Origin of the sequence: Pseudomonas sp. H1h, from assembly GCF_000633255.1 — a bacterium.
Lineage (GTDB): Bacteria > Pseudomonadota > Gammaproteobacteria > Pseudomonadales > Pseudomonadaceae > Aquipseudomonas.
Genome location: NZ_AYMJ01000015.1, coordinates 114402 through 339556 on the forward strand (window position 1 = coordinate 114402; position 225155 = coordinate 339556).

Here is a 225155-nt window from a genome sequence, read left to right on the forward strand (position 1 = left end):
GCTGAATACTCGCTCGGGGCCGAAATTCCGCTGAAACGTCGCACATCCGATGGAACGAGCCGACCGTTGCGGCAGTCAGCTTATCTATCTATTGCACATTGCCTGGGAGACAGATCATGACCGAGCTCAAACGCGTCCAACGTATCGAATCCACCCCGTTCCAGAGCCGTTCCGAACAGAACGTCGAAGGCTGGGAGCGCATCGGATCCCTGGCCGGTGGCGTGATCATGGTCGGCAAGGGCCTGCGCCGTGGCGGTGTGTTCGGCCTGCTTCAGGTGGCGATTGGCGGTGTGGCGATGGCCCGTGGCATCACCGGACACAGCTCGGTGAAAAGCCTGCTGGAGAAAAGCCGTCAGGACATGAACAACGTGCGGGCGAAGATCGAGCGCGCCGGTGAAGAGTTGAGCAAGCTGAAGGCCAATGCCGAGGCGGCGACCAGCACCGCGACGGTGACTGGCAATGATTCGGTGAAATCGCCCAAAGCCGGGGTTTGAGCCTGAACTTGCAGTGAGGCTACCGGCCTCTTCGCGAGCAAGCCCGCTCCCACAGTTTGAAATACATTTTCCTGTGGGAGCGGGCTTGCTCGCGAAGGCGGTATCACTGCAGTAACGCGCTATCAAGAACCTTGGAGGGCTCGCCCAGAACGCTCTCGGCCAGTTGCACAAACGCCTTGGTACTCACCGTCCCCAAATGCATCGCTGCGCGCAGCACATCATCCAGCGAGCGCTTGTTCCGCGTCTTCAGGCGAATCTCGCGATCCAGCTCCTGCAGCACAACCACCGCTTTTGACATCTGCGCCGGGCTGAGCTGCTCGCCGCGCAAGGTCGTGACTTTCTGACTGTCCCTGGTCAGCTTCGCCTGCAACGCCTGATAACGCTCATCGCTCATACCCCCGGCACGACGCACCAGCTCGATGGCGTAATACTCGGCAAAGCCTTCGCTGATCCAGTCGCTGCGCTGCTCGTCGTTGATCCGTCCGAACACCTGCGCCAGCTCGCGCACCAGCGCACTGCTGCCGCTTTCGCTGACCAGCGGCAAGCGCGTGTTGAGATAAATCGATTCATGCGCACCGAGACTGCCGCGCCACATCGGATCATTGGCGCCGACGATCAACAGTTTGCCCGGATGCCGTGGGTACACAGCCTGTACCTGCGGCCAGATGAACGTCAGCAACGTCAACACATCCATGCGACGCATGCCCTGCCCTTGCGGCGAGGCCACGGTGACTTCGGTTTCGCCCAGGCGCGTGCGGCGACTGCCGAGGTGGCCGGCCAGCATCCAGCCGGTCGGCCGATCGAACAGGCGTGAAGGGTTGTCGATGCGGAATTTGTTCTTGCCGATGCGCGGCCAGGCGGTTTCGACGCTTTGCCAGCCGTTGGGCAGTTCGAATTGCAGACGCGACACCAACTCGACGCCATCCTGCTGATCGAGTTTGGCCGGCGGTACCAGATCATCACCGCGCAGCAGTGCCCAGTTCGGGGTCATGCGCGTGTCGAAGCTGCCGCTCTTGCGCCCGTGACTGAGGGTGACGCGATAGGTCAGGCTGGCCTTGTCGCCCGTCGGACGCCAGAGGCCACGGGCCTGCTTGCCCGGGGTCAGCTGCCATTGGCCATCGGCTTTGAAGTCGCTGTAATGGCTGCCATCACCGAGGTCGAAGTCGAGGCTGCGCACCGCTTCGCCTTTGGCCAGGGTCAGGCGCACCTCGGCCTGATCGCTTTGCGGCAACAGACGCACGTGGTAGTCCAGATCGACCTTCTTTGCCGCCCACACCGGCGCGCTCAACGCCAGCAGGCCAATGCCGAGCGCCCGCCGCAATCCCACAGCCATACACACTCCTTGCTTGCGCTGGTGAGTGCTGCGCACTCAATCGGGAGTAAGCTCCCTCGCCACAGATTTACAGATTAACCGGCGCGGAAAATCAGGTGATCTTCCCAGTCGTCTTCCGGCACGCTGCCTTCGGCGAGCATGCGCCCGGACTGGGAAATCCGTTCGTGGTGCACGGCGTCACGGTCGCCGCACACCAGGTGGTGCCACAGCGGTAGATCCTTGCCTTCGCTGACCAGTCGGTAACCGCAGGTCGGCGGCAGCCATTTGAACTCTTCGGCCTGGCCCGGGGTGAGCTGGATGCAGTCCGGGACAAACTTGATGCGGTTCGGGTAATCGCTGCACTGGCAGGTTTTCAGGTCCAGCAGTTTGCAGGCGATGCGCGTGTAATAGACGCTGTTGTCTTCTTCATCTTCGAGTTTCTGCAGGCAGCACAGACCGCAGCCGTCGCACAGCGATTCCCATTCCTCGTGATCCAGTTGATCGAGGGTTTTGCGTATCCAGAACGGTTCGACTTTGGCGGCCATGGCTCAAGCATCAACATCAGGTGGTGAAAAGGCCGCCAGTCTAGTGCCCCAGGCCTTGCGGGCCAAGCGCTGGCGACTGCCGGTTGCGCAACGCTTGTCAGTTTCGATGCCGGCGCGTAGCTTTGCCTGTCGCAAGGAGCCTTGCCCGGAAGCCATTGACGCTCGACCGCGTTGCATTCCGGTGAACACCAAAGGCTCGGAAAATCCCATCGTTCAGCGCAACTGATCCCGCCGGGTTTTCATTCGACTCTCTGACTCAAATACAGCAAGGAATCTTCGATGAGTGCCAACCCTCGCGTTGCCGATTACGCCATTCACCCGCAGTTCACCGATCGCTGGTCGCCCCGCGCCTTCACGGGCGAAGCGATCCCGGAAGAAACCCTGCTGAGCTTCTTCGAGGCCGCGCGCTGGGCGCCGTCTGCGTACAACTCGCAGCCGTGGCGCTTCCTGTATGCGCGTCGTGACACGCCGAGCTGGGAGCGTTATCTGGGTCTGCTCAACGAGTTCAACCGCAGCTGGGCGCAACACGCCTCGGCGCTGGTGATCGTGATTTCGAAAACCACCTTCACCGCACCGGGCGCGACGGAAGAAACCCCGGCGCTGTGGCACACCTTCGACACTGGTTCGGCGTGGGGCCATCTGGCGCTGCAAGCGAGCATCAGCGGCTGGCACACTCACGGCATGGCCGGTTTCGATCAGGAACTGACCCGCAAGGAGCTGAACATCCCTGAAGGTTATGCGCTGCACGCAGCCGTCGCCGTCGGCAAGCTGGGTGACAAGGCAACCCTGGCCGAATACCTGCAGGCCCGTGAAGAACCGAGTTCGCGTCGTCCGCTGAACGAACTGGCGGCTGAAGGCGACTTCACCCTTTAAGCCATCACCAAAAACAATGTGGGAGCGAGCCTGCTCGCGAAAGCGCTGTGTCAATCAACATTGATGTCGATTGACACGCCCTCTTCGCGAGCAGGCTCGCTCCCACAGTTTGTAGTGCGCTGACTCAGTAACCGCGTGCGAAATCCACTTCCCCGCGCAATGCTTCACCCGCCTGATACGCTTTCAGGTTCTCGACAAACAGCTGCACCATCAACGCCGGCGACGTCGGTGCCGAGCTGTGTCCGGTCAGCAGCAAGCCCCAGGCCGTCCAGAACGGATGACGTTGCGGCAACGGCTCCTGGCGGCAGACGTCGATTACCGCGCCGGCCAGATGCCCTTCCTTCAAGGCTTCAACCAGATCGGCATCCACTACCGCCACGCCGCGCCCGACGTTGATGAACAACCCGGTCGGCTTGAATTGCTTGAACAGCACCGCGTCGTAGATATCGTGGGTGTGCTCGGTGTTCGGCAGCAGGTTGACCACGTAATCGACCTCGCCCACCAGCCGTGGCAAATCCGCCATCGAACCAACCTCGACGAACGGCGCCTGCTCGCGAGCGCTGCTGGCGATGCCGTACAACTCGACGCCGAACGGCAGCAGGAACTGCGCCACGCTCTGGCCAATATCGCCGGTACCGACGATCAGCACCTTGCGTCCGACCAGGCTCTGGCCGGTGCGGTTGTCCCACTTGCGCTCGACCTGGCTGACCAGGCGCGCCAGCACTTCACGCTCGTGACCGAGCATGTAGGTCAGTACGTATTCGGCCATCACCTGACCGAAGATCCCCACCGCGCGGGTCAAACGGTAGTCGCGGCGCAAACCGTCGGCGAGCAACGGCGTGATGCCGGCCCAGGTCGATTGCAGCCACTGCGGTTGGTGGCCTTGACGCAACAGGGTCGCCAGCAGGTCCGGCTGCCCCAGCCACACCGGGCAATCGGCAGCCTGACGGGCCAGTTCGGCGGAGTCGCCGCTGGTCAGTACTTCAAGTTCGGGGGCCGCCTGACGCAGCAGCCGGGCGTACACCGCGTGGTCGTGTTCAGCAATCAGAACGCGCATCTTCAAACCTTTCGCAAACCGTGCAGGCAACCGCCGAAGGAGTCACGCTCCTTCGTGGCGGTCGTCGCCGTAAAATCAGTTCCAGAGTGGCAAGAGGCCCAGAACAGGGCCTCGCAGATCAGACCGGGTCGTTGCGTCGCAGCAATTCTTCGGGCAGGTGTTCGATGTACTCGTCCTCGGCCGGCGGCATCTGCAGGTGATAGCCCTGCTTTTCGAGGTTTTCCAGAACCACGACGATGTCCTCGCTGGCCAGCTTACGCTCGGGCGAGAGCACCAGATCGAACGAATGTTTCGGTTTGCCGAAGGCCAGCATCAGCGCTTCCGGCACCCGCTCAAGCGCGTCACTTTTGAGCACGTAAAGATACATGCCGCTGCGCTTGGAGCTTTGGTAGATGGAACAAATACGTTTCAAGGCTGTTCTCCGGCGGTGGCCAGGCTGTCGAGCAGCTTCTGACCCATGAGTTCGCGGCGCCAGCCACGCAGCGACTCAGGCAATTGATAAGGTCCCTCGGGGAAGCCGCTTTTGACCAGTGCTTCGAGGGTTTTCTTGCGTAGCATCAGTTCCGGCGCGATACCCAGACGCTCGGCTTCGACCTGGCCGAGGGCACGCAGTTGCTTGATCAACGCAGCGGCCTCGACCGGCAATGGCTCCGGCACCGCTGGCGGCCATTGATCAGGCCCCACACTGCCAGAGCGCTTGATCAGATCAAGCAGAAATTGGCCGTCCTGACGCACGGTACGTGGGTGCATGTCTTCGATTTTGCCCAGCGCCGCGAGGTTGTCCGGTTGCGTGCGGGCCAGCGGCCACAGCGAATGCTCGCGAACAATACGGTTGCGCGGCAGATCACGGGCGCGGGCTTCTTTTTCCCGCCAGGCGCACAGCTCACGCAGCACCGCCAATTGCGCACGGGACAGTTTCCACGCCAGCTTGGCTTCGCGATAGACCTCGTACGGATCGGTTTCGCGGCGCAGGTTGGCTACCAGTTCGGCACCGTCCTCCAGCACCCAGGCGAATTTGTCGTCAGACAGTTTCGGCCGCAGTTGTACGAAAACCTCCGCCAGATGCACCGCATCTTCAGCGGCGTAGCTGATCTGCGTGTCGGACAACGGGCGCTGCAACCAGTCGGAACGGGTTTCCCCCTTCGGCAGCTCGATGCCGAGCACTTCCTGCACCAGACGCGAATAGCCCATCGAGAACCCGAGGTTCAGGTAGGCCGCCGCCAGCTGCGTGTCGAACAACGGCGCCGGCAGGCTGCCGGTCAGACGCAGCAGCACTTCGAGGTCTTCACTGCAGGCATGCAGGACTTTGAGCACCGCCGGGTTTTCCAGCAACGCCGCCAGCGGTTGCCAGGCGTCGATGGTCAGCGGGTCGATCAGGTAGGCGCGTTTGCCGTCGCCGACCTGCAACAGGCCGGCAATCGGGTAGAAGGTGTCGACCCGCATGAATTCGGTGTCGAGGGCAACGAACGGCAGCTGCTGCCACTCGGCGCAAAACTGCGCGAGGCTATCGTTGTCGCGAATCCAGTGAATATCGATGGCCACACGGCTCTCCCTTGAAGAATGGCGCGCAGTATATATCGCCGCCGGCGATTTACGCGCCTGCGCCGGGCAAGAGCTGTAACGAAATGTCCTGCCAGTGAGAAAGAATAGTCTGACAGCGAGGTCGGCAAGATTAATCCGCGCATCAGTCTCTGACGCAGCGCCTGCCGGAAGCGGTATTTAATTTTTAAATAGCACTCGGGAAATCTGATTTGCCGATACCCGCGGAGCACCGCCTAATCGACAGCCTCCGCTATCCAGAGTCTGCTGATGGAAAACGTTCGCGCCACCGCTCGCCCCGTTGTCTGGCTGATGCTCGGCATCATGCTTGTCGCGCTCAATCTGCGCCCGTCCATGGCGGCCGTCGGCCCCCTGCTGTCGGCCATACGCGGCGACATACCGCTGAGTTTCAGCATGGCTTCGCTGCTGACCATGTTGCCGGTGATGAGCATGGGGCTGGCGATGTTTTTCGGCATTGGCATCAGCCGACGCCTGGGCAAGCAACGCACGGTGATCCTGTCGCTGTTGATTATCGGACTGGCGACGCTGTCGCGGCTGTGGCTCGATTCGGCGGCGCAGTTGATAGGCAGCGCAGTGCTGGCGGGGATTGGCATTGCCTTGATTCAGGCGTTGATGCCGGTGCTGATCAAGTCACGCTTCCCCGACCATGTGGCGCTGTGCATGGGGCTGTACGTCACCGCGATCATGGGCGGCGCGGCGCTGGCCGCCTCGTTTGCGCCGCTGGTGATGGTGCAGACCGGCAGCTGGCGCATCGGGCTGGCGATCTGGGCGGCACTGGCCTTGCTCGCGTTGCTGCTCTGGTGGACACAGCCGCACCCGCCATCCACCCCGAACACGCCAGCCGGAAGAGAATCGTTCTTCGGCAATTCCCGCGCCTGGTTGCTCGCTATCTTCTTCGGTCTGGGCACGGCGTCCTACACCTGCGTACTCGCCTGGCTGGCGCCGTACTACGTCGAACAAGGCTGGAGCGAACAACACGCCGGCCTGCTGCTGGGTTTGCTGACGGCCATGGAGGTGATTTCCGGGTTGCTGACCCCGGCCATTGCCAACCGCAGCCGTGATCGACGCGTGGTTCTGGCTGTGTTGCTACTGCTGATCATTGGCGGCTTCTGCGGGCTGATCCTCAGCCCGCAACACCTGAGCCTGCTGTGGCCGTGCCTGCTGGGGCTGGGCATTGGCGGTCTGTTCCCGATGAGCCTGATCGTCTCGCTTGATCACCTCGACAACCCACAGCGTGCCGGTGGCCTGACCGCCTTCGTGCAAGGCATCGGCTACTTGATCGCAGGGCTATCGCCGCTGCTGGCCGGCATCATTCGTGACCGTCTCGGCAGCTTCGAATGGGCGTGGTGGGCGCTGAGCGCGGTGATGGTCGTGATGCTGCTGATGGTGCTGCGTTTCAACCCCCAGGCGTACACCCGACACATCCGCTGAAGCCGAATACCGTCATCGGGCTAGAGGCTTCTTGCCATCTTTTTAGCGTTTATTTGGCGACGTCGTGTTGCTAAAACTTTCTGTCCCACAACTGACATTGAAACGTCCTACAGGGCTTTGTCCTGGCACCATCGTTCCGTTACGATCATGCGCACACGTTTGCGCGGATTCAGCGCAAGGAGCACGGTGGGACGGAACGGATGCTGAACAGTAACTTGCTTCGAAAGCTCGACATGCAGGACCTCATGGTGTTTATCGCCGTGTATGAGCAGAGCAGCGTCACGGATGTCTCGGAGACTCTGTGCGTCAGCCAGTCCACTGTCAGCTACTGCCTGAAAAAATTGCGCACCAGTTTCGAAGATGATCTGTTCATCAACACCCGCACGGGCATGCGCCCCACCTACAAGGCCGGCACCATGTACGGCCATGTGCAGAAAATCCTCGAAAGCATCAACCTGTGCCACGCCGGCGCTCCAACCTTCGATCCGGCCCGGCAAGCGGTGACCTTCAATATCTGTGCGCCGGAATACTTCGAGCAACTGGTGTTGCCGCGCCTGTTGAAGCGTTTCGACTTCGACGATTTGCCGGTGATCGTCAACATGCACAAGTTCGAGACCGACGTGCCTGCCGAGGAATTGCGCGACGGCAGCCTCGATCTGGTGATCTGTTTCGGCCCCAACTTCCACCGCAGTCACACCGATCTCAAGTCGCGGATGCTGCTGGAGGACGACCTGGTCTGCGTCTTCGACAAACGTGCCACGCCACTGGAGCCGCGCCTGAGCCTGCAAGCCTTCACCGAGCGGCGGCATGTATTCCCGACACCGTGGACTTCCACCACCAACATGGTCGACGGCTGGCTGGCCCGGCAGGCGCAGAAACGGCAGATCGTCGCGCGCTCCAACAGCTACAGCGCGGCGCTGAAAATGATCACCGGCACCGACTTCATCCTCACCCTGCCCCGGCGCATCCAGCGCCTGCTGACCAAAGAGACGGTGTTCAATCACTGCGAGGCGCCGAACGGCCTGCCCGGGTTCACCCTCGACATGCAGTGGAGCCATGCCGCCGATCAGGACAGCGCCAACGTCTGGCTGCGCGAACAGGTGATCAAGGTGTGCAGCGAACTGGAAGCGGCCTGAGTCCTACACGCCGATGGCAGTCTTGGTGTAGGAATCGCGGTCGATATCGAGCAGCTCGACGCAAAGTTGCACTTCGACTCCCGCTGGCCACTCGCACAGATCCTGCAACACGGCCAGCAGGCTATCGGAAAGCTGCTTTTTGATCTGCGGCGATCGACCGCTGAGCAGCGCCAGCTTCACGTGGATGAAGGCGCGCTCGCCCATGCCGGTACCGACCTTGAACGTCTCGACCTTCACCGCGCGGCTCTTGATGTCGAATTCCGCCGCGAACTGACCGGAACCCACCAAGGTGTTATTGAGCCGGATCAACGCCACATCGGCGTTCAACTGCGGCAAGTTGGCGGTGTATTCCATGTGCAGGTGTGGCATGAGCATGCTCCAGTCGGACGGCAGAAAGGTCGTACATATACCACACCGCCGCCCTACTCTCCTGCGGGTTTTTCGGGCGTGATCGAGGTTAACGTCTGGCGCACGGACAAGGTCTCCCAAAGCGCCACCAGCACCACGATCGCCGTGGTCAGGGCTCCGAGCATCAACGCCGAAAACCACTGGTTCAACGCCAACGGCAGCGCCAGTGTGAGCAACAGCAGACCCGCCACGTGCGACAACGGCGGCAACGGCCGGTCGGAGATGACCCATTTGAACAGCGCATTGCCCAGCAGAAACAGCCATGGCCCGCCCACGATCACCAGGATGCCGGCGTCACTGGCGTGATCCGGATGCACCAGCACCAACTCGTCGGCCACCGCGCTGACAATCACCCCGGCGACGATCAGCACATGCAGATAGGTGTAGGCGATTCGTGCCTGGCGCCCCGGATCGCTCGAATGGGCGATGCGATGATGCGCACGTTCGGCACCGCTGTCGAAGTACACCCACCACATGGCAATGCTACCCAGCACCGCGACCAGAAATGCAATGACCCCGGTGACGCTCAGCGTCAGCTCGGCGAACGTCGCACCCGTGACCAGCAACGATTCCCCCAGCGCAATGATCACGAACAGTGCGCAACGCTCGGCCATGTGATTGCCTTCGACGTTCCAGTCGCTCAGCGACGAACGTCCCAGCCCCGGGACCCAGAAATACAGCGAGGGTGACACCAGTTCAATCAACAGCGCCAGCGCCCAACACAGCAAGCGCTGCTGCCCTTCGAGAAACGCCCCGGCCATCCAGAACACCCCGGAGAGCGTCAACCACGCCAGGATGCGCTGAAAATTGCGGGTCATGCCCAACGATTCGCCACGCACTGCCCAGATCGCAAACAGTGTGCGCCCGACCTGCATGAACACGAACGCCGAGGCAAACATCAGCCCGCGCTCGGTGAAGGCCTGTGGAATAGATGACGACAGCAATAGACCGGCGATCATCAACCCGAACAAGCCGAGGCGGATCGGCAGTTTTTCCGGGTCAAGCCAGTTGGTGATCCACGAGGTGAAAATCCACACCCACCACACGGCAACCATCAGCAACGCCACCTGCACCGCCCCCGCAATCGACAGATGCGCGAGCAGCGAATGCGACAACTGAGTCACGGCAAACACGAACACCAGATCGAAAAACAGCTCGACCATGCCGACCTTGCCGCTGTCGAGACTGCCGCGCCCACGCAGCAACGAACGGGAAATACTCATGGGACAGGTCTCCGCCGGGATCATTGCCATTGAGCAAAGCAGGCCGGCCAGATGAACGCAACACCCTGGCAGGCGTGAGCCTGCTCGCGATGAGGGTGCGCCAGTCGCATCAATGTTGCCTGATACAGCGCTTTCGCGAGCAGGCTCACTCCTGCAGGAGATTTGTGTTGGGGATCAGGGCGCGGTCAGTGGCCGCTCACTCATGAACGCTTCGAGTCGCGAACGCAGCCAGCGCTCGGCCGGATCGCTGTCGACATGGCTGAGCCAGACCATCGACAGATCCAGCATCGGTGTCTTGAACGGAAACGGTTCCTTGAACAACCGCCCGGAAGCGGCCATGGCTTCGGCGGTGTAGTCCGGCAGGCTGGCGATCAGGTCCGTGCCCGCGAGCAACGCCGGCAACGCACTGTATTGCGGCACCGACAGCACCACATGGCGGGTACGGCCGATTTCCGCCAGCCATTCATCGGCATAGCCACTGATGTTGGCGGTGTGGGACACCAGCACATGCGGGCGTGAGCAGTATTCATCGAGGGTCAGTGGCGAATCAGAAGCATCGGCGCGCAGGATGCTCGGCTGGATATGCCGCAGCAGTTTGCGCTTGGCATTGGCCGGCAAGCCTCGGGTCTGGCTGATGCCGACGGTAATGTCGCCAGCGGCCAGCAGGTCGGGAATGCGCCAGTAGTCGACGTGTTGCACCACAAACACCACGCTGGGTGCCTCCTGGCGCAACGCCCGCAACAACGGTGGCAGCAGGCCGAATTCGACGTCATCGGACAGACCGATGCGAAACGTCATGTTGCTAACGGCCGGGTCGAAATCGTGGGTCAGGCTCAGGGCCACCGACAGCGAATCGAGGGCCGGCGACAGGTACTTGAACAGTTCTTCGGCGCGGGCGGTCGGCTCCATGCGATGGCCGACGCGGATGAACAGCGGATCATTGAACATCGCGCGCAAGCGATTGAGCGCCGAGCTGATGGTCGGCTGGCCAAGAAACAGCTTCTCCGCTGCCCGGGTCACGTTGCGTTCGAGCATCAAGGTTTCAAACACCACCATCAGGTTGATGTCGGCCTTGCGTAGTTCATTTCGATTCATCCATTGCCCCTGATCCCCAGACTGCGGGCAGTGTATGAAGTCCTTGGGACTGGCGTCTATCAGACGATTGGCCGTTTGTTCGACAATTTCACTTGACCGTCAGTGTCTTCAGTCCCAGCCCCATGACGCGCGCATCATCATTGAAGCCGAGCTTTTTCGGGCTGACGGCATCGGGCAGATGCAGCCGGACGTCCAGAAACTCCTCCGCGGCCAGGGCGGCGCTGAGCGGAATTTCCAGCCGATTGTCCTGTACCTGGGTCAGACGCGTTGAATACGCCTCTACACCATTGATGCTGACGATCACCCGCTGGCTGAGATTCGGCGGCATGGCAAACGCCAAGGCATCGATCACGATCGCACGTGCTCCGGGGGTGACTCGCAGCAGCAATTCCGCATCCTGCCCGTCACTCCAGGTACCCCAGGCTTCCGGCGTTGACCAGCCTTTGGCCAGTTGCCGCGTGCTGCGATTGAAGGCCTGCACCAGCCCCGGCTGACTCAACGGTATCGGCGACATTGCCCGCCCCTGATCAACCATCGCCCGGCATTGGCCACAGTGCTTCCAGCCTGGGGCCAGCACGACAAAGTCATCGACTCGGGTCAACAGATCGGTGTCGCTGTGAATGCTTTTTACTGCCAGCGCCAGCGCATCGTCATCGAGGATGTACAGCGAGTCGGCGTCGTACTGGCCACTGGCAAGTTCGCTTTGCGTGGTGCGCTGCAGCTTTTCCAGCGCTTTGGGGCTCGTACGCCCCAGGTAGGCCGCATCGGTTTTCAGCCCGCGGGTGGCGGCGAAATCGGCAATCGCCTGCCACTGGTCTGGCTGGTTTTTCGGCGTCACGGCACGGATGCTCTTGTAGTGTGCCGCCGCGCTGTCCCAGAACGGATCATGCATCGGGCTGACCCAGGCCACGGCTTCCGGGACCATTTTCGCAGCGTTCAAACCGGCCCAGACAATCCGCATATCGGCAACTTGCACCGCCAGCGCGAGCGCCAGCAGCCCGATGGCGATTCGCGGTCGATAGCCGCGTACCACCAGATAAGTGAGCAGTATCACGATGACGTAAAACACCGGCCAGAACATCCGTCCCGAGGCGCGGAAAATATTCGAAAGCCCCACCACAAACTTCGGTAACGGATAACTGAAGGTCTGCAGGCCGACACCGATATGGTTCGACAGCGCGAACAGGGTCAACCCGATCAAGGCCCAGAACAGCAACGGGCGACGGTTCAGCAGTGCCTTCAGCGAAATGCCGCTGCGGTACCAGCCAATCAGGGCCAAGGGCACCAGCAGCAGCACGCCAAGCCCCAGATAATTGAAACCTTCGTAATCGCCGCCGGCCGTGGGAATGTTAGCCAGAACATAAGACCAACCGTCCGCATCCACCAGCGACAGCAGGTTCATGCGATAAAAGCCGAAGCCACCGCTCACCGCGCCACCGGAAATACTGAAATAACCCGCTTGCCAGCAGCACACGCTCACCAGCGCGAACAAACTGCCCAGCTCGATCAGAACCTGACGGCGGGTCAGTTTATCCGCCCGCAGTTTGCCAAACAGATCTGCCACCCAGATCAGCGCCACCATGCCCAACAGGTAGGCATGAACCAACGCCGTCACGGCCAGTAACGCACCCCATGCCAGGCGTCGGCGCTGCAGTGCCGGGTGCAACGCCAGATATAGCGCCGCGAGAATCAGGAAGTGCGCGGCCAGCGAAAGATGGCCACCTGTACGCAAAAACATCGGCGGCGAAAATACCAGGAGACCGGCACCGAGCAGGCGCAATAAAGGGTTTTCGGTGATCAAGCCGAGCAGCTTCCAGGCAAACCAGGCTTGCAGAACGAAACACAGCAACAACCACATGCCAAAGTACTGGAAGGTCTCCGGCAGCCACGCGTTGAAGGGTTTGAACAGCAGCGCCAGCAGCGGATTGGAGTCGGAGAAAATGATCGCGCTGCCCAGCTCCATCCCATAGGACGGGTTCAGCCCGAGAGGAAAGGTCCAGGGCGAATGGCGAAAGAACACCCAGCCCAGATAATGCGTTGCCGGGTCACCGTCCTTGAGCCAGGCAATGTTTTGTGGATCAAGGGCACGCGGGCCGATCACCAGAAAGAACGCCAGCGCCCCCAACAGGATCGGCAACAGCGCCAAGGCCGGGTGCTTGTTCAAGTCCTTCATCGGTACGTCCAGAAGTTATGCAGCACGAAGGTGAACGCCGGAATGATCAGTGCCACGGCACCGATGCCCAGCAAATAGTGAAGACCGGCGATCTGCGCCGCCCATGCGACGAACATGGCCAACAGAAATCCGCCAAAGGACACCAGCATGAAGCGCGACAGCGTTCTGCCATGCAGCCGGGCGGAGAAACTCCAGGTGGTGTTGATCAAATAGGACACCACCGTCGCCACGGCAAATGCCACACCGTTGGCCAGCGGCGGTTGCGGGGCCACGAAGTTGATGAACAACACCGCCACCAGTGCATGCAGGGCCGTGACGAACAGACCGGTCACGGCAAAGCGCAAACCGCGCTGGATCAACGCCGCTCTGTCGGCTGATGTCACGGCTTGCGCGCCAGCACAAACACACTCAGACCGGCCAGGCGGTTCACGCCCATCAGCGGCAGTTCAAGGCTGCACAGGGTCTTGAGCACGCTGTTGACCAGCGGATGATGGCGTTTGAGCTGAGACTGCGGTGCTGCAGCCTGCGGCCCTTTGGGCAGCAGACGCAACGCCGCCGCGATCGGAAACACCGCACCGAAATAATAGGCACCGCGCTGCACAGTCAACCCGGCGTCATGGGCCAGGGTTTCAAACTGCGCAAGGGTGTAGCGGCGTTTGTGTTCGAGGAAGTCGTCGTGTCCGCTCCATAGGAACTGGAACGCCGGCACGGTCATCAGGAAACGGCTGCCGGACGGCACTTTATCGACATAAGCCTTGAGCAGGCCAAGGTCGTCGTCGACATGCTCCAGCACGTCCATGAGCAGCACCAGATCGGCGTCGATGGCGTCAATGTCGCGGCGGTAATGCACCGGTTTGCCGGCCGTTGTCGCGTCCGAATCGGCGGGGTAGCTGATGTCGACGCACCACGCTTCCTGCGCAGTGGTTTGGGTCAACAGATGGTGGGAGAAAAAACCCGACCCGGCGCCCACGTCGAGAATCCGCGTGATCGGCGCATCGCCCAGCAAACGCCGGGTCGCTGCAGCTTTGGAGCAGTAGTACCAATGCTCGCCGATGCTGTCGCCGAGGATGTCTGTTTCCTTGAGATCCATGTTTCAGTCCTTGGGGTCGTAGACGCGACGCACCAGAAAAACCGGCCGGCGTTTGGATTCGATATAAGTGCGACCGAGGTACTCGCCGAGCACGCCGATGCCGATCAGTTGCAGGCCACCGAGGAACGTCACCGCAACCATCAGCGAGGCGTAACCGGGCATGTCGACGCCATGAATCAACGTGCGCACCACAATAAAAATGGCAAAGGCAAAGGACACCAGCGAGACCATCGCCCCGATGTAGGTCCAGATGCGCAGCGGTTCGGTGCTGAAACTGGTGATGCCTTCCAGGGCAAAATTCCACAGCCGCCAGCCGTTGAACTTGCTCTCCCCGGCCACACGCTCGGGGCGCTCGTAATCGACGTGGGTGGTACGAAACCCGACCCAGGCAAACAGGCCCTTCATGAAGCGCCGGGACTCCGGCAGGGTCAGCAAGGCATCGACCACGCAGCGGTCCATCAGGCGGAAATCACCGACGTTTTCCGGCAGCGGTTGCTCGGCGATCTTGTTGTGCAAGCGATAGAACCAGTGCGCCGAAGTCTGCTTGGCCCAGGTGTCGCTGCGGCGACTGATGCGATGGCCGAGCACCACCTCGTAGCCTTCGCGCCAACGCTCGATCATTTGCAGGATGATTTCGGGCGGGTCCTGCAGATCGGCATCGATGGGAACGACAATCTGCCCGGTGGCGATCTGCAATCCCGCAGACAGCGCCGCCTCTTTACCGAAGTTGCGACTCAGGTCGACGATGCGCAGACGCGCGTCGTGCTGCTGGCGTTGCAGCAGCCGCTCAAGCGTGGCATCGGTGCTGCCGTCGTTGACGAATACCAGTTCCAGATCAATCGACGCCTGGTGCTGGAAAACTTCATCGATGCGCAGGACGAACGCATCGAGACTGTCCTCCTCGTTAAAAACGGGGACAACCAGCGATAACGTGACCCGTGTAGCCTGTGGCGTTCCGTGCTCAGTCAAGGGAATGCTCTTTTTATAGTGATTGTCGGTCGTCGAAGGATTTTCGACGCCATGAGCCGTCCCGTATTAAGCAGTAGCGTTGATAGCCTTGCAAGGTGGAAATGGCGACATTTTGGCCAATCCAGACGCCGATGCGTGCGCTCTAGCCCGCACTCTTCAGAAACATCCACCAACGATTGGAAACAAATACCCGATAGCGAAAAAAACTCGCTCCGCTAGGCTTGCGTCGATGCGCCACACAGGCTGTCGCAATAACCATCGCAAGGAGCGAACCGAATGTATTTCGAGATCTACAGGCAATCCCGCGGCACCCCGACCACCGGCAAAGGTCAATGGCGCTGGAGGCTGCGGGCGGGGAACCACGAGACAGTTGCCAGTGGCGAGTCGTATATGAACAAGGCCGACTGCTTACATGTGATCGAGTTGATCAAGGGTGTGCAGGGCGAAACACCGGTGAAGGAAATCTGACCCCACCAGTCGGTGTAGCGCCGTTTCCTACAGCCTCTTCCTTTTTTGCCTGAACCACTGGCGAAGCACGTTGGCGCCCCTACGCTCTTCAGCGTATGGGGCCATCCGGCTCTGTTGCGCCACATAACATTCAAGCCAAAAAGGAGCCGCACCATGGCTAGAGACAAAGCGAAAGACGACAAGCACTTCAACTGCACCCAAACACACGAAGCCGACTACGTCGCCAGCCTCTATCCGCACGCCAAGGATGAAGTGAAAACCTTCCTGGCCACGGCTTGCAAGGACAACACGCTGCATAACTCGACGCACAAGGAGGTGTACGACTTGATCAAACGCAAGCTGGGGCACTCGCAGCCGTGAGTGACTGGGGCGGGTTTCGATAAAACCCGCGGAAACAAAAAAGCCCCGTAGCTTCTCAGCTACGGGGCTTTTTCTATGTATGGCGGAGAGATAGGGATTCGAACCCTAGGTACCGGTGAAGGTACAACGGATTTCGAATCCGTCCCATTCGGCCACTCTGGCATCTCTCCAACGGCGCGCATCATAACAACACTTTTGCCGAAAGCAAACCCTCTTTCGCAAAATTTCTCCGTGCTATCAGATGCTTGCGTCGATTAAAGCGGCACACCCAGACGGTTGGCAACTTCTTCGTAGGCTTCGATGACGTCACCGAGGCCCTGGCGGAAGCGGTCCTTGTCCATCTTCTTCTTGGTGTCCTTGTCCCACAGACGGCAGCCGTCCGGGCTGAACTCGTCGCCCAGGACGATGGAGCCGTCACTGAACACACCGAACTCAAGCTTGAAGTCCACCAGCAGCAGACCGGCGTCGTCGAACAGTTTGCTCAGGACTTCGTTGACCTTGAGCGACAGTTCTTTCATGCGCGCCAGTTGCTCGGCGGTGCCCCAACCAAATGCCACAACGTGGGATTCGTTGATGAACGGGTCGCCCTTGGCGTCGTCCTTCAGGAACAGTTCGAAGGTGTAAGGGTTGAGCTTCAGCCCCTCTTCAACGCCCAGACGCTTGACCAGGCTGCCGGCGGCGTAGTTACGCACGACGCACTCGACCGGGATCATGTCGAGTTTTTTCACCAGAACTTCGTTGTCGGCCAGCAGTTTGTCGAATTGGGTCGGAATGCCGGCCGCTTCGAGTTTCTGCATGATGAAGGCGTTGAACTTGTTGTTCACCATGCCTTTGCGGTCGAGCTGCTCGATGCGCTTGCCGTCGAACGCCGAGGTGTCGTTGCGAAACAGCAGGATCAAGCGGTCAGCGTCATCGGTCTTGTAAACCGATTTGGCTTTGCCGCGGTAGAGTTCTTCACGTTTTTCCATGATGGGCTCCGCTTGCTAAGTAGATGGGCTAGGCGATATGGCGCCAGTCGAGCCCTGAATCTTGATCGGCCAGTTGCAGCCAGTCCGGGTCGCACCCGAGGGTGTCGACGAAACATTGCCGGGCCAGCTGCGGCAGGTTGTTCTTGCTGCTCAGGTGGGCGAGAACCAGATGCTGCAAGCCCTGCCACCCCAACTCGGCCACCAGGAATGCCGCCTGATGGTTATTCAAATGTCCCAGCTCGCCGCCCACCCGCTGCTTGAGAAAGTACGGGTAGTGACCACGAGCCAGCATGTCGCGGCAGTGGTTGGACTCGATCATCAATGCATCGAGATCCCGATAACCGTCCAGCACCCGCTCGCAGTAGGAACCCAGGTCGGTCAGCAGGCCGAAGCGCCGCTGCTCGTTATCACTGAATACATACTGGGTCGGCTCTTGCGCATCGTGGGCCACGGCAATGACCCGGATGCTCAGTGCGCCGATCTGCAGCTGCTCGCCGCAGGCCAGAAAGCCTGCGGGTTCGATCGGTTTGCGCATCCCGCGCAGTGTGCCGCGACTGAGGTAGACCGGCAGATTGTAGCGCCGAGACAGCAAACCCACGCCATGCACGTGGTCGGCATGTTCGTGGGTCACGAGTATCGCGCTCAGTTGCGCCGGGTTCACACCCAGGCGCAACAGGCGTTTTTCGGTTTCCCGCAGGGAAAAACCACAATCCACCAGCACATACGTATCAGCACTGGCGATCAGCGTGCCGTTCCCTTGGCTACCGCTGCCGAGAACGGCAAAACGCATGTGATCAGCCCAGGTTATCCTGAATCACGCTCAACACTTTGCGGGCAACATCGGCCGGCGCAACGGTGTTGATGTTCTTCTCGACGGTTACCTGAACGTTGTCACCGACCTTGCTCAGGCGAACCTGATAACGCTCGGCGCGAGCTTCAACTTCTTCCTTGGTCGGCGCACTGCCGAACAGGCTGCTGAAGAAACCAGGCTTTTCGTCTTTCTTCTCGGCTTTTTCGGCCAGGTTGATGTAGTACAGGCCCAGGCTGCGGTTGATGTCTTCAACGCGCCACTGACCTTGCTCCAGCGCACGACCGACGCTCGACCAGGCACGATCCAGGTCCGGGCCGACGTTCAGCACCGGGTTGCCGCTGCCGTCTTCGCTGAGACTGACACGGCTTGGGGTATCGAAATCACGCGAAGCCAGCATCGACACCGAACCGCCCTTCTCGGAGATCCGGCTCATGCTCGCGAGCATGTCGTCGACCAAGGCTGCGTCCAGGCCAGTGTTGACCGAACGGTTGGTGAAATCGACGTCGGCGGTGCTGCCGGCAGGACGCTCGGCGCTGACCACGTAGATTTCACTGGTGTTGCGCTGCACGCCCGGCTCGATGCGCACTCGCACGCGGGTTTCGCTGTCGGCACCGACACCGGCTGCGCTCAGGCGCTTGGCCATCGCGGCAGACAGTTCGTCGGAATGCTGCCAGGTGGTGCTGAATTCGCCGGTTTGCGGGCGCTGTTCATCCAGACGGAAACCGTTGTCCTGGAAGAACTGCACCGCCACTGGCCAGACTTCGGCCGGTGGATGCTGGGCCATGACCCAACGCGAGTCACCGCTCTTCTGCAGCGAGTAGTCGGTCGCATCGACAATCGCCGACAGCGGTTGAGGACGCGGCACCACATATTCGCCCTTGGCAGTGTCATCGGCCACGTTGCGCGGGATCGGCAACAGTGGATCCAGACGCTTGGAGGTGCTGACGTTCGGTGGCAGTTGCATCGGTGCAGTCTGTTGCGCTTCCAGGTAATCGCTACCACGGTCACGGAAATAACCTTCCGGGCCCCAGATCCATCCGCAGCCACTGGTGCTGGAGATAATCAAGGCAAGTGCGGAAAGTCCGGCCATTCGCTTCATGCGTTGTACTTCCTCAATTAAACCAGGACGCTGCACTGGCGCAGGGCCGTGCGAAGCGTTTCATGACAAGGAGCGCTCAGCCAGGTCAGCGGCAGGCGGATGCCTTCGTGCATCAGGCCCATTTCAACCAAAGCCCACTTCACCGGAATCGGATTGGCTTCGATGAACAGGTCCTTGTGCAGCGGCATCAGTTTTTCGTTGATGGCCCGTGCGGTCTCGGCGTCGCCGTTCAGCGCAGCCTCGCACAGGTCGGCCATTTCGCGCGGGGCGACGTTGGCGGTCACGGAGATGTTGCCTTTGCCACCCAGCAGGATCAGCTCTACCGCGGTCGGATCATCGCCGGACAGCACGATGAAGTCCTTGCTCACGCCGTCAATGATCGCTTTGGCGCGTTTCAGGTCGCCAGTGGCTTCCTTGATGCCGATGATGTTCGGCACGGTGGACAGGCGAATCACGGTCTCGGCCTGCATGTCGCAGGAGGTGCGGCCAGGAACGTTGTAGAGAATCTGTGGAATGTCGACCGCTTCGGCAATGTGCTTGAAGTGCTGGTACAGGCCTTCCTGAGTCGGCTTGTTGTAGTACGGCACGACCAGCAGGCAGGCATCGGCGCCGGCGGCCTTGGCGTTGCGGGTCAACTCGACGGCTTCACGGGTCGAGTTGGCGCCAGTACCGGCGATGACCGGGATGCGGCCCGCTACCTGCTTGACCACGGCTTTGATGACGGCGATGTGTTCTTCTACATCAAGGGTGGCCGACTCGCCGGTGGTACCGACCGCGACAATGGCGTGGGTGCCGTTTTCAAGGTGGAAGTCCACGAGTTTTCGGAGGCTGTCCCAGTCAAGACGCCCTTGTGCATCCATGGGTGTGACCAGTGCCACCATACTGCCCCGAATCATGAAAACGCTCCTGCCGGAAAAAGAGAGCGGTAATGGTACTGGCGCCAAGATGCTTGTACAAGCGAAGTACTGCGCCGCCATTCCCCTTGGCGTCGGTTTTCGCTACCCTTCAGACTTTGATCGGTACAGATCAGCTTGTACGCCGGGTTCCAGCCTCCCTTTTCGGCCTCCCAGGTCCCGTTCCAGCGTCGCTGCTGCACGCTCCACTATTATTGGAGCGAATTGCGAGCCGTGGCCCGGGGCTTTCTGAATCGGCACGCGCAGACGCATCCCGACGATCAACGCCCATCGACCTACCGACCGCTCATCGCTTTAGGAATGCTGCATGTCCACCCCCACAGTTCGCGAACAATTCCTTGTCATCAGTGCCCTTGGCGCCAACCCCATGGAGCTGACTAACGTCCTGTGCCGCGCCAGCCATGAAAATCGCTGCGCCGTCGTCACCTCCCGCCTGACTCGCCACGGCGAATGCAGCGCGCTGATCCTTGAGATCTCTGGCAGCTGGGACGCCCTTGCGCGCCTGGAAGGCAGCCTGTCCGGGCTCGCCAAGAAGCACGCGTTCACGGTCAACGTAGTGCGCAGCGCCGCGCTGGAAAATCGCCCGCAGGCACTGCCGTATGTGGCGTATGTCAGCTCGGCGTATCGCCCGGACATCATCAATGAGCTGTGCCAGTTCTTCATGGACCACCACGTCGAGCTGGAAAACCTGACCTGCGACACCTACCAGGCTCCGCAGACCGGCGGCACCATGCTCAACGCCACGTTCACCGTGACGTTGCCGGCCGGCACCCAGATCAGTTGGCTGCGCGACCAGTTCCTGGATTTCGCCGACGCGATGAATCTGGATGCCCTGATCGAGCCTTGGCGCCCACAAAACCCAATGTAAGGAAGCTTTCATGGCCGTTGTCATCGACCAACCGGTTGCGGATTTCGAAGCACCTGCCACCAGCGGGCAGACCGTCAGCCTGTCTGCCCTGAAGGGCAAGCAAGTGGTGATCTACTTCTATCCGAAGGACAGCACCCCGGGCTGCACCACCGAAGGCCAGGGTTTTCGTGATCAATACGCGGAATTTCAAGCCGCCAACACGGAAATCTTCGGTATTTCCCGCGACAGCCTGAAATCCCACGAGAACTTCAAGTGCAAGCAGGCGTTCCCGTTCGAGCTGATCAGCGACAAGGACGAAGCCGTCTGCCAGCTGTTCGACGTGATCAAGTTGAAGAAGCTCTATGGCAAGGAATACCTGGGCGTTGATCGCAGCACATTCCTGATCGACAAGAACGGTGTGCTGCGTCAGGAATGGCGCGGCGTGAAAGTGCCGGGGCATGTGGATGCGGTGCTGGCTGCAGCTCAGGCGCTGAATCAAGCCTGATATTTCTGCGTCGATCTCACTGACGCCTTCGCGAGCAAGCCCGCTCCCACAATTGACCGAGGTCTGATGTGGGAGCGGGCTTGCTCGCGAAGGGGCCATAAGCCTCAACAAATGATCCGGTTTTAAAGTAGCGGAGCGACCACGGGCTCCTTGCGCGGCCAGGCATCCAGCACCGCCTTGAACAGCGTCGCCAGGGGAATCGCAAAGAATACCCCCCAGAACCCCCACAACCCGCCAAACAACAGCACTGCGCAGATAATTGCCACCGGGTGCAGGTTGACCGCTTCGGAAAACAGCAACGGCACCAGGACGTTGCCATCCAGCGTCTGAATGATTCCGTAGACCGCCATCAGATAGATGAACTGATCACTCCAGCCCCACTGGAACAGCGCGATCAGCAGCACCGGCACGGTTACCACCACCGCGCCGACGTAAGGCACCACCACCGACACCCCGACCAGCAACGCCAACAGCGCCGCATAGTTGAGCCCAAGGGCGACGAACGCGATGTAGGTCACGCCGCCACAGATCACGATCTCGATGACCTTGCCACGAATGTAGTTGGCGATCTGCCGGTTCATTTCCTGGGCAACCCGGGTAATCAGCGCCCGCTCACGCGGCAGATAGCCGCGCACCCACTCGCCGATCATGGCCCGATCCTTGAGGAAGAAAAACACCAGAATCGGCACCAGCACCAGATAGATCATGATGTTGACCAGCAGCGGCAGACTCGACAGCGAGAAGGTCAGCGCCCACTGCCCGAACTTGCCGATCTCGCCGCGCGCCGCTTCGATGGCCTGCAGCACCTGCTCGTCGGAGACCAAATGCGGATAGCGCTCGGGCAGCAACAGGAGCAGCGGCTGCCACTTGGCGAGCATCCCCGGCAGTTCGTTGAACAGCGTGATCAACTGATGCCAGAGCAACGGCACCACCACCACAATGAACACCAGCAACAGGCCCATGAACAGCGCAAACACCAGCCCCACCGCCGCTGCCCCGGGCACGCGCATACGTTCAAGGGCCACCACCAGCCCCTGCATCAGATACGCCAGCACCATCCCGGCCAGCACCGGCGCGAGCATGCCACCGAGGGTAAGCACCGCGGTGAAGGCGAGGAACAGCAGCACTGCCAGCACCACCGCTTCTTCATCGGAAAAATAGCGCTGAATCCAGTCGCGTAACACTTTGAACATCAATAATCCTTAGGTTTTTACGCTGTCGGTTTCAGGCTTTTTTCAACCAGTAACGGTAAACGCCTGCTTCGTCTTCTTCGCGCAGCAGCGTATGACCGGCCAAACGGGCAAAGGTGCGAAAGTCGCGCTGCGAGCCCGCATCCGTGGCGATCACCTTGAGCACGGCGCCGCTGGGCAGCTTGTTGAGCTCCATTTTGGCCTTGAGCAACGGCAACGGGCAATTCAGGCCACTGGCGTCCAATTCACAGTCATGGGCTACAGCGTCAGTCATTGCGTCACTCCGGTTCAGGTGGTTGAGCTGCCTAGAATATCTGGTCGCAAGCCCGGTGTCCGGCTACAGTAAGGTCTTTGTCTTCTAAGGCTTTGTGCATGACATTTCTGCGCCCTACCCTGCTGACGCTCGCTTGCCTGCTCGCCTCACCGGGCTTTGCCGACGATCTGCCGTCACTTGGCGACGCCAGTTCTGCCATTGTCTCGCCGCAACAGGAATACCAGCTCGGCCGCGCCTGGCTAGCCATGTTGCGCAGCCAGGTTTCACAGCTCAACGACCCGCAGCTCAAGGATTACGTCGAGTCCAGCGTCTATAAGCTGGTGGAAACCAGCCAGGTCACCGACCGTCGCCTGGAATTCATCCTGATCAACAGCCCGCAACTCAACGCCTTTGCCGCCCCCGGCGGCGTGGTGGGGGTCAACGGCGGGCTGTTCCTCAACGCGCAGACCGAAGGTGAATACGCTTCGGTACTGGCCCACGAACTGGCTCACTTGTCACAACGCCACTTCGCTCGCGGCGTCGAAGCCTCGCAGCGGATGCAGGTGCCGATGATGGCGGCGCTGCTGGCCGGCATCGTGATTGCCGCCGCCGGTGGCGGGGATGCCGGGATCGCGACCATCGCCGGCACTCAGGCCGCAGCCATTCAGTCGCAACGCACCTTCTCGCGTCAGAACGAACAGGAAGCCGACCGTATCGGCATCCTCAATCTGGAAAAGGCCGGGTACGACCCACGCTCGATGCCGACCATGTTCGAACGGTTGATGCGCCAGTACCGCTTTGACGCCAAGCCGCCGGAATTCCTGCTGACTCACCCGGTGACCGAATCGCGTATCGCCGACACCCGCAACCGTGCAGAGCAGGCACCGGCGGGCGGCATCGAAGACAGCATGCGTTATCAACTGATCCGCGCCCGCGTCCAACTGATTTATGAAGAAACCCCGGGACTGGGCGCCAAGCGTTTCCGCGCGCAACTGGACGAGAACCCGAAAAACGACGTGGCGCGCTACGGCCTGGCAATTGCGCAAATCAAGGGCGGCCAGCTCAATGAAGCGCGAGAGAACCTCAAACAGCTGCTGGCCAAGTCGCCGAACGAGATCATTTATAACCTCGCGCAGATCGATCTGGACATCACCAACAACCGCTTGCCGGATGCTCAAACACGGGCTGACCGGATGCTCACGCAGTATCCGGGCAATTACCCGCTGAATCAGGTTCGTGTCGATCTGCTGCTGAAACAGAATCGCACCGCCGACGCAGAAAAAGCGCTTGAAGGCTTGCTCAAGTCCCGCCCGAACGATCCGGATGTGTGGTATCAGGTCGCCGAAACACGCGGTTTGTCCGGCAATATCATCGGCTTGCACCAGGCCCGCGCCGAGTACTTCGCGCTGGTGGGTGATTATCGTCAGGCGATCCAGCAGCTCGACTTTGCCAAGCGCAAGGCGGGCAGCAACTTCCCGCTGTCCTCGCGCATCGATGCCCGCCAGCGTGAGCTGATGGAGCAGGAGCGCATGATCAAGGACATGATGGGCTGAGTTTTCTTTTCAGCGATGCAAATGTTTCAGGCATAAAAAAACCGCCTCTTTCGAGGCGGTTTTTTATTTCACCGCAAGCGTATTATTCAGCCAGCTTGAAGGTGATGAAGCTGGCACGACCTTGACGCAGAACGCGCATCGATACCGAACGATTCTTCGGCAGCGCCTTGGCGATCTCGGCGAACTCCTTGGTGGAGCCGATGGCCTGGTTGTTCAGGTGAGTGATCACGTCACCCGGCTGCAGACCGATCAGGGCTGCTGGACCGTCCTGAACGTCCTTGATGACCACCCCGCCTTTGAGGTCGTAGGTTTTCTTCTGCTCATCAGTCAGTTCAACTACCGACACACCGAGACGGTTGCTGCTGCTTTCCGTACCGGACTTCGGCAGTGCTGCCAGCTCTTTGTCTTCGTCCGGAATCGCGCCGACCGTCAGTTCGACGTTCTTGCGCTTGCCGTCACGAATCACTTCAAGATTGGCCTTGGCACCGGCCTTTAGAGCACCCACCAGATGTGGCAGGTCGGCGGACATGACGATCGGCTGACCGTTCATGCTCAGGATCACGTCGCCCACCTGCAGGCCGCCCTTGGCTGCCGGACCATCATCCTGAATCTGCGCCACCAGCGCACCGGCCGGTTTATCAAGACCGAACGACTCGGCCAGATCCTTGTTCACTTCCTGAATCACCACGCCCAGCCAGCCGCGGCTGACCTTGCCACCGCTTTTCAGCTGGTTGGATACATCCATGGCAACGTCGATAGGAATGGCGAACGAAACGCCCATGAAGCCACCGGAACGGGTGTAGATCTGCGAGTTGATCCCGACCACTTCACCATTGAGGTTGAACAGCGGACCACCGGAGTTACCCGGGTTGATCGGCACGTCAGTCTGGATGAACGGCACGTAGTTTTCGTTTGGCAGGCTACGGCCAACAGCGCTGACGATGCCCTGGGTCACGGTGTGGTCGAAGCCGAATGGCGATCCGATCGCCACGACCCATTGACCAGCCTTCAGATCCTGAGACTTGCCGAGCTTGAGCACCGGCAGGTCTTTGCCATCGATTTTCAGCAGGGCCACATCGGAACGCGGATCGGTGCCGATCAGCTTGGCCTTCATTTCACTGCGATCAGCCAGGCGCACGAGGATTTCGTCGGCATCGGCAATCACGTGGTTGTTGGTCAGGATGTAGCCATCCGAAGAAATGATGAAGCCCGAACCCAGTGATTGCGCTTCGCGCTGGCGATCACCCCGTGGCGAACGCTGCTGAGGCGGCATGCCACGTTCGAAGAACTCGCGCAGCATCGGTGGCAAGCCTTCCAGGTCAGGCATCTGCTGGTTCACTTTGCGATCCGGCAGTTTCTGCGTGGTACTGATGTTCACCACCGCAGGCGAGGCCTGTTCGACCAACTGGGTGAAGTCCGGCAGGTCGGCCGCCTGGGCAGCGGGAACAGCCTGACCGAGCACCAGGACGGTGGCGAAAATGGAGAGATAAGACTTCAAGCTAAGTATCGACATACAGCTCCCGTTACGACGAGCAGGGTTAAGCGATATGGAGCAAGGAACACCGGGAACCGCGGGCCGGCATTTTTGTTCCGGGAACAACAGACAAGGCCAGAGCCGTGAGGCTCTGACCTATAAAAAACTTTCGGGTGATTTGCAAATGAAAATGCTGAGCAAACATTTCATCTACGTCTCGACAAAGAGGTGGAAAAGACTGAAATCAGCTCACTGCTTGCTGGTTGCAGCGCCATCGTTGCGCATAGACAGAGCAATTCGTTCGGCCGTACCGATTGGAATTTCGCCGACCACCGTCACCATCATTTCGCCTTCAGGCGTGGTCAGGCGGCGGGAAACAGCGACAGTCGGCCCCAACTGCGTACGAGTGTCGGTCACTGTCGCGCCGTTGAGCGGCTCCAGAAATACCGAGAATCGCGCCAACCCGTCGTCATACATCAGGCTGCTGACCTGAGTTTTGGTTTCCGGGTCTTTGTGCGAGGTGCTGCTGGTCAATTCAAAGCCAGGCGGCAGCCAGTCGGAATGCCAGACCTGAGCGGTCTTCACGGCAGAAGCCTTGTCGCTGTCGAGCGTGATGGCCTTGCACTCGGCGCCGGCTTGCAGGTCTTTGTCCGACGGCACATCGGCGGTATCAAGACTGGTGAACTGGAAGCGCTCGAGTAACTGCCCCTTGTCATTAAGCAGCAGCGACTTGAGCGGCAGACCGGTCTGTTTGTCCAGATGCAGTTCGAAACCATAGCGATGCTGGTCTCGAGGCGTCAGCGATACGATGACCGCATCACGCCCGGCCACGCGCGACTTGCCGATGACAGCAAGGTCATACCAGTTTTTCAGCTTTTGGGGATCAAGCGAACGAGCAGTCGAGTTGGGAGAGTCTCCCAATCCGGCAATCAGGGTCCCGCTGACGCATTGAGTATGCCCATCAACGCGCACGACTTCCTGAGCCGAGCCGTCGAGCTGAAGCAGACGCTCGCGGACCTGGCCATTCTGGACACGATGCCAGATGTTGTGGGTAGAAAAACTACCGTTACGCTCGTAAACGAAGGTGCCGTGGAAGCTTTGCTGCTGCTCGGCCTGGCCCAGACGGGTCAACCAGTCCTGGGCCTCGTCGGCGTGGGCTGGAACAACGAACCAGCCACTGAGCAGAAGCGAAAGTAGAGGTATGGCGCGCATGATCCTCCTTAACGGTTTTCCATGCTTGCTGCACGCGCATAAGGCAAGGCGCTTTCAGTACCTTTCAGCGCAGCCTGTTGGGCATGCTGGCGCAGATAGCCTGGCAGACGCTGATCGTGCCAGCCTGGCTGACCTTGCAGTACGCCATTGGCCATTGGGCCTGTGGTTTCCGAGCTTTCCTTATAGCCTGCCAGAACAGCCGGGCCCTTGACCTGTGGAGCGGCCAGGGATTGCTGGCTGGACTGCTGAGCCAGCTCGACACCCGCGATTTCATCCTGGTTGTACAGGCGGACACCCGCCAATACGGCAACGGTCACCGACGCGGCAACGGCCAGACGACCGAGGTTGCGCCAAGGGCTACGGGATACTTTGGCTGGAGCCGTCTCGTCTTCCAGCGCAGCAGAAACTGCCGCAGCAATGTCCAGACGCGGAAGCAGCAGATCCTTGTGCATGGCTGCCCGAGCGATCTGATAACGAGCCCAGGTCTCACGGGTTTCAACATCGTCCAGTGCATTGATCACTCGACGCAATTCCAGTTCGTCCGCTTCGTTATCCATCACTGCGGACAGCGATTCCTGCAGGGCTTCACGACTCATGGCGTTCCTCTCTTGGCTGTCGCCGCTGTCTCAGTTTTCCTGCAACAACGGCTGCAGGGCTTTATCGATGGCCTCCCGGGCGCGGAAGATCCGGGAGCGCACGGTACCCACCGGACACTGCATGACGCTCGCAATGTCCTCGTAACTCAGACCATCGAATTCACGTAAAGTTAAAGCCGTACGCAAATCCTCTGGCAGTTGCTGAATGGTTCGATGGACGGTGCCTTCGATCTCATCCCGCAGCAATGCGCGTTCAGGTGATTCAAGATCCTTGAGGCCGTGATCGCCGTCGTAGAACTCTGCATCTTCAGAACTTACATCGCTATCCGGCGGCCGGCGGCCGCGTGAAACCAGATAGTTTTTTGCCGTGTTGATGGCAATGCGGTAAAGCCACGTATAAAACGCGCTGTCTCCGCGAAAGTTTCCAAGCGCTCTGTACGCCTTGATAAAGGCTTCCTGAGCCACATCCTGGGCTTCATGGGTGTCGTGCACAAAACGCACGATCAACCCGAGAATTTTGTGCTGATATTTCAGCACCAGCAGATCGAAAGCTCGCTTGTCGCCACGCTGAACGCGTTCGACCAGCTGCTGATCCTCTTCCTGGGTTAGCATGAACACTCCTCGATAAGCATGGAGGAGGCTTGCATAACTAAACGACCAGACTTGCAAACATAGACTCGGGCTTTTCGCAAAAGTTCTCCCCCTCCAGGCAAGTTTCCTGCGGGCTCTGATTTGGCACGCACGAAAAACGCAGCGCGGGATAAACCGGCTGCGCGAATAATCTTGTCATCGGTTCGCCGGCAAAAACCCAATCGCAGGTTCTGCAATGAAGCCGACACTGTCCCGTGTTTCAGGCAACTGTCTATTGATCTTGGGCCTCTGGCAAAAGTTCCAATTATTTATAGCCACGCTGAAACGACATTGAGCAACCGTGCGCTGAAAAAGCCTGTTTCATCCTCGATACAGTCGTCTTTTCCCAAAACGACAGAAAAAAACTCCCGACGAAGCGTCAAGCATTTGTCGTCACAGTAGTTTCACAATGCCATACGAGCCCGGCTATTGTGCCGCTCCCCCCCTCTATATACTAGTGGGCTGTGTGGCTGTCTTGACTCGCCGATCCAGCTGTCTTGCGCCAACCCCGACCCGGGTCGCTTTGAGCGGAATCCTGAAATGAGCCAACAGTTTCAACACGATGTTCTGGTCATTGGCAGCGGCGCTGCCGGTTTGAGTCTCGCGCTGACCCTGCCGGGTCATTTGCGCATTGCCGTATTGAGCAAAGGCGATCTGGCCAACGGCTCGACCTATTGGGCCCAGGGTGGCGTCGCTGCCGTGCTGGACGATACCGACACTGTCGAATCCCACGTCGATGACACGCTGAATGCCGGCGGCGGCCTGTGTCATGAAGACGCTGTACGCTTCACCGTCGAACACAGCCGCGAAGCCATCCAGTGGCTGATCGACCAAGGTGTGCCTTTCACCCGAGACGAACAGTCCGGCACAGAAGACGGCGGTTTCGAATTCCACCTGACCCGCGAAGGCGGTCACAGCCATCGGCGCATCATTCACGCCGCCGATGCAACGGGCGCGGCGATTTTCACCACCCTGCTCGCCCAGGCCCGACAACGCACCAATATCGAACTGCTGGAGCAGCGAGTTGCCGTTGATCTGATTACCGAACGTCGCCTGGGCATGGATGGCGACCGTTGCCTCGGTGCCTACGTGTTGAATCGCGCCACCGGTGAAGTCGACACCTACGGCGCGCGCTTCGTGATCCTCGCCTCCGGCGGCGCAGCCAAGGTCTACCTCTATACCAGCAACCCCGACGGCGCCTGCGGCGATGGCATCGCCATGGCCTGGCGTTCGGGCTGTCGGGTGGCGAACCTGGAGTTCAACCAGTTCCACCCCACCTGTCTGTATCACCCGCAGGCCAAGAGCTTCCTGATCACCGAAGCCTTGCGCGGTGAAGGTGCGCACCTGAAGCTGCCCAACGGCGAACGGTTCATGCCGCGCTTCGACAAACGTGCCGAACTCGCGCCGCGCGACATCGTTGCCCGGGCCATCGACCATGAAATGAAGCGCCTGGGCGTCGATTGCGTTTATCTCGACATCAGTCACAAGCCCGAAGCCTTCATCAAAAACCACTTCCCGACGGTTTATGAGCGCTGCCTGGGTTTCGGCATCGACATCACCAAGCAGCCGATCCCGGTGGTGCCGGCCGCGCACTACACCTGCGGCGGCGTAATGGTTGACCAGCACGGTCGCACCGATGTCCCGGGCTTGTACGCGATTGGCGAAACCAGCTTCACCGGTTTGCACGGCGCCAACCGCATGGCCAGTAATTCGCTGCTCGAATGCTTCGTCTATGCCCGTTCGGCCGCAGCGGACATTCTCGTGCAACTGGATGACATCGCGGCGCCAGACGCCCTGCCCGAGTGGGACGCCAGCCAGGTGACCGATTCGGACGAAGACGTGATCATTGCCCACAACTGGGACGAACTTCGCCGCTTCATGTGGGACTACGTGGGCATCGTGCGCACCAACAAGCGTCTGCAACGGGCGCAACACCGTGTGCGCCTGTTGCTGGACGAAATCGACGAGTTCTACAGCAACTATAAAGTCAGCCGCGACCTGATCGAGCTGCGCAACCTGGCGCAAGTCGCTGAACTGATGATCTGCTCGGCCATGGAACGCAAGGAGAGTCGTGGCCTGCATTACACCCTCGACTACCCGAACCTGCTGCCCGAGGCACTCGACACTATTCTGGTGCCGCCCACCTACGCCGGCTGAACTTGAGCCGCACCCGCAGGCGTCGGTGCACATCCACTGCCTGCGCATCACGTGGTACGCAGATCGACCGGACACGCCACTCCCCGCGCAAACGAAACCGCAGCACCACGATCAGTGGCAGCGCCAGGCTGTCGGGGCGCAGTTGTGCCGCTTGCCAGCCGCCCGCCTGATTCCACAGCTGCCAGCCGTCGGCGTCACGCCGCAGTCCACAGAAGGCGTCGGGATGCGTCAGCAGCACCTGCCGCGGGAGTAACCAGAACGCATGCGTCAGACAGACAGAAGCCCCGAGCAGACTGGCCCAGAGAGGAATTGAAAGCATGAACAAGGTACCCAGAGCGAACGCCTGGGCCAACAGATACGCCGCCAGCAACTGCCGTGAGGCATGCCAGCGGCATTCGAACGTGTTACTTGGGCTGAACACGATCCAGGATCATCCGGACCATGCGCTGCAGCTCCGGGTCTTCGGATTCGCTGCGCTCCATGAACCAGCCGAACATGTCCTGATCCTCACAGGTCAGCAGGCGGACATACAAATCGCGATCGACCTGGTTGAGGTGCGGGTAAGCTTCTTTCACGAACGGCACCAGCAACACGTCAAGCTCAAGCATGCCGCGACGGCTGTGCCAAAAGAGGCGATTCAGTTCAACTTGTTCGACCATGGAGCCCTCCTCAAATAGGCGCGCAGTATACAGCCCCGAGACGGGACGCGCAGTCGGCTTTGGTCGGGCACCACCGATCCTTTATCAACTACCCATTTCAACAACGCGCCCTTATGATGTGCCCCAGACTTTTTACCCTGCGATGACCCATGGCCGATTCTGCTTTTTTCTGCACCCTGTCTCATGAAGGCGTACTCGCGGTTCGCGGCGTGGATGCCGGCAAATTCCTGCAAGGCCAATTGACCTGCAACATCAATTACCTCAGTGACAGTCAGGCCAGCCTCGGCGCGCGCTGCACGCAAAAAGGCCGGATGCAGTCCAGCTTCCGCATTCTGCTTGAAGGTGACGGCGTGCTGCTGGCGATGGCCAGCGAGCTGCTGGAGCCGCAGTTGGCGGACCTGAAAAAGTACGCGGTGTTCTCAAAATCCAAATTGACCGACGAAAGCGCCGCCTGGGTGCGTTTTGGTCTGGAGCACGGTGATGCAGCCCTGGCCGGACTCGGTCTGCAGTTGCCCGCCGACACCGACAGCGTCGTGCGCAGTGAAGGGCTGATCGCGATTCGCGTCTCGCCGAATCGCGCCGAACTCTGGGTGCCGGCCGATCAGGCCGATACCCTCAAGGCCAAATTGGCCGCTGCCCTGCCTGAAGCCGGGCTCAATCAATGGCTGCTGGGGCAGATCCGCGCCGGTATCGGTCAGGTCATGCCGAGTACCCGCGAGCTGTTCATCCCGCAGATGCTCAACCTGCAAGCCATCGGTGGCGTGAGCTTCAAGAAAGGCTGCTACACCGGACAGGAAATCGTCGCGCGCATGCAGTACCTGGGCAAACTCAAGCGCCGCCTGTATCGCGTGCAACTGGATGCGACTGATCTGCCGGAACCGGGCACCCCGCTGTTCGCCCCAAGCCACGGCAGTGCCATCGGCGAAGTGGTGCTGGCTGCCCGCGCCGAAGAAAATATTGAACTGCTGGCGGTGTTGCAGGCCGAAGCTGCCGAAGCGGGTCATCTGCACCTGGGCGCCCTCGAAGGCCCCGCGCTGCATTTGCTCGACTTGCCCTACGAACTGGATCGCGACCGCGAAATCCAGCGCTGATCGCAGCATTTGTTGCAACACCCTAGAGAGTCCACATGAGCGAGCTGGCGGATAAGGTCCAACAGGATTTGGTTGAGGCCATCGATAACGATGACCTGGTTCTGCCAACGTTACCGGAAGTGGCCCTGCAAATTCGCAAGGCCGCTGAAGACCCGGAAATCAGCGTCAGCGATCTGAGCAAAGTGATCGGCCGCGACACGGCGCTATCTGCGCGCCTGATCAAAGTGGTCAACAGTCCGCTGCTGCGCGCCGCGCAGGAAGTGACCGACCTGCACACCGCCATCACCCGGCTGGGAATCAACTACAGCAGCAACCTGGCGATCGGCCTGGTGATGGAGCAGATTTTCCACGCACGCTCCGAGGTGGTCGAACAGAAAATGCGTGATGTCTGGCGCAGCAGCCTGGAGATCGCCGGCGTCAGCTACGCACTGTGCCGGCGCTACACCCAGCTCAAACCGGATCAGGCGGCTCTCGGAGGGCTGGTGCATCAGATCGGCGTGCTGCCGATTCTGACCTACGCCGAAGATCACTACGAACTGCTGTCGGATCCGGTCAGTCTCAACCATGTGATCGACCACATTCATCCGCTGCTGGGCGACAAGTTGCTGCGCGTCTGGGAGTTCCCGGAAAGGCTGGTGGAGCTGCCGGGGCTGTATCAGGACTTCAAGCGCGATTCGGCGCAGATCGATTACGTCGATCTGGTACAGGTCGCGAGCCTGTATTGCCACAAGGACACCGATCATCCGTTTGCGCGGATCGATCCGCTCAGCGTTCCGGCGTTTCGCAAACTGGGGATTGATCCGGAGAACCAGGCGCTGTGCGCGGACCTGGAAGAATCGCGGACGATGTTTTACTGATCCAAGACTGCGGCGCGGCCTTCGCGAGCAAGCCCGCTCCCACAGGGGTTTTGTGTAAGACACGGCTCAATGTGGGAGCGAGCCTGCTCGCGAAGAGGCCACCACAGGCACCGAAGATCATCCCGCGATAAAACTGACCCGCACTTTAAGCCCCGCCTGCTCACCGTCGTGCAAGGTGATCTGCGCCAGGTGCGCCCGGCAAATCTCTCCGACAATCGCCAGCCCCAAGCCTGAGCCCGCGACCTGCTGGTTGCGCCGGTAGAAGCGCTCAAACACCCGATCACGCTCTTCCAGCGGAATCCCCGGCCCGTCATCTTCGACCTCAAGTACCGCCGGCGCCGCCACCCGCAGAATCACATTGCCGCCCGGTGGCGTATGCGCCAAGGCGTTGTCCACGAGGTTGCTCAGCAGTTCATTGAGCAGCGTGGGTTCGCCGCGCAGCCACACCGGTTCATCCGCCTCCAGCGCCAGCGCCACCCCGCGTGCGTGCGCCAAGGGCGCCATGGCCATGCCCAATTCACGGGCCAACTGGCTCAGATCGAGCAGTTGTGCGCCGCCCTCGGCAATCGCCCGGGCACCGTTTTCTACCCGCGCCAGTGACAGCAATTGATTGGCCAGGTGAGTCAGGCGATCGGTGCTTTGCGCCGATGACTCCAGGGTGGTGCGCCAGGTTTCTGCTTCGCTGGAACGCAATCCCAGCTCCAGCCGCGCCTTCAACGCGGCCAGCGGTGTGCGCAGTTCGTGCGCGGCATCGGCGATGAACTGCGCCTGACGCTCGAACTGCCCGCGCAGACGTTCGGTGAAATGGTTGAGCGCGCGCACCAGTGGCCACAATTCACGCTGCACTTCCACGAGCGGCAGCGGCCGCAAATCATCCGGCTGACGCTCCTCCACCGCCGTGCGCAAGCGCTCCAGCGGGCGCAGCGCCGCACTGACCGCAAACCACACCAGCAACAAAGCGCCAATGGCCAGCATCCCCAGACGCAACAGCGTGTCGGCCGCCAGACTGCGGGCCATGGCGACCCGCGCCTCGTCGGTTTCAGCGACACGGATTTCCGCCATGCCGTTCATGTTCGGCTCGGTCACCGCTTTGAGCAGACTGACCACACGCACGTTCTGCCCGCGATACGTTGCGTTATAGAAGCGCGCCAACGCTGGATAATCGTCGGTGCGTCGCGTGCCAGGTGGTGGTCCGGGCAGATTTTCATAACCGGAAATCAGCTTCTGATGAATGTCGTTGACCTGGTAATAGATCCGCCCGGCACTGTCGTACGCGAACGTATCGAGGGCCACGTAAGGCACGTCGGCACTGAGCGTGCCGTCGCGCTGCGACAGCCCGGCGGCGATGGTGCGGGCCGAGGCCAGCAAGGTGCGGTCGTAGGCAGTGTCGGCGGCTTCGCGCCCGTTCCAGTACGCGCTCAAGCCACTGGCGAGCATCAACACCACCAGCAACAACGCGAGGTTCCACAGCAACCGCCAGCGCAGGCTGCTGGGCTTATGCATCGCGGCTTTCCAGCAAGTAACCGAGGCCGCGAAAGGTCACGATCGCCACCGGTTGGCCGTCGAGTTTCTTGCGCAGCCGATGCACGTAGATTTCGATGGCGTCTGGGCTGGCTTCTTCGTCGAGACCGAACACCTGTGCAGCCAGCTGCTCCTTGCTCATCACCCGTCCCGGGCGGGCGATCAATGCTTCAAGCACTGCCTGCTCGCGCGAGGTCAGGGTGAGCAATTCTTCGCCTAGGCTGAACCGCCGGGTGTCCAGATCGTAGGCCAGCACGCCGCAACGCTGCTGACGTTCACCGCCGAGCACACTGCGCCGCAGCAGGGCTTTGACCCGGGCCTCGAGTTCGGTCAGTTCAAACGGTTTGGCCAGGTAATCGTCAGCGCCGAGATTCAGGCCGTGGACCCGGTCTTTCACATCGCTGCGCGCTGTCAGCATCAATACCGGCAGATTTTTGCCGCGTGCACGCAGACGCGCCAGCACCTCGAAACCGTCCATGCGCGGCAAGCCGACATCAAGGATTGCCATCGCGTATTCCTCGCTGCTCAGGGCCAGGTCGGCCGCCACGCCATCGTGCAACACGTCCACGGTCAGACCGGTGCTCTTGAGCGCCTGGGCGACACTTTCGGCCAGTTGCAAATGGTCTTCGACGAGCAGAACACGCATGGATCTCTACCTCATTCAGGGATGGCCGACGCCACGCTTTGCCGCGGAGTTTACAGCCGCAACCGCCGCTGTGAAGCCCGAAAACCGCGAAATCCAGCTGAAAGGTTAGCGAAAGGTTGGGTCGTTAGAGTCCGGTCACGGACAGTTTCGACTGCCGTCGCTGCTGCCACACAGCGATACGAAAAACGCCTCGAAGCGTTTTCGACCAATAAGAACAATAAACGGAGTTCACCGCGCATGCCGTCCTTGCAGACCAGGGCTCTCACGCCCGCTCGCCCTTCGCGTTTCAGCCACACCGCCCTCGCCAGTGCCGCCGCCCTCGCCGGTTTTTCGCCGCTGAGCTACGCCGACTTCATCGAAGACAGTTCCGCCACCTTCGAAACCCGCAACATGTACTTCAACCGCGACTTTCGTGACGGCACCAGTGCCCAGCAAAGCAAGCGTGATGAATGGGCGCAGGGTTTCATGCTCAACCTGCAATCGGGTTACACCGACGGCACCGTGGGGTTTGGTGTCGATGCACTGGGCATGCTCGGGGTCAAGCTTGATTCGAGTCCGGACCGCACCGGCACCGGCCTGTTGCCAACCCACGATGACGGGCGCGCCGCCAACGAATATTCCAAGGTCGGCCTGACCGGCAAGGTCAAAATCTCCGCCACCGAACTGAAAATCGGCAGCCTGATTCCTGAGCTACCGATCCTCAAGCCGAACGACGGGCGCATCCTGCCGCAGACCTTTGAAGGCGGTTTGCTGACCTCCAGAGAGATCAAGAACCTGACCTTCACCGGTGGGCGTCTGGACAAGGCCAAGGATCGCGACAGCACCGATTTCGAGGACATCGCCCTCAACAACAAGAACAGCCGTTTTGCCGGCACCGCCGCCGGCAAGCATTTCGACTTTGCCGGCGTGGACTACAAGTTCACCGACAAGATCACCGGCAGTTACCACTTCGCCCAACTCGATGAAGTCTACAACCAGCACTTCTTCGGCCTCGTTGCCTCGCGCCCGATGGGTCCGGGCACGTTCGCAACCGACCTGCGTTTCGCTGTCAGCGACGATCAAGGCGCAGCCCGTGGCGGCGAGATCGACAACCGCTCGCTCAACGGTCTGGTCAGCTATGCCTTGAGCGGCCACAAGTTCACGGCCGGTTACCAGCACATGTCCGGCGACAGCGCCTTCCCGTATGTCGATGGCAGCGACCCGTACCTGGTCAACTTCGTGCAGATCAACGACTTCGCCGGCGCCGAAGAGCGTTCGTGGCAAGCGCGGTACGACTTCGACTTCGCCCGCCTCGGCATTCCCGGCCTGTCGTTCATGAGCCGTTACCTGAGCGGTGACAACATCAAGCTCAAGAACGGCGAAGAAGGCAAAGAGTGGGAGCGCAACACCGAGATCAAATATGTAGTACAAAGCGGCGCCCTGAAAGACGTTGCCGTACGCCTGCGTAATGCCACCTACCGTTCCAACTACTCCGCTCGCGATGCCGATGAAGTGCGTCTGCTGGTGAGCTATAGCGTTGCCCTTTGGTAATTCAGTACGTCCATAACAACAACTCCCAAGGAGACATAGATGAACTTATCACTGCGTAAAGTTGCTCTAGCCGCTGGCGTCATGCTGTTCGCCGGCCAACTGATGGCCGAACCGAAACGTCCCGAATGCATCGCACCGGCCTCCCCCGGCGGCGGCTTCGACCTGACCTGCAAACTGGCGCAGAGCGCGCTGGTCAACGAAAAACTGCTGACCAAACCGATGCGCGTGACCTACATGCCCGGCGGTGTCGGCGCGGTGGCGTACAACGCGGTGGTCGCTCAGCGTCCGGCCGATGCCGGCACACTGGTGGCGTGGTCCAGCGGTTCGTTGCTGAACCTGGCGCAAGGCAAGTTCGGTCGCTTCGATGAAACCAACGTTCGCTGGCTGGCCGCTGTCGGCACCAGTTACGGCGCCATTGCGGTGAAAAGCGACTCGCCCTACAAAACCCTCGACGATCTCGTAAAGGCGCTGAAGAAAGATCCGAGCTCTGTGGTGATTGGTTCCGGTGGCACCGTCGGCAGTCAGGACTGGATGCAGACCGCACTGATCGCCAAGGCTGCCGGGATCAACCCGCGTGACCTGCGTTACGTCGCCCTCGAAGGTGGTGGCGAAATCGCCACCGCGCTGCTCGGCGGTCACATCCAGGTCGGCAGCACCGACATCTCCGACTCCATGCCGCACATTCAGAGCGGCGACATGCGTCTGTTGGCCGTGTTCGCCGACAAGCGCATCGACGAGCCCGAAATGAAAGACATCCCGACTGCCAAGGAACAAGGCTACGACATCGTCTGGCCGGTGGTGCGCGGTTTCTACCTGGGGCCAAAAGTCAGCGACGAAGACTACGCCTGGTGGAAAGACGCATTCGACAAACTGCTCGCCTCGGATGACTTCGCCAAGCTGCGCGATCAGCGTGAACTGTTCCCGTTCGCCATGACCGGCCCGGAACTGGACACTTACGTGAAGAAGCAAGTGGCGGATTACAAAGTGCTGGCCAAAGAGTTCGGCCTGATTCAGTGATCGTCTCTGTCTAGCGGCCGTAGCCTCCATTCTCGGGGGCTGCGGCACAGGAGTTTCTCATGCTCTTACAACGCATTTTCGCCTCGGTGCTGTTGCTGGTCTGTGTCGGCCTGGCATTGATGGCGTGGCCGTACCAAGCGGCCTTTTCCTACGAACCGGTCGGCCCCCGCGCCTTTCCTCTGCTGATGCTCGGGCTGATGGGCGCGGCGCTGCTGTACATGGTGTTCCGCCCGGCACCGATCAAACACAGCGCTGACGAACCGCCGCTGGACCGCGCCACTCTGACCAAGATCGGCATCTGCGTGGTGCTGTTGTTGGTGTTCGCCGGCACCTTTGAACCGCTGGGCTTCATTGCCGCCAGCATCATCACCGGTGTCCCGATGGCACGCCTGTATGGTGGCCGCTGGCTGCCGAGCGTGGTGATCATCAGCCTGATGGCCATCGGTCTTTACCTGCTGTTCGACCGTTTGATGGACGTCCCGCTGCCTCTCGGCCTGCTCGACGTTCTGGAGAACTGATATGGATACTCTTGGCTATTTGGGTCAGGGTTTCGGCGTTGCGCTGAGCCCGTACAACCTGGTGACCGCCCTGTGCGGCACGCTGATCGGCACGGTCGTCGGGCTGCTGCCGGGGCTCGGCCCGATCAACGGCGTGGCGCTGCTGATCCCCATCGCATTTGCCCTCGGCCTGCCGCCGGAATCGGCGTTGATTCTATTGGCCGCGGTGTATCTGGGCTGCGAATACGGCGGACGGATCAGCTCGATTCTGCTGAACATTCCGGGTGAAGCTTCCACCGTGATGACCACCCTCGACGGCTACCCGATGGCCCGCAAAGGCCTGGCCGGTGTGGCGCTGTCGCTGTCGGCATGGAGTTCGTTCATCGGCGCGTTCATCGCCACCTGCGGCATGGTGCTGTTTGCGCCGCTGCTGGCGAAATGGGCGATAGCCTTCGGGCCGGCGGAATACTTCGTGTTGATGGTGTTCGCGATTGTCTGTCTTGGCGGCATGGCCGGCGATCGACCGCTGAAGACCTTTATCGCAGCGTTGATCGGTCTGTTCCTGTCCACCGTCGGCATCGACGCCAACAGCGGGGTGTACCGCTTTACCGGCGACAACATTCACCTCACTGACGGCATTCAGTTTGTCGTGCTGGTGCTGGGCCTGTTCTCCATCAGCGAAATTCTGCTGCTGCTGGAAAAAACCCACCACGGCCAGGAAGCCGTGAAAGCCACCGGCCGGATGATGTTCAACTTCAAGGAAGCGGCGTCGGTGTTCGTGGTGAACATCCGTTGCGGCGTGCTCGGTTTCATCATGGGCGTACTGCCGGGTGCCGGCGCGACGCTGGCCAGCGCCGTGGCCTACATGACCGAGAAACGCATCGCCGGTGCCAGCGGCAAATTCGGTGAAGGCGATGCCCGTGGCCTCGCGGCGCCGGAAACCGCCATCGGCGGCGCGGCGTGCGGCGCACTGGTGCCGATGCTGACCCTCGGCGTTCCAGGTTCCGGCACCACGGCAGTGATGATTGGCGCCCTGTCGCTGTACAACATCACGCCGGGCCCGCTGCTGTTCCAGCAACAACCGGACATCGTCTGGGGGCTGATCGCTTCGTTGTTCATCGCCAACGTCATGCTGGTGATCCTCAACATCCCGATGATCCGCGTGTTCACCCGCATCCTCGCCGTGCCGAACTGGGCACTGGTGCCGGTCATCGCGATCATTACCGGGATCGGCGTATACGCCGTACATGCGACAACGTTCGATCTGTTCCTGATGATCGGCATCGGCATCTTCGGCTACATCCTGCGCAAGCTGGACTTCCCGCTGTCGCCGCTGTTGCTCGGTTTCATCCTTGGCGGCCTGATGGAGCAAAACCTGCGTCGCGCCCTGTCGATCTCCAACGGTGCGCTGGAAATCCTCTGGTCGAGCCCGATCACCTTCGGCTGCTGGATTCTGACCGCGATCATGCTGTTGATGCCGATCATCCGTATCTGGCGCAAACGTTCTGCCGCGCAGCGTGCCATTGCCGATGTTTGATCGCTCCTCGCTGAAATCCTGGTGGGGAACCCCGCTGGTCGGTCTGCTCGGCGGCTATGTCGCCAGCCAGATCGGCTGGCCACTGCCGTGGATGGTCGGCTCGTTGCTGGCGATCATCCTCGTGCGCTGCCTGACCCCATGGCAACTCACGGAAATCCCCGGCGGGCGCAAATGTGGTCAATGGATTGTCGGAATCGGCATCGGCCTGCACTTCACTCCTGTGGTGATGGAGCAGGTACTCAGTCATTTCGGTCTGATCTTCTTTGGGGCGCTGGTCACCAGTCTTTCGGCGGTGGTCGGCGTGTGGCTGATGCGTCGCACCGGTGAGGATCGCGCAACAGCGTTCTTCTCCAGCATGCCCGGTGGTTCTGGCGAGATGGTCAACCTCGGCGCACGCAATGGCGCGCTGCTCAGCCACGTTGCGGCGGGTCAGAGTTTGCGGGTGTTGGTGGTCGTCCTCTGTGTACCGGCAGCGTTCAAGTATTTGCTCGGTGACGGGACGCCGATTGCTCACGCCGGCAGCGTCGATTGGCGCTGGCTGGCGATCCTGTTTCCAGCGGGCGGCCTGCTTGCCTGGCTCTGGCAGCGTCTGCGTCAACCCAATCCTTGGCTGTTCGGGCCGTTGCTGGTGAGTGCAGCGGTGAGTATTGGCTGGGATTTGCACATCGGCTTGCCCAACGGCGGCAGTCAGATTGGCCAGTGGCTGATTGGCAGCGGCTTGGGTTGCCACTTCAACCGACAGTTCTTCCGGCGCGCGCCGTCATTCATGGGCCGCACGTTGATCGGCACGGCGCTGACCATGTTGATCGCCACATTGGCGGCGCTGGGCTTGAGTGCGCTGACCCATCTGGATCTGCGTTCGCTGACATTGGGCATGATGCCCGGCGGGATTGCCGAGATGAGCCTGACGGCGGAGACCTTGCAACTGTCGGTGCCGCTGGTGACGGCGATGCAGGTGATGCGGCTGTTGTTCGTGCTGTTTTTGGCGGAGCCGTTGTTCAAGTACTGGAATCGTAATCCCGAGTAAAACCGCGTCGCTCTTTTCGCGAGCAGGCTCGCTCCCACGGGGTTTTGGAGTGTTCACATAATCTGTGGCACCCACAAGAATCTGTGGGAGCGGGCTTGCACGCGAAAGGGCCGGCCCGGTCAGCCAGTCAAACTGGCGGCAGACGCCACTCGATCGGCGCTTCGCCATTCTGCTCCAGAAACTTGTTGGTCCGGCTGAAATGCCCACACCCCAGGAATCCCCGATACGCCGACAACGGCGACGGGTGCACCGAGGTCAGCACCAGGTGCTTGGTCGCATCGATCAGCTTCTGCTTGCTCTGCGCATGCGCGCCCCACAGCATGAACACCAGATGCGGCTGCCGCTCACTGACCAGTTCAATGATCCGGTCGGTGAAGAACTGCCAGCCCTTGTCCTTGTGCGCGTTGGCATTGGCACGCTCGACCGTCATGGTGGTGTTAAGCATCAACACGCCCTGATCAGCCCAGCTCTGCAAATAGCCGTGGTTGGGGATGTCGATGTTCAGGTCGCGTTTCAACTCTTTATAGATGTTGACCAGCGACGGCGGCGCCGGCACGCCCGGCTGCACCGAGAAGCACAAGCCATGGGCCTGGCCCGGGCCGTGATACGGGTCCTGACCGAGGATGACGACTTTCACCTTGTCCAGTGGCGTGGAGTTCAGCGCATTGAAAATCAGTGGGCCCGGGGGATAGATTTCCTTGCCGGCCGCCCGCTCCTGTTGCAGGAAGTTGCGCAACTCTGCCATGTAGGGCTGGTCGAACTCAGCACGCAGTGCCTCCTTCCAGCTCGGTTCGAGTTTGATACGGTCGTCAGCAGTCATGGTTACATCCGGCGAAAACAATTGGGGCGAACCCTAGGAAACCCGCCCATGCTTGTCAATTGATCCGACGCAGATCCGGCACTTTCCCACACAGCGATCATACTGATCGTTCAAATTCCCGATCGAGGTCACGATGAATCTGCACTTCGAAGAACTTACCGGCACCGATGGCGCCCGCCTCGGGGTCGCCAGCCTGGACGCCGAAAAGTCGCTCAATGCGCTGTCCTTGCCGATGATCAACGCCCTGAGCGACAAACTGAATGCTTGGGCCAAGGATCCGCAAATCGTCTGCGTATTGCTGCGCGGCAACGGCGCCAAGGCATTCTGCGCCGGTGGCGAAGTGCGCAGCCTGGTGGAAGCCTGCCGCGCCCACCCCGGCGAAGTCCCGCCACTGGCCGCGCAATTTTTCGCCGCGGAATACCGACTGGACTACAGCCTGCACACCTACCCCAAACCGCTGATCTGCTGGGGCCACGGTTACGTGCTCGGCGGCGGCATGGGCCTGTTGCAAGGCGCCAGCACGCGGATCGTCACCCCGAGCAGTCGCCTGGCGATGCCGGAGATCACTATTGGTTTGTATCCGGATGTTGGCGCCAGTTGGTTTCTGTCGCGACTACCGGGCAAGCTTGGGCTGTTCCTTGGTTTGACCGGCGCGCACATGAACGCTCGTGATGCGATTGATTTGGATCTGGCCGACCGCTTCCTCCTCGATGAACAGCAACCGGAGTTGATTGAAGGCCTGCTGCAACTCAACTGGCAGGAACAGACCGACATGCAGCTCAACAGTCTGCTCAAGGCCCTGCAACAGGAAGCCGTTGGGCAAATGCCCGAGGCGCAGTGGCTGCCACGCCGTCAGCCGATCGACGAACTGCTCGACGTCAGCGATGTGACATGCGCCTGGAAAGCCATCAGCCTGCAACGCGACAGCAGCGACCCGCTGATCGCCCGCGCCGCGAAAACCCTGAGCGAAGGCTCACCGCTGACCGCGCACCTGGTCTGGGAACAGATCCTGCGCGCCCGCTACCTGTCACTGGCCGAAGTCTTCCAGATGGAATACACCCTGAGCCTCAATTGCTGCCGCCATCCGGAATTCAGCGAAGGTGTGCGGGCGCGGCTGATCGACAAGGACCAGAAACCGCACTGGCATTGGCCGGACATCAACAACGTGCCGGACGCGGTGGTCGAGGCGCATTTTCACAAGGTGTGGGAAGGTCGGCATCCGCTGGCGGATCTGACGCAGTACTAAATTTTCCATGTTCCTGCGATGGCGGCCTCTGGCCCCTATCGCGGGCAACCTGACTGGCGTTATTGCAACTCGGGATTCAACTGGTAAAAATTGATGATTTCCACCGTTGCCTGCAGCGCTTCCTCATCATTTTTTTTCAGAATATCCTCTACGTCCCTCAGAGGTGGAAGCGGATGCAGCAACTCAACGAATTGGTCCGCAGAATAGTCTTGAGTAGATTTATCTTCTCTTGTGACCCTGATGAAACTGATAGCAGCATCACCGCCCAGAAAGTGGTTGGACACCCGTATCTTTGGAGACACGCCGTAATTCACAACAATGACCAGATCATCTCGTTCACGGTGAAATTTGATCTGATGAATAGACAGTCCGAACGCTGAAAAGTCGACACCATCAATGCCGCCACCGGCATTAACAATCAAATCTCTCCCGAGCCCATCGGCGATTACCACGACCATCCGATTCGTTACCACGGTGACCCGTAAAGTACGTCAGACTTGTTCCGGTGTTTTACCTTGGGCAATAGCACTGCATTGCCCAAGTCATCATAAGAGGGCTGATCACCCGGCACATCCGGATCGCTATCTTTCGCTTTCCAGTCACCTTGAACAACCAAATCGGGGGCAGAACAGGATTGTGCTTCGTAATCCGGGAGCACTATGCCCAACATCCCGGGCCTGTAGTGCTTTACGACAATCAGATCGCTCCGGCCGTATTTGATGTTCAGCGTGCTCTCAACAAGTTCTTCGATGAGCGTCAACGTTATGGCTTGATCTTCCGTAAACCACGTATTGCTTAGAGGCGCGCTGCGTTCAAGGGCGGGAATCGGAAGGCCGTTTATCAACAACTGCCCATCAGCATTTGAATCGAAAATCTCATCGATTCCGTCACCGCTGGCAAACTCGTACCGGTCATTCCCATGGCCACCCGTCAGAGAATCATTGCCCCTGCCGCCGTTCAAAACATCATCCCCCTCCATCCCGTATAGCGCGTCATTGCCGTCGCCACCGCTTAACGAGTCGTTGCCGCGAGCACCTTCGATAACGTCGTTACCCGCCAGTCCATTGATCGAATCATTGCCTGCGCCGCCATATAGATGATCGGCATTTGTCGTGCCACCGAAAGATCGCCCTCCGTCATCACCGAACATCACCAACGGGTTAGATACGCCAGTCGTCATGGGTGCCTGTTTCCCCGAGGCGAGATCGGTGAAGGAAAACTTCTGTAGTGTGTTTTTTCCGAATGAGCCATGGGTTCTGGAAATCAACCGGGCCAACATTTCTGCGCGATCAGAAATCCACTGCTCGGTAATAAAACCTTCGCCAGTGATGGGGTCATAAAGCTCCAGCTCGCGACCAGGGAACCCGTCATCTCGCTCTATGACTATTTCACTTAGCTGTTTAAGCGAGTTTCGTAATGCTTGGCCGATTGGCGTTGCTTGGCTGGCTTGCTTTGTCCACGCGGTGACGCTGCCGTACTCTCCAATGGTCTTGGTAACGATGCTTTGGGATTGAGTCGGTGTAAACGCTGAGAAAAATGCGTACGCGTTGGTCGCGAGCGTTTCCTCCGTGGTGGGCGCGGCATTAAAGCCGCCGTCGTATGTTCGCCTGAACATGTCAAAAAAAGCATTTACGCCATATCGCAATATCAGATCAACGATGGGCGAAACAGGTGTGCCTTTCACCACGTACTGAATTAATGGATTGGTGTTCCCACTGGCCATTGCAACTTTTATTTGCTCAGGCACTACCGAAAACACGCTCTCAAGCACATTGAGACCAAAGTTATTGATCGCGGCGCGAAGGCCGACACTGTATGAATCGATGGCAAATAGAATATTCTTGAAATCATCGAACCTATTAACTTTAGCCAGCTCATGACTGCCTTTTATTTCTGAGCTGGGGTCGCCTGCGGAAATTAATCTCCAGGTTTCATACGGGGGTTTGCCACCTAACAGGCTGGACCCGATTGTTCCTGACCAACCGGCGTTACGGCTTGTAGCGGTATCGTCTTCGCCATTTTCATCATGAAATAAGACTTTCCCAATGGCGCTCGCATCAATGGCGGCTATCTGACTGATTGAAGGTACTGTCCAAGGAGCCAAATCGTCTTTAGCTGAACCGTACAGCAGCGTGTTCATAAAGTTTACAGCAACCTGATTAGAGGACTCTTGCATCCTTGCTTCAGTAAATTTCTTATCTAGTCTAAGCTCGCCCTGCCGCAGGGTGTAGGCGCGAATCAATGCAGAGTAAGCACCTTGCCCGCCGTTGGCGTCAATCGCAACATCGAGCCAAAGTTTGGCACTCTTAAAAATATTTATTACATCACCGTCAAAAGTAACATTACCGGAAATCTTTTCGCCGATAACATCAGATAAACACTGATAAAAGGAAGCGCAGCTTCTCCCTTCTTCCGCCAAAGCTATAAACTTCTCATCACGCTGGGTAAACCGCATTCCAGCACAAGAGTTCGCGACCTTCAAAATTAATGCTCTTTCTAAACCATCATAAATATAGCTCATAGTTACTTCCCTGCAATTATGGAACGTGACAGATATTCGCTGACAAATTTTAGTGCTTCAGGAGCGCCACGCAACGAACGAGTACTTAAGCTGACGCGTCCATCCCCACCTGAGAAATCAAAACTGTAGAGTTCGACCGTGCAGCGGGTCTGCAACTCGCCAAAATCCAAATTCTCTAATTGCGCTTTATTAAGCTTCAACAAGTCTTGCCTACCCAAACCCGCTGCTTTAACCCTGTCACCAGGATAATTCAAACCATCACAACTTATCGTCCGAGGTGTTCCGTCATGTCGCCGCCAGTTATGCATAACGAATGTTGTAATGAGAAAATCATTTTTTGAACTAGGTGGAGAAGCGTCAAGCCAAAGCTCTAACCCCGGATATTTTTTAAGTTTCACAATCAAATCATCCGGCCAATCAACATGCCGTCCGCCCATCGTATGCGGCTCAGTGCGCTCCTTCCGGGTGTAGAGTCTGGCAGCAACCTGGAAATACCCCCAATTGGAAGGCTTTTCTATCCCGCTCAACTCATACTCCGTACGAAGTTCGGTTCCCGTCCACCAAAACGAACCCTCAAGAACATCGGCAATACATGACCCGTCACTCTTCAAAGTCGATCCGAAATAAAAACCGGGTATCCGAGTCCGATCAAGCAAGCTGCCGCCCCGGATAGGAACCTGCTCCATACCCGCCAGTTTTTTACTGCAGTCCCCTTGTTCCTTTTGATAAATCGCCCTGCGCTCTGCCGCCGCCTCCCATTCAATATAAAAATCCACTCCCCAATAGCAAACCAGCAAAACCAGACCATATTTAAGTAACGCTTTACACCGTCTAAAGGCTTCCTTGCGAGAAATCTTAAGCATTTCAAATCTCCATTTTAAAATGACGAAAAACTCTAGTTAGAACCGACCAGCCATCGCATCTTCAAACACCTGAAAGTACCCCTTCAGACCAGCACTGACATCAAAGCTGCTTGCCGTTAGCCGTGCAGCTTTTCTGACATGCTCAAAATCACTGGGACAACTTAGAACTCTGCATACGCTCGCCGCTATTGATTCATTCTGGAAAAAGTCGGCAAGAACCCCATTACGTCCGTGAACAACAACTTCCTTCACCGGAGCTGTATCAGAAGCGACTACCACACAGCCAGACGCCATAGCCTCCAACAAGGACCACGACAAAACGAACGGATACGTCAAGTACACGTGCACTGTTGAAACGTTCAGAACAGCTCTATATTTCTGGTAAGGTAGTTTCCCTGTGAAATGCACATTGGAAACATCGCAACTCACCTCCGACAACATCCGTTCTCGCCAGCTCTTATACCCAACAGGCCTACGCCCATAGCTGACTTCATCTCCGCCAACGATAACTATTTGTGCGGCTGGACACTCAGCCTGAATATAGGAAATGGATCTCATAAAAATATGGAACCCACGATAGGGTTCGAGGTTTCTCGCAACGTACGTCACTATTGGCTGGCACGCCTTAATCACACGCCCACTGGGTAGTCTTACAGACTCAACCGTCTCATCATGGGATGCTTGAATAACACCCTCATGAATGACACGAATTTTAGACTGATAAATTTTCGGAAAAAGATCACGTTGCCATCGCGTAGGCGCAATTCCAATATCACACTGATCAAGATTCAAGAGATGCATTGAGTTCAAAACTCTGAGTCTTGACGAAGCGTCCGGCGCATTTGGAAATTCAGGATCAAAATCAGAGTCCGCACCCTGCGCTCGATAATAATATTCACAGAAGTGAATCAGCGGCACGTCCGGGTATACGTCTTTGGCGAATAGCGTTTCACCCCACCCGGGATGAGCAAGGATAATATCGGGTCGATAGCCCTCTTGCTTGAGTTGCTTCAACAACCAAAAAACACTTTGCCCATCCAACACAGCCGTTTCATATGAACGTAAATAGGGATGCCCATCATTAAACCCTTTTATTAAAGATTGATAATGAAGCAATTTCACCCCAACCATACCCGGAGCTGTATCACGCCCAATTGCAAGCACATTGAAACGTCTCCGCAGCGCCTCCATTGCAACATGGCGAAACTGGCCGGGAAAATTCTGATGAACAATAAGTAAATTCATACCTGAAAAAACATCCGTGTTTGTGCAGCTCCAAAAATTGAAGTCTTCCAACATCAATAGGCGTATACAAACGCTAACAAACATTCAGAAATAAAACTGTAGGAGGCTTCCGAGAACGTCCTAGGAGATGGAGCAAGCCACACCATTTTCCGCAGGCACAAAAAAAGCGGCGCTCAATGCGCCGCTTTTTTGTTTGCGGATGATTACCAGCGACCGCCTCGGCCGCCGTGGTCACCCCGATTACCGTGATGATCACGCCCGCCCCGGTCGCGGTCCCAACCACCACCGCGGTGGCCGTCCCAGCGCCCGCGGTCATTGTCGTGCCAGCGACGGCTCTCGTAGTAGCGCGGCGCTGGCTGGTAGTAACGCGGCGCCGAGTAGTAACGCGGAGCCGGTTGATAGTAACGCGGGGCCGCCTGGTAATAGCGCGGGGCCGAGTAATAGGTGCTGCCACCGCTGTAGTAAGTGCCGCCAGTGTTGTAGTAGGCCGGTGCGGGTGAGGTGTAGACCTGCGAACTGTAATAACTGTCTGCGTAGGAATATGGAGCGCAACCGGCAACGGAAAACATCATCGCAGCAAGTAGAAGAATTCGTCGATACATGGCGGCCTCCTGGACCGCGGGTAGCCGCACCAGCGACGCTGGCAGGCATCAGTCGTTTATTCGGTGACTGACGAATTATCTGACAGCGTTTTCCGAATCTGGTGCGTTTCAGCAACAAGTTGAAACAAGTGATTCATGAAATCCTGTTCATTTGGAAAACGCTGTCATTCAGCCGGTGATCAGTGGTGCCCACCGTGATATCCGCCGCCGTGATATCCGCGCCCGTAGCCGCCGCGATAGCCGTAGCCGCCGTAGTAATAGCGGGCACCGCCGTAGTAACGCGGCCCGTAATAGCCGCTGTAGTAGTAAGGCGAGTAGTAGCCGGGATAGTAATAAGTGGCGGGATAAGCGTCGTAAGGACCGGCGTAGTAATAACAACCGGACAAGCCCAGACCGAGCACGGCGCCCAGCAGCACGCGACGCAAACGTTTTGAAATACTCATGACGGCCTCCTGAAAGACCCACGGCCGCAGCAAGACAGCGCAGCCGACACAAGTTTTGACTGTCTGGGTTGGGGCAAGTGCCGGGCTCGCGCAGGCTTCAGATCAGCGGTGTCACTCAGACCAATAATTCCCTGTGGGATGTCCAGAAATACAGGAACGACCATTCGCGCCGCGCATGGAGCAGTTATTTCCCGGCAGTGCCACTAGAATGCTGCCATCGGCTTATCTGCCAACGGAATCGCCCATGCCGCACAGATCTGCGCTGTATACGCAACGCTCGCTGGTTCTGACACTGGTCGCCCTGCTCGGCGCCGGCTTCCTGGCCACTTCGTTGCTCAGCTATTACGCCTCGCGGGCATCGATCCGCGACAGCATCATCAACACCGAACTGCCGCTGACGTCCGACACGGTCTACTCGGAAATCCAGAAAGACCTCGTCAGACCGATCCTGATTTCCTCGATGATGTCGCGCGACACCTTCATGCGTGACTGGGTGGTAAACGGTGAACAAGATCCGCTGCAGATGACCCGTTACCTCGATGAGGTCATGACCCACTACGGCGCCTACACCGCGTTCTTCGTGTCCAACAGCAGCCACACTTACTACCACGCCAAAGGTGTGCTCAAGCAGGTGAAGATCGATGAGCCGCGCGATGCCTGGTACTTTCGCGTGCGAGACATGAAAGACCCGTACGAGATCAACGTCGACCCGGACCTCGCCAACAAGGACAACCTGACGTTCTTCATCAACTACAAGGTCTACGACTACAACAACCGCTTCATTGGCGCCGCCGGCGTGGGCCTGACGGTGGACGCGGTGATCAAGCTGATCGACAAATACCAACAACGCTATCAACGCAGCGTGTACTTCGTCGACACCTTCGGCCGGTTGGTATTGACCGGTGCCGAGGGCGGGCCGCAAGGCGCGCCGATCGGTCAGAGCCTCGGCGAACTCGAGAGCATGAAGGGTCTGGTCAGTCAGTTACCCAAACCGCACAGCGGCAGCTACGAATATTCCGCTCACGGTCAGGGGCATTTTCTCAACGTGCGGTTTATTCCGGAGTTGAACTGGTACCTGTTCGTCGACAAGCGCGAAGACGGTGCACTCAGTGACATTCGTCAGTCGCTGTACCTGAACCTGCTGATCTGCCTGTTGGTGACGCTGGGCGTGCTGGCCCTGCTCAACCGCGTGATCCGCCGTTACCAACGCAAGATCCAGGCGCAGGCCACCCTCGACAGCCTCACCGAATTGCCCAACCGCCGTGGTTTCGACCTGCTCGCCGCACAAGCCCTGCACGAAGCGCAACGCGAACCAAAACCGTTGACTGCGCTGTTACTCGACCTGGATCACTTCAAGACTTTGAACGATACCTACGGACACATGGCCGGTGATCAGGTGCTGATCGGTTTCGCCCGGGATCTGCAAAGCTGCCTGCGCCACTCCGACATAGTCTGCCGTTGGGGCGGTGAGGAATTTATCGTGTTGCTGAAGGACACCGACGGCGACACCGGTCAGAAGATTGCCGAGAAGATCCGTCAGCACGTCGAACAGCACGAATATGCCTACGATGGCCACAGCCTGAGTCTGACCGTGAGCATCGGTGCCACCACCCTGCAAGCAGATGACACCTTGCACACCCTGCTGTCCCGGGCCGATCATGCGATGTACCGGGCCAAGCAAACTGGCCGTAACCGTACTTGCGTGGAAATGCCTCACTCGACTTATGCCTGACACCGACGCTAAACCCGACCTCTGCCCCGCCTGCGGCGCCCGCAATGACTGCAGCCTGGCCGACCCGCGAACCGCCGACCGAGCCTGCTGGTGTTATGGCGTGAGCATCGATCCGGCAGTGCTCGAAGCGCTGCCTGCGGCACTGCGCGACAAATCCTGCCTGTGCCCGCGCTGTGCTCAGGTCGAAGCGCAACTGCAAGCAGCAGCGCGGCCGATCCCGTAAGATGCGCGCCCCGACTTCCATCGATACCTGACCATGCGCGTCGACCGTTTCCTCAGCAACCTGCCCCGCTACAACCGTCAGCAGGTTCGCCTGTTGCTGGTTGAAAAGCGCGTGCGGATCGACGGAAAAGTCGTCAGCGACCCGCACAGCGAAGTGCTGGAATTCAGCCGCGTCGAAGTCGACGAAGAAATCCTGCAGCTCGGCAAAACGGCGCGCTACTTCATGTTGCACAAGCCGCCGGGGTGCGTCAGCGCTACACGGGATCCGCAGCATCCGACCGTGCTCGACCTGATCGATGAACCGGACAAGGACGACCTGCATATTGCCGGTCGCCTGGACTTCAACACCACCGGGCTGATGCTGATCACCAACGATGGCACCTGGTCGCGACGCCTGACCCAACCGCAGACCAAACTGCCGAAGGTCTATTACGTCGAGACCGAACAGGAGATCGGGGCGCAATATGCGATCACGTTTGCCGAAGGCATCTACTTCGCCTTCGAAGACCTGACCACGCAACCGGCGCAACTTGAAGTGCTCGCGCCAAGGGCGGCGCGCCTGAGCATCGTCGAGGGCCGTTACCATCAGGTGAAGCGCATGTTCGGCCACTTCAACAATAAAGTGCTGCGCCTGCACCGTGAGTCGATGGGGCCGCTGCAGCTCGATGACGCGCTAAAACCGGGCGAGTACCGCGCTTTGCGCACCGAAGAGATCCATTTGTTCTAAGCCGGCGACCGCTCAGCAGAAGTTGTCGAACAATTTACCAACGGCACTTGCGCGATCCCTTCCCCACTGCTTGAATCAGGACGTCGGCCAAATTGTGACCGACGAGTCACACCATACATCCAAGAAACTTTTTGCCGGTCGCAAGCCCCTTGGGCTGCATCTCAGCCGGCAGACTGCCCGCCAATAACAACACCCGTCGACCGCAGTCATGGATCGACATGGGCCAAGCAAATTCCAGGCGTATGCCTACCTGTCACAAAGCTCGTGCAATCTCTATTTGCGCGCATACCCGCTTGCTTGCCAGGAGTCTTATGACATGAGGCCAGAAATCGCTGTGCTGGATATACAGGGTCAGTATCGGGTTTACACGGAGTTCTATCGCGCAGACGCCGCAGAGAAGACCATCATCCTGGTCAACGGCTCGATGGCCACGACTGCGTCGTTTGCACAGACTGTGAAAAACCTGCACCCGCAATTCAACGTGGTTTGCTACGACCAACCCTACGCGGGCAGGTCAAAGGTCCACAACCGCCACGAGAAACATCTGACGAAGGAAGTCGAAGGGCAGATCCTCCTGGAGCTGATCGACCACTTCGGCGCCGAACACGTGCTGTCGTTTTCCTGGGGCGGCGCGGCCACCCTGGTAGCCCTCGCCCAGCAGCCACGGCGCATCGAAAAAGCCGTGATCAGCTCGTTCTCGCCGGTGATCAACGCGCACATGCTTGATTACCTGGAGCGCGGTGTCGATTACCTCGGCCAGCGCGATGGCGACCGCGTCGGGCACCTGGTCAACAACACCATCGGCAAACACCTGCCGTCACTGTTCAAGCGCTTCAATTATCGTCACGTCAGCAGCCTGGCCGAGCACGAATACGGGCAGATGCACTTCCATATCAGTGACGTACTGCACAGCGATCGCCAGTGCTATTTGAATGCGGCGAAGAAGATCAATGTGCCGGTGCTGTTCCTCAACGGCGAATGGGATGAATACACCGCCGCCGAAGACGCACGGATATTCGGCAACCACGTAGCGCACAGTACTTTCACCACGTTGCAGGCCACCGGGCACTTCCTCGACATGGAGCACAAGGCCGCGTGCCGCGATAGCCAGAACGCCCTGCTCGGTTTCCTGAAACCGTCTCGGCAGCCGAGTCGAACGCGTTACTCGTTCGTTCAGGATCACCATGCACTGGCCATTTGAAAAAGTGTCGTCGCGAGCGAGTCTCCGGGGCTGAAAACCAGCATCGATTACCCTGCAGATTCGCCCGCGAATGACCGTTTTCCTCGCTGTAACGCGCTGCGAGCAAAAGAAAAACTTCAAATCCGCGCCCGAGTCTGGTACAAAGTCAGCCGCTCTGAGCGGGTATAGTTTAGTGGCAAAACGAAAGCTTCCCAAGCTTTAGTTGAGGGTTCGATTCCCTCTACCCGCTCCACTCAATTGGGTCTCACGTTGTGCTTATGACGGGGGATGCAGACACAAAAAACCGGCCTTGATAGTCGGTTTTTTTGTGTCTGGGATTTACTCACATTGGCTCGTAAAGGTCTGCACCCCCCCATCATCTCAACTCCACGCCCGTGCCTGGACTGACTCTTGCCATCGAGCAAAACAAAGGGTGGAAGTACCGGATATTCCCGGCTGTTCTTCCGCCGGCGATGATCTTGATGATGCCGTCGCGACGCTGCGCGGCTATCTGCTCAACCGCATTGATGAATACGTGCTTCATCACCCGGAAGAGAAGAGCCATTCGGGGTTTATGGCGCCGGCTGCGTTGAAGGTCTGCTGGAAGGTTGAATGCAAAACCGGCTGTCCGCTAGCATTTGCCCATCTCCCACCACCCTCCCCTGCGCGGCCATCGACGAATACGCGTTTTCACTTTCGAGGGACTCCATGGCGCGGCCACTATGCTGCTGCTGACTGAACTCAAAAGAGTACTTCTCCATGACGCAAAACATTTACGACGACCCCGAATTTTTCCACGGTTACAGCCAGATGAACCGCTCCATCGGCGGTCTTGATGCCGCGCCGGAGTGGCCGGCGCTCAAGGCGCTGCTGCCCTCGATGGACGACTTGAATGTGGTCGACCTCGGCTGCGGGTATGGCTGGTTCTGCCGCTGGGCCAGTGAACATGGCGCCGCCAATGTGCTGGGGCTGGATGTCTCGGAAAAGATGCTCGAACGCGCGCGCGACACCACCACCGCTGCGAACATTCGCTACGAGCGCGCCGACCTTGAGCATCTCGACTTGCCGGCCCGCAGTTTCGATATGGCCTACAGTTCGCTGGCGCTGCACTACATCAAGGATTTGCCCGGACTGTTCACTCATCTGTACGCGGCGCTGAAACCCGGTTCGCACTTTGTGTTTTCCATTGAGCATCCGATCTTCATGGCCCCGCGCACGCCGGGTTGGCTGATAGACAGCGACGGCCACAAGCGCTGGCCGCTGGACAGTTATCAGTTGGAGGGCGAGCGGGTGACTAACTGGCTGGCCGAGGGAGTGATCAAGCAGCACCGTACGATTGGCACGCTGTTGAATTCACTGATTGAGGCTGGGTTCACTATTCGCCACGTCAACGAATGGGGGCCGAGCGATGCTGAAGTGGTAGCACAACCGGCGCTGGCTGAAGAGCGGGAACGGCCGATGATGATGTTGGTGGCGGTGCAACGCTGAAAGCCCCTCCCTCTAACCCTCTCCCAGAGGGAGAGGGGACTGACCGGGTTGTTTTCGGTGAGCTGCGCCGACGTGGAAGTTCGAGTCGAACTCAGGATTTGAAAAGCTTGCACATCTCCCTTTGGGTGGGGGGAGTTCAAGTCAAGCCTCAGCGAGTCGCGACGATGAACAGCCGTGGAAACGGCAGCAGCACCGAACCATCAGACAACGCTGGATACGCCTCGGCAACCGCCGCCAGATACTGCTGCAGATATTGCGCCCGCTCGTCTTCGGTCAGCGGGCTCAGAAACGGAATCAAGCCACTGCCCTTGAACCATTCCACCACGCCCGCCGCGCCACCCGCCAATTGATGATGATAGGTTGTGCGCCACACATCGACCCGCGAACAGTGCGGACGCAACATCGAGAAGTAATCGCTGGCACTCGCCATCTCGGTGCGCTGCCCGGCGGCGCCAGCCAGTTTGGCGGCCCACGGGCCGTTGGCGGCGACTTCGCGCATCAGCCGATGGGAAGGCTCATTGAGATTGTCCGGCATCTGGATCGCCAGGCTGCCGCCCGGGGACAGTTTATCGGCCAGCGCCGGCAACAGCGTCGCGTGATCCGGCAGCCACTGCAGCACGGCGTTGGCGAAGATCACATCGAACGGACCGGCATCAGCCCAACGGTCGATCTCGGCCACCTCGAACTGTAACTGCGGCAAGCGCTTGCGCGCGGCATCAATCATGTCCGGCGAGCTGTCCAGGCCGCTGACCCGAGCCTGTTCAAAACGCTGCACCAACAGCTCGGTGGAGTTACCCGGGCCGCAACCGATATCGACCACCGATCGGGCCTGGACCGTGGGAATCGCCGCCAGCAGATCGCGGGCCGGGCGGGTGCGTTCATCTTCGAAAGCGACGTATTGTTTGGCGGACCAACTCATTGCGTTCTCCTGTCGGGACATTCCAGCGGTTCGTCACGATACAGGCAGCCCGGTGAGCTGTTCCAGAGCGACTCATTGCAAACGGTGTCCGCCGACGCCCTGCTTATCGCCAATTCGTCGACCCCTATGCATTTTGCGACCGTCCGTCGAGCCAAACACAAGCGTTTTTGACAGCTAAAGAATCCTACCTATAGTCAATTTGCGGCAATCGGAAGGAACCCGATTACATCCAGTTTCGTGCAAGGAGCACGGCCTGCTCATCTCTCGTGACCGGTGGGTTCCCCCAGTAGTGTGCTCGCAAAAGCCGTACGGCAAGCAAGCATCGTCGTGCCTGGATTGCAGTCCGACGTTCACTATGAAAAAGGAGCCTCACCATGTCTCGAGTTACGGATATCCTGGTTTCCATCGACACTGAAACCATTTTGAAAAAGTATCCAAACATCAGCAAGGATCCGAAGAATCCCACGCTGATCGACTGGCATCATGTGTACATGGTCACCAATCAGGATAACGTCGTCAGTGGCCAGGCCGGTGGCGAACTGGACCTCAAGGCGCAGGTCGGCGACCTGATCCGCTGGCGTGAAACCAGCCTGTCGCAGAGTTTCGAACAGGCGGTGATTTTCTACAAATTCATCGGTAACGCCGGGGCCGACCTGATCTCCCCACCCTCGCCGCGCAAGGCAAGCGCCTGCGTTGCTGTGCCGAACACCAGCAATCCGTCCGTGCCAAGCTGCCAGAAAGTCGATAACCATTACTGGTCATCCGAGACCCTGGATTGTGGCCGTGTGACCTATCACTTCCACTTCCTGATCGTCGATCGCAACTGCCAGATCATCGGCTGCTGCTCGTGGGATCCGTTCATTTCCATTCACAACTGACGATGTACCGGGCCCCTTGGCAACGAGGGGCTCCACCGATCCGATGCCGCCGCCCCGGCTGGAACAGGATGTCTTGCCTTGACCGAAGCGGCCGCCAGTTTGTAGCGACGTCATGAAAGGAATCCATGATGACTTCCGAACCGATCCCGTCCCCTTCATCTGCCGTCACCACCGCACAGAATGTGTTGCTGATCGTCGATGCCGAATCTCTGCTTTCGCGCTATCCGACACCCAGCCAGGACCCGGCGAACCCGACGGAAATTCCCGATGGACTGATCTTTTTCAGCACAAGCAGCAAATCAAAAAAAATAGTTACAAATGACAGCGCTACTAAAGTCATTGTCGAGATGGGCCGTGACATCCATTTTCGTGCAAGAAGCGTCAGCCTGATCGCCGAGCACAGCGTGGTTGCCTACCGCATGACCGCCGACAACAGCAGCGTTCTTACCGCTCCCCAACTGGAAGTACACACCGGCCTTACCGTCCCAGCGCCCAACCCTGAATCTCCGTCCGTGCCAGGCAGTCGCAAAGCGGACGACCACTTCTGGACATGCACCCCTAAAGCACCTGGTACCACCCAGTGCGAATTGGGATTCATGCTGGTCAACCAGCAGTGTGAAGTGGCGGGATACTTTCAGTGGCAGGTTGGAGTTGAACTGACGTCCTGAGCGTATGCCTGTCGAAGCCGGTCGCAAGACCGGCATTTCAGGGGCACGCCTGCAATAAACAGAATTTTCGCTACGCCGTCACTGTCTGAACTTCAGGCAATCCCAATAAGGAACACGGCAATGAAATTCGCGAAGATTTCCCAGACCCTGGCACTGTGGGCCGGTAGCCCGAAAACCTTCATGGGGGCGTTGGTCCTGATTTTTCTCTGGGGACTGAGTGGGCCTTTTTTCCATTTCAACGACACTTGGCAACTGATCATCAACACCTCGACCACGATCATCACGTTTCTGATGGTGTTTCTGATCCAGAACACACAGAACCGCGACACCGACATCCTGCACCTTAAGCTCGATGAGTTGTTGCGTGTGAACAAGGAAGCGCAGAACGCGATGCTCGGGCTGGAATCGCTGGACCTCAAGCAACTGGAGGCGCTACGCAAGCATTACCGCAGCCTGGGCGAAAGCGAGGTGTTCAACCTCGACGGGTTGGGGGAAAAGAGCAAACCGAAGCAGGATCTGAATGACTGCTAATCACGGTACTGGCATGCCTTGGTTGTGGCGAGGGAGCGTGCTCCCGCGGGATCACGAAGCGGCTATGAGAAGGCCAACTGCGCAGCCCGGCGCGAGCAAGCTGCCTCGCCACAGGAAATCAAACCCTGATCAGCGGCTGGCCTGCAGCGCCCGGGCCATTTCCAGATGGTTTTGCAGCTTCGGCAGGGTCTCGTCGGCAAATGCCTTGATCTCCGGCACGTCGGTGGTTTGCGCCTCCTCCTGAATCTGCTGGATGGCTTCTTCGGTGGCTTTCACCTGACTCGCGGCGTAGGCCTGATCGAAGGTTTCACCGTCCTTGACCTGAGGGATCATGGTTTTGGCCTTGTCGGCGATTTCTTCACGGGGAGCGATCGGCAGGTCGAGTTTTTTCGCGATCTTCGCCAGATGCTGGTTGGCCGTGGTGCGGTCATTGATGACCACGATGGTGTAGTCCTTGACCTCTTTGGATTCGGACTTCTGATGGGCCAGACGACTGGCTTCGATGTCGGCCATGCCTTTGGCCGAAGCATCGTTGATGAAATCGGCAGGCGACTGGGCAGCGGCGCCGCTGGCGAACGCACTGCTGGCGAACAGTCCCAACAACGTGACAAAACTGAAACGACGTACCTGGGTGGCCATCCGGCTCATGGTCGCGCCCTCCTTCTCTTCAAATTCAAGCGGGAGCTTGCGCCCCCGCCTCTCAATCAAAACGACCTTACCGACTACTTCGACTTCTGAGCAGGCTTGCGGCCCATTTCAGTTTTCGCAGGCTCTTTGTCGACCGTCGTAGTGGTGGTTTTCCCACCTTTGCGACCGGCTTCAGACGCCTTCGTTCGATCGTTGGCAAAGTTTCCCGAGTTCGAGTTTCTTGAATTAGGCATGATTCTCTTCCTCTTGGTGTTGATCGTTGGCGAGCAGGTGCCCGCCTAGATTGAGAATTGCCAGACCGATAAAGGTTTAGAAAAGTTGCCCGCGCCGCGACGAACGGCGCGGCATGTTTCAGATGTCCACCGTCCGATGATTGAGGCGTTTGGCGGCGTACATCGCTTGGTCCGCATGCCGAAACAGTTGCTGTTCCTCGCTGCCATGCTCGGGATAGCGGGCCACGCCGATGCTTGGCTCGATGTGCAGGTTGTGGCCGTCCAGGCGCATCGGCTGGACCAGCACCTGTCGGATCTTTGCGGCCACGCTGTCGGCATCTTCGGCCGCTTGCACGCTGTGCAACAGCACGACGAATTCGTCGCCACCAATACGCGCCACGGTATCGGTATCGCGCACGCAGCCCTTGAGCCGATTCGCCACCGTTTGCAACAACATGTCGCCGACCGCGTGCCCGAACGTGTCGTTGACCTGCTTGAAGCGATCCAGATCGACGTACAGCAGCGCCATGTTGCCCGAGACCTCGCGGGCGCCAGCCAGCGCAGCCTTGAGCCGGTCTTTCAGCAGTTCGCGATTGGGCAACTGAGTCAACTGATCGTACTGCGCCATGCGCCGCAGCCGCGCGTGCAACTGCTGGCGTTCGATGGCGGTGGCGACCTGGGCGCAGACGTATTGCAGCAGTTCCTTGTCCTGTTCGGTGTAACGTTCACCACCCGGCAGGCTTTTGACGATCAGCGCGCCGATGGTGCCGTTTTTCGAGTTCAGCGGCACGCCGAGCCAGCACGGTGAGTCCTGCCCGGCCACCAGTGCGGCGAAATCAGGCGGTGAATCGGGGCTATCAGGTGTCAGCAGAATCGGCTGGCCGCTGCGGATGACTTCCGCACACAGGCGTCCGGTGACAGTGCCCGGTTGCTCGGGCTGCAATTCGTGATCGTCGACGTGATAAGGAAAATTCAGCTGCGCGCAGTGTTCGTCGTACAGCGCCACGGAGAAGTTCAGCGCCGGCAACCACTCGCCGATGATCAGGTGAATACGCTTGAACAGCGCCAGCAGGTCTTCGGCGACATGCGCCGCTTCGGAAATCGCATACAACGCCGCCTGTCGCGATTCGGCCTGCTTGCGCTCGGTGATGTCGCGGGCCACGGCGATGCGCAGCTGATCGACCTCGGACCAACGCGCCGACCACAGAATGTGCGCGATGCGGCCGTCCTTGCGCACGTAGCGGTTTTCAAAGTTGTGTTTGGGTTCGCCGCCCATGATGTCGTGGGCCGCTGCAAGGGTGCGCTGACGGTCGGCCGGGTGCACCAGCTCGATCATCGCCTGGCCGATCAACTCGTCTGGCGTGTAACCAAAAATACGCTCGCAGGCGGCGCTGACAAAAACAAAACGGCCCTGCTTGTCCACTGCACAGACGGCGTCCAGCAACAGGTCCATATAACTCGCCAGCGGCGCGGAATTTCGGCTTTCCATGGTTCAGCGTGGGTGTCCGGGCAATGCAGCAATGATCCACCATCCCTGACCTTTTGATCGCGCATCCATGCTTCCAGCGTCAAGCCTTGTTCGGCAGCAATCCCGGCAGCGCATGCACCAGCGCATTGATCGCAAAACCGATGAACATCACACCACAGAGGCGGGTGATCATCAGTTCATGACGTTGATACAGCGTACGCACCCGCCGGGCACCGACAACGCCAATCAGAATAGCGTAGGCCAGCAAACCGCCGAAAAAGCTCAAGGCGATCAGCGCCGGCAGCATCGACCAATTGAGCAGTTCGGCGCGGCTCGACAGCAACGCGGTAAACGTCGCGACCGCCACCGGGTAAGCCTTGGGATTGGTCAGGCCGAACAGGATGCCGTGCCAGAACGGCTGACGCGCCGCGCCCTGGGGCTGATCATCGCTGCGCCGTTTGGCCCGCACTGCACGCCAGCCGAGCCAGAACAGGTACAAACCGCTGAGCACGCCGAGCACATCAAACGCGGTGCTGCCGATTTCCCGGGCGCCGACAATCGCAATCAACGCGGTACTGCACCAGACCACATCACCGAGCAGGTGCCCACAGAGAAAACCTGCCCCGGCCCGCCGCCCGTGCGCCGCGCCGATGCCGAACACCGCCAGCACGCCCGGCCCCGGCGTGATGCCATAGATAAAACCCGAGGCCAGAACGGCCATAAGCAACGATGGAGTCATGGAAAACCTGCAAGGCGCCAGTACACGTGGTGGCCAGTCTATATCAGGCCAATGTGTCTGTTCACGACTCGTCGTAAAAACGCATGCCGGCGTACGGTTTCAACCGACACGCGGCCAGTCGCGATGCCAGACCGCCAACGTGGGCTTCGAGCTTGTGCCCGTCCGGGTCCAGGAAGTAGAACGACGCACCTTCGCTGCGGTTGTCGCGCCATTCCCGCACGTTGACCGTTTTCAGCTTTTGCACGAACGGCAGGAAATCCGCCTGATCAAGGCTGAATGCGTAATGGGTGTAGTCGACGGATGGCTCGCCAGCGCGCTGCGCGTCCAGCGACAGGCACAACCACAGCCCCGGCAACGACAGATAGGCACCGGTGTCCCACGTGGCCTCGACGCGCAGATTCAGCACCTCGCGGTAGAACGCCAGGCTGCGGGGCAAGTCGCTGACGGCGAGGGTCAGGTGATTGAGGCCGGTGAGCATGGGTCAGTAACCTCTGAGGTCTTCAGGAACGATGTACTGCTGGCCATCGTAAGTCAGGGTGATCTGTTTTTTCTTCAGCTCGGTGGTGTTCGAAACGCACTGACCTGCGGACTGGGTGTTTTTCATTTTGCTGCCGCTGGTGGTGACGATCAGATCGGCGAAGCCATTGTGGCTTGATGGAGCGATCTCGAGCGTTCGGCGGATTTTTTTGCTGTAGCCCTCGCAGTTATTCACGAACTCACCGTTGTCCTTGAAGACCACCAGGCCCTCAAGCACCGGGCGCAAGCTGTCACCCTCGCGCACATACAGCGCCAGATCGGTTTTCTCGTAGGGAATGGCATGAGAACTGTGCACGAATTTCGCTCGCAGCCCAAACGCGCGGATATCCGGCGTCAGGCGGTAGCGCGCCGTATCGATGCGCACATCGTCAAGACGCACGGCATCCGAGTTGTAGGCGCCCGGCTTATGGTAAGTAGCGATGGGTTTGGCGTTGCTGGCATTGAGGAGCGCCAGGTCCAGGTCGAACGCCCCGGCATCGTCGCCGCCGGAATCGGCCAGGTAGGTGGATTTGACCGAAATCGCCTGACTCGGGAACGCCGGCCAGACGTTGCAGCGCGACATGGATTTGCCGTCGAAACTCTTGGTGGTGCAGGCGGCTTGGGCGTGGGTGGTGATGGCCAGCAATGCGAAAGCCATGAGGAAAGTGTTTCTGCAGGTCATGTTTCTTCCTTGATAAAAGTCGGGTGCGCTGTTGTTAGACGAATGGCAGGCGGGTCCAAGTATGACGCTGTAGTATGTTGCACTACAAATCACTACCCCGAGACCATCATGTCCGTCATGTCTTTGCGTCTTCCCGATGAAATTGCCGACACCCTCGCCAACCTCGCCAAGGCGACCGGGCGTAGCAAGTCGTATTTGGCCGTGGATGCCCTTCGCGAGTACCTCGCGCGGGAAGCCTGGCAAATCGAGGAAATCCAGCAAGCGCTGAAAGAAGCCGACGCCGGCGATTTCGCGTCTGCCGATGAAGTCAGGGCCGTCGCCAACAAGTGGAATGCCAATGCGCGTTGAGTGGCTCCGTACCGCGCTAAAAAATCTTGATGACGAGGCTGCTTACATCGCGATTGAAAATCCGAAAGCTGCTTCAGAGTTCGTCCAGGCCATTCTCGACTGCGTCGATCATCTCGCGCGCTTTCCTGCTTCCGGACGCGAGGGGCGTCTGGCAGGAACAAGAGAATGGGTGCTACCTGATCGCCCCTATCTGATTCCATACCGGGTTCGTCAGGGCCGACTCCAGGTTCTGCGCATATTCCATACTCGCCGGCTTCCTCCCAGCATGTAGTAATGGATACTCAAGTATCACGCCTCATCCCCTCCTCAATCCTGCGATTCAACCAGTTCAACGCCTGATCCGCACCCCGGCGCCTATGCCACGCCAGCACAAACGTGAACGGCGCGATCTCGAACGGGGGCGGCAACACGATCAATTCCTGCTGATCAATCTCACGCACACTGCGCGACGACACGGTGAGAATCAAATCCGTACCGCTGATCAACTGGGGAGCGACGTTCCAGTGCGGCAGGCTGATGGCGACGCGGCGGCGCTCGCGCAGTGAGGTCAATGCCCGTTCGATTTCCGGAGTGCCGCTGCCGCGCATTTCCAGCAGAACGTGCGGGCGCGACAGGTAGGTCGGTAAATCCAGAACCCCGTCGGCCGACAAGCTGCGGCGATCCAGCAGGCAGACGTAGCGCTCTTCGAACAGCACGCTGCTGCGTAATTCGTTGGGCATTTCCGGGAACACCCCGGCAGCCACGTCGATGTCACCGTTGAGCACACCTTCCAGCATGCCCTCGCGGCTGGCGTGGCTGATTTGCAGGTCGATGCCCGGGGCTTCGCGGCGCAGGGTGCGGATCAATCCGGGCAGGATGATCGCCGCGCCATAGTCTGACATCGCCACGCGAAAGGTCCGCCGCGCAGTGGCCGGATCGAAAGTATTGGGCGCCAGCAGCGACTGCACCTGAGCCAGCGCTTCGGTCAGTGGCGCGACCAGCTCCAGCGCCCGCGCCGTGGGCACCAGGGTCGAACCGGCGCGCACCAGCAGCGGATCGCCGAGTAAGTCGCGCAGACGCGCCAGGGCATGGCTGACTGCGGGTTGGCTCAAGTGCAGCCGCTCGGCGGCGCGGGTGACGTGTTGCTCGCTGAGCAAGGCGTCGAGGATCACCAGCAGGTTCAGATCGATACGGCGCAGATCATTCATCTTGTGCATGTTCTGGATGACAAAACGGAATTTAAATCTGCGCGACGAATACCTTAGAGTCCAGCAAAACCTGTTGGAGAGTGATCATGAGTACGTTGCAGTGGGCCGGCCTGTTGCTGCTGGCCGCGTTTGCCGGGGCGGTGGTGCCGTTCCAGAGCGCGATCAACAGTAATCTGGCGCGGGGGCTGGGGCATCCGTTATGGGCCACGCTGGCGTCGCTGCTGGTCAGCGTGTTGCTGTTATTGCCGGTGATTCTGGCGTTGCGCCTGCCGCTGCCGTCGCTGGGCTTTATCAGCAAGGCGCCGCTGTGGATGTGGGCCGGGGGTGCATTTGGCGTGTGTTTTGTGGCGCTGGCAGTGATGTTGCTGCCGAAGCTGGGGGCGTCGGGGTTTGTTGCGCTGGCGCTGGCCGGGCAGGTGATCGCGTCGATGGTGCTGGACCACTTCGGGTTGTTTGGGCTGGTGGAGAAACAGCTGACGGTGTCGCGGCTGTTGGGGGCGTTGTTGCTGATTGGCGGGGTGGTGTTGATTCAGTTCGGCGGGGTGTTTGAGAGCAATGGAGTGGCTGTTGACTGAGGTTATGAATCCATGATTTTTCAGTGTCTGGAAGTCAGTCTTCGCGAGCAGGCTCGCTCCCACATGTGACCGCATTCTACTGACGAAATGCGAACAACTGTGGGAGCGAGCCTGCTCGCGAAGGCGTCATTGCAGACGCCTACAACTTCAATACTTGTCGAGCGTACGCAGTTTCTGCGGCAAGCCCCACAACAGCAACGCGGCGGCAATCAGTGCTGCCACACCAATCACATACAACGCCGGTGTCGTGCTGCCAGTCAGGTCCTTGATTCGCCCGACCATCACCGGGCTGACAATGCCGCCGAATTGCCCGAGCGTATTGATCACTGCAATTCCCCCTGCCGCGCCGGCGCCAGCGCCGGCCAGCAACTTCGGCGGCAGGGTCCAGAAGCTTGGAATCGAAGCAATGATGCCGGCGCCCAGCAAGCCGAGCGCGACGATCAGGAACGTCGTGTGGCTGGCGAAAATCCCGGCGCTGAAGAAACCGATCGCACCGACGATCACCAGGCCTGCGACAAACTTGCGCCGCTCACCGGTAGCGTCTGAAAGGCGTCCGATCACCACCATGCTGATCGCACCGCAAACATAGGGAATGGCCGTCAGCAGACCGATCATCACCGGGCTCTCGGTACCCGCGCTGCGGATCAGTTGCGGCGCCCAGAAATTCAAGCCGTAGGACGCTACCTGGATCAGGAAGTAGATCAGGCCCAAGGTCAGAAACCCCGGAATCTTCAACGCCGCCAGCAACGAACCGCCGCCCAAGTGCGGTTCATGCTGGGCGATGCGGCTGGACAGCAGCTTCTTCTCGTCCGCGGTCAGCCAATGAGCATCTTCGATACGATCCTTGAGCAACATCAGCACCAGAAAACCGAGGCCGATACATGGCACGCCACCGAGCAGGAACAGCCAGTGCCAACCACGCAATTGCATCATGCCATCGAGGTGTTCCAGCACCAGACCGGAGAACGGCGCGCCGACCAGACCGGCAAACGCCGAAGCGAGAAACAACATCGACGTGATGCGCCCACGGAAGTGCTGCGGAAACCACAGCGTCAGGTAATACAGCACACCCGGCGCAAAACCGGCTTCCATCGCGCCGATCACGAAACGCAACGCGTAGAACTGCCATTCGCTGTTGACGAAGACCATTGCCGCCGTTGCCACACCCCAGGACATCATGATTCGTGCAATCCAGCGCCGCGCGCCAACCTTGTACAGCATCATGTTGCTCGGCACCTCGAACAGCACGTAACCGACCACGAACAGGCCTGCGCCGAGGCCATAAGCGGTGTCGCTCAAACTCAGGTCGGCCTGTAACTGGAACTTGGCGAAGCTGATGTTGATGCGGTCGAAAAAAGCGAACAGGTAGCAGACCATGATCAGCGGCATCAGGCGCCAGGCGACTTTGCTGACCAGGGCTTTTTCGGCATCGTTATCGACGGACGAACGAGCGTCCGCCTCCATTACATTGAGGCTCATAGGGTTTCTCCAGGCGGACTGCCGGTGGGCGTCCGATTGTTTTTGTTGTCTGGTCTGAGTTTTAAACTGTAGGAGTGAGCCTGCTCGCGATACTGGTGTGTCAGGCAACATAGGCGGCGGTTGATACAACGCTATCGCGAGCAGGCTCACTCCTACAAAAGGGATTTGTGGATTCAGGTGGGGATCGGGTGCAGGTCGCAATTACGGCCGGCCTTGGCCAGTTGGCCGGGGACTTCGTGGCCCAGCAGGTCCGGCAAACCTCGGGACAGCTTCAGCAGCAACGGCAAGTCGATACCGGTGTAAATGCCGACTTCATCGCACAGGTTCACCAGGTCTTCAGTGCAGATATTGCCCGACGCACCCGGGGCAAACGGGCAGCCGCCGAGGCCACCCAGCGCCGCATCGAAACGTCGCGCACCGGCCTCATAGGCCGCCAGCACATTGCACAACCCCAGACCTCGGGTGTTATGGAAATGCAGGGTCAGATCCATCGGCGAAACCCGCTGCAAGACTCGGCGCACCAGTCGCTCCACCTGTCGCGGATTGGCCATTCCAGTGGTGTCGGCGAGGGTGATGCCACGGATGCCGAGTTCCTGATAAGCCTCGACGATCTGCAGTACGCGGTCCTCGTCGATCCTGCCTTCGAAAGGGCAACCGAAGGTGGTGGCGATGCTGCCATTGAGTTGCACATCGGAGCCGATGGTGAATGCGACAATATCGCCGAACGCCGCCAGCGAAGCCTCACAGCGCATGCGCATGTTGGCCAGGTTGTGCGTCTGGCTGGCGGACATCACCAGATTCAGCTCATCGACGCCTGCTTCCAGTGCGCGCTGCGCGCCTTTGAGGTTGGGGATCAGTGCAACGTAAATAACCCCCGCCTGACGCTGAATGCCGGTGAAGACTTGTTCGCCGTCACGCAATGCCGGAATGGCACTTGGCGACACGAATGAACCCGCCTCGATGCGGCTGAACCCGGCCAGGGACAGTTGATTGATCAAGGCGATCTTGTCAGCGGTTTCCACCCATGTCGGCTCGATCTGCAACCCGTCGCGTGGCGACACTTCCTGGACTATCAGGGTTTGCGAATAGTCAGAGATCATTGCACCACCCCTTGGCGTTTCAGGCGCTGAATATCGAGTTCAGTCAGACCGAGGCCAGCCAGAACAGTATCTGTGTGCTGGCCGAGTCTGGGGCCCGACCAGTTCACCTCGCCGGGGGTTTCCGAGAGCTTCGGCACGATGCCCGGCATCTTCACCGTGGCGCCACCGGGAAGCTCGGCGTGGAGCAACATGTCCCGCGCCTGATAATGCGGATCTGCCACAATGTCGGCCACGGAATAGATGCGCCCTGCGGGGACTTCGGCGGCTTCAAGCGCCGCCAGTACATCGTCTATCGGCAGGCTGCTGGTCCAGTGGGTGATGGCCGCGTCAAGCAAACCGCTCTTCACCGCACGACCGTCGTTGTGGGCGAATTCCTCGGCATCGGCCAGGTCATCGCGGCCGATGGTGCGCATCAGCCGCTTGTAGATCGGGTCACTGTTGCCGGCGATCACCACGTAGGCACCATCAGACGTCAGGTAGGTATTGGACGGAGCAATCCCGGGCAAGGCGCCGCCGCTGCGTTCACGGACATGCCCGAGCATGTCGTATTCCGGAACCAGACTTTCCATGACGTTGAACACGCTTTCGGCCAGCGAGACATCGACCACTTGCCCACCACCCTGCCCCGTCTTGACCACCAGCAACGCCATCAGCGCGCCGATTACCGCGTGCAGCGAGGCCAGCGAATCGCCGAGGCTGACCCCTACCCGCGCCGGTGGCGAGCCGGGTGTACCGGTGGTATAGCGGATGCCGCCCATCGCTTCGCCGATTGCACCGAAACCGGGGCGATCGCGATACGGGCCGGTCTGGCCGTAGCCGGAAATGCGCACCAGGGTCAGATTGGCATTCAGCGCGTGTAGGACGTCCCAGCCCAGACCGAGTTTCTCCAGTGCGCCGGGGCGCAGGTTTTCGATGATCACATCGGCGTCGCTGGCCAGTTGCTTGACCAGTTCGATGCCTTCGGCGGACTTGAGGTTGAGTGCCAGGGATTTCTTGTTGCGCGATTGCAGGTACCACCACAGCGAGGTGCCTTCGTGCAGCTTGCGCCATTTGCGCAGCGGATCGCCCTGACCCAGGGTTTCGATCTTGATCACTTCGGCGCCGAATTCGGCAAACATGCGCGCGGCAAAGGGGGCGGCGATCAGGGTGCCGATCTCAATCACTTTGATCGCACTCAAGGGGGCAGTCATCGCGAGTTACCTCTTGTTCTTGGAATAGTCAGCCAAGGCTAGAGGACGTGGAACGAAGCAATCCAGCCTTCTCTCGGCAATGACCGTTCTCGAAACACGAACGCTCGCAACGCATGTGGTGGATTCAAAGCCGCCTTCGCGAGCAAGCTCGCTACCACAGGTTTTTGTGGTGCATTCAAATTGTTTGGCTGCCATCAACCCCTGTGGGAGCGGGCTTGCTCACGAAGAGGCCTGAACATTCACGGGAAATCTAAGAGCGCTGCCCACGCAAATGCTCGAATAACATCCGGCTCACCGGCGACAACCCCGCCTCATCGCGCACCACCACGATCAACGCACGATCCGACCACGCATCCGTCAACGGTACCGCGTGCAGCCCCATCGCCTGGCCAAACAGCTCATAGGCGCGCTGCGGCAGAATACCAATGCCCATATTGGCCTGGACCATCCGGCACACCGCGTCGAACCCCGGTACATGAATACGAATGCGCAGCACCTTGCCAGCCTGACGCGCCGCCGCGTGGGTGCGCATGTTGATCGAGCTGGCCGCGTGCAGACCGACATAATCGCTGTCCAGCGTTTCGCTGAACGCCACCGACGCGCGGGTAGCCAATGGATGTTCCGGCAGCATCACCACCACCAGTCTGTCCTGTCGGTACACCACGCTGTGCAGGCTTTTGATATCACTGTCACTGGAACAGATGCCAAGATCCGCAACCCCATCGAGCACGCCTTGAATCACCCCGGCGCTGGGCCGCTCTTCAAGATCGGTCTTGACCTGTGGATGCTGTGCGGAGAAATCGCGCAAATCTTCGGGCAGGAATTGAATGATCGCCGAAAGGTTCGCCAGCATGCGCACATAACCGCGCACGCCATGGCTGTGCTCGCCCAATTCGAGACCCATTTTCTCGACGTTGAACAGCATCTGCCGAGCATGGTGCAGCAGTGTTTCGCCGGCCGCCGTCAGTGTCATGCCCTTGGCCTGACGCACAAACAGACTGATGCCCAGCGCCTCCTCCAATTCCATCAGGCGCTTGCTGGCCGCCGATACCGCGATGGCTTCGCGCGAGGCCGCACGGGTCAGCGTGCCCTCTTCGTGCACGGCGACAAACAGTTGCAGGGTGATCAGGTCGAGGCGGCGAATCAGGCTTTTTTGCAGCATGTGGGACTCGGCGGAGGTGGTGCGAACGAGCGTTGAGCATACCGCCGTTCGCCACCGCCGTGCCGGCTTCAAAACGCGTTACGGAAAATCTCCTCGATCTGCCGCTGATCCGCCGCCCGTGGATTAGTCAGGCCACACGCGTCTTTCAGGGCATTGGTGGCGAGCACCGGGATGTCGCTGAGCTTGGCGCCAAGTTCACGCAGGCCACCCGGAATATCGACATCCCTGGCCAGGCAACGGATCGCGTTGATCGCCGCCTGAGCGCCCTCTTCCGGACTGAAACCACGAATGTCCGCGCCCATCGCATGGGCCACGTCAGTCAGGCGTTCGGCGCAGACCAGCGCGTTGAAGGTCTGCACATGCGGCAGCAACACCGCGTTGCACACACCATGCGGCAAGTCGTAGAAACCGCCCAACTGGTGCGCCATCGCATGTACGTAGCCGAGCGACGCGTTGTTGAACGCCATGCCGGCAAGGAACTGCGCATAGGCCATGTTCTCCCGCGCCGCGAGGTCGCTGCCGTCGCGCACGGCCAGGCGCAGGTTGTTGCTGATCAGGGTCATGGCCTTCAGTGCGCAGGCGTCGGTGATCGGGTTGGCGGCGGTCGAGACGTAGGCTTCGATGGCGTGGGTCAACGCGTCCATGCCGGTGGCGGCGGTCAGGCTTTTCGGCATCGCAACCATCAGTGCCGGGTCGTTGACCGACAGCAGCGGCGTGACGTTGCGGTCGACGATGGCCATTTTCACGTGGCGTGATTCGTCGGTGATGATGCAGAAACGGGTCATCTCGCTGGCGGTGCCGGCGGTGGTGTTGATGGCGATCAGCGGCAGTTGCGGCTTGCTCGATTGATCGACGCCTTCGTAGTCGCGGATCTGTCCGCCGTTGGTCGCGCACAAGGCGATACCCTTGGCGCAGTCATGGGGCGAACCGCCGCCCAGCGACACCACGAAATCGCAGTGACTTTCCTTGAGCAGTCCCAACCCGGACTCGACGTTGGCAATGCTCGGGTTCGGTTTGGCCCCGTCGAAAATCACCGAGTCGATGTCCTGCATCGCCAGCTTTTCGGCAAGCATGGTCGCCACACCGGCCTTGGCCAGCCCCGCGTCGGTGACAATCAGCGCCTTGCGAAAACCATAATTGCGGATCGCAACCATGGCCTCGTCCAGGCATCCGTTGCCCATGATGTTTACGGCCGGAATGAAAAAGGTGCTGCTCATGCGCGTCTCCTGACTGGGGCCGAATCGACTGCTCCGATACGGCGGATGCACACAGGATCGACCGATCGGTCACCACCGATGTTGATCTGGCTCAATGCTCGCTCGTGATAAAGTCGCCGCCCATCTGCCCCTTGTTTTGAGACTTCCTACGCAATGACCGATTTTCTGGATGTCGACGCCACCCTCGAAGACTGGAGCGCCCTGCGCGCCACCGCTGACTTCAATGGTCTGCTGGTGGGCAATGGCGCCAGCCGTGCGGTGTGGGACGATTTCGGCTACGACTCGCTGTTCGAAAACGCGCGCACGGTAGAAGAAAAACCGCTGAGCCCGTCGGAACTGAGCGTGTTCGACGCCCTGCAGACGCGCAGCTTCGAGCAGGTGCTCGGCGCGCTGAAAACCACCAGCCGGGTCAACAAGGCACTGGCCGTCAGCTCGGCCGCACCGCGCAATCGCTACTACGCGATCAAGGAAGCGCTGATCAACACCGTGCACGCCGTGCACATCCCGTGGCGGCTGGTGCAGGCCTCGACGCTGGCGACGCTGAATGAAGAACTGGCGCGCTATCGCACGGTGTTCACCAGCAATTACGACCTGCTCAACTACTGGGCGCTGCAACACAACAGCGAGGCCATCGACGATCTGTTCAATGGCCCCAATGCCAGTTTCGACCTGAGCGAAAGTGCCACGGCCAAACCGCGTTTGCTGTACCTGCACGGTGGCCTGCACCTGGTGCGCAATCAGGACGGCACTGCACGCAAACTGACTTCGACCGAAGGTACCCTGCTCGGCAGTTTTGCGATCAACAACACGATCAAGACCCTGGATGACGTGCCGCTGTTCGTCACCGAAGGGCCGAGCGCGGACAAACTCAAGACCATCCGCAGCTCGGATTATCTGTCGTTCTGCTACGAGCAGTTATTGGGTCATGACGACAGTCTGTGCATCTTCGGCCAGGCCTTGGGCGAGCAGGATGCACACATCATTCGGGCCTTGCGGTTGGCAAAGCCAAAGACCGTGGCAATCTCGATTTATCCGCGCAGTGCGGCGTTCATCCAGCATCAGAAGCGCCATTACGCCAAGGTGTTCGAAGGGACCGGGGTTGAGTTGCGGTTCTTTGATTCGAAGACGCATGCGTTGGGCAGTCCGAAGTTGTCGGTGCCTGTCGAGGTTTGATGCAGACCTGACTGACACCTTCGCAAGCGAGCCTGCTCCGGGCGGCGTTCCGACGCAGCTTTCGGGGTCGGCTCATTCTTCCGAGCTGTGCACCACCACCAGCAACTGCGCCTGCACCTCGCCCACCGACCTGATCCGGTGCGGCTTTTGCGCATTGAAGTGCAGCGCATCGCCGCGCTCCAGCAGCACCCGCTCGTTCATGAAGTCCACTTCCACCTGCCCTTCGTGAACGAACAGAAACTCCTCGCCCAAATGCTCCTTGAACGTCTTGTCGGTGAATTCGCTCGGCGGATAGATGATGAACGGCAGCAGGTTGCGTTCGCTGACCTGATGCGCCAGCACCGCGTACCCGGGGCTCTGGTCATTGGCCGCCAGTGACTGGCGTTCGTGGCTGCGCACCAGGCTGTAGCTGTCGAGGCTGACGTTGTCTTCGGAGAACAACTCCTCGACCTTCACGTTCAGCGCTTTCGCCAGTTTCAACGCCGCAGCGATCGACGGGGTATTCAACCCGCGTTCGACTTTCGACAGGTAACTCTTGGTCATGCCGGATTTTTCGGCCAACGCCTCAAGGGTTACGCCAAGTTTTTTTCTCAATAATTTCAAACGGATAGACATGCGCAGCGGTTATTCCATCAAGGAAGCGACGATTTATGCTTGCTTATGACACTTTGTGTCATATAGGCTCTTTAGTGTCATTTGCAATCACCCAAAGGACACAGACATGGCCAAGACATTAGCACTACCCAAAGAACAACTGGTCAAGCAAGCGCTGACCCAGATGCAAAAAAGCCTGGCGGATAATACGTGGACCGATCGGCAAAAGCTGGCATTGACTTGCCGGATTCTGTTCGAAAGCGGGCATGACTCCGGTCTGGCCGGACAAATCACCGCCCGTGGCCCGCAACCCGGCACCTATTACACTCAACAACTGGGCCTGGGTTTCGATGAAATCACCGCGAGCAATCTGCTGCTGGTCAACGAAGACCTCGAAGTGCTCGAAGGTCACGGCATGGCCAACCCGGCCAACCGTTTCCACAGCTGGGTCTACCGCGCCCGACCGGACGTGAACTGCATCATTCACACCCACCCGACGCACATTGCCGCGCTGTCGATGCTGGAAGTGCCACTGCAGATTTCCCACATGGACCTATGCCCGCTGTACGACGATTGCGCGTTTCTCGAAGGCTGGCCAGGGGTACCGGTGGGTAACGAGGAAGGCGAACTGATCGCCGGTGCGCTGGGCGACAAACGCGCGATTCTGCTCTCGCACCACGGCCAGCTGTCGACCGGTACCACGATCGAAGAGGCCTGTGTCATCGCCCAACTGATCGAGCGCGCCGCCAAGTTGCAATTGCTGGCGATGGCTGCCGGCACGATCAAACCGATCATTCCGGCGCTGGGTCGCGAGGCTCATGACTGGGTGTCGAAACCCAAACGCCACGCCGCCGCTTTCAACTACTACGCTCGGCAGAACCTGCGCCAACACGCCGATTGCCTGAACTGATTTCACCTTTCACGGAGACTCAACATGCCCAACATTCACGGCATTATCGGCTACACCATCACCCCGTTCGGCGCCAATGGCGAAGGCCTGGATCTGCCGGCCCTCGGTAAGTCCATCGATCGCCTGATCGACAGCGGCGTCCACGCCATCGCCCCGCTCGGCAGCACCGGCGAAGGTGCCTACCTGAGTGACGCCGAGTGGGATCAGGTCGCCGAGTTCAGCCTAAAGCACGTCGCCAAACGGGTGCCGACCATCGTCAGCGTATCCGACCTGACCACCGCCAAAGCCGCACGCCGCGCGCGCTTCGCCGAAGCTCACGGTGCCGACGTGGTGATGGTGCTGCCGGCCTCGTACTGGAAGCTCACCGAGGCGGAAATCCTTGCCCACTACCGCGCGATCGGCGACAGCATCGGCGTGCCGATCATGCTCTACAACAACCCGGCCACCAGTGGCACGGACATGTCGGTGGAGCTGATTCTGCGCATCGTCAACGGCGTAGAAAACGTCACCATGGTCAAGGAGAGTACCGGCGACATTCAGCGCATGCACAAGCTGCAATTGCTCGGCGACGGCCAGGTGCCGTTCTACAACGGCTGCAATCCGCTGGCACTGGAAGCGTTTGCCGCCGGGGCCAAGGGCTGGTGCACCGCCGCGCCGAACCTGATCCCGCAGCTGAATCTGGACTTGTACGCGGCCGCGCTGGCCGGTGACCTGGAACGGGCGCGCGAGCTGTTCTATCGCCAGCTGCCACTGCTGGACTTCATCCTCAAGGGCGGTTTGCCGGCGACGATCAAGGCTGGATTGCGTGAGACAGGGCTGGAGGTTGGTGATCCACGGTTGCCAGTGTTCCCGTTGAGCGAGGCTGGGCAAGGCCAGCTACAGGCAATCCTCAAGACCCTGCGCTGATCATCAGGCAATACACAAAACCCAATGTGGGAGCGGGCTTGCTCGCGAAAGCGGTTTATCAGTCAACGAAAATGTTGAAGGTAACGCCGCCTTCGCGAGCAAGCCCGCTCCCCCATTTTTGATTTTCGGTGTTCTTCAGAGCACCGGCAACGTCTTGTCCTTGATCACTTTGCTCGGCCCGTTGGCCTTGACGCTGGCAATGCCTTTGGCGCATGCGGCGTCTGTGGAGTACGACTCGCTGCTGCCGATGATCTGGTGGTTGGCAGCCTTCAGATTGAAGTACGGATGGCCATCCTTGGTGGTCTTTTTCTCGTAACGTTCATCCAGCGGGCTGTTGGTCTGCACCGAGGCAATGCCGTTGTCGGCTGCCGCGCGGGTGGTGTAGAGCTCGCTGGTGAGAATGGTTTCGGCGTTGGCAGCCTTCAGTACAAACCTGAACTGACCGTTGCTGCTTTTGCTCACTTCGTACCATCCGGACATGCTCGTTTCTCCTGGGCGTTTGAGAGGTTTCGCGCTTCAGAGTAAAGACCAGCTCCAGACGTCTGTCGCCTGTCCTGACCTCTTCGCGAGCAAGCCCGCTCCCACAGTTGAGCGCATCCCATTGGGAGAACCCGGCCGAATGTGGGAGCGGGCTTGCTCGCGAAGGGGTCGACTCGCAATCGGCTATTTCACCGCCGCCCGCACCACCGACAACTCCGGCGCACTCACCCGCCGCTGAGTCAGATACCGCGTGCAACTCACCCGCAAGAAGGAGGCAAAATTCACCACTTCCCCGCGATAATCCATCACCTCCTCATACAGCTTGGCGATCAGTTGATTGGTGGTCATACCATCGACTTCGGCGATTTCGCTGAGGATGTCCCAGAACTGGTTTTCCAGGCGCAGGGTCGTCACCACACCGCAGATGCGCAGCGAGCGCGAGCGTGATTCGTAGAGAATCGGATCGGCCTTGACGTAGAGCTCGCACATGGGCGAAACCTCGTTACAGGGTGATTTTGGTGCCCAGCAAGCCGAGGAAACCGGCCAGCCAGTTCGGATGCGCCGGCCATGCCGGTGCCGTGGCCAGATTGCCTTGAACATGGCCGTCCGTCACCGGAATGTCGATGTACGTACCACCCGCCAGGCGCACTTCCGGGGCGCAGGCCGGATAGGCGCTGCATTCGCGCCCTTCGAGAACGCCCGCCGCCGCCAGCAGTTGCGCGCCATGGCAGACCGCGGCAATCGGTTTGCCGGCCTTGTCGAAATCGCGCACCAGTGCCAGGACTTTTTCGTTCAGGCGCAAGTATTCCGGCGCGCGACCGCCCGGGATCAGCAGCGCGTCGTAGTCTGCCTCGGCGACCTTGGTGAAGTCGAAGTTGAGGGCGAACAGGTGACCGGGTTTCTCGCTGTAAGTCTGGTCACCTTCGAAGTCATGGATCGCGGTACGCACGGTCTTGCCGGCAGCCTTGTCCGGGCACACGGCATGCACGGTATGACCGACCATCTGCAGGGCCTGGAACGGCACCATCACTTCGTAGTCTTCGACGTAATCGCCGACCAGCATCAGGATTTTTTTCGCGGCCATGGGGAGGACTCCTCTGGGAAAGGGCTTGCAGGAGTATTCAAGGTAGACCTTATCCGCTCGGGCAGGTAACAACCGGCTACTACCGAGTTGACTTCATCGCGAGCAGGCTCACTCCTACAGGGGTATGCATTCCAACTGTAGGAGTGAGCCTGCTCGCGATGGTGCCCGCCAACTGTATGGATAAGTCTGTGCCTAGCTGTAGCAGCCCAAACCACCCGGTTTATGGCTAGATGAAGCCACCTTCCCTGCCACCTTCGTCTGGTTACCCATCATGTCTTCGCGCGAAAACACCGGCATGGCCCTGGGCCTGCTCGGGGTTGTGATTTTCAGCCTCACCCTGCCCTTCACCCGGATCGTGGTGCAGGAACTGCATCCGCTGCTCAATGGCCTCGGTCGGGCGTTGTTCGCGGCGATTCCGGCGGCGCTGCTGCTGTTGTGGCGCCGGGAAAAGTGGCCGACCTGGCAGCAGGTCAAAGGCCTGAGCCTGGTGATCGCCGGGGTGATCCTCGGGTTTCCGGTGCTGTCGGCATGGGCCATGCAGACCCTGCCGGCGTCTCACGGCGCATTGGTCAACGGTCTGCAGCCGCTGTGCGTGGCGCTGTATGCGGCGTGGCTGTCCCATGAACGCCCGTCGAAAGCCTTCTGGGCCTGCGCCGCGCTGGGCAGTGCGCTGGTGCTCGGTTACGCGTTGTACACCGGCGCCGGCAGCATTCAGGCCGGGGACTTGTTGATGCTCGGCGCGATTGCCGTGGGGGGGCTGGGGTATGCCGAGGGTGGCCGACTGGCGAAAGAGATGGGCGGCTGGCAGGTGATCTGCTGGGCGCTGGTGCTGTCGACGCCGCTGCTGATCGGACCGGTGTTGTACCTGGCGCTGCAGCATCAGGGTGCGGTGTCGGCCAAGACCTGGTGGGCCTTCGGCTACGTGGCACTGTTCTCGCAGTTTCTCGGGTTTTTCGCCTGGTACGCCGGGCTGGCAATGGGCGGGATCGCGCGGGTCAGTCAGATCCAGTTGCTGCAGATCTTCTTCACCATCGCGTTTTCGGCGCTGTTCTTTGGCGAACATGTGGAACCGATCACCTGGGTGTTTGCCTGTGGTGTGATCGCCACCGTGATGCTCGGCCGCAAGACCGCCATCAAACCCCATGTGGGAGCGAGCCTGCTCGCGAAGGGGCCGTAACAGCCGGCATCATCGTTGGCTGGCAGTCTGCCTTCGCGAGCAGGCTCGCTCCCACAAGGTCAGGCCAGGTAACCGTCGGCGCGCAGCAGGGTTTCCAGGCAGTGCTCACTGATGTTGTAGAACGCCTTCAACTCCTCAATCTTCACTAGCAACTGAGCCGGGTCTACCGGCTCGGCGCGCTTCACCGCAAGGATCATCTTGTTTTTGTTGGTGTGCTCCAGCGAGATGAACTCGAACACCTTGGTCTCATACCCGCAGGCCTCAAGGAACAGCGCACGCAGACTGTCGGTGACCATTTCCGCCTGCTGACCGAGGTGCAGACCGTATTGCAGCATCGGCTTGAGCAGCGCCGGGCTCTGAATCTGCAGGCGGATCTGTTTGTGGCAGCACGGCGAGCACATGATGATCGAGGCACCCGAACGAATGCCGGTGTGGATCGCGTAGTCGGTAGCGATGTCGCAGGCATGCAGGGCGATCATCACCTCCAGTTCGCTCGGCGCGACGCTGCGCACGTCACCGCACTTGAACACCAGCCCCGGGTGTTCCAGCTTCGCCGCAGCGGCGTTGCACAGGTTGACCATCTCTTCACGCAACTCGACGCCAGTGACTTCGCCTTCGGCCTGGAGCGTGTTGCGCAAGTAGTCGTGAATCGCGAACGTCAGGTAACCCTTGCCCGAACCGAAATCCGCCACGCGCACCGGTTTGTCCAGCGCCAGCGGTGACGAGGTCAGGGCGTGGCTGAAAACTTCGATGAACTTGTTGATCTGCTTCCACTTGCGCGACATTGCCGGGATCAACTCATGCTGCGCGTTGGTCACGCCCAAGTCCTTGAGGAACGGTCGGCTCAGGTCCAAAAAGCGGTTCTTCTCGCGGTTGTGCTCGGCAGACGGCGCTTCACGTAATTGCTGAGGTTTGCTCTTGAACAGCGAACTCTTGCCCTTTTTGCTGTATTCGAGCTGGGCTTCGTCGGTCACGGTCAGCAAATGCGCATTTTTGAACGCAGCCGGCAGCAGCTCGGCAATCACCGCCACGCCTTCGCTCAGCGGCAGGTTCTTGGTGATGTCGCGGGTCTTGTAGCGATAGACAAAGGACAGGTTGGGCTGAGCCTTCACCGTCACCGCCTTGACGATGATCCGCTGCAGATCAGCTTCTTCGCCCACGTACTTGGCCAGCACCAGCTTGATGAAGCCGCTCTGCTCGAGGCTGGTTTGCAGCAGCTCGATGAACTGGGCGTGGTGATCGGGCGCAGGCTTGATGGAAGGAGCAGTAACGGACATGGAAAAGCGGCCTCGGACGGGCGAAATCGGGAATGGCGGGTATTTTAGGGGGGAAGGGAGTTGGGGACACGCTCTTATTTACCCAACGGTGCAAACCGTGGCGTTTAACCTTGTGGTGAGGGGATTTATCCTCTCACCACAAGGAAACGGCTGTACCCGGGAAGATCAGGCCAGCACGATAAGCCGATTCGGCAATTCATTCCTCACCTGCGTCACCGGCACATGCACTTTCAGCAGCTCGCCGCAGGCCTCGATGCAGGTGACGAACCCGTCCAGCGTGCGCCCCTGCCGCACTTGCTCGGTGAATGCCGCGACAATCGCATCCCAGCTCTTGTTGTCCAGCCGTCTGGAAATGCCCTCATCCACCAGAATTTCCACATAGCGCTCAGCCTCACAGACAAAAATCAGCACTCCGGTGCTGCCCACCGTGTGGTGCAGGTTTTGTTCGAGAAACTGCCGCCGCGCCAGGTTCGACGCACGCCAGTGCCGCACCCGGCGCGGGATCAGGTGGGTGGTGACCTTCGGCAAACGAAACAGCAGGCACAGGACAATGAACAGCCCCCATTGCACCAGCAACAGGCTGTGCATGGTCAGCCAGCCGGTCAGGTAATGCACGATGCCCGGCACCAGCAGCGCCAGCAGGCTGGCCCACAGCAACGGGATGTACGCATAGTCGTCGGCGCGGGCCGCCAGCACCGTCACCAGTTCGGCGTCGGTGTCGCGCTCGACCCGGGCAATCGCCTCGGCGACTTTGCGTTGTTCGTGTTCGGTCAGTAATGCCATGTCGAAAAGTGCCTGATCATTATTGTTGTGTGTTCACCAGCCGCCGGACGAACCACCACCGCCGAAACTGCCCCCGCCGCCGCTGAAGCCCCCGCCTCCACCGCCGCCGCCAAAACCACCACCACCGAAACCGCCCCCGCCACCGGAGCCGCCACGGCCGGCGGGAAGGATACCGAGCATCTGGCAGACAAACACCGTCAGGATGAACAACATCAGCAGAAAAACGAACAGCGCCGGATGCCGCGAGACGAAATCGTCGGACGGATCACCACTCGGCTCATACACCGTCGAGGGCTCGTCCAGCGGATTGCCGCCCAGCACTACCAGCATCGCCGCCACGCCGTCGCTGATGCCCTTGCTGAAATTGCCGGTCTTGAACGCCGGGGTGATCACTTGATGGATGATCACCGAGGTCTGCGCATCGGTCAGCCGATCCTCCAGCCCGTAACCGACTTCGATGCGCAGCTTGCGCTCGTCGCGGGCGACGATCAGCAGCGCGCCGTTGTTTTTGTCCTTCTGGCCGATGCCCCAATGCCGGCCCAGTTGCACGCCGTAATCCTCGATGGTGGTGCCTTGCAGATCGGGCACCGTGACCACCACCAGTTGCTCGCCGGTCGCCTGCTCATGAGCCTGCAACTGCTGGCTCAACTGCGTGCGCACCGAGGGTTCGAGCATCTGCGCCTCGTCCACCACCCGCCCGCTCAGCGCCGGGAACGTCAACTCGGCCCGGGCGCTGACGGCAAACAGCCACAGCATCAGCACCAGGCCTATCTTCAACACACGCATGGGCAACCTCATCCGCAACAACGGATCAGAACTTCACTTCCGGGGCCTTTTCCGCACCGGGGGTGGTGGCTTCGAAGGTTTCGCGAATCGGCAGATCGCTGTACATCACGCTGTGCCAGAGGCGACCGGGAAAGGTGCGGATCTCGGTGTTGTACTTCTGCACCGCCAGAATGAAATCGCGCCGCGCCACGGCAATCCGGTTTTCCGTGCCTTCGAGCTGCGATTGCAGGGCCAGGAAGTTCTGATTGGCCTTCAGGTCCGGATATCGCTCGGACACCACCATCAGACGGCTCAATGCACCGCTCAACTGATCCTGGGCCTGCTGGAACTGCTTGAGTTTTTCCGGGTTGTCGAGGGTGCTGGCATCGACCTGGATCGATGTCGCCTTGGCCCGGGCCTCGACCACCGCGGTCAGGGTCGCCTCTTCATGCTTGGCGTAGCCTCTGACGGTTTCCACCAGATTGGGGATCAGGTCGGCACGGCGCTGGTACTGGTTCTGTACCTGGCCCCAGGCTGCTTTGGCCTGCTCGTCGAGGGTCGGAATGTTGTTGATACCACACGCGGTCAACAACGTGGCGAGCACCAGCAGCGTGGCGATCTGCAAACGCGAGCGGTAGGTTGGACTGACATTCATCAAAGTGATGCTCCCTGGCGTATTTCATGAAAAGACCGACCGTGAAACCTTCTGCATCGGCGGTTGGGGCATAATCGGCCGCGCCACTGGATTGCAACGGGCCAATGGGCTAAAAAGAGGCCCTGCGCATACGCTGCCGACGGTCGGCGGGCGTTTTTCGGCTCGGTCTTTTTGAGCCTGCACCCGAACAACAATAGTCGCTCCCTAACTTTTGGCTGGCCGGCATTGCATTGCCGTTTGGGCCCTTGAGAAAAATATTCATGAAGAAGCTGTGTTTGCTGGGTCTGTTCGTCAGCCTGGCCAGTCATCAAGTATTGGCCGCCACGACCCCAGTACCCCTGGAAAACAAGGACGCGTTCATCAGCAATCTGATGAAGCAAATGACCCTCGATGAAAAGATCGGCCAGTTGCGCCTGATCAGCATCGGCCCGGAAATGCCCCGCGAACTGATCCGCAAAGAGATCGCCGCCGGCAACATCGGCGGTACGTTCAACTCGATCACCCGCCCGGAAAACCGTCCGATGCAGGACGCGGCGATGCGCAGCCGCCTGAAGATCCCGATGTTTTTTGCGTACGACGTGATCCACGGTCACCGTACGATTTTCCCGATTCCGCTGGCCCTGGCGTCGAGCTGGGACATGGACGCCATCGGCCAGTCCGGGCGCATTGCCGCCAAAGAGGCCGCCGCCGACAGCCTCGACATCACTTTCGCGCCGATGGTCGACATTTCCCGCGACCCGCGCTGGGGCCGCAGCTCCGAGGGCTTCGGTGAGGACACCTACCTGACCTCGCGCATCGCCAAAGTGATGGTCAAGGCCTATCAGGGTGAGACCCCGAGCGCGCCAGACAGCATCATGGCCAGCGTCAAGCACTTCGCCCTGTATGGCGCGGTCGAGGGCGGTCGCGACTACAACGTCGTCGACATGAGCCCGGTCAAGATGTACCAGGACTACCTGCCACCGTACCGCGCGGCGATCGATGCCGGCGCCGGCGGGGTGATGGTGGCATTGAATTCGATCAACGGTATTCCGGCCACGGCCAACACCTGGCTGATGAACGATCTGCTGCGCAAGGACTGGGGCTTCAAGGGCCTGGCGGTCAGCGACCACGGTGCGATCTTCGAACTGATCAAGCACGGCGTCGCCGCCGACGGTCGCGAAGCGGCGAAGCTGGCGATCAAGGCCGGCATCGACATGAGCATGAACGACACCCTGTATGGCAAAGAGCTGCCGGGGCTGCTCAAGTCAGGCGAGATTGAACAGAAAGACATCGACAACGCGGTACGCGAAGTGCTCGCCGCCAAGTACGACATGGGCCTGTTCAAGGACCCGTACCTGCGCATCGGCAAGGCCGAGGATGATCCGGCCGACACCTACGCCGACAGCCGCCTGCACCGCGCCGAGGCCCGCGAAGTGGCGCGCCGCAGCCTGGTGCTGCTGAAGAACCAGGACGACACGCTGCCGCTGAAGAAAACCGCGAAAGTCGCGCTGGTCGGCCCGCTGGCCAAGGCCCCGATCGACATGATGGGCAGTTGGGCGGCGGCGGGTAAACCGGCGCAATCGGTCACTCTGTTTGATGGCATGAACTCGGTGATCGGCGACAAGGCGAACCTGATCTACGCCCGTGGCGCGAACATCACCAGCGACAAGAAGGTGCTCGATTACCTGAACTTCCTCAATTTCGACGCGCCGGAAGTGGTCGATGACCCGCGCCCGGCCAACGTGCTGATCGACGAAGCGCTGAAAGCCGCCAAGGACGCCGATGTGATCGTTGCCGCCGTGGGCGAGTCCCGTGGCATGTCCCACGAATCGTCCAGCCGCACCGACCTGAACATCCCGGAAAACCAGCGCGAGCTGATCCGCGCGCTGAAAGCCACAGGCAAGCCACTGGTGCTGGTGCTGATGAACGGCCGACCGCTGACCCTTCTCGAAGAGAACCAGTCGGCTGACGCGATTCTCGAAACCTGGTTCAGCGGCACCGAGGGCGGCAATGCCATCGCTGACGTGCTGTTCGGCGACTACAACCCGTCGGGCAAACTGCCGGTGACCTTCCCGCGTTCCGTGGGCCAGATCCCGACCTACTACAACCACCTGAGCATCGGCCGGCCGTTCACGCCGGGCAAACCGGGCAACTACACCTCGCAGTATTTCGATGACACCACAGGTCCGCTGTTCCCGTTCGGCTATGGCCTGAGCTACACCCAATTCACCCTGAGCGACATGGCGCTGTCATCGACCACGCTGAACACCGCCGGCAAGCTCGACGCCAGTGTCACCCTGAAAAACACCGGCAAGCGCGACGGCGAAACCGTGGTGCAGCTGTACATTCAGGACGTCACCGGTTCAATGATCCGCCCGGTGAAAGAACTGAAGAACTTCCAGAAAATCATGCTCAAGGCCGGTGAACAGAAAGTCGTGCATTTCACCATCACCGAGGATGATCTGAAGTTCTACAACGCCCAGCTCAAGTACGCGGCGGAGCCTGGCAAGTTCAACGTGCAGATCGGCCTGGATTCGCAGGACGTGACGCAGCAGAGCTTTGAATTGCTGTAACAAGCACCGCAATACCCTGTAGGAGTGAGCCTGCTCGCGATTGCGGTCATTCAGCTGGATCAAAGCTGACTGACACACCGCATTCGGGAGCAAGCCCCCTCCCACATTTGGATTTCAGTGTTTATTTGGCGGAGCGACTAACCGCGTCTGTCGAGAATATTCACCACCACCCGATCCACCCATCCCCAAATCCGCTGCTTCACCCGTCGCCACAACGGTCGGCGCCGCCACTCTTCCAGACTCACCTGCTGACTCAGCCCGAAGTCCTTCTCGAAACTCTTCACCACCGCTGCCGTCAGTGACGGATCCAGTGCCTCCAGGTTCGCCTCCAGATTGAAGCGCAGATTCCAGTGATCGAAGTTGCACGAGCCGATGCTCACCCAGTCGTCCACCAACACCATTTTCAGGTGCAGGAAGCACGGCTGGTATTCGAAGATCTGCACCCCGGCCTTGAGCAGGCGCGGGTAGTAGCGATGGCCGGCGTATCGCACTGACGGGTGATCGGTGCGCGGCCCGGTCAGCAGCAACCGGACGTCAACACCATGGGCAGCGGCCTTGCGCAGCGAGCGGCGGATTTTCCAGGTGGGCAGGAAATACGGGGTGGCCATCCAGATGCGTTTCTGCCCGCTGTTCAAGGCGCGGAACAGCGATTGCAGAATGTCGCGGTGCTGGCGCGCATCGGCGTACGCCACGCGGCCCATGCCCTCGCCCATGTCCGGCACCTTGGGCAAGCGTGGCAGGCCGACATGCGCCGAAGGCTTCCACGCCCGGCGATGGCGGTTGGCAATCCATTGGCGGTCGAACAGTATCTGCCAGTCGAGCACCAGCGGGCCGGTGATTTCCACCATCACTTCATGCCACTCGCTGGTGTCCTGTTCCGGGGTCCAGAATTCATCGGTCACCCCGGTGCCGCCAACCACCGCCAGACGCTGATCGACCAGCAGCAGTTTGCGGTGATCGCGATAGAAATTGCCGACCCAGCGCCGCCAGTTCAGGCGATTGTAGAAACGCAGTTCGACCCCGGCTTTTTTCAGGCGCTGACGCAGGTGCAGGGTAAACGCGAGGCTGCCGTAATCATCGAACAGGCAGCGCACCCGCACACCGCGCTCGGCGGCCTGCACCAGCGCCTGGACCACGGCTTCGGCGCAGGCGCCCGCCTCCACCAGATACAGCTCCAGTTCGACCTGTTCTTCAGCCCGGGCAATTTCCACCAGCATGCGCGGGAAGAATTGCGGGCCGTCGATCATCAGTTCGAAACGGTTGCCGTCACGCCACGGGAACACCGCGCCACGCATGTCAGCGCGCCGTGAAGATCAGCACCGCACCCACCGGCACCGACAGACTGATGGCCGACAACCCGGCCAGGTTACGCAGGGTTTCCAGACCCGGCACCAGATCGAAATCCTCGGCGTTGATCACCAACGGTTCCAGGGTCACCACTTGAAAGCGTCGGTCATCGAGACGCGTCGCCAGCAACTCGGCCGGGTATTGGTGTTGTTTGCCGTGCAGATTCACGGTCAGCGGCAGACGCAATTCAAGCTGCGCGCCGGGGGCCAGATCGTTGATCGGGCGCAGGTCGATCTGGGTGCTGATGGTCGCTTCCGGAAATTGCTCGATCTGGAACAGCTCCTTGCGCATGCGCTCGTCACGCAGCGGGATACCGCTGTTGATCGAGTCCAGTTCGACTTCGACCTCGGCCCGACCGCTGGGGTCGACCTTGCCGTGCAGCACCAGAAAACGCTGCACTTCGGAAACGTGGGCATTCTTGGTGCTGACAAACGACAGCCGCGACGACTCGCCGTCCAAATACCAGTTGGCCTGCGCCGGCAACGCGGCGGCGGCCAATAGCAGACTGGCGAAGGCTGTAGAGAGGGGGCGGTTGAACATTGAACACTCGCTGGGCGATAAACCTGCACGAACCTTAACCGCCCACCGAGTTATTGCAAGCCCTGTGGGAACGAGCCTGCTCGCGAACCCAATGCTCGTCGCACTGCAGGTATTGCGGCCAGCGCCGATTTCGCGAGCAGGCTCGCTGCCACAGAGGGATGGCGTAACTCAGGGATTGAGCCGGCAGCCCTGCCGTTCGCTCAGCCACTGTGCACGGTTGCTGCGGCCCATGCCGCTGACGGTGATGGTCTTGCTCGCGCTGTCGTCGGTAAAGCTGCTGGTGGGCAGCCACTGTTTCACGTAGCCCCGGCAATACTGCGCTTCGTTGTTCATCACGTAGCGACACGAACAATATTCCTTCGCCGTGTAGGCACTGATGATGTCCGGAAACGCCCACAGGTTGTCCCGCTCGAGCCAGATCCAGCCGAGCAGCACGATCAACAGCAACAGCAGAATCCGCTTGAGCAGTTTCATGGCTGCACCGCCTTGAGCACGCGCTTGAGCAGTTCGTTATGGCGGTAGCTGCCGTCGCGATCATCGGCATAACGCACGATCACCAGTTTCTCGCTGGGGATCACATACAGTGCCTGGCCCCAGTGGCCCAAAGCGGCGAAGGTGTCGGGGGGCGCGTCGGGCCACGGCGAGGCGGCGCTATCGGCCGGGCGATTGAGCCACCACTGACCACCGGGCACCGCCTCATCCTGATGCGCCTTGTAGCCGGCAAACGGTTCACGGTTGAAGGCCAGCCAAGCCTTGGGCAACAACTGTCGATCATTCCAGCGCCCGTCGCGGGCCATCAGCAGTCCGACCCGCGCCAGATCACGGGCGGTGAGATAGGCATATGACGAGGCGACAAACGTGCCGCCGGCATCGGTTTCCCACACGGCGTGGCGAATGCCCAGCGGCTCGAACAGCGCCGTCCACGGATAGTCGGGATAACGCTGCGGGCCGACCATGTTTCTCAGCGCGGCGGCCAACAGATTGCTGTCGCCACTGGAATAACGGAACGCCTGCCCCGGTGGCGCGTAGGCGTCGCGATCGGCGGTGAACCCGGGCATGTCGCGATGCCCCCGGGTATAGAGCATCGCCACCACTGAGGACTTCAGCGGGGCGTATTCGTAGTCTTCCTGCCAGTCCAGGCCGGAAGCCCAGTGCAGCAGGTCGGCGACTGTGATGGCCGGATGTTTTTCCAGTGGCGGGTAGAACCTCACAGCTGGATCTTCGAGCCTGAACAAGCCTTCGCCATACGCCACGCCCAGCACCGTGGCCATCAGGCTTTTACTGATCGACCAGGTCAGGTGCGGGGTCTCGGCCCGGGTCGGGCCGGCGTAGCGTTCGTAGATGATCTGGCCGTCGCGGATGATCAGCAGCGCGTCGGTGCGGATGCCTTTGCCGGTGGTGTCGTCGCGGGGTGGGAAGGCGTAACTCGCCAAAGCCTCTGCGGTTGGGTCACTGATCTTCGGGCCGGTCGGCCATTGCTCAGCAGGCCATGGTTCGGCGTGAACGGTGAAGCTGATCAGCAGCAGAAACAGAGGCAGGCCTTTGAACATGGTGAGGGCTCTGGGAATGAACCTGCTCAGATTAGTCGGGGTTTATGACAGAGGTGCAGTGATTTTGCGGCCGCCTTCGCGAGCAGGCTCGCTCCCACAGTTGACCGAGCTCCTTCAGTAGGAATGCGATCAAACTGTGGGAGCGGGCTTGCTCGCGAAGGGGCCCGTCAGCCCACCGCCAAAGCGTTGGCCAAGCGCTTGGCTCGTGCCCCCGCCGCCAACTGCATCACTGACTGATCACGCTGCCACATCGCCGCCCACTCGGGACTGCTATCGGCCATCGCCTGATCGACCTCGATTTTCAGCGCATCAAACTGCGCAAACAACCCACCCAGCAACACATGCCCGAACGGATTGTCCGGCGGCTGGCGGCTCGCCTCCGCACACCCGGCCAATAGCGCCAGCAAGCGCAATTGCAGGGTCTGCGACCAGCCACTGTCCTGGCCGACGCCATACAGCCACGCGGTCATGGCGCTCAACACATAGACATCTTCCAGGGTGCGAAACGGCTTCACATAAGCATCCCAGCCATCCCCGGGGAGCAACTCGCACAGCGCGCCATCCAGATGCAGCCGACCGTGACTGATGTCCGGCATCAACGGCAGTGCCGGGAGTTTTTCCACACGCACGCCGGGTTCGCCGGGGTACACCACCGCCAGACTCAGGCGTGGTGACTCGCCGGGCTCCTCATGGCGCGCGGCGACGAGCAGCCAATCCGCCGCATCCCCTGCGGTGACGAAATCTTTCTGCCCACTGAGGCGCAAATCAGTCAGGCGCGTCTGCATGTCCGCCGGGCGCAGGCTGCGCTGTTCGGTCGCACACAACGCGCCAAGACTTGGCGGTGCGCTCGGCCAGAGCATGCGCAATGCCGCCTGATAACCCACCAGAAATGCGAGCCCCGGCGTCGCCATTCGCCGCCCTCCCGCCACCGCGAGTTCGAACGGCGTCACGTTGCCCAATTGATGCAACAACATGGCGAAACCCTCCGCCAGATCAGCGACGGCGGGCAGGCGTTCACGGCTTTCGAGCAGGCTGGGCCAGGGCATAGAGGCTCCTTGTGGGCTGTCATACAAGCATCACCAAACGTTCATGGCGATGACACCGGGGCTACATAGCCTGACTTTGCACAACATGGCTGCATAAAGAAAGTCGATCGGCTGCAACCCACGACGGGTTCAAGGCCCGTACGGAGATTCAAATGACTCAGATCGCCCGCATCAGCGACACCGGCAATGAACGCCGCCTGCAAGCCGAACGCCTGATCGGCGCCGAGGCCTTGCAGCAAGCCCAGGCCTTGCGTTTCAACGTGTTCAGCGGCGAATTCAACGCCAAGCTGAAAGGCGCGGAACTGGGTCTGGACATGGATGACTATGATGTTCACTGCAGCCACATCGGCGTGCGTGACTTGAACACCGGGCGTCTGGTCGCCACCACCCGTTTGCTCGATCACACAGCTGCCAGCAGCCTGGGCAAGTTCTACAGCGAAGAAGAATTCAGCCTGCATGGCCTGGCGCACCTGCAAGGGCCGATCCTCGAAATCGGCCGCACCTGCGTCGACCCGGCCTATCGCAACGGCGGCACCATCGCCGTGCTCTGGGGCGAACTGGCCGAAGTCCTCAACCAGGGTGGCTACAGCTACCTGATGGGTTGCGCGAGCATTCCGATGCAAGACGGCGGCGTGCAGGCCCACGCGATCATGCAGCGCTTGCGTGAACGCTATCTGTGCACCGAGCACCTGCGCGCCGAACCGAAAAATCCGCTGCCATCGCTGGATATCCCATCCAACGTGATCGCCGAAATGCCACCGCTGCTCAAGGCCTACATGCGTCTGGGCGCGAAGATCTGCGGCGAGCCGTGCTGGGACGAAGACTTCCAGGTCGCCGACGTGTTCATCCTGCTCAAGCGCGACGAACTCTGCCCGCGTTACGCCAAGCACTTCAAGGCGGCGGTGTGATGAGCCGGTTGCGGGTGTACGCGCGAATCGCGCGGGTGCTGGTGGTGGTGACGCTGGGCCTGACCATGGCCAGCGTCTTCGGCGTGTTCGAGCGTCTGGGCCTGGCCCACTCGATGCAGCGCCGGCAGCGCTGGTCGCGATTTTTCATGGCGCGCCTGAGCAATGCCCTGCCCTTTCGCGTGACCGTGCATGGCGAGTTGCCGAAGCAGCCGATGCTGTGGGTCAGCAATCATGTGTCATGGACCGACATACCGCTGCTGGGCATGCTCACGCCGCTGTCGTTTCTGTCCAAGGCCGAGGTGCGCACCTGGCCGGTGGCCGGTTGGCTGGCGGCCAAGGCTGGCAGTCTGTTCATCCGTCGCGGTTCGGGCGACAGCCAATTGATCCGCAAACAGATGACCCGCCACCTGCAAACCCGACATCCGCTGCTGATGTTCCCGGAAGGCACCACCACCGATGGCCGCTCGCTGCGCACCTTTCATGGTCGCCTGCTGTCGGCGGCGATTGATTCCGAGGTGATGCTGCAACCGGTGGCGATCCGTTATCTGCGCGATGGCGACATCGATACCCTGGCGCCGTTCATTGGTGACGATGATCTTCTGTCGCACCTGATGCGCCTGTTCAGCAATGATTGCGGCGATGTCGAAGTGCATCTGCTCAAGCCGATTGCCTGTCAGGGCCGGGAGCGCGCGGCGCTGGCGTTTGAAGCGCAGCAGGCGGTGCAGAAGGCGTTGTTTGGCACGATCCCGGAGAAACAGACAGCACCAATGCGCCCCGCTATTGCTGCCTGAGCACTGATCCCCGGTGGGAGCGGGCTTGCTCGCGAAGGCGGTGTGTCATTCAACATTTTTGATGGATGATCCAGCGCATTCGCGAGCAAGCCCGCTCCCACAGGGGGTTACTGTGTTGCCGAGGTTTGTGCAAATTCTTGAAGTTGCGGGTAGAACAGGCGGAAGTCTTCGCTGAGCGGCTCATACAAGCGCCGCAACTCCTGCATCGCCCCCGCCAGTTCCTCGGGCCGGGTCAGGCGCCGGGAGATCCCGCGCAGTACCTGCTCCAGCACTTCGAACTGAAGATACGAACCCAGCCAGTCATTGGCGACCATGTGCGGTGCAATCTGCGCCAGGCGCTCGGGCAACTGCCGTTCACTCGACAGCACCCGGTAAACGTCGGCCGTGAACTGCTCCAGCGGCTGATCGGCGTACAGCGTCCAGTCGCGCGCCAGGCAATGGTCAAAAAACACATCGAGGACGATCCCGGCGTAACGCCGACGAGTCTGCGAAAAGCGCCCGAGCGCGGTGTCCACCAACGGGTGGCGATCGGTGAACACATCAATGCGCCGGTGCAACTGAATCGCCGCCTCAATCTGCGGCGCAAACTGCCCCTGCAGCCGTCCTTTGACGAAATCGCCATACAGACTGCCGAGTAATTGCTCGGGGCGCTGGCCTCCGAGGTGCAAATGTGCGAGATAGTTCATGGGCGCAGCTTAGCACTGCGCGCTTTCATCGTTACACCACACATATCGTTATAACCCGATATACCGATTTATGCGGTCGTCAGATCAAATTCATATTGGTATATCGCGAAATACCGATTTAAAGTTCGCCTCATCGCGATATAGCGCTACACATCACGAGCACAAAGCCATGAACCTCGACCTCGACGAAATAATAAAAGCCCTGGCACACCCAGTACGGCGAGACATCCTCATCTGGCTGAAAGACCCCAAAGCCGAGTTTCCGGAACAGCTGCACAACCACGAGTACGGCATCTGCGCCGGGCAGATCGATCAACGCTGCGGCCTGTCGCAGTCGACCGTTTCCGCTCATCTGGCGACCCTGCAACGCGCCGGCCTGATCAGCAGCCAGAAAGCCGGCCAGTGGCACTTCTTCAAACGCAACGAGGACGTGATTCAAGCGTTCCTCGACGCCATCGTCAAAGAGCTTAGCGCTCCCACAAGGAATTGATTCAAATGCCCCTCTCGCTACTCATTCTGGCCTTGAGCGCCTTCGCCATTGGCACCACCGAGTTCGTCATCATGGGCCTGCTGCCCGATGTGGCGGCTGATCTGGGTGTGTCGATTCCGGGCGCCGGCTGGCTGGTGACCGGTTACGCCCTGGGCGTAGCCATCGGTGCGCCTTTCATGGCACTGGCCACCGCCAGACTGCCGCGCAAGGCGGCACTGGTAGCGCTGATGGGGATTTTCATCGTCGGTAACCTGCTGTGCGCCATCGCCAGTGACTACAACGTGCTGATGTTTGCCCGTGTCGTCACCGCGCTGTGCCACGGTGCGTTCTTCGGCATCGGTTCTGTAGTAGCCGCCGGGCTGGTGGCGCCGAACAAACGGGCGTCCGCCGTGGCGTTGATGTTCACCGGCCTGACCCTGGCCAACGTACTCGGCGTGCCGCTGGGTACCGCGCTGGGTCAGGAAGCCGGCTGGCGTTCGACCTTCTGGGCCGTGACCGTGATTGGTGTGGTTGCGCTGATCGGCCTGATCCGCTTTCTGCCGGCCAAGCGTGACGAAGAAAAACTCGACATGCGCGCCGAACTCGCCGCCCTCAAAGGCGCCGGCATCTGGCTGTCGCTGAGCATGACCGCGCTGTTCGCCGCATCGATGTTCACCCTCTTCACCTACGTCGCGCCGCTGCTGGGCGATGTCACCGGCGTCTCGCCAAAAGGCGTGACCTGGACCCTGCTGCTGATCGGCCTGGGTCTGACCGTGGGCAACATCATCGGCGGCAAACTGGCGGACAAGCGCCTGGGCGCCACCCTGATCGGCGTGTTCGTGGCGATGGCGGTGGTGTCCACCGTGCTCAGCTGGACCAGCGCCTCGCTGATCCCGACGGAAATCACCCTGTTCCTTTGGGCCACCGCCTCCTTTGCCGCCGTGCCGGCGCTGCAAGTCAACGTGGTGACCTTCGGCAAGGCGGCACCGAACCTGGTATCGACCCTGAACATCGGCGCTTTCAACATCGGCAACGCCCTCGGCGCCTGGGTCGGCGGCAGCGTCATCGCCCACGGTTTCGGCCTGACCAGCGTGCCCCTGGCTGCGGCAGCCCTGGCGGTCCTCGCGCTGCTGGTGACCCTGATCACTTTCCGTCAGAACGGCGCTGCCGGCCTGGCCACTGCTACCCACTGATTAACCACTTCACTGACGAGGGTTGTACACATGGCAACTATTTTCGATCCGATCAAACTGGGCGACCTCGAGCTGTCCAACCGCATCATCATGGCCCCGCTGACCCGCTGCCGCGCCGACGAAGGCCGCGTGCCGAACGCGCTGATGGCCGAATACTACGTACAACGTGCCTCCGCCGGCCTGATTCTCAGCGAGGCCACTTCGGTAACCCCGCTGGGCGTCGGCTACCCGGACACCCCGGGCATCTGGTCCAACGATCAGGTGCGCGGCTGGACCAACGTGACCAAGGCCGTACACGCCGCTGGCGGCAAGATCGTCCTGCAGCTGTGGCACGTCGGCCGGATCTCACACCCCACGTACCTCAACGGTGAAACACCGGTCGCTCCGAGCGCCATCCAGCCCAAAGGTCACGTCAGCCTGGTGCGCCCACTGGCCGACTACCCGACCCCGCGCGCGCTGGAGACCGCTGAAATCGCCGAGATCGTCGACGCCTACCGCACCGGTGCCGAGAACGCCAAGGCCGCCGGTTTCGACGGCGTGGAAATCCACGGCGCCAACGGCTACCTGCTCGACCAGTTCCTGCAAAGCAGCACCAACCAGCGCGCCGACAACTACGGCGGCTCCCTGGAGAACCGTGCGCGTCTGCTGCTCGAAGTGACTGACGCGGCGATCGAAGTCTGGGGCGCCGGCCGTGTCGGCGTGCACCTGGCACCCCGCGCCGACTCCCACGACATGGGTGACGACAACCTCGCCGAGACGTTCACCTACGTCGCTCGCGAGCTGGGCAAGCGCGGCATCGCCTTCATCTGCTCCCGCGAAAAAGAAGGCGCCGACAGCCTCGGCCCACAACTGAAAGAAGCGTTCGGCGGCGCGTACATCGCCAACGAACGCTTCACCAAGGACAGCGCCAATGCGTGGCTGGCTGAAGGCAAGGCTGACGCGGTGGCCTTCGGCGTACCGTTCATTGCCAACCCGGACCTGCCGGCACGCCTGAAAGCCGATGCACCGCTCAACGATGCACGTCCGGAACTGTTCTATGGCAAAGGCCCGGTCGGCTACATCGACTACCCAACGCTGTAAGCCAAACCGCAGAAACGCAAAAGCCCCCGACTTGTGAGAGTCGGGGGCTTCTTTTTGGGTTTGTCTCGCAACAGCTGGAGCTCCCACCCCGGCATCTTGGTGATGTCGACATTTGTTGGGACTGTCGTCATTGACCACAGCTAACATTCGTTCACAGGGACGACACAAAATCCCTACAAAATCCGTAGCTCGCTACGTTTAAACTCGCGGTTCAGGTGTATATAAAAGCAGGCCGATTGACATAACCTGTGCCAATTACGCATTTTGTTTCATTTGCGCAGGCTGGGGCTCAGGCGCAGCATATCCAACCCTGTATCGACCCAACGCTCGGCCTCGACATGCAATTCAAAGCTGTCGGGCGCCAATAGCCATCCATACAGAAGGCCATCGATATAGGCATGAATGCTGATGGCCGCACGGACAGTGTCGAGATCTTCCGGCAACTGGCCGCGATTTACCGCATTACGCAGGGTCAGGCCAATGCGCAGGTTGCATTCGAGACTGGCCGTCCGGCGCTGCTGGCGCAGATCGCACATTTCATCGGTGAATTCGCACTTATGAAACAGAATCTCGTTGATGCGACGGGTCTTCGGATCCAGGGCAACCTGATGGAACAGATGAATCAACAGTTTGCGCATGCAGCCCAGCGGATCGAGTTCGTCCTCGCTCTCGCTGGCCTTGGCCAGCTCATCCAGCGGCTCATGCAGGCTATCGAGCATGGCCTGCACCAGATCGGCCTTGTTGCTGAAATGCCAATAAATGGCCCCGCGCGTGACGCCGGCCATTGTCGCGATATCCGCCAGGGTCGTGCGGGCCACGCCCCTTTCATAAAACGCTTTCTCGGCCGCTTCGAGAATCTGGCTTCGCGTTTCCTGAGCTTCCTCTTTGGTACGACGGACCATGGCAGTAAAACCTCAAACAGGATGTTTCAGGGATGGCTGACTATCCGCTGAATAAAGAAGGGGCCGATCTCTCACGAATCGGCTCCCCGGCCTACAATTTCAAACCTTGCGACGACTTTTGTAACAGGGTGGGTACGAAGCCAAGGTGTTTACAAACAACCATGAACGTAAGTATATTCCTTAGCAAGCTACTTATCCACTCGACCCGATTTTTTTACCCTTCCACACTTCTTGTGCGCATTTTGCGCGCCTGACCCGAGGATCTTCATGCAATTCAAGCCAGCTGTTACCGCTCTGGTCACTGCCGTCGCCCTGGCATCGCTGCTCAGCGGATGTAAAAAGGAAGAAGCGGCCCCGGCCGCTCCGCCTCCTCAGGTCGGCGTCGTCACCCTGCAACCACAAGCGTTCACCCTGACGTCCGAACTGCCGGGCCGCACCAGCGCGTACCGCATCGCTGAAGTTCGACCACAGGTCAACGGCATCATTCTCAAGCGTCTGTTCAAGGAAGGCGGCGACGTCAAGGCCGGCCAGCAGCTGTATCAGATCGATCCGTCGGTCTATGAAGCGACCCTGAAAAGCGCCGAAGCCAACCTGCGTTCGACCAAGTCGATCTCCGACCGCTACAAGCAACTGGTCGATGAGCAGGCCGTCAGCCGTCAGGAATACGACACCGCCGTGTCCAACCGCATGGAATCGGAAGCCTCCTTGCAGAGCGCGCAGATCAACGTGCGTTACACCAAGGTCTACGCGCCGATCTCCGGTCGTATCGGCCGCTCTTCGGTGACCGAAGGCGCATTGGTCAGCAATGGCCAGGCCGACGCGATGGCGACGATCCAGCAACTGGACCCGATCTACGTCGACGTCACCCAGTCCTCGGTTGAACTGCTGGAACTGCGCCGTGAGCTGGAAAGCGGTCGCCTGCAAAAGGCGGGTGACAACTCGGCAGCGGTCAAGCTGACCCTGGAAGACGGCAGCCAGTACAAGCTCGACGGTAAGCTGGAGTTCTCCGAAGTGTCGGTTGATCCGACTACCGGTTCCGTGACCCTGCGCGCCGTGTTCCCGAACCCGGATCACACCCTGCTGCCAGGCATGTTCGTGCGCGCCCAGTTGCAGGCCGGGGTCAACGCCGCCGCCATTCTGGCGCCGCAACAAGGCGTGACCCGTGACCTCAAGGGCACCCCGACCGCACTGGTCGTCGGCGCCGACAACAAGGTCGAACTGCGTCAGCTCAAGGCCAGCCGCACTGTCGGCAGCCAGTGGCTGATCGAAGACGGCCTGAAAGCCGGCGATCGTCTGATCACGGAAGGCCTGCAATTCGTTCGCCCAGGTGTTCAGGTCAACCCGACTGAAGCGACTAACGTAGCCAAGAACCCGGCACCCGCCAAGGCAGATGACAAAGCCTACGGCGGCAAAGGGGAGTAACTCATGTCGAAATTTTTTATCGACCGTCCGATTTTCGCCTGGGTAATTGCCCTGGTGATCATGTTGGTCGGGGCTCTATCGATCCTGAAATTGCCGATCAACCAGTACCCGAGCATTGCGCCTCCGGCCATCGCGATCTCCGTGACCTACCCGGGTGCTTCGGCACAAACGGTTCAGGACACCGTGGTTCAGGTGATCGAGCAGCAGCTCAACGGTATCGACAACCTGCGTTATGTGTCCTCGGAAAGTAACTCCGACGGCAGCATGACCATCACTGCGACCTTCGAGCAAGGCACCAACTCCGACACCGCGCAGGTCCAGGTTCAGAACAAGCTGAACCTGGCCACCCCGTTGCTGCCGCAGGAAGTGCAGCAACAGGGTATCCGCGTGACCAAGGCAGTGAAGAACTTCCTGCTGGTGATCGGCGTGGTGTCGCGTGACGGCAGCATGACCAAGGACGACCTGTCCAACTACATCGTGTCGAACATGCAGGACCCGATCTCGCGGACCGCCGGTGTCGGTGACTTCCAGGTCTTCGGTGCCCAGTACGCGATGCGCATCTGGCTCGACCCGGCCAAGTTGAACAAGTACAACCTGACCCCGGCTGACGTCAGCACTGCCATTTCGGCGCAGAACGTCCAGGTGTCCTCCGGTCAGCTCGGCGGTTTGCCGGCGCTGCCTGGCCAGCAATTGAACGCCACGATCATCGGCAAGACCCGTCTGCAGACTGCCGAGCAGTTCAAGGCGATTCTGCTGAAGGTCAACCAGGACGGCTCGCAAGTGCACATCGGCGACGTCGCCGACGTCGGTCTGGGTGGCGAAAACTCGACCATCTCGGCGCAGTTCAACGGCAAGCCGTCGTCCGGTCTGGCGGTCAAGCTGGCCAACGGCGCCAACGCCCTGGACACCGCCAAGGCCCTGCGTAAAACCATCGACGAGCTCAGCCCGTTCTTCCCGCAAGGCATGGAAGTGGTATTCCCGTACGACACCACCCCGGTGGTGACCGAGTCGATCAAAGGTGTGGTTGAAACCCTGGTCGAAGCAATCGTGCTGGTGTTCCTGGTGATGTTCCTGTTCCTGCAGAACTTCCGCGCCACCGTCATCACCACTATGACCGTGCCGGTGGTATTGCTCGGTACGTTCGGGATCCTCGCGGCCTTTGGTTTCAGCATCAACACCCTGACCATGTTCGGCATGGTGCTGGCCATCGGCTTGCTGGTGGACGACGCCATCGTCGTGGTGGAAAACGTCGAGCGGGTGATGAGCGAGGAAGGCTTGTCACCGAAAGAGGCGACCAAGAAGTCCATGGGCCAGATTCAGGGCGCCCTGGTCGGTATTGCCCTGGTACTGTCGGCGGTACTGTTGCCGATGGCGTTCTTCAGCGGTTCCACCGGTGTGATCTACAAGCAGTTCTCGATCACCATTGTCTCGGCCATGGCCCTGTCGGTCATGGTTGCGCTGATTTTCACCCCGGCGCTGTGCGCCACCATGCTCAAGGCGATTCCGAAAGGCGAGCACGGCACGCCGAAAAAAGGTTTCTTCGGCTGGTTCAACCGCACCTTCGACAGCGGCGTCAGAAGCTACGAGCGCGGTGTCGGCAACATGCTGTCACGCAAGGCGCCGTACCTGCTGGCCTACCTGTTGATCGTGGTTGGCATGATCTGGCTGTTCACCCGCATTCCGACCGCATTCCTGCCCGAAGAAGACCAGGGCGTACTGTTCGCCCAGGTGCAGACTCCGGCCGGCTCCAGTGCCGAGCGGACACAGGTGGTGATCGACGAAATGCGTTCCTACCTGCTGGAGAAAGAGTCCGGCGCGGTGGCTTCGGTGTTCACCGTGAACGGCTTCAACTTCGCCGGTCGTGGTCAGAGCTCGGGTCTGGCGTTCATCATGCTCAAGCCGTGGCACGAGCGTGATTCGAGCAACAGCGTGTTTGCCCTGGCTCAGCGTGCGCAGCAACACTTCTTCAGCTTCCGCGATGCGATGGTGTTTGCCTTCGCCCCGCCGGCAGTACTGGAGTTGGGTAACGCCACCGGTTTCGACGTGTTCCTGCAAGACCGCGCCGGTATCGGTCACGAAAAACTGATGGAAGCGCGTAATCAGTTCCTCGGCATGGCCGCGCAGAGCAAGGTGCTCTACCAGGTGCGTCCGAACGGTCTGAACGACGAGCCGCAATACCATCTGGAAATCGACGATGCGAAAGCCCGCGCCCTCGGCGTGAGCATTTCCGACATCAACAGCACCCTGTCGATTTCCTTCGGTAGTAGCTACGTCAACGACTTCATCGACCGTGGTCGGGTGAAGAAGGTGTACGTGCAAGGTCAGGCCGGTGCTCGCATGAGCCCTGAAGACTTGAAGAAGTGGTATGTGCGCAACAGCACCGGGACCATGGTGCCGTTCTCCGCATTCGCCAAGGGTGAGTGGATTTACGGATCGCCGAAACTGGCGCGTTACAACGGTGTAGAAGCGATGGAGATCCTCGGTTCTCCGGCGCCGGGTTATTCCACCGGTGAAGCGATGGCCGAAGTCGAAGCGATTGCCAAGAAGCTGCCGGCCGGTGTCGGTATCTCCTGGACGGGTCTGTCCTACGAGGAACGTCTGTCCGGCTCGCAAGCGCCAGCGCTGTACGCCCTGTCGCTGCTGATGGTGTTCCTGTGTCTGGCGGCGCTGTACGAAAGCTGGTCGATTCCTATCGCCGTTATGCTCGTGGTACCGCTGGGGATCATCGGTGCGCTGATGGCCACCAGCCTGCGCGGTCTGTCCAACGACGTGTACTTCCAGGTGGGTCTGTTGACGACCATCGGTCTGGCGGCTAAAAACGCCATTCTGATCGTCGAATTTGCCAAGGAGCTGCACGAGCAAGGGCGAAGTCTGCGCGATGCCGCGATCGAAGCGTGCCGCATGCGTCTGCGACCGATCATCATGACCTCGCTGGCGTTCGTCCTCGGTGTAGTACCGTTGGCAATCTCCACCGGCGCCGGTTCAGGCAGCCAGCACGCAATCGGTACCGGCGTGATTGGCGGTATGCTCACGGCCACGATCCTGGCGATCTTCTGGGTCCCACTGTTCTTCGTTACGGTTTCGTCCATGGGCCAGCGTAAAATCGCCGATCCGGATGAAACAACTGAAACTCCTAAAGAGGCTGGCCAATGAGCAAGTCGCTACTCTCCATCGCAGTCGCCGCCTTCGTGCTGAGCGGTTGCTCGCTGATACCCGATTATCAGCAGCCTGAGGCTCCGGTCGCAGGTCAGTACCCGCAAGGGTCGGCGTACTCGCCGGCCCAGGCACCGGCGCAGGCCGCTGCCGAGCAGGGCTGGAAGCAGTTTTTCCATGACCCGGCCCTGCAACAGCTGATTCAGGTCTCGCTTGAAAACAACCGCGACCTGCGGGTCGCAGCGCTGAACATCGACGCTTACGCGGCTCAATACCGCATCCAGCGGGCTGATCTGTTCCCGGCGGTTTCGGCCAACGCCAGCGGCAGCCGTCAGCGACTGCCGGCCAGGGCTTCGAGTACCGGCCAGGAGATGATCACCAGCCAGTATTCGGCGACCGTCGGCATCAGCGCCTATGAGCTCGACCTGTTCGGTCGGGTTCGCAGCCTGAGCGAACAAGCGTTGCAACAATACTTCGCCACCGAAGAAGCGCGCCGCAGCACCCAGATCAGTCTGGTGGCCAGCGTGGCCAACGCCTACCTGACCTGGCAGGCCGACAAGGAACTGCTCAAACTGACGCAGGACACCCTCGGTGCCTTCGAGGAAAGCTACAAGCTGACCAGCCGCAGCAACGAAGTCGGTGTGGCCTCGGCACTCGACCTGGCGCAGTCGCGCACCTCGGTGGAAAACGCCCGGGCGCAACTGGCCAAGTACACCCGTCAGGTGGCTCAGGACGAAAACAGCCTGACCCTGCTGCTCGGCACCGGTATCCCGGCCAACCTGCAAGCGGCCAAACCGCTGTCGGATGACCTGCTCAGCGACGTACCGGCCGGTCTGCCTTCGGACCTGCTGCAACGTCGTCCGGACATCCTCCAGGCCGAGTACAACCTGAAGGCCGCCAACGCCAACATCGGCGCCGCCCGTGCAGCGTTCTTCCCGAGCATCAGCCTGACCGCCAACGCGGGCAGCCTGAGCCCGGACCTGTCCGGCCTGTTCAAGGGCGGTTCGGGCACGTGGCTGTTCCAGCCGCAGATCAACCTGCCGATCTTCAACGCCGGCAGCCTGCGCGCCAGCCTCGACTACGCCAAGATCCAGAAGGACATTGGCGTGGCGAACTACGAGAAGTCGATTCAAACCGCCTTCCAGGAAGTCGCCGACGGCCTGGCTGCACGTCAGACCTACACCGAACAGCTGCAAGCGCAGCGTGACTTCGTCGCGGCCAACCAGGATTACTACCGTCTGGCCGAGCGTCGTTACCGTATCGGTGTCGACAGCAACCTGACGTTCCTCGATGCCCAGCGTCAGCTGTTCAGCGCGCAACAGGCGCTGATCACCGACCGCCTCGCGCAGCTGACCAGTGCGGTCAACCTGTACAAGGCATTGGGCGGTGGCTGGAATGCGCAAACCGCGCAGAACGAACCGCTGAAAGAAGAAGCACCGAAGATGAAGCTGTTCTGATCATCCGGTGAACAGAGAGAGCCCGCCATTTTGGCGGGCTTTTTGTTGCCCGCCAGAAAGTGATGTTGTCTGGGCTCGCGAAGAGGCCTTGGCAATCACTACAAAACCCGGCTCAATCTTGCGTTCGATAATCGCCCAAAACCCGCTTTAGCCAATTGAATCCATCCGTCCGCGCCCCGCACCATTCGACCCACAAAACCAATAACAACAGGTTCGACACCATGCCCCCGCGCCCTGCCTTGTCCGGCTGATCGCCGCCGCTTTACCTCTGAATATCAACACCTGTCTGCGCCCCGAAAGCGGTGGCAGCGAAGCCGTTTGCCTTACAAAAACAAGAGAGTCCCGAGCCCATGACCACCTCCCCTGCGCCTTATGCATTTCCCGGCCTGATCGCCCTGGCCCTGACCGGCGCCGCGCTGCCCGCCGTCGCCGAAGAAGCAGGTTTTGTCGACGGCGCCAGCGCCAACCTGAACCTGCGCAACTTCTACATCAACCGCAACTTCACCAACCCGACCAAGGCTCAGGGCAAGGCTGAAGAATGGACGCAGAACTTCATCCTCGACGCCAAATCCGGCTTCACCCAGGGCACCGTCGGTTTCGGCATGGACGTGCTGGGCCTGTACTCGGTCAAGCTCGATGGCGGTAAAGGCACCGGCGGCACGCAGTTGCTGCCGCTGGACCACGACGGCCGTCCGGCGGACAACTTCGGTCGCACCAACGTGGCGTTCAAGGCCAAGCTGTCGCAGACCGAAATCAAGGTCGGCGAATGGATGCCGGTGCTGCCGATCCTGCGTTCGGATGACGGGCGTTCGCTGCCGCAGACCTTCCGTGGCGGCCAGATCACTTCCAAAGAAATCAACGGGCTGACCCTGTACGGCGGACAGTTGCGCGCCAACAGTCCGCGCGACGACAGCAGCATGAGCGACATGTCAATGTTTGGAAAACCGGCGTTCACCTCCGATCGCTTCAACTTCCAGGGCGGTGAGTACGTTTTCAACGAAAAACGCACGCAGATCGGCCTGTGGAACGCCGAACTCAAGGACATCTACAGCCAGCAGTACGTCAATTTGATCCACAGCCAGCCACTCGGCGACTGGACCCTGGGTGCCAACCTTGGCTTCTTCTACGGCAAGGACGACGGCAGCGCCCGCGCCGGTGAGCTGGACAACAAGACCTGGTCGGGGATGTTTTCGGCCCGGTACGGCGGCAACACCTTCTATGTCGGCCTGCAGAAACTCACCGGCGACAGCGCCTGGATGCGCGTTAACGGCACCAGCGGCGGCACCCTGGCCAACGACAGCTACAACGCCAGCTACGACAATGCACAGGAACGATCATGGCAGGTGCGCCACGACTACAACTTCGCCGCCCTTGGCATCCCCGGCCTGACCCTGATGAACCGCTACATCAGCGGCGACAATGTGCACACCGGGAGCATCACCGACGGCAAGGAATGGGGGCGCGAATCGGAACTGGGCTACACCGTGCAGAGCGGCACCCTGCGCGACCTGAACGTGCGCTGGCGCAACTCGACCATACGCCGTGACTTCAACAACAACGAGTTCGACGAAAACCGCCTGATCATCAGCTACCCGATCAGCCTGTTGTAAACACCAATCCCGCTGTGGGAACAAGCCTGCTCCCACAATGGAATTGCACCATCCGTCAGGATCTGTAGCACTTCGCGGGGCCTCGCGTAGAGTAGGAAAAACCTGAAGGACTCAGGTGCCACACCCTCCCCGCTTCCGTTATCCATAGTTGTTGGTCCTCAAGCTTTGACCAGATTGTCACCGGAAGACACTGCTGATCATCGGAGGACCACCTCATGATCACTCCTCTCAACGACTCGCCCGACTGGGACGCCAAGGCGTACCAGCAGTTTTCCCGTCTCAGGCAACGCCCGGTCAACGAATTGCTCGACCGTATCGACCTGGACGACCCCAAACGCATTTACGACCTCGGCTGCGGCACCGGCATTGCCACTCAATTGCTGGCCGAGCGCTGGCCGCGTGCGCAGCTGCACGGGGTCGACAGTTCGCGACAGATGCTTGATCAAGCACGCTGCCTGCCGATCAGCGCCCAGTGGACAGAGTGCGACCTGCTCGATTGGCACCCCGGACAACCGGCCGACCTGCTGCTCGCGGCGGCGGTGCTGCACTTCATTGGCGATCATCAACAAATGCTACCGCGCCTGCTCGGGCATCTGCGCCCCGGCGGTTGTCTGGCGCTGCACATGCCGGACTGGCGCGATGCGCTGTGGTATCGCCTGATGCTCGACACCCTCGAAGACGCAGGTCCGGGTCACACCCCGATGGGCACAGCGCAACTGCGCCGGTGCATGGCGGCGCGACCGTTGTTGACGCTGGAGGATTACTACCGCTTGCTCGCGCCACGGACGACATCGCTGGATATCTGGGAAACCGAGCAATTGCAGGTGGTCGACGGCAAGTCGCCAATCTATGACTGGGTGAAGGTCTCGGCGCTGAGGCCGGTGATGCAGGCGCTGACTTCAGAGGAGCAGGCGCGGTTTATCTACCACTTCCTGATGCGGGTGCACGCACATTATCCGCAGGAGAACAACGGGCAGACGCTGTTTCCGTTCAAGCGGATTTTCATTATTGCCAGAGTCTGAGTGCATGTGCTGATTGATGCATCACGGCGCCTGCCGCTTTCGCGAGCAAGCCCGCTCCCACATTTGGACTGCATTTCCCTGTGGGAGCGAGCCTGCTCGCGAAGGCGTCGGCTCAGGCACCCTCACTCCCGGGACTCAACTCCCAGCTCATCCCACACCGATTCCGCCAGATGGAACGATGCATCACGGCGTCTGCCGCGTTCGCGAGCAAGCCCGCTCCCACATTTGGACTGCATTTCCCTGTGGGAGCGGGCTTGCTCGCGAAGGCGTCGGCCCAGGCACCCTCACTCCCGGGATTCGACTCCCAGCTCATCCCACACCGACTCCGCCAGATGGAACGATGCATCACGGCGTCTGCCGCGTTCGCGAGCAAGCCCGCTCCCACATTTGGACTGCATTTCCCTGTGGGAGCGAGCCTGCTCGCGAAGGCGTCGGCTCAGGCACCCTCACTCCCGGGATTCAACTCCCAGCTCATCCCACACCGATTCCGCCAGATGGAACGTGGCATTGGCTGCCGGAATCCCGCAATAAATCGCGCTCTGCATGATCACTTCCTTGATCTCGCCGCGGCTCACACCATTGTTGGCCGCCGCGCGCAAATGCAGTTTCAGTTCACCTTCGCGATTCATCCCGATCAGCATGGCGATGGTGATCAGGCTGCGGGTATGCCGTGGCAGGCCCGGGCGGGTCCAGATGTCGCCCCAGGCGTGGCGGGTGATCATCTCCTGGAATTCCGAATTGAACTCGGTCAGCGTGGTCAGGCTGCGATCGACATGCGCATCACCCAACACCGCACGGCGTACCTGCATGCCATCGTCGTAACGTTGTTTCTCGTCCACAAACTTTCCCTCACTGAGCGTTCAAAAACGCCAATACACGATCACTGAAATCCGCACCGGCCTGCACGTTGGACAGGTGCGCGGCATAGAACTCGGCGTACTCGGCGCCGCGCACGTGCTGTTGAATGAAGTGCCCACCGGACGGCGGCGTCACCGCGTCTTCAGTGCCGGCGATGACCAGCAGCGGCAGGTTGATCGAGGCCAACTGCTCACGGAAATCGGCGTCACGCACCGCCGCACAGTTGGCCGCATAACCTTCAGGCGAAGTCGCCGCGAGCATGTCGGTGATCTTCTTCGCTGCAGCCGGATTGGCTGCGGAAAAGTCCGGAGTGAACCAGCGCGCAATCGACGCATCACGCAGGGCAACCATCGCTGCCGGGCCATCACGCAGCACGGTTTCGATGCGCGGGTTCCATACCGACGGATCGCCGATTTTCGCAGCGGTGTTGCACACGATCAGTTTGTGCAGACGATGACCGGCATGGATCCCCAGCCATTGGCCGATCAAGCCACCCATCGACAATCCGCAAAAATGCGCACGCTCGATGTGCAGCGCATCCAGCAGCCCCAGCACGTCACGGCCCAGTTGCTCGATGCTGTACGGCCCTGGCGTCACCAGCGATTGACCGTGACCACGGGTGTCGAAACGCAGCACGCGGAAGTGCTCGGTGAACGCCGGCATCTGCGCGTCCCACATGTGCAGGTCGGTGCCCAGCGAGTTGGACAGCACCAGCACCGGCGCATCGGTCGGGCCTTGAAGTTGAGGCCCTTGAATCTGATAGTGCAGTTCGCCATCGGCGAGTTGAACGAAAGCCACAGCCCTCTCCTTCAGACAGTCAAAGCATTGTGTTCGGCCACTGCGCGCGCGACCCAGACTTGGGCCTGGCCGAGGTAATGCGCAGGGTCAAGCAGATGATCCAGTTCAGCACTGCTCAGTTCGGCAGTCACTTGCGGCTCGTCGCCGAGTACCGCGCGCAGATGGCGCTGCTCGGCCACCGCGCGTTTGCAGCACTGCTCGAGCAAATGATGCGCAGTGTCGCGCCCGACCCGTTGCGCGAGGACGATGCTCACCGCTTCGGCCAGCACCAGCCCTTGGGTCAATTCGAGGTTGCGCGCCATGCGCTCGGCATCGACCTCCAGACCATCGGCCAGCAGGCGCGCCTGTTGCAGCGCACCGGACACCAGGCAACAGATTTCCGGCAGGGTTTCCCATTCGGCATGCCACAGACCGAGACTGCGTTCGTGCTCCTGAGGCATGGCGCTGAACAACGTCGAGACCAGCCCCGGCACCCGCGTCGCCGCGCCGATCAATACCGCCGCGCCGACCGGATTGCGCTTGTGCGGCATGGTCGACGAACCGCCCTTGCCCGGTGCCGACGGTTCGAATACTTCCGCCGCCTCGGTCTGCATCAACAGGCTGACGTCGCGACCGAGTTTGCCGAGGCTGCCGGCGATCAAACCGAGTACCGCGCCGAACTCGACGATGCGATCACGCTGGGTGTGCCACGGTTGCTCGGGCAGTGTCAGTTGCAGTTCTTCGGCCAAGGCCTGGGCGATGGGCAACGCCTGACCGCCGAGCGCCGCGAGCGTGCCGGACGCACCGCCAAACTGCAGCACCAACAGACGAGGCTTGAGCTCGCGCAGACGCTGACGGCTGCGGGTCATCGCGCCAAGCCAACCGGCGATTTTCATGCCCAGAGTCACCGGTGTCGCGTGTTGCAGCCAGGTGCGCCCGGCCAGTGGCGTCGCCGCATGCCGCTGCGCCTGCGCAGCGAGCGCGTTGGCCAGTTGCGCCAGATCCGCGTCGATCAGTTCCAGCGCCTGACGCATTTGCAGCACCAGCCCGGAATCCATCACGTCCTGACTGGTGGCGCCCAGATGCACATAACGCTCGGCCTCGACGTCGGTCGCAGCGATCTGCTTGCCCAAGGCCTTGACCAAGGGAATCGCCGAATTGCCCGCCGTGGCGATGGCGTCACCGAGCGCGGCGAAGTCATACAGACCGGCGTTGCATGCAGCGGCAATCGGGGCAACGGCAGAGGAAGGAATTACCCCGACCCGCGCCTCGGCCCGGGCCAGCGCCGCTTCGAAGTCGAGCATCGCCTGCACCCGGCCCTGATCGCAGAACACTTCGCGCATATCGCGGGCAGTAAAGTAGGCATCGAACAATTGATTGCCCGGTCGCTGAGTCATAAACAGTCCTTGCCGGCGCGGGCCTTCACGGCCCGCGCGCATCGGTTTAGAGATCGTGGTGCAAGTACGCCGCCTGTTTCGGCAGGCGCAGGCTGAACAGGAACGCTACTGCCATCATCACCGTAACGTACCAGTAGAAGGCGTTTTCCATGCCCCCGGCTTTCAGGCTCAGGGCCACGTATTCGGCCGAACCGCCGAAGATCGCGTTGGCCACCGCGTAGGCCAGACCCACGCCGAGCGCGCGGACTTCCGGCGGGAACATTTCGGCTTTCACCAGGCCGCTGATCGAGGTGTAGAAACTGACGATCGCCAGCGCCACGGTGATCAGCACGAAGGCCAGAACCGGGCTGCTGATGCTCTTCAGGCTCAACAGGATCGGCACGGTGAACAGCGTGCCGAGCGCACCGAACCAGAGCATCGAATTACGTCGACCGATCTTGTCGGCGAGCATGCCGAACAGCGGCTGCATGCACATATACAGGAACAGTGCGCCGGTCATGATGTAGCTGGCGGTCTTGGCATGCATGCCGGCGGTGTTCACCAGGTACTTCTGCATGTACGTGGTGAAGGTGTAGAAAATCAGCGAGCCACCGGCGGTGTAACCAAGCACGGTGATGAACGCGGCTTTATGATCACGGAACAGCGCACGGATGCTGCCGGCGTCCTTGTTCTCGCGCATTTCCTTGCTGGTGGTTTCTTTGAGCGAACGACGCAGGAACAGCGAGATCACCGCCGCCACCGCACCGACCACAAACGGAATCCGCCAGCCATAGGCACGCAGTTCGTCTTCGCTGAGGAACTGCTGCAGGATCACCACCAGCAGCACCGCCAGCAACTGGCCGCCGATCAGGGTCACGTACTGGAACGAGGCGAAGAACCCGCGCTGCCCCTTGAGCGCGACCTCACTCATGTAAGTCGCGGTGGTGCCGTATTCGCCCCCCACCGACAGACCTTGCAGCAGACGCGCGAACAGCAACAGCAGCGGCGCCCAGACGCCAATGCTGGAATAAGTCGGCAGGCAGGCGATGAGCAGCGAGCCGAAGCACATCATCAGCACCGAAATCATCATCGAGGTCTTGCGGCCCTTCTTGTCCGCCAGCCGACCGAAAATCCAGCCACCAATCGGGCGCATCAGGAACCCGGCAGCGAACACCCCTGCCGTGTTGACCAGTTGCACCGTGGGGTTATCGGAGGGGAAAAACGCCGGGGCGAAATAGATTGCGCAAAAGGCGTAGACATAGAAGTCGAACCATTCGACCAGGTTGCCGGACGAGGCACCGACAATCGCGAAGATGCGCTTGCTGCGCTCTTCGCCGGTGTAATGAGCGGTGGTAGTTGTCATTGTTTTTTACTCTGAGGGGACAGGTGAGAGTCTAGACACACTTCGCAACAGTCCCGTTCCACGATGAATCATCAACACAGCCATTCCCCTGTGGGAGCGGGCTTGCTCGCGAAAGCAGTGTGTCAGTCACCATCGATGTTGCCTGACATGACGCCTTCGCGAGCAAGCTCGCTCCCACAGGGGATGTGTGGTGATCTTCAGTAGTCGAAGAACACCGTCTCGGCGTCAGTGCCCTGCAAAATCACATTCCACTGATAAACCCCCGCCGCATCCGGCTTCGCCAGCAAGGTCGCACGACGCTCAGCCGGTACACATTCGAGCAGCGGATCATTCACGTTGGCCGGGTCGCCTTCAAAGTAGATGCGCGTCAGCAAGTGCTTGACCAAACCACGGGCAAACACCAGCACCACAAGGTGCGGCGCCTGGGTCGAGCCCTTCAGGCCTTCGACCGTGCCCGGTTTGATCGTGGTGAAACGGAAACGCCCTTCGGCGTCCACCGGCACCCGGCCGAAACCTTCGAAATGCGGGTCCAGCGGTTTGTCCTGCGCGTCTTCCGGATGCGCGTACTTGCCGGCGGCGTTGGCCTGCCAGACTTCGAGCATCGCGTCGTTGACCACATCGCCGTTGCCGTCAACAACTTGGCCGGTGATCGCCACGCGCTCGCCGAGGGTTTGTTCGACCGCGAGGTTTTCGCGGTTAAGCCAGGTCAGGCCGATGTGGTAGTACGGCCCGACGGTGTGGGACGTGGTGGCAGTCAGCGTCATCTTATTTCTCCATCGGCGTGGCATCGCGGCCGCGCAAGACGATGTCCCAGCGATAGCCGAGGGCGTAGGACGGAATGGTTTTTTCCAGATCGAAAGCGGCGATCAAACGTTCCTTGGCCGAGGTGTCCGGCACGCAGTTGTAGATCGGGTCGTAGGCCAGCAGCGGGTCGCCGGGGAAATACATCTGCGTCACCAGACGAGTGAGGATGCTCGGCCCGAACAGCGAAAAGTGAATGTGCGCCGGACGCCACGCGTTGTGGTGATTGCCCCACGGGTAAGCGCCTGGCTTGATGGTCTGGAACTGGTACCAGCCATCGGCGTCGGTCACGGTGCGGCCGGTGCCGGTGAAGTTCGGGTCCAGCGGTGCGTCGTGCAGATCACGCTGGTGGTTGTAGCGACCGGCGGCGTTGGCCTGCCAGATCTCCACCAGAATCCCCGGCACCGGCAGCCCGTTTTCGTCAAGCACGCGGCCGTGAATGATGATGCGCTCGCCCAACGGTTCGCCGTCGTGCTGGGCAGTCAGATCGTTGTCCTTCTCGGCGACGCGTTCGGCACCAATGGTCGGGCCGGTGATCTCCGATAACGAATGCGGCAGAAACACCAACGGCTTGGACGGCGAGCGCAGGTTGGTGGATTGATACGTCGGGTGCAGGTACTCAGGCTGGGTGCCTTCCTGCGGACGACGGTAGCCAGGCTTGTCAGTCATTTCGCTTTCCTCAGTTCTTATCAGTCGACGCGCTGCGTCAGACGCGTTCGATCGCCAGGGCCAGACCTTGGCCGACACCGACGCACATCGTCGCCAGACCTTTCTTGCCTTGAATCTTTTCAAGCTGATGCAACGCGGTCAGTACCAGCCGCGCACCGCTCATGCCCAACGGGTGCCCCAAGGCAATCGCGCCGCCGTTCGGGTTGACCTGCGCCGCGTCGTCCGCCAGCCCCAGCTCACGCAGCACCGCCAACCCCTGGCTGGCAAACGCTTCATTGAGTTCGATCACGTCGAAATCGCTGACCGCCACGCCGAGACGCTCGATCAGTTTGCGCACCGCCGGCACCGGGCCGATGCCCATGACGCGTGGCGCGACACCGGCGCTGGCCATACCGAGCACTTTGGCGCGGGCCGTCAGGCCATGTTTTTTCACCGCTTCGGCCGAAGCGAGAATCAGCGCGGCAGCACCGTCGTTGACGCCGGAGGCATTACCGGCGGTGACGGTTTTGTCCGGGCCGTTGACCGGTTTCAATTTGGTCAGCGCTTCAATCGTGGTGTCAGCGCGTGGATGTTCGTCTTGGCTGACCACGGTTTCGCCCTTCTTGTGGGCGATCCGCACTTCGACGATTTCTTCAGCGAAAAAACCTGCAGCCTGCGCGGCAGCAGTGCGTTGCTGACTGCGCAGGGCAAACGCGTCCTGATCGGCGCGCGACACTTTATAGTCATCGGCCACGTTGTCGGCGGTCTGCGGCATCGCATCGACGCCGTACTGGGCCTTCATCAACGGATTGATGAAGCGCCAGCCGATAGTGGTGTCTTCGAGTTTCATGTTGCGCGAAAACGCCGCGTCAGCCTTGCCCATCACGAACGGCGCGCGGGACATCGACTCGACGCCACCGGCAATCGCCAGCTCCATCTCGCCGCTGGCAATCGCCCGGAACGCGGTGCCGATAGCGTCCATGCCCGAAGCGCAGAGACGGTTGAGGGTCACGCCCGGCACGCTGTCCGGCAGGCCGGCCAGCAGCAGCGCCATGCGCGCCACGTTGCGGTTGTCTTCGCCGGCCTGGTTGGCGCAGCCGAGGAACACTTCATCGATCGCGCTCCAGTCCACCGAAGGATTGCGCTCCATCAGCGCCTTGATCGGCACCGCGGCCAGATCGTCGGCGCGCACGGCAGACAGTCCGCCGCCGAAACGGCCGATGGGGGTACGAATCGCATCGCAGATATACACGTCACGCATCATGCTTCTCCCGGTGCCTGGCCGTGGGCGGCGGCGGTGCGTGCTTCGAGGTCACGCAGCGCGGTCAGTTCGACCTCGGTCGGCTCGGCGGTGGTGGCTACATTGTCGGCAAAACGAATGGCCCAACCGGTGGCGGCAATCACTTGCTCGCGGGTCACGCCGGGGTGCAGCGCAGTGACCACGAATTCATGGCTGCCCGCTTCCGGCTCCATGATGCACAGGTCAGTGATGATCCCCACCGGGCCGGCGCCCGGCAGCCCCAGACGCTTGCGCGAATCGCCGCCCTCGCCGTGACCGACCGACGTGATGAAGTCGAGCTTGTCGACAAACGAGCGCGCCGACTGCTTGAGGATGATCAGCACGCTTTTGGCAGAACCGGCGATCTCCGGCGCACCGCCGGCACCCGGCAAACGCACTTTCGGGGAAAAGTAATCACCGACTACGGTGGTATTGATGTTGCCGAAACGGTCGACCTGCGCGGCGCCGAGAAAACCGACGTCGATGCGTCCGCCCTGCAGCCAATAGCGAAAAATCTCACCGGTTGGTACGACGGTGTCGGCGGTTTCCGCCAGTTCGCCATCACCGATGGACAGCGGCAGCACGCTGGGCTTGGCGCCAATCGGCCCCGATTCGTAGATCAGCACCACGTCGGGCGACGAGGTCAGGCGCGCGAGGTTGGCGGCTTTCGACGGCAGGCCGATGCCGACGAAGCACACCGAGCCGTTCTTCAGGCGACGGGCCGCCGCGACGGTCATCATTTCATTGGTGGTGTACGTCATTACTGGGCCTCCGAAGCAGCGGCCAACTTGGCCTGGAACTCGCTGAAGTCAGCGCAGCCATGGATGTATTCGTTGAGCCACGCGGTAAACGTCTCACGGTCGCGGGCGATCGGGTCCCACGCCTGATAGAAACGATTGTCGCGTTCGGTGTAACCGTGGGCGTAGGACGGATGCGCGCCGCCGGGTACATGGCAGACCGCGCTCAAGGCCCAGGTCGGCAGCACGCAGGCGTTCATCGGCGCGTTGAGGTTATCGACGATTTCCTCGACGGTGACGATGCAGCGCTTGGCCGCCAGCGCCGCTTCTTTCTGCACCCCGAGAATGCCCCACAGCAGCACGTTGCCCTGGCGGTCGGCTTTCTGCGCGTGGATCACGGTCACGTCCGGACGCACCGACGGCACTGCCGCCAGCACTTCACCGGTGAACGGGCAGGTCACGGACTTGATCAGCGGATTGACCTTCGGCAGGTCGGAACCGGCATAGGCCCGCAAGACTGCGAACGGCAGGCCGGAAGCGCCGGCTACGTAGGCATTGGCCAGGTCGGCGTGGCTGTGTTCTTCGATTTCCAGCGCATGCGGCCATTGCTTCTCGACCGCATCGCGCAGACGGTGCAGCGAACCCACACCCGGATTGCCACCCCAGGAAAAGATCAGCTTGCGTGCACAACCGGAACCGATCAGTTGGTCGTAGATCAGGTCAGGCGTCATCCGCACCAGGGTCAGATCTTTCTTGCCCTGACGAATGATTTCATGACCTGCCGCCGTAGGGATCAGGTGAGTGAAGCCTTCGAGCGCGACGGTGTCGCCGTCGTTGACGAATTGGTTCACTGCGTCGTGCAGCGAAAGGATCTCAGCCATGGAGCAGGCTCCCGTTTTTGTAGTGAATCGCCAGTGATAAAAAGGCGCGAGGTTCAGCGCCGGAGTCACTGCAGATTAAGCCGCGAAAAATCGCCAAACAATCCGATAATCGACTGAGTGTTCGTTTATCGAACAGATTGTTATCACCCTATCAATCTAGATCAACAGCATCGCCGGAACGCCGCCCGGAGCAAGCCCGTTCCCACATTTTGAAATGCATTCCAATGTGGGAGCGGGCTTGCTCGCGAAGGCGCCGGCACGTTCAGCACGGATCAAAATGACTCAACTCAAGTCGCATCCGCATGACTCACCATGCCTTTGATCACCACCGCCGTCGTCGCCAACGCCGCCGGAATCACCAGCGCCGTCAACACCTGCTCGAAATTCCAGCCCAGGCCCAGCAACGTCGCGCCCATCCACGCCCCGAGAATCGCGCCAAAGCGGCCAATCCCCAGCATCCATGAAACACCCGTCGCCCGGCCCTGGGTCGGATAAAACCGCGCCGCCAGCGAAGGCATCGCCGATTGCGCGCCGTTGACGCACATCCCCGCCACCAGCACCAAGGTCGCCAGCAACGTGATGTTGCCCAGGCTCTGCCCCACCGCGTAGGCAAACACCCCGGCCAGCAGGTAGAAAGTGCCGATGACCTTGTGCGGATTGAAGCGATCCATCGCCCATCCCACAGCCACTGCACTCAACACCCCACCGAACTGGAACAGCGCGCCAATGAACGCCGCCTGCTCCATGCTCGCGCCGCTGTCACGCATCAGGGTCGGCAGCCAACTGGTCAGCAGATAAACGATGACCAGGCCCATGAAGTAGGTCAGCCACAGCAGCAAGGTGCCGGCGCTGTAGGTGCCGGAGAAAATCACCGCGAATACGTTGCGTGCCTTGACGGTTTTCTGTTCCGGTACGCTGAAACTCGACGCTTGGGCGACAGTGACCGGATCGATCGGCGACAAGGTCTTGCGCACTTTGTCGGCGCCGCGATTGCGCACCACCAGATAACGCGCCGATTCCGGCAACCAGAACAGCAGCACCACCGCGAGAATCAGCGGCAGGATTCCGCCGATCAGCAGCAGGCTGTGCCAGCCGAACGCCGGGATCAGCTTCGCCGAAATGAAGCCGCCACCGGCCATGCCGAGGTTGAAGCCACAGAACATGCTGGTCACCAGCAACGACTTCTTGCGCTCCGGGGTGTATTCCGAAAGCAGCGTAGTGGCGTTGGGCATGCCGGCGCCGAGGCCCAGACCGGTGAGGAAGCGCAGTACCAGCAGCTGTTCGACGTTGGTGCTGTACGCCGAGGCCAGGCTGAAAGCGCCGAACAACAGGACGGCGCCGACCAGCACGACTTTGCGCCCGAAGCGGTCAGCCAGAGGGCCGGAGCCCAGAGCGCCGAAGACCATGCCGATCAACGCGGCGCTCATCACCGGGCCAAGACTGGCGCGGTCGATGCCCCAGTCCTGCGATAACGCCGGAGCGATGAAGCCCATCGCGGCGGTGTCGAGGCCATCGAGAAACACAATGAGGAAACACAGGATCACCACCCGCCACTGATAGCGCGAGATCGGTTGGGCGTTGATGAAGGTCTGCACGTCGAGGCAGCGACCTACAGCGGACTGAGGCTGGTTCATTATTTTTATTCCACGCAAAAAACGCAGTCGAACGGCGGCCGGCCACAGACTGGCACGGACTCAAGAATAGAAGGCTGGAATCAGCTGTTGCGGTGAACCCGGCAATACGGGCGGAAGTGGCGACAGTCGGGGAGCATGCACATGGAGAGTTGCCTCTTGTCATTATTATGGGAGTCGACAATCCGGCAGGCTCATTCACATCTGCGCCGGATGACGCTGCCGCGACATTAATGATCCGAGGGTTTTAGCGTCAATTCGATAAACGCAACACTGTGCGTTTATCGAACAGCTTCATCAGGCGAACAACTGCGCGCTGAGGTCGCGGCTGGCACTGAGCAGGCCCGGCAGAAAGCGTTGTTCCAGCTCGGTGCGACTGACGCGACCGGCGTGGGTACTGACGTTGAGCGCCGCGACCACCTGACCCGACGCGTCGTAGACCGGCACGGCAATCGAACGCAGGCCCTGCTCGAGTTCCTGATCGACGATGCACCAGCCCTGCTGCCGCACTTCCTGCAGGCATTCGAGCAGACTTTCCGGGGTGTGCAGGGTGCGGCTGGTCTTGGCCACCAGTTCGGCGTGGTCGAGGTATTCACCCAGCGAGGTGTCGTCCAGCGCCGCCAGCAGGATGCGCCCCATCGACGTGCAATAGGCCGGCAGACGCCCGCCCACCGACAGGTCGACCGAAATCAGCCGCTGGGTGGTCGCCGAGCGGGCGATATAAAGAATGTCGTCACCTTCCAGCGTGGCCATGTTGCAGGCTTCGTGCAGTTGCTCGCTCATGCGGTCGAGATACGGCTGCGCGGAAACCGCCAACGGCGTCGAGGACAGATACGCGTGGCCGAGAGTCAGCACTTTGGGCAGCAGCGAGTACGTGCGGCCATCGGTGGTGGCGTAACCCAGTTTGATCAAGGTGTGCAGGCAACGGCGCACAGCCGCGCGGGGAATTTCCGTGCGGTGGCTGATCTGCGCGATAGTCAGGTGCCGCTTGCGCTCCTGAAACGCCTGCACCACCGCCAGACCACGGGCCAGGGAGGTCATGAAATCCGGATCGCCGGTCAGCGCCTGAATACGCTTGGCCGGCGAAGCGACGATCGGCGGCGCTACGGAAGTGAAGGAGTTGCGCATTTGATCGTTCATTTCTTGTCCTTTTTCCGACACGGATCAATGGCTATACAAGCGGCTCGCCAGCAGATAAACAAGGGCCGGGACGCCAAGATTGGGCGATTATCGAACCACCGACCGATTATCGCAATCGCCTGCCTCCCGCCTTACTCGACCTTGAGGCAATATTCTCTAAACTTTTTCGAGCTGCTGAAGCGGTCCGTTAGTTGTTCGACTTAATGACGCCAGAAACACAACACGGGGCCATAACGGTTTGGCTCGACTTTAACTACTGATAAAAAACGTCAGTCACAAAACAATCACACATCCAGAACCGTTTTTAACTTGGCAAAGATAGTCATTCCCGAATCGACCGCTATAATGCATCTCAGTGGCGCCCCGTGTTATTCGCCGAGACCGCCACCTGCCGACGCGATGCCAATCGCCGACAGCCCCGGCCAGCGCTGACGCGCATGACTCATGCAACGCCAGCACTCGCTGAAACAGGAAACTGATGCTGCGTCAGTTTTAATCTGGTGCCGTAGCCGCCTGCAACATGGAAGTCTTGATCGCCCCGCCGATAACACCAATGCCCGTCCGGGCATGACCTGTCGGTGGATCCGCTCAATCGATTCGTTGCAGTGCGTTTCACCAGACATTTATCTCAACTCAAACAGGTAGCACTGTGACGAAAGACGAACTGCGCGCGGAACTTGAGCGCCAGGAACAACGTTACAAGGAAGTTTACGGCGGGGAAGTCACCACCTACGCCGCTCAACCAGAACCGGAACGCAAGGCATGGCGTAAACGCCCCACTGTTCAGGATCAGGTTTTCCAGCAAGAACTGAAAAAGATGGAAGAAGAACTCAAAACCGAAGAGCCATGAACGGACGATCCTGAGTTTTCGAGGGTTTGCGTCGGCACCGGTTACAAGCGCGGTGAAACGACGATGCCTTGCGCGCCCGCTACCCGCGGGCAGCGGCCACCTCCCCCCGTCCTGCACGGGAATGGAGCGTGTCTTACACGTTTCAGAGATATTTCACACAAGCGTTCGAGCCGCCTCCGGCCTCGGTAAAAACCTTGGCTGAGCGCTATTTTTTTAGGCTAATCAAGAGCTTGCAAAACCCTGCAATTCACTCGGCCATTGCACCTTGCAACAATTTAATTCATCGAAGTGGGCTACCGATGAGCAGGTAGGGGATCGATTTCCAGTCTTTTCTGGCATAATCGCGCCCCCTTATGACCGGGTCAGAAAACCTTCATGATCGATTTATTCAGCGGACTGGATGCTTGGGTGCTTGTGAGCCTCTTGCTCGCCCTGACGTTTGTCCTCGCCTTCGAGTTCATCAATGGATTTCATGACACCGCTAACGCGGTAGCCACTGTTATCTACACCAAAGCCATGCCGCCTCATCTGGCGGTGTTCTTCTCCGGTGTGTTCAATTTCCTCGGCGTATTGCTGGGCGGCGTTGGCGTGGCGTATGCCATTGTTCACCTGCTGCCGGTGGAACTGCTGATCAATGTGAACACCGGCCATGGCCTGGCGATGGTGTTTTCGTTGCTCGCCGCAGCCATCGCCTGGAACCTGGGCACCTGGTACTTCGGTATCCCGGCGTCGAGTTCGCACACCCTGATCGGCTCGATCCTCGGTGTCGGCCTGGCCAATGCCCTGATCAACGACATTCCGCTGGCTGACGGCGTGAACTGGCAGAAAGCGATCGACATCGGTGCCTCGCTGGTGTTCTCGCCAATGGCCGGTTTCCTCGTCGCAGCCCTGGTGCTGATCGGCCTGAAATGGTGGCGCCCGCTGTCGAAGATGCACAAGACGCCGGAACAGCGCCGCAAGATCGACGACAAGAAGCACCCGCCGTTCTGGAATCGCCTGGTACTGGTGATGTCGGCCATGGCCATGAGCTTCGTGCACGGCTCCAACGATGGTCAGAAAGGCATCGGCCTGATCATGCTGGTGCTGATCGGTATCGTGCCGGCGCAGTTCGTCCTTGACCTTAACAGCACCACCTACCAGATCGAACGCACGCGTGATGCGACCCTGCACCTGAGCCAGTTCTACCAGCGCAACGCATCCACCCTCGGCGAGTTCCTGGCCCTGGGCAAAAGCGTGGAAGGCGATCTGCCGGAGAAATTCCGCTGCAACCCGCAGCAGACCGAACCGACCATTTCCGCCCTGCTGCATACCCTCAAAGGTGTATCGGACTACCACTCGCTGCCGGCCGAAAGCCGCATCGAAGTGCGTCGCTACCTGCTGTGCCTGGACGATACCGCGAAGAAAGTCGCCAAGCTGCCGGGCCTCGAAGCCCGCGAAAAGGCTGACCTGGACAAACTGCGCAAAGACCTGACCACCACCACCGAATACGCCCCGTTCTGGGTGATTCTGGCGGTTGCCCTGGCTCTGGGCCTGGGCACCATGATCGGCTGGAAACGCGTGGTTCTGACCATCGGCGAGAAGATCGGCAAGCAAGGCATGACCTATGCCCAAGGCATGTCGGCCCAGATCACCGCCGCGAGCATGATCGGCCTGGCCAACATCTTCAGCCTGCCAGTGTCGACCACTCACGTGCTGTCCTCGGGCGTGGCCGGTACCATGGTTGCTAACAAGAGCGGCCTGCAAGGTGGCACCGTGCGCACCATTCTGCTGGCGTGGGTACTGACCCTGCCGGCGACTGTGGCGCTGTCGGCTGGTTTGTTCTGGTTGGCTTCGAAGGCTCTGGGTAGTTGATAGTCGGCTTCAGGCTTTGATGAAAAGGCGCGATTCGAGAGGATCGCGCTTTTTTTTGTTTGGGGGTTGGGGGTATATCCGTTGCTGCGGGTGTTGCCGCTGGCGGTTTCGCTCTTACAGCGAGTCCCTTTTTCAAACGCCAAAAAGGAACCAAAAAGCTTTACCCCGGCGTACGGCACTTCGCTGGGGCTCAGTGTTCCCTCGCTACGGTGTCCATCAGGGGGCATCGCCTACGGTTTGCTTCGCTGCACCTCCTCTCGATGTATGCGGCTTCGCCACACGGCGCTGCGCGCCTACCCCCTGATGAACACCTTCGCTCGGCCTGCCGAAGGGGCTGGAGATCAAGAGCAACATCAAGAGCCAGAGCCAGAGCCAGAGCCAGAGCCAGAGCAAAAAATTGCAGCCTTCGTCAGCTCCACATGGGTAACGGGGTGCAGTCATTTTGAGATTGATTGGCTGGTCGGCCGCCATCGCGAGCAGGCGAAGGCCTACAGTGGGAATGGGTGTGGTCAATGGGGGATTGGCTGGCTCGTAGGCCGCCTTCGCTGGCAGGCCAGCTCCCACAGTTGGAGTGGGTGTGTTCAGTTGGGGATTGGTCGGCCGTCAGGCCGCCTTCGCTGGCAGGCCAGCTCCCACAGTGGGTATGGGTGTGTTCAGTTGGGGATTGGTCGGCCGTCAGGCCGCCTTCGCTGGCAGGCCAGCTGCCACAGTTGGAATGGGTGCATTCAGTTAAAGATTGGTCGGCTCGCAGGCCGCCATCGCGAGCAGGCCAAGGCCTACGGCTTTGATTTGTGTGTACCGCACGCGGCAAAGCCGCCCCACTCAACAGGATGAGCGTTAGCTCGGCTGCAGCTCTTGATCTTCAGGCCCCGTCGGAAGGCTGAGTGGAGGGATTCATCCGGGGGTGGGAGCGCAGCGACCGTTTGGCGCAGCCAAACACATCGAGAGGAGGTGCAGCGAAGCAAACCGTAGGCGATGCCCCCGGATGGATCCCGGAGCGAAGGAACCCCGAGCCTTAGCGAGTGGGCCGAACGTTGGGGCAAGACTTTTTGGTTACTTTTGAGGCGTTTGTCAAAAGTGACTCGCCGTAAGGGCGAAACCGCCAGCCGCAGCCCCCAAAGAAACGGATATCCACACACCCCAACCAGAACATGGTCGGCCCAAAGGCCGCCAAGCACACAAAAAAAAGGGCAACCGAAGTCGCCCAAAATGCCTTGCGTGCTCATCAAATCCAGAAAGACCTACTTCTTGCGCTTATTCGCATCCTTCCAGATAAAAAATCCAAACCCTGCAAAAAACAGAACCATGAGCCCTACGGTCAGAACCCCGGCAAACACCACGTTATCGAAAAACATGACTGTGGCCTCCTGGCCCCTGCTTTGCTGCGATGGAACTAAGTTAACCAATCACGCAGGCGCAGAAATTGACCAGGATCAAGTCCGGTCAACACAGGGGATAAAGGCGGGAAAATAACTGACCTGCATCAAAGGATGCGGAGGGAGATCAACGCTTTTTCGGTTTCTTTTTCGGCTTTTTCTTGGCATTTCCCAACGGCATCGCCTGCTCGAAGGCCTTGCGCACTTCATTCAGACGTTTCTCGTTGAGGTCATGCACCCGCTTGGCGCGTTCGGTGCTGAGGTCGATCAATTTGTCGTCTTGGCTCATGGCGCTCGATGCATCGCTTGAAGAAATCACAACTGCCGCAACCGGCAGGACTGCGCCAATCATGCAGCCTCACGCCAGCGCTGACCAGTCGCCAGCACCCACGCGTGATCACAATTGATGTAAATGAGGCGGATCAGATCTCGATATCGACCCACAATCCCTGACGTGGCTGATCTTCCATCAGCGGCACCACCGGCACAGTATTGTCGGCATTGAGCTCGGTGCCAGGCACGGCGAGGTGTTCTTCCGGGTCTTCGTCGGCTTCGCGCCGGCGGCGATCGCGTTCCTGCTGGCGACGCTGTTCTTCACGCGCCATTAGCCGATCCTCTTCCGGATCGCGCTTTTGCAGATCGATCGTGCTTTCGTTGGAGCTTTCCTGCACCGGCACCACCGGAGGAATGTCCGGCCGCTGGCGAATCGGATCCTGCTGGGAAGTGATTGGCACAGCGCTCAGGGGGAGCATCGGTGGCAGCATATAAAGGGTCTCCTGTCAGCAGGCTATCGGCTTGAGCGAAGGTGGCTTGAGCCGCTGGTCGCAAACTTGTGACCGGGTTGGCACTCACAGGTGCCGCAAGCCTTCGAAAAACCGACGCATGACCTAATCTTCCCTTTGCAGTTAAAAGCCGGGAGCGGCTGCTAATCCTTTGGCCTCAGGGCCTCATTCCGTTAAGATAGCCCGCTTTTTCAAGGTGGGAGTCAGGCAGCATGGCGCAGCAGTATCAACCGGGGCAACGCTGGATCAGTGACAGCGAAGCAGAGCTTGGTTTAGGCACCGTTCTGGCACAGGACGGCCGCTTGTTGACCGTGCTTTACCCGGCCACTGGCGAAACCCGCCAGTACGCGCTACGGAATGCGCCCCTCACCCGCGTGCGGTTCTCGCCGGGTGACACCATTACTCACTTCGAAGGCTGGAAGATGACCGTGCGCGAAGTCGACGACGTCGACGGGCTGATGGTCTATCACGGCCTCAACGGGCAGAACGAAGCGGTCACCCTGCCGGAAACCCAGCTGTCGAACTTCATTCAGTTCCGTCTGGCCAGCGACCGTCTGTTCGCCGGGCAGATCGACCCGCTGTCGTGGTTCTCCCTGCGTTACAACACCCTGGAACACACCAGCCGCCAGTTGCAGTCCTCGCTCTGGGGCCTGGGCGGTGTGCGTGCGCAGCCGATCGCGCACCAGTTGCACATTGCCCGTGAAGTCGCCGACCGCATCGCGCCGCGGGTTCTGCTGGCCGACGAAGTGGGTCTGGGTAAAACCATTGAGGCCGGTCTGGTGATCCATCGCCAACTGCTCTCGGGCCGCGCCAACCGCGTGCTGATCCTCGTCCCGGAAAACCTGCAGCACCAGTGGCTGGTGGAAATGCGCCGCCGCTTCAACCTGCAGGTTGCGCTGTTCGACGAAGAACGCTTCATTGAAAGCGATGCCAGCAACCCGTTCGAAGACACCCAACTGGCGCTGGTGGCGCTGGAGTGGCTGGTCGAAGACGAGAAAGCCCAGGACGCACTGTTCGCCGCCGGTTGGGATCTGCTGGTGGTCGACGAAGCCCACCACCTGGTCTGGCACGAAGACAAGGCCAGTCCGGAATACACCCTGGTCGAGCAGCTCGCTGAAACAATTCCCGGCGTGCTGCTGCTCACCGCCACCCCGGAACAACTCGGTCAGGACAGCCACTTCGCCCGTCTGCGCCTGCTCGACCCGAACCGTTTCCATGATCTGGCCGCGTTCCGCGCCGAGAGCGACAACTATCGCCCGGTGGCCGAAGCCGTTCAGGAACTGCTGGACAAGGGGCGCCTGTCGCCCGAAGCGCACAAGACCATCCACGGTTTCCTCGGCAACGAAGGCGAAGCCCTGCTGACCGCGGTCAATGATGGCGACACCGAAGCCAGCGCCCGTCTGGTGCGCGAGCTGCTCGACCGCCACGGCACCGGCCGCGTGCTGTTCCGCAACACTCGCGCGGCGGTGCAGGGGTTCCCGGAACGCAAACTGCACCCGTACCCGCTGCCGTGCCCCGACGAATACCTTGAGCTGCCGCTGGGTGATCACGCCGAGCTGTACCCGGAAGTCAGCTTCCAGGCCCAGCCGGACGCCAGCGAAGAAGAGCGCTGGTGGAAATTCGACCCGCGTGTCGAGTGGCTGATCGATCAGCTGAAAATGCTCAAGCGCACCAAAGTGCTGGTGATCTGCGCCCACGCCGAAACCGCGATGGACCTCGAAGACGCGCTGCGCGTGCGCTCCGGCATCCCGGCCACCGTGTTCCATGAAGGTATGAACATCCTCGAGCGTGACCGCGCCGCCGCCTACTTCGCCGACGAAGAGTTCGGCGCGCAGGTGCTGATCTGCTCGGAAATCGGCAGCGAAGGTCGCAACTTCCAGTTCGCTCACCACTTGGTGCTGTTCGATCTGCCGTCGCACCCGGACCTGCTCGAGCAGCGGATCGGCCGTCTCGACCGGATCGGCCAGAAACACATCATCGAGCTGCACGTGCCGTACCTGGAAACCAGCCCGCAGGAGCGTCTGTTCCAGTGGTACAACGAGGCGCTGAACGCATTCCTCAACACCTGCCCGACCGGCAACGCCTTGCAGCATCAGTTCGGCCCACGCCTGCTGCCGCTGCTCGAAGAAGCTGACGACGGCGAGTGGCAAGCGCTGATCGACGAAGCGCGCACCGAGCGCGAGCGTCTGGAACAAGAGCTGCACACTGGCCGCGACCGCCTGCTGGAACTCAATTCCGGCGGCGCTGGCGAAGGCGACGCGCTGGTTGAAGCGATCCTTGAGCAGGACGATCAGTTTGCCCTGCCGATCTACATGGAAACCCTGTTCGATGCGTTCGGCATCGACAGCGAAGACCATTCGGAAAACGCCCTGATCCTCAAGCCAAGCGAGAAGATGCTCGACGCCAGCTTCCCGCTGGGCGATGACGAAGGCGTGACCATCACTTACGACCGCAATCAGGCGCTGTCGCGTGAAGACATGCAGTTCATCACCTGGGAACACCCGATGGTGCAGGGCGGCATGGACCTGGTGCTGTCCGGCTCGATGGGCAACACCGCCGTCGCGCTGATCAAGAACAAGGCGCTGAAACCGGGTACCGTGCTGCTGGAACTGCTCTACGTCAGCGAAGTGGTGGCCCCGCGTTCGCTGCAACTGGGCCGCTACCTGCCGCCGGCCGCCCTGCGCTGCCTGCTCGATGCCAACGGCAACGACCTGTCGCCACGGGTCTCGTTCGAAACCCTGAACGACCAGCTCGAAAGCGTGCCACGTGCCAGCGCCAACAAGTTCATCCAGGCCCAGCGCGATCAGCTGACACCACGGATCAACGCCGGCGAAGACAAGATCACCCCGCGTCACGCCGAGCGCGTGGCTGAGGCCCGTCGTCGTCTGGCTGCCGATACCGAAGAAGAACTGGCGCGCCTGACCGCGTTGCAAGCGGTCAACCCGACCGTGCGCGACAGCGAACTGGATGCGTTGCGCAAGCAGCGTGAACAGGGTCTGGCGATGCTCGATAAAGCGGCGCTGCGCCTGGAAGCGATCCGGGTGCTGGTGGCGGGCTGAGTCCGCTGCTCCAACGCTATAAATGAAAAGGCCCGCAGTGATGCGGGCCTTTTTGTTTGCCTGATATTTATCGGGTGATGCTGATGGCCTCTTCGCGAGCAAGCCCCCTCCCACATTCGAGCGCATTTCCTCCTGAAAGAACCCGGTCAACTGTGGGGCCTGCTCGCGAAGGCGATCATGCCGTCGCCGCAGAACCCACAGGCTCAACCACAGCCACCAACCCCTCTCTCATCCGCTGCGCATCGCGCACAAAACACCGCGCTGCCAGAAACAGAAATACCATGGTAAAGAACAGTGCCACCGGTATCAGGTACATCGCGTCATGCAGGCCCACTGCCTTGAACGCCTCGGTCATCTGCTCAGCCCCCGCCGAGATCATCGCCGATTTGGCAAAGTGATCGGACAAGGCCCCCACCACCACCGGCCCCAGTCCGCCGCCGAGCAGGTACAACCCGGCAAAGAACAGCGCCATCGCCGTGGCCCGCAGGCGCGGTTCGACCACGTCCTGAATCGCCGTGTACACGCAGGTGTAGAAGTTATAGGCAAACAGCCAGCCGACGCTGAACACCGCGACGAACACGCCGATCTCGACCCGGCCCGCATGCAGCGCCCACGCCGTGCACACGGTCGAGATGATCAGGCTGAACCCGGCAAACAGCAGCCGGCCATTGGCGACCCGTTGATGGATCTTGTCGGCGATCCAGCCGCCGAGGGTCAGGCCGATCAACCCGGTGATACCCACGATCACCCCGGTCGCAACCGCCGCTTCCTGCAACGGCATCAGGAAATACCGCTGCAGCATCGGCACCAGAAACGAGTTGCAGGCATAGGTCGCGAAGTTGAAACACAAACCCGCCATCACCAGCCAGAGGAAGGTTGGCACAGCAAGAACCCGGCGGATCGGCTTGTCGACCCTCTCCTGGGACACCTGCACGGTTTCCGCCGCACCGCGTTTAGGCTCCTTGATGAAGAACATGAACACTGCGAGGATCAGCCCCGGCACCGCCGCGATAAAGAACGGCGCGCGCCAGCTGTCGAACGCCTTGACCATCGCGCCGATGGTAAAAAACGCCAGCAGCAGCCCCAACGGCAGGCCGAGCATGAAAATGCCCATCGCCCGTGCCCGACGGTGCGCCGGGAACAGGTCGCCGATCAACGAGTTGGCCGCCGGCGCATAACTGGCTTCGCCAATGCCGATGCCCATGCGCACCAGCAGAAAACTCCAGAAGCTGCCGACCAGCCCGTTGACCGCCGTCAGCGCGCTCCAGGTCGCCAGGCCCCAGCCCATCAGTTTGCTGCGCGAGCCGGTGTCGGCCATGCGCCCCAACGGCAGGCCGGCAATCGCATACACCAGGGTGAACGCAGTGCCGACGATCCCCAGTTGAAAGTCGCTGAGGTGCCATTCCATGCGGATCGGCTCGATGATGATCGCCGGAATGGTGCGATCGAAGAAATTGAACAGGTTGGCAAGGAACAACAGGAACAGAATGCGCCAGGCATTCGCCGCTTGGGTCGAGTTCTGCATGGGTCCGTCTCTTTATTGTTATAGGGCTTCACTGCCGTCGCATCCGAGCCCGGAACCTGCAATCTAGACAGGCGGCTCAGGGCTGTCTGTGATCATTCGTCAGCCTGATGACGGCCCATGGCACTGTAACGAAACGTAAGCCCTTGATAACTCAGCAATCCCCGATAAACCGGGGCTTTCACGGCAAAACCCGGCTACAAAAAAATACTTTCGCGCCCCCCTTCCCAAGTTCATGGCGAAGCCTAGAATAGCCGCCGGATCCGTCCGGATTCGCCGATCAATCCCTTTGATGCCCTCCCCATGTCCGAAGTCAGTCCGTGTCTGAATTGCGGTGCCTGTTGTTCCCATTTTCGTGTGTCTTTTTTCTGGGGTGAATGCGCTTCCTCCGGCGGTACGGTGCCCGATGAACTGGTCACCCAGATCAGCCCCAGCCGGGTGGCTATGAACGGCACCGACTGCAAATCACCACGGTGTACTGCGCTGGTCGGTGAGGTCGGCAGCCAGGTGCAGTGCTCGATTTACGAACAGCGCTCCAGCCCCTGCCGTGAATTCGAATCGTCCTGGGAAAACGGCGAACAGAATGTCGACTGCGACAAGGCCCGTGCACGCTTCGGCCTGCCGCCTCTGCAACCGGACTGGGCCGAGATCCCTTTTGAACAAAGCGCCTGACGCTTAGCGCAAAACGCTATGACGCTAATGTCGAAATCATTAGCGCCAATGTGCCACTACGCCTTGCACCCCACAAACGGCCTCTATACTGCTGTCATTCGCCTGCGTTAATCGCGCAGTCAGGACGACTTCAGAGACGGGGCATGCTATGGAGTGGCTTGGTTTGCAGTTTGTTACCGAGCTGCCGGAGAGCGGGCAGGTCATTCTCGATTGCACACATAACCCCTTGCTGGTGCTGGTGGCCTATCTGGTCGCCTGCGCCGCGAGTTTTGCCACGCTCGACATGGCCGAACGGGTCGGCCACGCCGAAGACCCGGGCTCACAACGGGTGTGGCGCTGGATCGGCGCCACCTGCCTGGCCGGCGGCATCTGGGCCATGCACTTTATCGCCATGCTGGCGTTCCAGGCGCCGATCGAAATTCACTACGACCTGGCGATCACCCTGTTTTCCCTGCTGATCGCCCTGCTCGCCTCATGGCTGGCGATGCACACCTTGAGCACCCCGCAACCCAGCCTGGTGCACTACCTGAAAACCGCCATCGTCATCGGCCTGGGCATCGCCGGCATGCATTACGTTGGCATGGCGGCGATGCACTCGGTGGCTATCGCGTATTACCAGCCCGTGCTGTTCTGCCTGTCGATCCTGATTGCCATTGGCGCCAGCTACGCCGCGCTGTGGGTCGCCGGTTATTTGCGTGAAGGTAGCGGCCGGTTTCATCAATTGCTCAAATACACCGCCGCGGTGATCCTCGGCGCCGGCATCATCAGCATGCATTTCACCGCAATGGCCGCGCTGCACCTGGTGTTGCCCGAAGGCACAGCGCCGACGCTGAGTGCCGAAACCAACCACCTGCAACTGGGCCTGACGGTCGCGCTGATCATCCTGCTGATTCTGGGCAGCGCGATCAGTGCGGCGCTGGCCGACAAGAAGCTGCAGAGCAAGGAACACGACCTTCGCCGGGTCAATGCCCTGCTCGGCCAGCTCGATCAGGCGCGGATGTCGCTACAGCAAGTGGCCAACTACGACGCCCTGACCAACCTGATCAATCGCCGAGGCTTCAATCAGATCTTCGCCGAGAAGCTCAGCCAGAAAACCAGCGAAGGCGGCATGCTCGCGGTGATGTTTCTCGACATCGACCACTTCAAGCGGATCAACGACAGCCTCGGGCATGACGCCGGTGACGCCTTGCTCAAAGTCATCGCCCATCACATCAAGAGTTCGGTGCGCAGCCATGACGACGTGGTTGCACGTTTTGGCGGCGACGAGTTCTGCATCCTGATTGGCCTGCACGACCGCGAAGAAGCGCGCACCATGGCGCAACGGATCATGCAGAAAATGAAGGAGCCGATCGAGCTGGCCGGACGGCGTATGGTGATGACCACGAGCATCGGCATCAGCCTGTTCCCCGACGATGGCACCACCTGCGAAGAACTGCTCAAGCATGCGGATCTGGCGCTGTATCAGTCCAAGGGCGCCGGGCGTAACGGTCTGCATTTTTTCAGTTCGAACATGAAGACCCGCGCCAGCCTTGAACTGCAACTGGAAGAAGAGCTGCGCCAGGCCCTGCGTGAAGAGCACGGGCTGACGCTGTATTACCAACCGATCTTCGAACTGAAAACCGGCCGGGTGACCAAACTCGAAGCATTGATCCGCTGGCAGCACCCGGTGCATGGCCTGCTGGCTCCGGACCGTTTTATTGCGATTGCCGAAACCAACGGCCTGATCGCCGAACTGGACAACTGGGTGCTGCGCAGGGCCTGCACCGACCTTGGCGAACTGACGCGCCATGGCTGCGACGAACTGAAAATCGCCTGGAACTGCTCGCCACTCAACCTCGCCCGGGAAGAGCTGGCCGACGAAATCGAAAGTGCGCTGCGCAGCGCCGGAGTCGCACCCGAGCGGCTGGAACTGGAGGTCACGGAAAACGCGCTGATGGGCAACATCGCCAACACCCTGGTGCTGTTGCGGCAGATTCGCGCGCTTGGCGTGTCGTTGTCGATTGACGATTTCGGCACCGGCTATTCATCGCTGGCCTACCTCAAGCGCCTGCCGCTCAACACGCTGAAGATCGACCGCTCGTTCATCCTCGACATCCCCACGGCAACCGCCGACATGGAGATCGTCCAGGCAATCATCGTCATGGCCCACACCCTGCATTTACAGGTGGTGACCGAAGGCGTGGAAAGCCTGGAGCAATACGAGTTTCTTGAACGCTCGGGTTGCGACTTCATTCAGGGCTATCTGCTCAGCCGCCCGGTGCCGCTGGACGAATTACGCCCGGTGCTGGAAGAAATCAATCAACGCAAGCACTCCCACGCGGTCAATCCGCTGAGTCTGGCGCGCGGTACATTTGAACCAGTGTCGCTGGATCCTTGTGCAAAAAGCCCTGCGCCCCATGCAGGCGCATCAGTTGTGCGGCCAATCCGCTGATCGGCGTGGCCGAACCCTGTTCGCGCGAAAATTTAACCGCCGTATCGAGATCCTTGAGCAGCGTGCGCACGTGCCATTTCACCGGTTCGAAACGGCTCTCGGCCATTTGCGGGGCAAGGATCTGCAACGGTTTCGAATCGGCAAAGCCACCGGCAAGCGCTTCGGCGATCAGGCTGGCATCGACCCCGGCCTGCTCGGCCAGCGCCACCACTTCGGCGATCACCAGCGCATTGCAGGCGACGATCATCTGATTGCAGGCCTTGGTCACTTGTCCCGCGCCAACGCCACCCATGTGCGTGACGCGCTGGCCGAGGTTGAGCAGCACGGGGCGTACTCGCTGCAGATCCTGCGCCGTACCACCGACCATGACTGCCAGGCTGCCCGCCTCGGCGCCGACCACACCGCCGGACACCGGTGAATCGAGCCAGGCCATGCCGGTCCGGTCTGCCAACTCGGCCGCCATCTCACGCGTGGCGGTTGGTTCGAGGCTGGAAAAGTCCACCAGCAACTGGCCTGTTTTCGCACCTTCAGCGACACCGCCAGCGCCAAACACCACCTCGCGCACGACCGCCGTGTCAGCCAGACACAGCATCACCACGTCCGCTTGTTCGCACAACTGCGCCGGGGTCGCGACTTGCCGGGCGCCGGCTTCAACCAGTGGCGCGCACTTGGCCGGGTTGCGATTCCACACGGTCAGCGGGTAACCCGCCGCCAGCAGACGACGGCACATCGGCAGGCCCATCAGGCCGATTCCGGCAAACCCCAACGAAGGTAGCGTTGACATCATTTTGCCTCTTTTCGATTAAAGATCACCGAATGATGGCCGATTCATGAACGATCAGGAAAGGATTCCCCCGCGCGACAATCAGGCCAAGCCCCTGACGCCCGGGCCAAATTCGCGCATACAAGACGCGAGATCTAATTCCGTGAGGCTCGCTGACACTGGTCAGCAGACCAACCAGTCCAGGTATATGGCGCACAATGACTTCTAAAAACAATCCCGCCACTGCGGTATCCGACCTGACTCTGAGCCCTGCGGCGAACAGCCCGGCGCCGATGAAGCCATTGCCTCCTTCGCGCCCGCTGGGCACCCACCAATATCTGTACTACACCGAAACCAACACTGATCGCATCCTCGACAACCTCGATGGCCTGCGTGACCTGGTGTTCCCGCGTCCGCCGCACCTGGAAGGCGACAACGAACAGCACAACGACCAGGAATTCCCGTCGGTGTGCCTGATCGGCCTCGGTCGCTGCGGCTCCAACATCGCCCTCGACGTCGCGGAGCTGGTGTACAACGCGCGCAAGTTCTACCTCAACGAATTCAACAACGAAGACCGTGCGGCAGATCGCCGACTGGCCGACAAAGGCTACAGCCCGGCGCAGTGGATCAAGAACAACCTGCGGATCGGCCCGAACAAATCGAGCAAACCGGTGTTTCTGGTGGAACCGCTGGTGATGCTCGGCGACCTCGACAAGGACATCGCCGGGCGCATCCGTTTCTCGCGCAAGGGCGAGAAAAGCGGCTTTCTGCGCGACTACAGCAAAATGAAGATCATGGACTTGTCCGAAGTCCACGCCGGTGGCGCCGGTAACGCGCCGATCCTCGGCCAGTACCTGGCCAAGATCATCCTCAACAAGGACACCCAGCGTTTCTCCAGCCCCGACTGGAAAATGATCCATTCGTACCTGATCGACAGCTGCGGCATCAAGGCCAACCAGTCGCGCCTGTACTTCTCGATCTTCAGTGCCGGCGGCGGTACCGGTTCGGGCATGGCCTCGGAATTCGGCCTGGCCCAGCAGCACTCGTACATGAACAAGACGTTCGACACCAAGCCGATGGACGAACATGACGGCAAGAGCGGTCATTCGTTCGTGTTCGAACCGATCTTCACCAGCGGCATCTGCGTGCTGCCGAACATTTCCGACCACCGCAGTGAAATGTCCGAGGCGCTGCACATCAACGCCGGGCGCCTGCTGTGCAAATACCTCTCGGAAGAATGGGATTTCTCCTACAACTTCGCCAACGAAGACAGCAGCGAAGCCAGCGTCATGGGCCGTATCCGCCCATGGAACGCAATGATGCTGATCTCCAACGACATCATGCGTTACGCCGAAGAGAGCGATGACGGCAACATCCAGAACATTGATGTCAATGCGATGGAGAAGCACGCCAACCAGTACATCTCGCAGCAGATCTTCAACATTCTGACCGCACAGGCCGTCACCACTGACTACGACCAGAACTACTTCCGTCGTGCCGGCATCGACATCGGCGAAACCATTCGCCTGGACGCCAACGACCTGTTCATGAGCCTGGCCGGCCCGGTGGCGATTGCCTACGCCGAATCGGTGGTGCCGGAAACCCCGCCGCCGAGCAGCGACAAGTTCAAGGTGTTCGACAAAGAGCCGCAGCGCCTGAACATCGACGACCTGTTCTTCCGCTCCATCGACCTGCCGCACTTCAACAAGGTCACCCAGGCGATCGAAGGCATCAGCCTGCTGCCGATCGAGTCCAAGCGCTATCGCGCTTCGCTTGAGCAGTACAAGAATTCCGGCTACGACGCCGCCGCCCTGCACGACCTGCACTTCTTCAAGAACTGCTCGTCGGTGGTCTCGATCGTTTCGCTGCCCAAAGACTACAAGCTGTCGTACATGGACCTGAATCGGCTGAAGACCCACCTCAACAGCCTGTTCCCCAACACCACGCTCAAGCGCTACGCGTTGGTGATCGGCGCCTCGGCCAACCTGTCGCTGACCACCCTGATCGCCAAGAGTCCGTGCCTGTCGGACGACTTCCTGACGCTGATCGTGGCGTTCATCAAGCGTTGCTTCGCCAAGACCCCGTACCGTTTCGACGAGACCCTGGACAACTCGATTCTCGACTTCATCATCAATGAAGAATTCGACGAAGACCGCATCGACGATCTGCTCAACGAGTTCGAGAATCCGGCGAAAATCCTCGACACCAACTGGTACGCGATCAAGCCGATGTACGAGAAGAAGTACCGCGAGCTGATCAACGACAAAGACAAGTTCGTCTCGATCAACGACATTCGCCTGTCGCGTGACTGCGTGAAGAAGGCGATCAAGTACCTGCGCGAGATCTACCGTCACCGGATCGGCAAGACCAAGGTTATTTCCCTCAATAACCATACGGGCAAGACTTACTCGGTCTGATCGAAGACCGCGTCGCCCCATTCGCGAGCAAGCCCGCTCCCACATTGGAATGCATTCAATTGTGGGAGCGGGCTTGCTCGCGAAGAGGCCTTTGAAAACACCGCAAAACCCGCAATATCCAACATCCAGAAACAATTAAGCAGCCCGCAGGCTGCTCAATAAACTGTTCCCGTTACGTTTACGTCACCGTGAGCCACCCACGCTTGTGGCATTTCTCTACGGCAACGTGCCATCACGCTACTCGGCTACACACTTTTCGCTGATGACCCTGCGCACCATCAAGGTGCAGCGTCAGAAGCGCCTGCCCTTTCCTGGACCAGAATCCACGGCCGCACCACCACTGCCCACATCTCGGGATCGCGCTCGAAAAGATCCAGCGCCCGCGTTTCAGACAGCTTGGCGAGTTTGTCTTCGGCCAGCCAGGCAGCCACTTTCTCGCCATCATCTGCCGCCACGGCCTCGGCGGCGGCGATCAAATCAAGCGTAGGGTCGACCCACAATAGGGCACCCTTGGCGAAGAACGGCTCCAGCTCTTTCCAGGTAATAGATGCGGTTTCACCAAGCAGCTTGGCATAGAGGGTGCTAGGTTCTTGATTCATGGGACTGTCCGGAAAAGAAATCGACGCGAATGATAACGTCGGTGGTCCGGCAGAAAAACCCGGTTGCAAAAGGCTTCACCGAACGAAAAGAGCAGGAACGCCAAGGAATGCTGCTGTTTGGGGCATAAGCCCCTCGAAAGCCCCGCCGCAATTCTGTCTTTTTCATTCAAAAATGCGACACCCACAAGTTTTGCCCCCTGGCGCCAGCTTCCCAGGCCAACAACCGGCGCTCTACACTGTACCGGTACAGTTGCCGGGGGCATTTCCGGAGGGTATCGCAAAGATATCTGACCCGGTTCTGCTGCTACGGCGCCAGAACTCAAAAAAAATTACAACAGTAAGAGTGGAGCACTATGACTAAGGCTACTAAGCAGATTTCCAAACTGTTTGCCGCTATGGTTCTGGCCGGGGTTGCCAGCCATTCGTTCGCAGCTGACACCATCAAGATCGGTATCGCCGGCCCTAAAACCGGCCCGGTAGCCCAATACGGCGATATGCAGTTCAGTGGCGCCCGCATGGCCATCGAACAGATCAACGCCAAGGGCGGGGTCGACGGCAAGAAGCTCGAAGCCGTTGAATACGACGATGCCTGCGATCCGAAACAAGCGGTAGCGGTAGCGAACAAGGTCGTCAACGACGGCGTCAAGTTCGTGGTCGGTCACCTGTGCTCCAGCTCCACTCAACCGGCTTCGGACATCTACGAAGACGAAGGCGTGATCATGATCACCCCGGCTGCCACCAGCCCGGACATCACCGCCCGTGGTTACAAGATGGTCTTCCGCACCATCGGTCTGGACAGCGCCCAGGGCCCTGCCGCCGGTAACTACATTGCCGATCACGTGAAGCCGAAAATCGTTGCCGTACTGCACGACAAGCAGCAATACGGTGAAGGCATCGCCACCGCCGTCAAGGCGACCCTGGAGAAGAAAGGCGTGAAAGTCGCCGTGTTCGAAGGCGTCAACGCCGGCGACAAGGACTTCTCCTCGATCATCTCCAAACTCAAGCAAGCCAACGTCGACTTCGTTTACTACGGCGGCTACCACCCGGAACTGGGTCTGATCCTGCGTCAATCCCAGGAAAAAGGCCTGAAAGCCAAGTTCATGGGCCCGGAAGGCGTGGGTAACGACTCCATTTCGCAGATCGCCAAAGACGCCTCCGAAGGCCTGCTGGTGACCCTGCCGAAATCCTTCGACCAGGATCCGGCCAACGTCGCTCTGGCAGATGCATTCAAGGCGAAGAAAGAAGACCCGAGCGGCCCGTTCGTGTTCCCTTCCTACTCGGCGGTTGAAGTGATTGCCGGCGGTATTGCCGCGGCCAAATCCGAAGACCCTGCCAAAGTGGCCGAAGCCATTCACGCCGGCACCTTCAAGACCCCTACCGGCGACCTGAGCTTCGACGCCAAGGGCGACCTGAAGGACTTCAAATTTGTGGTTTACGAGTGGCACTTCGGCAAACCAAAAACTGAAGTTTCGCCTCAGTAAGGCGCGCCCTGACTGACTGCCAATAAAGCCCACGGCGTGCCGTGGGCTTTGTTTTACGAATGTATGGGCCGCGCTGGCGTGATCCGCCAGTCTCCCCACCTGAAAATCTCAAAACCGTCATCAGCGGTTCGCTGGCAAAACCCGGATTCGAAGTGGATACAGATCCACGGGGCCGGGCGGGAAAATGACTCCACCAGTGAAATGCGTATCAGGTTTTTAGGAGCGTTGTAATGCCTGACATCTATCACTTCTTCCAACAGCTGGTTAATGGCCTGACCATTGGCAGCACGTATGCCCTGATCGCCATCGGCTATACGATGGTCTACGGCATCATTGGAATGATCAACTTCGCCCATGGCGAGGTGTACATGATCGGTTCCTACGTGGCGTTCATCGCCATCGCCGGGCTGGCCATGATGGGAATCGACAACGTCCCGCTGTTGATGACCGCGGCGTTTATCGCGAGCATCGTTGTCACCAGTTCGTACGGCTACAGCATCGAACGGATTGCCTACCGCCCCCTGCGCGGCAGCAACCGTCTGATCCCGCTGATTTCCGCCATCGGTATGTCGATCTTCCTGCAGAACACGGTTCTGCTGGCGCAAGACTCCAAGGACAAATCCATCCCCAACCTGATCCCCGGCAACATTTCCATCGGGCCAGGTGGCGCACATGAAGTGCTGATTTCCTACATGCAAATCGTGGTGTTCGTGGTGACCCTGGTCGCCATGCTCGGCCTCACGCTGTTCATCTCCCGCTCTCGTCTGGGCCGCGCCTGCCGCGCCTGCGCCGAAGACATCAAGATGGCCAACCTGCTGGGCATCAACACCAACAACATCATCGCCCTGACCTTCGTCATCGGTGCTGCACTGGCGGCCGTCGCGGCTGTACTGCTGAGCATGCAGTACGGCGTGATCAACCCGAACGCCGGTTTCCTCGTCGGCCTCAAGGCCTTCACCGCTGCGGTACTGGGCGGGATCGGCAGCATCCCCGGCGCCATGCTCGGCGGGCTGGTGCTTGGGGTGGCGGAAGCGTTCGGTGCCGATATCTTCGGCGACCAGTACAAGGACGTCGTGGCTTTCGGCTTGTTGGTTCTGGTGCTGTTGTTCCGTCCGACCGGCATTCTGGGCCGTCCGGAGGTTGAGAAAGTATGACTAGGAATCTTAAACAGGCACTGTTCAGTGCCTTGCTGGTGTGGGCCGTGGCCTACCCGGTACTCGGTCTGAAACTGACCATCGTCGGCATCAACCTCGAAGTGCACGGCACCAGCCCGGCCATTCTGGCGACCATCGCCGTGTGCTCGGTGCTGATGTTCCTGCGGGTGCTGTTCAACCAGCAGATCAGCAAGGCGTGGAAATCCTCGCCGGGCCTGCCGTTGATCCCGGCCAAGGCCAGCAATTTCCTGACCCTGCCGACCACCCAACGCTACATCATCATCGCGCTGATCCTTGGCGCGCTGATCTGGCCGTTCTTCGGCTCGCGTGGCGCGGTGGACATTGCAACGCTGATCCTGATCTACGTGATGCTCGGCCTCGGCCTGAACATCGTGGTCGGTCTGGCCGGCCTGCTCGACCTCGGTTACGTCGGTTTCTACGCCGTCGGCGCCTACAGCTACGCGCTGCTCTCGCACTACTACGGCCTGAGCTTCTGGATCTGCCTGCCAATTGCCGGCCTGATGGCGGCGACGTTCGGCTTCCTGCTGGGCTTCCCGGTGTTGCGTCTGCGCGGTGACTACCTGGCGATCGTGACCCTGGGCTTCGGCGAGATCATCCGTCTGTTCCTGCGGAACCTGACCGATATCACCGGCGGCCCGAACGGCATCAGCAACATCGAGAAACCGACGTTCTTCGGCCTGACATTCGAACGCAAGGCCGCGGAAGGCATGCAAACCTTCCACGAGTATTTCGGCCTCGAATACAACTCGATCAACAAGGTGATCTTCCTCTACCTGGTTGCCCTGTTGTTGGCACTGGCGGCGCTGTTCATCATCAACCGCCTGCTGCGCATGCCGATCGGCCGTGCGTGGGAAGCGCTGCGTGAAGATGAAATCGCCTGCCGCGCACTGGGTCTGAATCCGACGATCATCAAGCTGTCGGCGTTCACCCTGGGCGCGAGCTTCGCCGGTTTCGCCGGCAGCTTCTTCGCCGCCCGTCAGGGTCTGGTGACCCCGGAATCGTTCACCTTCATCGAGTCGGCGATCATCCTCGCCATCGTCGTGCTGGGTGGCATGGGCTCGCAATTGGGCGTGATTCTCGCGGCCGTGGTGATGATCCTGTTGCCGGAAATGATGCGTGAGTTCAGCGAATACCGGATGTTGATGTTCGGTGCGCTGATGGTGTTGATGATGATCTGGCGTCCACAAGGTCTGCTGCCGATGCAACGCCCACACATGGAGTTGCGAAAATGAGCCGCGAGATCCTTAAAGTCGAAAACCTGAGCATGCGCTTCGGCGGCTTGCTGGCGGTCAATGGCGTGGCCCTGACCGTCAAGGAAAAACAAGTGGTGGCGCTGATCGGGCCGAACGGCGCGGGCAAGACCACCGTGTTCAACTGCCTGACCGGTTTCTACCAGCCATCGGGCGGCAGCATCCTGCTGGACGGCGAGCCGATCCAGGGCCTGCCGGGGCACAAGATCGCCCTCAAGGGCGTGGTGCGCACCTTTCAGAACGTGCGGTTGTTCAAGGACATGACGGCGGTCGAGAACCTGCTGATCGCCCAGCACCGTCACCTGAACACCAACTTCCTGGCCGGCCTGTTCAAGACCCCGGCGTTTCGCAAGAGCGAACGCGAGGCGATGGAATATGCCGAATACTGGCTGGAAAAGGTCAACCTGAAAGAGTTCGCCAACCGTACCGCCGGGACCCTGGCCTACGGTCAGCAACGGCGCCTGGAAATCGCCCGCTGCATGATGACCCGTCCGCGGATCCTCATGCTCGACGAACCTGCGGCCGGTCTGAACCCGAAGGAAACCGAAGACCTCAAGGCGCTGATCAGTGTGCTGCGTGAAGAGCACAACGTGACTGTGTTGCTGATCGAGCACGACATGAAACTGGTCATGAGCATTTCCGACCACATCGTCGTGATCAATCAGGGCACGCCTCTGGCCGATGGCACGCCGGAACAGATCCGCGACAATCCTGAAGTGATCAAAGCCTACCTGGGGGAAGCGTAAATGCTGCAGTTCGAAAACGTTTCCACCTTCTACGGCAAGATCCAGGCCCTGCACAGCGTCAACGTCGAAGTCCGTCAGGGCGAGATCGTGACCCTGATCGGCGCCAACGGTGCCGGCAAGTCCACGCTGCTGATGACGCTCTGCGGTTCGCCGCAGGCGCACAGCGGCAGCATCCGCTACATGGGTGAGGAACTGGTCGGCCAGGACTCGTCGCAGATCATGCGCAAGAGCATCGCCGTGGTCCCGGAAGGTCGCCGGGTGTTTGCCCGTCTGACCGTTGAAGAGAACCTGTCGATGGGCGGTTTTTTCACCGACAAGGGCGACTATCAGGAGCAGATGGACAAGGTCCTCGGCCTGTTCCCGCGCCTGAAAGAACGCTTCAACCAGCGCGGCGGCACCATGTCCGGCGGCGAACAGCAGATGCTCGCCATCGGCCGGGCGCTGATGAGCAAGCCGAAGCTGCTGCTGCTCGATGAGCCGTCGCTGGGTCTGGCACCGATCATCATCCAGCAGATCTTCGACATCATCGAACAGCTGCGCAAGGACGGTGTGACGGTGTTCCTGGTCGAGCAGAACGCCAACCAGGCGCTGAAAATCGCTGACCGTGCGTACGTTCTGGAAAACGGCCGCGTGGTCATGCAAGGCACCGGTGAAGCCCTGCTGACCGACCCGAAAGTGCGCGAGGCGTACCTCGGCGGTTGATGCATTTCGCCCAACAAAAAAACGGCCTTCGGGCCGTTTTTTTGTATTTTGAATTCAACGCACATCCCCTGTGGGAGCAGGCTTGCTCGCGAAGACGATTTTACATTCAGCACGTGTGCTGACTGATGCACCGCTTTCGCGAGCAGGCCCGCTCCCACAACATCAACAGCCCTTAATAAGGGTTGCAGTACTGCGCGACTGCGGTGGCCTGATCGACATAAGGCCGTGCCGGCTCAAGGTTCCACTCAGGCTTGTTCCTGACCGGCTTGCCATCGTAGACCGCCGCCAGATGACAGACCATCTGCCGGCGCAACGAGCCACCATTGACGCTGTACTGACGCCATTGCGGATCGTCCTTGTGCTTGTTGTACAGCTCGGCAAACATCCGGTCGGTCTGGTCATCCTTGATCGCGCGGCCGCATGCGGTCGGCACTACCGAGAGCGACCAGGTGTTCGGCCCCAGCTTCGGATCGGGACGTTGCACCCAGGTGCTGGACTCGATGTACTTGTCGCAGAATTTTGGTTCTGCCGGCGTCGAGGTCTGGATGCACGAGAACGAGGCCTTGGCGACCGGGGTCCGCGGGAAGTCGATCTTGATGATATTGCGGTCCTTGCCAGTCTTGGCCTTGTAATCCTTTTGATTGGCCAACGCATCATTCAGGCCGCGCTGATCGCTGTAGAAGAACGCCAGAATCGGTAGCTCATCGGTTTTCGGGTTGCCCAGGCGCAGTTCGGTCTGGGTTTGAAATTCGCGGCTGTTGATGACTTTGCGCGCGCCCATGAAGTTGCGAAAGGCGTCGACCCGCTCCTTGCTGCTCATCGGATTGCGCATGTTGAAGCCACACTGCAACTGGTCCTGCTGCCGATTGTTGTTGTACTGGGTGAAGTGCGCCACCCAGGCATTCGGCGTCGTGATCGGTGGTTTCATGGCCTGACAGACCGCCTCGGTCGGGGCGGTGTTTTTGTTGTCGCCACAGCCACGGTCGTTGCGAAAGTCGGTCCAGGCATCGTTGGGAAATGCACAGTAGACATGCACCGGGGTTTCCGGGTCGCGCACCAGATCCCTTGGCGTAATCAGGTAGCCGTTCTGCGTGCTCATGCCCGGGTCTTCATAACTGATGCCGTCGGCGCGCATGTACGAGGCGGCAAACGTGCCCAGTTCCACGGCTTTCGGGCTGGGATTCCACACGTCCCATTTCTGCCCTTTGGCAGGGTCGGCCCGGTGCGTGCCGCGCACCAGCAGCCCCGAACAATCCGAGGCGGGATCCTGCCCGCAACTGTCGACGGTGTTGTTGTACAACGTTTCGACCTTCTTCAGTGTCTCCGCGCATGACTCGGCATTGGCCCACGTCCCATGCGCCAGGAGCGGCAACATGAGCAATGGAGCGAACCTGTTCAGACGTTTTTTCATGGCTTGCATCTCCTTGATTAGCCAACACACACTCAACGCGGGACCGGGTTGCAACCCGCGGCGCGAGTCTCGCTGTCCGACAACGCCGGCCTGAACGGCTCCAGATTCCATGGCGTCTTGCTGCGGTAATTGACCAGCACGCAATTCAATTGCTGACGCATGCTGCCGACGGATGTTTCGTTGTCGCGCCAGTTGCTGTCCGCCCCCTTGAGGGCGAACAACTGGTCGTACAGAACGCCGACCTGCTCATTGGGCAAGGCGCGCCCTGCTGCGGTGGGCACCACGCTCAGGGTCCACTCATCCTTGCGAGTGCCGGGGTCGTAGCGTTTGATCCAGTCGGCAGAAGCAATGTATTGCGGTGCCAGGACTGGCACTGGATTGCAACCGGCCTTCGCCGCCTCCTGCGGGCTGACCACGGGGCGGAACGGCTCCAGATTCCACTCGGTCTTGGCCGGATAGTTCTGCACCAGACAGCTCAGTTGCTGACGCATGCTGCCCGCGGCTTTCTCGTTATCACGCCACTGGCTGTCGGCGCCACGCAAGGCGAACAGCTCTTTGTAAACGGCCTCTTGGTCAGAGCTCTGAACCGCCTTGCCCTGCGCCGTCGGGGTAATTTTCAGCGACCATTCGTTCTTCCTGGTGCCCGGGTCATAGCGCTCGACCCACACCGCATCCGCGATGTACTTGGGCGCCGGGGCGCCGGCCACCACCATGTCATCGATTGCCTGATCAGCCGCGACATAACTGAAACGCTGCTCGGCAGGCTGGGTGAAATCCAGGCGCAGAATCGGCACGCTGTAACCCTGGGCCTTGAGTTTTTTCTGGAAATTGCGCGCGCTGTTCAGGCCGTTCTCCGGTTTAGGCGGTGCCTGATCACCGCGCGTGGCGAAGTTCTGCGTGCTGTTGACGTTGTAAATGAAGGCGTCGATGTACTTCATGTTTTCGCTGCCGTCGTTGGTCGCGGTGGCATTCTTCAACATGAATTCGTTGACCTGGGCACTGAAGGCAAAGGGGTCTTTGTTGGTGGTGTTCGGGCGCGATTCGTGTACCCGGATCATCGCCTGCCAGTCGCTGGGTTTTTCCGCGTTCCATGAGCACTGGCCGTACTGGATCGGGCCCCTCATCAGCCCGGTGTATTTCTGCGTCCATTGCTCGGCGGTGGTCACTCCGGCTTCGGCACAGGTGCCGTAGGCCAGCGCGGCATTGCGGTTGTTCATCGTGCCTTGGGCTGCGCGCGGTGGCTCGCGACTGTCAAAGAAGCCGCAGCCGTACCATTTGCGCTCCGGTCCGGTGCCGCCATCGAAGGCGTAGATACACGTAAAGCCCTGCTCCTTGACGGGCAGCTTCAGCGCTGCCGCATCGGTGGGAGTGCGCAGGATGAATCCGGCCGGATGGATGAGAATGCGCGTGCTCAGATCCTTGCGAATCCACGAGTAGGACGTCGCGCCGATCTTGATCGCGTAAGGGCTGTAGTCCCACGGGTTGAACGGCCCGTCGTTGACCATGCGCAAGGTCACGCCGCTGCAGTAATACAACCCGCGCGCGGCACCGGTATCAGGTTCCTGGCAGGCGTCCTTGAGGGTGTTGTAGTTGCTGTTGATGCGCTTGAGCGTGTCCAGTGGGTCGGGTTGCGGCTGGGCATTAACCGTCGTGAACGACAGCGCCAGCGTGCAGCCCAGGGCAAACGATGAAACCTTGCGCGATAGCGCAGCAGAGTCTGAGCGATCCTTCGTCATGAGATACCGTCCTGGTAAATCGGCCTGTCAGAGTGGCCGTTGAAATGACTATAGAACAGGAGGGAGTGAACACAATCACTGTGGGTTACAGGGTTCTGAAGATTTTCTGAAAAAGTTTCGGCTCGGCTGTAACGCATCGCCATGAGCTTTCTCTAGTGAGGTAAGCAAGCGCATTTCGCTTGCAAATCCCACGCTCAAATCTGGAGAAACATCATGACTGCTACCACTCGCACTCTGTCCGCTACTGCCCTGGTTCTGGCCCTTGGTTCTGCCCTGAGCATGGCCGCCGTGTCGACCGTCCACGCCGCTGATGCCGACATGGAGAAATGCTTCGGCGTGGCCATGAAAGGTCACAACGATTGCGCAGCAGGCGCAGGCACCACGTGTGCCGGCACCGCAAAAATGGACTACCAGCCAAACGCCTGGAAACTCGTACCGAAAGGCACCTGCGCCACCACCGAGAGCAAGACCTCGCCGACCGGTTTCGGTCAGATGCAAGCGTTCAAAGCCAAGTCCTGATCCACCGCCTGCCTGAGTGACGATCATGTTCACCCTCGACGAACCTGTCCCACCCCGCACTCAGGCAGCCCTTCCCGGGCTCCCGCCCCGTGCCGGGCTGGGGCTCAAGACCGGGCACTTTCGTGAAGTGCTCGGCACCCAACCGGACCTCGGCTTCTTCGAAGTCCACGCCGAAAACTACATGGTCGACGGCGGTCCGTTTCATCATTTTCTCGGTTTGATCCGCGAGCAATATCCGCTGTCGCTGCACGGCGTCGGGCTGTCCATCGGGGCCGAAGGGCCACTGGACGTTCAGCACCTGCAGCGCCTCAAGGTGCTGATCGAGCGCTATCAACCGCAATCCTTTTCCGAACACCTGGCCTGGTCGAGCCATGGCCCGGTGTTTCTCAATGACCTGCTGCCACTGGCCTATGACACGCCGACTCTGAACCGCGTCTGCGCGCACATCGACCAGGTGCAGAACACCCTCAAGCGCCCGATGCTGCTGGAAAACCCTGCGACCTATCTGGGGTTCCGGCGCTCGACCCTCGACGAAGCAGACTTCATAGCCGAAGTGGTGCGGCGCAGCGGCTGCGGCCTGCTGTTGGACGTCAACAACGTCTACGTCTCGTGCATCAATCATCAGCGCGATCCGCTGACTTATCTCGACGCGCTGCCATTGCACGCGGTCGGTGAGATTCATCTGGCCGGATTTGCCGAAGACAGCGACAGCCTCGGTGACCGTTTGCTGATCGACGATCACGGTGCGCCGATCGATCAGGCGGTCTGGACCTTGTACCGGCAAACGCTGCAACGCACCGGCCCGATAGCCACCCTGATCGAGCGCGACAATCAGGTGCCGGCCTTCGATGTGTTATTGGCCGAAGCGCGGCAGGCCGACGAAATGCTGCTCGGTGCGGGAGTTCGATCATGAGCACTCAAGCGGCTTTTGCCGCCGCCCTGCTCGACCCGCAACGGCCCTGCCCCGAGGGTTTATGCAGCGCCAACGGTGCTGATCCTGCCAGCCGATTCTCGGTGTATCGCAACAACGTGCAAGGTTCGCTGATCAATGCTTTGGCGGACAGTTACCCGGTGGTGCTGCAATTGGTCGGCGAGGATTTTTTCCGTGCCATGGCTGCCGAGTTCGTACAACAACAGCCGCCACACAGCCCGTTGATGAGTCGCTACGGCGAAGCACTGCCGGCCTTCCTCGACGCCTTCGAACCGGCAGCGAGCGTGCCGTATCTGGCCGACGTGGCACGGCTGGAGCACCTGCGCACCCGCGCCTACCACGCCGCCGATGCACTGCCCGTGCGCCCGCAGCAGATCACCGCGGCACTGGCCGATCCCGATGGACTGAGCGACCTGCGCTTCAGGCTTCATCCGTCGCTGCACCTGCTCGACTCGAACCACGCCGTGGTCGCGGTCTGGGCCGCCCATCAGGGTGACGCGACGCTGGCCGGCATCGACGTCGACCACGCACAGCACGCCCTGGTGCTGCGCAACGGTCTCGACGTCGAGGTGTTTGCCCTCGAACCCGGCGCCAGCGCGTTTCTGCGTCAACTGCTCAATGACCAACCGCTGCTGGCGGCCGCGCAAAACAGCCCGCCATTTGACCTCAGCCACACCCTCGCGCTGCTGATTGCGCACAACGCCATCGTTGACCTGAACAACAAGGAATCGCCATGAACAATCTCATTACCCGCGCCATCGCGCTGCTGGAGAAAATTCCCCACAGCCTGATCGCTTTCATCGCGCGTTTTTCGATTGCCGCGGTGTTCTGGAAGTCCGGCCAGACCAAGGTCGAAGGCCTGGCCATCGACCTGATCGACGGCACCTTTCAACTCGGCTGGCCACGCTTGGCGGACTCGACCATTCCATTGTTCAAAAGCGAGTACCACGTGCCGCTGCTGTCACCGGAAATCGCCGCGCACATGGCCGCGTTCGCCGAGCACTTCTTCCCGGTACTGATCCTGATCGGCTTCGCCACGAGATTTTCGGCGCTGGCGTTGCTGGGCATGACCCTGACCATTCAACTGTTCGTCTACCCGGATGCGTATCCGACCCACGGTACCTGGGCGGCGGTGTTGCTGTACTTGATGGCGACCGGGCCGGGGAAATTGTCGATCGATCACCTGATCGCACGCCGCTTCGCAAAATAAGCAAAACCCTTGTGGGAGCGAGCCTGCTCGCGAATGCGTTGGTTCAGTCAACACATAAAGTGACTGCGAAACCGCAATCGCGAGCAGGCTCGCTCCTACAGGAATGGGTTATCGCTGAAGTCGATCCAGCGCCTCGCCGCTGCGCTTGAACCAGCCGATCAGGTAATCCGCCAGCACTTGCGTGCGTTTCGGTAACCCGCCCTGATACGGATGCACCAGGTACATCGGCATACGTCGGGTCTGAAAGTCGCGCAGCAGCCAGCCCAATCGGCCGTCCGCCAGTTCCGTCTGCAGCAGATACGAGGGCAACCGTGCGATGCCGGCACCGGCCAGCGCAGCCTTTTTCAGCAGGTTGTAGTGGTTGCTGGCAAACGGCCCCGACACCCGCACCCTGAGCAGTTCGTGCTGCTGGTGATACAGCCACTCTTCGCGGCCACTGTAATGGCTGTTAAGCAGGCAACGGTGTTCGGCCAGATCCTGCGGGGTCAGTGGCTCGCCGAACTGTTCAAGATACGCCGGGCTGGCGCAGGTCATTTCCTGCCAGGCCAGCAAGGGTTTGGCCACCAGGCGTTCGTCATTGGCCACCTCGGTGCGAATCGCCAGATCAAAGCCATCGCGCGACAGATCCCGATAATTGTTGTTCAGCTCCAGCTCGATCTGCACTTCGGGGTATTTTTGCGAAAACTCCAGCAGCAAGCCGTCGAAGAAGGTTTCCCCCAGCGACACCGGCACCGTCATCCGTACCGGCCCGGCCATGTCGTCCTTCAAACGCGCCAGCGCCTGACGCGCCCGCTCCACCTGAACCACCAGCGCCTGGGCCTGCGGCAACAACGCGGCGCCCGCCGCCGTCAGGCTCAAGCGGCGCGTGGTGCGTTGCAGCAACACCACAGAAAACTGCGCTTCGAGCTGGCTGATGCGCTTGGACAGCTGGCCCTTGCTACAACCCAATTGCTGCGCCGCGAGGGTGAAACTGCCTGCCTCGATCAATACCGCAAACGCCGCCAGATCATCCATTTCACTCATGGATTGTTTCCATTTGAAAACCAAAGGTTGCCTATTAGTGCGCTTATCCACAGAAAAAACCACTCTAGACTGAAACCTCGTTCAACCCATTGAGGATAAGCCCATGAAAATTCTGTTGATCGGTGCCGCCGGCACCATCGGTTCGGCCGTGGACAAAGAACTGAGCCAGCGCCACGAAGTGATTCGCATCGGTCGCAGCAGCGGCGATTTCCAGGTGGACATCAGCGACAGCGCTTCGATTCGCCAACTGTTCGAGCAAACCGGCAAGTTCGACGCGCTGGTCTGCGCGGCCGGCAACGTGACCTTCGCCCCACTGGGCGAGATGACCGCCGACAGCTTTGCCCTGGGCTTGAAAGACAAGCTGATGGGTCAGGTCAACCTGCTGCTGATCGGCCGCGAGTACGCCAACGACGGCGCCTCGTTCACCTTCACCACTGGCGTGCTCAGCCACGACCCGATCCGCACTGGCGCCTCGGCGGCACTGGTCAACGGCGCACTCGACAGCTTCGTGAAAGCCGCAGCCATTGAACTGCCACGCGGCCTGCGGGTGAACTCGATCAGCCCGACCGTGCTGCTGGAAGCCATGGGCAGCTACGCCCCGTACTTCCGCGGTTACAAGCCGGTTCCTGCGGCCGATGTGGCGTTGGCCTACGCGAAAAGTGTCGAAGGCCTGCAAACCGGCCAGACCTTTCACGTCGGCTAACCCCCTTGTGATGAACGGTCAGCCTGCGTAACGTGGCGGCACTTGTCTGGAGAGCCGAAGATGCGTGTTGCCCGTTCGTTGATCGTTGTTGCCCTGCTGCCGTTGTTCGCTGCCTGCCAATTGCTTGATGGCCCGCGTCAAAGTGCTGCCCACGTCGGGCAGACCCGGATGCAGGGGCAGTTGACGGCGGCCGACGGCAAACTGGTGTTCCAGCCGTGTGGCGAACAGCGTCAGTACGTGGTCAACGACATCGGCGGCACCAGCGTGCTGCAAGAGGCCGCGACCCTCGCCGATCAGCAGGGCAAGCTGTTTGCCGACGTGCGCGGGAAGATCGCTGGCGACCGCCTCGACCTTGGCCAGTTGTATCGCGTCGAGCGCTCCGGCACCGCATGCGATGACCCGAATTTCAAACTATTGATCCTGCGTGCTGCCGGCCACGGTCCCGAGTGGAACGTGAAAGTCAGCGGCAAGGGCATGGTCATCGACCGCGAAGGCCAGCCAGCGCTGGCCGTGCCTTATGTCGAAGAGCAACTGGGCGACGGCCGCTTCAACCTCAGCAGCGAAGCCAACAACCAGCGCATCGAATTGTGGGTCGCGCCGCAACGCTGCGTCGACAGCAACACCGGCAGCGTGCAGCACATGAGCGCCGAGCTGCGCATCGACGGCAAGGTCGAGCGTGGTTGCGGGTATTTCGGCGGATCGCGTAACGACTGAGCGTTTTAGCCTCACCGGATCCGGCCTTTGCGGCTTATAATCGCGACCTTCAAACGCCCTGGCGCAGTTGTGCGCCCCGCGAATCCGGATCCTCGCCATGTTACGAATCACCGAACTCAAGCTGCCAATCGACCATCCTGAAGAAGACCTGCGTGTCGCCATCGTGCAGCGCCTGGGTATCGCCAGCGATGACTTGCTCGATTTCACCTTGTTCAAGCGCAGCTACGACGCGCGCAAAAAGTCCTCCGAGCTGTGCTTCATCTACACCATCGACCTCACCGTGCGCGACGAGGCCAAGGTGCTGGGCAAGTTCGCCGACGACCGTAACGTCAACGTGGCGCCGGATGTCAGCTACAAATTCGTCGGTCAGGCGCCAAGCGACCTGAGCCAGCGCCCGATCGTGGTCGGTTTCGGCCCATGCGGAATCTTCGCCGGCCTGCTGCTGGCACAGATGGGTTTCAAGCCGATCATCCTCGAACGTGGCACCGAAGTGCGTCAGCGCACCAAGGACACCTGGGGCCTGTGGCGTAAAAGCGTGCTCAACCCCGAGTCCAACGTGCAGTTCGGCGAAGGTGGCGCGGGTACGTTCTCCGACGGCAAGCTGTACAGCCAGATCAAGGATCCGAAGTTCCTTGGCCGCAAAGTCCTGCACGAGTTCGTCAAGGCCGGCGCGCCGGAAGAAATCCTCTACGTCAGCAAGCCGCACATCGGCACGTTCCGCCTGACCGGCATGGTCGAGACCATGCGTGAAGAGATCCGTGCCCTGGGCGGCGAAGTACGCTTCCAGGAGCGCGTCAGCGACGTGCTGATCGAGGACGGCCAACTGGTCGGCGTCGAACTGGCGAGCGGTGAAACCCTGCATTCGAAACACGTGGTTCTGGCCCTCGGCCACAGTGCCCGTGACACTTTCCGCATGCTGCACAGCCGTGGCGTGTTCATGGAAGCCAAGCCGTTTTCGGTGGGTTTCCGCATCGAACACCCGCAATCGCTGATCGACCGTGCGCGCCTGGGCAAGTACGCCGGCCACCCGAAACTGGGTGCCGCCGACTACAAACTGGTGCACCACGCCAAGAACGGCCGTTCGGTCTACAGCTTCTGCATGTGCCCGGGTGGCACCGTGGTGGCGGCGACTTCCGAGCCGAACCGCGTAGTCACCAACGGCATGAGCCAGTACTCGCGTAACGAACGCAACGCCAACTCCGGGATCGTCGTCGGCATCACCCCGGAAGTCGATTACCCAGGCGGCCCGCTGGCCGGCATCGAATTGCAGGAACGCCTGGAATCCCACGCGTTCATCCTCGGCGGCAGCGATTACAAGGCCCCGGCGCAACTGGTTGGCGATTTCATCAACGGCACTCCGTCGACCGAGCTGGGCGACGTCGAGCCGTCGTACAAACCGGGCGTGGCGCTGGGCGACCTGGCCCTGGCGCTGCCGGACTTCGCCATCGAAGCGATTCGCGAAGCGTTGCCGGCGTTCGAAAAGCAGATTCGCGGTTACTCGCTGCACGATGCAGTGTTGACCGGGATCGAAACCCGCACCTCGTCGCCGCTGCGCATCACGCGTAACGAGTCGCTGCAGAGCATGAACGTCAAAGGTCTGTTCCCGGCCGGCGAAGGCGCGGGTTATGCGGGCGGGATTCTGTCGGCGGGCGTCGACGGGATTCGTATTGCCGAGGCAGTGGCACGGGATATTTTGGGTTTGGAAGCCTGATACATCTGTTTTGAAGTGACACCAACCTCCTGTGGGAGCGGGCTTGCTCGCGAATGCGGTGTGTCAGTCGACGATAATGTTGACTGACATGCCGCATTCGCGAGCAAGCCCGCTCCCACATTGTTTTTTGCGTCTGGCTTTAGATGTTCGCGCGCAACACTGACGTAGGCAGCGGTTCGCCACGCTCGGCACTCGCCGCCACCGCCGCGATCAACCCCTCCAGCTCATACCCCTGCGCCTTCAGCCAGGCCTGATCGTAATAAGTGTCGGCATAGCGCTCGCCGCCATCGCACAGAATCGCCACGATCGACCCTGACTCCCCCGCCGCTTGCATCTGCTGCGCCGCCATCAGCGCGCCGATCAGGTTGGTGCCGCTCGACCCGCCAACATGCCGACCCAGACGCTGCGCAAGGTAATGCATGGCCGCCAGCGACAGGGCGTCCGGCACTTTGACCATCGCATCGATCACCTTGGGCAGGAACGATGCTTCCACCCGTGGCCGGCCAATGCCTTCGATCCGCGAACCGCAGTCCAGACGCAGACTGGCGTCGCCGCTCTGGTAGTAATCGAAGAACACCGAACGCTCGGCGTCGGCGCACAACACCCGAGTGCAATGCTGGCGATAACGCACGTAACGACCCAGAGTCGCAGTGGTGCCGCCGGTGCCCGGGCTGGAAATCAGCCAGCTCGGCTCCGGGTGTTTCTCGAACCGCATCTGCTGGAAGATCGACTCCGCGATGTTGTTGTTCGCCCGCCAGTCGGTGGCCCGTTCGGCATAGGTGAACTGATCGATGAAGTGGCCGCCATGCTCACGGGCCAGACGCTCGGACTCGGCATAAATCTGCGTCGGATCTTTCACCAGATGGCTCTGACCGCCGTAGAAGGCGATCTGCGCGATCTTCTCTTTGGAGGTGGTCGCCGGCATCACCGCAATGAATGGCAGGCCGAGCATCCGCGCGAAATACGCCTCGGAAATCGCCGTCGAACCGCTGGACGCCTCAATCACCGGCGCGCCGGGCTTGAGCCAGCCGTTACACAAGGCATACAGGAACAGCGACCGCGCCAGGCGATGCTTGAGGCTGCCGGTGGGATGACTGGATTCGTCCTTGAAGTACAATTCGATGCCCGCAAAACCCGGCAGCGGCAAGGGGATCAGATGGGTGTCGGCGCTGCGCTGGAAGTCCGCTTCGATGATGCGGATCGCTTCGCGGGCCCACTGTCGGTTGTCGCTCATGGTCATGCTCTCATTGAATCGGGCAGAAATTGCCTTGTCACAGGCTCAGCCACCCAGCATAGGAAAAAACCTGAAAACCTCACAGGTACAGCTGAGCTTCAATATATCCGCCAACTGCTAGGCTCTGTGCAAGTGCCACCCGCAGGCTTTGCGTCCGGGTGTCCGGCCTTTGGGACAGTTGATGGAGAGCGACCTTGCCGCTGCGTACAACCTTCACTCGTTTCTTTCAGTTGGAAGCGGCCAGCGGCCTGCTGTTGATCGCCGCCGCCATTCTCGCCCTGCTCATCAACAACTCACCGCTGTCGTGGCTGTACACCGGCCTGCTCGACACCCCGGTGGTGGCGCAGATCGGCGCGCTGAAAATCGCCAAGCCGCTGCTGTTGTGGATCAACGACGGGCTGATGGCGCTGTTCTTCCTGCTGATCGGCCTGGAGGTGAAGCGTGAAGTGCTCGACGGGCAGTTGTCCAAACCGTCGCAAATCGTCCTGCCCGGCGCGGCAGCGGTTGGCGGCATGCTGGTGCCGGCGCTGATTTACTGGCTGCTCAACCGTGACAATCCGCCGGCCCTGAACGGCTGGGCGATTCCGACCGCCACCGACATCGCCTTCGCCCTCGGTGTGCTGGCCCTGCTGGGCAAGCGTGTGCCGGTGTCGCTGAAACTGTTCCTGATGACCCTGGCGATCATCGACGACCTCGGCGCCATCGTGATCATTGCGATCTTCTATTCCGGCGATCTCTCAAGCCTGTCGCTGGGGCTGGCGGCGGCGTGCATTGCGGCGCTGGTGGCGATGAACCGGCTGGGCGTGGTCAAGCTCGGGCCGTACATGATCATCGGTCTGATCCTGTGGGTGTGCGTGCTCAAGAGCGGTGTCCACGCGACGCTGGCCGGGGTCACGCTGGCATTCTGCATCCCGCTGCGCACGAGAAATGCCGAGCCCTCGCCGCTGCTGACCCTCGAACACGCACTGCACCCGTGGGTGGCGTACGGCATCCTGCCGCTGTTCGCCTTCGCCAACGCCGGGCTGTCGCTGAGCGGCGTGACGGTCGAAAGCTTCACTCATCACGTCCCCATGGGCATCGCCATCGGCCTGCTGCTGGGCAAGACCGTCGGCGTGTTCGGCCTCACCTGGCTGGCGGTAAAAGTCGGCATCGCCGCCCTGCCCCAGGGCGCCAACTGGGGTCAGGTGCTGGGCGTGGCGATCCTCTGCGGCATCGGTTTCACCATGAGCCTGTTTGTCGGCTCGCTGGCCTTTGAACCAGGCGTGAGCGACTACGCCGGGATGGACCGCATGGGCATCCTGACCGGCTCGATTCTGGCGGCGTTGATCGGCTACGCGGTGACGGCGGCGGCGAGTCGCAAAGCTTGACGCGGAATCTGAAACACCTGTGGTGAGGGGGTTCATCCTCTCACCACAGGTTCTTACTGTGTGAGAGATAGCGAACAATCCCCACCTCAATAGCGACGCGTCCTACAGCCACCCTCTGCCTGCTTCGTTAACGTCGTGCAGCCCTTTGCGAAGGGCTGTCGATGGATGAACGAAAGGACGCTCAGTGGCTCGCAACAAGGACATTCCCCGGGTCCCCAACCCACCGGCGGGCGACGGTCATCACGTCACCTACCGCTACATGACGGCCAATGAACTGGCCGAGCGCGAAGCCCGACAAACTGCTTACGACGCCATGCTGGCGCGGCAGGAGGCCTTCGAGCGCAGCCGCGAGATGGCGGTCAAAAAGCCCGATCCCGTGCGCGCCGGGTGCGTGTTTGCCAAGTCCTGCAAGTTGCCGGATGCGATCATCGACTACTCGAATCCTTCGGGAATGGTGTCGACTGACAGCCTGAAGGATTACGGCGAACTGATCGTGCTTGGCGCACGTGAAAGCGATGGAAACGGTGGCGTCGCACTGAAGAAAGTCAGCGCCACGGCAATTCCTGCCGGGCTGGGCAGCTTCGCATTGGCCGGTGCCGCATTCGAAGCGCTACCCGCGATCGCCGCCGGAACGGCAACCGCTACCCTCGCAGGACTGGTGGCGCTGCTCATGCCGTCCAGTCTCGGCGACAGCGCCCTCTATAGCGACGAGCAACTGCGCAGCCTCAAACAAGCCCGCACCCGCGTTCGCCTGCGCGTCGAACAACAGGCGGACGGCAGTCTGCGGGGCTACGGCTTCTATACCGGCAGAAATCGCGATTGGGAAATGGTTGATGTCGTGCGGTTCAGCACGCGTGGCAGTCAGTTCATTGCAGACCTTGGTGAAGGCGTCGAACTGATCTGGACACCGGCCGTGGATGGCTCGGACATCCTCGGTATTCCAGCGCTGGAAGCCGCCCCGCAAACGCCACATATCTGGGTGTATCCGCCGACGAAAGCGGCGGACGGGATACTGGTGAATCCGGTTTATCCGCCGGAGTATCGGGATTTCATTCTGGTATTTCCGGCGGATTCGGGGGTTCGGCCGGTCTACATTGTTCTAAGCATAAGCGATCACAACTACCATCAAGCCCCTAAAGGTTTAATAGCATTTCCTGACGCGACGAAAGACAAGGCAAAAAGCAGCGTTCAAGGTGGCGGTGCGCGTCGTAAGCGCTGGAGAGATCTCAAAGGACGCATTTTTGAATGGGACAGCCAACACGGAACCGTAGAAATGTACGACAAACAGGGGAAACACCTTGGAGAGTTCAATCCTCAAACCGGCGAACAGACCAAACCTGCCAAACCCGGGCGAACCACGCCAAAGTAATCAAGAGGCGTCTATGTACTTGTGCATCACAGGGTTCTTACCCGACAGTTTCGACGATAGCTCACTTAAGTATGAACTGGATGTTGATCCTGCTTTTAACGACCGAATCGTGAAGCTTCTCGGCCATAAAAGCCTCAATGCCATGGCAGAAGGAGAATGGTTGTTGACTGCCGAGCAGGCGCAACAGATTGCCGTGCTGACTGATGAGTTCATTCCAACGAACCTGGAATTGTTTATCGGAATAGAAATGTAACCAACGCGACCTAAAAATCTAAAACCAAAAACCCCGACCAGTCACCTGATCGGGGTTTTCTTTTACCGCTCGTTCTCGCTTAGTGCGAAACGCGGCTGGTACCACCGACGGTGGAGATGCGCACGCGTTCACCGACACGGAACACTTCGTTTTCCTGAACCTGTTGCACGTAGGCGCGCATGCTGCCGTCGTCTTCGCGCACGGTGATTTCCACGCCTTGAGTGCGGGTTAGGCCTTCTTCGGTGGCCGAGCCGATCAGGCCACCGGCCACAGCGCCGATGACCGCCGCTACGATGCTGCCCTTGCCGCCACCGATGGCGCTGCCGCCGACACCGCCGACCACTGCGCCTGCAGCGCCGCCGATCGGAGTCTTGGTGCCTTCGATTTTCACCGGACGCAGGGATTCGATGGTGCCCATGCGAATCGTCTGCACGCGACGCGCTTCGTCACGGGAGTAGGAGTCACCGGTCAGGCTCGACTGGCAGCCGGTCAGCAACATCGCCATCGTGGAAAAGGAAGCAACCAGCAGAACAGACTTACGCATAGCATCAACTCCAAAAGTACATTGATTCATTAAACCCCGCTGCTTGACGCCTGTCACGACACAGCCCGGATAAACTTGGTTTTATTCAGGCCCGGTACAGGCACCTGCAGACCCACCCAACAGTAGCGCCAAATCGCCCAACCTGCCCTGCCGACCCAAGGATTTTCATGGATTACTTGATCATTTTCGTCACCACCGTCGCCGGTCTGTACTTCCACTGGTGGCTGTACGTGCGGATCAAACGCTGGATGGACCGTGACCTGGCGTTGTCCCTGGCGGGCAAGGATGAAGGCAAACGCGCCTTCATGCTCGAACAATTAGCCCATGCCCAGGCACAGAAGATCAAGCGTCGGGACTTGCCGAAGTGGCTTGAGGCCACTGCGGCAGGTTATCACGCTCGGTAGACTGCTTAAGGCGCCAGACGTTCAAGAATCCAGTTGGCGCCCTGCAAGCGGTAGTTCAGGCGATCGTGCAGGCGGCTCGGACGGCCCTGCCAGAATTCGATGCGCTCCGGCAGCAGACGATAACCACCCCAGTGTTCCGGGCAGTCGGGCTGGGTGTCGCTGAAACGTTGCTCGGTAGCCTTGAGCAAATCTTCCAGCTCGCCACGCCCGTCGATCACCCGGCTCTGCGGTGAGGCCCAGGCCCCGAGCCGGCTGCCCAGCGGACGCACCTGATAATACGCGTCGGACTCTGCAGGCGTGACCTTCACCACGCGCCCTTCGATGCGCACCTGGCGCTCCAAGGTCGGCCAGAAGAAGGTCATGGCGGCAAACGGATTGGCCGCCAGATGCTGGCCCTTCGCACTGTCGTAGTTGGTGAAGAAGGTAAAGCCCTGCTCGTCCAGGCCCTTGAGCAGCAGAATGCGGCAATGCGGTCGACCGTCCGCATCGACCGTGGCCAGGGTCATGGCGTTGGCTTCCACCGGCGCCTGTTCGGTTTTCACCGCGTCGGCAAACCACTGGTGGAACAGCGCAAACGGCTCGCCAGGGGCTTGCGCCTCGGTCAGTCCGTCCCGGGTGTAATCACGACGCATATCTGCCAGAGCCTGGGTCATGGCGCATTCCTTTTCGTTAGCGGATCACTGCTTGGAAGTATCGGTGGCGACGACTTTCTTGTCAGTGGCCGCCGCTTTGGCTGGAGCGGTTTTCTTGGCAGGCGTTTTGGCCGGAGCCTTGGTCGCCGCTTTTTTCGCTGGAGCCTTGGCTGCAGCTTTCTTCGCCGGAGCCTTTTTGGTTGCCGGCACGGCGGCCTTCGAAGCAGCTGGCGCCGGGGTGACCGGTTTGGCCACAGGCTTGACGTCTTGCGCGGCAATCATCGTGGTCGGTGCCGGTGCCGGCATGTTGTATTTGCTCAGCAGGGCAACCATGGTGTTCTGCGGGGTTACCAGCAGTTCGACACGACGGTTCAACGCACGGCCTTCGGCGCTGTCGTTGGCAGCGCGCGGGGCATCGCCGCCCATGCCGCGCAGCATCAGGCGATCACGCTGCAAGCCGCTCAGGCGGAAGATCGCCGCCACGGACTGGGCACGCTCCTGGCTGAGTTTGACGTTGGCCGGCGCGGCGCCGGTGTTATCGCTGTGACCGAGTACCAATACCGCGGTCTTCGGGTCAGCTTCGAGGATTTTCGCAACATTGGTAAACGGGCTGAGAGTCACCGGCAGCAGCATGGCCGGACGCTTCGGGTTGAACGAGCCTTCAACCGGCGCGATTACCACCAGCACGTTGTCACGGCGTTCGAGTTGCAGATTGCTGTCCTTGATCGCTGCACGCAGGCGCGGTTCGTAGTCATCCAGCCAGGCTTGGGTGACTTTCGGGTCAGGCATCGGTACCACTTTGGCCGTGGACTGATCCTTGCCGCCGAACGGCCACCACCACTTGGTACTGGTGTCGGCATCGGCCTTGGCCACTACCGCCGGTTTGGCTTCTGGTTTTACTTCAGGTTTCACATCGGCCTTGGCCGCCGCATCATCGGAACTGCCGAACGGCCAGTACCAGTGGCTGCTGCTTTCAGTCTTGGCCACAGGTGCAGTAGCGGCAGGCTTGAGTGGAGCTGGAGCTGGTGCCGGCTCTTTGGCCACCACTTTGTCGGAAGATCCGAACGGCCACCAACTGCCACCGTCCGCATCGTTTTTAGGAGTCTGTGCACAACCGGTAATCGCAACACACAGGGCCAGGGCGAGAGTTTTTTTGGATGACATTGAAAATCCACAAAGTGAAGTAATGAAAGATCGGAGCTCTTTTGCCCGGATAAACAGACGCTTTGAATCGAAAAACCGGATCTGGTTCCAACCCTGGAACCTCATGTAACGCTTTACAGACAAGTGGCAAGTACCCGCGCCAGTTGCTGCGCGCGCGGATCCATCAAGACGTATGGCCCAAGGGTATTTGTCACAAAACCGAACGCGACATCGTGCTCCGGATCAGCAAAACCCACCGAACCGCCCGCCCCCGGATGACCGAACGCGCGCGGGCCGAGGCCGTAGGTGGCGTTCGCCATGTCCGGCTGATCGAGCATGCAGCCCAGGCCGAAACGGGTGCGGGTCAGCAGGGTCTTGTCCTCGCCGATGCTGTGTTCACGGGTCAGTTCTTCGAGCATTTCGCTTTCCAGCAGGCTGCCGTCGAGCAGGCCTGCGTAGAAACCGGCCAGACTGCGCGCATTGCCATGACCATTGGCGGCCGGCTGCTGCATACGGCGCCATTCCGGCTTGTTGGTGCTGGTGAGCACCGACGGCGGATTGGTGAAGGCGCGGGTGGTCATGGCGGCAGGTTCGCGCATAGTCACCTGCAACAGGCGCTGGGCGGCAGCATCACCGACGTTGCCCTTGCCGCGAGCGATATGCGCCACGCGGTAGAACTCCTCGTCAGCCAGGCCAACATGGAAATCCAGCCCCAGCGGCTTGGCAACACGGGCGACGATGGATTCGCCCGGGCCGCGACCGTCGGCCCGACGCAGCAATTCGCCGACCAGCCAGCCATAGGTGATGGCGGCATAGCCGTGACCGGTGCCCGGCGTCCACCACGGTGCTTCGGCCGCGAGGGCGTCGACCATGGTTTGCCATTCGTAGAGGGCGGCTGGCGCCAGCAACTCGCGCAGGGCCGGCAGACCGGCCTGATGGCAGAGCAATTGGCGCAGGGTGACGGACTCTTTGCCAGCGGCGGCGAACTCCGGCCAGTAGCGGGCAACCGGTACATCGAGTTGCAGTTTGCCTTCGGCCACCAGTTGCAGCGCGGTGACGGCGGTGAAAGTCTTAGTGCAGGAGAACAGGTTGGCGATGGTGTCGCTGTGCCAGGCCTCGGCGCCATCCTTGTCGGCGGTGCCGGACCAGAGGTCGAGGACAGTTTCTCCGCCGACCTTGATGCACAAGGCGGCGCCGCGCTCCTGGGGATCGTCGAACAGTGCCGCAAAAGCTTCGCGCACCGCTTCGAATTGAAGCTCGTAATGTCCCTGAATCTGCACCCGCAACTCCCCCGCGAAAACGCTCTACAAAGTGGCCCGCATTGTTCCAGCCCTTGAGGGATTTGGGAACAGCTGCGGGCCGGGTGGTCATTTCAAAAATGCTGGTGTGGCTGCTTCCGCCTTCGCGAGCAAGCCCGCCGCCACATTGGATTTATGAACACCACCGATCCAGTGTGGGAGCGGGCTTGCTCGCGAAGAACGATAACGCGGTCCGAACCCTAGTGACCATTCCCCGAATGCCCACCCGCATGCCCGGCCCCCGGACCTTTGCCGGCCTCGCCTTTTCGACCACCCTCGGCTTCATGAACAGCCGCCGCTTTCTCCGCCTCCTTGCCCAACTGATCAATCACCTGCAGATTGCTCTTGCGCACCGCCTCGACGAAGCCCTGATACGGCAGATCGGTAATTCCCACCAGACCGAAGTGCCCGTTCTCACCATCGAGCAGACGCCCGGTCACCGGTTGGTCCAGATACTGGAACCAGTGCACGCCGACAATCGACGGTTCGCTCAAGGCCTGCTTGAGGAAGTTGGCATACGCCGGGCCACGGTCTTCTTCTTTGGCCAGTGGCGTCACGCCGCCCCAGAACGGCCCACGGTCAGCCGAGCCGACATTGAATTCGGTGATCAGCACCGGTTTGTCGAGGGCGCGCAAGGCGGCGAAGTCATATCCGTCCTGCGGCTTGAGCGTGTACAGGTTGAAACTCAGCACATCGCAATACTGCGCGCAGGACGCCACGGCTTCCGGGGTACTGGTGGCGAATCGGCCACCGAGCAGCATCTGATTCGGCGCGTGCCATTTCAGCGAGTCGGAGATGGTCTTGAAGTAGGTATCGGCGAACACCTTCTGGAAATATTTGAAATCGTTTTCGATTTCCGGGTGCTCAGGATTCGGCAGCGGCGGCACAAAACCCGGGTCCTCCATCAACTCCCACGCTGGCAGATCAATGCCCCAGGCTTTCGACAGGCCCGCCTGATTGCGGTACTTGTCACGCAGTTGCTTGAGGAATGCGCGCTTGGCCGGCACGTCGGTGGTCATTTTCAACGTGCCATAGGCCAGGGCGTAGCGTGATTGCGGATCGTCGCCCGGACCGGCCCAGGCCAGTTCGTTGTCGGCGTAGTAACCGATCAGCCACGGATCGTCGCGATGATCGCGGGCAGCGATGGCCACGGCGCGCTCGGTAGCCATGGCGAAACGCGGGTCGAACGGGTCAGGCATGCCGCCCCACCAGTCGGTGCCGGTGCTGATGCTGGTGTAATCGCCGACGATCGACAGCGGCAAGGTATACGGCACCCGCTCGGCGTCGCCCAGCGAATCGGCACTCCAGTTGCCAACGGTATTGAAGCCCCAGGCTTGCAGGCGATCGAGGGTGTGCGTGGCCCACTTCTGCTCATCGACCGTGGCTTTGCATGGCGCGAGCGCAGTCGGCTCGGCTGCCGGTTCGGCTTTCGCCTGCACTGCGCACGGCGCGCCGTACAGCCGTTGCAGGTTGGCCGCGTAGAAATCGTACCAGCGCCCGGCGTTGTAGCCTCGGCCCTGATCAGCGCCGTTGCCGCCACGGTTGTCACCCTCGCCAAAATGGCTGGCGAGCGGCTCGTCGGGGTTGGGCAGGGATTCGAACATCCACTCACGCCCGCCCACGTACGTCTGGTTGACGTCCGGGCTGACGGTATTGACCCCCAGCGAATAGAACGGGTGCCCTTCAGGGGTCACCAGGTACCAGCGACCGTCGCGCTTTTCAGTGCGGAAAAAGCCACTGGCCTTGAACGCCGGGCCTTTGTTCCAGCCACCGAACTTGTCCAGCGAGGACTTTTCGCGCTCGGCCAGCCAGGTTTTCAGCTGTTGCTCTTCCTTGGCGGCGGCGGATTTCAGTTGCTCATCGCTGCTGACTTTTTCCGGCCATTTGCTACGAGTCGATTGACCGTAAGCGTCCACCAGATTGCCGTAGACGGCCCGGGTCACCGCTTCACCGTCCTGCACGCCAAAGCGTTCGAGCAGCAAGCTCTGGGCGGCTTTGGGCTGATCCATCCACAGACTGACCGACACCACCTGGCTGCGATCCAGTTCACCGCTGCTGCTGGCCAGCAGAATCCGCTGGCCGTCGACGGTCATCGGCATCGGTGGCCCGGCCTTCATGCCCTGGCCCAGTGGCGAGGTCGCCACCAGCGGCACCAGCAGGGTTTGCGCAGGGCCGGCCGGCAGGTCGACGCGACTGGTCAGCGTCTGCCCGTTGTTACTCTGGATTTGCACGTAGACCGTCACGGCCCAGTTCATTGCGCTTTGCAGGCGCAGGCTCATCATGCCCGACTGCGACCAGTCCCAGGCGCCGGTCTGCGGGGTCAGGCGCAGGGTCGGACGCGCTACCGGGTTGAACGTCACCCGGCGCAGCACTTCACCTTCCGGGGTTTGCTCGGCGTTAGCTTGTGGCAGGTCAGTGTTTTCGGTGACGACTTTCACCACGTCGGCCGGACGAACGAAGTTGAACAGGGTCTGTTGACCGGCAGGCGCCGCCAGCAACGGGGCGGCGAAGATCAAGGCAAAAACGGCAGGCAACGAGCGGCGAATCATAAGAACGGAGTTCTCCCTAACGACCAAAAGGCCAATGGAAAAGCATGGCAGAGAGATAGACAGCGCGGCGGGCAAAACTGCCCACCGTTGTCTCAGGATATTTCACGACGGAATGGCGGCAACGCATTGAGGATCGCCTTGCCGTAGCGCTGTGTAACCAGCCGCCGATCGAGCAAGGTGATGGTGCCGCGGTCTTCTTCGGTACGCAGCAGACGGCCGCAGGCCTGGACCAGTTTCAACGAGGCGTCGGGCACCGAGATTTCCATGAACGGATTACCGCCACGGGCCTCGATCCACTCCGACAGCGCGGCCTCGACCGGATCGTCCGGTACCGAGAACGGGATCTTGGCGATCACCACGTGTTCGCAATAGGCCCCCGGCAAATCCACCCCTTCGGCGAAACTGGCGAGGCCGAACAGTACGCTGGAGTCGCCACCATCAACCCGCGCCTTGTGCTTGTTCAGGGTTTCCTGCTTCGACAGGTTGCCCTGAATGAACACTTGCTTGCGCCAGTCGCGGTCGAGACCGTCGAACACGTCCTGCATCTGTTTGCGCGAGGAGAACAGCACCAGCGTACCGCGCGAACCTTCGACCAGATCCGGCAATTCACGGATGATCGCTGCCGTGTGACCGGCTGCATCGCGCGGGTCGGCCTTCAGATCCGGCACCCGCAGCACACCGGCATCGGCGTGATGGAACGGGCTCGGTACCACGGCGGTGACGGCTTTTTTTGGCAGGCCGGCGCGCATGCGGAAACGGTCGAAGGTGCCCAGGGCGGTCAGGGTTGCCGACGTCACCAGGCAGCCGTAGGCCACGTTCCACAGGCTGCGACGCAAAGTCTCGGCGGCAAGAATCGGGCTGGCGTTGACCTCGATGTCGAACAGCGAACCACTTTCGGCCAGTGTCAGCCAACGGGCCATGGGCGGGCTGTCTTCCGGGTCTTCGGCGGTAAATGCAGTCCACAATTCCCAGTTGCCCGAAGCCCGGGACAACAGGCTGCCGAACAGCGGGTACCACTCTTCGGCCTGATTGCTGGCAATGCCGATGTTGACCTCGCCATCCATGCCTTCCTTGAGCAGGTCGGTCAGACGGGTGAACAGATCGTTGAGACGGGCGAAGCCCTTCTTCAGCTCAATGCCCATTTCGCGCATGTGCTCGGGAATCACTCCGGCGATGAAACGATGACGTGGCCGCTCCCGGCCCTCAACGTCTTCACCGGGTTTGAAATCGGCGACTTGTTCGCAGGCGCTGAACATGAACTGCTGCTGGGCCTTGATCTCCCGCGCCAGCTCCGGCACTTGTTCGATCAACTTGCCGAGATCCCCCGGCAACGGATGCTGGGCCAGCAGTTTGGTCAGGTTCTTCGCGGTGGTTTCCAGCCAGTCGGCGGTGGAGCGCAGCCGCGTGTAATGAGCGAAGTGGCCGATGGCCTTGTCGGGCAGGTGGTGACCTTCGTCGAACACGTAAATGGTGTCGCGCGGATCCGGCAGCACCGCGCCGCCGCCCAGGGCCAGGTCAGCCAGCACCATGTCGTGGTTAGTGACGATCACATCGACCTTGCCCATGCCTTCGCGCGCCTTGTAGAAGGCGCACTGCCCGAAGTTCGGGCAGTGCCGGTTGGTGCACTGACTGTGGTCGGTGGTCAGGCGCGCCCAGTCGGCGTCTTCCAGCGCATTCGGCCAGCTGTCGCGGTCGCCGTCCCATTTATTGCCGGCAAGCTTTTCGATCATGCTGGTGAACAGCTTCTGGCTGGCCTCATCAACCTCGATCTTGAAGCCTTCTTCTTCGAACAGCTGTGCAGTAGCGGTTTGCGCGTGGCCTTCCTGCAAGAGCATGTCGAGCTTGGACAGGCACATGTAGCGGCCCCGGCCCTTGGCCAGGGCGAAACTGAAATTCAGCCCGCTGTTGCGCATCAGGTCGGGCAAATCCTTGTAGACGATCTGCTCTTGCAGGGCCACGGTCGCGGTGGCAATCACCAGGCGTTTGCCAGCGAGTTTGGCAGTCGGAATCGCCGCCAGGCTGTAGGCCACGGTCTTGCCGGTACCGGTGCCGGCTTCCACCGCAACAATCGCGGGGTCGCCACTGCGCCGGCCTTCGTCGTCGGTGTCGATATCCCCGAGGACTTTGGCGATTTCAGCGATCATCAGGCGCTGGCCGTAACGCGGTTTGAGGCTCTTGGCTTCAAGAAAACGCGAGTAGGCGCCCTGGATCGTGGTTTTGAGTTCAGTGCTGATCATTGAGTGTCGGGCGCAAAAACGCTGGATAAATTTTCAGTGGTTCGGTTCGGCGGCTATCATACCCCGCTAATCAGTCCCGCGCAGAACGGAGTACCCCAATGACACCTTTTAGCCTCGTTTATCCGCTGCATGTCCTGTCCGCATTAGTGTGGGTCGGCGGCATGTTTTTCGCCTGGATGGTCCTGCGCCCGGCGGCGGTGAAGGCTCTCGACGGGCCCGCCCGCCTGACCTTGTGGGTGGAAGTGTTTCAAGGTTTTTTCCGCTGGGTCTGGGCTGCAGTGATCCTGTTGCCGATCAGCGGCGTGGGCATGCTGCATTTGCAGCAGGTCGGTTTCGAGACCGCGCCGAAGTACGTGCAGGTCATGATCGGGCTGTACGTGGTGATGACGGCGCTGTTTATCCGCATTCAGGGCTTGATGCTGCCGGAGTTGCGCAAAGCCGTTGAGGCCAAGGACTGGCCGGCAGGTGCGGCAGTGCTGGGGCGGATTCGCCGGGTGGTGGGGATTAACCTGATTGTCGGTTTGGTGCTGGTGGCGATTGCAGCCGCTCGGCCGATGTTCTGACCCACCCCGTTTTTTTCGCGGTAAACACTGTAGTAGCCAGGGGATTTATCCCTGGCCACCACTGAAAAGTGCTGTGTTTCAGAGGCGCTGCACAGTCACCGCACCCGCCGCACCCACAGGCCCAGGTTGCCCGTCAGCGCCTGCCTTGCCGTTCTTGCCGCCATCGGCGCGATACACCAGGCAGCCCTTGGACTTGCCGCCCTGGCCCGCCTTGCCGCCGACACCCGCCGGGCCACCGGCGCCGCCAGCGACGTTGACCTTGATCAGCTCTGCCGGAAACTCGCGCGGCACTTCAAGACGCACCACCGCACCCGGTGCGCCCGGCTGACCGTCGCTGCCGTTACTGCCGTCAAAACCGTGCCCGGCCGAGCCATAGGTGCAGCCCGGATCTTCACCATTGCCGCCATCCAGGCCAACGAAACCCGGCGCGCCGGTACCGCCACGGGCATCCACAAACAGCTTTGGCGCATCCAGTGCCTTGAACTGCAAATTCAGATTGCGCCCGGCGCGGGCGGCTTTTTCATAGGTGCCCGGCGCGCCGCGAGCGGTGATCAGGCTGCCTTCGGACAACTGCGCACGGCTGACTTTCATGTCCAGCGCCTGTTCGCTCGGGACGATCGCAATGCGCGCCTCGTGGCCCAGACGTAATTCGCCGACGGTCAGCTCGGTCACGTTGGAAGGAATCAGCAAGGTGCCGTAGTCCGCCACTTCCAGCCGTTCCAGCTGCAAGGTGCTGGCGGTGTTGGGCAGGCGCATCAGGGAGTTGGTTTCGACGCTGACCACTTGGGCGCAGGCCAGGGGACTGATCAATGCAGCGAGCAGACAAAGTTTACGCATGGGACGAAGCCTCCGGAGCGGCCGGGGCCGGGATGGTTTGCAGGTGGAATACGCCGAACAGCAGGATCCGCAGGCGATCACGCCACGGGTTGGGACGCCCCTTGAGGCGACAGAACAGCAACTCCAGAACGTGCAGCGCCAGCAACAAGGCGCCGGCCAGATTGACCAGCAAATGCAACGGATGCACAAACGGCACCAGCAGATTGACCACCACCACGCACCAGAACAGCAGGGTCAACAAGCGCCCCAGCCCCCAGAAAACCTTCATACGCTCCCCCGTGTCGCAATTATTCTTTGGGCGCACAGTAACGGCTTCGGCGGGGGATAAGCCAGAGGGATAAAAGAAAAAACTTTTGTCAGTCGTCGGATCGCTGCCGGTGCGACGATGATCGTCGCCCGGCAGCTCTAGCCTGCGGACTACAGACAAGTCCTAGCGATTGATATGCAACTCCACCCGACGGTTTTTTGCGCGTCCCTCTTCCGTCGCGTTGTCGGCCACCGGCTCACTCTCGCCACGCCCTTCACTGGTCAGCTTGCCCGGTTCCAGACCCTGACTCAGCAGATACGCCGCGACACTGCTGGCACGTCGCTCGGACAGCGCCTGGTTATAGGCATCCGAGCCTTTGCTGTCGGTGTGGCCGACGACCTTGATGCTCACCACATCGGCATTGCGCAGCTTGTCCATCAGCGTATCGAGCTGGGCCTTGGCGGCCGGGGTCAGGTCCGACTTGTCGAAATCGAACAACACATTGCCGGCATCGCTCAGGGTGATGACTTCCGATTGCGGCGCAGGCTCTGGGGCTTTTTCAGTGACAGGATATTGCGGCAGCGGACAGCCGCGATGATCGACCGGCGTATTGGCTGGTGTGTCAGGGCAACGGTCGCGGCGGTCGAACACGCCATCGCCGTCTTCGTCGCCGTCCTGGGCATAGCAGATCAGCCCGCCGGTCAGGATCCCCAGCGCCGCGCCGCCACCGGCCCAGCCGCCACTTTCAATGGCGCCAAGACCGCCACCGACCAGCCCGCCTATCAGGCTGCAGATCGGCCACGTACGTTGATTGAGGGGGGCATCGCCATCGCTGTGGGTGGCGCAACCGGTGAGCAAGCTGCCCAGCAGCAGCACCGGCAAGACGGACCTTGAGAAAACAGTCATTGTGAAAGCTCCTGTGTCACCGGCCCATACCGGTTACACAGGAGTAAAGACCCGCATCCGCGACTGCACAAGCCGCGGATGCGAGAGGGGCTAGCGGACGATTTTGATTTCGGTACGACGGTTCTGTGCACGACCGTCAGCGGTTTTGTTATCCGCCACTGGCTGGCTTTCACCCATGCCCGATACCGAAACGAAGCTGGCACGCGGCACACCTTGCTGGATCAGGTATTCCACCACCGAGTGCGCACGGCGATCCGACAGTTTCTTGTTGTAGGCATCGCTGCCCACGCTGTCGGTGTGGCCGGTCACGGTCAGTTGCGCCGTGGACGACTCTTGTTTCAGGCGCGTGGCCACTTTGTCGAGAACCTGTTTATCGGAGCCGGTCAGGGTCGCTTTGTCGAACTGGAAGTGCACATCGCGGATGACGATGGTTTCTTCCTTGACCACAACGGCCTCTTCTACCACCGGCGCCGGGGCGGGTGGAGGGCAGCCGTCAGCATCGACCTGCACGCCGCGAGGGGTGTGCGGGCACTTGTCGCGACTGTCCGGCACACCGTCGCCGTCTTCGTCGCCATCACCGTGCACCCAGCAATACGCGGCGGCCGTACCACCGACCAACAGTGCGCCGTAACCGGCCCACGCCGAACTCTCCGTCGCGCCGATACCGGCACCGACAACACCGCCGACCGCCGCACAGGTCGGCCAGTCGGTTTTCTGCAAACCTGCGCAACCAGTCAACACACTGGTTAGCAGAATCAAAGGTAATGCTGTCCGAACTATGCTCATCTGGTTTTCTCCTGAGGGATCGGCTTAGAACCGATTCACGGAGTAAAGACCGGAGTTTTAATCTCCGCCAGCAATAGGCCACCGGCATTTGGGACCGTGTTCACAGTGATTCGGCACTTTTGCCATGCGCGACAAATCGGGGTCTAGGCCGGATCCCTCTGGCGCGCTAGTCTTGGCGATCTGATTGAGGAGCTTCGATGAACGTCGCCATTTCTTCGCGCACGCCGCAACAGGCGCTGGCCGCTTTACTGGATCGCTATGCCCCGGCGCGCTTGCTGCTGATCGGCGCCAGCGAATTTCCGGCCCTGACCGCTTTCAAGGCAGCGCACCCGGACTGTGCGGTCGCGCATGCCGCGCCCGGCGCGTTGCCTGCCGAACTGGCGGCACAGCGTTTTGATCTGGCGCTGGTGGTCGATTGCCTGGAGCATCTGCCCAAGCGCGACGGCCTGAACCTGCTGGGCGGGATCCGCAACCTCAACGCCAGCCGCATTGCAGTGCTGGCAGATCTGCCGGCCAGCGGCTGGCAGGAAACCGATTTCTACTCGCTGGCGCTGCAAGCCAGTGAACGCTTCCAGCGTGACGATCAAGTGCTGACCCTGTTCACCTACGATCTGCTTGACTACAAACAAGTCCCCGACTGGCTCAACTCGCGGTTCTGGGCCAATCCGGAAAACTTCGGGAAATACTGGTGGTAATGCAATGAGTACAGCCATTTGCCCGTGCGGCAGCGGCAACCTGCTGGAGGCCTGCTGCGGCCATTATCACGCCGGCCACCCGGCGCCCTGCGCCGAAGCCCTGATGCGCTCGCGCTATAGCGCCTACGTGCTGGGGCTGATCGACTATCTGGTGGCAACCACCCTGCCCGCCCAGCAGGCAGGCCTGGATCGCCAGTCGATCAGCGCCTGGAGCGCGCAGAGCACCTGGCTCGGCCTCGCGGTCGAAAGCTCGGAAGTGTTCGGCGGCCAGCCTGAGCACGCCTTCGTCACCTTCACCGCACGCTGGCACGACAGCCAGGGCGAACACAGCCACCGCGAGCGCTCATCGTTCGTGCAGAACGGCGGGCGCTGGTACTTCATCGACCCGACCGTGCAGTTGAAACTGGGGCGCAATGACAGCTGTCCGTGTGCCAGCGGGCAGAAATTCAAGAAGTGCTGCGCGGGGTATTTCGGCGCATAGAGGGAAGCGCCGACTAGACTGGGGCACAAAAGGAGTTTTTTCGATGCTCGGTCACCGCCGCACATTTCATGGCTTGCTGTTGATGCTGTTGCTGAACCTCGGCGGTTGCGCCTCGTGGTTCAGCGATGACAGCGTCGACCCCGCCGTCCACCTGGTGAAGGTCGAGGTGGTGCGGGCCAAGCTGCTCGAACAGAAATTCATCCTGCATTTTCGCGTCGACAACCCCAACGACAGCGACCTGACCGTGCGCGGCCTGGAATATCGCATTCATCTGGCCGACCTGTTGCTGGCCGAAGGCGAGCACGAGCACTGGTTCACCGTCGGGCCGAAACGCAGCGCGTATTTCAGGGTGCCGATCCGCACCAACCTGTGGCCTCGGGTAAAAGACGTGGTGAAAATGCTGAAAAGTCCGAACCAGCAGATTCCCTATCGATTGCAGGGTGAAATGGAAACCGGTTTATTCATCGCCCACTACGTGCACCTGGAGCGCAATGGCGTGATAATCCCCGCCGATTTAATTCCGGAGCAACACCGATGACTCAACAACCTCATGTCCATGGCCCCGACTGCAACCACGATCATGACCATCATCACGATCATGACCATGGCCATGTCCACGGCCCGAACTGCGGCCACGCCCACCAGGAACCGGTGCGCAACGCCCTGAAAGACGTCGGCCGCAACGACCCGTGCCCATGCGGCAACGGCAAGAAATTCAAGAAGTGCCACGGCGCTTGATGCCTCGGGCGAAGCCCTGCTTCGCCTGAAACATCGCCTTCGCGAGCAAGCCCGCTCCCACTGTTGACCGCGTTCCTGCTGACTGAACACGGTCGAATGTGGGAGCGGGCTTGCTCGCGAAAGGGCCGCTACATTCACCCCACAATGTTCAGCCAGCCGCCAGAATCCGCTGCGCACTGACCACCGTCGCATACTCCCCGTGCAAATTCCCCAGCGACATCCCGTGCACCTCTTCGGCTGAACGCAGCGTGCCGAAGTAATCAGCCTTGTCGAAGGTGAAACACGCGTCCTCTACCACCCACGCCTCAAACCCCAGATTGCCCGCCGTGCGCGCTGTGGACTCCACCGAGTTGTGGGTCGCCACGCCAACGATGATCAATTGCCCGATCCCCGCCTCGCTCAACTTTGCCTCCAGCCCCGTGGCACAAAACGCATCCGGCACTTGTTTCTGGATCAGCCATTCGCCGTCCTGCGGCATGAACCGCTGCTGAAACTCCACCCCTGACTGCCCGGGCCAGAACACCGAGCCCGGCTCACGCGACAGGTGCTGGACGTGAATCACCGGCCGTGCGCTATCGCGCCAGAACCCCAGCAGATCGAGGATTCGATGCTCGGCGTGGGGATTATTCCGGCGTCCCAGACGCGGATGCAGAATGCCTTGTTGCTGGTCGATGATGATCAGTGCAGCGTTGGCCTTCAGCTCCATGGCGATTTTTCTCATGTAGTGTCATTGAATTTCCCACCACTTCAGCATCACCTCCACTTATTACGCAAGCTATCGAATATTCGGGACGGGTGAAGTTCAAACCGCCGAAACGCTGATTGAAGATCCTTTACGGTCTGTATAAACGCAGAAATAACTCGGTCGCCCGCTTGCGCGGCCACCGCCTGCTCACTAACGTAGCGGCTTTATTGCGCCCCCAGCCTCTACACCCCCGCAGGAGCTTTGCCATGGCCTCGCCAGCCCTCACACATTTTCTTCCCCGGTTCGGCGTTGCCGCAGCAGTGACCGGTGTCTTGAGCCTGTCCGGTTGCCAGACCTGGAACGCTCAGGACACCCTCCCGCCCACCTCCGGCGTGCAACCGCTCAAGGGCCTGGCGCAAAACGTTTCGGTACGACGCAATGCCATGGGCATGCCGTTGATCGAAAGCAACAGCTTCCACGATGCGCTGTTCACCCTCGGCTACGTCCACGCCAGCGACCGCATCACCCAGATGGTCACCCTGCGCCTGCTGGCTCAGGGCCGTCTGGCGGAAATGTCCGGCGCCTCGATGCTCGATGCCGACCGCTACATGCGCGCGGTCAACCTGAAGAAAAGCGCCGACGAGCTGTACAAGGCCTCATCGCCACGGCTCAAGCGTTTCTTCGAAGTCTATGCGCGGGGCGTCAACGCCTACCTGTTCCGCTACGCCGACAAACTGCCGGGCGATCTCGCTTCCAGCGGCTACAAGCCTGAATACTGGAAGCCGGAAGACTCGGCGCTGATGTTTGCGCTGCTGAACTTCAGCCAGTCGGCCAACCTGCCGGAAGAGATCTCCTCCCTGGTGCTGGCGCAGACCGTGAGCAGCGACAAACTCGCCTGGCTGACCCCGTCTGCCCCGGACGAAAACCTGCCGCTGGCCGAGGCCGACAAGCTGCAGGGCCTCAAGCTCAACGGGCAGATCCCGGGCCTCACCGAACTGAGCAACGCCAGCCAGCAATTGGCGACCATGAACCTGCCGGGCAGCACCACCTCGAACAACTGGGCCATCGCCCCGCAACGCAGCCGCAGCGGCAAAAGCATTCTCGCCAGCGATGCCCATGGCCCACTGGCGGCGCCGTCGCTGTGGACCTTCGTGCAGATCCGCGCGCCGAAGTATCAGGCCGCCGGGGTCACCGTTGCCGGTTTGCCGATGGTCCTCGCAGGCTTCAACGGCAAGGTCGCGTGGAGCGCCACCAGCGTGCTCGGCGACAACCAGGATCTGTTCCTCGAAAAAATCCACCGTCAGGGCAGCAGCCTGACCTACGAGGTCAACGGCAAATGGCAGCCGCTGGGCGTGCGCAACGAAACCTATTTCGTCAAAGGCCAGCGACCGGTTCGTGAAGCGGTGTACGAAACCCGCCACGGTGCGTTGCTCAACAGCGTCCAGGCAGCGGCGCAGGGCAGCGGTTTTGGCCTGGCCTTGCAAACACCGAGCTTCACCGACGACAAATCGCTGGACGCCTTTTTTGACCTGACCCGCGCGCAGAACGTTGAACGCGCTTCGGACGCCAGTCGCGAGATCCGCGCCATCGCCCTGAACATGGTGTTCGCCGATGCCAGCAACATCGGCTGGCAAGTCACCGGGCGCTTCCCGAACCGCCGCGAAGGCGAAGGCCTGCTGCCATCGCCGGGCTGGGAAGGTCGCTACGACTGGGACGGTTACGCCGACCCGATGCTGCACCCGTACGATCAGGACCCGACCCAGGGCTGGCTCGGCACTGCCAACCAACGGGTGATTCCTCACGGCTACGGCATGCAGTTGTCCAACTCCTGGGCCGCACCGGAACGTGGCGAGCGCTTGGCAGAACTGGCCGGCAGCGGCAAACAGGACGGTCGCAGCGTGATCGCCATGCAGTACGACCAGACCACGACGTTTGCCGCCAAGCTGAAGAAAATGTTCGAAGCCCCGGGCATGAAACAGCCGCTGAAGCAGGCGATCGACGCCCTGCCGGAAGCGGATCGCAGCAAGGCTCGCGAGGCGTTCACCCGTTTGATGGCTTTCGACGGCAAGCTCAGCCCGACGTCGGCCGATGCGGCGCTCTACGAACTGTTCCTGCAAGAAAGCATGAAGCAGATCTTCCTCGACGAACTCGGCCCAGAGTCGAGCCCGGCGTGGAAAGCCTTTATCGCCAATGGCAACTTGTCCTACTCGGCACAGGCTGACCATCTGCTCGGTCGTGAGGACAGCCCGTTCTGGGATGATATCCGCACGCCGCAGAAAGAAGACAAGGCGCTGATTCTGGCCCGCAGCCTGGCCGCAGCGATCAGCGCCGGCGACAGCCAGCTGGGTGGCGATCGCAAAGCCTGGCAGTGGGGCAAACTGCACCGCTACGAGTGGAAAAACGCCAACGGCCAGACCGTTCGCGGTCCAGTGGCTGCCGGCGGCGATCACACCACGCTCAATACCGCAGCATTTGCCTGGGGTCAGGACTTCAACACGACGCGTGCACCGTCGATGCGCTTCATTGTCGACTTCAGCCAAGCCGAACCGTTGATGGGGCAGAACGGCACCGGCCAGTCCGGCAACCCGGCCAGCCCGAACTACCTCAACGGCATCGATGCCTGGCTCAAGGGCCAGTACATCGGCCTGCCGATGCAGCCGCAGAACTTTGACCGGGTGTACGGCAAGACCCGTTTGACCCTCACCCCCGGCAAATAAACGCTGCCTCCTCTTGTAGGAGTGAGCCTGCTCGCGATCGCGGTCTGACCTTCAAAACTGAAGCGTCTGACACACCGTGATCGCGAGCAGGCTCACTCCTACAGGGGTTTTGTGTCGCCCCAAAAAATAATCGATAGAACTTCCGGACTCGCGCCAACCTCATAGCTAACAAGCCCCTCCATTCTGGTAACGACATGGACCTTGTTATCGCCCGCCCCGAAGGTTTGTACTGCCCTGCCGGGGATTTCTATATTGACCCGTGGCGCCCGGTCGAGCGCTCGGTGATCACCCATGCCCACGGCGATCACGCCCGTGGCGGCAATCTGCACTACCTTGCCAGCAGCGCCAGCGAAGGGATCTTGCGCGCGCGTCTGGGCCAGGACATCCATCTGCAAACCCTCGACTACGGTCAGCGTCTGACCCACCACGGGGTGACGTTGAGCTTTCACCCCGCCGGCCATGTGCTCGGTTCAGCCCAGGTGCGCCTGGAATACGGCGGCGAAGTCTGGGTCGCGTCCGGCGATTACAAAATCGAACCCGATGGCACCTGCGCGCCGTTTGAACCGGTGCGCTGCCACACTTTCATCACCGAATCGACCTTTGGCCTGCCGATCTATCGCTGGCAGCCGCAAGCGCAGGTGTTCAGCGAGATCAACCAGTGGTGGCAGGCAAACATCGCCGCCGGCAAGGCCAGCGTGCTGTTCTGCTATTCGTTCGGCAAAGCCCAGCGGATCCTGCATGGCATCGACGCCAGCCTCGGGCCGATCCTCAGCCACGGCGCGGTCGAACCGCTGAACCGGGTGTATCGCGAGGCCGGGGTGTACCTGCCACCGACGATCTACGCCGGCGATGTGAAAAAGTCCGACCCGATCATGCGACAGGCGCTGGTCATTGCCCCGCCCTCGGCCGGTGGCAGCAACTGGATGCGCCGGTTCGGTGACTTCAGCGACGCTTTCGCCAGCGGCTGGATGCGTCTGCGCGGCACTCGCCGCCGGCGTGGTGTGGATCGCGGCTTCGTACTCTCGGATCACGCCGACTGGCCCGGCCTGCTGTGGGCCATCAACCAGACAGGCGCCGAGCGCGTGATGGTCACCCATGGCTCGATCGGCGTACTGGTGCGTCATCTGCGTGAACAAGGCCTCGATGCGCAGGGTTTCAACACCGAATACGGCGACGACGAAGAGGAAAACATTGGCGTCGAACCGGTCATCGCCGAGGTACAAGCATGAAAGCCTTCGCCGAGTTGTACGCCGAACTCGACGCCACCACGTCGAGCAACGCCAAACTGGCGGCGATGCAACACTACTTCGCCCAGGCGGCACCGCAGGATGCGGCATGGGCGGTGTACTTTCTGTCCGGCGGACGCCCGCGGCAACTGGTGCCGGTGCGTACCCTGCGCGAGTTGGCCGTCAAGGTCTCGGGACTCGAACTGTGGCTGTTCGAAGAGAGTTATCAGGCTGTCGGCGATCTGGCAGAAACCATTTCGCTGGTGTTGCCGGAAAACCCGCACAGCTCCGAGGCGGGCCTGGCCGAATGGATCGAACACAAGCTGCTGCCGCTGCGCGGTGAAACCCCGGAGTACCTCGCCCGCCAACTCCCCACACTGTGGGCGCAACTGGACCGGTCGAGCCTGATGCTGTGCATCAAGTTGATCACCGGCAGCTTTCGCGTCGGCGTGTCGAAACTGCTGGTCACCCGCGCTCTGGCGTCGATGGCGGGCCTGGACAGCAAGCGCGTGGCGCAACGGCTGGTGGGTTACACCGACCTGTCCAACCGGCCGAGCGCCGCCACCTATCTGAAGCTGATCGCTGCGGAGTCCGCCGACGAACATGCCCAGCGTGGTGGCCAGCCCTACCCGTTCTTCCTCGCACATGCCTTGTCGCAACCGGTGGAACACTTTGAAGCACTGCTGGGGCCGGCGAGCAACTGGCAGGTGGAATGGAAGTGGGATGGCATCCGAGCGCAAGTGGTCAAGCGTGACGGGCGACTGTGGGTCTGGTCACGGGGTGAAGAACTGGTCACCGAGCGCTTCCCGGAACTCGACGTTCTGGTACATGGGCTACCCGACGGTACAGTGATCGACGGCGAAATCGTGGTCTGGAAAAGCACTCATCCGACCACCGAAGACGCCTTCGATCCGCAATCGACAGCGCCACCGGCCGTACAACCTTTCGCCCTGCTGCAGCAACGTATCGGGCGCAAAACCCTCGACAAGAAAATCCTCGAAGAGGTGCCGGTCGTTGTACTCGCCTACGACTTGCTGGAATGGCAGGGCGAGGATTGGCGCAATCGTCCGCAGGCCGAACGGCGTACGCAACTGGAACAGGTCATCGCCCGCAGTAACACCCCGGTGTTACTGCCCTCACCGGTACTCACCGGCAGCGACTGGTTCGACCTCGCCCGGCAACGTGAGGCGTCGCGACGGCTGGGGGTCGAGGGCATGATGCTCAAGGCCCGCGATGCCCTGTATGGCGTGGGCCGGACCAAGGACATGGGCGTGTGGTGGAAGTGGAAGGTCGATCCGTTCAGCGTCGATGCCGTGTTGATCTACGCCCAGCGCGGGCATGGCCGTCGCGCCAGCCTGTACAGCGATTACACCTTTGCGGTGTGGGACGGACCGCCCGAGTCCAGCCAACGGGCACTGGTGCCGTTCGCCAAGGCCTATTCGGGGCTGACCGATGAGGAAATGCGTCAGGTCGACAGCATCGTGCGCAAGACCACCGTGGAAAAGTTCGGCCCGGTCAGCAGCGTCAAGCCGAGCCTGGTATTCGAGCTGGGTTTCGAAGGCATCGCCCTGTCGCGCCGGCACAAGAGCGGGATCGCCGTGCGTTTCCCGAGAATGCTGCGCTGGCGGCAGGACAAGCACGTGGATGAGGCCGATAGCCTCGCCACTCTGCAAGACCTGTTGGCCTGACCCGGTTTTCCGGGACATTGATTACTTTTGACTGAATGACGTCCCCGTGGCGAGGGATTTGCTCCCTCGCCACAAAAGTTTCCTGTACCCGTGAAATCAGCCCGCACCGAACCAACTTGGTGCAACGCATTTCCGGTGCCCGTTTACATGCACCAAACCCTCTCGCCGCCCCCTCCCCCAACCTTTTAAAACACTTGTTCGGGACTCTGGTTCGGAAATTGCTACTTTCTATAGGTCGTACGCGTTCCAGTAACAATAATTCTGCGCCACAAGCGCTCATATTGGTTCTTAGGGATTGAATAATGAAAAAAGCATTGCTGACCCTTTCTGCACTGGCGTTGTGCATGGCTGCCGGCTCCGCGCTGGCCAAGGAATACAAAGAGCTGCGTTTTGGCGTTGATCCTTCCTACGCACCGTTCGAGTCGAAAGCGGCCGACGGCAGTCTGGTGGGCTTCGACATCGACCTGGGCAACGCGATCTGCGCCGAGCTGAAGGTCAAGTGCAAATGGGTTGAAAGCGACTTCGACGGCATGATTCCGGGCCTCAACGCCAACAAATTCGACGGTGTGATCTCTTCGATGACCGTGACCCCGGCCCGTGAAAAGGCGATCGACTTCTCCAGCGAGCTGTTCTCCGGCCCTACTTCCTATGTATTCAAGAAGGGTTCCGGCCTGAGCGATGACATCGCTTCGCTGAAGGGCAAGTCCGTCGGTTACGAGCAAGGCACCATTCAAGAAGCCTACGCCAAGGCTGTGCTGGAGAAGGCCGGGGTGAAAATCCAGGCTTACGCCAACCAGGATCAGGTGTACGCCGACCTGAAAAACGGCCGTCTCGACGCCTCGATCCAGGACATGCTGCAAGCCGAACTGGGCTTTTTGAAGTCGCCAGACGGTGCCGCTTACGAAGTCAGCAAGCCAGTTGACAGCGAATTGCTGCCAGCCAAAACCGCTGTCGGTATTAAGAAAGGTAACAAAGAGCTGAAGGCACTTTTAGATAAAGGTATCAAAGCGTTACACGATGACGGCAAATACGCCGAGATTCAAAAGAAACACTTTGGCGATCTGAATCTGTACAGCGGTAAATAATGCCCTGGCGCCCATCACTCGATGGGCGCCTTTTCCATCCGCTCAGGTTGCTGATTTATGTTCGAAAACCTCTTACAAAATCTGGGGCTCTCAGCCTTCAGCCTCAAAGGCTTCGGTCCGTTGCTGTTGGAAGGCACCTGGATGACCATCAAATTGTCGGCGTTGTCGCTGCTGGTGGCCGTGTTGCTCGGTCTCTTGGGCGCCAGTGCCAAACTGTCGAAATCCAGATTGCTGCGCCTGCCTGCCCAGCTCTACACCACACTGATTCGCGGCGTGCCCGATCTGGTGCTGATGCTGTTGATTTTCTACAGCCTGCAAACCTGGCTGACCGCGCTGACCGACTTCATGGAGTGGGATTACATCGAAATCGACTCCTTCACCGCTGGCGTGACCACCCTGGGCTTCATCTACGGGGCGTATTTCACCGAAACCTTCCGTGGCGCGATCCTCGCCGTGCCTCGTGGTCAGGTGGAAGCGGCGACCGCTTACGGCCTCAAGCGCGGCCAGCGCTTTCGCTTCGTGGTGTTTCCGCAAATGATGCGTTTCGCCCTGCCGGGCATCGGCAACAACTGGATGGTGATGCTCAAGGCCACTGCGCTGGTGTCGATCATCGGCCTTGCCGACTTGGTCAAAGCCGCGCAGGACGCCGGTAAAAGCACCTATCAACTGTTCTACTTCCTGGTACTCGCCGCCTTGATCTATCTGCTGATCACCAGTGCTTCGAACGTCATCCTGCGCTGGCTCGAGCGCCGTTACGCCGCAGGCGCACGGGAGGCCGTACGATGATCGAACTCCTGCAGGAATACTGGAAACCCTTCCTTTATACCGACGGCAACAACATCACCGGGCTGGCCATGACCCTGTGGCTGCTCAGTGCCTCGATCTTCATTGGCTTCCTGGTGTCGATTCCGCTGTCGATCGCCCGGGTCTCGTCGCACTTCTATGTGCGCTGGCCGGTGCAGTTCTACACCTACCTGTTCCGGGGTACGCCGCTGTATATCCAGTTGCTGATTTGCTACACCGGCATCTACAGCCTCGCCGCCGTGCGCGCGCAACCGTTGCTCGACAGTTTCTTTCGCGATGCGATGAACTGCACGATCCTGGCGTTTGCCCTGAACACCTGCGCCTACACCACGGAGATTTTCGCCGGGGCGATCCGCAGCATGAACCACGGCGAAGTCGAAGCGGCCAAGGCCTACGGCCTGACCGGCTGGAAGCTTTACGCGTACGTGATCATGCCCTCGGCGCTGCGTCGTTCGTTGCCGTACTACAGCAACGAAGTGATCCTGATGCTGCACTCGACCACCGTGGCCTTCACCGCGACCATTCCCGACATCCTGAAAGTTGCGCGGGACGCCAACTCGGCGACCTACCTGACCTTCCAGTCGTTCGGCATCGCCGCGCTGATCTACCTGACCATTACCTTCACGCTGGTCGGCCTGTTCCGTCTTGCCGAACGCCGATGGCTGGCCTTCCTCGGGCCGACCCACTAGGAAACCCTGTAATGCGACACCAGATCCATGACCTGTTGGCCCCGGTGCCGGGGACCGCACGACAGATCCACAGCTTCCACTTCGGCCCGGAGCAGGCCCAAGGCAAAATCTACATCCAGTCCTCGCTGCATGCCGACGAAATGCCCGGCATGCTGGTGGCCTGGCACCTCAAGCAGCGTCTGGCAGAGCTGGAAGCCGCCGGGCGCCTGCGCAGCCAGATCGTGCTGGTGCCGGTGGCCAATCCGGTGGGCCTCGAACAAGTACTGATGGACGTGCCACTGGGCCGCTACGAGATGGAGAGCGGGCAGAATTTCAATCGCTGGTTCGTCGACCTCAGCGAAGAAATCGGCAACGACATCGAGGGCAAGCTGGGCGATGACCCGCAGCACAACCTTGAGTTGATCCGCGCCAGCCTGCGCAACGCTCTGGCTCGCCAGACACCCGGTACGCAACTGCAATCCCAGCGCCTGACCCTGCAACGGCTGGCGTGCGATGCCGACATGGTGCTGGACCTGCACTGCGATTTCGAATCCGTGGTTCACCTCTACACCACCCCCGAGGCGTGGCCGCAGGTCGAGCCGCTGGCGCGTTACATCGAGTCCCAGGCCAGCCTGCTGGCGACCGACTCCGGCGGCCAGTCGTTCGACGAATGCTTCACCCTGCTGTGGTGGCAACTGCAGGAGCGCTTCGGCGAACACTTCGCGATTCCGCTGGGCAGTTTTTCGGTGACCGTGGAGTTGCGCGGCCAGGGTGACGTCAATCACCCGATGGCCAGCCGTGATTGTCAGGCGCTGATCGATTACCTGATCCAGTTCGATGCGATCGTCGGCGAGACCCGGCCGCAACCGCACTTGCCGTTCCCCGCCACGCCACTGGCTGGCGTCGAACCGGTGACCACGCCGGTCGGCGGCTTGCTGGTGTACACCGCCACGGCCGGGCAATACCTGCAAGCCGGGCAACAGATTGCCGAAATCATCGACCCGATCAGTGATCGGGTGACCCCTATTTGCTGCACCGCTGCCGGCGTCATGTACGCCCGCTCGCTGCGCCGCATGGCCACTGCCGGCATGGTGATCGCCCACGTGGCAGGCGCCGAAGCCTATCGCAGCGGCTACCTACTTTCGCCTTGAGGATGTCTGTCTCATGTACAAATTGACCGTTGAAGGCCTGCACAAAAGCTATGGCGACCATCAGGTGCTCAAAGGCGTTTCGCTCAAGGCCAGGACTGGCGACGTGATCAGCCTGATCGGCGCCAGCGGTTCGGGCAAAAGCACCTTCCTGCGCTGCATCAACTTTCTCGAACAACCCAACGACGGCGCCATGAGTCTGGACGGCCAGGCGATCCGTATGGTCAGCGACCGCCACGGCATGCACGTCGCCGACCCGAATGAACTGCAACGCCTGCGCACACGGTTGGCGATGGTGTTCCAGCACTTCAATCTGTGGAGCCACATGACCGTGCTGGAAAACATCACCATGGCCCCGCGCCGGGTGCTCGGTTGCAGCAAACAGGAAGCCGACGACCGCGCACGCCGTTATCTGGACAAGGTCGGCCTGCCGGCGCGGGTCGCCGATCAGTACCCGGCGTTTCTCTCTGGCGGCCAGCAACAGCGGGTGGCGATCGCCCGGGCGCTGGCCATGGAGCCGGAGGTGATGCTGTTCGACGAACCGACCTCGGCACTCGACCCGGAACTGGTGGGCGAAGTGCTACGGGTGATTCAGGGGCTGGCCGAAGAAGGCCGGACCATGATCATGGTGACGCACGAAATGAGCTTTGCGCGCAAAGTCTCCAGCCAGGTGTTGTTCCTGCACCAGGGGCTGGTGGAAGAAGAAGGCGCGCCGGAAGACGTGCTGGGCAACCCGAGGAGCGAACGCCTGAAGCAGTTCCTCAGCGGCAACCTCAAGTAACGCCGTCCACAACTCTCATGTGGGAGCGAAGGCGGTGTGTCAGTCAACATCGTTTTAACTGACACACCGCCTTCGTCGGAACGCCGCCCGGAGCAAGCCCGCTGCCAAAGGGGTATGTGCTCGCACAAAATTAAACTTGTCCCTCAACGGCGCGGTCACTGAAGGAACACCTTCAGAGCGCACACCGCCGGTATGCCGACCTCCACCGACTTCGCAAAACTCTGGTTCAGCACACGCCACTGGAAGCCGTTCGCCTTTCAAAAACAGGTGTGGACCGCCGTTAAAAAAGGTCAGTCGGGATTACTTCACGCCAGCACCGGCGCCGGTAAAACCTACGCGGTATGGTTCGCCGCGCTCAATCGCTTCGCCCGCGCTCTGCCGCCGCCTGCAACGACCAGCAAACGCAAACCACCGTCCGAACCGTTGACCGTGCTGTGGATCACACCGATGCGCGCCCTCGCCGCCGACACCGCGCGTGCCTTGCAAGCGCCGGTCGGCGAGCTGCAGATTGCGTGGAGCATCGGCCTGCGCACCGGCGACACCAGCAGCGCCGAACGCGCCCGTCAGGGCCGGCGCTTGCCGACCACGCTGATCACCACCCCGGAAAGCCTGACCCTGCTGCTCGCCCGCGCCGACGCGAAAACCGCGCTCGCGACCTTACGCATGGTTGTCGTCGATGAATGGCACGAATTGCTCGGCAACAAACGCGGCGTACAGCTGCAACTGGCGCTGGCACGCCTGCGCCATTGGCAGCCCGAGCTGATCGTCTGGGGCGTGTCCGCTACCCTTGGTAATCAAGCCCACGCCCAACAGGTGCTGATCCCACAGGGCGGCGGCATCAGCGTGCAAGGCCAGAGCGAAAAATCACTCAAGGTCGACACCTTGATCCCACCGGCCATCGAACGTTTTCCGTGGGCCGGGCACATCGGTCTGAAGATGCTGCCGCAAGTGGTCGCTGAACTGGATGCCTGCGCCAGCAGCCTGGTGTTCACCAACACCCGTGCGCAGTCGGAAATCTGGTATCAGGCGTTACTCGAAGCACGACCGGACTGGGCCGGGTTGATCGCGCTGCACCACAGCTCCCTCTCCCGCGAGACCCGCGACTGGGTGGAGCAGGCGTTGAAGGACGGACTCCTGAAAGCCGTGGTCTGCACCTCGAGCCTGGACCTGGGCGTGGACTTCCTGCCGGTGGAACGCGTGCTGCAAATCGGTTCGGCAAAGGGCGTGGCGCGGCTGATGCAGCGCGCGGGGCGCTCAGGTCACGCGCCGGGGCGCACCTCGCGGGTAACGCTGGTGCCGACCCACAGCCTGGAGCTGATCGAAGCCGTCGCCGCGCGCGATGCCGTGGAGCAACGACACATCGAACCACGCCTGTCGCCGCACCAACCGCTGGATGTGCTGGTGCAGCATCTGGTCAGCATGGCTCTGGGCGGTGGCTTTCTTCCTAAAGAGCTGTACGAAGAAGTCCGTGGCGCCTGGGCCTATCGTGATCTGACCCCAGCGAACTGGGCTTGGGCGCTGGCTTTCGTACGCCACGGCGGCCTGTCTCTGACGGCTTATCCGGATTATCGCCGGGTCGAACCGGACGAACACGGCGTCTGGCGCGTACCCGATGCCCGCCTCGCACGTCGGCATCGCATGAGCATCGGCACCATCGTCAGCGACGCGAGCATCAACCTGAAATTCTGGAGCAAGGGTGGCGGCGGCAAGCAATTGGGCAGCGTCGAGGAAGGTTTTATCGCCCGACTGAAACCGGGCGACGGCTTTCTGTTCGCCGGGCGTCTGCTGGAGTTGGTGCGGGTGGAGAACATGACCGCTTACGTCAAACGCAGCAGCGCGAAAAAAGCCGCCGTACCACGCTGGAATGGCGGACGAATGCCACTTTCCAACGAATTGGCCGAAGCCGTGGTCAGTCGCTTCACTGCAGCGGCGCAGGGGCAGTTCGCGGGGCCGGAAATGCACGCGCTGCAACCGTTGCTGAACACCCAGGCACGCTGGTCAGGCCTGCCCACCACTGACAGCCTGCTGGCGGAGGTGCTGAAGTCCCGCGAAGGCTGGCACTTTTTCCTCTACCCGTTTGCCGGGCGTCAGGTGCATCTGGGGCTCGCCAGCCTGTTGGCGTGGCGCGTCAGTCAGCGCCAGCCGCTGACGTTCTCGATTGCGGTGAATGATTACGGGCTGGAGTTGCTCAGCGCCACGCCAGTCGATTGGTCAGAACAACTCAACCCAGCCCTGCTCAGCCCGCAGCATCTGTTGGAGGATGTGTTGGCCAGTCTGAATGCCGGCGAACTGGCGCTGCGGCGTTTTCGCGAAATCGCCCGGATCGCCGGGCTGGTGTTCGCCGGCTATCCCGGTGCGCCGAAAAGTACCCGCCAGGTGCAGGCTTCCAGCGGCTTGTTTTTTGAAGTGTTCAAGCAATATGACGCCGACAACCTGCTGCTGGCTCAGGCCGGGGAAGAAGTCCTGCGCGAAGAACTGGATATTCGTCGCCTGCAACAGACACTGCAACGGATCAACCGGATGCAACTGGATCTGCACCTGATCAAACGGCCTACACCGCTGGGCTTTCCGCTGCTGGTGGAGCGCATGCGTGAAAGCATGAGTTCGGAAAAACTCGCCGATCGCATTCGACGCATGGTCGGCGACCTGGAGAAATCAGCCGACAAGGGTAACGCCTGATGAACAGCGGCTATCCGGTGCGTCTGGCCGGCGAAGAACTCTGGCTGCTGCCAGAAAAAGCCCTGTACTGGCCGGCACAGGAAGCGCTGCTGATCGCCGATGTGCATTTCGGCAAGGCCGCCGCCTATCGCCGTCTCGGTCAGCCAGTCCCACTAGGCACCACGGCGGCAAACATCGACGTGCTCGACCGCTTATTGGCGAAGCTGCCCTGCCGGCAACTGATTTTCCTCGGCGACTTTCTGCATGGACCCGGCTCCCATGCTGAGGGCACCTTGAAGGCCTTGGCCGAATGGCGCGCACGTCATGCTGATTTACCGATGACGCTGATTCGTGGCAACCACGATAAGCGCGCTGGCGATCCACCAGCATCATTGAACATCAGAGTGGTGCCGGAACCGTTGCTGCTCGGGCCGTTTGCCTTGCAACACGAACCAGCCCCCCATCCCGAACGGCATGTGCTGGCAGGCCACGTACATCCGGTCTACCGGCTTGACGGTCGGGGGCGGCAGCGTCTGCGCCTGGCGTGTTTCAGGCTGGGCGAGCGTTTGAGCCTGTTACCGGCATTTGGCGCGTTTACCGGCGGTTACCCGGTGGAGATAGACGCCCATTGCAGGATATTTGTCGTCGGCGATAACGAAATATGGCCAGTCAGCTGAGGTCTTGGGCAAACCTCAGCTGACTGGCCATTCATGGGTGCAGCGGATCAGGCGACGGGCGCGGGTGGTGGTTCGTCCGGCAAGGTCGGTTCGCCCGGCTCGGTCGGTTGTTCGTTGGGGGTGTCGGGATCAGGCTGGCCGGGAATTCCGCCGGCCATGCTGAGCGACGGGTGTGCCAACAAGGACCAGGCCAAAACGCCAACCTGATTGGGCTCAAGCCTTGCCAGTTCGGCGGTGATATGCGGATCGATCTTCATGGAACCCTCCTCGGCGAAGGCCCGCTTTGCCAGAAGCAAAAACGGGCAGTACACCCCATAGAGTGTCTACCCGCCGAAGAATTCCCGCGAACTGCCGGATGGACGGATCAGGTACGCGGCAGGGTCACGCCACGCTGGCCCTGATACTTGCCGCCACGGTCCTTGTAGGACACTTCACATTCTTCGTCAGACTCAAGGAACAGCATCTGCGCCACGCCTTCGTTGGCGTAGATTTTCGCCGGCAGATTGGTGGTGTTGGAGAATTCCAGGGTCACGTGGCCTTCCCACTCAGGCTCGAGCGGGGTGACGTTGACGATGATGCCGCAGCGCGCATAGGTGCTTTTACCCAGGCAGATGGTCAATACGTTGCGCGGAATACGGAAGTATTCGACGGTGCTGGCCAGGGCAAAGGAGTTTGGCGGAATGATGCAGACGTCGCTGTGGATGTCGACAAAGCTGCCAGCGTCGAAATTCTTTGGATCGACGATCGCCGAATTGATGTTGGTGAACACCTTGAAATGGTTGGTGCAGCGCACATCGTAGCCGTAGCTCGACACACCGTAGGAGATCACGCGGCTGTCGTCGTTGCCGCGTACCTGACGCTCGACGAAAGGCTCGATCATGCCGTGTTCCTGCGCCATGCGGCGAATCCACTTGTCCGATTTGATGCTCATGGCGGGTGTCCTGAATAGCGAGGTGGAAAAAATCTGTCCGGCATCTTACCGGGCGCGCCGCCGGGTTCAAAGTCCGCGCTGCAATTCTCGCCGAACAGCCAGGAAATACGCGCCATGGCGACGAACCGTCACACCGCCGATCCTTAAAACAGCGAAACCTTCGCAAGAAGCATTGGCACGTTCCGGAAAAAGGGTTAAGGTGGCGCCACTGTGCTGCTTGTGTCACTGAGAATCTCTACACGATATGTTGAATTTCGATCCAACCATCTACAAGAATTTTTCCTGCTCTTTGCACTCAGTCTCGGCCAGGGTTCTTCCTGAGTCGCAGTTATCTTTGTTCAAGGAGTTACACCATGTCTAATCGCCAAACCGGTACCGTTAAGTGGTTCAACGATGAAAAAGGCTTCGGCTTCATCACTCCACAATCCGGTGACGACCTGTTCGTTCACTTCAAAGCTATCCAATCCGACGGCTTCAAAAGCCTGAAAGAAGGCCAACAGGTTTCTTTCATCGCTACCCGCGGTCAGAAAGGCATGCAAGCTGAAGAAGTACAAGTTATCTAACTTGTAGCTTCTTTAGAAAAGAGCCCCGCCTTCAACAGCGGGGCTTTTTTGTGGGCGTGTGTTTTTTGGCGGCCACAAAAAAAGCAGCCTTCGCGGCTAATGCCGATCAGTTAAACGAACTCAATGCTCAAAACAGCGAAGATCAATTGTGGGAGCGGACTTGCTCGCGAAGACGTCGGCCCAGCAAACATTGATGTTGACTGCCCCACCGCTTTCGCGAGCAAGCCCGCTCCCACAGGGGATCTGCGCTTAATTGACTGGCATTAGCCTTCGCGGCTGCTTTTTTTTGATTCGTCTTACCAGGCCACGCCAAACCCTGCGGTGTAGCGGGTCTTGTTCAAGTCCGCATCCTTGGTACCGCTGATGATGTCGCGTTCGGCCTTGAGGTTGAGCGATGCCCAGTCGGTGACCTTGTAACGCAGGCCCATCTCGGCATCCAGCGCATAATTGGCCACATCGGACAACGGCTTGCCCAACTCGCCATTGGTGAAGAACTCGACTTTCTTGCCAATCAGGTAGCGGTTGTAATCCCACTTCATGGCGACCGAGTAGAAGTTGTCCTTGCCGCCATCGCTGTACTCGTAATCGGTGCGGTTGAGCAGCGAGCCAAGCGAGAACGCACCCAGTTCGTCATCCCAGAACTGGTAGCCCGGACCGGTACCGACCACACGCTGACGCGACAGCTCTTCAACATAGTCGCGCTTGTAGTTCAGACGCCCCTGCCAGAACCACTTGTCAGTCAAGAAGCGGTCAAGTGCGTATTCGGCGCGCCAGTTATTGGTGGTGACCTGATCGTCCTGCACCTCGCGGTTGTACTCGCCTTCTGCGGTATGACGCCAGCGACCATGGCGAGCCGAGGTCTTGAAGTCGATGTCGTAGTCGTTGGTATCCTTTTCCGCCCGCTGATAGTCCATCGCCAGACCGATATTGCCTTTCCACACTAGATCTTCAACGACCGGCTTGGGCTTGAGGATCTGCTGAATGCTCGCCAGCTCTACGGTTTTCGGCGCCTCGCCGTTGGCCAGGGTGACTTTGCCGTCATCGGCAGCGGTCAACGACTTGGCCTTTTCGCCGGTGTAAGCGTCCTGCTTGACCAGCAACTCCTGATCGCTTTCAAGCGTCTTGACCTGTTTCCAGTCAATGGTCACCGCCCCGGCATACGCGGTCTGGATCAGCAATTTGCCGCCGTCGAACAGGGAAATTTTACCGCTCAACTTGTCACCGTTCTTCAACCAGACGGTATCGGCAAGCAGGGGCGTGGACGCACTGAAGACAGCAAGGCACAGCAAGGTTCTGGACAACATAAGCGGATCGAGGGCTCAGGATTGCAAAAAAGGTCGGCATTATCCGTAGGAATAATCCCCTGACAAGGACTGACCGGACGATTTCCATTGAGTTCATTTCTCATCCGGGCGCGCACGGATTACGCTGAAAGGCATCAACCCGAGATCATTCAGGAACCCTGTACGTGACAGAGCCCATCGACGAGCGCGAAAGCGAAGCGCAAATCCGACGCACGGCGCTTTATTCGACCCTTGCCCAAGTACCTGAAGGCAAGGTGGTCAGCTATGGTCAGTTGGCCGAACTGGCAGGGTTGGGGCGCGCCGCCCGCTGGGTCGGCCGGACCCTGAGTCAGCTACCCGGCGATACCCGACTGCCATGGCACCGGGTACTCGGCGCCGGCGGTCGGATCAGCCTGCCGGTGGGCAGCCCTTCGGGAGACGAACAACGGGCCCGATTACGCTCTGAAGGTGTCACCGTCCTGAACAATCGTGTGGATATTCAGCGTCATGGCTGGCGTCCGGTAGAGCACAGCGGTTAGAGTGCGCGCTTTGTTTTCGCAATCTTGAGGCAGACTTCAGCCCATGCCCCGTAAAACCTGGCGCGCCGCGCTCGCCGCCTATGCCAGTCCTTCGACGCTCGTGCTGTTGTTGCTCGGTTTCGCTGCCGGCCTGCCGTACATGCTGGTATTTTCGACGCTTTCCGTCTGGCTGCGTGAAGCCGGCGTGGCCCGTGAAACCATCGGCTACGCGAGCCTGATCGGCCTGGCCTACGCGTTCAAATGGGTCTGGTCACCGCTGCTCGACCAATGGCGCCTGCCTTTATTGGGCAAGCTGGGTCGACGCCGTTCGTGGCTGGTGCTTTCACAGTCGCTGGTGATCCTGGGCCTGATCGGCATGGGTTTCTGCGACCCACAGAAGCACCTGTCCTGGCTGATCGCCATTGCCGTCATTGTCGCCTTCGCCTCCGCCACCCAGGACATCGCGGTCGACGCCTATCGCCTGGAAATTGCCGACGACAGTCGTCAGGCAGCGCTGGCGGCCAGTTACATGTCCGGCTATCGCGTCGCCGCCCTGCTCGCCACCGCAGGCGCACTGTTCTTCGCCGAAGGCTTCGGCTCTACCGGGTTCAACTATCAGCATTCGGCCTGGACCGGCACCTACGCCCTGTTCGGGGTGTTGATGATCCCTGCCCTGCTGACTTCGCTGCTGATGCGCGAACCGCCGGTGCCGTTGCGCACGCAATTGCAGGCCGGCCGCTACAGCTTCGTGCATCAACTGGCCTCAGTGTTTGTGCTGATCGTGCTGCTGGTGTCCGTTCCGGCGATGTTCACCCAGCTCTACAACACCGATTTCGCCAGTGTGTTGTTCGGCACCATGAGCCCGCTCGACCTGCTGCTGGAGGACCGCGCGTTCCTGCGCGCCATCCTTTACACCCTGCTCACCGGCCTGTGCCTGTCGACCATGGGCCGGCGCGGCCTGGCGCCGGTGCTGACCCCGGTCAACGACTTCATCCTGCGCTACCGCTGGCAGGCTTTGCTGTTACTCGGGCTGATCGCCACCTACCGGATGTCAGACACGGTCATGGGCGTAATGGCCAACGTGTTCTACATCGATCAGGGCTTCACCAAGGATCAGATTGCCAGCGTCAGCAAGATCTTCGGCCTGATCATGACCCTCGTCGGTGCCGGCATGGGTGGCCTGCTGATCGTGCGCTTTGGCATTCTGCCGATCCTGTTCATCGGCGGTGCAGCGTCGGCCGCCACCAACCTGCTGTTTGTCATGCTCGCCGACATGGGGCCCAACCTGCAGATGCTGGTGGTGACCATTTCTCTGGACAACTTCAGTTCCGGGCTTGCGACGTCGGCGTTCGTCGCCTACCTGTCGAGCCTGACCAATCTGAAGTTCTCGGCCACCCAGTACGCCCTGCTCAGCTCGATCATGCTGTTGCTGCCGCGTCTGATCGGCGGTTACTCCGGGGTGATGGTCGAGAAATTCGGCTACCACAACTTCTTCATGATCACCGCGTTGCTCGGTGTGCCGACCCTGCTGCTGATTGCCCTGCACTGGTTCCAGGAAAATCGCCGCGAAGGCCCGACACCAACGCCCGAGCCCGCGCCGACCTCCGTCGTGGAAGAGTCGTAGGACATTTCAGATACGGCGGGAGGATTCCCGCCGTTGAGCCTCACAGCCGAGCGCAATCCTGTACGTCGGCAACTCTCGCCGGTACACTGCTCCGTCATTTCCAGTCATAGCAACCGACAACGGCCAACCATGCGCACCAGTCAATTTTTGCTCGCCACACAGAAAGAAACGCCTTCCGATGCGGTCGTGATCAGCCACCAGCTGATGCTGCGCGCCGGCATGATCCGCAAACTCGCTTCGGGCCTGTACACCTGGCTGCCGATGGGCTTGCGGGTAATGCGCAAGGTAGAAGCCATCGTTCGCGAAGAAATGAACGCCGCCGGCTCTCTTGAAGTGTTGATGCCGAGCACCCAACCGGCCGAGCTGTGGCAGGAATCGGGGCGCTGGGAAGAATACGGCCCTGAGCTGCTGCGCATCAAAGACCGCCACGGTCGCGACTTCTGCGCGGGCCCGACCCACGAAGAAGTGATCACCGATCTGATGCGCAACGAGTTGAGCAGCTACAAGCAGCTGCCAATCAACCTGTACCAGATCCAGACCAAATTCCGTGACGAAATCCGCCCACGCTTCGGTTTGATGCGCGGCCGCGAATTCATCATGAAGGACGCGTATTCGTTCCACGCCGATCAGCCGTCGCTGCAGATCACCTATGACCGCATGCATGAAGCCTACTGCAACATCTTCACGCGCCTGGGTCTGAAGTTCCGTCCGGTTGAAGCCGACAACGGTTCGATCGGTGGCGCCGGCTCCCACGAGTTCCACGTACTGGCCGAATCCGGCGAAGACGATATCGTCTTCAGCAACGGTTCCGACTACGCGGCGAACATCGAGAAGGCCGAAGCCGTGCCACGCGAAACCTCGCGCGCCGCTGCGACCGAAGAACTGCGCCTGGTCGACACCCCAGACACCAAAACCATCGCCGCGCTGGTGGAAAAATTCAATCTGCCGATTGAAAAGACCATCAAGACCCTGATCGTCCACGCCGAAGAAGCAGGCAAGCTGATCGCGTTGGTGATTCGTGGCGACCACGAACTGAACGAAATCAAGGCTGCCCAGCAACCTGGCGTTGCCAGCCCGCTGGTCATGGCCTCCGATGCCGAACTGCGCGACGCCATTGGCGCCGGCGCCGGCTCCCTCGGCCCGTTGAACCTGCCACTGCCAATCATCATCGACCGCTCGGTCGAACTGATGAGCGACTTCGGCATCGGTGCAAACATCGACGACAAGCACTACTTCGGCGTGAACTGGGAGCGTGATCTACCGGTTCCGACCGTTGCCGACCTGCGTAACGTGGTCGCCGGTGACCCAAGCCCGGACGGCAAGGGCACCCTGGAAATCAAGCGCGGCATCGAAGTCGGGCACATCTTCCAGCTGGGCAACAAGTACAGCAAGGCGATGAAGTGCGAAGTGCTGGGCGAGAATGGCAAGCCAGTGACCCTGGAAATGGGTTGCTACGGTATCGGCGTATCCCGCGTGGTAGCTGCCGCCATCGAACAGAACAACGACGCAAACGGCATCATCTGGAGCGACACCCTGGCGCCGTTCCAGATCGCCCTGGTACCGCTGCGTTATGAAACCGAGCAAGTGCGCGAAGCCACCGACAAGCTGTACGCAGAGCTGACAGCGGCCGGTTTCGAAGTGCTGCTGGACGATCGCGACAAGAAAACCAGCCCGGGCATCAAGTTCGCGGACATGGAGCTGATCGGCATTCCTCACCGGATCGTGGTCAGCGACCGCGGCCTCGCCGAAGGCAACCTGGAATACAAGAGTCGTATCGAAGGCGAAGCGCAAGCATTGCCGGTCGCCGACGTACTGTCCTTCCTTCAGGCCCGTATCCGCCGCTGAAACCAGATAGAGTCCTCATGTTCAAGCGAAACACCTTGGGCCTCGGTGGCACCGCCTTGTGCGGTGCCCTGTTGGTCAGCGGCTGTGCCAATCAGATGTCACAGCGCAGCGAGCACGAAGAGCGGGTCGAGCGCAAACTGCTCGATCACAGCCTGCAGATCGATGTCGGTGAGCCCAAGGAGCTTGAGCTGCCGCAACGACGCGTGAAAATCAACGAACAGAAGACTTTCGAAGTCACCGAGTTCGAGGTCACCCGTCGTTACGACCGCTACACTCCCTACCAACCCTGGCGCGAAATCTACGAGATTCCGCTGGGCGCGGTGGCCGTGGTCGCGGGCATTGGCGCCAACGTGGTCAACGTGTTCGCTTTGGGCAACCTGCCGGACAGCGTGACAAAGGATTGGCTGAGCTACGGCATTGCCGGGGTCAACCCGTTCATGAACGTGCAGTCTCACGGTCGCGCGCAACAGAACCTCGCCGGTATCGATGAAGTCCAGCGCGACAAGCGCATGGAGTATTCGAGCCTGCCGTGGAGCGAGCGTCCGGTGCAGGTCAAGGCCGGCAAGCAGACCTTCGACATGACCACCGACCGCAACGGTGTGCTGCGCCTGAACTTGCTGGACAGTCCGTTCGCCGAAAATGATCTGAATCATGTCGGCAAACTGCAGATCAGCGTCGAAGACGGCAAGGATGATGTGCACAGCGACACGTCGCTGACGATCAGCAGCCACCTGCGCAGCAAGTTGCTCGAAGCGCACGGACTGATTTACGACGACCTGGAAGACGACGAAGTGAGCCAGTGGGTGCACCGGGTCAAACGCCTGTCGGAACTAGGTCTGGAAGAAGAAGCCAGCGAGCTGGAGCAAAGCCTGATCGAACTGACGCGCAACGATCCTGAGTTGCAGGCCGAGTTTCTCAAGTCGTTGACCAAGGACGCGGGACGTTTGGTGGCTGATCCGGGACCGAATTAACAGCAAAAGCTTCGCGAGCAGGCTCGCTCCCACAGTGGAATGCCATCTAATGTGGGAGCGAGCCTGCTCGCGAAGAGGTCCTGACAGGCACCGCAAATCTACCGCTCAAACAACTCCATCTGCTCAAATCCGCCGCGCAAATCCTCCAGCCTTACCCCCACCCCCAACAACCGCACCGGTTTTCCTCCCCGATTGAACGCCTGCGTCAGCATCAACTGATAACTGCCCAGATTGCGCCCCGCCCCGGCTTGCTCCAGTGTGGTCTGGGTAAAGTCATGGAACTTCACTTTGACGAACGGCTTGCCCGGACGATAACTGCTGTCGATCCGCTCCATGCGGGCTTTCAGGGTTTCCAGCAGCTCCGGCAGCTTGTCGAGGCAACTGCGCAGATCCGGCAGATCGACGTCGTAGGTGTTTTCGACACTGATTGACTGACGGCGGCTGTCGTTCTGCACCAACCGGTCATCGATCCCACGAGCCAGGCTCCAGAGTCGCTCACCGAAACTGCCGAACTCGCGCACCAGCGCCAGCTTGTCCCACTCGCGTAACTGCAAGCAGTCAACGATGCCGAGCCGGCCCAGTTTGTCGGCGGTAACTTTGCCGACACCGTGCAACTTGCTCACCAGTAAACCGCTGACAAAGTCCTCGACCTGATCCGGCGTAATGACGAACAACCCGTTGGGCTTCTTCCAGTCGCTGGCGATCTTCGCCAGAAATTTGTTCGGGGCGACACCGGCAGACACGGTGATGTGCAACTGATTGGACACCCGTCGCCGAATATCCTGCGCGATGCGCGTGGCGCTGCCGCCAAAATGCGCACTGTCAGAGACATCGAGATAGGCTTCATCCAGCGACAATGGCTCGATCAGGTCGGTGTAATCGCGAAAGATCGTGTGAATTTCCTTCGAAGCTTCGCGATAGGCGTCCATGCGCGGTTTGACGATGGTCAGGTCGGGGCACAGCTTCAAGGCATGCCCGGACGACATCGCCGAACGCACGCCATAGGCTCGCGCTTCATAGTTGCAGGTAGCAATCACTCCACGCCGATCAGCCGACCCGCCCACCGCCAGCGGCTTGCCAGCCAGGTTCGGGTCGTCGCGCATCTCGATGGCGGCGTAGAAACAGTCACAGTCGACGTGGATGATTTTTCGCTGAGTCATGGCAGAAAAGGAAACATGGCAGGCCGGATTCGCAGTATCTCACTGGCACCTGTATATAGCACCAGTAGTCTGAATGTTCTTTTCCGGCTGTAGGAAAAGCCGGGTGAATTTATTTTCTTAATCGAAAAACGCCGACCGATAGAGCTGAAAGCCTTGTCCCACCTGCCCTACGCCCCATTTCCACACCTGCAAAAATCGCTAAGCGATTGAACAGGAACAGATTTATCCGGATTCGAGGTTGACACCCCGGCGTTCCTCTGTAGAATGCCGACACACAGACGCGGGATGGAGCAGTCTGGTAGCTCGTCGGGCTCATAACCCGAAGGTCGTCGGTTCAAATCCGGCTCCCGCAACCAAACATCAAAAAAGGCTACTCGAAAGAGTGGCCTTTTTTGTGCGCGCCTGTTTTTCAAGCAAGCCCTGCACACCCCGCCCTCAAGCGAACAGGAATTCGTTGCATTTCCGAAACTTACCGCTCGGCTGCGACCGTTTGACGCAAATTCACACTTATTTGACCCTTTACGGGATTAGCGGTTGACACCCCGCCGTTCGCCTGTAGAATGCCGCCACACAGACGCGGGATGGAGCAGTCTGGTAGCTCGTCGGGCTCATAACCCGAAGGTCGTCGGTTCAAATCCGGCTCCCGCAACCAAACATCAAAAAAGGCTGCTCGAAAGAGTGGCCTTTTTTGTATCTGTTGAAAAAGTCCTTTCGCAACAATGATCTGTCACGCTGCAGTGAAACGTTCAGGATCGTCAGACCCGCCGAGTTGCGACTATGCTTGAGTCGCAGGCAAGACGTCTGCAATCCATTACCTGCCCTCGCCCATACCGGATGAGAGGCGTAGTATTTTGTGATTATTTTTTTCTACAGGGATTGGTAACTTGGCTGGATACCTCCATCCTGTCGCGCACAATCCAAGAGGTGATTGATGCGCGCCAACTCGTCTGATCCACAAGACACTGTCACAGCAGAACATCCGATCAAACCCGAGCGCCTGCGCTTGCTGGATCGGTTGAGCAAATACCGTCAACCGATCGGTCTGGCGGTCACGTTGCTGCTGTTTGCCATTGCGCTGATTGCCTGTCGCCATCTGCTGAGCGAACTCGATCTCTACGCGCTGCATGACTCGATCCTGGCCGTGCCGAAACCGGCCCTGCTCGGTGCGGTGGGCGCGACGGTCGTCGGTTTCATCATATTGCTGGGCTATGAATGGTCGGCCAGCCGCTATGCCGGCGTGACCTTGCCGCCGCGCACTCTGGCGCTGGGCGGCTTCACCGCGTTTGCGATTGGCAACGCCATTGGTCTGTCGCTGCTGTCGGGCGGCTCGGTACGTTACCGTTTATATGCACGCCATGGTCTGGGGGCGTCGGAAGTCGCGCACATGACCCTGTTCGCCAGCCTGGCGCTGGGTTGCGCCCTGCCACCGCTCGCAGCCCTCGCCACCCTGAGTGACCTGCCCGCCGCCTCTGCCGCCCTGGGCCTGTCAGAAGGCTTGCTCGGCACGATTGCCACGGTGGTGCTGGGGCTTGGCGCGATTCTGGCGATCGGCATCTATCGCCGTCGCCTGCCGGAGCAGCCGTACCGCGACAACCTGCTGGTCAGGGCCGGTCGCCGGACCTTGCGCCTGCCGGGTCGACGCCTGACCTTCCTGCAACTGATCATCACCGCCCTCGACGTCGCTGCTGCGGCCACCGTGCTCTATCTGCTGCTGCCGGAAGCCCCGCCGTTCGGCGCGTTCCTGCTGGTGTATCTGCTGGCCTTGGCCGCTGGTGTCCTCAGCCATGTACCTGGGGGTGTCGGGGTTTTTGAAGCGATCCTGCTGGCCGCGTTCGCCGATACGCTCGGTGCCGCGCCACTGGCCGCTGCGCTGCTGCTCTATCGCCTGATCTATGTGGTGCTGCCGCTGCTGGTGGCCTGCGTGTTTTTGCTGATCAACGAAGGCCAGCGCCTGTTTCAGACCCAGACCATGCGCGCGGCGTCCGGTCTGGCGGCGCCGATTCTGGCAGTGCTGGTGTTCCTGTCCGGTGTAGTGCTGCTGTTTTCCGGTGCTACGCCGGAAATCGACACTCGCCTGGAGCACATCGGCTTCCTGATCCCGCATCGTCTGGTCGACGCCTCGCACTTCGGCGCCAGCCTGATCGGCGTGCTGTGCCTGCTGCTCGCGCAGGGCCTGCGCCGTCGCCTGTCGGCGGCGTGGATGCTGACCACCATTCTGCTGCTGGTCGGCGCCCTGCTCTCGCTGCTCAAAGGCTTCGACTGGGAAGAAGCCACGCTGATGACGCTCACCGCGGCGCTGCTGGGAGTGTTCCGTCGCTCGTTCTATCGCCCGAGCCGCCTGACCGAACTGCCGTTCTCGCCGCTGTATCTGGTGGCCAGCCTCTGCGTGTTGGGGGCTTCGACCTGGTTGCTGCTGTTCGCCTACCAGGATGTGCCGTACAGCCATCAACTGTGGTGGCAGTTCACCCTCGACGCTGATGCGCCGCGTGGCCTGCGTTCGCTGCTCGGCGCCGCCGTGCTGTTGCTGGTGATCGCCCTGACCTGGCTGCTGCGCACAGCCCGTCCGGTGATCCATCTGCCGACCCCGGACGAACTGGATCGCGCCGCGAAGATTCTGATGGCCTCGTCGCAACCCGACGGCGGCCTCGCCCTGACCGGTGACAAGGCGCTGCTGTTTCACCCCAACGACGAGGCGTTCCTGATGTACGCCCGCCGTGGCCGCAGCCTGGTGGCGCTGTACGACCCGATCGGCCCCGGCCAGCAACGCGCCGAAATGATCTGGCAGTTTCGCGACCTCTGCGACATCCATCACACCCGTCCCGTGTTCTATCAAGTGCGCGCCGAAAACCTGCCGTACTACATGGACATCGGCCTGACCGCGATCAAGCTTGGCGAAGAAGCCCGGGTCGATCTGCATCGCTTTGACCTGGAAGCCAAGGGCAAAGAGATGAAGGACCTGCGCTACACCTGGAACCGTGGCACCCGTGATGGCTTGTCGCTGGAAATCCACGAGCCGGGCCAGGCGCCGATGGACGAACTCAAGGTGATTTCCGATGCGTGGCTGACTGGCAAGAACGTGCGCGAGAAAGGTTTCTCCCTCGGCCGTTTCAGCGACGATTACCTGAAGCATTTCCGCATTGCGGTGATTCGCTTCGAAGGCCGCCCGGTGGCGTTTGCCAACCTGCTCGAGACCTACGGCCATGACCTGGCCAGTCTCGACCTGATGCGCTCGCACCCGGACGCCCCCAAGCTGACCATGGAGTACCTGATGGTCGGCCTGATTCAACACTATAAGAGTCACGGATACGCGCGCTTCAGCCTGGGCATGGTGCCGTTGTCGGGGTTGCAACCCCGGCGTGGTGCACCGCTGACCCAGCGTCTGGGCTCGATGGTCTTCCGCCGTGGTGAGCAGCTGTACAACTTCCAAGGCTTGCGCCGCTTCAAAGACAAATTCCAGCCTGACTGGGAACCCCGTTATATGGCCGTGCCCGCCGGACTCGATCCGCTGGTAGCGCTGGCCGATACTGCTGCCCTGATCGCGGGCGGCTTGACTGGATTGGTGAAACGCTGATGATTCAACGCTCCCTGAAGTACATCCTGGCCGCACTGATTGTGCTGGCCGTGATTGCCGGTGGCGGTTACTGGTACCTCAAACGCCCGGCACCGCAACCGACTCTGCAACCGCTGACTGCCGCCGACGGCACCGTCATGACCCGCGTCATCCCGGGCACCCAGCCCAAGGCGCAGGTGCTGGTGGCGGTCAATGACGACCAGAAACTGACCGACAATCAACTGAGCACCCTGAGCCGCAGTGCTTCGGCGCAGATCGTTCAGGTGATTCTGCCCAAGGACTGCCTGCAACAGAGCCGCGCCCTGCAAACCGGCCTGCGCGAACTCAATGGGCCGGCAACGCTGGTCAGCGGTATCGGCCCAGGCGCCGTGCTCGCATGGCGCTGGTTGTCCGAGCAAAAGGACGACAAGGCCCAGGCCATCTCGGTTGACCTGGCCCTGGAAAAACCCGGCTGTACTCACCTGCTGCCGAAATCCGCCGCTCACGGCCACTGGCTGGTGGCATGGAACGACAACCCGGACGACACCAGCGCCGGTTTCGTGCGCGATCAACCGAACGCCGAAACCAGCATCAGCGACTACGACATCAACCTGCCGCAAGTGCTGAACAACGAACTGCGCAAGATCCTCGTCGGCGGCGACAAGGCCAACGGTGGTCTGGCGATCCCGGTGGTTGAAGTGCCGGCCGGTCAGGCGAAAGACACCGTGACCCTGTTCCTCTCCGGTGACGGTGGCTGGCGCGACCTCGACCGCGACGTAGCGGGCGAGATGGCCAAGATCGGCTACCCGGTGGTCGGCATCGACACCCTGCGCTACTACTGGCAGCACAAGAGCCCAGAGCAAAGCGCGCTGGACCTGACCGAACTGATGCAGCACTACCGCCAGAAGTGGGGCACCAAGCGCTTCATCCTGACCGGTTACTCGTTCGGTGCCGACGTGTTGCCAGCGATCTACAACCGCCTGCCGGACACCGAGCAACAGCGCGTCGACGCAATCATCCTGCTGGCCTTCGCCCGCACCGGTAGCTTCGAAATCGAAGTCGAAGGCTGGCTCGGCAACGCCGGTAAAGAAGCCGCCACCGGCCCGGAAATGGCCAAGCTGCCAGCGGCCAAAGTTGTGTGCATCTACGGCGCCGAAGAAACCGACGAAAGCGGCTGCACCGACAAGACTGCAGTCGGCGAAGCGGTGAAACTGCCCGGCGGCCACCACTTCGACGAGAACTACCCGGCGCTGGCCAAGCGTCTGGTGGACTTGATCGAGAAGCGTCAGACCAAGGATCAGCCAGCAGAGTGATCTGAGCCGGCAACATAAAAAGCCCCCGCAGCCTCACGGTCGCGGGGGCTTTTTACATTCAGAGCATCAGCCCATTCTCGGCAGCACCACACATCCCCTGTGGGAGCGGGCTTGCTCGCGAATACGGTGTGCCAGGCAACATTGATGGCGATTGATACACCGCCTTCGCGAGCAAGCCCGCTCCCACAAGGGATGGATGCAGGATTCAAGCAAAGTGTGCAGGCACAAAAAAGCCCCCGCCAGCCACAAGGCTGACGGGGGCTTTTCAGTTGTGGCGAGGCTTACATCTCCACCTGCGTCCCCAACTCGATCACCCGGTTCAACGGCAGATTGAAGAACCTCAGGTTGCCATTGGCGTTCTTCAACATGAACGCAAACAGCGCCTCACGCCAGCGGGCCATGCCTTCGAGTTTCGAGGCAATGACCGTTTCGCGGCTGAGGAAGTAAGTGGTGCGCATCGGGCTGAAGTCCAGGTCATCCAGATGGCACAGTTTCAGCGCCTGCGGCACGTCCGGCTCGTCGGTGAAGCCGAAGTGCAGGATCACCCGGAAGAAACCTTCGCCGTAGGAGTCCACTTCAAAGCGCCGTGCTGGCGGTACACGCGGGATGTCCTCGTAGACCACCGTCAGCAGCACCACCTGCTCGTGCAGCACCTGGTTGTGCAGCAAGTTGTGCAACAGCGCGTGCGGCACGGCGTCGGAGCGCGCGGTGAGGAACACCGCAGTGCCCTGCACCCGGTGCGGCGGTTGCACGCGGATGCTGCTGATGAAGATCGGCAGCGGTAGCGCGCCTTCGTCGAGACGATCAACCAGCAGCTCTTTGCCGCGCTTCCAGGTGGTCATCAGGATGAACAGCACGATCCCCGCGAGTACCGGGAACGCACCGCCCTGGATGATTTTCGGCACGTTGGCGGCGAAGAACATGCCATCGACCAGCAGGAAGCCAAGCAGAATCGGCACGGCCAGCAGTGGCGGCCATTTCCACAGCAATAGAATCACCGCTGCCACCAGAATACTGGTGATCAGCATGGTGCCCGTCACAGCCACGCCGTAGGCAGACGCCAGTGCACCAGAGGACTCGAAGCCGATCACCAGCAGGATCACGCCGACCATCAGCGCCCAGTTCACTGCACCGATGTAGATCTGCCCCTGTTCGGCACTGGACGTGTGCTGAATGTGCATGCGCGGGATGTAGCCAAGTTGAATGGCTTGGCGGGTCAGCGAGAACGCACCGGAAATCACCGCTTGCGAAGCGATCACCGTGGCCAGGGTGGCCAGTACCACCAACGGCACCAGCGCCCAGTTCGGCGCCAGCAGGTAGAACGGGTTACGCGCTGCTTCCGGGTTTTCCAGCAGCAACGCGCCCTGACCGAAGTAGTTCAGCACCAGCGCCGGCAGGACCAGCGCCAGCCAGGCGCGGGCAATCGGCTTGCGACCGAAGTGGCCCATGTCGGCGTACAGTGCTTCGGCGCCGGTCAATGCCAGCACCACGGCGCCGAGAATCGCTACGCCCATGCCCGGATGCACCATGAAGAAACGCACGCCCCAGATCGGGTTCAGCGCGTTCAATACTTCAGGGTGTCTGACGATCCCGCTGACGCCCAGACCACCCAGCACCAGGAACCACGCCACCATCACCGGGCCAAACAGCTTGCCGATACGATCGGTACCGTGCTTCTGGATCAGGAACAACGCGACCAGCACCACCAGCGCCAACGGCACTACCCAGCGCTCCAGGCCATCGAAGGCCAGCTCCAGACCTTCAACCGCCGACAACACGGAAATGGCCGGGGTGATCATACTGTCGCCGTAAAACAGCGCAGCACCGATCAGCCCCAGAATCACCAGCACCGCCTGCAACTTCGGGTAACGGCTCGATGCGCGGCGCGCCAAGGCGGTCAGCGCCATGATCCCGCCTTCACCCTGGTTGTCGGCGCGCAGTACGAACAACACGTACTTGATCGTGACCACCCAGATCAGCGACCAGAAAATCAACGCGAGAATCCCGAAGACTCCGTCGTGGTTGACCGGCACCCCATAATGACCGGCGAAAACTTCTTTGAGGGTGTACAACGGGCTCGTGCCGATGTCGCCGTAAACCACCCCGACTGCCGCGACCAGCATGCTCAGCGGTTTTGCAGCCGAATGCTCGGCGCCCGCCGCCTGACTACTTGCCTGACCCATCCAACACTCCTACTTCTCAGAACCGGCTTCTTTGAATGAAGCACTATGCTTTGTGGTGCAGCATGCGCTGTTTTACCTGTTGTTACAGACGTTTTGTTGACTGTAAAAAATTGGTAAAGCTCAACGGCGCGAAGCATAGCGCAGCACTCGTCGTATTTCCCTGCATAAAGCTGGTCAAGTGCGTTGCTCGCCGCTAGAATTGCGCACTTTTTGATCAGAGGCGCGCCCTAAGCGCCCATCCGTCGGCTTTCGCACCAAGAAAGCGATGTCACAAAATACCGAGGTTAGACATGTCCACCACTCCTGCGCCGGCCAATCCAAAGGTTGGCTTCGTATCTCTGGGTTGCCCGAAAGCACTGGTCGACTCCGAGCGCATCCTGACCCAGCTGCGCATGGAAGGCTATGACGTGGTGTCCACCTATCAGGACGCCGACGTTGTAGTCGTCAACACCTGCGGTTTCATCGATTCGGCCAAGGCTGAGTCGCTGGAAGTGATCGGCGAAGCGATCAAGGAAAACGGCAAGGTCATCGTCACCGGTTGCATGGGCGTGGAAGAAGGCAACATCCGCGACGTGCACCCGAGCGTGCTGGCCGTGACCGGTCCGCAGCAATACGAGCAAGTGGTCAACGCCGTGCACGAAGTCGTGCCGCCACGCCAGGATCACAACCCGCTGATCGACCTGGTGCCGCCGCAAGGCATCAAGCTGACTCCACGCCACTACGCTTACCTGAAGATTTCCGAAGGCTGCAACCACAGCTGCTCCTTCTGCATCATCCCGTCGATGCGCGGCAAACTGGTCAGCCGTCCGGTCGGTGATGTGCTCGACGAAGCCCAGCGCCTGGTCAAATCCGGCGTGAAGGAACTGTTGGTGATTTCCCAGGACACCAGCGCCTACGGCGTCGACGTCAAATACCGCACCGGCTTCTGGAACGGCGCACCGGTGAAAACCCGCATGACCGAGCTCTGCGAAGCGCTGAGCACCCTTGGTGTCTGGGTCCGCCTGCACTACGTTTACCCGTACCCGCACGTTGACGAACTGATCCCGCTGATGGCCGCCGGCAAGATCCTGCCGTACCTGGACATCCCGTTCCAGCACGCCAGCCCGAAAGTGCTGAAGTCGATGAAGCGCCCGGCGTTCGAAGACAAGACCCTGGCACGGATCAAGAACTGGCGCGAAATCTGCCCGGACCTGATCATCCGTTCGACCTTCATCGTCGGCTTCCCGGGCGAAACCGAAGAAGACTTCCAGTACCTGCTGAACTGGCTGACCGAAGCCCAGCTCGACCGCGTCGGCTGCTTCCAGTACTCGCCGGTTGAAGGTGCGCCAGCCAATGATCTGGACCTGGAAGTGGTACCGGACGACGTCAAGCAGGATCGTTGGGAGCGCTTCATGGCGCACCAGCAGGCCATCAGCTCGGCCCGCCTGCAGATGCGCATCGGCCGCGAGATCGAAGTGCTGGTGGACGAAGTCGACGAACAGGGCGCGGTCGGCCGCTGCTTCTTCGATGCCCCGGAAATCGACGGCAACGTGTTCATCGACAACGGCAGCAACCTCAAGCCGGGTGACAAGGTCTGGTGCAAGGTGACTGACGCTGACGAATACGACCTGTGGGCTGAACAGATCTGAGCATCACGCAGTACCTGTGGGAGCGGGCTTGCTCGCGAATGCGGCGGATCAGTCACTAAAGTTGTCGACTGATATGACGCTTTCGCGAGCAAGCCCGCTCCCACAAAGAGACAACGCTGAATTCAAAAGCCCCGCTCTTTTTATGAGATGCGGGGCTTTTTTACGGCTATCGTTTAGCGGGGGACGGACTCCCTTGAAACGCACAAGAGGCAGACGGGCATGCGTCACCATTCGGTCATCCACACACCGAAACTCAGCGATTATCAGGAACTGACCCGGGTCTGGGAGGCCTCGGTTCGCGCCACCCATGATTTTCTGCCGGACAGCTACATCGAGCTGCTGCGCAATCTGGTGCTCACGCGTTATCTGGATGCAGTGATGTTGATCTGCACCAGGGACGCTCAGCAGCGCATCACCGGATTCGCCGGTGTGGCGGCGGGCAAGATTGAAATGCTGTTCATTGACCCCGAGCATCGTGGCCAGGGTTTGGGTAAAAAACTGCTGAATTACGCCATGCAGCATTTGAACGCCGATGAACTCGACGTCAACGAGCAGAACCCACAAGCCTTGGGCTTCTACTTCAAGCAGGGCTTCGAAGTGATCGGCCGCTCGGAAGTCGACGGCATGGGCCAGCCATATCCGCTGCTGCACATGCGTTTGCGCCAAAACCAACAACGCTCACAACACGGCTGACACACCACAGAAGGCCTACAAAAAGCCATACGCCAAAATGGAACCGGGCTTAACCGGCGCCAGGCAGGTACAATGCCCACCCCTTTTTTGTTACGGCCCTGTCATGACTGACCCGATTCGCCTCTCCAAACGCCTCATCGAACTGGTCGGTTGCTCCCGCCGGGAGGCCGAGCTGTTCATCGAGGGCGGCTGGGTCACCGTGGACGGCGAAGTGATCGACGAACCGCAGTTCAAGGTCGGCGACCAGAAAGTCGAGCTCGACAAGGACGCCAAGGCCACCGCGCCAGAGCCGGTGACCATCCTGCTCAACGCGCCGGCCGGCATGGACGTCGACAGCGCCATGCAATCGCTCAGCGCCGAGACCCTCAGCGAAGAACACCGCTACGGCAAACGTCCGTTGCGCGGGCACTTCCTGCGCCTGACCGCCAGTGCCGACCTGCAGGCCAAGGCCAGCGGCCTGCTGGTGTTCACCCAGGACTGGAAAATCCTGCGCAAGCTCACCGCCGACGCCGCCAAGATCGAGCAGGAATACGTGGTCGAGGTCGAAGGTGACATGGTTGCCCACGGCCTTAATCGCCTGCAACACGGCCTCACCCACAAGGGCAAGGAGCTGCCGCCGGTCAAGGCCAGTTGGCAGAACGAAAACCGCCTGCGCTTCGCCATGAAAAACCCGCAACCGGGAATCATCGCGCAGTTTTGCGAAGCGGTCGGCTTGAAGGTGATCGGTATTCGCCGCATCCGCATCGGCGGCGTGTCGATCGGCAAAGTCCCGGTTGGCCAATGGCGCTACCTGTCCGGCAAAGAGAAGTTCTAAGACTTGCGCTGCCGCCACACATTCCGGCATCGCGCCCTGCGCGCTGCCCACAACGAAATATCAGGATTGCCCACATGGTTCATAACGACGTACTGCGCAGCGTGCGCTACATGCTCGACATCAGCGACAAGAAAGTTGTCGAGATCATCAAACTCGGCGGCATGGACGTAGCGCTCGCTGACGTGGTGATCTGGCTCGACAAGAAAGAAGAAGACGAAGAAGGCTTCGTACGCTGCCCGGACGAAGTGATCGCGCACTTCCTCGACGGCCTGGTGGTCTTCAAGCGCGGCAAGGACGAAAGCCGTCCGCCACAACCGATCGAAGTCCCGGTGACCAATAACATCATCCTGAAAAAGCTGCGCGTGGCCTTCGAACTGAAAGAAGACGACATGCACGCCATCCTCAAGGCTGCCGAGTTCCCGGTGTCCAAGCCTGAGCTGAGCGCGCTGTTCCGCAAGGTCGGCCACACCAACTATCGCCCGTGCGGCGACCAGTTGCTGCGCAACTTCCTCAAGGGCCTGACCCTGCGCGTTCGCGGCTGATCACGGTTCCGGCTTCAGACCAGCGCTGCGACTTTCGCGAGCGGGCTCGCTCCCACAAGGGCTTTGTGTACATCACCAACCCTCTGAGGGAGCGAGCCTGCTCGCGAAGGCCGACTAACAGCCAACACCGCACTTCAAGCCCTCCGGGTTATTATCCCCACCCCGCTCCCGCCTCGATTCCAGATCATGACTTACAGCGTCTCCCCCATCGGCTTCGTGCGCTCCTGCTTCAAGGAGAAGTTCGCCATCCCGCGCCAGCCACAACTGGCCCCCGCCGCCCGTGGCGTGCTGGAACTGGTGGCGCCGTTCGATCAGGGTGACGCCGTGCAAGGTCTGGAGCAGGTCAGCCATGTCTGGCTGCTGTTCCTGTTTCATCAGGCGCTGGAAGATAAACCACGGCTGAAAGTGCGGCCACCGCGCCTGGGCGGCAACAAGTCGATGGGCGTGTTCGCCACCCGCGCCACTCACCGCCCCAATGGCATCGGGCAGTCGGTGGTAAAACTGGACAAGGTCGAAGCCAACCGGCTGTTCATCTCGGGTATCGACTTGCTCGACGGCACGCCGATTCTCGACATCAAACCCTATGTCCCTTACGCCGACATCATCCCTGACGCCGCCAACAGCATCGCCAGTGCCGCGCCACAGCTGATTGACGTGCAGTGGACGGACGTCGCGCTGCAACAGGCGCACAGACATGCACAGCGCCTTGGCGAGCCTTTGGTCGAGTTGATCGAGCAGTGCCTGGCACAGGATCCGCGCCCGGCGTATCAGACGCCGGCACCGGAGCGTGAATACGGCGCGCAGTTCTGGGACCTGGATGTACGCTGGCATTACCCGACGCCCGAGCAGATTCGCGTGCTGGAAGTGATTGCCGCCACGGCGTAAACCCGCAAACGAAAAAGCCCGCGTTGCCTTCTCAGGCAACGCGGGCTTTTTAATGCAATACAAATCAATGTGGGAGCGGGCCTGCTCACGAAAGCGGTCTGTCATTCACATGTGCATTGAATGACACAATGCCGTCGCGAGCAGGCTCGCTCCCACAGGTATTTCGTTTTACTTCTCGACGAACGCACGCTCGATCAGGTAATCACCCGGTTCGCGCATACGCGCCGAGATCTTCAGGCCGAAGCTGTCGAGCACTTCGCTGGTCTCGTCGAGCATGCTCGGGCTGCCGCAGATCATCGCGCGGTCGTCCTGCGGGTTGATCGGTGGCAGACCGATGTCGCTGAACAGCTTGCCGCTGCGCATCAGGTCGGTCAGACGGCCCTGGTTCTCGAACGGCTCACGGGTCACGGTCGGGTAGTAGATCAGCTTGTCACGCAGCGCTTCGCCGAAGAACTCGTTCTGCGGCAGGTGCTCGGTGATGAATTCGCGGTAGGCGACTTCGTTGACGTAACGCACACCGTGGACCAGGATCACTTTTTCAAAGCGCTCGTAGGTTTCCGGGTCCTGGATCACGCTCATGAACGGCGCCAGACCGGTGCCGGTGCTCAGCAGGTACAGATGCTTGCCCGGGTTCAGGTCGTCCAGCACCAGGGTGCCGGTAGGTTTCTTCGAGATGATGATCTCGTCGCCTTCCTTCAGGTGCTGCAGCTGCGAGGTCAGCGGACCGTCCTGCACCTTGATGCTGAAGAACTCGAGATGCTCTTCCCAGTTCGGGCTGGCAATCGAGTAAGCGCGCATAAGCGGGCGGCCATTGGGCTGCTGCAGGCCGATCATCACGAACTGACCGTTCTCGAAGCGCAGGCCCGGATCGCGGGTGCACTTGAAGCTGAACAGAGTGTCGTTCCAGTGGTGAACACTGAGGACACGCTCGTGGTTCATGTTGCTCATGTACGTGGGACTCCTGGATATTGGGTCTGCGCTCGCCTTGACGGCCGAGAGTGCGCAATTGCATCGCATTCTAATAGCGACGACAATATCTGTTAACTGGATTATTAAGATAAGGGTTATCGGTTATATCGATATGCGATTTACTCTTCGTCAACTGCAAGTCTTCGTCGCCGTCGCCCAGCAGGAAAGCGTATCCCGTGCTGCGGGTCTGCTCAACCTCTCGCAATCGGCGGCCAGCACCTCAATCACCGAACTGGAGCGCCAGTCCAGCTGCCAGCTGTTCGATCGCGCCGGCAAGCGCCTGAGCCTCAATGCCCTCGGCAAGCAGCTGTTGCCGCAAGCGGTGGCCCTGCTCGATCAGTCCAAGGAAATCGAAGACCTGCTCAACGGCAAATCCGGTTTCGGCTCACTGTCGGTGGGCGCCACCCTGACCATCGGCAATTACCTGGCGACCCTGTTGATCGGCGGTTTCATGCAGCGCCACCCGGAAAGCCAGGTGAAACTGCACGTACAGAACACGGCCAATATCGTGCACCAGGTCGCCCACTACGAAATTGATCTGGGTCTGATCGAAGGCGATTGCAGCCATCCGGACATCGAAGTTCAGAGCTGGGTCGAGGATGAGCTGGTGGTGTTCTGTGCGCCCCAACATCCGCTGGCCAAACGCGGCAGTGCGACCATGGAAGAGTTGACCCACGAAGCATGGATTCTGCGTGAGCAAGGCTCTGGCACGCGGCTGACCTTCGATCAGGCCATGCGGCACCATCGCAGTGCGCTGAATATCCGTCTGGAACTGGAACACACCGAAGCGATCAAGCGCGCGGTGGAGTCGGGGCTGGGGATTGGCTGCATTTCGCGGCTGGCACTGCGCGATGCGTTTCGGCGTGGCAGCCTGGTGGCGGTGGAAACGCCGGACCTGGATCTGTCCCGGCAGTTCTACTTCATCTGGCACAAGCAGAAATACCAGACCTCGGCCATGCGTGAATTCCTCGATCTGTGCCGCGCTTTCACCGCCGGGGTACAGCGCAGCGACGAGATCGTGTTGCCGAGTATCGCTTAAAGCAGAATCACCGCCCACACCAGGGCGATCATGCTCAGGGCCACGAATTGCGCGGCGCTGCCCATGTCCTTGGCGTTCTTGGACAGTGGGTGCAGTTCCAGGGAGATGCGGTCGATCGCGGCTTCTACTGCCGAGTTCAGCAACTCGACGATCAGCGCCAACAGGCAGACTGCAATGAGCACGGCTCGTTCGACGCGACTGACATTGAGGAAAAACGTCAGCGGTATCAGCACCACATTAAGCAGCACCAGTTGGCGGAACGCGGCTTCGCCGGTAAAGGCTGCGCGCAGGCCGTCCAGCGAGTAACCGGAAGCGTTGAGGATGCGTTTCAGGCCGGTCTGGCCCTTGAAAGGTGACATAAAGTAAAAACCAACCAAAAAGGAGTGGGAAAGCTAGATCAACAAAAGTCAAAAAAGCGTGAAGACACCAGCCATTATTGGCTCGGAATTGACTCAAGTTGTTGCAGAAGTAATGCCGCTTGTGTCCGGGTACGCACATTCAGCTTTCGAAAGATCGCCGTGACGTGGGCCTTGATGGTCGCCTCGGACACGCTCAGCTCATAGGCAATCTGCTTGTTCAGCAAGCCCTCACAGACCATGGTCAATACGCGGAACTGTTGCGGAGTAAGGCTGGCCAGGCCATCACTGGCGGCTTTGGCCTCGTCGGAGACACTGACAGCTTCAAACGCCTGAGGTGGCCAGAACACATCGCCATCGAGCACTTTGCGCACCGCGTCCTGAATCACGCTCAGGTCACTGGACTTGGGAATGAAGCCACTGGCGCCGAACTCCCGGGACTTGACCATGACCGAGGCTTCTTCCTGGGCCGAGACCATCACCACCGGGATCTGCGGGTACTGCCCGCGCAGCATGACCAACCCGGAAAACCCGAAAGCGCCTGGCATGTTCAAGTCCAGCAGAACCAGATCCCAGTCAGCCTTTTCGGTCAGGCGCGCTTCCAGTTCGGCGATGCTCGCCACCTCCACCAGTCGTACATCCGGGCCAAGGCCCAGCGTCACCGCTTGATGCAGTGCGCTACGAAATAGAGGGTGATCATCGGCAATCAGGATGTCGTATGTGGCCATTTTTCAAATGATCCTGTTTTTAATGGCAGACCCGACGCATTCAGGCCTCACCAAAGCAACTCAAGATACCGCCACACAGCGGTATCCACAGGGGCACGTTCAACGCCAATCACTTGCAAACACGGCGTTTCAAACCTTGGCCGCGCCCTAATCGGCGCCAAGCATGCCCAGCGAAGCCGGGGTGGTCAAGCAGCACGGCCGCTGCGGTGTGCAGTATGGGCCACTATGGGGCCAACACCGCTTGCGGCTTTCGTATATAAGGCAACAACTCGGCGTGGGCCGGGGTCGACTCATTGAGGTCCAGCTGTTGTTTGGCGCCCAGATAATGCTGGCTGAACACATCGAAATAAGCGTCCAGTGCCGAAGCGGCATCGCTGTCCCCCGCCAGCTCCAGGCACAACGCTGCGACTTCGGCGGTGCACAGGTGCTCGCTGCGGGTAGAACGGCGCAGGCGATAGCGCGAGAGTTTGTCAGGCATCAGGCTGAGAATCGGCAAGCGGTCGAAATACGGACTCTTGCGGAAGATTTTGCGCGCCTCGGTCCAGGTCGCATCCAGCAGGATGAACAACGGACGCTTGCTGCTATCGGCAGCGACCGTGTTGGTCACCCGCGACGGCTCGACGTATTCACCGGGAAACACCAGGTATGGCTGCCATTGCGGGTCGTTGAGCAGCGCCAGCATCTGCGGATCAGGTTCGGTGCGCGACCAGATGAACGCGTGGTTGTCGCCCACCACATCGGCAATCAGCCAGCCGGTGTTGCTTGGTTTGAACACTTCCTTGCCGGTCATGATCAGGCACACGCCCGAACGGGTTTCGACCGTCGGTCGCCAGGCGCACAGGCAATGGCTGATGATCACCCGGCAGTCGCGGCAACGCTCGGAGCGAAAACCACGGGCCTGAATCGGCTTGATACCCTCGTCCTCGCGCTGGTCGCGCAAGCGGGCTACGGCGTTGGGGGCATGATGGGTCACGGGCAACGCCCCACAGCAGGGAAACTCGACACGCACAGCACTCGGCAAGGCAATAAAGGCCGGCAGTTTAACAGAGCAGCGAGCGCAAACCTGTACCCTCCCGACCGGCTCCCCTATAATCCGGCGCCACTGAACGCACAGCCACGGGGCTGGTCGAACCACCAGTCACTGAATCAGGAGAGTTTCATGCTGCGCCTTATCGTTCCTACCGCGGCCATCGCACTGGCTTTGTCCTTCAGCGCTCAAGCGGCGTCCCTGAAAGAGCAGAATCTGAACAAAGAACTGCGCAACATCGCCGAACAAAGCAGCGTCGGCACACCACGGGCGATCAACGAAGACATTCTCGATCAGGGCTACACCGTTGAGGGCGTTACCCTGATCAACCACCTGAGCGTGCAGGCAAGCCACGCCGAAAAGATGCGCGCTGATCCAAAGGCCGTGTATTTCCAGCTGGGTGCTTCGGTGTGCAGTAACCCGTCGTACCGCAAGCTGATGGCCAAGGGCGCGATCATGCGTTACGACTTCAGTGAATACAAAACCAACAAGGCCATCGGCTCGGCCAGCTATCAGGATTCCGATTGCCCGAAAGCGGCTCCGGCGAAGAAGAAGTAATCATCCGGTGTTGGCGCGCCGCTGTTCATCTTCGGCGCGCAATTCGGCCACCAGGGCCTGCAAGTAGCGAGAGCGTCGCTCTCCCCCTGCCAGCCGACGGCAGCACTCCTCTTCGAGACTCACTTGATTGGTCTCGGCTGACGCTTTAAGCATCCGATACAGCTGCGTATCGATCTCCAGAACCACTCTGGCCATCTATCCCGCCTCCTTGCCACCCACGAATCCTTGAAAAGCGCGCACCTTGCGTACGGTTGCTGACTTAAAGCTGTCGTACGGTGCCTGTAAGTTAGTAAATCAGAGCGATTGCTCTACGGCGTACGTTCGGACGAGCGGTGAGCTTCCTTTGCCAATCGACAAGCAACGGTTGCCAGAAAAGACTTCGCGGCGTAATGATCAACTCAGCGCAATGGCCCGCGAGGGTCTAGATTAAAAGTATTCCCGATCACCTGTTCACGGCAGAAAAAGGAGCTGCCGAGTGAGTTATTTGCAGCGCGGCACTGACGCCGCACGTCAGGGCCACAAGCTCTGTGCAGAAGGAGACGTTGAATGCCTTACCAACCGAATGACCTGCTCAGCCGTCATTTTCAGGAAAGCGGCCCCGACCTCATCAGCAAGGTCGAAGAACAACTCAACCAGGTTTCCCCCAACAGCCCGAACCTGCCGATTTATCGCGACATGATCCTGACCGTGCTGCGCATGGCCCAGGAAGATCACAACCGCTGGAACGCCAAGATCACCCTGCAGGCCCTGCGCGAACTGGAGCAGGCGTTCCGGGTGCTGGAACAATTCAAGGGACGACGCAAAGTCACCGTGTTCGGCTCGGCGCGCACGCCGGTCGAACATCCGCTGTATGCAATGGCCCGGGAACTCGGCGCAGCCCTGACACGCTCGGACATGATGGTCATCACCGGAGCCGGTGGCGGGATCATGGCCGCCGCACACGAAGGCGCCGGTCGCGATCACAGCCTCGGGTTCAATATCACCCTGCCCTTCGAGCAACATGCCAACCCGACCGTGGACGGCACCGGCAACCTGCTGCCGTTCCATTTCTTCTTCACCCGCAAACTGTTCTTCGTCAAGGAGGCCGATGCACTCGTGCTCTGCCCTGGCGGGTTCGGAACCCTGGACGAGGCGCTGGAGGTGCTGACACTGATCCAGACCGGAAAAAGCCCTTTGGTGCCGGTGGTGTTGCTGGACACGCCCGGCGGAACGTTCTGGCAAGGCGCACTGGACTTCATTCGCCAGCAACTCGAAGACAATCGCTACATCCTGCCCACCGACCTGAAGCTGATGCGGCTGGTCTACAGCGTCGATGAGGCGGTGGAACAGATCAATCAGTTCTACAGCAACTTCCACTCCAGTCGTTGGCTCAAGCGTCAGTTCGTGATCCGCATGCATCACAAGCTCAGCGACCAGGCACTGGAGCATATGCAGGAGGCTTTCGCCGATCTATGCCTCAGCGACCAGTTCCATCAGCACGCCTACAGTGGCGAGGAGCACGACGAAGCGCAGTACAGCCATCTGGTGCGGTTGGCCTTCGCGTTCAATGCCCGGGATCATGGCCGACTCAGGGAGCTGGTGGATTACATCAACCTCCCGGAAAACTGGGCACACACCAAACCACAGACGGCACAACGTGCACGTGAGCCCTCGAAGGTCATTTGAAGGCAAAAAAAAACGGCCCGCTATTTTCATAGCGGGCCGTTTTTGTTGAAGCGTCTTAATCGTCCATCTCTTTGCCGCTGAACAAGCGGTTGATCATCTCCATCGAGAAGCCCCGATACGCGAGGAATCGGCCTTGCCTGGCCCGCTCCTTGGCATCAATGGGCAACTGCCCGGAGAATTTTCGCTGCCACGTATCCCGAAGCTGTCCCTGCCAATCGATACCGCTTTCGCGCAGGGCGAGTTCAATGTCGGCGCGCTGCAGACCGCGCTGGCCGAGCTCTTCACGAATCCGCAAAGGGCCGTAGCCGGAACGGGCACGGTAGGAGACAAAGCTTTCAAGGTAACGGGCTTCGGAAAGCAGCCCTTCTTCCGTCAAACGGTCGAGGGCTGTTTCGATCATCTGCGCCTCAGCGCCGCGCTGACGCAGTTTGCGCGTCAGTTCGACTCGACCATGCTCGCGTCGAGCGAGCAGGTCCATGGCGGTTCGCCGCACCGCGACGAGGGTATCGAGTACGGCGTTGGTCATCGCTGTTATCAGATATCAGCGTCAGCCAGGTCATCTTCGGTCTCTTTGACCGCAGAAGCCTTGGAGTCGGCGATCACTGATGGCGACAGCAGTTTGTCACGCAGCTGCTTCTCAAGCTTGGCAGCGACTTCCGGATTGTCTGCCAGGAACTTGGCCGAGTTGGCCTTGCCCTGACCGATCTTGGTGCCTTCATAGGCATACCAGGCGCCGGATTTCTCGACGAAACCGTGCAGCACGCCCAGGTCGATCATCTCGCCATTGAGGTAGATGCCTTTGCCGTAAAGGATCTGGAACTCGGCCTGACGGAACGGCGAAGCCACCTTGTTCTTCACGACCTTGACGCGGGTTTCACTGCCAACCACTTCGTCGCCTTCCTTCACCGCGCCGGTACGGCGGATGTCGAGACGGACCGAAGCGTAGAACTTCAGCGCGTTACCACCGGTGGTGGTTTCCGGGCTACCGAACATCACGCCGATCTTCATGCGGATCTGGTTGATGAAGATCACCAGGCAGTTGGCATTCTTGATGTTACCGGTGATTTTACGCAGCGCCTGGGACATCAGACGGGCTTGCAGGCCCACGTGCATGTCACCCATTTCGCCTTCGATTTCAGCCTTCGGTACCAGGGCGGCCACGGAGTCGACGATGATCACGTCTACGGCGTTGGAGCGCACCAGCATGTCGGTGATTTCCAGTGCCTGTTCGCCGGTGTCCGGCTGGGAAACCAGCAGGTCGTCGACGTTGACACCCAGTTTGCCGGCGTACTCAGGGTCGAGGGCGTGTTCGGCGTCGACGAATGCGCAGGTCGCGCCGGCTTTCTGAGCCTGAGCGATCACGGACAGCGTCAGTGTGGTTTTACCGGAAGATTCAGGACCGTAGATTTCAACGATACGACCTTTTGGCAGACCGCCAATGCCGAGTGCGATGTCCAGACCCAGAGAGCCAGTGGAAATGGCCGGGATCGCCTGACGGTCCTGATCGCCCATACGCATTACGGCACCCTTGCCGAATTGACGTTCGATCTGACCCAGGGCCGCAGCCAAGGCTTTCTTCTTGTTGTCGTCCATTAAAGTCCTCACGTAATCAATAAGGCCTGACGGCCAACACCTGTATAAGTAGCCAGTATTATTCCACAGCGTTCGCGGATCGCCTACCCCTGATTTTCGATTTCTCGTGCCGCTAGTCGCAACAGCCCCTCTAGCGCGGCCTTCACCGTTTGTCGGCGGACTTCGTCGCGACCGCCGGGGAAGTGCTGGACCTCGCTGGAAACCACATCGCCCACACCCCAGGCCAGCCACACGGTGCCCACCGGTTTGTTCGGTGTACCGCCGTCAGGCCCGGCCACGCCGCTGACCGCCACGGCAAACCGCGCCAGGCTGTTCTTCTGCGCGCCACGCACCATCGACTCGACCACCTCGCGACTGACCGCCCCCACTGTGCCGAACAGTTCGGCGGGGACATTCAGTTGCTGGGTTTTCTGGCGGTTGGAGTAGGTCACGTAACCGGCTTCGAACCAGGCCGAACTCCCCGGAATCCGCGTGATCGCTTCAGCAATCCCGCCACCGGTGCAGGATTCGGCGGTGGTGACGTGGGCATTGAGCAATTGCAGACGTCGGCCAAGGTCGGCGGCCAGTTGGGTGATCTCTTTCACGGTGTGCTCCGGATCGGGTGGAAGACCTTCACCGTACACGACCCGGTTGCGCTTTCAATACACAGACTCATTCAAAATGTTCGGGCGCCAGCGCTCGGACATAGGCCTGACACGCCTGCAGGGCGATCAGTCCACGGTCGCCGGTGTCGGTGATGGCGATAATTCGTTGAGCATGCGCCGGGTCAAGTCGGGCGCGTACGGTTGCATGATCCACGCCGCCGGGGCCGGTGGTGGCTGGCACCCCGCAGCCTTGGGCAGCGTCGCCTGCGTCGATGAGGACTGACAGGCGCAGATCAGCAGTGGCAAGACGATCGCGCAGGCGATCCTGATCACGTTGGGCATCGCTCATGGCTCGATAGTGGGTTTGTTCACTGGCGGCGAGGCGTTGCTCGAGGGCCAGACGCTTGTCCTGCTCGACCTGCTGCGCGGTGGCAGCGGCCGAGGTCAGTTGATTGAGGGTGTCGGCATGCCGTCGCGCCTGCTCGGCCAGTTGGCGACCATAGCGCCAGTCCTGAGCGTGCCAGGCCAACGCGGCCGCGATCAGAGCCAACGACAGAACGCCGATTACGCGCCAGGAGATGGACATAGCACCGCCCTCGCCCGCGCCCAGATGTCGAGGCGATCCTGCAGGCCATTCAACCCGCCGTTGATTCGGCGGGTGATGCTGTTGAACTGGTCGCGATCAGCCAGTTCGTTCAAGCCGTTCAGCTCCCAGAACCATGCGGCGGACTCCGCCGCCCATTGCGGCTGCTCAAGTAATTCGGGCAGGGACAGCAAACGTTCATCGCCGAACAGGCCGAGGCTGCATTGACGATAGTTGCTGCGACCGGTGATCTGGATCAGCCCGCGACCACGGTACTTCTGGCCGTCGCCGTCCGCCTCGGGCGTGTTGCCCAATCGAAGCGCCAGCGTGCCGGTGTCGTATTTGCTCAGGTATTGGTTGTTGCCCAACTCGCGCACGTATTGCAACTGGCCCGACTCGTGGCCGATTTGCGCGAGAAACGCAGCGACACGTTTGGGGGTGTCGATGCGATGGCTGGCCATGGCGCTGTTGAGCGCAGAAACAAAAACGCCCGCTTGGCTGCGGGCGTTGGGCATGATGGTTTTAAGGTTGTCTTCAGTTATTTGCATAATGCGTAATCCTCCCTGGATGTTGCGATTGAATCATGGTTGGCGGACAACGCCCCCCAGCCATTTTTTTGCCAGAGTTGTCAGGGTGCTGTCAGGGACCTTTTCCTCAGTTGATACGAATACCCAGCCGAGGGTGCCGAAGTTGGCTGTCCAATCGATTTGCGGTGTCGGGGTAATGTCGGTGATATCGACCCAGAGCAGGTCCGGGTGAAACATCTCGGCCATATTGCCTTCGGTGGAGAACAACTCGACCACCGTGTTATTGACGATGCGTGCGTAGGTTTTCATCAGGCGTACTCGTAGACGATCACTGCACCGGGTGCACCGGCTGAGCCTGACCGTCCGGGTTGGTTTGGAGCATTGGCGACTCCGCCGCCACCAGAACCGTATCCGGATCCGATGCTGGCAGGGCCACCAAAGCTGTTCCCTGTTCCCCCCGCCCCCAAAGGCGAACTGGCGCCATGTCCGGCGAGCGTAGGCCCGGCTATCGAGATCCCGGGGGAACCGGAAGTACCAGCAAAATTGACGATATTTCCTCCAGAAGCGACAACACCTGGTGAACCGCCTGCGTAAAGGCCATTACCGTTCGGTGCAACCAGCTCGATCCACCGCGATCCCCCGCCTCCCGGAGCCGTCACGACGGCGCCAAACGAGCTCGTTCCACCGGTTCCTCCAGCGCTCGCTGGAGCGCCTGCCGCCCCTGCGGCACCGACGGTGACAATTTGGCTGCTGCCAAGCGTCTTCGCATCCAGCCATGCCTGCGCATAACTCCCGGAAGAGCCGCCACCACAAACGCCATATTGAGTGCCGCTGGTTGCGCCAACGCCTGCGCTGCCACCACCACCGCCCACCACCTTGACCAGCACATTTTTCATCCCGACCGTTGGCACATAGGTTCCAGATGCGGTAAATGTTTTCACCTCAAGCAGCCGGCCACTCGCAGCATTGCCGCCGCTCGCATACACCAGCACCCAACTGTCCAGTGCGGCGCTGTACACCACCGAACACACGCTGCCACCAACAATCTCGGCAGGCCGCAACGCACTCAGTCCCAGACTCAAAAGCGGCTTGGGCAACAACCCGTTCGGTGCAAAGGTACTGGCTCCGTTATTGGCGTTACCGGCAGTAAAGCGCAATACCAATCCATCCTTTAGCGTTGAGATGGCAGGCACATAGTTGGCCATGTAAAGATTGGCTGCGCCGATATCTGCGGCATGTTTATCTTCACCTGCCTGACTGAGTTTTTTAACGGCTCGTAGAAGTTGAGTTGTATCGTCTTCACTCGGTTCGAAACCAGCGGACCTGACGACATTCAACAGCTCATCGGTAACGCTGTTGCCCCAAGTTGCCGGGATCAACGATCCCGGCAACCCAGCAACAACATCTTCATTGACGAACTTGCCATTCACCAGCCCGACGCTGGGAACACTTTTTGGGTAATCCATTTCAACATCCTTGAAAGCTTAGAGCGCAGCAGCCAACCACTGCGGCGCTACCGGCCGATGCTCGCTGAGCGGAAAGAAGGAGCCTTGCGGCCAGTCACGCAACTCACGGCGATAGGTTTGCAATTGCGCGTATTGCTCGGTAGTCAGCGTGGTACCGCCGCCGTCCTCCAGCTCATCGCGGTCACGGGCCACCAGACCATCAGTGGCTGCCAGTTGCGCCGTGCGCCAGAAGCGCTCGGCATCAGCGGCCTCAGCCGGCGAGGGTGGCGGTGGATCGACCAGAATCGGGTAGCCGTTATCGGCACTCACGCCAATCATTTTTGGAGTGACCGCCAATTGCTGCAGCAGCGAGATCCAATAGCCCTGAGGAATTTCAATAACGTCGTCGGGAATATCCGTCGAGTTGATACCCGGCACATACGCGCTCCGGGTGCTGGCGCTGAACAAAACATTGAACGGGTTCATTCAATACCCCTTTGCAAAATAGTTCACAGACCAACCTGCGTTCACTTGAGCGGCAGCATTGCGAATTCTCAGCGTGCAGCCCTGCTGGTTGTATGCGATCACAGCAACCATCGCCGCATCGCCTCCCGAATGGGTTGCCACCAGCGAGAAATAGCCCCTTGGAAACGGGATCGGAAATGTCACGTACACATTGCCCTCGGCATTCGATATTCCCGAGCCCCACTGATCGATATTGCCGCTGGCGTGTTTCTGATATCCGGGGTTGCTCACCAGTCCGGAAAACAGCGCGGCATATTTCAGGCTGGCCGTGCCATGAACCGTCCAGATGCCGTTCTCTTTGACAATGTTGGCACTCTCGCCGCTGTTCATCACAATCGAGGTCAAATAGGCGCCTTGCGGGCTGATTTGTGTGCCACTCATGCAAGCGACGGTGATCACAGCATTACTGCGACAGTGAAAGCCGATCGTTGCGCCGTTAGGGACCTTGGTGATATCCGGCAAGGTTACGGTGTACGCCGAGTTCCCCCCCAAACCAATCACCCAGCCCACATCCGCTGCCGTCAGTTGCGTCGCGGCAGACACACCACGCGCCCCGGCATAATTGCCCAGTGCGCGCTGGACAAACTCAGACGTTGCCGCCGACCGGCTGGCATCGAATGGTGCAGCCGTCTGGAACAATTGGTTGCTGCGCAGAGCGCCGAGCAATTGAGTATTCGACGCCTCACTTGGCGTCAGCCCTCCGGCCCGCACCACCTCAAGAATTTCCTGGGTAACACCGTTACCCCAACTGGCAGGGATCAAAGAGCCCGGCGAGCCTTTGATCGGGTCTTCATCAACAAACTTTCCGTTCACCAGACCAGCGCTGGGAACACTATTGGGATAATCCATTACTTTTCTCCTGCTCTGAAAGCGAGCCATGACGGGGTCGAGGGTCGGGAAACTGTCGAAGGAAAATGACTTGATTCAGGCCAGTCGCGCAGCGCCTGGCGGTACTCCAGCAGTTCCAGATACTGCGCAGCCTTGAGCGTCGTCCCGCGTCCCAGTTCCTGCTCATCGCGATGCCGTGTCACCCACCATTCGGTGGCCGCCAGGCTGGTCTGGCGCCAAGTGCGCGCAGCCGCCAGAGGCTCTTGTTCCGCGACAACGGTTTCAGGGGTAACGGCCGGACTTTCCATTGCCGGCAACGGCGCAATCTCTTGGCGCAGTTCACCGATGGGCGCGCCGATTTCGATCTGCATGTCGCCCGGCACCTGCACCATCGTCTCGACAAAAGCGGGAGCAAACAGTTGGGTGATCGCGTAGTCGCCGGTGTCGATCACCTCGACCGCGACACCGTTTTCCACTCGTGCATAACGGGCCATTACTCGTACTCCCAGATTTCACAGAAAGCATCACCGCCAGCACCGCTGACGACTGACGCCGAAGCGTTGACCGAGCATGAGCCGCTGCCACCCGAGCCACGGATGCCGGCGTTGCCGGCCGTGTTGGATCCGGTAAAGGATGCCCCGCCGTCGAAGGGGCTCGGAGCCCCGCAACCTGAGAGCAATCCCCAATTGGCGTTGCTCATCCCGAACCCACCCGTGATACCGCGGGCGCTGCACAAATTGCCGCCGGTAATCGCTCCGCCTACGCCACCCTGGATAAAACCGGACGAAGTACCGGTGACCACGATCGCCAGTTTCTGCCCGCCACCGCCTCCCGAAACGCTCATGTAGGCGCCAAACGAAGCACCACCACCCGCCAGGCCCGTGGTGTTGCTGACGGCACCACCGGCGCCCAGCGAAACCGGCACGCCGGCGAGCATTGGTGCAGTGACGTCATACAGGCTTTCTGCGTAAGCACCTGAACCGCCACCGCCGCCAAGGATTTGATTACCTGCCGCCACCGGCCCACAGCCACCACCGGAACCACCCGCCCCCACCAGCCGCACGCGAATCCGTTTGGCCCTGGGATTAGGCTTGTAAACCGTGATCCCGACCGTCTCGATCTGCCGCACCGCCAGCAACCGGCCCACCGCATCGGTGATGCCGTAGCCGGCCAAGGTAGTCGGGGTGTTTTTCAGTTTGCTGAAGTCGACCAGCGCACCGATGGCCGTTGCCAACTGATCCGTCCTGGCCTCATCAGGCGTCAGCCCGGCAGCCTTGATCGCGTTGAGAATTTCCTGCGTGACGCTGTTGCCCCACGCGGCGGGGATCAACGATCCCGGGGAACCGGCGAGCGGGTTTTCATCGACGAAACCGCCGTTGACCAGGCCGACGCCGGGAATACTTTTTGGATAATCCACGTCATAACCTTCTACAGTTTTTACAGACAGCCGAACGCCGACAGCACGACGCCGTCTGCAACGTTTCAGTGAAATTGCGAGTTATAGCGCTGGCGTAACAACGCTTTGGGCAGGCGCAGCCGGCCATTCGATGATCGCTGGGTAGCCCGGTTGCAGGTCGATCCGCGCAAGGTTCAATGCGTAACGCTTCCAGGCTTGCAATGCGCTCAGTTGTTCACTGGTCGCCTCGCCCAGCTCGTAAGCGTATTGCAGCGGCGCGACACGAATCACCACGGTGCGCAGCTGATTATCGCGCGCGACATCCGCCTCGGCAGCCTGGCCCGCACGTTCGGCTTCGACATCCAGCACCCAATCATCATCCTTCCAGAAGCAGTAGTTGGGGCGAGGCTTGACGGTCAGGTCATCAGGCAGCGTGCCGAACTCGTTCCAATGGAAAGGCAAGCCGTTGTCTTTGCGATACACCAGGCCACGCATATCGAGCAGCTGTACCGCCTGTCCATCGCGCCACACCCACGCATGACCGGCCTCGACGGGCAGCGACTGTTCAGGGAGTTCGATTGCGTTGCTCGGTATTTGAGCGCCTATCCCGGGAATGACCATAGGCTCGAACGGCCCCGCAATTTCCCGGGTCATTTCATCTACATAGTAATAAGGCATTGTTCGCTTCCTTTTGATGGTGAAGGCGACCGGGAAACCGGCATCAGATGAGTTTCATGCGGGCGGGATAGGCAACGTTTCGCGGACGCGTCATGCCCCAGTAGCCACTGACCAGATTGTCGGCAAACGCCGCACTCGACCAATAGGCAAGACCGGCAAACGAGGTCGGGTCGACGCCGACCGTCGCCAGATCGCCAATCCCCTGAACCGCTGGGGCACTGCCGTTATCCCCGGTGATGTTGGTGCCGGTCTGCCAGGAACCGGCGACCCGCCCGGTGTCGATGTTGCGTTGCTCATCGAGCACCCGGATAAATTCGCCACGGACCTCCGGGCCTCGGAATGTCTTGATCCCGTCACCGCTGCTCCAGCCGCCAGCGCGAGCAGCCTCTGTGCGCAACATGCCGGACTGAACAGCGTGGTCCCAGAGCCAGGGCCATTCGGCGCGCAACATTTCTCTGCCATCCAGCGCGCCATAGCCACCGGGATTCGAGGCCGTCGAGGTTTCAAAGACGATCCTGCCCAAAGGCGTTGCATCGAACCGACCGACCGGCCACCAGTTGCCTGTGCCGTCGCTGCGCAGGTGCCACCAGTCCCCTGCCCCTATCAGCGCCAGGAACGGATAACCGTTGGCCGACAAGTGCGTGTGAAACCTGATCCGGTCATTGCCCGAAGCCTGCACGACCAGCCGCTTGCTACTGTTATCGACGCGGCGAACGATGAAGTCGCGAATGCCGGACAACGTACTGACCGCCGGCAGATTGATCGTGGTATCCGCTGCACTGGCGCTGATCAGCACCAGCCCGGCTTCCTCCGGCGCCAGCACCTTTGAAGTCGACACTTCAGTGACCCGCGATGACATCGGACTGGCCAGGCTCAGGAGTTTTTGCAAGGCTGAGAGCAACTGAGTGTTGGTCCCTTCAGCCGGGGTTATTCCGGCGGCCTTGATCACGGACAGCAGCTCTTCGGTCACGCTGTTGCCCCACACCGCCGGAATCAACGAGCCCGGCGTACCCGCCACCGGGTTTTCATCGACGAAGCGGCCATCGACCAGACCGACGCTGGGGACGCTTTTTGGATAATCCATAGGTCTTTCGTTCCTCTGAAATAACAAATGAACCGCGTCGTCAGGCTCACTACTGAGAGCCCGATAGCGGTATGTTTTCTGAAAATAAAAAGCCCACATTGAAGTGGGCCTGGGTGATGCGGAGCAAAGATTCGCGATCTAGAGGTTTTGGCTGCCGAGCACTTCGCGAATCGCCGCCAACGCTTCGTCCCCGGCACTGCGCGCCAGATCGAGATTGCCTTTGGCGGCGTGCGCGCGTATCTGGTACTTGGCCTTCAGGCGCAAGGTGCGCAGGGTCAGCAGATGGTCGGTGAGCTGATCGGCCTTGCTCAGGATCTGCTCGGCAGCCTGTTTGGCCGTACGACCTTTGACCACCCACGCTGCGACTGACAACGGCACTTCCTTTTTCGGGTAACCGGCGTCCTGATAAGCCTGCGCGTCGGCAGCGGCCTGCGCATACTCCATGGCTTTGAGCGGGTCGCCGGCCAAAGCGGCGCGTGCACTGTCAGCCGCCGCGTCGACTTTGGAACACAGCTGCTCGGCTTCCTGCAGTTCCAGTTCAGCGACTCTGGAGGCATTCAGCTGCCATTTTTCTCCATCCCAATCATGGGCACTGGACGGCTGGGCCGGACGCAAGCCTTCCTCGAACTGATGCAGCTCTTGAATGATGATCATCGGATCAACTCCCAGGAAAAATTCACGTTCACCGCCGCAGCGAAGTTGACCGCGATGCCATTGGCATAATCGGCCGGACCGACACTTTTGAGCCCCATGCTGAACAGCAATTCGTCACTGGCGGCAGTGCCTGCGCCCCAGGTGTGTTCGGCCTGATAGGCCTGCCACAGCGAGCGCAATTCGTTGTGATCGAAGCTGGCGGTCAATGTCGACACCGTTGTATCGCTGACCACGTTGCTGGAAAAAATCAGCGCCGCGCCACCCGGCGTTGCCCAGCCATCCCAGTTGTTGGACGTACCGACCGTCGGGTTCAGGTAGCAGTAGTTACCCCCCAACCATCCGGTCGGTGCAAAGTTCACGCTGGTAATCCCGGTCGGATGCGGCGTCGGGTTACCCACCACCAGCCGCGCCGCACGGGCATGCGGATCAAGCGGCAGATAAACCACACCATTGCCATTGACCGTTTGCGTCCACGACAACCGGCTGCGGTTGTAGATGGCTCTGACAGTGGGTATCGAACCCGGCCCCGCCGTGACGACCCACGCCAGGCAAAGGTCCAGTGGCGTCGACTGGAAGCCGCCACCCGCCGCACCATTGACCGTGCCCTTCAATCCTTCCGGGGTCGCGTCATAGACCGTGCCGCGCTGCATGTAAAAAGTCAGCACGCCACCGATGACTTGCGCCCGCAAAAAGTAACCGGAACTTGGCAGCAGATCGGGGCTGCTCCAGACCTGGGTGGTGAACGTACGCGCACGCCCCAACTGCCCGGCCACCACCTCCTGACCAAGGCTGATCAGCACACCGGCCGGTATCGATACCCGCCCGCCACCCGTGGAAACCGCTGCCGGAGTGATCGCCAGGCGACCGTCCGGCGTCGCCACCGTCGCGGTCGGCAAAGAGCTGATCGGCAACGCCGAATCCAGATTCCAGCCCTTGGCCGAAACGCTCTGAATCGCCTGCAGCAACTGATCGTATTTCTTCTCGTCCGGCGTCAGCCCCCCGGCATTGATCACGTTGATGATTTCCTGCGTAACACCGTTGCCCCAATCTGCCGGAATCAGCGATCCGGGCGTGCCGGTCATAGGGTTTTCATCGACAAACTTCCCATTCACCAGACCGGCGCTGGGCACACTGTTCGGATAATCCATCCCGTCATTCCTCCCTAGTCATAGTTGATGTGCACCTTGGTATGCGCCGGCGCACTGCGGTGGATCAGGCACTCAAGTGCCGAGCCCGGATTCACGCCAAAGCGCTCACCCCAATAACTCGCACCGTAGCGCCGACCGAGCAGCAGTCGGCCGCCGGTGTTGAGCGTCCACATGAACTGCGCTTCCCAGGTGCCCCAGTGCGCCGCGCCGAAGCGCGAGCGGCCCATGCGCGGGGCTTCGTGCTCGGTGATCGTGGCGTTTGGGTAGCCCTGGCTTTTGGCGATGTCGAGGTAGTAGCCGATCGCCTGGCTGCCGACCGCCAGCAAGCGCCGGCGCACGGCGAGGCGGCGATCGTCGAACAACGGTGTAGCGCCCAGACACGGGTCGGGCAGCTCCATCACCCGTTCCCAGTCCGGCACCAGTTCGCTGACGCCCGCCGGGTCCATCTCGTTGAGCAGGTCGGCGGCACGGGCGTCGAGGCGTGCCAGTTCGACAGCAACGCCTTGCAGCACTTCCTCGAGTTCCGGGACGCGCTCCGGATCCCACGCCGGGCCGCTGGGCAGCAGCGCGCGCAACTGCGCCTGGTATTGCGCGGCGGTTCTTATGCCCCCCATACGCAACCTCCGAAGGTGAGCAGTTCGCTTTGCCCGGCAGGCACGTCAGCAGCCGGCGCGGTCAGCGTGTGGTCGTACTCACCGCCGGCGCTGCTGATGGCTTCGCGGATATGGCTGATCAGCAACGGCACGCCCAGATCGGCCTCGCGGTTGTGCAGGTCGCGCAGTTGCGCTTCAACCGCAGCGCGCACGGCGCTGGTGTCCGGATTGACGCTCTTGAAGCGATACACCACCGGCACTTGAATCGGTCGCTGCACATGCACTTCCGCCGTCACCGGGCGCAACGGTTCGATGTAGTCCTGAACTTCCGCCAATTGCTCATCGTTGGGCACCGGTTGCGGGTCTTCGTCACGCATGATGAACACCGTCACCGTGCCCGGCCCGAGCAGGCCGCCTCGGCACCAGGCGCGCGTCACGCCCGGCACTTCCAGCGCCCAGGTCTCGTAGTCGCTGGACGAACCGCCATGCGGGATCACGCGATAGGAACGGATCACCCGCGAGCGCAGCGACTCCAGGCTTTCCCGCGCCACGCCGCCGCTGAGGCCCGGCGCCAGCACCACAAAACTGTTGCCGACCACACCGGTAATCGGCTGCACCGGGGTCAGCGCCAGACCAGCGTCGGCATTACCCAGGCTGCCGGCATCCAGCGCAGCGAGGGTGGTGGTGTTGCTGCCATTGACAGTGGTGCGCGCGGCGGTGACTTTGTAGGTGCGGCCATCGCTCGCTTGCAGCAGCGTATCGACGTCGAGCACCGCACCGGCGGTGGCGGTAAAACTGACGCTGCCGGTGGCGACTTGCGCCGGTTTGCGTGGCTGGTTCAGGCGCAGGGCGGCGATGCGTTCCAGGGTCGACTCGTCGGCCTTGTCCGGCAGAATCTGCTCGGCAATCCAGTCGAGATAACCGTACAGGCCATAAGCGGCGCCACCGAGGGTGCGGGCCAGCACTTGCGCATCGGACTGGCGCAGCGAATCGCCGGCCAGGTCGCTTTGGGTGCGCTTGATCAGCACCGGCAGCGAAGGGGTTTCAAACGGCATAGTTCACCTGCCAACTGTTATCGGGGTTGATGTCCAGACGTTCGCCGTCAGCCAGGGTCAGGACCGTGCGCAGGTTCAGACGCTGGGCGTCGAGGCGTTCGCTGATGATGTCGATGGCGCTGCAGTGGCCGTCGTCGATCAGCCATTGCAGGGCTTCGCGGGCGTAGAACTCGGCGTTCATCTGGGTCTGTCGGGTCAGCTTGACCCGGCGCAGCAGCCACAGCCGCGAGCCGATGCGGTCGTCGGCAACGGTGGGAAAAGTGTCGCCCCACCAGCCGAAGCGCTCCTCGTCGTCGAGAGCGTCGTCATCGGCGGCGCGTCGCCAGGTGAACAGGCTGATGAGCACGGCGCGGGTCAGTGCGGCGTGGAGGTTCTGGCTGATGAACATCATTTGCCTCCTGCCGGCGCACCGGTCTGGCCGCTGCCGGCCTGCACGCCGACATGCACGTGTTTGATCTGACTGATGCCACCGGCGAGCTGATCGCCGGTGGAGACGATCTTGCCGGTCTGGTTGATCACCGGCGTGTCGAAGTTCACCGCGGTACTGGCGCGGATGTTCAGCGTGGCGGTTTCGATGTCGATGATCCGCCCGCGCTTGAAGTGAATTTTGTCGCCCTCGTCGGTGTAGATCGCCACTTCACCGGCGGCCAGCGACTGCAAGCGATAACGACGGTCGGCGACCACCAGGGCGATGGCGTGGGAACGATCGCCACCGAGAAAAGTGACGATGCCCTCGGCGCCGGCCAGCGGGTTGCTGGTGAAACCGTAGGGTTCGAAATGCTCCATGTCGTCGTTCACTTCGCCGGCGGTGAGGCGCATTTGCAGCGATTGCAGCTTGGAAGCCGAGTTGGCGAGCACGACAGTGCCGCGCGCCAGCAGGCGTGTCAGTAGGCTCATGGGGTGTCCTCTAGGAGCAGACCCGACACGGACAAAATGTGGGAGCGAGCAAGCCCGCGCCTACAGGGGTTCGGTGTCAGGCTCAGGTTTTTTTCGGGGGTGTGGGATCAGGATCGAAGGTATGCGGCGGCGCCACTTGCAGCGTGGTTACCGAGCCTTGTGCCGATAGCGAATAAGTGACCTTGGAGATCAGCATGTCACCATCAAACCCAAGCACCGGATCCGTGACCTTGACCAGCGTGTTGTGCCGCCACAGGTCGCCGTTGGCCTGGCGCCAGCCCTGCACCTGATACGTGGTGGTCTGCGCCCGCCCCATACGGGTGGCGCTCTCCCACTGGGCGCGTTGCTGGGCCAGTTCGAACGTCAGCGCGGTGCCCTCGTTGATGATGGTGGTGCGTCGACGCTTGAAGCTGAGGTCGGTCGCGCTGGATTCAACCTCGCTGACCGCCGCCCCGCTCTTTTTGTCCGAACCTTTCTGCTGGCCGATCACCCGGTATTCGGAGAACACCTGGCTCTGATCCATGGCGGCGTTGGCCGACAGAATATTCTTGCCCAGCTCCAGCGCATCGCTGGCCCGGCCACCGCTGCCAGGCTTGGCCAGCACCAGCCGGCCCTGCGCGTCATCGGTGGAAAACACCCGGAACAGCGAGAGCAACCGGTCGATCGACTGGAACACCGTTTCGCCGGGCACAATGGTGTGCTTGGCGAGCCGCGCAGTCTCGGGAATTTCATTGACCACCATCAACGAGTATTCCATGGCCAGCGCCTGAACGATGCTCAGCAACGGTTGCTCCTGCCATTGATTGGGCCGGTTGGTGGCCGCGCAATCGACCAGGTCCTGAGTCTTGGAACTGCCTTCGATACTCAGGCTGATCTGGCGTCCGTCGTAGCTGATCGGGGCCTTGAACACGTAGCCGGTGAGCACCAGGTCCTGGCCGATTTTCACTTCACAGGGGTCACCCGGCTTGATCCGCTGGTCCACCGTCTGCCCCGGCCACTGCCAGGTGATATCCAGTTTGAAAGTGCGGAACTGGCGCTCCAGATCAGCCGTGATTTCCACGCTTTTCCAGCCACCGTATTCCATGTTGTTGACGGTCAACGTGACGCGGTTATCCATCTCGCTCATGGCTCACTCCCTGGACACTTTCACGTCGTTGGGGGAAAAGCCCGGATGGTTCATCGCGTTGCTCTGAGTCACTTGAGTCACCCGTGTGGCGTCGGCAAATTGCTTGTAGGCCACAACCAGCGCCGGCAGGCTTTCCTGGAACGATTTAGTGACCTGTCGCACACCGGATGACGCCACTGCCTTGAGATGCGCAAGCAGCGCTTCCTTCACATCGTTGATCGCCTGGTGGTGCTTGGGATCGGCCTTGTCCAGCATCGGATCAATAGCCACCCCGACCGCCTTCTGCAGCGCTTTCATTTCATCGGTCACCGGTACTTCCTGACGGGTCACGGGTTGATCCGCCTGATGAGCCACCGAAGGTGTCGACGACAGTTTCACCGCGGGGGTCGCCACCGGCATCGACGCCACCCATTGCGCCACTTTGACCAGCATCGTGTCCTGCACCAGATCGGCCATGGCTTGCGCCGCGGCGTTGGTGTCCTTGCCGGTGGTGATCTTCGGCGCATCAGCCTTGCGAATGGCTTCGAGTTGTTGGGACACGTCGGCAATCACGCCACGGTAGCCCTCCTTCGCGAACGCCTTGAGCTCCTTGATATCGCCGAGCAAGCCTTTGAACTCCGCCGCCACTTCCTTGGGCAATTCCTTGACGGCTTTGACCAGTTCGGTGATCTGCCGGTATTGCTCGATCAGCGGTTTGAGCTGCTCTTTGATCACCTCATAAACGCCAGTCAGGCTGTTGCGCAGATTGGCGATGCCGATCCGCGCAGCCTTGATCAGCGTCATCGCCTGTTCGAAGCGCGCCACCGCTGAACCCAGCAGCGTGTCAGCCTTGACCAGCAAGACTTTCTGCGTGCTGACGGTGGCAGTCGGGAACGGCAACGGCTGATCGGGATAAAACTTCAGACTGAACGTCACCAACCCGCCGTCCTGGCGGGTGTGGGTCATGTCGCACTCACCGACCTTGACTTGCAGGCGTCCCAGCCAAGGGTGCACCAACTCGCCACTGCCCTGCTCCAACGCCTTGAGCAGCTTGTCGCGCTGCTCCAGGCAATCGGCGCCGATGATGAAAGCCGTCAGGTCGTGGGTCTTGGCCTGCTGGCCGAGGTCCTCGAAATACGGCAGGTCACGTTGCGGATATTCGTGCAACTGACCTTTGCGACCGACCGGGGTTTTCGCCTGATCGATCCAGAAACCGACACCGCGAAACGATGCCGGCAACAAACGGTCACGCCAGTTCATTGGAACCTCCTGCCGACAGCGAGCGATAGCCGATGCGCGATGACAACGCCAGGCCCGGTTGATTGCTTTGCGGTTGATCGGTGCGCATCCCGGGCGGTGCATTGACGAAGCTCACCGTCAGGCCGCCTTCGAGTTGCGTACGATTGTTGGCGGCGCTTTGCTGGATCAGCGCGCTGGAGGTTTGCGGCAGCGTGCTGTGCAACGCTGCGCCGCCCGCAGGTGCCGTTGTGCTGGTGCCGGCAAGGGTCGCGAAGAAGCCTGTGAAGTTGCCGCCGAGCAGTTCTTTGACCTGCCCGAAGATGCCTTGCAACTTGGTCCACATGTCACTGAACCAGGTCAGCACCGGCTGCCATTTCTGCTGGATCGACTCCAGCGGTGACTGGCTGAACAGATCGCCAAACACGCCTTTTACCGTTTGTGCATCCGTGGTCAACGATGCCCACAAGCCGGAAAAGTATCCCGTTACGCCGTTCCAGGCCGCCGTTGCCGATTCCACCGGCAATACGTCGAACACGCTGCGCAGGTTGTCTTGCAGCGCTGCCATCGACGCCCGCAGGACATCCCCGAGTGCCGAGAAAACCCCGGCCACGGGTTGCCAGGTACTTTCAATCATCGCCACAGGCGATTGGGTGAAGATCGATTTGACCTGCTCCCACTGCGCCGCAGCCTTGCCGGCAACACCGCCCAGCAGATCGCTGAACACGTTGCTCACCGTGCCCCAGGCACCCGCGATCGCCTGCGTCGGCGACCAACTGAACTGCGCCTTGAGCGCGTCCAGCCCGGCAGACGCTTTGGCCTGTGCGCCAGCGAAGAAATCACTGACGACACTGCTGGCCTTCGCCAGCGCCTTGTTCCACACCTCACGCGGTGAGAAATCGAACTTCGCCTTGAGCTTGTCGATCCCCGCTTGCGCATCCGCCATGGTGCTGGCGAAGAAATCACTGACGACGCTGCTGGCCTTCGCCAGTGCCTTGTCCCACACCTCACTCGGTGAGAAATCAAACGTTGCCTTGAGCTTGGCGATACCCGCTTGCGCCTTCGCCACCAAGTCGTCGTAGTACTTGCCGATGCTATCGACTCCAGCATAAAAGTCCGCGCGGATCTCTCCCCACTTTTTGCTGATCCACGCGCCCATCGAGTCGATCGCCTGCCCGGTCTTCGCCACGCCGGCGTTGAACGCCGCCGCGACGTAGTCCCACATCCCGCCGAAGAACCCGGAAATCGACGCCCAGTTATTGGTGATCAACCGCGCACCGATCACGATGAGCGCAACGGCCCCGGCGATGGCGGCGGCAATCAGGCCAATGGGTGAAGTCAGAATCCCCAGCACAGCCACCAGCCCCATCGCCCCGACCGTCACCACCGTGAACGCCACCGCAGCGGCCGCCAGCCCTTCGACCAGGTAAGGATTGTTGGCCACGAACTGGCCAACCGACGTGATCACCGGCGTCAGCGCAGTGACGATACTGTTGACCGCCGGCAGCAGCGCTTGGCCGATATTCAGCGAGATCTTGTCCAGCGCTTCGTTGAATTTTGCCAGGTTGGCCGAGGTTTCCCCCTGCACCACCTTGGGCACTTTCAGGCCTTTAAGTGCCCTGGCTTTCTTCGCCAGCGCATCCTGCGCTTCGATGGCCTTTTTGATGCCGTCCTGAAACGGCTTGAGCAGACCACCTTCGGCAATGAAGCCGGCCACGTCCAGCGGCTCGAGGCCGCTGTCTTCCATGCTTTTCTTGAATGCTGCGACCTTGCCGCGCAGCCCCTTCATCTCGGTCTCCATCTTCTCGGTGCCCTTGAGCACCACGAGCATGTTGACCGTGACGGGAAAGTTCTGCGGGATCAGGCTCAAATTTGTATTCGCCATCACTGCACCTGCTGCATCGCATTGATCCGTTGCGCGTGCTCCAGCGATTCGCGGAGCACATCCAGTGGCCTGGCCATCATCTGTTCGGGGTCAACCTTCCAGAACCAGGCCAGGTCATAGGCGACTGCGATCAGGTCGGTGATGGCTCCGACGCCGCACTCATGAAAAAACTCGCAACGGCCCAGCTCAGCGCATTGAGGTCAGCCAGATCGAGCTGGTTGACCGACGACGGCGGAATGCCGGCACACACGGCGATGTATTTGGCCGCCACGTCCATGTCGAGGCTGACTTCTTCGCTCTTGTCGATCTTGTACGGCAGCGCCTTGATCGCTCGCACCTCCTGCACCGTCGGACGGCGCAGGACGAGTTCGGTCAAAGGCTCGCCGTGAGCTTCGATCGCAACCTGAAGCTTCACGGCGCCGCTCATTGCCAAGTCCCCTTGATGCCTTCGAACTTCAGTTCGATGGTGGCGTCATCGCCCTTGGAAACCGGCTCTTCGACCAGATAGGCACCGGCCAGCACGTAGACTTTGCCGTTGCTGAATTCGCAGGTGACGGTGATGTCGGTGCCTTCGATCAGCTTCTTCAACGGAAAGTCGGCGGTGTGCAGCGCGGTCACTTTGAACGACGGCGCGACGTCGGTTTCCTTGTAGAAACCCGGTACGACGGTTTCGCGTTTGACGGCCATCAGCGGGGCTTCGCAGCCGCCGTTGATAGTCAGTTGTGCACCGTCCACTTTGACGTAGCAGGTGCCTGCAATCACTTGACCCATGGTGTTACTCCCTTCAAATAAAAAGCCCACGCGAGGTGGGCTGAATGCTTACGGTCAAACGCGGCGATCAGGCCGCGTCGTCGTATTGCAGACGGAATTGGTTGAGCAGTGCGAACACGCGCAGACCGTTGATGTAATCCGGCGGGAACAGCACGTTCACGCGGCTTGGGTCCTGCACGTCGCGCTCGACGATCAGGTGCTCGGCGAACAGCTCGGCGTTCTCCACGTGGCCTTCCAGTTCCAGCTTGGCGTACTGCGCGATCAACTCGCCGCGAATGGTCGCCGGGGTGACGATCGGCTGGCCGGCGCCGAAACGGGTGCCGTCGGAGGCCAGTTTGTGCCGACCGTACTTGCTGGTGATCACGCTTTGCAGGCGGCGCACGATGAACGCCGACTGGTGCATGGTTTCGCTGTCCAGGTAGGAGTTGTCGGCCTGACCGTAAGCGTTCTTCTGGTAGGTGGTGATCGAACGCTGGATGCGCACGTAACCGCCTTCGTAGTAGGCGGTGGCGATGCCGTAGTTGAGCAGCGACTGACGCTCGGTCAGGGTGAAACGCTCACTCGCCGGTGCAGGGTCAACGCCCGGCAGGCTGCCGCTTTGGGTCGGACGGCTGGCATCGGCGGAGATGAACACCGCGGTGCGCGCAGCCAGTGCTGCCGCTTGTACCCAGAATGGTTGCGGTACGCCCGGCTCCAGCGCCTGAATGGTCATGTGCTGGTCGTTGCGCGCCTGGCCTGCGGCGACCAGCGTGCCGACGGTGCCGCGCTTGGCGCTGTAGACGTGGCCGAACAGTTGCTTGGCCCACGACCAGCGACCGGTGCTGTCATCCATGACCGCTTGCCAGGTGTTGAGGGTCGACAGATCCGACCATGGCAGTGCGATGAACTCGAACGGCTCGTCGCCCAGTGCGGCAACCGCCGCCACCTGGTCCGGCACACCGGCGCCGCCGGTCATGACGGTGATGGCGGTGGTCAGGCCGGCCGGGGTTTCTTCGCCGTTGCTCTTGCCCAGGCGATTGAACTGCAGGCTGATGTCGTTACCGCTGTCGCCGGTCCATTTGGCATTCAAGGTGACCACACCTTCGGCAGCGGCAGCGCTCACCGGCAGATCGGCCGTGGCGTTGATCTTCTGCGCCAGTGCAGTGGCCGCTTGCGCTGCGGTGGCACCGTTGACCACGGTGGCCTGCACACGCACACCACCGACGTACAGGTTGAGCACGCCCGCCTGGGTTGCGGTGCCGGTCAGGGTCAGCACGCCTTTGGCGATCGCGCCTTCAGCGTTGTGCAGCGGCAGGCACCAGATCTCACCGATCGGGTCGGCCTTGCGGAAGGTCTCGTACATCGAGGCGAGCATCGAGCCCTGACCACCGATGCTTTTGGCCAGCGCAACGCTGGAGACCAACACCAGTTTGCCGACTTCGGTCGGCGCGATGTTGTCGTTGACCTGAGCGACGATCAAACGACGCAGGGTCGAGCTCGCGCTATTGGCGGCCGAGTTGTCCATTTCGGCATAGAACAGCGGTACACGAATGTCCGCGGGGATGTTGCTGAATCCGATCGCCATTATTTGGCTCCCTGTGGTTTAGCCGCTTTTGCGGTTTTGAGTGTGATATCGCCGTCGGCCAGACGCCGGCGCCACCAGGCGCTGTCCAGCACTTCACGGCCTTCGAGGGGCAGCAGATCGCCCGCCTCCGGGTCAGGCACGGCACGGCCAGTGGCCGGCAGTACGGTGATGCGATTGCTCATGGGGTTACGTCTCCAGAGAAAGTCAGTTCCACGCGCCCGTCAGGGCCCGGGTGTTTCAGATTGGGGTCGGCCGGGTCGATCGCATCGACCCGCACGGTGACCCCGGTAAAGGACGACAAACCGTCCAGTTCACGTTCGTGCCAACTCTCCGCAGGCTGACTCGGCAGATTGCGGCCGAGCTGGAACTCGGCAAAAAAGCGCAGCCGGTAGAAGGCGCGGCTGCTGTTGATCGAGACCATCTCGCCGCCGTCATAAACGATGGCGCTGTAGTCGGTGCCCGGCTTGAACCCCACCAGCGCGCGCCACAATTCGGCGCGCAGGTCGTGCAACAGATCCAGCGCTTTTGTGCCGTCGCTGGCGTCAAGTGCGAGGACGATTTCGAAGCGGTCGCGGATCGGTTGCGAGGTGAGGTTTTGCGCGGTGCCGTTACTGGCCGGATCGGCCAGTGGCAGGACATGGGCCGAAGGTGTCGGCAGATCGGCGTTGCCTTGCAGCAAAGCCAGATCGACACCCACCGCAATGTGATTGGCAAGGCCAGGGCATTGCGCACGCAGTTGCGTGAGGATCGGGGTGATCTTCATGGTGGTGTTCCAGAGTTGAGTGAAATTGAGGAAAACACCGCAGATCCACTGTGGGAGCGGGCTTGCTCGCGAAGGCGCTGTATCAGTCGCCATCAATGTTGAATGTGCCGGCACTTTCGCGAGCAAGCCCGCTGCCACAGGGATTTGTGTCGCTCTGAGAAAGAGGGAATCAGTCCCCGGCTTCAGCCTTGGGGTCGAGGCACGATGCATCGATCACACAGCGATAGCTGTTCTCGCGATTGCCACTGGCCGTGACCTTGTCGATCGACCAGCGTCCGCGCATGAAGTCCGGCCAGGTCTCATCGAGCCGCACCAGGCCTTCGGCCGACAGTCGCGGATCGCCGGGACAGGTGATCTTCACCTTGTACTTCTGGCGCAGCATCTTGCGCACTTCGCCCTCGCCGACGGCGATGGCATCGGCTTCGTTGGGTTGCTTCTGGCGCAGGGTCTTGAACGGCGCAAGCCCCGTTTCGATCCAGCGCAACACACCCGCGGCGCCATCCCAGAAACAGGTCTTGCAACCCTTGGTCTGCTCGCGGGCAGACTCCTCCAGCGTGGCGCTGATGAACGCGTGATCGCCGGGGCGATTGTTACTGGTCACCGATAACGTCACGTCCGCCAGCACCTGGCCCGACAACGACTTGGTCTGGCCGGGACGGGCCAGCACGTACACGTTGTCATAGGGTTTGGTCACCGCGTTGTACTTTTTCGCCAGGCGCGTCAGAAAGCTCATGTCAGTTTCGTTGGACTGGTCGATGTGCTCGATCCTGATCATCGCCACCTCGGGAGCGACGCGCGGTGAGAAGCCATGGAGCGATACCACTTCGTGAAACAGCGCACCCAATGTGGTCGGGCCATGACTGGCGGTGCGGCGTTGCCTGAAGCCCGTCTCATCATCCTTGCTGAACGGCGCCGCAGTGGCCACC

At 60.5% G+C, this 225155-nt stretch carries 228 protein-coding genes, 4 tRNA genes and 1 pseudogene (2 of these 233 cut by a window edge); 101 read left to right on the forward strand and 132 right to left on the reverse strand.

The genetic code is table 11. The features are described 5' to 3' along the window. On the forward strand, nucleotides 1-34 hold the 3' end of the coding sequence (locus U862_RS0112100; protein WP_007911337.1) for an RNA methyltransferase. 437 nt of this gene lie to the left of the window's left edge; the window shows 34 of its 471 coding nt (coding positions 438-471); the start codon falls outside the window, past its left edge; its stop codon occupies nucleotides 32-34. Between the two features lie 82 nt (nucleotides 35-116). Continuing rightward, nucleotides 117-494 (forward strand): DUF2892 domain-containing protein, encoded by a 378-nt coding sequence (locus tag U862_RS0112105; RefSeq protein ID WP_025110641.1) that lies wholly within the window; start codon nucleotides 117-119, stop codon nucleotides 492-494. A gap of 103 nt (nucleotides 495-597) precedes the next feature. Here U862_RS0112105 and U862_RS0112110 read toward each other — a convergent pair whose 3' ends face one another. Both U862_RS0112110 and U862_RS0112115 read right to left on the reverse strand, forming a co-directional pair. Beyond that, complete coding sequence (locus U862_RS0112110; RefSeq protein WP_025110642.1) at nucleotides 598-1827, reverse strand: hypothetical protein; 1230 nt, start codon at nucleotides 1825-1827, stop codon at nucleotides 598-600. 74 nt (nucleotides 1828-1901) lie between these two features. Beyond that, nucleotides 1902-2351 (reverse strand): YcgN family cysteine cluster protein, encoded by a 450-nt coding sequence (locus U862_RS0112115; protein ID WP_025110643.1) that lies wholly within the window; start codon nucleotides 2349-2351, stop codon nucleotides 1902-1904. A 279-nt stretch (nucleotides 2352-2630) separates the two neighbouring features. On the opposite strand from U862_RS0112115, the gene U862_RS0112120 reads away from it, so the two are divergent. Then, nucleotides 2631-3224 (forward strand): nitroreductase family protein, encoded by a 594-nt coding sequence (locus U862_RS0112120; protein ID WP_025110644.1) that lies wholly within the window; start codon nucleotides 2631-2633, stop codon nucleotides 3222-3224. 124 nt (nucleotides 3225-3348) lie between these two features. On the opposite strand, the gene U862_RS0112125 is transcribed toward U862_RS0112120, so the two are convergent. The 3 genes from U862_RS0112125 to rnd form a co-directional block, all read right to left on the reverse strand. Further along, a complete protein-coding gene (locus tag U862_RS0112125; protein WP_025110645.1) occupies nucleotides 3349-4281 on the reverse strand; it encodes a D-2-hydroxyacid dehydrogenase in 933 nt (310 codons plus the stop codon). A gap of 118 nt (nucleotides 4282-4399) precedes the next feature. After that, nucleotides 4400-4693, reverse strand: a complete 294-nt coding sequence (locus U862_RS0112130) for a YcgL domain-containing protein (protein WP_025110646.1) — start codon at nucleotides 4691-4693, stop codon at nucleotides 4400-4402. Beyond that, nucleotides 4690-5823, reverse strand: coding sequence for a ribonuclease D (gene rnd, locus U862_RS0112135; protein WP_025110647.1), 1134 nt, complete (start codon nucleotides 5821-5823; stop codon nucleotides 4690-4692). Before rnd ends, U862_RS0112130 begins: the two co-directional genes overlap by 4 nt. Before the next feature lie 267 nt (nucleotides 5824-6090). Here rnd and U862_RS0112140 point away from each other — a divergent pair, with 267 nt between their 5' ends. Together U862_RS0112140 and U862_RS0112145 are read left to right on the forward strand one after the other, a co-directional pair. Continuing rightward, nucleotides 6091-7272: a cyanate transporter gene (locus U862_RS0112140; RefSeq protein WP_025110648.1), complete on the forward strand. Its 1182-nt coding sequence runs from the start codon at nucleotides 6091-6093 to the stop codon at nucleotides 7270-7272. 200 nt (nucleotides 7273-7472) lie between these two features. Continuing rightward, on the forward strand, nucleotides 7473-8408 hold the full coding sequence (locus U862_RS0112145) for a LysR family transcriptional regulator (RefSeq protein ID WP_025110649.1): 936 nt from the start codon (nucleotides 7473-7475) through the stop codon (nucleotides 8406-8408). A 3-nt stretch (nucleotides 8409-8411) separates the two neighbouring features. On the opposite strand, the gene U862_RS0112150 is transcribed toward U862_RS0112145, so the two are convergent. The 7 genes from U862_RS0112150 to U862_RS0112180 form a co-directional block, all read right to left on the reverse strand. Beyond that, a complete protein-coding gene (locus U862_RS0112150; RefSeq protein WP_025110650.1) occupies nucleotides 8412-8777 on the reverse strand; it encodes a 5-carboxymethyl-2-hydroxymuconate Delta-isomerase in 366 nt (121 codons plus the stop codon). Nucleotides 8778-8830: 53 nt separating this feature from the next. Next, nucleotides 8831-10039, reverse strand: coding sequence for a low temperature requirement protein A (locus U862_RS0112155; RefSeq protein ID WP_025110651.1), 1209 nt, complete (start codon nucleotides 10037-10039; stop codon nucleotides 8831-8833). 174 nt (nucleotides 10040-10213) lie between these two features. After that, complete coding sequence (locus U862_RS0112160; RefSeq protein WP_007963299.1) at nucleotides 10214-11134, reverse strand: LysR substrate-binding domain-containing protein; 921 nt, start codon at nucleotides 11132-11134, stop codon at nucleotides 10214-10216. Between the two features lie 88 nt (nucleotides 11135-11222). Further along, nucleotides 11223-13307, reverse strand: coding sequence for a DUF6311 domain-containing protein (locus tag U862_RS0112165; protein WP_025110652.1), 2085 nt, complete (start codon nucleotides 13305-13307; stop codon nucleotides 11223-11225). Then, entirely contained in the window at nucleotides 13304-13690 is a 387-nt protein-coding gene (locus tag U862_RS0112170; RefSeq protein ID WP_025110653.1) for a GtrA family protein, read from the reverse strand. The genes U862_RS0112165 and U862_RS0112170 overlap by 4 nt, the downstream gene beginning before the upstream one ends. After that, nucleotides 13687-14397: a bifunctional 2-polyprenyl-6-hydroxyphenol methylase/3-demethylubiquinol 3-O-methyltransferase UbiG gene (locus U862_RS0112175; RefSeq protein WP_025110654.1), complete on the reverse strand. Its 711-nt coding sequence runs from the start codon at nucleotides 14395-14397 to the stop codon at nucleotides 13687-13689. Before U862_RS0112175 ends, U862_RS0112170 begins: the two co-directional genes overlap by 4 nt. A gap of 3 nt (nucleotides 14398-14400) precedes the next feature. Next, complete coding sequence (locus U862_RS0112180; protein ID WP_025110655.1) at nucleotides 14401-15366, reverse strand: glycosyltransferase family 2 protein; 966 nt, start codon at nucleotides 15364-15366, stop codon at nucleotides 14401-14403. Between the two features lie 276 nt (nucleotides 15367-15642). Between U862_RS0112180 and U862_RS0112185 the strand changes: the two genes are divergently transcribed. Together U862_RS0112185 and U862_RS0112190 are read left to right on the forward strand one after the other, a co-directional pair. After that, nucleotides 15643-15834 (forward strand): DUF1508 domain-containing protein, encoded by a 192-nt coding sequence (locus tag U862_RS0112185; RefSeq protein ID WP_025110656.1) that lies wholly within the window; start codon nucleotides 15643-15645, stop codon nucleotides 15832-15834. A 153-nt stretch (nucleotides 15835-15987) separates the two neighbouring features. Further along, entirely contained in the window at nucleotides 15988-16194 is a 207-nt protein-coding gene (locus U862_RS0112190; protein WP_025110657.1) for a hypothetical protein, read from the forward strand. 80 nt (nucleotides 16195-16274) lie between these two features. Here the strand turns inward: U862_RS0112190 and U862_RS0112195 are convergent. The 5 genes from U862_RS0112195 to dapA form a co-directional block, all read right to left on the reverse strand. Next, nucleotides 16275-16364 (reverse strand) — tRNA-Ser (locus U862_RS0112195). A gap of 84 nt (nucleotides 16365-16448) precedes the next feature. Next, a complete protein-coding gene (purC, locus tag U862_RS0112200; protein ID WP_025110658.1) occupies nucleotides 16449-17162 on the reverse strand; it encodes a phosphoribosylaminoimidazolesuccinocarboxamide synthase in 714 nt (237 codons plus the stop codon). Nucleotides 17163-17190: 28 nt separating this feature from the next. Further along, nucleotides 17191-17952, reverse strand: a complete 762-nt coding sequence (locus tag U862_RS0112205) for an MBL fold metallo-hydrolase (protein ID WP_025110659.1) — start codon at nucleotides 17950-17952, stop codon at nucleotides 17191-17193. Nucleotides 17953-17956: 4 nt separating this feature from the next. Then, on the reverse strand, nucleotides 17957-19072 hold the full coding sequence (gene bamC / locus U862_RS0112210; RefSeq protein WP_025110660.1) for an outer membrane protein assembly factor BamC: 1116 nt from the start codon (nucleotides 19070-19072) through the stop codon (nucleotides 17957-17959). Nucleotides 19073-19089: 17 nt separating this feature from the next. Beyond that, nucleotides 19090-19968, reverse strand: coding sequence for a 4-hydroxy-tetrahydrodipicolinate synthase (gene dapA, locus U862_RS0112215; protein ID WP_025110661.1), 879 nt, complete (start codon nucleotides 19966-19968; stop codon nucleotides 19090-19092). A gap of 325 nt (nucleotides 19969-20293) precedes the next feature. On the opposite strand from dapA, the gene U862_RS0112220 reads away from it, so the two are divergent. Both U862_RS0112220 and U862_RS0112225 read left to right on the forward strand, forming a co-directional pair. Next, a complete protein-coding gene (locus tag U862_RS0112220) occupies nucleotides 20294-20854 on the forward strand; it encodes a glycine cleavage system protein R (RefSeq protein ID WP_025110662.1) in 561 nt (186 codons plus the stop codon). Between the two features lie 10 nt (nucleotides 20855-20864). Beyond that, nucleotides 20865-21338 carry a peroxiredoxin gene (locus tag U862_RS0112225; RefSeq protein ID WP_025110663.1) on the forward strand — a complete coding sequence of 158 codons (474 nt, stop codon included), beginning with the start codon at nucleotides 20865-20867 and terminating at the stop codon, nucleotides 21336-21338. A gap of 122 nt (nucleotides 21339-21460) precedes the next feature. On the opposite strand, the gene U862_RS0112230 is transcribed toward U862_RS0112225, so the two are convergent. Next, nucleotides 21461-22531, reverse strand: coding sequence for an AI-2E family transporter (locus tag U862_RS0112230; RefSeq protein WP_025110664.1), 1071 nt, complete (start codon nucleotides 22529-22531; stop codon nucleotides 21461-21463). 31 nt (nucleotides 22532-22562) lie between these two features. Then, nucleotides 22563-22802, reverse strand: coding sequence for a sulfurtransferase TusA family protein (locus U862_RS0112235; RefSeq protein WP_007963279.1), 240 nt, complete (start codon nucleotides 22800-22802; stop codon nucleotides 22563-22565). Between the two features lie 98 nt (nucleotides 22803-22900). Here U862_RS0112235 and U862_RS0112240 point away from each other — a divergent pair, with 98 nt between their 5' ends. Next, nucleotides 22901-24334, forward strand: a complete 1434-nt coding sequence (locus U862_RS0112240; RefSeq protein ID WP_025110665.1) for a M48 family metalloprotease — start codon at nucleotides 22901-22903, stop codon at nucleotides 24332-24334. An 82-nt stretch (nucleotides 24335-24416) separates the two neighbouring features. On the opposite strand, the gene U862_RS0112245 is transcribed toward U862_RS0112240, so the two are convergent. The 4 genes from U862_RS0112245 to rpoE form a co-directional block, all read right to left on the reverse strand. Beyond that, nucleotides 24417-25847: a DegQ family serine endoprotease gene (locus tag U862_RS0112245; protein ID WP_025110666.1), complete on the reverse strand. Its 1431-nt coding sequence runs from the start codon at nucleotides 25845-25847 to the stop codon at nucleotides 24417-24419. Nucleotides 25848-26057: 210 nt separating this feature from the next. Then, the gene (locus U862_RS0112250) at nucleotides 26058-27020 is read right to left on the reverse strand and encodes a MucB/RseB C-terminal domain-containing protein (protein WP_025110667.1); all 963 of its coding nucleotides are present in this window, start codon (nucleotides 27018-27020) and stop codon (nucleotides 26058-26060) included. Nucleotides 27021-27028: 8 nt separating this feature from the next. Then, the gene (locus tag U862_RS0112255; protein ID WP_025110668.1) at nucleotides 27029-27616 is read right to left on the reverse strand and encodes a sigma-E factor negative regulatory protein; all 588 of its coding nucleotides are present in this window, start codon (nucleotides 27614-27616) and stop codon (nucleotides 27029-27031) included. Between the two features lie 30 nt (nucleotides 27617-27646). Further along, a complete protein-coding gene (gene rpoE / locus U862_RS0112260) occupies nucleotides 27647-28228 on the reverse strand; it encodes an RNA polymerase sigma factor RpoE (protein WP_003172477.1) in 582 nt (193 codons plus the stop codon). Between the two features lie 558 nt (nucleotides 28229-28786). Between rpoE and nadB the strand changes: the two genes are divergently transcribed. Further along, nucleotides 28787-30403, forward strand: coding sequence for an L-aspartate oxidase (gene nadB / locus U862_RS0112265; RefSeq protein WP_025110669.1), 1617 nt, complete (start codon nucleotides 28787-28789; stop codon nucleotides 30401-30403). Here the strand turns inward: nadB and U862_RS0112270 are convergent. Together U862_RS0112270 and U862_RS0112275 are read right to left on the reverse strand one after the other, a co-directional pair. After that, nucleotides 30372-30824, reverse strand: a complete 453-nt coding sequence (locus tag U862_RS0112270; RefSeq protein ID WP_025110670.1) for a protein YgfX — start codon at nucleotides 30822-30824, stop codon at nucleotides 30372-30374. The two genes, nadB and U862_RS0112270, sit on opposite strands and share 32 nt — an antisense overlap. Beyond that, nucleotides 30808-31062 (reverse strand): succinate dehydrogenase assembly factor 2, encoded by a 255-nt coding sequence (locus U862_RS0112275; protein WP_025110671.1) that lies wholly within the window; start codon nucleotides 31060-31062, stop codon nucleotides 30808-30810. Before U862_RS0112275 ends, U862_RS0112270 begins: the two co-directional genes overlap by 17 nt. 149 nt (nucleotides 31063-31211) lie before the next feature. Between U862_RS0112275 and U862_RS0112280 the strand changes: the two genes are divergently transcribed. Together U862_RS0112280 and U862_RS0112285 are read left to right on the forward strand one after the other, a co-directional pair. Continuing rightward, complete coding sequence (locus U862_RS0112280) at nucleotides 31212-32153, forward strand: folate-binding protein YgfZ (RefSeq protein WP_025110672.1); 942 nt, start codon at nucleotides 31212-31214, stop codon at nucleotides 32151-32153. 35 nt (nucleotides 32154-32188) lie between these two features. Then, nucleotides 32189-33010, forward strand: a complete 822-nt coding sequence (locus tag U862_RS0112285; RefSeq protein WP_025110673.1) for an HDOD domain-containing protein — start codon at nucleotides 32189-32191, stop codon at nucleotides 33008-33010. A gap of 117 nt (nucleotides 33011-33127) precedes the next feature. On the opposite strand, the gene U862_RS0112290 is transcribed toward U862_RS0112285, so the two are convergent. Then, complete coding sequence (locus U862_RS0112290) at nucleotides 33128-34513, reverse strand: sensor histidine kinase (RefSeq protein ID WP_025110674.1); 1386 nt, start codon at nucleotides 34511-34513, stop codon at nucleotides 33128-33130. Then, complete coding sequence (locus U862_RS0112295; RefSeq protein ID WP_025110675.1) at nucleotides 34506-35177, reverse strand: response regulator; 672 nt, start codon at nucleotides 35175-35177, stop codon at nucleotides 34506-34508. The genes U862_RS0112290 and U862_RS0112295 overlap by 8 nt, the downstream gene beginning before the upstream one ends. 237 nt (nucleotides 35178-35414) lie before the next feature. Here U862_RS0112295 and U862_RS0112305 point away from each other — a divergent pair, with 237 nt between their 5' ends. Genes U862_RS0112305 through U862_RS0112325 form a run of 5 tightly spaced genes read left to right on the forward strand, consistent with a single transcriptional unit; the run spans nucleotide 35415 to nucleotide 40785 of the window. Beyond that, complete coding sequence (locus tag U862_RS0112305) at nucleotides 35415-36707, forward strand: OprD family porin (RefSeq protein WP_025110676.1); 1293 nt, start codon at nucleotides 35415-35417, stop codon at nucleotides 36705-36707. Nucleotides 36708-36746: 39 nt separating this feature from the next. After that, on the forward strand, nucleotides 36747-37724 hold the full coding sequence (locus U862_RS0112310; RefSeq protein WP_025110677.1) for a tripartite tricarboxylate transporter substrate binding protein: 978 nt from the start codon (nucleotides 36747-36749) through the stop codon (nucleotides 37722-37724). A 59-nt stretch (nucleotides 37725-37783) separates the two neighbouring features. Next, nucleotides 37784-38242, forward strand: coding sequence for a tripartite tricarboxylate transporter TctB family protein (locus tag U862_RS0112315; protein ID WP_025110678.1), 459 nt, complete (start codon nucleotides 37784-37786; stop codon nucleotides 38240-38242). 1 nt (nucleotide 38243) lies between these two features. Beyond that, nucleotides 38244-39758, forward strand: a complete 1515-nt coding sequence (locus U862_RS0112320) for a tripartite tricarboxylate transporter permease (protein WP_025110679.1) — start codon at nucleotides 38244-38246, stop codon at nucleotides 39756-39758. Next, on the forward strand, nucleotides 39751-40785 hold the full coding sequence (locus U862_RS0112325; protein ID WP_025110680.1) for an AbrB family transcriptional regulator: 1035 nt from the start codon (nucleotides 39751-39753) through the stop codon (nucleotides 40783-40785). The genes U862_RS0112320 and U862_RS0112325 overlap by 8 nt, the downstream gene beginning before the upstream one ends. 127 nt (nucleotides 40786-40912) lie before the next feature. Here U862_RS0112325 and ung read toward each other — a convergent pair whose 3' ends face one another. Continuing rightward, entirely contained in the window at nucleotides 40913-41605 is a 693-nt protein-coding gene (gene ung / locus U862_RS0112330) for a uracil-DNA glycosylase (RefSeq protein ID WP_007963257.1), read from the reverse strand. 133 nt (nucleotides 41606-41738) lie between these two features. On the opposite strand from ung, the gene U862_RS0112335 reads away from it, so the two are divergent. Next, entirely contained in the window at nucleotides 41739-42851 is a 1113-nt protein-coding gene (locus U862_RS0112335) for an enoyl-CoA hydratase/isomerase family protein (protein WP_025110681.1), read from the forward strand. A gap of 59 nt (nucleotides 42852-42910) precedes the next feature. Here the strand turns inward: U862_RS0112335 and U862_RS0112340 are convergent, their stop codons facing one another. From U862_RS0112340 to U862_RS0112360, 6 genes are all read right to left on the reverse strand, one after another. Further along, nucleotides 42911-43309, reverse strand: a complete 399-nt coding sequence (locus U862_RS0112340; RefSeq protein ID WP_029977633.1) for a hypothetical protein — start codon at nucleotides 43307-43309, stop codon at nucleotides 42911-42913. An 8-nt stretch (nucleotides 43310-43317) separates the two neighbouring features. After that, nucleotides 43318-45372, reverse strand: coding sequence for a calcium-binding protein (locus tag U862_RS29185; protein WP_256214673.1), 2055 nt, complete (start codon nucleotides 45370-45372; stop codon nucleotides 43318-43320). Nucleotides 45373-45374: 2 nt separating this feature from the next. Further along, on the reverse strand, nucleotides 45375-46235 hold the full coding sequence (locus U862_RS0112350) for a hypothetical protein (protein ID WP_025110682.1): 861 nt from the start codon (nucleotides 46233-46235) through the stop codon (nucleotides 45375-45377). Between the two features lie 36 nt (nucleotides 46236-46271). Then, the gene (locus tag U862_RS29580) at nucleotides 46272-47534 is read right to left on the reverse strand and encodes a glycosyltransferase family 4 protein (RefSeq protein ID WP_256214674.1); all 1263 of its coding nucleotides are present in this window, start codon (nucleotides 47532-47534) and stop codon (nucleotides 46272-46274) included. Between the two features lie 149 nt (nucleotides 47535-47683). Next, nucleotides 47684-48082, reverse strand: coding sequence for a hypothetical protein (locus U862_RS0112355; protein WP_025110683.1), 399 nt, complete (start codon nucleotides 48080-48082; stop codon nucleotides 47684-47686). Nucleotides 48083-48261: 179 nt separating this feature from the next. Then, nucleotides 48262-48525 carry a hypothetical protein gene (locus U862_RS0112360; RefSeq protein ID WP_025110684.1) on the reverse strand — a complete coding sequence of 88 codons (264 nt, stop codon included), beginning with the start codon at nucleotides 48523-48525 and terminating at the stop codon, nucleotides 48262-48264. 244 nt (nucleotides 48526-48769) lie between these two features. Between U862_RS0112360 and U862_RS0112365 the strand changes: the two genes are divergently transcribed. The 7 genes and pseudogenes from U862_RS0112365 (at nucleotide 48770) to U862_RS0112400 (ending at nucleotide 53874) form a co-directional block, all read left to right on the forward strand. Further along, on the forward strand, nucleotides 48770-50257 hold the full coding sequence (locus tag U862_RS0112365; RefSeq protein ID WP_025110685.1) for a sensor domain-containing diguanylate cyclase: 1488 nt from the start codon (nucleotides 48770-48772) through the stop codon (nucleotides 50255-50257). Next, complete coding sequence (locus tag U862_RS0112370; RefSeq protein ID WP_025110686.1) at nucleotides 50250-50480, forward strand: cysteine-rich CWC family protein; 231 nt, start codon at nucleotides 50250-50252, stop codon at nucleotides 50478-50480. The genes U862_RS0112365 and U862_RS0112370 overlap by 8 nt, the downstream gene beginning before the upstream one ends. Nucleotides 50481-50513: 33 nt before the next feature. Beyond that, nucleotides 50514-51206, forward strand: a complete 693-nt coding sequence (locus U862_RS0112375) for a pseudouridine synthase (protein ID WP_025110687.1) — start codon at nucleotides 50514-50516, stop codon at nucleotides 51204-51206. A 316-nt stretch (nucleotides 51207-51522) separates the two neighbouring features. Continuing rightward, nucleotides 51523-52407, forward strand: a complete 885-nt coding sequence (locus U862_RS0112380) for an alpha/beta fold hydrolase (protein ID WP_025110688.1) — start codon at nucleotides 51523-51525, stop codon at nucleotides 52405-52407. Between the two features lie 158 nt (nucleotides 52408-52565). After that, a tRNA-Gly gene (locus U862_RS0112385) sits at nucleotides 52566-52639 on the forward strand. 180 nt (nucleotides 52640-52819) lie between these two features. Beyond that, nucleotides 52820-52984: pseudogene (locus tag U862_RS30270) on the forward strand (type II toxin-antitoxin system HicB family antitoxin); the annotation flags it as partial. Between the two features lie 161 nt (nucleotides 52985-53145). Next, nucleotides 53146-53874 carry a class I SAM-dependent methyltransferase gene (locus tag U862_RS0112400; protein WP_025110691.1) on the forward strand — a complete coding sequence of 243 codons (729 nt, stop codon included), beginning with the start codon at nucleotides 53146-53148 and terminating at the stop codon, nucleotides 53872-53874. A 148-nt stretch (nucleotides 53875-54022) separates the two neighbouring features. On the opposite strand, the gene tam is transcribed toward U862_RS0112400, so the two are convergent. Beyond that, nucleotides 54023-54793, reverse strand: a complete 771-nt coding sequence (gene tam / locus U862_RS0112405; RefSeq protein WP_025110692.1) for a trans-aconitate 2-methyltransferase — start codon at nucleotides 54791-54793, stop codon at nucleotides 54023-54025. A gap of 374 nt (nucleotides 54794-55167) precedes the next feature. Here tam and U862_RS0112410 point away from each other — a divergent pair, with 374 nt between their 5' ends. From U862_RS0112410 to U862_RS0112420, 3 genes are all read left to right on the forward strand, one after another. Further along, on the forward strand, nucleotides 55168-55671 hold the full coding sequence (locus tag U862_RS0112410) for an inclusion body family protein (protein WP_025110693.1): 504 nt from the start codon (nucleotides 55168-55170) through the stop codon (nucleotides 55669-55671). Between the two features lie 128 nt (nucleotides 55672-55799). Further along, on the forward strand, nucleotides 55800-56339 hold the full coding sequence (locus U862_RS0112415) for an AidA/PixA family protein (protein ID WP_025110694.1): 540 nt from the start codon (nucleotides 55800-55802) through the stop codon (nucleotides 56337-56339). Between the two features lie 120 nt (nucleotides 56340-56459). Beyond that, complete coding sequence (locus U862_RS0112420) at nucleotides 56460-56870, forward strand: low affinity iron permease family protein (protein WP_025110695.1); 411 nt, start codon at nucleotides 56460-56462, stop codon at nucleotides 56868-56870. A gap of 129 nt (nucleotides 56871-56999) precedes the next feature. Here the strand turns inward: U862_RS0112420 and U862_RS0112425 are convergent, their stop codons facing one another. From U862_RS0112425 to U862_RS0112445, 6 genes are all read right to left on the reverse strand, one after another. After that, nucleotides 57000-57518, reverse strand: coding sequence for a DUF4142 domain-containing protein (locus U862_RS0112425; RefSeq protein ID WP_025110696.1), 519 nt, complete (start codon nucleotides 57516-57518; stop codon nucleotides 57000-57002). A 74-nt stretch (nucleotides 57519-57592) separates the two neighbouring features. Further along, entirely contained in the window at nucleotides 57593-57751 is a 159-nt protein-coding gene (locus U862_RS29590; protein WP_003222499.1) for a KGG domain-containing protein, read from the reverse strand. 118 nt (nucleotides 57752-57869) lie between these two features. After that, nucleotides 57870-59219 (reverse strand): bifunctional diguanylate cyclase/phosphodiesterase, encoded by a 1350-nt coding sequence (locus U862_RS0112430; RefSeq protein ID WP_025110697.1) that lies wholly within the window; start codon nucleotides 59217-59219, stop codon nucleotides 57870-57872. A gap of 79 nt (nucleotides 59220-59298) precedes the next feature. Then, nucleotides 59299-59937 (reverse strand): LysE family translocator, encoded by a 639-nt coding sequence (locus U862_RS0112435; RefSeq protein ID WP_025110698.1) that lies wholly within the window; start codon nucleotides 59935-59937, stop codon nucleotides 59299-59301. A gap of 61 nt (nucleotides 59938-59998) precedes the next feature. Next, a complete protein-coding gene (gene fos / locus U862_RS0112440; RefSeq protein WP_025110699.1) occupies nucleotides 59999-60415 on the reverse strand; it encodes a fosfomycin resistance glutathione transferase in 417 nt (138 codons plus the stop codon). A 3-nt stretch (nucleotides 60416-60418) separates the two neighbouring features. Next, complete coding sequence (locus U862_RS0112445; RefSeq protein WP_025110700.1) at nucleotides 60419-61135, reverse strand: hypothetical protein; 717 nt, start codon at nucleotides 61133-61135, stop codon at nucleotides 60419-60421. Nucleotides 61136-61243: 108 nt separating this feature from the next. Between U862_RS0112445 and U862_RS0112450 the strand changes: the two genes are divergently transcribed. Both U862_RS0112450 and U862_RS29595 read left to right on the forward strand, forming a co-directional pair. Further along, nucleotides 61244-61483, forward strand: a complete 240-nt coding sequence (locus U862_RS0112450) for a CopG family ribbon-helix-helix protein (RefSeq protein ID WP_025110701.1) — start codon at nucleotides 61244-61246, stop codon at nucleotides 61481-61483. Next, on the forward strand, nucleotides 61473-61754 hold the full coding sequence (locus U862_RS29595) for a type II toxin-antitoxin system RelE/ParE family toxin (protein WP_081794878.1): 282 nt from the start codon (nucleotides 61473-61475) through the stop codon (nucleotides 61752-61754). The genes U862_RS0112450 and U862_RS29595 overlap by 11 nt, the downstream gene beginning before the upstream one ends. Nucleotides 61755-61764: 10 nt before the next feature. On the opposite strand, the gene U862_RS0112455 is transcribed toward U862_RS29595, so the two are convergent. Beyond that, on the reverse strand, nucleotides 61765-62679 hold the full coding sequence (locus U862_RS0112455; protein ID WP_025110702.1) for a LysR family transcriptional regulator: 915 nt from the start codon (nucleotides 62677-62679) through the stop codon (nucleotides 61765-61767). A 77-nt stretch (nucleotides 62680-62756) separates the two neighbouring features. Here U862_RS0112455 and U862_RS0112460 point away from each other — a divergent pair, with 77 nt between their 5' ends. Continuing rightward, nucleotides 62757-63245: a DMT family transporter gene (locus U862_RS0112460; protein WP_025110703.1), complete on the forward strand. Its 489-nt coding sequence runs from the start codon at nucleotides 62757-62759 to the stop codon at nucleotides 63243-63245. A gap of 147 nt (nucleotides 63246-63392) precedes the next feature. Here the strand turns inward: U862_RS0112460 and U862_RS0112465 are convergent, their stop codons facing one another. The 5 genes from U862_RS0112465 to yiaY all read right to left on the reverse strand — a co-directional run bounded on the left by U862_RS0112465 (nucleotide 63393) and on the right by yiaY (nucleotide 69393). Continuing rightward, on the reverse strand, nucleotides 63393-64724 hold the full coding sequence (locus tag U862_RS0112465) for an MFS transporter (protein WP_025110704.1): 1332 nt from the start codon (nucleotides 64722-64724) through the stop codon (nucleotides 63393-63395). A gap of 173 nt (nucleotides 64725-64897) precedes the next feature. Then, nucleotides 64898-65824: a hydroxymethylglutaryl-CoA lyase gene (locus U862_RS0112470; RefSeq protein WP_025110705.1), complete on the reverse strand. Its 927-nt coding sequence runs from the start codon at nucleotides 65822-65824 to the stop codon at nucleotides 64898-64900. Next, complete coding sequence (locus U862_RS0112475; protein ID WP_025110706.1) at nucleotides 65821-67014, reverse strand: CaiB/BaiF CoA-transferase family protein; 1194 nt, start codon at nucleotides 67012-67014, stop codon at nucleotides 65821-65823. The genes U862_RS0112470 and U862_RS0112475 overlap by 4 nt, the downstream gene beginning before the upstream one ends. A gap of 250 nt (nucleotides 67015-67264) precedes the next feature. Then, complete coding sequence (locus tag U862_RS0112480) at nucleotides 67265-68176, reverse strand: LysR family transcriptional regulator (protein WP_025110707.1); 912 nt, start codon at nucleotides 68174-68176, stop codon at nucleotides 67265-67267. 68 nt (nucleotides 68177-68244) lie between these two features. Then, complete coding sequence (gene yiaY / locus U862_RS0112485) at nucleotides 68245-69393, reverse strand: L-threonine dehydrogenase (protein ID WP_025110708.1); 1149 nt, start codon at nucleotides 69391-69393, stop codon at nucleotides 68245-68247. Between the two features lie 153 nt (nucleotides 69394-69546). On the opposite strand from yiaY, the gene U862_RS0112490 reads away from it, so the two are divergent. Next, nucleotides 69547-70566 carry a DUF4917 family protein gene (locus U862_RS0112490; protein WP_025110709.1) on the forward strand — a complete coding sequence of 340 codons (1020 nt, stop codon included), beginning with the start codon at nucleotides 69547-69549 and terminating at the stop codon, nucleotides 70564-70566. Between the two features lie 72 nt (nucleotides 70567-70638). Here the strand turns inward: U862_RS0112490 and U862_RS0112495 are convergent, their stop codons facing one another. After that, nucleotides 70639-71181, reverse strand: a complete 543-nt coding sequence (locus U862_RS0112495) for a helix-turn-helix domain-containing protein (protein ID WP_003222480.1) — start codon at nucleotides 71179-71181, stop codon at nucleotides 70639-70641. Between the two features lie 106 nt (nucleotides 71182-71287). Between U862_RS0112495 and U862_RS0112500 the strand changes: the two genes are divergently transcribed. Together U862_RS0112500 and U862_RS0112505 are read left to right on the forward strand one after the other, a co-directional pair. Further along, a complete protein-coding gene (locus U862_RS0112500; protein ID WP_025110710.1) occupies nucleotides 71288-72070 on the forward strand; it encodes an aldolase in 783 nt (260 codons plus the stop codon). A 24-nt stretch (nucleotides 72071-72094) separates the two neighbouring features. Then, nucleotides 72095-72976: a dihydrodipicolinate synthase family protein gene (locus U862_RS0112505; protein WP_025110711.1), complete on the forward strand. Its 882-nt coding sequence runs from the start codon at nucleotides 72095-72097 to the stop codon at nucleotides 72974-72976. Nucleotides 72977-73111: 135 nt separating this feature from the next. On the opposite strand, the gene U862_RS0112510 is transcribed toward U862_RS0112505, so the two are convergent. The 3 genes from U862_RS0112510 to U862_RS0112520 all read right to left on the reverse strand — a co-directional run bounded on the left by U862_RS0112510 (nucleotide 73112) and on the right by U862_RS0112520 (nucleotide 74540). Beyond that, nucleotides 73112-73456: a YegP family protein gene (locus tag U862_RS0112510; RefSeq protein ID WP_025110712.1), complete on the reverse strand. Its 345-nt coding sequence runs from the start codon at nucleotides 73454-73456 to the stop codon at nucleotides 73112-73114. Between the two features lie 183 nt (nucleotides 73457-73639). Continuing rightward, nucleotides 73640-73945: a ribbon-helix-helix domain-containing protein gene (locus tag U862_RS0112515; protein ID WP_025110713.1), complete on the reverse strand. Its 306-nt coding sequence runs from the start codon at nucleotides 73943-73945 to the stop codon at nucleotides 73640-73642. Between the two features lie 13 nt (nucleotides 73946-73958). Beyond that, nucleotides 73959-74540, reverse strand: a complete 582-nt coding sequence (locus U862_RS0112520) for a DJ-1/PfpI family protein (RefSeq protein ID WP_025110714.1) — start codon at nucleotides 74538-74540, stop codon at nucleotides 73959-73961. A gap of 271 nt (nucleotides 74541-74811) precedes the next feature. Here U862_RS0112520 and U862_RS0112525 point away from each other — a divergent pair, with 271 nt between their 5' ends. After that, nucleotides 74812-75717 carry a DMT family transporter gene (locus tag U862_RS0112525; RefSeq protein WP_025110715.1) on the forward strand — a complete coding sequence of 302 codons (906 nt, stop codon included), beginning with the start codon at nucleotides 74812-74814 and terminating at the stop codon, nucleotides 75715-75717. A 59-nt stretch (nucleotides 75718-75776) separates the two neighbouring features. On the opposite strand, the gene U862_RS0112530 is transcribed toward U862_RS0112525, so the two are convergent. The 4 genes from U862_RS0112530 to U862_RS0112545 form a co-directional block, all read right to left on the reverse strand. Beyond that, nucleotides 75777-76994, reverse strand: coding sequence for an SAM-dependent methyltransferase (locus U862_RS0112530; RefSeq protein WP_025110716.1), 1218 nt, complete (start codon nucleotides 76992-76994; stop codon nucleotides 75777-75779). Between the two features lie 165 nt (nucleotides 76995-77159). Beyond that, complete coding sequence (locus U862_RS0112535) at nucleotides 77160-77777, reverse strand: TPM domain-containing protein (protein ID WP_025110717.1); 618 nt, start codon at nucleotides 77775-77777, stop codon at nucleotides 77160-77162. Nucleotides 77778-77810: 33 nt separating this feature from the next. Further along, a complete protein-coding gene (locus tag U862_RS0112540) occupies nucleotides 77811-78563 on the reverse strand; it encodes a YgcG family protein (protein WP_025110718.1) in 753 nt (250 codons plus the stop codon). Between the two features lie 25 nt (nucleotides 78564-78588). Further along, a complete protein-coding gene (locus U862_RS0112545; RefSeq protein ID WP_025110719.1) occupies nucleotides 78589-79197 on the reverse strand; it encodes a LemA family protein in 609 nt (202 codons plus the stop codon). A 260-nt stretch (nucleotides 79198-79457) separates the two neighbouring features. On the opposite strand from U862_RS0112545, the gene bglX reads away from it, so the two are divergent. Next, a complete protein-coding gene (bglX, locus tag U862_RS0112550; RefSeq protein WP_025110720.1) occupies nucleotides 79458-81749 on the forward strand; it encodes a beta-glucosidase BglX in 2292 nt (763 codons plus the stop codon). Between the two features lie 137 nt (nucleotides 81750-81886). On the opposite strand, the gene U862_RS0112555 is transcribed toward bglX, so the two are convergent. The 5 genes from U862_RS0112555 to U862_RS0112575 all read right to left on the reverse strand — a co-directional run bounded on the left by U862_RS0112555 (nucleotide 81887) and on the right by U862_RS0112575 (nucleotide 86232). Further along, nucleotides 81887-83044, reverse strand: a complete 1158-nt coding sequence (locus tag U862_RS0112555; RefSeq protein WP_025110721.1) for a phosphatidylserine/phosphatidylglycerophosphate/cardiolipin synthase family protein — start codon at nucleotides 83042-83044, stop codon at nucleotides 81887-81889. Nucleotide 83045: 1 nt separating this feature from the next. Next, the gene (locus U862_RS0112560; RefSeq protein ID WP_025110722.1) at nucleotides 83046-83636 is read right to left on the reverse strand and encodes a YceI family protein; all 591 of its coding nucleotides are present in this window, start codon (nucleotides 83634-83636) and stop codon (nucleotides 83046-83048) included. 168 nt (nucleotides 83637-83804) lie between these two features. Beyond that, a complete protein-coding gene (locus U862_RS0112565; protein ID WP_025110723.1) occupies nucleotides 83805-84110 on the reverse strand; it encodes a hypothetical protein in 306 nt (101 codons plus the stop codon). Beyond that, a complete protein-coding gene (locus U862_RS0112570) occupies nucleotides 84107-85186 on the reverse strand; it encodes a serine hydrolase (protein ID WP_025110724.1) in 1080 nt (359 codons plus the stop codon). Before U862_RS0112570 ends, U862_RS0112565 begins: the two co-directional genes overlap by 4 nt. A 167-nt stretch (nucleotides 85187-85353) precedes the next feature. Next, the gene (locus U862_RS0112575; RefSeq protein WP_025110725.1) at nucleotides 85354-86232 is read right to left on the reverse strand and encodes an acyl-CoA dehydrogenase family protein; all 879 of its coding nucleotides are present in this window, start codon (nucleotides 86230-86232) and stop codon (nucleotides 85354-85356) included. A 152-nt stretch (nucleotides 86233-86384) separates the two neighbouring features. Here U862_RS0112575 and olsB point away from each other — a divergent pair, with 152 nt between their 5' ends. Both olsB and U862_RS0112585 read left to right on the forward strand, forming a co-directional pair. Further along, on the forward strand, nucleotides 86385-87140 hold the full coding sequence (olsB, locus tag U862_RS0112580; RefSeq protein ID WP_025110726.1) for an L-ornithine N(alpha)-acyltransferase: 756 nt from the start codon (nucleotides 86385-86387) through the stop codon (nucleotides 87138-87140). Then, nucleotides 87140-87931 (forward strand): 1-acyl-sn-glycerol-3-phosphate acyltransferase, encoded by a 792-nt coding sequence (locus U862_RS0112585; RefSeq protein ID WP_025110727.1) that lies wholly within the window; start codon nucleotides 87140-87142, stop codon nucleotides 87929-87931. The genes olsB and U862_RS0112585 overlap by 1 nt, the downstream gene beginning before the upstream one ends. A gap of 107 nt (nucleotides 87932-88038) precedes the next feature. Here the strand turns inward: U862_RS0112585 and U862_RS0112590 are convergent, their stop codons facing one another. Then, a complete protein-coding gene (locus U862_RS0112590; RefSeq protein ID WP_025110728.1) occupies nucleotides 88039-88617 on the reverse strand; it encodes an ACP phosphodiesterase in 579 nt (192 codons plus the stop codon). A 169-nt stretch (nucleotides 88618-88786) separates the two neighbouring features. Between U862_RS0112590 and U862_RS0112595 the strand changes: the two genes are divergently transcribed. The 3 genes from U862_RS0112595 to U862_RS0112605 are packed head-to-tail and all read left to right on the forward strand — an operon-like array spanning nucleotide 88787 to nucleotide 91359. Further along, nucleotides 88787-89107 carry a helix-turn-helix transcriptional regulator gene (locus U862_RS0112595; RefSeq protein WP_025110729.1) on the forward strand — a complete coding sequence of 107 codons (321 nt, stop codon included), beginning with the start codon at nucleotides 88787-88789 and terminating at the stop codon, nucleotides 89105-89107. A gap of 5 nt (nucleotides 89108-89112) precedes the next feature. Further along, on the forward strand, nucleotides 89113-90279 hold the full coding sequence (locus U862_RS0112600) for an MFS transporter (protein ID WP_025110730.1): 1167 nt from the start codon (nucleotides 89113-89115) through the stop codon (nucleotides 90277-90279). A gap of 30 nt (nucleotides 90280-90309) precedes the next feature. Then, the gene (locus tag U862_RS0112605; protein WP_025110731.1) at nucleotides 90310-91359 is read left to right on the forward strand and encodes an alkene reductase; all 1050 of its coding nucleotides are present in this window, start codon (nucleotides 90310-90312) and stop codon (nucleotides 91357-91359) included. Nucleotides 91360-91628: 269 nt separating this feature from the next. Here U862_RS0112605 and emhR read toward each other — a convergent pair whose 3' ends face one another. Then, a complete protein-coding gene (emhR, locus tag U862_RS0112610; protein WP_025110732.1) occupies nucleotides 91629-92261 on the reverse strand; it encodes an efflux system transcriptional repressor EmhR in 633 nt (210 codons plus the stop codon). 267 nt (nucleotides 92262-92528) lie between these two features. On the opposite strand from emhR, the gene emhA reads away from it, so the two are divergent. The 5 genes from emhA (at nucleotide 92529) to U862_RS0112635 (ending at nucleotide 100925) form a co-directional block, all read left to right on the forward strand. Further along, nucleotides 92529-93683, forward strand: a complete 1155-nt coding sequence (gene emhA / locus U862_RS0112615) for an efflux RND transporter periplasmic adaptor subunit EmhA (RefSeq protein WP_025110733.1) — start codon at nucleotides 92529-92531, stop codon at nucleotides 93681-93683. Nucleotides 93684-93686: 3 nt separating this feature from the next. Next, nucleotides 93687-96836 carry an efflux RND transporter permease subunit EmhB gene (gene emhB / locus U862_RS0112620; RefSeq protein ID WP_025110734.1) on the forward strand — a complete coding sequence of 1050 codons (3150 nt, stop codon included), beginning with the start codon at nucleotides 93687-93689 and terminating at the stop codon, nucleotides 96834-96836. Further along, the gene (gene emhC / locus U862_RS0112625) at nucleotides 96833-98293 is read left to right on the forward strand and encodes an efflux RND transporter outer membrane subunit EmhC (RefSeq protein ID WP_025110735.1); all 1461 of its coding nucleotides are present in this window, start codon (nucleotides 96833-96835) and stop codon (nucleotides 98291-98293) included. Before emhB ends, emhC begins: the two co-directional genes overlap by 4 nt. 350 nt (nucleotides 98294-98643) lie before the next feature. Then, entirely contained in the window at nucleotides 98644-99903 is a 1260-nt protein-coding gene (locus U862_RS0112630) for an OprD family porin (RefSeq protein ID WP_025110736.1), read from the forward strand. A gap of 215 nt (nucleotides 99904-100118) precedes the next feature. Next, nucleotides 100119-100925: a methyltransferase gene (locus tag U862_RS0112635; protein ID WP_025110737.1), complete on the forward strand. Its 807-nt coding sequence runs from the start codon at nucleotides 100119-100121 to the stop codon at nucleotides 100923-100925. A gap of 446 nt (nucleotides 100926-101371) precedes the next feature. On the opposite strand, the gene pcaC is transcribed toward U862_RS0112635, so the two are convergent. From pcaC to pcaR, 11 genes are all read right to left on the reverse strand, one after another. Beyond that, nucleotides 101372-101764 (reverse strand): 4-carboxymuconolactone decarboxylase, encoded by a 393-nt coding sequence (gene pcaC / locus U862_RS0112640; protein WP_025110738.1) that lies wholly within the window; start codon nucleotides 101762-101764, stop codon nucleotides 101372-101374. A gap of 10 nt (nucleotides 101765-101774) precedes the next feature. Further along, nucleotides 101775-102581: a 3-oxoadipate enol-lactonase gene (gene pcaD, locus U862_RS0112645; RefSeq protein ID WP_025110739.1), complete on the reverse strand. Its 807-nt coding sequence runs from the start codon at nucleotides 102579-102581 to the stop codon at nucleotides 101775-101777. A gap of 11 nt (nucleotides 102582-102592) precedes the next feature. Next, nucleotides 102593-103957 carry a 3-carboxy-cis,cis-muconate cycloisomerase gene (locus tag U862_RS0112650; RefSeq protein ID WP_025110740.1) on the reverse strand — a complete coding sequence of 455 codons (1365 nt, stop codon included), beginning with the start codon at nucleotides 103955-103957 and terminating at the stop codon, nucleotides 102593-102595. 46 nt (nucleotides 103958-104003) lie between these two features. Then, nucleotides 104004-105299: an MFS family transporter gene (locus tag U862_RS0112655; RefSeq protein ID WP_025110741.1), complete on the reverse strand. Its 1296-nt coding sequence runs from the start codon at nucleotides 105297-105299 to the stop codon at nucleotides 104004-104006. A gap of 197 nt (nucleotides 105300-105496) precedes the next feature. Continuing rightward, nucleotides 105497-106063 (reverse strand): protocatechuate 3,4-dioxygenase subunit alpha, encoded by a 567-nt coding sequence (gene pcaG / locus U862_RS0112660; protein WP_025110742.1) that lies wholly within the window; start codon nucleotides 106061-106063, stop codon nucleotides 105497-105499. 1 nt (nucleotide 106064) lies between these two features. Further along, entirely contained in the window at nucleotides 106065-106769 is a 705-nt protein-coding gene (gene pcaH, locus U862_RS0112665) for a protocatechuate 3,4-dioxygenase subunit beta (RefSeq protein WP_025110743.1), read from the reverse strand. Between the two features lie 37 nt (nucleotides 106770-106806). Continuing rightward, on the reverse strand, nucleotides 106807-108012 hold the full coding sequence (gene pcaF / locus U862_RS0112670) for a 3-oxoadipyl-CoA thiolase (protein WP_177327333.1): 1206 nt from the start codon (nucleotides 108010-108012) through the stop codon (nucleotides 106807-106809). Next, nucleotides 108009-108788, reverse strand: coding sequence for a CoA-transferase subunit beta (locus U862_RS0112675; protein WP_025110745.1), 780 nt, complete (start codon nucleotides 108786-108788; stop codon nucleotides 108009-108011). The genes pcaF and U862_RS0112675 overlap by 4 nt, the downstream gene beginning before the upstream one ends. Then, nucleotides 108788-109645 (reverse strand): CoA transferase subunit A, encoded by an 858-nt coding sequence (locus tag U862_RS0112680; protein ID WP_025110746.1) that lies wholly within the window; start codon nucleotides 109643-109645, stop codon nucleotides 108788-108790. Before U862_RS0112680 ends, U862_RS0112675 begins: the two co-directional genes overlap by 1 nt. 287 nt (nucleotides 109646-109932) lie before the next feature. Next, nucleotides 109933-111279: an MFS transporter gene (locus U862_RS0112685; protein ID WP_025110747.1), complete on the reverse strand. Its 1347-nt coding sequence runs from the start codon at nucleotides 111277-111279 to the stop codon at nucleotides 109933-109935. A 294-nt stretch (nucleotides 111280-111573) separates the two neighbouring features. After that, nucleotides 111574-112416, reverse strand: a complete 843-nt coding sequence (gene pcaR, locus U862_RS0112690) for a pca regulon transcriptional regulator PcaR (protein ID WP_003222399.1) — start codon at nucleotides 112414-112416, stop codon at nucleotides 111574-111576. A 649-nt stretch (nucleotides 112417-113065) separates the two neighbouring features. Here pcaR and U862_RS0112695 point away from each other — a divergent pair. Together U862_RS0112695 and U862_RS0112700 are read left to right on the forward strand one after the other, a co-directional pair. Then, entirely contained in the window at nucleotides 113066-113266 is a 201-nt protein-coding gene (locus tag U862_RS0112695; protein WP_003222398.1) for a hypothetical protein, read from the forward strand. Between the two features lie 375 nt (nucleotides 113267-113641). Then, nucleotides 113642-115117, forward strand: a complete 1476-nt coding sequence (locus U862_RS0112700) for an inorganic phosphate transporter (protein ID WP_025110748.1) — start codon at nucleotides 113642-113644, stop codon at nucleotides 115115-115117. 1241 nt (nucleotides 115118-116358) lie between these two features. Here the strand turns inward: U862_RS0112700 and ccoM are convergent. From ccoM to U862_RS0112715, 3 genes are all read right to left on the reverse strand, one after another. Further along, nucleotides 116359-116472: a cytochrome c oxidase subunit CcoM gene (ccoM, locus tag U862_RS31320; RefSeq protein ID WP_003222396.1), complete on the reverse strand. Its 114-nt coding sequence runs from the start codon at nucleotides 116470-116472 to the stop codon at nucleotides 116359-116361. Nucleotides 116473-116620: 148 nt separating this feature from the next. Continuing rightward, the gene (locus U862_RS30885; protein WP_177327334.1) at nucleotides 116621-116782 is read right to left on the reverse strand and encodes a hypothetical protein; all 162 of its coding nucleotides are present in this window, start codon (nucleotides 116780-116782) and stop codon (nucleotides 116621-116623) included. Between the two features lie 133 nt (nucleotides 116783-116915). After that, on the reverse strand, nucleotides 116916-117257 hold the full coding sequence (locus U862_RS0112715) for a hypothetical protein (RefSeq protein ID WP_025110749.1): 342 nt from the start codon (nucleotides 117255-117257) through the stop codon (nucleotides 116916-116918). A gap of 230 nt (nucleotides 117258-117487) precedes the next feature. Between U862_RS0112715 and rapA the strand changes: the two genes are divergently transcribed. Beyond that, nucleotides 117488-120334, forward strand: coding sequence for an RNA polymerase-associated protein RapA (rapA, locus tag U862_RS0112720; RefSeq protein WP_025110750.1), 2847 nt, complete (start codon nucleotides 117488-117490; stop codon nucleotides 120332-120334). 175 nt (nucleotides 120335-120509) lie between these two features. Here rapA and U862_RS0112725 read toward each other — a convergent pair whose 3' ends face one another. Beyond that, the gene (locus U862_RS0112725) at nucleotides 120510-121859 is read right to left on the reverse strand and encodes an MFS transporter (RefSeq protein ID WP_025110751.1); all 1350 of its coding nucleotides are present in this window, start codon (nucleotides 121857-121859) and stop codon (nucleotides 120510-120512) included. Between the two features lie 300 nt (nucleotides 121860-122159). Between U862_RS0112725 and U862_RS0112730 the strand changes: the two genes are divergently transcribed. Together U862_RS0112730 and U862_RS0112735 are read left to right on the forward strand one after the other, a co-directional pair. Continuing rightward, nucleotides 122160-122528 (forward strand): YkgJ family cysteine cluster protein, encoded by a 369-nt coding sequence (locus U862_RS0112730; protein WP_025110752.1) that lies wholly within the window; start codon nucleotides 122160-122162, stop codon nucleotides 122526-122528. 148 nt (nucleotides 122529-122676) lie between these two features. Continuing rightward, nucleotides 122677-124959: a bifunctional diguanylate cyclase/phosphodiesterase gene (locus U862_RS0112735; protein WP_025110753.1), complete on the forward strand. Its 2283-nt coding sequence runs from the start codon at nucleotides 122677-122679 to the stop codon at nucleotides 124957-124959. Here the strand turns inward: U862_RS0112735 and U862_RS29600 are convergent. Next, a complete protein-coding gene (locus U862_RS29600; RefSeq protein ID WP_177327335.1) occupies nucleotides 124850-125746 on the reverse strand; it encodes an NAD(P)-dependent oxidoreductase in 897 nt (298 codons plus the stop codon). The two genes, U862_RS0112735 and U862_RS29600, sit on opposite strands and share 110 nt — an antisense overlap. A gap of 194 nt (nucleotides 125747-125940) precedes the next feature. Between U862_RS29600 and U862_RS0112750 the strand changes: the two genes are divergently transcribed. Further along, nucleotides 125941-128139, forward strand: coding sequence for a hypothetical protein (locus tag U862_RS0112750; protein ID WP_025110755.1), 2199 nt, complete (start codon nucleotides 125941-125943; stop codon nucleotides 128137-128139). Nucleotides 128140-128417: 278 nt separating this feature from the next. Here U862_RS0112750 and U862_RS0112755 read toward each other — a convergent pair whose 3' ends face one another. Then, on the reverse strand, nucleotides 128418-128738 hold the full coding sequence (locus U862_RS0112755; protein ID WP_025110756.1) for a DUF2288 domain-containing protein: 321 nt from the start codon (nucleotides 128736-128738) through the stop codon (nucleotides 128418-128420). Nucleotides 128739-129091: 353 nt separating this feature from the next. Here U862_RS0112755 and U862_RS0112760 point away from each other — a divergent pair, with 353 nt between their 5' ends. The 5 genes from U862_RS0112760 to U862_RS0112780 all read left to right on the forward strand — a co-directional run bounded on the left by U862_RS0112760 (nucleotide 129092) and on the right by U862_RS0112780 (nucleotide 134092). Then, nucleotides 129092-130219 carry a branched-chain amino acid ABC transporter substrate-binding protein gene (locus tag U862_RS0112760; protein ID WP_025110757.1) on the forward strand — a complete coding sequence of 376 codons (1128 nt, stop codon included), beginning with the start codon at nucleotides 129092-129094 and terminating at the stop codon, nucleotides 130217-130219. Nucleotides 130220-130449: 230 nt separating this feature from the next. Next, nucleotides 130450-131373, forward strand: a complete 924-nt coding sequence (gene livH, locus U862_RS0112765) for a high-affinity branched-chain amino acid ABC transporter permease LivH (protein WP_003222384.1) — start codon at nucleotides 130450-130452, stop codon at nucleotides 131371-131373. Then, nucleotides 131370-132626 carry a high-affinity branched-chain amino acid ABC transporter permease LivM gene (locus U862_RS0112770; RefSeq protein ID WP_025110758.1) on the forward strand — a complete coding sequence of 419 codons (1257 nt, stop codon included), beginning with the start codon at nucleotides 131370-131372 and terminating at the stop codon, nucleotides 132624-132626. The genes livH and U862_RS0112770 overlap by 4 nt, the downstream gene beginning before the upstream one ends. Beyond that, nucleotides 132623-133390 (forward strand): high-affinity branched-chain amino acid ABC transporter ATP-binding protein LivG, encoded by a 768-nt coding sequence (livG, locus tag U862_RS0112775; RefSeq protein WP_025110759.1) that lies wholly within the window; start codon nucleotides 132623-132625, stop codon nucleotides 133388-133390. The genes U862_RS0112770 and livG overlap by 4 nt, the downstream gene beginning before the upstream one ends. After that, nucleotides 133391-134092, forward strand: coding sequence for an ABC transporter ATP-binding protein (locus tag U862_RS0112780; RefSeq protein ID WP_003222380.1), 702 nt, complete (start codon nucleotides 133391-133393; stop codon nucleotides 134090-134092). A gap of 172 nt (nucleotides 134093-134264) precedes the next feature. Here U862_RS0112780 and U862_RS0112785 read toward each other — a convergent pair whose 3' ends face one another. Then, nucleotides 134265-135503 carry a DUF2599 domain-containing protein gene (locus tag U862_RS0112785; protein ID WP_025110760.1) on the reverse strand — a complete coding sequence of 413 codons (1239 nt, stop codon included), beginning with the start codon at nucleotides 135501-135503 and terminating at the stop codon, nucleotides 134265-134267. A 32-nt stretch (nucleotides 135504-135535) separates the two neighbouring features. Continuing rightward, nucleotides 135536-137239 carry a DUF2599 domain-containing protein gene (locus tag U862_RS0112790; RefSeq protein ID WP_025110761.1) on the reverse strand — a complete coding sequence of 568 codons (1704 nt, stop codon included), beginning with the start codon at nucleotides 137237-137239 and terminating at the stop codon, nucleotides 135536-135538. A 213-nt stretch (nucleotides 137240-137452) separates the two neighbouring features. Between U862_RS0112790 and U862_RS0112795 the strand changes: the two genes are divergently transcribed. Genes U862_RS0112795 through U862_RS0112810 form a run of 4 tightly spaced genes read left to right on the forward strand, consistent with a single transcriptional unit; the run spans nucleotide 137453 to nucleotide 139899 of the window. After that, nucleotides 137453-137758, forward strand: coding sequence for a DUF2282 domain-containing protein (locus tag U862_RS0112795; RefSeq protein WP_025110762.1), 306 nt, complete (start codon nucleotides 137453-137455; stop codon nucleotides 137756-137758). Between the two features lie 25 nt (nucleotides 137759-137783). Next, entirely contained in the window at nucleotides 137784-138671 is an 888-nt protein-coding gene (locus tag U862_RS0112800) for a DUF692 domain-containing protein (protein ID WP_025110763.1), read from the forward strand. Beyond that, entirely contained in the window at nucleotides 138668-139426 is a 759-nt protein-coding gene (locus U862_RS0112805; RefSeq protein WP_025110764.1) for a DUF2063 domain-containing protein, read from the forward strand. The genes U862_RS0112800 and U862_RS0112805 overlap by 4 nt, the downstream gene beginning before the upstream one ends. Further along, entirely contained in the window at nucleotides 139423-139899 is a 477-nt protein-coding gene (locus U862_RS0112810; protein ID WP_025110765.1) for a DoxX family protein, read from the forward strand. Before U862_RS0112805 ends, U862_RS0112810 begins: the two co-directional genes overlap by 4 nt. Nucleotides 139900-140007: 108 nt before the next feature. Here U862_RS0112810 and U862_RS0112815 read toward each other — a convergent pair whose 3' ends face one another. Then, on the reverse strand, nucleotides 140008-140922 hold the full coding sequence (locus U862_RS0112815) for a LysR family transcriptional regulator (RefSeq protein ID WP_025110766.1): 915 nt from the start codon (nucleotides 140920-140922) through the stop codon (nucleotides 140008-140010). A gap of 103 nt (nucleotides 140923-141025) precedes the next feature. On the opposite strand from U862_RS0112815, the gene U862_RS0112820 reads away from it, so the two are divergent. The 3 genes from U862_RS0112820 (at nucleotide 141026) to U862_RS0112830 (ending at nucleotide 144050) form a co-directional block, all read left to right on the forward strand. Beyond that, the gene (locus U862_RS0112820; protein ID WP_025110767.1) at nucleotides 141026-141625 is read left to right on the forward strand and encodes a short chain dehydrogenase; all 600 of its coding nucleotides are present in this window, start codon (nucleotides 141026-141028) and stop codon (nucleotides 141623-141625) included. A gap of 60 nt (nucleotides 141626-141685) precedes the next feature. Beyond that, entirely contained in the window at nucleotides 141686-142339 is a 654-nt protein-coding gene (locus U862_RS0112825) for a COG3650 family protein (protein WP_025110768.1), read from the forward strand. 97 nt (nucleotides 142340-142436) lie between these two features. Then, the gene (locus U862_RS0112830; RefSeq protein ID WP_025110769.1) at nucleotides 142437-144050 is read left to right on the forward strand and encodes an NAD(P)/FAD-dependent oxidoreductase; all 1614 of its coding nucleotides are present in this window, start codon (nucleotides 142437-142439) and stop codon (nucleotides 144048-144050) included. Between the two features lie 139 nt (nucleotides 144051-144189). Here U862_RS0112830 and U862_RS0112835 read toward each other — a convergent pair whose 3' ends face one another. Then, nucleotides 144190-145284: a PLP-dependent cysteine synthase family protein gene (locus U862_RS0112835; RefSeq protein ID WP_025110770.1), complete on the reverse strand. Its 1095-nt coding sequence runs from the start codon at nucleotides 145282-145284 to the stop codon at nucleotides 144190-144192. 194 nt (nucleotides 145285-145478) lie between these two features. Between U862_RS0112835 and nhaA the strand changes: the two genes are divergently transcribed. From nhaA to U862_RS0112850, 3 genes are all read left to right on the forward strand, one after another. Beyond that, nucleotides 145479-146651, forward strand: a complete 1173-nt coding sequence (gene nhaA, locus U862_RS0112840; RefSeq protein ID WP_029977637.1) for a Na+/H+ antiporter NhaA — start codon at nucleotides 145479-145481, stop codon at nucleotides 146649-146651. A 184-nt stretch (nucleotides 146652-146835) separates the two neighbouring features. Continuing rightward, nucleotides 146836-148020: a colicin E3/pyocin S6 family cytotoxin gene (locus tag U862_RS0112845; RefSeq protein WP_025110771.1), complete on the forward strand. Its 1185-nt coding sequence runs from the start codon at nucleotides 146836-146838 to the stop codon at nucleotides 148018-148020. Between the two features lie 13 nt (nucleotides 148021-148033). Beyond that, entirely contained in the window at nucleotides 148034-148273 is a 240-nt protein-coding gene (locus U862_RS0112850; protein ID WP_025110772.1) for a pyocin S6 family toxin immunity protein, read from the forward strand. A 79-nt stretch (nucleotides 148274-148352) separates the two neighbouring features. On the opposite strand, the gene U862_RS0112855 is transcribed toward U862_RS0112850, so the two are convergent. Continuing rightward, entirely contained in the window at nucleotides 148353-148817 is a 465-nt protein-coding gene (locus tag U862_RS0112855) for a glycine zipper 2TM domain-containing protein (protein WP_007969461.1), read from the reverse strand. Between the two features lie 167 nt (nucleotides 148818-148984). Here U862_RS0112855 and U862_RS0112860 point away from each other — a divergent pair, with 167 nt between their 5' ends. Further along, on the forward strand, nucleotides 148985-149221 hold the full coding sequence (locus U862_RS0112860) for a hypothetical protein (RefSeq protein WP_025110773.1): 237 nt from the start codon (nucleotides 148985-148987) through the stop codon (nucleotides 149219-149221). 5 nt (nucleotides 149222-149226) lie between these two features. Here U862_RS0112860 and pdxH read toward each other — a convergent pair whose 3' ends face one another. From pdxH to dinG, 5 genes are all read right to left on the reverse strand, one after another. After that, entirely contained in the window at nucleotides 149227-149874 is a 648-nt protein-coding gene (gene pdxH, locus U862_RS0112865; protein WP_025110774.1) for a pyridoxamine 5'-phosphate oxidase, read from the reverse strand. 24 nt (nucleotides 149875-149898) lie between these two features. Further along, complete coding sequence (locus U862_RS0112870) at nucleotides 149899-151017, reverse strand: OmpA family protein (protein ID WP_025110775.1); 1119 nt, start codon at nucleotides 151015-151017, stop codon at nucleotides 149899-149901. Nucleotides 151018-151130: 113 nt separating this feature from the next. Further along, nucleotides 151131-152276 carry an EstA family serine hydrolase gene (locus U862_RS0112875; protein WP_025110776.1) on the reverse strand — a complete coding sequence of 382 codons (1146 nt, stop codon included), beginning with the start codon at nucleotides 152274-152276 and terminating at the stop codon, nucleotides 151131-151133. A 218-nt stretch (nucleotides 152277-152494) separates the two neighbouring features. Further along, a complete protein-coding gene (locus U862_RS0112880) occupies nucleotides 152495-154843 on the reverse strand; it encodes a beta-galactosidase (RefSeq protein ID WP_025110777.1) in 2349 nt (782 codons plus the stop codon). A gap of 92 nt (nucleotides 154844-154935) precedes the next feature. Further along, entirely contained in the window at nucleotides 154936-157080 is a 2145-nt protein-coding gene (dinG, locus tag U862_RS0112885; RefSeq protein ID WP_025110778.1) for an ATP-dependent DNA helicase DinG, read from the reverse strand. 98 nt (nucleotides 157081-157178) lie between these two features. Here dinG and U862_RS0112890 point away from each other — a divergent pair, with 98 nt between their 5' ends. Beyond that, nucleotides 157179-157643, forward strand: coding sequence for a CopD family protein (locus U862_RS0112890; protein WP_025110779.1), 465 nt, complete (start codon nucleotides 157179-157181; stop codon nucleotides 157641-157643). Between the two features lie 78 nt (nucleotides 157644-157721). On the opposite strand, the gene U862_RS0112895 is transcribed toward U862_RS0112890, so the two are convergent. The 4 genes from U862_RS0112895 to U862_RS0112910 all read right to left on the reverse strand — a co-directional run bounded on the left by U862_RS0112895 (nucleotide 157722) and on the right by U862_RS0112910 (nucleotide 160419). Beyond that, the gene (locus U862_RS0112895) at nucleotides 157722-158480 is read right to left on the reverse strand and encodes a collagen-like protein (RefSeq protein ID WP_025110780.1); all 759 of its coding nucleotides are present in this window, start codon (nucleotides 158478-158480) and stop codon (nucleotides 157722-157724) included. Further along, entirely contained in the window at nucleotides 158473-158748 is a 276-nt protein-coding gene (locus tag U862_RS0112900) for a DUF1145 domain-containing protein (protein WP_025110781.1), read from the reverse strand. Before U862_RS0112900 ends, U862_RS0112895 begins: the two co-directional genes overlap by 8 nt. 162 nt (nucleotides 158749-158910) lie before the next feature. Beyond that, a complete protein-coding gene (locus U862_RS0112905; RefSeq protein ID WP_025110782.1) occupies nucleotides 158911-159633 on the reverse strand; it encodes an OmpA family protein in 723 nt (240 codons plus the stop codon). Between the two features lie 90 nt (nucleotides 159634-159723). Beyond that, nucleotides 159724-160419 (reverse strand): OmpA family protein, encoded by a 696-nt coding sequence (locus U862_RS0112910; protein WP_025110783.1) that lies wholly within the window; start codon nucleotides 160417-160419, stop codon nucleotides 159724-159726. Nucleotides 160420-160616: 197 nt separating this feature from the next. Between U862_RS0112910 and U862_RS0112915 the strand changes: the two genes are divergently transcribed. The 4 genes from U862_RS0112915 to U862_RS0112930 are packed head-to-tail and all read left to right on the forward strand — an operon-like array spanning nucleotide 160617 to nucleotide 162333. Then, a complete protein-coding gene (locus U862_RS0112915; RefSeq protein WP_025110784.1) occupies nucleotides 160617-161114 on the forward strand; it encodes a DUF6231 family protein in 498 nt (165 codons plus the stop codon). A 4-nt stretch (nucleotides 161115-161118) separates the two neighbouring features. Next, nucleotides 161119-161595, forward strand: a complete 477-nt coding sequence (locus U862_RS0112920) for a YchJ family protein (protein WP_025110785.1) — start codon at nucleotides 161119-161121, stop codon at nucleotides 161593-161595. Nucleotides 161596-161638: 43 nt separating this feature from the next. Then, a complete protein-coding gene (locus U862_RS0112925) occupies nucleotides 161639-162133 on the forward strand; it encodes an LEA type 2 family protein (protein WP_025110786.1) in 495 nt (164 codons plus the stop codon). Continuing rightward, a complete protein-coding gene (locus U862_RS0112930) occupies nucleotides 162130-162333 on the forward strand; it encodes an SEC-C metal-binding domain-containing protein (protein ID WP_003198420.1) in 204 nt (67 codons plus the stop codon). Before U862_RS0112925 ends, U862_RS0112930 begins: the two co-directional genes overlap by 4 nt. Nucleotides 162334-162481: 148 nt before the next feature. On the opposite strand, the gene U862_RS0112935 is transcribed toward U862_RS0112930, so the two are convergent. Next, complete coding sequence (locus tag U862_RS0112935) at nucleotides 162482-163039, reverse strand: cysteine hydrolase family protein (protein WP_025110787.1); 558 nt, start codon at nucleotides 163037-163039, stop codon at nucleotides 162482-162484. A gap of 245 nt (nucleotides 163040-163284) precedes the next feature. Between U862_RS0112935 and U862_RS0112940 the strand changes: the two genes are divergently transcribed. From U862_RS0112940 to pdeM, 10 genes are all read left to right on the forward strand, one after another. Beyond that, entirely contained in the window at nucleotides 163285-165735 is a 2451-nt protein-coding gene (locus tag U862_RS0112940; protein WP_025110788.1) for a penicillin acylase family protein, read from the forward strand. Between the two features lie 194 nt (nucleotides 165736-165929). Further along, entirely contained in the window at nucleotides 165930-166964 is a 1035-nt protein-coding gene (locus U862_RS0112945; protein WP_025110789.1) for a ligase-associated DNA damage response exonuclease, read from the forward strand. Further along, nucleotides 166961-168649: an ATP-dependent DNA ligase gene (locus tag U862_RS0112950; protein ID WP_025110790.1), complete on the forward strand. Its 1689-nt coding sequence runs from the start codon at nucleotides 166961-166963 to the stop codon at nucleotides 168647-168649. The genes U862_RS0112945 and U862_RS0112950 overlap by 4 nt, the downstream gene beginning before the upstream one ends. A gap of 302 nt (nucleotides 168650-168951) precedes the next feature. Further along, the gene (locus U862_RS0112955; protein ID WP_025110791.1) at nucleotides 168952-169734 is read left to right on the forward strand and encodes a transporter substrate-binding domain-containing protein; all 783 of its coding nucleotides are present in this window, start codon (nucleotides 168952-168954) and stop codon (nucleotides 169732-169734) included. A 57-nt stretch (nucleotides 169735-169791) separates the two neighbouring features. Beyond that, nucleotides 169792-170520, forward strand: coding sequence for an ABC transporter permease (locus tag U862_RS0112960; protein ID WP_025110792.1), 729 nt, complete (start codon nucleotides 169792-169794; stop codon nucleotides 170518-170520). Continuing rightward, a complete protein-coding gene (locus tag U862_RS0112965) occupies nucleotides 170517-171227 on the forward strand; it encodes an ABC transporter permease (RefSeq protein ID WP_025110793.1) in 711 nt (236 codons plus the stop codon). The genes U862_RS0112960 and U862_RS0112965 overlap by 4 nt, the downstream gene beginning before the upstream one ends. Before the next feature lie 11 nt (nucleotides 171228-171238). Then, entirely contained in the window at nucleotides 171239-172357 is a 1119-nt protein-coding gene (locus tag U862_RS0112970) for a succinylglutamate desuccinylase/aspartoacylase family protein (RefSeq protein WP_025110794.1), read from the forward strand. A 13-nt stretch (nucleotides 172358-172370) separates the two neighbouring features. After that, nucleotides 172371-173135 (forward strand): ABC transporter ATP-binding protein, encoded by a 765-nt coding sequence (locus tag U862_RS0112975; protein WP_025110795.1) that lies wholly within the window; start codon nucleotides 172371-172373, stop codon nucleotides 173133-173135. Between the two features lie 192 nt (nucleotides 173136-173327). Beyond that, nucleotides 173328-175814, forward strand: a complete 2487-nt coding sequence (locus tag U862_RS0112980) for a ligase-associated DNA damage response DEXH box helicase (protein WP_025110796.1) — start codon at nucleotides 173328-173330, stop codon at nucleotides 175812-175814. Then, nucleotides 175814-176470 (forward strand): ligase-associated DNA damage response endonuclease PdeM, encoded by a 657-nt coding sequence (gene pdeM / locus U862_RS0112985; RefSeq protein WP_025110797.1) that lies wholly within the window; start codon nucleotides 175814-175816, stop codon nucleotides 176468-176470. The genes U862_RS0112980 and pdeM overlap by 1 nt, the downstream gene beginning before the upstream one ends. A 47-nt stretch (nucleotides 176471-176517) precedes the next feature. On the opposite strand, the gene U862_RS0112990 is transcribed toward pdeM, so the two are convergent. Both U862_RS0112990 and dcd read right to left on the reverse strand, forming a co-directional pair. After that, nucleotides 176518-176727 carry a hypothetical protein gene (locus U862_RS0112990; RefSeq protein WP_025110798.1) on the reverse strand — a complete coding sequence of 70 codons (210 nt, stop codon included), beginning with the start codon at nucleotides 176725-176727 and terminating at the stop codon, nucleotides 176518-176520. 107 nt (nucleotides 176728-176834) lie between these two features. Next, complete coding sequence (gene dcd / locus U862_RS0112995; protein ID WP_025110799.1) at nucleotides 176835-177401, reverse strand: dCTP deaminase; 567 nt, start codon at nucleotides 177399-177401, stop codon at nucleotides 176835-176837. Between the two features lie 353 nt (nucleotides 177402-177754). Between dcd and U862_RS0113000 the strand changes: the two genes are divergently transcribed. Beyond that, complete coding sequence (locus U862_RS0113000) at nucleotides 177755-177964, forward strand: cold-shock protein (protein ID WP_002554837.1); 210 nt, start codon at nucleotides 177755-177757, stop codon at nucleotides 177962-177964. A gap of 296 nt (nucleotides 177965-178260) precedes the next feature. On the opposite strand, the gene U862_RS0113005 is transcribed toward U862_RS0113000, so the two are convergent. After that, nucleotides 178261-179268: a DUF481 domain-containing protein gene (locus U862_RS0113005; RefSeq protein ID WP_025110800.1), complete on the reverse strand. Its 1008-nt coding sequence runs from the start codon at nucleotides 179266-179268 to the stop codon at nucleotides 178261-178263. Nucleotides 179269-179432: 164 nt separating this feature from the next. On the opposite strand from U862_RS0113005, the gene U862_RS0113010 reads away from it, so the two are divergent. The 4 genes from U862_RS0113010 (at nucleotide 179433) to U862_RS0113025 (ending at nucleotide 184205) form a co-directional block, all read left to right on the forward strand. Beyond that, nucleotides 179433-179786 (forward strand): MGMT family protein, encoded by a 354-nt coding sequence (locus U862_RS0113010; RefSeq protein WP_025110801.1) that lies wholly within the window; start codon nucleotides 179433-179435, stop codon nucleotides 179784-179786. 43 nt (nucleotides 179787-179829) lie between these two features. Next, the gene (locus tag U862_RS0113015) at nucleotides 179830-181389 is read left to right on the forward strand and encodes an AmpG family muropeptide MFS transporter (RefSeq protein ID WP_025110802.1); all 1560 of its coding nucleotides are present in this window, start codon (nucleotides 179830-179832) and stop codon (nucleotides 181387-181389) included. A gap of 129 nt (nucleotides 181390-181518) precedes the next feature. Then, entirely contained in the window at nucleotides 181519-183234 is a 1716-nt protein-coding gene (locus U862_RS0113020) for a proline--tRNA ligase (protein WP_025110803.1), read from the forward strand. Between the two features lie 17 nt (nucleotides 183235-183251). Continuing rightward, entirely contained in the window at nucleotides 183252-184205 is a 954-nt protein-coding gene (locus U862_RS0113025; protein ID WP_025110804.1) for a hypothetical protein, read from the forward strand. A gap of 98 nt (nucleotides 184206-184303) precedes the next feature. On the opposite strand, the gene dinB is transcribed toward U862_RS0113025, so the two are convergent. After that, entirely contained in the window at nucleotides 184304-185365 is a 1062-nt protein-coding gene (gene dinB, locus U862_RS0113030) for a DNA polymerase IV (protein WP_025110805.1), read from the reverse strand. A 279-nt stretch (nucleotides 185366-185644) separates the two neighbouring features. Between dinB and U862_RS0113035 the strand changes: the two genes are divergently transcribed. The 4 genes from U862_RS0113035 to U862_RS0113050 all read left to right on the forward strand — a co-directional run bounded on the left by U862_RS0113035 (nucleotide 185645) and on the right by U862_RS0113050 (nucleotide 190228). Then, nucleotides 185645-185721 (forward strand) — tRNA-Met (locus tag U862_RS0113035). 219 nt (nucleotides 185722-185940) lie between these two features. Next, nucleotides 185941-186017, forward strand: a tRNA-Met gene (locus U862_RS0113040). 279 nt (nucleotides 186018-186296) lie between these two features. Then, nucleotides 186297-188936: a bifunctional lysylphosphatidylglycerol flippase/synthetase MprF gene (gene mprF, locus U862_RS0113045; RefSeq protein ID WP_025110806.1), complete on the forward strand. Its 2640-nt coding sequence runs from the start codon at nucleotides 186297-186299 to the stop codon at nucleotides 188934-188936. Beyond that, complete coding sequence (locus tag U862_RS0113050; protein ID WP_025110807.1) at nucleotides 188936-190228, forward strand: virulence factor family protein; 1293 nt, start codon at nucleotides 188936-188938, stop codon at nucleotides 190226-190228. Before mprF ends, U862_RS0113050 begins: the two co-directional genes overlap by 1 nt. 281 nt (nucleotides 190229-190509) lie before the next feature. Here the strand turns inward: U862_RS0113050 and U862_RS0113055 are convergent, their stop codons facing one another. Next, entirely contained in the window at nucleotides 190510-192351 is a 1842-nt protein-coding gene (locus U862_RS0113055; RefSeq protein ID WP_371262575.1) for a potassium transporter Kup, read from the reverse strand. A 350-nt stretch (nucleotides 192352-192701) separates the two neighbouring features. Here U862_RS0113055 and rimO point away from each other — a divergent pair, with 350 nt between their 5' ends. The 5 genes from rimO (at nucleotide 192702) to tsaA (ending at nucleotide 196973) form a co-directional block, all read left to right on the forward strand. After that, nucleotides 192702-194039, forward strand: a complete 1338-nt coding sequence (rimO, locus tag U862_RS0113060; protein WP_025110809.1) for a 30S ribosomal protein S12 methylthiotransferase RimO — start codon at nucleotides 192702-192704, stop codon at nucleotides 194037-194039. A 219-nt stretch (nucleotides 194040-194258) separates the two neighbouring features. Further along, nucleotides 194259-194732 carry a GNAT family N-acetyltransferase gene (locus U862_RS0113065; RefSeq protein ID WP_025110810.1) on the forward strand — a complete coding sequence of 158 codons (474 nt, stop codon included), beginning with the start codon at nucleotides 194259-194261 and terminating at the stop codon, nucleotides 194730-194732. A 103-nt stretch (nucleotides 194733-194835) separates the two neighbouring features. Continuing rightward, entirely contained in the window at nucleotides 194836-195546 is a 711-nt protein-coding gene (locus U862_RS0113070) for an rRNA pseudouridine synthase (RefSeq protein ID WP_025110811.1), read from the forward strand. Nucleotides 195547-195620: 74 nt separating this feature from the next. After that, nucleotides 195621-196088 carry a DUF1456 family protein gene (locus tag U862_RS0113075; RefSeq protein WP_025110812.1) on the forward strand — a complete coding sequence of 156 codons (468 nt, stop codon included), beginning with the start codon at nucleotides 195621-195623 and terminating at the stop codon, nucleotides 196086-196088. Between the two features lie 186 nt (nucleotides 196089-196274). After that, complete coding sequence (tsaA, locus tag U862_RS0113080; RefSeq protein WP_025110813.1) at nucleotides 196275-196973, forward strand: tRNA (N6-threonylcarbamoyladenosine(37)-N6)-methyltransferase TrmO; 699 nt, start codon at nucleotides 196275-196277, stop codon at nucleotides 196971-196973. A gap of 168 nt (nucleotides 196974-197141) precedes the next feature. On the opposite strand, the gene fpr is transcribed toward tsaA, so the two are convergent. After that, a complete protein-coding gene (gene fpr, locus U862_RS0113085; protein ID WP_007908723.1) occupies nucleotides 197142-197921 on the reverse strand; it encodes a ferredoxin-NADP reductase in 780 nt (259 codons plus the stop codon). A gap of 133 nt (nucleotides 197922-198054) precedes the next feature. Between fpr and U862_RS0113090 the strand changes: the two genes are divergently transcribed. Beyond that, complete coding sequence (locus tag U862_RS0113090; protein WP_025110814.1) at nucleotides 198055-198981, forward strand: LysR family transcriptional regulator; 927 nt, start codon at nucleotides 198055-198057, stop codon at nucleotides 198979-198981. Here the strand turns inward: U862_RS0113090 and U862_RS0113095 are convergent. The 3 genes from U862_RS0113095 to U862_RS0113105 form a co-directional block, all read right to left on the reverse strand. Next, on the reverse strand, nucleotides 198978-199340 hold the full coding sequence (locus U862_RS0113095) for a diacylglycerol kinase (RefSeq protein ID WP_025110815.1): 363 nt from the start codon (nucleotides 199338-199340) through the stop codon (nucleotides 198978-198980). The two genes, U862_RS0113090 and U862_RS0113095, sit on opposite strands and share 4 nt — an antisense overlap. Nucleotides 199341-199414: 74 nt before the next feature. Further along, a complete protein-coding gene (gene erdR / locus U862_RS0113100; protein ID WP_025110816.1) occupies nucleotides 199415-200065 on the reverse strand; it encodes a response regulator transcription factor ErdR in 651 nt (216 codons plus the stop codon). 223 nt (nucleotides 200066-200288) lie between these two features. Further along, complete coding sequence (locus tag U862_RS0113105) at nucleotides 200289-201038, reverse strand: tRNA-uridine aminocarboxypropyltransferase (protein WP_025110817.1); 750 nt, start codon at nucleotides 201036-201038, stop codon at nucleotides 200289-200291. 186 nt (nucleotides 201039-201224) lie between these two features. Between U862_RS0113105 and U862_RS0113110 the strand changes: the two genes are divergently transcribed. Further along, a complete protein-coding gene (locus U862_RS0113110; RefSeq protein ID WP_025110818.1) occupies nucleotides 201225-201650 on the forward strand; it encodes a PA3611 family quorum-sensing-regulated virulence factor in 426 nt (141 codons plus the stop codon). Here the strand turns inward: U862_RS0113110 and U862_RS0113115 are convergent, their stop codons facing one another. Then, a complete protein-coding gene (locus tag U862_RS0113115) occupies nucleotides 201651-201845 on the reverse strand; it encodes a hypothetical protein (RefSeq protein WP_007964369.1) in 195 nt (64 codons plus the stop codon). Between the two features lie 351 nt (nucleotides 201846-202196). Between U862_RS0113115 and U862_RS0113120 the strand changes: the two genes are divergently transcribed. Further along, nucleotides 202197-203315: a TIGR00730 family Rossman fold protein gene (locus U862_RS0113120; RefSeq protein WP_025110819.1), complete on the forward strand. Its 1119-nt coding sequence runs from the start codon at nucleotides 202197-202199 to the stop codon at nucleotides 203313-203315. Between the two features lie 55 nt (nucleotides 203316-203370). Here U862_RS0113120 and recX read toward each other — a convergent pair whose 3' ends face one another. The 28 genes from recX to U862_RS0113265 form a co-directional block, all read right to left on the reverse strand. After that, nucleotides 203371-203841, reverse strand: a complete 471-nt coding sequence (gene recX / locus U862_RS0113125; RefSeq protein ID WP_025110820.1) for a recombination regulator RecX — start codon at nucleotides 203839-203841, stop codon at nucleotides 203371-203373. 8 nt (nucleotides 203842-203849) lie between these two features. Beyond that, the gene (gene recA, locus U862_RS0113130) at nucleotides 203850-204908 is read right to left on the reverse strand and encodes a recombinase RecA (RefSeq protein WP_025110821.1); all 1059 of its coding nucleotides are present in this window, start codon (nucleotides 204906-204908) and stop codon (nucleotides 203850-203852) included. Between the two features lie 83 nt (nucleotides 204909-204991). Further along, nucleotides 204992-205492, reverse strand: a complete 501-nt coding sequence (locus U862_RS0113135; protein WP_025110822.1) for a CinA family protein — start codon at nucleotides 205490-205492, stop codon at nucleotides 204992-204994. Between the two features lie 67 nt (nucleotides 205493-205559). Beyond that, complete coding sequence (locus tag U862_RS0113140; protein WP_025110823.1) at nucleotides 205560-206078, reverse strand: lysis system i-spanin subunit Rz; 519 nt, start codon at nucleotides 206076-206078, stop codon at nucleotides 205560-205562. Further along, complete coding sequence (locus U862_RS0113145; protein ID WP_025110824.1) at nucleotides 206057-206623, reverse strand: glycoside hydrolase family 19 protein; 567 nt, start codon at nucleotides 206621-206623, stop codon at nucleotides 206057-206059. The genes U862_RS0113140 and U862_RS0113145 overlap by 22 nt, the downstream gene beginning before the upstream one ends. A gap of 33 nt (nucleotides 206624-206656) precedes the next feature. Continuing rightward, a complete protein-coding gene (locus U862_RS0113150) occupies nucleotides 206657-206911 on the reverse strand; it encodes a hypothetical protein (RefSeq protein WP_025110825.1) in 255 nt (84 codons plus the stop codon). Continuing rightward, nucleotides 206911-208068 (reverse strand): hypothetical protein, encoded by a 1158-nt coding sequence (locus U862_RS0113155; protein ID WP_025110826.1) that lies wholly within the window; start codon nucleotides 208066-208068, stop codon nucleotides 206911-206913. The genes U862_RS0113150 and U862_RS0113155 overlap by 1 nt, the downstream gene beginning before the upstream one ends. A gap of 18 nt (nucleotides 208069-208086) precedes the next feature. Next, entirely contained in the window at nucleotides 208087-208533 is a 447-nt protein-coding gene (locus tag U862_RS0113160) for a phage tail assembly chaperone (RefSeq protein ID WP_025110827.1), read from the reverse strand. Continuing rightward, nucleotides 208534-209421: a hypothetical protein gene (locus U862_RS0113165; RefSeq protein ID WP_025110828.1), complete on the reverse strand. Its 888-nt coding sequence runs from the start codon at nucleotides 209419-209421 to the stop codon at nucleotides 208534-208536. Beyond that, complete coding sequence (locus U862_RS0113170) at nucleotides 209421-209894, reverse strand: phage tail assembly chaperone (protein ID WP_025110829.1); 474 nt, start codon at nucleotides 209892-209894, stop codon at nucleotides 209421-209423. Before U862_RS0113170 ends, U862_RS0113165 begins: the two co-directional genes overlap by 1 nt. Beyond that, nucleotides 209894-210817: a hypothetical protein gene (locus U862_RS0113175; protein ID WP_025110830.1), complete on the reverse strand. Its 924-nt coding sequence runs from the start codon at nucleotides 210815-210817 to the stop codon at nucleotides 209894-209896. Before U862_RS0113175 ends, U862_RS0113170 begins: the two co-directional genes overlap by 1 nt. Before the next feature lie 81 nt (nucleotides 210818-210898). Then, nucleotides 210899-211474: a tail fiber assembly protein gene (locus U862_RS0113180; RefSeq protein ID WP_025110831.1), complete on the reverse strand. Its 576-nt coding sequence runs from the start codon at nucleotides 211472-211474 to the stop codon at nucleotides 210899-210901. 43 nt (nucleotides 211475-211517) lie between these two features. Continuing rightward, the gene (locus U862_RS0113185; protein ID WP_025110832.1) at nucleotides 211518-212558 is read right to left on the reverse strand and encodes a hypothetical protein; all 1041 of its coding nucleotides are present in this window, start codon (nucleotides 212556-212558) and stop codon (nucleotides 211518-211520) included. A 138-nt stretch (nucleotides 212559-212696) separates the two neighbouring features. After that, entirely contained in the window at nucleotides 212697-213212 is a 516-nt protein-coding gene (locus U862_RS0113190) for a hypothetical protein (protein WP_025110833.1), read from the reverse strand. Then, complete coding sequence (locus tag U862_RS0113195; protein WP_025110834.1) at nucleotides 213209-214360, reverse strand: hypothetical protein; 1152 nt, start codon at nucleotides 214358-214360, stop codon at nucleotides 213209-213211. Before U862_RS0113195 ends, U862_RS0113190 begins: the two co-directional genes overlap by 4 nt. A gap of 14 nt (nucleotides 214361-214374) precedes the next feature. Beyond that, nucleotides 214375-214974, reverse strand: a complete 600-nt coding sequence (locus U862_RS0113200) for a YmfQ family protein (protein WP_025110835.1) — start codon at nucleotides 214972-214974, stop codon at nucleotides 214375-214377. Continuing rightward, nucleotides 214962-216008 carry a baseplate J/gp47 family protein gene (locus U862_RS0113205; RefSeq protein ID WP_025110836.1) on the reverse strand — a complete coding sequence of 349 codons (1047 nt, stop codon included), beginning with the start codon at nucleotides 216006-216008 and terminating at the stop codon, nucleotides 214962-214964. The genes U862_RS0113200 and U862_RS0113205 overlap by 13 nt, the downstream gene beginning before the upstream one ends. Further along, nucleotides 215998-216396 carry a phage GP46 family protein gene (locus tag U862_RS0113210; protein ID WP_025110837.1) on the reverse strand — a complete coding sequence of 133 codons (399 nt, stop codon included), beginning with the start codon at nucleotides 216394-216396 and terminating at the stop codon, nucleotides 215998-216000. Before U862_RS0113210 ends, U862_RS0113205 begins: the two co-directional genes overlap by 11 nt. Further along, nucleotides 216396-216905 (reverse strand): phage baseplate assembly protein V, encoded by a 510-nt coding sequence (locus tag U862_RS0113215; protein ID WP_025110838.1) that lies wholly within the window; start codon nucleotides 216903-216905, stop codon nucleotides 216396-216398. Before U862_RS0113215 ends, U862_RS0113210 begins: the two co-directional genes overlap by 1 nt. 82 nt (nucleotides 216906-216987) lie before the next feature. Next, nucleotides 216988-218031 (reverse strand): phage baseplate assembly protein, encoded by a 1044-nt coding sequence (locus U862_RS0113220; protein WP_025110839.1) that lies wholly within the window; start codon nucleotides 218029-218031, stop codon nucleotides 216988-216990. A 3-nt stretch (nucleotides 218032-218034) separates the two neighbouring features. Further along, nucleotides 218035-219270 carry a DNA circularization protein gene (locus U862_RS0113225; RefSeq protein ID WP_025110840.1) on the reverse strand — a complete coding sequence of 412 codons (1236 nt, stop codon included), beginning with the start codon at nucleotides 219268-219270 and terminating at the stop codon, nucleotides 218035-218037. After that, complete coding sequence (locus U862_RS0113230; RefSeq protein ID WP_025110841.1) at nucleotides 219257-221131, reverse strand: hypothetical protein; 1875 nt, start codon at nucleotides 221129-221131, stop codon at nucleotides 219257-219259. The genes U862_RS0113225 and U862_RS0113230 overlap by 14 nt, the downstream gene beginning before the upstream one ends. A 130-nt stretch (nucleotides 221132-221261) precedes the next feature. After that, nucleotides 221262-221558, reverse strand: coding sequence for a phage tail assembly protein (locus tag U862_RS0113240; RefSeq protein ID WP_003222226.1), 297 nt, complete (start codon nucleotides 221556-221558; stop codon nucleotides 221262-221264). Further along, nucleotides 221555-221902, reverse strand: a complete 348-nt coding sequence (locus U862_RS0113245) for a phage tail tube protein (RefSeq protein ID WP_007964335.1) — start codon at nucleotides 221900-221902, stop codon at nucleotides 221555-221557. Before U862_RS0113245 ends, U862_RS0113240 begins: the two co-directional genes overlap by 4 nt. Nucleotides 221903-221969: 67 nt before the next feature. Beyond that, nucleotides 221970-223466: a phage tail sheath subtilisin-like domain-containing protein gene (locus tag U862_RS0113250; RefSeq protein ID WP_025110842.1), complete on the reverse strand. Its 1497-nt coding sequence runs from the start codon at nucleotides 223464-223466 to the stop codon at nucleotides 221970-221972. Continuing rightward, on the reverse strand, nucleotides 223466-223648 hold the full coding sequence (locus tag U862_RS0113255; RefSeq protein WP_025110843.1) for a DUF2635 domain-containing protein: 183 nt from the start codon (nucleotides 223646-223648) through the stop codon (nucleotides 223466-223468). Before U862_RS0113255 ends, U862_RS0113250 begins: the two co-directional genes overlap by 1 nt. Further along, nucleotides 223645-224229: a hypothetical protein gene (locus tag U862_RS0113260; RefSeq protein WP_025110844.1), complete on the reverse strand. Its 585-nt coding sequence runs from the start codon at nucleotides 224227-224229 to the stop codon at nucleotides 223645-223647. The genes U862_RS0113255 and U862_RS0113260 overlap by 4 nt, the downstream gene beginning before the upstream one ends. A 169-nt stretch (nucleotides 224230-224398) precedes the next feature. Further along, nucleotides 224399-225155, reverse strand: partial view of a hypothetical protein gene (locus tag U862_RS0113265; protein ID WP_025110845.1) — the 3' portion only. 272 nt of this gene lie beyond the right edge of the window; 757 of the gene's 1029 nt are visible here — the last part of the coding sequence; its start codon lies beyond the right edge, outside the window; it ends in the stop codon at nucleotides 224399-224401.

Coding starts and splice junctions, on each gene's coding strand:
- U862_RS0112460 (WP_025110703.1), top strand. CDS start 62,757: ATGAGTACGTTGCAGTGGGCCGGCCTGTTGCTGCTGGCCGCGTTTGCC.
- U862_RS0112190 (WP_025110657.1), top strand. CDS start 15,988: ATGGCTAGAGACAAAGCGAAAGACGACAAGCACTTCAACTGCACCCAA.
- U862_RS0112155 (WP_025110651.1), bottom strand. CDS start 10,039: ATGAGTATTTCCCGTTCGTTGCTGCGTGGGCGCGGCAGTCTCGACAGC.
- U862_RS0112125 (WP_025110645.1), bottom strand. CDS start 4,281: ATGCGCGTTCTGATTGCTGAACACGACCACGCGGTGTACGCCCGGCTG.
- U862_RS30885 (WP_177327334.1), bottom strand. CDS start 116,782: ATGAGCCAAGACGACAAATTGATCGACCTCAGCACCGAACGCGCCAAG.
- U862_RS0112605 (WP_025110731.1), top strand. CDS start 90,310: ATGGCAACTATTTTCGATCCGATCAAACTGGGCGACCTCGAGCTGTCC.
- U862_RS0112930 (WP_003198420.1), top strand. CDS start 162,130: ATGACTCAACAACCTCATGTCCATGGCCCCGACTGCAACCACGATCAT.
- U862_RS0112915 (WP_025110784.1), top strand. CDS start 160,617: ATGAACGTCGCCATTTCTTCGCGCACGCCGCAACAGGCGCTGGCCGCT.
- U862_RS0112545 (WP_025110719.1), bottom strand. CDS start 79,197: ATGAATGTCAGTCCAACCTACCGCTCGCGTTTGCAGATCGCCACGCTG.
- rpoE (WP_003172477.1), bottom strand. CDS start 28,228: ATGCTAACCCAGGAAGAGGATCAGCAGCTGGTCGAACGCGTTCAGCGT.
- U862_RS0112715 (WP_025110749.1), bottom strand. CDS start 117,257: ATGCTGCCACCGATGCTCCCCCTGAGCGCTGTGCCAATCACTTCCCAG.
- U862_RS0112880 (WP_025110777.1), bottom strand. CDS start 154,843: ATGATTCGCCGCTCGTTGCCTGCCGTTTTTGCCTTGATCTTCGCCGCC.
- U862_RS0112320 (WP_025110679.1), top strand. CDS start 38,244: ATGGATACTCTTGGCTATTTGGGTCAGGGTTTCGGCGTTGCGCTGAGC.
- pcaF (WP_177327333.1), bottom strand. CDS start 108,012: ATGATGCGTGACGTGTATATCTGCGATGCGATTCGTACCCCCATCGGC.
- U862_RS0113095 (WP_025110815.1), bottom strand. CDS start 199,340: ATGTCACCTTTCAAGGGCCAGACCGGCCTGAAACGCATCCTCAACGCT.
- U862_RS0113215 (WP_025110838.1), bottom strand. CDS start 216,905: ATGAGCCTACTGACACGCCTGCTGGCGCGCGGCACTGTCGTGCTCGCC.
- U862_RS0112450 (WP_025110701.1), top strand. CDS start 61,244: ATGTCCGTCATGTCTTTGCGTCTTCCCGATGAAATTGCCGACACCCTC.
- U862_RS0112165 (WP_025110652.1), bottom strand. CDS start 13,307: ATGAAGGACTTGAACAAGCACCCGGCCTTGGCGCTGTTGCCGATCCTG.
- U862_RS0112780 (WP_003222380.1), top strand. CDS start 133,391: ATGCTGCAGTTCGAAAACGTTTCCACCTTCTACGGCAAGATCCAGGCC.
- bglX (WP_025110720.1), top strand. CDS start 79,458: ATGAAGAAGCTGTGTTTGCTGGGTCTGTTCGTCAGCCTGGCCAGTCAT.
- U862_RS29600 (WP_177327335.1), bottom strand. CDS start 125,746: ATGATGTCAACGCTACCTTCGTTGGGGTTTGCCGGAATCGGCCTGATG.
- erdR (WP_025110816.1), bottom strand. CDS start 200,065: ATGGCCACATACGACATCCTGATTGCCGATGATCACCCTCTATTTCGT.
- U862_RS0112525 (WP_025110715.1), top strand. CDS start 74,812: ATGTCTTCGCGCGAAAACACCGGCATGGCCCTGGGCCTGCTCGGGGTT.
- rimO (WP_025110809.1), top strand. CDS start 192,702: ATGTCCACCACTCCTGCGCCGGCCAATCCAAAGGTTGGCTTCGTATCT.
- rapA (WP_025110750.1), top strand. CDS start 117,488: ATGGCGCAGCAGTATCAACCGGGGCAACGCTGGATCAGTGACAGCGAA.
- U862_RS0112700 (WP_025110748.1), top strand. CDS start 113,642: ATGATCGATTTATTCAGCGGACTGGATGCTTGGGTGCTTGTGAGCCTC.
- U862_RS0113245 (WP_007964335.1), bottom strand. CDS start 221,902: ATGGGTCAAGTGATTGCAGGCACCTGCTACGTCAAAGTGGACGGTGCA.
- U862_RS0113180 (WP_025110831.1), bottom strand. CDS start 211,474: ATGCCTTATTACTATGTAGATGAAATGACCCGGGAAATTGCGGGGCCG.
- U862_RS0112680 (WP_025110746.1), bottom strand. CDS start 109,645: ATGGCTGAGATCCTTTCGCTGCACGACGCAGTGAACCAATTCGTCAAC.
- emhB (WP_025110734.1), top strand. CDS start 93,687: ATGTCGAAATTTTTTATCGACCGTCCGATTTTCGCCTGGGTAATTGCC.
- U862_RS0113050 (WP_025110807.1), top strand. CDS start 188,936: ATGATTCAACGCTCCCTGAAGTACATCCTGGCCGCACTGATTGTGCTG.
- U862_RS0112340 (WP_029977633.1), bottom strand. CDS start 43,309: ATGGTCGTGGTAATCGCCGATGGGCTCGGGAGAGATTTGATTGTTAAT.
- U862_RS0112185 (WP_025110656.1), top strand. CDS start 15,643: ATGTATTTCGAGATCTACAGGCAATCCCGCGGCACCCCGACCACCGGC.
- U862_RS0113160 (WP_025110827.1), bottom strand. CDS start 208,533: ATGAACCCGTTCAATGTTTTGTTCAGCGCCAGCACCCGGAGCGCGTAT.
- U862_RS0113250 (WP_025110842.1), bottom strand. CDS start 223,466: ATGGCGATCGGATTCAGCAACATCCCCGCGGACATTCGTGTACCGCTG.
- U862_RS0113140 (WP_025110823.1), bottom strand. CDS start 206,078: ATGTCCATCTCCTGGCGCGTAATCGGCGTTCTGTCGTTGGCTCTGATC.
- U862_RS0112540 (WP_025110718.1), bottom strand. CDS start 78,563: ATGCGTGTGTTGAAGATAGGCCTGGTGCTGATGCTGTGGCTGTTTGCC.
- U862_RS0113165 (WP_025110828.1), bottom strand. CDS start 209,421: ATGGATTATCCCAATAGTGTTCCCAGCGCTGGTCTGGTGAACGGAAAG.
- U862_RS0112335 (WP_025110681.1), top strand. CDS start 41,739: ATGAATCTGCACTTCGAAGAACTTACCGGCACCGATGGCGCCCGCCTC.
- U862_RS0112730 (WP_025110752.1), top strand. CDS start 122,160: ATGTCCGAAGTCAGTCCGTGTCTGAATTGCGGTGCCTGTTGTTCCCAT.
- dcd (WP_025110799.1), bottom strand. CDS start 177,401: ATGAGCATCAAATCGGACAAGTGGATTCGCCGCATGGCGCAGGAACAC.
- U862_RS0112965 (WP_025110793.1), top strand. CDS start 170,517: ATGATCGAACTCCTGCAGGAATACTGGAAACCCTTCCTTTATACCGAC.
- purC (WP_025110658.1), bottom strand. CDS start 17,162: ATGGAAAAACGTGAAGAACTCTACCGCGGCAAAGCCAAATCGGTTTAC.
- U862_RS0112870 (WP_025110775.1), bottom strand. CDS start 151,017: ATGTCATCCAAAAAAACTCTCGCCCTGGCCCTGTGTGTTGCGATTACC.
- U862_RS0112725 (WP_025110751.1), bottom strand. CDS start 121,859: ATGCAGAACTCGACCCAAGCGGCGAATGCCTGGCGCATTCTGTTCCTG.
- U862_RS0112475 (WP_025110706.1), bottom strand. CDS start 67,014: ATGACTGCCCCCTTGAGTGCGATCAAAGTGATTGAGATCGGCACCCTG.
- U862_RS0112520 (WP_025110714.1), bottom strand. CDS start 74,540: ATGGCCGCGAAAAAAATCCTGATGCTGGTCGGCGATTACGTCGAAGAC.
- U862_RS0112430 (WP_025110697.1), bottom strand. CDS start 59,219: ATGGAAAGCCGAAATTCCGCGCCGCTGGCGAGTTATATGGACCTGTTG.
- U862_RS0113230 (WP_025110841.1), bottom strand. CDS start 221,131: ATGGCGAATACAAATTTGAGCCTGATCCCGCAGAACTTTCCCGTCACG.
- U862_RS0112355 (WP_025110683.1), bottom strand. CDS start 48,082: ATGTATCGACGAATTCTTCTACTTGCTGCGATGATGTTTTCCGTTGCC.
- U862_RS0112275 (WP_025110671.1), bottom strand. CDS start 31,062: ATGGTCGAACAAGTTGAACTGAATCGCCTCTTTTGGCACAGCCGTCGC.
- U862_RS0113225 (WP_025110840.1), bottom strand. CDS start 219,270: ATGAACTGGCGTGACCGTTTGTTGCCGGCATCGTTTCGCGGTGTCGGT.
- U862_RS0112420 (WP_025110695.1), top strand. CDS start 56,460: ATGAAATTCGCGAAGATTTCCCAGACCCTGGCACTGTGGGCCGGTAGC.
- U862_RS0112990 (WP_025110798.1), bottom strand. CDS start 176,727: ATGAAGATCGATCCGCATATCACCGCCGAACTGGCAAGGCTTGAGCCC.
- U862_RS0112480 (WP_025110707.1), bottom strand. CDS start 68,176: ATGCTGCAAAAAAGCCTGATTCGCCGCCTCGACCTGATCACCCTGCAA.
- U862_RS0112535 (WP_025110717.1), bottom strand. CDS start 77,777: ATGGCATTACTGACCGAACACGAACAACGCAAAGTCGCCGAGGCGATT.
- U862_RS0112495 (WP_003222480.1), bottom strand. CDS start 71,181: ATGTCTATCCGTTTGAAATTATTGAGAAAAAAACTTGGCGTAACCCTT.
- U862_RS0113070 (WP_025110811.1), top strand. CDS start 194,836: ATGACTGACCCGATTCGCCTCTCCAAACGCCTCATCGAACTGGTCGGT.
- U862_RS0112470 (WP_025110705.1), bottom strand. CDS start 65,824: ATGATCTCTGACTATTCGCAAACCCTGATAGTCCAGGAAGTGTCGCCA.
- U862_RS0112285 (WP_025110673.1), top strand. CDS start 32,189: ATGAGCGAGCTGGCGGATAAGGTCCAACAGGATTTGGTTGAGGCCATC.
- U862_RS0112255 (WP_025110668.1), bottom strand. CDS start 27,616: ATGAGTCGTGAAGCCCTGCAGGAATCGCTGTCCGCAGTGATGGATAAC.
- U862_RS0112360 (WP_025110684.1), bottom strand. CDS start 48,525: ATGAGTATTTCAAAACGTTTGCGTCGCGTGCTGCTGGGCGCCGTGCTC.
- U862_RS0113220 (WP_025110839.1), bottom strand. CDS start 218,031: ATGAGCGAGATGGATAACCGCGTCACGTTGACCGTCAACAACATGGAA.
- U862_RS0113015 (WP_025110802.1), top strand. CDS start 179,830: ATGCCCCGTAAAACCTGGCGCGCCGCGCTCGCCGCCTATGCCAGTCCT.
- U862_RS0112455 (WP_025110702.1), bottom strand. CDS start 62,679: ATGCACAAGATGAATGATCTGCGCCGTATCGATCTGAACCTGCTGGTG.
- U862_RS0112560 (WP_025110722.1), bottom strand. CDS start 83,636: ATGTTCAACCGCCCCCTCTCTACAGCCTTCGCCAGTCTGCTATTGGCC.
- U862_RS0112685 (WP_025110747.1), bottom strand. CDS start 111,279: ATGAACCAGCCTCAGTCCGCTGTAGGTCGCTGCCTCGACGTGCAGACC.
- U862_RS0112635 (WP_025110737.1), top strand. CDS start 100,119: ATGATCACTCCTCTCAACGACTCGCCCGACTGGGACGCCAAGGCGTAC.
- U862_RS0112505 (WP_025110711.1), top strand. CDS start 72,095: ATGCCCAACATTCACGGCATTATCGGCTACACCATCACCCCGTTCGGC.
- U862_RS0113200 (WP_025110835.1), bottom strand. CDS start 214,974: ATGGGGGGCATAAGAACCGCCGCGCAATACCAGGCGCAGTTGCGCGCG.
- dapA (WP_025110661.1), bottom strand. CDS start 19,968: ATGATTCGGGGCAGTATGGTGGCACTGGTCACACCCATGGATGCACAA.
- U862_RS0112825 (WP_025110768.1), top strand. CDS start 141,686: ATGCGTGTTGCCCGTTCGTTGATCGTTGTTGCCCTGCTGCCGTTGTTC.
- U862_RS0112290 (WP_025110674.1), bottom strand. CDS start 34,513: ATGCATAAGCCCAGCAGCCTGCGCTGGCGGTTGCTGTGGAACCTCGCG.
- U862_RS0112115 (WP_025110643.1), bottom strand. CDS start 2,351: ATGGCCGCCAAAGTCGAACCGTTCTGGATACGCAAAACCCTCGATCAA.
- U862_RS0112105 (WP_025110641.1), top strand. CDS start 117: ATGACCGAGCTCAAACGCGTCCAACGTATCGAATCCACCCCGTTCCAG.
- U862_RS0113115 (WP_007964369.1), bottom strand. CDS start 201,845: ATGGCCAGAGTGGTTCTGGAGATCGATACGCAGCTGTATCGGATGCTT.
- U862_RS0113145 (WP_025110824.1), bottom strand. CDS start 206,623: ATGCAAATAACTGAAGACAACCTTAAAACCATCATGCCCAACGCCCGC.
- U862_RS29590 (WP_003222499.1), bottom strand. CDS start 57,751: ATGCCTAATTCAAGAAACTCGAACTCGGGAAACTTTGCCAACGATCGA.
- pdeM (WP_025110797.1), top strand. CDS start 175,814: ATGAACAGCGGCTATCCGGTGCGTCTGGCCGGCGAAGAACTCTGGCTG.
- livG (WP_025110759.1), top strand. CDS start 132,623: ATGAGCCGCGAGATCCTTAAAGTCGAAAACCTGAGCATGCGCTTCGGC.
- U862_RS0112595 (WP_025110729.1), top strand. CDS start 88,787: ATGAACCTCGACCTCGACGAAATAATAAAAGCCCTGGCACACCCAGTA.
- U862_RS29580 (WP_256214674.1), bottom strand. CDS start 47,534: ATGTTGGAAGACTTCAATTTTTGGAGCTGCACAAACACGGATGTTTTT.
- U862_RS0113110 (WP_025110818.1), top strand. CDS start 201,225: ATGCTGCGCCTTATCGTTCCTACCGCGGCCATCGCACTGGCTTTGTCC.
- U862_RS0113000 (WP_002554837.1), top strand. CDS start 177,755: ATGTCTAATCGCCAAACCGGTACCGTTAAGTGGTTCAACGATGAAAAA.
- U862_RS0112630 (WP_025110736.1), top strand. CDS start 98,644: ATGACCACCTCCCCTGCGCCTTATGCATTTCCCGGCCTGATCGCCCTG.
- U862_RS0113090 (WP_025110814.1), top strand. CDS start 198,055: ATGCGATTTACTCTTCGTCAACTGCAAGTCTTCGTCGCCGTCGCCCAG.
- U862_RS0112415 (WP_025110694.1), top strand. CDS start 55,800: ATGACTTCCGAACCGATCCCGTCCCCTTCATCTGCCGTCACCACCGCA.
- U862_RS0112940 (WP_025110788.1), top strand. CDS start 163,285: ATGGCCTCGCCAGCCCTCACACATTTTCTTCCCCGGTTCGGCGTTGCC.
- U862_RS0112315 (WP_025110678.1), top strand. CDS start 37,784: ATGCTCTTACAACGCATTTTCGCCTCGGTGCTGTTGCTGGTCTGTGTC.
- U862_RS0112240 (WP_025110665.1), top strand. CDS start 22,901: ATGACATTTCTGCGCCCTACCCTGCTGACGCTCGCTTGCCTGCTCGCC.
- U862_RS0112815 (WP_025110766.1), bottom strand. CDS start 140,922: ATGAGTGAAATGGATGATCTGGCGGCGTTTGCGGTATTGATCGAGGCA.
- U862_RS0112490 (WP_025110709.1), top strand. CDS start 69,547: ATGACCGATTTTCTGGATGTCGACGCCACCCTCGAAGACTGGAGCGCC.
- U862_RS0112110 (WP_025110642.1), bottom strand. CDS start 1,827: ATGGCTGTGGGATTGCGGCGGGCGCTCGGCATTGGCCTGCTGGCGTTG.
- U862_RS0112145 (WP_025110649.1), top strand. CDS start 7,473: ATGCTGAACAGTAACTTGCTTCGAAAGCTCGACATGCAGGACCTCATG.
- U862_RS0112515 (WP_025110713.1), bottom strand. CDS start 73,945: ATGTGCGAGCTCTACGTCAAGGCCGATCCGATTCTCTACGAATCACGC.
- U862_RS29595 (WP_081794878.1), top strand. CDS start 61,473: ATGCGCGTTGAGTGGCTCCGTACCGCGCTAAAAAATCTTGATGACGAG.
- U862_RS0112750 (WP_025110755.1), top strand. CDS start 125,941: ATGACTTCTAAAAACAATCCCGCCACTGCGGTATCCGACCTGACTCTG.
- mprF (WP_025110806.1), top strand. CDS start 186,297: ATGCGCGCCAACTCGTCTGATCCACAAGACACTGTCACAGCAGAACAT.
- U862_RS0112975 (WP_025110795.1), top strand. CDS start 172,371: ATGTACAAATTGACCGTTGAAGGCCTGCACAAAAGCTATGGCGACCAT.
- U862_RS0112835 (WP_025110770.1), bottom strand. CDS start 145,284: ATGAGCGACAACCGACAGTGGGCCCGCGAAGCGATCCGCATCATCGAA.
- pcaR (WP_003222399.1), bottom strand. CDS start 112,416: ATGAACGATCAAATGCGCAACTCCTTCACTTCCGTAGCGCCGCCGATC.
- U862_RS0112650 (WP_025110740.1), bottom strand. CDS start 103,957: ATGACTCAGCGACCGGGCAATCAATTGTTCGATGCCTACTTTACTGCC.
- olsB (WP_025110726.1), top strand. CDS start 86,385: ATGACTCAGATCGCCCGCATCAGCGACACCGGCAATGAACGCCGCCTG.
- U862_RS0112370 (WP_025110686.1), top strand. CDS start 50,250: ATGCCTGACACCGACGCTAAACCCGACCTCTGCCCCGCCTGCGGCGCC.
- tsaA (WP_025110813.1), top strand. CDS start 196,275: ATGACTTACAGCGTCTCCCCCATCGGCTTCGTGCGCTCCTGCTTCAAG.
- U862_RS0112500 (WP_025110710.1), top strand. CDS start 71,288: ATGGCCAAGACATTAGCACTACCCAAAGAACAACTGGTCAAGCAAGCG.
- U862_RS0112860 (WP_025110773.1), top strand. CDS start 148,985: ATGGATTACTTGATCATTTTCGTCACCACCGTCGCCGGTCTGTACTTC.
- ccoM (WP_003222396.1), bottom strand. CDS start 116,472: ATGTTTTTCGATAACGTGGTGTTTGCCGGGGTTCTGACCGTAGGGCTC.
- emhA (WP_025110733.1), top strand. CDS start 92,529: ATGCAATTCAAGCCAGCTGTTACCGCTCTGGTCACTGCCGTCGCCCTG.
- U862_RS0112785 (WP_025110760.1), bottom strand. CDS start 135,503: ATGAAAAAACGTCTGAACAGGTTCGCTCCATTGCTCATGTTGCCGCTC.
- U862_RS0112805 (WP_025110764.1), top strand. CDS start 138,668: ATGAGCACTCAAGCGGCTTTTGCCGCCGCCCTGCTCGACCCGCAACGG.
- U862_RS0112295 (WP_025110675.1), bottom strand. CDS start 35,177: ATGCGTGTTCTGCTCGTCGAAGACCATTTGCAACTGGCCGAAAGTGTC.
- fos (WP_025110699.1), bottom strand. CDS start 60,415: ATGCTCACCGGCCTCAATCACCTGACCCTCGCCGTCAGCGACTTGCCC.
- U862_RS0112120 (WP_025110644.1), top strand. CDS start 2,631: ATGAGTGCCAACCCTCGCGTTGCCGATTACGCCATTCACCCGCAGTTC.
- U862_RS0112895 (WP_025110780.1), bottom strand. CDS start 158,480: ATGCGTAAACTTTGTCTGCTCGCTGCATTGATCAGTCCCCTGGCCTGC.
- U862_RS0112735 (WP_025110753.1), top strand. CDS start 122,677: ATGGAGTGGCTTGGTTTGCAGTTTGTTACCGAGCTGCCGGAGAGCGGG.
- U862_RS0112140 (WP_025110648.1), top strand. CDS start 6,091: ATGGAAAACGTTCGCGCCACCGCTCGCCCCGTTGTCTGGCTGATGCTC.
- U862_RS0112160 (WP_007963299.1), bottom strand. CDS start 11,134: ATGAATCGAAATGAACTACGCAAGGCCGACATCAACCTGATGGTGGTG.
- U862_RS0112855 (WP_007969461.1), bottom strand. CDS start 148,817: ATGCGTAAGTCTGTTCTGCTGGTTGCTTCCTTTTCCACGATGGCGATG.
- yiaY (WP_025110708.1), bottom strand. CDS start 69,393: ATGAGCAGCACCTTTTTCATTCCGGCCGTAAACATCATGGGCAACGGA.
- U862_RS0112250 (WP_025110667.1), bottom strand. CDS start 27,020: ATGCGCGCCATACCTCTACTTTCGCTTCTGCTCAGTGGCTGGTTCGTT.
- U862_RS0112325 (WP_025110680.1), top strand. CDS start 39,751: ATGTTTGATCGCTCCTCGCTGAAATCCTGGTGGGGAACCCCGCTGGTC.
- U862_RS0113190 (WP_025110833.1), bottom strand. CDS start 213,212: ATGATCATCATTCAAGAGCTGCATCAGTTCGAGGAAGGCTTGCGTCCG.
- U862_RS0112770 (WP_025110758.1), top strand. CDS start 131,370: ATGACTAGGAATCTTAAACAGGCACTGTTCAGTGCCTTGCTGGTGTGG.
- U862_RS0112350 (WP_025110682.1), bottom strand. CDS start 46,235: ATGCTTAAGATTTCTCGCAAGGAAGCCTTTAGACGGTGTAAAGCGTTA.
- U862_RS0113150 (WP_025110825.1), bottom strand. CDS start 206,911: ATGAAAACCTACGCACGCATCGTCAATAACACGGTGGTCGAGTTGTTC.
- U862_RS0112980 (WP_025110796.1), top strand. CDS start 173,328: ATGCCGACCTCCACCGACTTCGCAAAACTCTGGTTCAGCACACGCCAC.
- U862_RS0112900 (WP_025110781.1), bottom strand. CDS start 158,748: ATGAAGGTTTTCTGGGGGCTGGGGCGCTTGTTGACCCTGCTGTTCTGG.
- U862_RS0112675 (WP_025110745.1), bottom strand. CDS start 108,788: ATGACGTACACCACCAATGAAATGATGACCGTCGCGGCGGCCCGTCGC.
- U862_RS0113120 (WP_025110819.1), top strand. CDS start 202,197: ATGCCTTACCAACCGAATGACCTGCTCAGCCGTCATTTTCAGGAAAGC.
- U862_RS0112305 (WP_025110676.1), top strand. CDS start 35,415: ATGCCGTCCTTGCAGACCAGGGCTCTCACGCCCGCTCGCCCTTCGCGT.
- fpr (WP_007908723.1), bottom strand. CDS start 197,921: ATGAGCAACATGAACCACGAGCGTGTCCTCAGTGTTCACCACTGGAAC.
- U862_RS0112910 (WP_025110783.1), bottom strand. CDS start 160,419: ATGAGCATAGTTCGGACAGCATTACCTTTGATTCTGCTAACCAGTGTG.
- U862_RS0112795 (WP_025110762.1), top strand. CDS start 137,453: ATGACTGCTACCACTCGCACTCTGTCCGCTACTGCCCTGGTTCTGGCC.
- pcaH (WP_025110743.1), bottom strand. CDS start 106,769: ATGACTGACAAGCCTGGCTACCGTCGTCCGCAGGAAGGCACCCAGCCT.
- U862_RS0113210 (WP_025110837.1), bottom strand. CDS start 216,396: ATGTTCATCAGCCAGAACCTCCACGCCGCACTGACCCGCGCCGTGCTC.
- U862_RS0112445 (WP_025110700.1), bottom strand. CDS start 61,135: ATGACCTGCAGAAACACTTTCCTCATGGCTTTCGCATTGCTGGCCATC.
- U862_RS0112925 (WP_025110786.1), top strand. CDS start 161,639: ATGCTCGGTCACCGCCGCACATTTCATGGCTTGCTGTTGATGCTGTTG.
- pcaG (WP_025110742.1), bottom strand. CDS start 106,063: ATGACGCTGACTGCCACCACGTCCCACACCGTCGGGCCGTACTACCAC.
- U862_RS0112220 (WP_025110662.1), top strand. CDS start 20,294: ATGTCCACCCCCACAGTTCGCGAACAATTCCTTGTCATCAGTGCCCTT.
- bamC (WP_025110660.1), bottom strand. CDS start 19,072: ATGAAGCGAATGGCCGGACTTTCCGCACTTGCCTTGATTATCTCCAGC.
- U862_RS0113255 (WP_025110843.1), bottom strand. CDS start 223,648: ATGAGCAATCGCATCACCGTACTGCCGGCCACTGGCCGTGCCGTGCCT.
- U862_RS0113025 (WP_025110804.1), top strand. CDS start 183,252: ATGTTCAAGCGAAACACCTTGGGCCTCGGTGGCACCGCCTTGTGCGGT.
- U862_RS0112555 (WP_025110721.1), bottom strand. CDS start 83,044: ATGCGTGGCGCGGTGTTCCCGTGGCGTGACGGCAACCGTTTCGAACTG.
- U862_RS0112235 (WP_007963279.1), bottom strand. CDS start 22,802: ATGACTGACGCTGTAGCCCATGACTGTGAATTGGACGCCAGTGGCCTG.
- U862_RS0112245 (WP_025110666.1), bottom strand. CDS start 25,847: ATGTCGATACTTAGCTTGAAGTCTTATCTCTCCATTTTCGCCACCGTC.
- tam (WP_025110692.1), bottom strand. CDS start 54,793: ATGAGTTGGTCCGCCAAACAATACGTCGCTTTCGAAGATGAACGCACC.
- dinB (WP_025110805.1), bottom strand. CDS start 185,365: ATGACTCAGCGAAAAATCATCCACGTCGACTGTGACTGTTTCTACGCC.
- U862_RS0112225 (WP_025110663.1), top strand. CDS start 20,865: ATGGCCGTTGTCATCGACCAACCGGTTGCGGATTTCGAAGCACCTGCC.
- emhR (WP_025110732.1), bottom strand. CDS start 92,261: ATGGTCCGTCGTACCAAAGAGGAAGCTCAGGAAACGCGAAGCCAGATT.
- ung (WP_007963257.1), bottom strand. CDS start 41,605: ATGACTGCTGACGACCGTATCAAACTCGAACCGAGCTGGAAGGAGGCA.
- U862_RS0112465 (WP_025110704.1), bottom strand. CDS start 64,724: ATGAGCCTCAATGTAATGGAGGCGGACGCTCGTTCGTCCGTCGATAAC.
- U862_RS0112585 (WP_025110727.1), top strand. CDS start 87,140: ATGAGCCGGTTGCGGGTGTACGCGCGAATCGCGCGGGTGCTGGTGGTG.
- recA (WP_025110821.1), bottom strand. CDS start 204,908: ATGGACGACAACAAGAAGAAAGCCTTGGCTGCGGCCCTGGGTCAGATC.
- U862_RS0112365 (WP_025110685.1), top strand. CDS start 48,770: ATGCCGCACAGATCTGCGCTGTATACGCAACGCTCGCTGGTTCTGACA.
- livH (WP_003222384.1), top strand. CDS start 130,450: ATGCCTGACATCTATCACTTCTTCCAACAGCTGGTTAATGGCCTGACC.
- U862_RS0113195 (WP_025110834.1), bottom strand. CDS start 214,360: ATGGATTATCCGAACAGTGTGCCCAGCGCCGGTCTGGTGAATGGGAAG.
- U862_RS0112410 (WP_025110693.1), top strand. CDS start 55,168: ATGTCTCGAGTTACGGATATCCTGGTTTCCATCGACACTGAAACCATT.
- U862_RS0112830 (WP_025110769.1), top strand. CDS start 142,437: ATGTTACGAATCACCGAACTCAAGCTGCCAATCGACCATCCTGAAGAA.
- U862_RS0112565 (WP_025110723.1), bottom strand. CDS start 84,110: ATGAAACTGCTCAAGCGGATTCTGCTGTTGCTGTTGATCGTGCTGCTC.
- U862_RS0112820 (WP_025110767.1), top strand. CDS start 141,026: ATGAAAATTCTGTTGATCGGTGCCGCCGGCACCATCGGTTCGGCCGTG.
- U862_RS0112205 (WP_025110659.1), bottom strand. CDS start 17,952: ATGCGTTTTGCCGTTCTCGGCAGCGGTAGCCAAGGGAACGGCACGCTG.
- U862_RS0112890 (WP_025110779.1), top strand. CDS start 157,179: ATGACACCTTTTAGCCTCGTTTATCCGCTGCATGTCCTGTCCGCATTA.
- U862_RS0112950 (WP_025110790.1), top strand. CDS start 166,961: ATGAAAGCCTTCGCCGAGTTGTACGCCGAACTCGACGCCACCACGTCG.
- dinG (WP_025110778.1), bottom strand. CDS start 157,080: ATGATCAGCACTGAACTCAAAACCACGATCCAGGGCGCCTACTCGCGT.
- U862_RS0112175 (WP_025110654.1), bottom strand. CDS start 14,397: ATGGATCTCAAGGAAACAGACATCCTCGGCGACAGCATCGGCGAGCAT.
- nadB (WP_025110669.1), top strand. CDS start 28,787: ATGAGCCAACAGTTTCAACACGATGTTCTGGTCATTGGCAGCGGCGCT.
- U862_RS0112425 (WP_025110696.1), bottom strand. CDS start 57,518: ATGAGCCGGATGGCCACCCAGGTACGTCGTTTCAGTTTTGTCACGTTG.
- U862_RS0113205 (WP_025110836.1), bottom strand. CDS start 216,008: ATGCCGTTTGAAACCCCTTCGCTGCCGGTGCTGATCAAGCGCACCCAA.
- U862_RS0113155 (WP_025110826.1), bottom strand. CDS start 208,068: ATGGATTACCCAAAAAGTGTTCCCAGCGTCGGGCTGGTGAATGGCAAG.
- U862_RS0112570 (WP_025110724.1), bottom strand. CDS start 85,186: ATGTTCAAAGGCCTGCCTCTGTTTCTGCTGCTGATCAGCTTCACCGTT.
- U862_RS0112800 (WP_025110763.1), top strand. CDS start 137,784: ATGTTCACCCTCGACGAACCTGTCCCACCCCGCACTCAGGCAGCCCTT.
- U862_RS29185 (WP_256214673.1), bottom strand. CDS start 45,372: ATGAGCTATATTTATGATGGTTTAGAAAGAGCATTAATTTTGAAGGTC.
- U862_RS0112935 (WP_025110787.1), bottom strand. CDS start 163,039: ATGGAGCTGAAGGCCAACGCTGCACTGATCATCATCGACCAGCAACAA.
- U862_RS0112150 (WP_025110650.1), bottom strand. CDS start 8,777: ATGCCACACCTGCACATGGAATACACCGCCAACTTGCCGCAGTTGAAC.
- U862_RS0112755 (WP_025110756.1), bottom strand. CDS start 128,738: ATGAATCAAGAACCTAGCACCCTCTATGCCAAGCTGCTTGGTGAAACC.
- U862_RS0112920 (WP_025110785.1), top strand. CDS start 161,119: ATGAGTACAGCCATTTGCCCGTGCGGCAGCGGCAACCTGCTGGAGGCC.
- U862_RS0112280 (WP_025110672.1), top strand. CDS start 31,212: ATGGCCGATTCTGCTTTTTTCTGCACCCTGTCTCATGAAGGCGTACTC.
- pdxH (WP_025110774.1), bottom strand. CDS start 149,874: ATGACCCAGGCTCTGGCAGATATGCGTCGTGATTACACCCGGGACGGA.
- U862_RS0112790 (WP_025110761.1), bottom strand. CDS start 137,239: ATGACGAAGGATCGCTCAGACTCTGCTGCGCTATCGCGCAAGGTTTCA.
- U862_RS0112600 (WP_025110730.1), top strand. CDS start 89,113: ATGCCCCTCTCGCTACTCATTCTGGCCTTGAGCGCCTTCGCCATTGGC.
- U862_RS0112575 (WP_025110725.1), bottom strand. CDS start 86,232: ATGCCCTGGCCCAGCCTGCTCGAAAGCCGTGAACGCCTGCCCGCCGTC.
- U862_RS0112310 (WP_025110677.1), top strand. CDS start 36,747: ATGAACTTATCACTGCGTAAAGTTGCTCTAGCCGCTGGCGTCATGCTG.
- U862_RS0112970 (WP_025110794.1), top strand. CDS start 171,239: ATGCGACACCAGATCCATGACCTGTTGGCCCCGGTGCCGGGGACCGCA.
- U862_RS0112510 (WP_025110712.1), bottom strand. CDS start 73,456: ATGTCCGGATGGTACGAAGTGAGCAAAAGCAGCAACGGTCAGTTCAGG.
- U862_RS0113260 (WP_025110844.1), bottom strand. CDS start 224,229: ATGAAGATCACCCCGATCCTCACGCAACTGCGTGCGCAATGCCCTGGC.
- U862_RS0112905 (WP_025110782.1), bottom strand. CDS start 159,633: ATGACTGTTTTCTCAAGGTCCGTCTTGCCGGTGCTGCTGCTGGGCAGC.
- U862_RS0113055 (WP_371262575.1), bottom strand. CDS start 192,351: ATGCTGGTCGCGGCAGTCGGGGTGGTTTACGGCGACATCGGCACGAGC.
- U862_RS0113240 (WP_003222226.1), bottom strand. CDS start 221,558: ATGAGCGGCGCCGTGAAGCTTCAGGTTGCGATCGAAGCTCACGGCGAG.
- U862_RS0112530 (WP_025110716.1), bottom strand. CDS start 76,994: ATGTCCGTTACTGCTCCTTCCATCAAGCCTGCGCCCGATCACCACGCC.
- recX (WP_025110820.1), bottom strand. CDS start 203,841: ATGACCAACGCCGTACTCGATACCCTCGTCGCGGTGCGGCGAACCGCC.
- U862_RS0113005 (WP_025110800.1), bottom strand. CDS start 179,268: ATGTTGTCCAGAACCTTGCTGTGCCTTGCTGTCTTCAGTGCGTCCACG.
- U862_RS0112230 (WP_025110664.1), bottom strand. CDS start 22,531: ATGTTCAAAGTGTTACGCGACTGGATTCAGCGCTATTTTTCCGATGAA.
- U862_RS0113065 (WP_025110810.1), top strand. CDS start 194,259: ATGCGTCACCATTCGGTCATCCACACACCGAAACTCAGCGATTATCAG.
- U862_RS0112760 (WP_025110757.1), top strand. CDS start 129,092: ATGACTAAGGCTACTAAGCAGATTTCCAAACTGTTTGCCGCTATGGTT.
- U862_RS0112955 (WP_025110791.1), top strand. CDS start 168,952: ATGAAAAAAGCATTGCTGACCCTTTCTGCACTGGCGTTGTGCATGGCT.
- U862_RS0112375 (WP_025110687.1), top strand. CDS start 50,514: ATGCGCGTCGACCGTTTCCTCAGCAACCTGCCCCGCTACAACCGTCAG.
- U862_RS0112590 (WP_025110728.1), bottom strand. CDS start 88,617: ATGAACTATCTCGCACATTTGCACCTCGGAGGCCAGCGCCCCGAGCAA.
- U862_RS0113020 (WP_025110803.1), top strand. CDS start 181,519: ATGCGCACCAGTCAATTTTTGCTCGCCACACAGAAAGAAACGCCTTCC.
- U862_RS0112400 (WP_025110691.1), top strand. CDS start 53,146: ATGACGCAAAACATTTACGACGACCCCGAATTTTTCCACGGTTACAGC.
- emhC (WP_025110735.1), top strand. CDS start 96,833: ATGAGCAAGTCGCTACTCTCCATCGCAGTCGCCGCCTTCGTGCTGAGC.
- U862_RS0112850 (WP_025110772.1), top strand. CDS start 148,034: ATGTACTTGTGCATCACAGGGTTCTTACCCGACAGTTTCGACGATAGC.
- U862_RS0113170 (WP_025110829.1), bottom strand. CDS start 209,894: ATGGCCCGTTATGCACGAGTGGAAAACGGTGTCGCGGTCGAGGTGATC.
- U862_RS0112655 (WP_025110741.1), bottom strand. CDS start 105,299: ATGACAACTACCACCGCTCATTACACCGGCGAAGAGCGCAGCAAGCGC.
- U862_RS0112380 (WP_025110688.1), top strand. CDS start 51,523: ATGAGGCCAGAAATCGCTGTGCTGGATATACAGGGTCAGTATCGGGTT.
- U862_RS0112960 (WP_025110792.1), top strand. CDS start 169,792: ATGTTCGAAAACCTCTTACAAAATCTGGGGCTCTCAGCCTTCAGCCTC.
- U862_RS0112945 (WP_025110789.1), top strand. CDS start 165,930: ATGGACCTTGTTATCGCCCGCCCCGAAGGTTTGTACTGCCCTGCCGGG.
- U862_RS0112435 (WP_025110698.1), bottom strand. CDS start 59,937: ATGACTCCATCGTTGCTTATGGCCGTTCTGGCCTCGGGTTTTATCTAT.
- U862_RS0113075 (WP_025110812.1), top strand. CDS start 195,621: ATGGTTCATAACGACGTACTGCGCAGCGTGCGCTACATGCTCGACATC.
- U862_RS0113185 (WP_025110832.1), bottom strand. CDS start 212,558: ATGGATTATCCAAAAAGCGTCCCCAGCGTCGGTCTGGTCGATGGCCGC.
- U862_RS0112810 (WP_025110765.1), top strand. CDS start 139,423: ATGAACAATCTCATTACCCGCGCCATCGCGCTGCTGGAGAAAATTCCC.